The sequence below is a fragment of the Streptomyces polyasparticus genome, assembly GCF_014493765.1.
GTDB lineage: Bacteria > Actinomycetota > Actinomycetes > Streptomycetales > Streptomycetaceae > Streptomyces > Streptomyces polyasparticus.
The window spans coordinates 677,300-902,341 of sequence record NZ_JACTVJ010000004.1; the positions used below are offsets into that span (position 1 = coordinate 677,300).

A 225,042-nucleotide genomic window follows, 5' to 3' on the forward strand; every position below is an offset into this window, starting at 1 on the left:
GTTCAAGGAGGGCGCGGGCGGCAGCAAGTACGGGGTGACACTCATGGAGCGGAAGCTCACCGGCTGATCCCGGCCGCCGGTGAGCCGCACCGCCGGTTCCTGGTCGGTGAGCCGCGCCGCCGGTTCCTAGTCCGTGAGCCGCAGCGCCAACAGCGCGATGTCGTCCGCCCTTTCATGTCCGAAGCAGTTGAGCAGGGTGTCGCAGAGTGCCCCCGGGTCCGCGGGGGCGTCGGCGGCCACTTGACGCAGGTGCGCCAGGGAGACCCCGAGGTCGATACCGCGGGTCTCGATGAGGCCGTCCGTCACCATCAGGAGCCGTTCCGCCGCCGTGATCTTGAGCTCGGTGGGCTCGGGATGGCCGAGCCCGATGCCGAGCAGCGGCCCGCTCGCCCCGCAGTAGCGTGCGTCGCCGTCGCCGACGATCAGGGGCGGGATATGGCCCGCGTTGGCGATCCGGGTGCGGCCGGTGGCCGGGTCGACCAGGGCGAGACAGACCGTGGCCGTGGACTGCGGATGGTAGCGCTGCAGCATCCGGTCGAGCCGTGCCACGAGGACCCCCGGGTCGCTCTCGTCCACGCAGTAGGCCCGCAGGGCGTGGCGGATCTCGACCATCACGGTGGCCGCGTCGAGGGAGTGCCCGACGACATCGCCCACCCCGACGAGGATCCCTTCGGGCGTCGTGATCGACACATAGAAGTCGCCGCCGATCTCGGTGTGCCGGGAGGCCGGCACATAGCGCACCACCACGTCGGCGCCCGGCATCTCGGGCAGCCGTTTGGGCAGGAAGCTGTGCTGCAGCGTGAGGGCGATATGCCGCTCGACCTCGTACATGAGCAGCGGTTCGGCGGCGAGCGCGGTCGCATGGACGAGCCGGCCGAGCAATCGGCCGCCGTCGCTGCCGCCGGTGTTGCGTTCGCCCACCTCGTACGCGGGGACGGCCACGCAGACCGGCGGTGCGGTGGCGCTGCCGCAGGCCACGATCAGCCGCGCCGCCTCCGCCTGGCCCGCACGGAAGTAGCCGGCCGGCCACATCGGGGCGGGCACGACGGTGGACTGGACCCCTGAGCGCCCGGCCATCAGGCGCTCGCTGAGCCGCACCACCTCGTCGGCGGCGCTCGCGTCGGGCAGTGCACCGGGGGCGCGCCGCCGCGAGCTGCCCACGACCAGCTCGCCGTCCTCGCCGAAGACGAAGGCCACGGCGGGCCCGCCGCTGATCCGGGCCGCTCCGGCGGCCGCGGCGGTGGCCAGTTCCTGCGGGCAGCGCGCCGCCTGGACGGCGAGCACCGCCTCGGAGAGCAGCGAGAGCCGGCCGGCCTCGGCCTCCGCGGTGGTGCGGAACCGTGCGCCGCGGACCGCGGCCCGTACGACGGCCTGGATCTCCTCGGGTTCGGCGGGGACGTTGAAGTAGGCGTCGGCGCCCGCGTCGAGGCCCCGGGTGCGATCCCCCGGACCCGCGGGTTTCGCGGAGAAGTGCACCACCGGCATTCCGGCGGTGAGCGGAACTTCCTTGATACGGCGGCACAGTTCGTACCCGCTCATATCCGGCAGCCCGATGTCGACGAGCGCCACGTCCGGCAGTGCGCCGGCACGCTGCAGCGTGTCCAGCTCGATCAGCGCCTCGCCGGCACTGGCCACGGGCACGACTTGATGACCCGCCCTGCGCAGTACGGCTCCGATGGCGTACCGGCTCGCGGGTGCGTCGTCGACGACGAGGACCGTGGAGTCCTCGGCGAGTTCAGGGCTGCCTTCCGTTCGGTTCATGGACTCCCCCTTCGGGGACAGTGCGCGGGCCTGATGTCGGTGGTGGCCCGCGCACCCAAGTTAGCGCTCCTCTCAGCCCCCGGGGGTGAAGACGGCGACCGTCCGCCCCGGAACGGTGAAGGTCCCCGAACCGGCCTCGTACGCGGCCGACTTGACGATCGGGTCGCTGCCGTCGGCCTGGACGCGATGCAGCGCGTATCCGGTGCCGGCGAGTGCGTCCACCTGCTGCTTCTGCGTGGCGGGGGTCGCGTTGAAGATCACGACGAGCTCGCCGAGCCGCATGGTCACCACACCGGGCGTCTCTCGCTCACCTGACAGCGGGAACGACAGCTCGCGCTGGACCTCGTCGAGACCGCTCAGCGCGAATGCGCTCTCTGTCGTACGGATTCTCAGCAGGTCCCGGTAGGCGGCCGAGGCGCCCTCGATCTGCGGGCAGCGCATGGCCGGTACAGCCGTCAACAGGGGTTTGGCGTAGTTCCACTTGTCCTTGTTGTCGGCGGCCATGGGCAGTCCGCGCCCGAAGCCGTTGCCGTCGCGGCAGTCCCAGTGGATGGCGTTGAACCAGTCGCCGCTCTCGTACGAGTTGCGGTCGAGGGACTTGGAGCGCAACAGGTCGCTGCCGGCCTGGGAGAGCGAAGGGCCTTGCGACAGGGCCGCCGTGGCCATCGAGAGCACCTGCATACGGGCCCGGTCCTCGGCGCTCACCGTCGGCGGCAGCTTGTAGGCGAGGGCGTCGAACAGGGTCTCGTTGTCGTGGGCGTCCACATAGGCGAGCGCGTCGGCGGGCGTGGCTGCGTAGCCGGCGGGTGCGCCGTTGTAGTCGACCTCGGAGCCCTTGACCTTGCGGCCGCCGCTGTCGGTGAAGGTGTAGCCGGCGAGGTTGCCGGTCAGACCGACCTTCAGGAGGTCCTGGTAGTGGAGCAGGCGCTCCTTCTGCTCGGCCGGAGTGCCGTTCGCCGCCGAGGAGTTGGGCTCGGTGAACAGGCCGGAGCCGAAGCCCTGGACCCGCGGGTCCTCGTCGAAGGGTCCGCCGCCGCGCACGGCGTCACGGGCCCGGTCGGAGAAGGTGGCGATGCCGGTGCCCGCCATGTTCTTCTGCGTGGCCTGCACGAAGCGGGCGTCGTCGGCGATCTCGCCGAAGTTCCAGCCCTCCCCGTACAGGAGGATGCTCTTGCCGTCGACGCCGTCCTTCTCGACGGTCAGGGCGTCGAGCGCCTTGCGCACGGCGAGGATGTTGGCCTTCGGGTGGTGGCCCATCAGGTCGAAGCGGAAGCCGTCGACCTTGTACTCGCGGGCCCACGTCACGATCGAGTCGACGACGAGCTTGCCCATCATCGCGTTCTCGGGCGCGGTGTTGGCGCAGCAGGTGGAGGTGGCCACCGAGCCGTCGTCGAGGAGGCGGTGGTAGTAGCCGGGCACGATCTTGTCGAGGACCGAGGTCTTCGCCTGGCCGCTGGTGGTGGTGTGGTTGTAGACCACGTCCATGACGACCCTGAGGCCGTCCTCGTTCAGCGACTTGACCATCTCGCGGAACTCGACCGTGCGCTGCGTGCCGTCCGGGTCGGAGGCGTAGGAGCCCTCCGGGACGGTGAAGTGGTAGGGGTCGTAGCCCCAGTTGTACGCGTCCTTCGCGGCGGTCTTCGCCACGCACTCCTGCTGCTTGTCGGAGTCGGGTGCGTGCGAGGCCAGGTCGCAGTCGACGCTCGCCTGCTCGCGCTCGGGGATGGTGGCGATGTCGAAGGCGGGCAGCAGGTGCACATAGTTGGTACCGGCCTTCGCCAGCTCGCGCAGGTGCCGCGAGCCCTTGCTGTTCTTCTCCGTGAAGGCCTTGTACTTGCCCTGGTTGCGGGCGGTGGAGTCCGCGACCGAGAAGTCACGGATGTGCAGCTCCTGGATCCGGGCCTGGCCCGGCGCGACGGCCTTGGGCTTCTTCAGGCCCGACCAGCCGCTCGGGGCAAGGGACTTGGCGCGCAGATCGACCACCAGGGAGCGCTCGGAGTCGGCGGTCAGGGCGAGCGAGTACGGATCGGTGACCTCGTTGGTGACGACCTTCTGGACGCTGGGCGCCCACACCTTGACGACGTACCGGTACGGTCGGCCGGTCCAGGACTTCGCGCCCTTGACCGACCAGACACCGGTGGCGTCGTCGCGGCTCATCGGGACCTTGCGGCCGTCGAGGTCGAGCGCGACGGACTGCGCGGTGGGCGCCCAGACGCTGAGCGTGGGCCTGCCCCGGTCGTCGAAGACCGGACCGAGGTCGGCTTCGGTGGCGTCGTACAGGTCGTCGAGGACACCGGCGAGCTGGACACCGGAGCCGGCGACGACCGCACCGTTCGCGGCCCGCTGGGTGGCGACCACCCGGCCGCGCAGCGCCTCGCGCACCCGGTCGCGGTCCCGGGCGTCCACGGTCCAGGCCTGCTTGGCGGCCAGATGCGGGAACTTCTCCTTCTGCGCCCCGGTCAGCTCGGCCTTGCGCAGCCGCAGCCAGCGGGCGTCCTTCAGGTCACCGTCCTTGGCGTACAACAGCTGCGCGGAAGCGGGAGACTTGGCGCCGTTCCAGACCACCGTGTCCCGGTCGATCCACACGGCCTCGGCCTTGGTGTAGTCGACCTTGGCGGCCTTGGGCTGCGGCAGCAGGTACTTCTCCTTGCCGCCCATCATCCAGACCTCGTGCCCGTTGGCGGCGAGGTCGAGGGACTGGTCGGACGGCAGGTCCTTCTCGTCGCCCTTGTGCAGGATGTAGCTGAGCGACGTGGCCCCGTCCGCGAGCGGTACCTCATAGACCGCACCATAGGAATCCATCCGGGCGGGCAGAAGAGGCTTGGACCAGTCGGTGGGCTCCTTGGCGCCGGTCCAGGTGTGCAGGCCCCAGCCGTCGTAGTTCCCGTCGGCCCGCTGGTAGTGCAGCACGGCCTTGGTCTTGTCCTGCGGCGGGTACGCACCTTCGGGCGCGCTGGTCGCCTGCGCGTCCTTGCCCTGCTCGATCCAGACCTCGCCGGTCGTCGCGAGCGGCACGGTGCGCTGCGGGCCGTCCGCGACGCCGTCCTTCTCGACGGTGTACGCGACCTCCGCGGCCCCTTCGGGCAGCTTCACCCAGGCGAAGGCGCCGTAGGCGTCGCGGCCCGTGAACTCAGCCGTGGCGTCACCGGACTTGAGGGTCCAGCCCTCGTAGTCGCCGCCGGGCCGCTTGTAGTGCACGACCGCGTACTCGCGCTCGACGGCGCTCGGCTCCTGCTCCACAGGCGGTGCGCCGGAGACGGTCGCGGCCAGGTCACTCGCCGTACGGCCGCGGGAGTCGACGACAACGGCCTTGTAGCGCACGGGAGTTCTGGCCTGCGCGGCGTCGATGCGGTGCGTCACCTTGTACGGGGCGTGGTCGGCCGAGCCGAGGACCTGCCACCTGCCGTTGCCGGTCTGGGCGGCGAAGACGACCCGGTTCAGGCCGCCGCCGCTGACCTTCGCGGTGACCTCGACCCGGCCGGTGGAACCGGCGGCCGGGGCCTGCAGCTCGACGGAGGGCTTGGCGTCCGGGGCGGCGAGGGCCTTGTCGGCCTTGAGGACGAGCGTCGAAAGCGCGGGGATCTCGACCTTGACCTTCCGGTCGTCACCGCTGACCACCGATAGGCCCTTGTTCCCGTACACCGCACGGAAGTTCACGCCCTTCGAGCCGGTCGGGATCTCGACCGTCCTCGGCTCCTGCGCATTGTTCGCGGCGACCACGTACTCGATACGGCTCTTCGCATCCGTACGAGAGAAGGCGTAGACGGAACCCTGCGCGTACCGCTCCTCCTGGATGCCGTCCGCGAGCGCCGGGTGCGCATTGCGCAGGGCGGAGAGCTCGGCGATCTGCCGGTACAGGGGGTGGTCCGCGTCGTACGCGTCCTTCGCATGGGTGCGGTCGGTGCCCAGCTGGTCGTCGTCGAGGTAGTCGGCGGTCTCGGAGGCGAACAGGGTCTGGCGGGCGTCCTTGTCGCCGCCTGCGCCCGTGAAGCCCTGCTCGTCGCCGTAGTAGACGACCGGGTTGCCGCGGCCGAGGAACATCAGCTCGTTGGCCAGCTCGTAGCGGTCGACGAGCTCGGCGTCCGAGGCACCCGGCCGGTCCTGCTTCAGGAAGGTGCCGAAGCGGCCCATGTCGTGGTTGCCGAGGAACGAGACCTGCTCGTACGCGTTGGCCTTGTCGCTCGTGTACTTGTAGTCGTCGCCGAAGACCTTGGCGAGCCGCGCGGCGTCACCGCCCTGGGAGGCGTACGCGCGGGCCGCGTCCTGGAACGGGAAGTCGAGCGTCGAGTCGAGCCGGCCCTCGGTGACGTACGGCGAGGTGATGTCCGTATCGGCGGAGTACACCTCGCCGAACATGAAGAAGTCCTCGCGGCCCTGCCGCTCGGCGTACGCGTCGAGCGCGGTCGCCCACTGGGTCCAGAACTCGGTGTTGACGTGCTTGACCGTGTCGATGCGGAAGCCGTCGATGTCGAAGTCCCGCACCCAGCGCTGGTAGATCCGCTCCATGCCGCGCACGACCTCGGGACGCTCGGTCCACAGGTCGTCGAGGCCGGAGAAGTCGCCGTACGTGGAGGACTCGCCGGCGAAGGTGGAGTCGCCGCGGTTGTGGTACATCAGCGGGTCGTTCAGCCAGGACGGGACCTTGAGGTCCTTCTCGGCGGGCGGCACGACCGGGGTGCGCGGGAACGAACTGCGGTCCACCGCGGGGAACTTGGAGGTTCCGTCCGCATGGTCCGCGTCGTCGAAGGGCTTTCCGTCCTTGGTCAGATACGGGAAGGCGCCCTTGGAGAGGTAGTCGTAGGACTTCTCCTCGTAGTTCACCACGTCGGCGGTGTGGTTGGTGATGACGTCGAAGAAGACCTTCATGCCCTTGGCATGGGCCTTGTCGATCAGCCGCTCCAGGTCCGCGTTGCTGCCGAAGTGCGGGTCGACCTGGGTGAAGTCGGTGATCCAGTAGCCGTGGTAGCCGGCGCTCGCGTCCTTGCCGACGCCCTGGACCGGCTTGTTCTTGAAGATCGGCGCCATCCAGATGGCGGTGGTGCCGAGCCCCTTGATGTAGTCGAGCCGGTCGGTCAGGCCCTTGAGGTCGCCGCCCTGGTAGAAGCCCTTGTCGGCCGGATCGAAGCCGGTCTCCAGGCGCGAGCCGGTCAGTCCGCCCTTGTCGTTGCCCTTGTCGCCGTTGGCGAAGCGGTCGGGGAGGACGAAGTAGAACTGGTCGCGGGTGAGGTCGTGGCGGGCCGGTTCGGCCGCGAGCTTCGCGTCCGAGGGCGGCGGGGGCGGCGCGTCGGCGGCCGCGGGAACGGCGGGTACGAGCGATGCCAGAAGCGCGGCGGCCGTAGCGGCGGCGGCTCTTCGGGCATGCCTGAGTGAACCGGTCACGGTCCGGGTCTCCTTGTGGGTGGGAAAGTGGGCGGGCCGCCTCATGCAGCGGGGTATGGATGGGCATGAGACGGCCCGCGGTCCATGGGCCTGACGGAAAGGTCAAGGGGCCTGACGGGAAAGGGAGTTGCTCAGGCGCGCCAGGTGTCGTTCAGGGTCACCGAGCCGGAGGCCGGCACGGAGAGCGTGCGGTTGGCACCGCTCTCCCAGGTCACCGCGCCGTTCGCCTCCTTGCGGATGTACTTGTACGCGCAGGTGGTGCCGGCGGGCAGCGCCACGTCCAGCTTCCAGACCGGGTACGAGGCCGGGTCCAGCTTGGGCGCGCTGCCGGTATTCCAGGCGCCGAGCTGGGCACAGTCACCGGCCACGTGGATGTTCTGGCCCAGGACCGTGGTGGCGTTGACGCTGAAGGAGGCCCCGGTGGTGACCGGTTCGGGGTTCGATGTGCCCGTACAGCTGCGCGCGCCGGTGTGCAGCGCGACGGCCGTACCCGCGGGGACCGTCGCCGTGAACTGGCCGGAGCCGTTCACGCTGACACCCTTGCCGCTCTGCACATCGCAGTAGTCGCCCGCGGGCAGCGAGGTCTGGAAGGTGCGGGTGAGCGCGGAGCCCTCGTGGTTGATGGCCACATAGGCCTTGCTGCCGCGGCCGAACGCGATCTGGTCGCCGCCGTTGTCCCACCAGTTGGTGACGGACTGGCCGCGGGCCTCGTTGCGGAACGCCACCATGGAGGAGATCTCACGCCAGTCGTGCTGGCACTTCCAGCCGTCGCGGTAACAGGCGTTCACCGTCCCGGAGTTGGGCGGACCCGCCTCCTTGTCGGACCACTCGTAGCCGGAGTGGATGTCCGGGGAGCCGTACGGCCAGGCCAGCATGAAGACGTTGGCGAGGGTGTAGGCGGAGCCGTTCTTGTAGCTGAGGGTGTCGCCGCCGCGCTCCGTGTCGTGGTTGTCGACGAAGACGGCCGACTTCCCGGACTCCATGAAGCCCCAGGCCTCGCCGTAGTTCTTCAGGTTGGCGAGGTTCTCGTTCAGGAAGGTCTGCTTGAGGCCCCGGGCGTAACGGAACTCCTGCACATCGCCGTTGCCGAGATACTCGCTCGGCGAGACGGCCTCTCCCTCTCCGTAGATGACCTCCTGCTTCCAGTACGCGTTCTGGTCGGTGAGCAGCTTCTTGACGGCGGCCAGGTCGGCGGCCGGCATGTGCTTGGCCCCGTCGATCCTGAAGCCGTCGACGCCGAGCGCGAGCAGGTCGTTGAGGTACCCGGCGATCGCCCTGCGGACGTAGTCCTCGCCGGTGTCCAGGTCGGCGAGGCCGAGCAGTTCGCAGTTCTGGACGTTCGCGCGGTCACGGTAGTTCGTGACGAGGGAGCGGCAGTCGTCCATGTCCGCGCCCGAGTAGAGCCCGGGATAGTTGTACTTGGTGTACGCCGAGCCGCCCGTACCGGTGCCGTCGCCGGCCGCCATGTGGTTGATCACCGAGTCGGCGACGACCTTGACGCCCGCCGCGTGACAGGTGTCGACCATGTTCTTGAAGGCGGTGCGGTCGCCGAGCCGGCCCGCGATCTTGTAGCTGACGGGCTGGTACGAGGTCCACCACTGGGAGCCCTGGATGTGCTCCTGCGGCGGGGAGACCTGGACGTAGCCGTATCCGGCCGGTCCGAGATCCTCCGCACAGGCGCGGGCGATCGAGTCGAAGCGCCACTCGAAGAGAACGGCGGTGACGTCCTTCTCGCCCGGCGGTGCGGCCTGGGCGGCGGGAGCGACCAGCACGGTCGCGGTCGCCGCGGCCAGGCCGAGTGCGGCTATGAGAGGTCTGCTGCGGGTCATGGGTCCTCCGGCTCTGAGGAGTGGATCCGGTGACGTGCTGAGGTGCAGAGATGCGTAGGTGCAGACGTGCCGAGATGCGGACGTGCCGACGTGCCGACGTACCGCCTTGCCCGGCGCCGTACGGGAGCGGCTCACACCCGTACGGCGCCGTGGGGAACGGCCTTGCTCAGCGCCGCACTTGGGCCGTGGACCCGCGTACGACGAGCTCCGGCTGGAACACGAACTCGGTGCGCTGCACCGGATTGCCCTGGATCTCTTCGAGCAGGGCGCCGACCGCGGCCGTCGCCATGGCCTGCACCGGCTGGCGCACGGTGGTGAGCGGCGGATCGGTGAACGCGATCAGCGGCGAGTCGTCGAAGCCGACCACCGACAGGTCGCGCGGTACGTCGAGGCCGCGCTGGCGGGCCGCGCGCACCGCGCCGAGCGCCATCAGGTCGCTGGCGCAGACGATGCCGGTGCAGCCCTGGTCGAGCAGCACACCGGCCGCGGCCTGGCCGCCCTCGACGGTGAACAGGGTGCGCTGCACCTGCTGTTCGGCATCCCCCCGTGGGATGCCGAGCAGTTCCTGGAGGGCGGCCACGAAACCCTCCGTCTTGCGGCGGGCCGGCACATAGCGGGTCGGGCCCACCGCGAGACCGATCCGCTCGTGGCCGAGGTCCACGAGATGCCGTACGGCCATCCGGGCCGCCGAGTGGTCGTCGGGCGACACGAACGGCGCGTCGATGTCCGGGTGGTAGCCGTTGATGAGGACGAACGGCACGCCGCGCGCGGCCAGTTCGGTGTAGCGCGCGGGGTCGGCCGTGGAGTCGGCGTGCAGTCCGGAGACGAACACCATGCCGTTGACGCCGCGTTGCTCCAGCTGCTCGACCAGCTCGTCCTCGGTGGCGCCGCCCGGTGTCTGCGTACAGAGCACGGGCGTGTACCCGTGCCCTGCCAGGGACTGCTCGATGACCTGCGCGAACGCCGGGAAGATCGGGTTGTTGAGCTCGGGCACCACGAGGCCGATGAGCCCCGCGCTGCGCTGCCTGAGCCGTACGGGCCGCTCGTAGCCGAGCACGTCGAGCGCCGCGAGCACCCGCTGCCGCGTCGCCGTCGCCACGCCTGCCTTGCCGTTGAGCACCCGGCTTGCGGTGGCCTCGCTGACGGAGGCCTGGGCGGCTATGTCGGCAAGCCGCGGGGTGCCGTTCCCCCCCAGTACGGCACCCCGCGCGGTGGGGACGGTCACGCCTGCCACCAGATCGTGCAGTCGGCGGGCAGGTCCACGTTCTGCTCGTTGTAGATCAGCGTGCCCGTGTGGCTCATGAGCAGCGGATGGCCGGGGGTGTCGATGCGTACCGGCGCGCCCGTCGTGTTCGCCGTGCAGACGAACCCGCCCTCGCGCTCGAAGACGAGCACGCCCTCGGGCGCGTCCCGCCAGCGCACGGACTCGCCCGCGCCGAGGCCCGGGTGGGAGCGCCGCAGCGCAAGGGCGCCCCGGTACAGCTCAAGGGTCGAGCCCTGGTCGCCCGACTGCGCCTCGACGCTCAGCTCGGACCACTGGGCCGGCTGCGGCAGCCAGCTGCCGCCGGCCCCGAACCCGTACGAACTCCCGTCGCGCGTCCACGGGATGGGCACCCGGCAGCCGTCGCGGAAGCCGTCCTGCCCTGCCGCACGGAAGAACGAGGGGTCCTGACGCGCCTCGTCCGGCAGGTCGGTGACGTCGGGCAGGCCCAGCTCCTCGCCCTGGTAGACGTACGCGGAGCCGGGCAGCGCCAGCATCAGGAGCGTCGCCGCGTGCGCCCGGCGCAGCCCGAGCTCACGGTCGCCCGGCGTGCGCAGCTGGGTGCCGAGCCCGGCCGGGTTGGCGAACCGGGTGGCGTGCCGTGTGACGTCGTGGTTGGAGAGCACCCAGGTCGCGGGCGCGCCGACCGGACGCATCGCCTCGAGGGAGGTGTCGATCACTTCGCGCAGCGCTGCCGCGTCCCAATAGGTCGCCAGGTACTGGAAGTTGAAGGCCTGGTGCAGCTCGTCGGGCCGCACGTACAGCGCCGTACGGTCCACGGTGGGCGTCCAGGCCTCGGCAACCGCGATCCGCTCCCCCGGGTACTCGTCGAGCACCGCGCGCCACGAACGGTAGATCTCGTGCACACCGTCCTGGTCGAAGAACGGCATCGCGGTGTTGCCGAGCAGCTTGACCTGGTCCTTGCCGCCGATGTCCGGCAGCCCGGCCGCCTTGACGAGCCCGTGCGCGACGTCCACGCGGAAGCCGTCGACGCCCAGGTCCAGCCAGAAGCGCAGGATGGAGCGGAACTCGTCGGCGACCGCCGGGTGGTCCCAGTTGAAGTCGGGCTGCTCGGGCGCGAACAGGTGCAGATACCAGTCGCCCGGGCTGCCGTCCGGGTTCGTCGTACGGGTCCACGCGGGCCCGCCGAAGATGGACTCCCAGTCGTTGGGCGGCAGTTCACCGTTCGTGCCGCGCCCGGCCCTGAAGTGGTAGCGGCCGCGCAGCGGCGAGTCCGGTCCCTCCTTCACGGCCCGCTTGAACCACTCGTGCTGGTCCGACGAGTGGTTCGGCACGACGTCCACGATCACGCGCAGATCGAGCTCGTGCGCGTCGCGGATCAGCGCCTCGGCGTGCTCGACCGTGCCGAACATCGGGTCCACGGCGCGGTAGTCGGCGACGTCGTACCCGGCGTCGGCCTGCGGCGAGGCGTAGAACGGGGAGAGCCACACCGCGTCGACACCGAGCTCCCGCAGATACGGCAGCCGGCTGCGGACACCCTCGAGATCGCCCATGCCGTCCCCGTTGGCATCGGCGAAACTGCGCGGATAGACCTGGTAGATCACCGCGTCCCGCCACCAGTCCTGCGTGTTCTCGACAGCAGTGACGGCGGTGACAGCGGCGATCGGGGCATCAGCGAGGTGCTGAGTCATGGCATCCCTGGAAGTGTGAGGAACAGGTGCGTACAACGTGCGTACAACGAACGACGGAGGGCCCTGTCAGGACTTGGTCGCTCCGGCGGTCAGACCGGCCACCAGATGGCGCTGCGCGAAACCGAAGATCACCGCTGCCGGTACGGCGACGATCACGGCCGACGCGGTGAGCGAACCCCAGTCGCTCGTGTACTGGTTGACGAAGGTCTGCAGTCCGCCGGCGAGCGTGAGGTTCTCCTCGCCGGTCATGAAGGCGGAGGCATACGCGACTTCGGCCCAGCCGGTGATGAAGCTGTAGAACCCGGTGACCGCGAGCCCGGGCTTCGCGAGCGGCAGGATCAGCCGCCAGAACGTACCGAAGGGGTTGAGCCCGTCGACCCGTCCGGCCTCGTCGATCTCGACCGGGATGGTGTCGAAGTAGCCCTTCATCATCCAGGCGCAGAACGGGATCGCGATCGTCAGATACGTGATGACCAGGCCGACCGGCTGGTTGAGCAGTCCCAGCGAGGCGAGCAGGTTGTACAGCGGCACGATCAGGACGGCGACCGGGAACATCTGCGTGATGAGCAGCAGCCACATCAGCGACCGCATCCCGGGGAACTTGAAGCGGCTGACCGCGTAGCCGGTGGTGGCCGAGATGAACACACCGATGACGGTGGTCAGACCGACCACGAGCAGCGAGTTGCCCAGCCAGGTGAGGAACTCGGTCTCGCCCAGGACGTGCGCGTAGTTCGAGAACGTGAAGTCCTTGACCAGATCGGTCGTGAACGCCTCGTCCTTGGGCTTGAGCGAGGTGACGAGCAGCCACAGCGGCGGGAACACCGCGATGACGCTGGCCACGAGGAGCGTGAGGTGCAGTCCGGCCGAGGCGAGCGGCCCTCGTTCGCCGCGCAGCCGCGGCTTCTTGACGGCCTTGTTCACCAGACATCTCCCTGCTTGCGGAGCGCACGGCGGTAGACCACCGCGAAGAGCGAGAGCAGCACGAGGATGAGCACACCCCAGGCCGCGGAGCCCGCGAAGTCGCGGGGGCTGACGACGAAGGAGAGCCGGTAGGCGTACGTCACCAGGATCTCCGTGGCGTCACCGGGACCGCCCCGAGTGAGCAGGAAGATCACCGGGAACATGTTGAAGGTCCAGATGGCGCTGATCAGGACGACGGTCGAGCTGACCGGCCTGAGCCCCGGCAGCGTGATGTGCCGGAAGCGCTGCCAGGCGTTCGCGCCGTCCATCTCGGCGGCCTCGTACAGCTCGGAGGGGATCGACTGCAGACCGCCGAGCATGGCGATCAGCATGAACGGCACACCCAGCCATACGTTGACGGCGATCACCGAAAGCTTCGCCCAGGTCGGGTCGTTGAGCCACGGGACGGCGTCGAAGCCGCCGCCGGTGAGCAGCGCGTTGAGCAGACCGTTCTTCTCGTTGAAGAGCAGCCGCCAGGTGAACACCGAGACGAAGGCGGGCACCGCCCACGGCAGGATCAGTGCCATCCGGTAGAAGGTGCGGCCCTTCAGCTTCCGGTTGAGCATCACGGCGAGCGCGAGCCCGAGCGAGAACGAGAGCGCCACACAGGACACCGTCCACACGAGCGTCCAGGTCAGCCGGTCCCAGAAGACACCGTCCGACAGGATCGACGTGTAGTTGTCCAGGCCGACGGACTCGTACGTCGCCGGGATGTGGTTGACACCGATCGTGCGCTCGACGTTCGCCTCGTTGGCGTTCGTCGTCGACAGGTAGATGCCGCGGACCAGCGGCCAGCCGATGATCACGCCGATCACCGTGATGACCGGGGCGACCATCGCCCACGCGTACCAGTGCGTGGACAGTGCGCGTCGTATACGGCCCTGGGGCCGGCCGGCCGCCTTCGTCACTTCTTCGGCGGCCGGCGCCTTCTTCTCGGTGAGCACCGTCACGGTTACTTGTAGTCCTTCAGGAGCTTCTTGTAGCCCTCGCCGATGCCCTTGGCACCCTCTTCGGGAGAGGCCTTGCCGCTGAGCACCTTCTCCATCTGGAGGCGGATCGGCTCGAAGAGCGACTGGGCCTCGGCGATCCACGGGCGCTGGACGGACTTGTCGACGGCCGGCTTGAAGAACTGGACCATCTGGTTGTCCTTGACGGACTGCACCTCGTAGACCGACTTGCGGGTCGGCAGCAGGCTCAGCTTCTCGGTGGTCTGCTGCTGCACCTTCGCGGAGCTCATGTACTTCACGAACTCGTACGAGGCGTCCAGGTTCTTCGAACCCGCGTACACGGAGAGGTTCCAGCCGCCCTGCGGGGAGGCCGCGCGGGCCGAGCCCGCCGGGACCGGAGCGACACCGAGGTTGGACTTGTCCTTGAACTCCTTGCCGGCCAGGGCGCCTTCGATCGACCAGGGGCCGTCGACGGCCATGGCGACCTCGCCGTCCTTGAAGGCGTTCAGCTGGTTGTTGTAGCCGTCGGACGCGTCGGTGATCGCGGCCTTGGAGTCGACCAGGTCCTTCATCACGGTGAAGGCCTTGACGCCGGCCTCGTCGTCGACGGTGATCTCCTTCTTCGACGTGTCGAGGAGGTCACCGCCCTCGCCGTAGAGGTACGGCAGGAAGAAGTACGGGTCGTCGCCGCGCAGGTAGAGACCGGTCTTGCCGCTCTTGTCCTTGATCTTGGCGGCGGCGTCCTTGACCTCGTCGATGGAGGTGGGGACCTCGACGCCGGCGTCCTTGAGCATCTTCTTGTTGTAGAAGAGTGCGAGGGTGTCGATGGTCTGCGGGGCGCCGTAGGTCTTGCCGTTGAACTTCGTGGAGGCGGCGGCCTGTTCGAGGTAGTCGCCCTCGTTGTCGATCGCGGCTGTGCCGTCGAGCGGGGCCAGGTAGCCGAGGTTGGCGAAGTCCGCGACCCAGGCGACCTCGGTGCGCATCACGTCCGGGGCACCGGAGTTGCCGCCCGCGGCGTTCTTGAACTTGGCGTTGGCCTCGCCGAACGGCACCGTGACGACCTTGACGTCGACCTTCGGGTGCAGCTTCTCGAAGCCCTCGGCGAGCTCCTTGTACGTTGCCTTCTCGGCGTCGTTGGACGTGTCCCAGAAGGTCACCGTGCCGGAGAGCTCGCCACCGGCGCTCTTGCCGCTGTTGTCCCCGCCGTCGTCCCCGCCGCACGCCGTCGCCGCCAGTGCGATGGCCGCGACAAGCGCGGTGGCCGATATGCCACGCCGCATGAGTACTCCTTCAACTGCACCGTCCCGGACCGCCCCTGCGCGGCCCTGGGTTCGGGCAGGAACGTAACAAGGCTGAAAGCTGTTGGAAAGACCTTGCGGCAACTTTCTGCAAGAGATGCGGATCGTTACCTTCACGTTTCCTTGAGCGGCTGTACAGCCCCTGTACGCCTGGGATGCACGGACTTGCAAGCAGCTCCCCGTACGTCTGCAAGAGCTTGCAAGAGCCGTTCAGCGGCCGCCGGAATCCACCGCGCACCCCCGCAGCGGGCGAGGCGACCGGTACAGTCCAGTGCCGTGACCGCACGGCTTGCCGACATCGCAGCCCAGGCGGGGGTCAGCGAAGCCACAGTCAGCCGCGTGCTCAACGGCAAGCCCGGTGTGGCCGCGGCCACCCGCGAATCCGTCCTTGCCGCGCTCGACGTGCTCGGCTACGAGCGGCCCGTCCGTCTCAAGCAGCGCAGCGAGGGCCTTGTCGGGCTGATCATCCCCGAGCTGGACAACCCGATCTTCCCGGCCTTCGCGCAGGTCATCGGCCAGGCCCTGACCCGCCAGGGCTACACCCCGGTGCTCGCCACGCAGACGCCCGGCGGCTCCACCGAGGACGAGCTGACCGAGATGCTCGTGGCCCGCGGGGTCAGCGGCATCATCTTCGTCTCGGGTCTGCACGCGGACACGACGGCGGATACGCAGCGTTACGACCAGCTGCGCGCCAAGGGCGTCCCGCACGTCCTGATCAACGGTTTCTCGCCGCAGGTGAAGGCGCCGTTCGTCTCGCCCGACGACCGGGCCGCGATGGACCTCGCCGTCACGCACCTCGCCGCGCTCGGCCACCGCAGGATCGGGCTCGCGCTCGGTCCGAAGCGCTTCGTGCCCGTACAGCGGAAGATAGAGGGCTTCGTCGCCGCGATGCACACGCGTCTCGGCCTGAGCGAGGACGAGGCGCAGCAGTACGTACAGCACTCGCTGTACACGCTCGAAGGCGGCCAGGCCGCGGCCTCCGCGCTCCTGGACCGGGACTGCACGGCCATCGTCTGCGCGAGCGACATGATGGCGCTCGGCGCGATCCGCACCGCGCGCCACCGCGGCCTCGAGGTGCCGGGCCAGGTCTCCGTCGTCGGGTTCGACGACTCCCCCCTGATCGCCTTCACGGACCCGCCGCTGACCACGATCCGCCAGCCCGTGCCCGCGATGGGACAGGCCGCGGTACGGGCGCTCCTGGAGGAGATCGCCGGGACGCCGGCGCCGCACAGCGAGTTCGTCTTCATGCCCGAGCTGGTGGTTCGCGGTTCAACGGCCTCGGCGCCCCGCTGACCGGGTCCGACGGGCCGGGCCGTCGGGGCCGCCGACGGCAATCGCGTCGGGGCCCCCGACGCGATCGTCGTCGCGCCGCGCGCAACGCCGACCACCGTCGAGGGCCCACGGGTTGACCGGGTCGATCCCGTCAGCAGCACCGCCCGGTGTTCTTCCAGCCCTCGCAGAACGAGCTGTCCCAGCAGCGGTTGGTGTACAGCTGGCCACGCGAGCAGAACGGCACGTACACGCACTTGGTGTCGGTCCACCACGTGGCCTGTGCCGTCATCTTCGGGGCGACCTTGCCCACCATCCGGTCAGCGAGGCGCTGCAGCTTGCTCATCACCGTCTCCTTCACGTCGCCGGCCACCGGGTGCGGCCGGGCCGAGCCGGAACCTACGACGGCCGCGCACACTCCTGATCCGCATCCGGTCCTCGTCGGCCAGGACGGTTTCTGTATGCCGCCTGCCTACCGTGCCGATCCGCGGAACGAACTCACGCGGAGAGAACCGACACGGAGAGAACGCGAGAACGGAGGGGCCCGTGGACATCACGGATCCGCTGGCATTCGCCGGCACGGCCGGCCGGGTGCTCCTCGGGTGTGTGTTCCTGGCGTCGGCGGGCGGCAAGCTGCGCGGGCGCAAGGCACTCACCGCCTATCTGGACGGCGTGGCCGCGCTGCGGCTCGTACCGCCCGCGTTCGCCCGCGCCGCCGGTGCGGGAGCGCTGGCCGCGGAGTGTGCGGTCGTGGTGCTCCTCGCCTGGAGCCCCACGATCCGGGCGGGGCTCGCTCTCGCCCTCGGCCTGCTCGCCGTACTCACCTTCGCGGTCGCCCGTACCGTGCGCCGCGGTATCGACGCGTCCTGCCGGTGCTTCGGCGGTGCGGCGGTGCCCTTCCGGCGCCGCCACGTCGTCCGCAACGCGGCGCTCCTCCTGGTGGCGGGCGTCGCGCTCCCGCGGCCGGACGCCCTGAGCGCCGCAGGACCCGCACTGCTCGCCATCGCGACGGGGGTCGCCGTGGCGGCCGCCGTCGTCACCCTCGACGACCTCGTCGAGTTGTTCGCGCCCGCCGACGAGCGGACCGCACCCACCCCGAACGCCGGCTCCTAGGAGTGCTCATGGATGTGTCGGACGCCCTGACGGGGCTCCTGACCGTGCTCTGCCTGTTCAACCTGACCCTCACCTACGGGATCGTCCGAAGGCTGCGCGCTCTGGCGCGGTCCCGTGCCGACAGCCCCGCGACCGTGTCCGGTGCGGTGGAGGACTTCGCGGTCACCGCCGCATCCGGTGTCAGCGTCAGCCGCGCGGACCTGGCGCCCGGCACCGTCCTGGCCTTCCTCTCCCCCGGCTGCCCTCCGTGCGCGGCGCTCCTGCCGCGCTTCGTCGAGGCGGTCGAGGGCGCCGGGCTGCCGGCCGAGAGCGTTCTCGCCGTGGTCATGCCCGGCGAGGACACCGCCGAGGCACAGCAGTACGCGCACGCCCTTGAGCGGATCGCCACCGTCGTCGAGGGCGAGCACGCCCGCACGGTGTCGGCGGCCTGCGGAGTCCAGGGATTCCCCGCGGTCTGCGCCGTCGATGCGCAAGGGCGGATCCACGAGGTCGGCAGCGATCTGTCCTCCCTCGGCGCGCACCGCCCGGCGGGCGTCGCGTGAGCGGTGCGGGCCGCCGCCGCGCCGCCGCGCTGCGCGCCGTGCTCGCCCTGGCCGTGGTTGCCGCACCCGCGGCCCTGGCCGGGGTGCTGCTCCTGGCCGTCGTGGAGGCCGCTCTGCCGGTGCTCGCGGCGTGGCTGACCAAGACGGTGCTCGACTCCCTTTCCGCTCCGGTGACGGGAACCGGGTCCGTACTCGGGCCCGCCGCCGCCCTCGCAGGCATCGGTGTCGCGGCGTCCGTCCTGCCCCATGGGGCAAAGCTGCTGCACGCCGAACTCGGCCGACGTGTCGGCCTGCTGGCCCAGGACCGGCTGTACGCCGCGGTCAACTCCCTGACCGGGCTCGGCCGTTTCGAGGACCCGGCGGCGCTCGACCGGCTCCGGCTGGCCCAGCAGTGCGGCCAGGACACCCCGCCGCAGATCGTCGCCAGCGCGGTCGGACTCGCCAGGAGCACGATCACGATCGCCGGGTTCGCGGCGGCGCTCGTGCTCTTGAACCCCTGGCTCGCCCTCGCCGTCCTGCTGTCCGCCGTGCCCGCGCTGCTCACCGAGATCCGGCTCGCGCGGGCCCGTGTCGGCACGGCCCTGACCGTCAGCCCGCTGGAGCGCCGCGAGTCGTTCTACGCCTTCCTCCTCGGCAGCGTGCAAACCGCCAAGGAGATACGCCTGTTCGGCATCGGCGACCACCTCAGGGGCACCATGCGCCGCGACCGGAAGGCCATCAACGCCACACACAGCAGACTCGACCGGCGTGCGGCACTCGCGCAGACGGGTCCCGCCGTGGTGGCCGCCGCGACCGGCGCGGGCGGGCTCGTCTGGGCCGTGGACGCGGTGGCCCGCGGCCAGCTCACCGTCGGGGACGTGGCGCTGCTCCTGTCCGGCATCGCCGCGGTGCAGGGCGGTCTCGCGGGCATCGCGGTCATGGTCGCCGTCACCCACCAGCATCTGCTGCTCTTCGGGCACTACCTGGAGGTGACGACCCAGCCCCCGGACCTCCCCGTACGCGAGAAGCCGCTGCCCGTCGAGCCGTTGACGCGCGGTCTCGAACTGCGCGACGTGTGGTTCCGCTACTCCGCGCAGCACGACTGGGTGCTGCGCGGAGTGAACCTGACCATCCCGGTGGGCGGCACGGTGGCGCTCGTCGGCGACAACGGCGCCGGCAAGAGCACCCTCGTGAAGCTGCTGTGCCGGTTCTACGATCCGGAGCGCGGTTCGATCCTGTGGGACGGTACGGACATCCGCGAGCTGTCACCTCAGGAACTGCGCAGCCGGATGAGCGGCATCTTCCAGGACTTCATGCGCTACGACCTGTCGGCAGCCGAGAACATCGGGCTCGGGGATGTGGCACACCTCCACGACACCGCCCGCATTCGCCAAGCGGCGGCGCAGGCGGGCATGGACGGGACGCTCGTCTCGCTGCCCCGCGGTTACGACACCATGCTGTCGCGGACCTTCGCCGAGGAAGGGGCGGGCGACCACGACGGCGTCGAGCTCTCCGGCGGCCAGTGGCAGCGGGTGGGGCTCGCCCGCGGGCTGCTGCGCGGCGCTGCCGATCTGCTGATCCTCGACGAGCCGAGCTCCGGGCTCGACCCCGAGGCCGAGCACGAGATCCACCAACTGCTCCTCGCCCACCGCGCAGGGCGTACCAGCCTGCTCGTCTCGCACCGGCTCAACGCCGTGCGCGGCGCCGATCTCATCGTGGTCCTGCGCGGCGGTGAGATCGTCGAGCAGGGAGACCACGACGAACTCATGGGCCGGCAGGGCCGGTACGCCGCGCTGTTCCGCCGGCAGGCGGAGGGCTACGCGGACGCCCCGGCGGTGCCGCGGTGATCCCGGCGGCACTGACCGGCCTGTTCACGGTGCTCGCCTGCGCCGGTCTTGTCCGCCGGGTCCGTCGGCGCCTGATCGTGGTCACCGTCGACGGTTCCAGCATGGTGCCCACCCTCTACGACGGAGACGTGGTCCTGGTCCGCCGCTGCCGTCCCGCGGACCTGTCCATCGGACAGGTCGTCGTGGTGGAGGCTCCCGTGCCGCCTGCGGCACGGCCCGAGTGGTCCTGGCCCGACGCGGACGAACCGCCCGAGCGACGCCGGTGGATGGTCAAACGCCTGGCGGCTCTTCCGAGGCAGGCCTGGCCGGCCTCCTTCGACGGCCGTCAGGGCCCTGTGCCGGACGGCGGTCTTGCGGTCCTCGGCGACAACACGGCAGCCAGCATCGACTCCCGCCACATGGGCGCCATCCCCATGGCGCGGGTGCTCGGGGTGGTGGTGCGACGCATGCCCACCAGCGGCCGCAGCGCCGCTCGAAGCACGTTGCAAGATGTTTCTGCAAAATGACGAAAGCGTCTTGCCAAGCGTCGGTCACCCGGTACACGCTTCAAGCCGACCGGATACGCACGGGCGCATCCGGTAGGACGGGAGTGGCGTGGACGCGTCTTTTCGCATGCTGGGGCGGGTTCGTCAAGGCGATGCGCCCGCGGAGGGCGCGGCAGCGGAGTTCGTGGGCGGCAAGGCACGCGGCCTGCTGGTGACCCTGCTGCTGCAGGCGAACCGCATGGTCACCATGGACAGAGTGGTCGAAGCCCTCTGGGACGGGGAGCCGCCCCCGTCCGCGGTGGCCAACGTCCGTACGCACGCCAGCCTCCTGCGCCGGCATCTGGAGCGGGGCGCCGGACTCGTGGGTGCGGGCGGCGGCTACGTCCTCGAGGTGGCGCCCGAGCGCTGTGACCATCTGGTCTTCCTGGACCGCGCCGCCGACGGGCGAACCGCCCTGCGCGCGGGCGACAGCGCCAAGGCAGCGGAACTGCTCACCTCGGCGCTGACCCTGTGGGACGGTGACCGGGCCGCGGTAGGGGTTCCCCGTCACGGCCCCCTGATGGGCTGGCTGGGTCACCTGGAGGAGGAACGGTTGCGCGCCGTCGAGGACCTGGCCGACGCGTATCTGCGCCTCGGTGAGCCGAGGGCGGCCCTGCGGGAGGTGAACGCGCTGCTCGCGGTCTCGCCGCTGCGCGACCGGAGCTGGGCGCTGCGCATGCGGGCCCACCACGCTCTCGGCGAGCGCGGGAGTCTCGCCGAGACCTACCGGGCGGCCGTCCTCGCCCATCACAACGAGCTGGGCGTGGACCCCGACGACCAGCTCAGGCGGCTGTTCGAAGAGCTGGTCGCGGGCTGAACCCCACCGCCACCCCCGCATCGCCCCTGCTCAGAGCCGGAAGGAACACCTCCGCTGACTGTGTTCTCTGCGTCTGCCGCAGTAGACACCTTGTGCCCCAGGGGAGATCGCGCCGGTCCCCTAGGGCGTCTCTTTCGGATCTTGCCGGCCACGGAAGCAACGCCTTCTGCGGATGCCGAAGCGGGGTCTGGTGCTTCCCCAAGCTCTCAACTGCGCTGCGCTCCGTTCGAGCAGGGGAGACCCCACTGCTGCAAGGCGGAGGAGGGAGTGATGGCGGAGCCATCGCGACCGACGACAACGCAGCAGATGTGCGCGCCAGACCCCGCGCCCCCGGCAAGATCCGAAAGAGACGCCCTAGGCGTCGGGTCCTCCACAGGATGGACTGGATGCGTACAAGACCCGACCAAGGGATGATCAGGCGGGTGCGGGTATCTGGCAGACTCTTCTCCCATGGGTGACACGACGGTGAGGACACGGGACGGCCAGGGGGCCGCGACGCCACCCAAGGGGGATGAAACGGACCGACAGACCGCCACAGAGGGGACGTTGTGGCAGCGGCTTCGCAGGCCGCGGCGACCGCGTATCTGGATCGAGCTCGCACTGATCGGCGTGAGCTACTGGCTCTACTCGCTGGTACGCAACGCCGTGCCCGAGCAGAAGGCCCAGGCGATGGCGAACGCCGACTGGATCTGGCGCGCCGAGCACTCGATCGGCCTCGCCTTCGAGGAAGCCTTCAACCGGGCCGTGAACTCGGTGACATGGCTGATCGTCGGCATGAACTACTACTACGCGACGCTGCACTTCATCGTCACGATCGGTGTGCTCGTCTGGCTGTACCGATGGCATCCGGGCCGTTACGCGGCCACGCGCACCGTCCTGTTCCTGACCACGGGCGTCGCCCTGGTCGGCTTCTATCTCTTCCCGCTGGCCCCGCCGCGCCTGATGGACGGGCACAACTTCATCGACACGGTCCTGGTGCACCACACCTGGGGTTCGATGGCGTCCGGCGACCTGAAGCACATGACCAACCAGTACGCGGCGATGCCCTCGATGCACATCGGCTGGTCGACCTGGTGCGGCCTGACCATCTTCGCGCTGGCCAAGGCGCCCTGGGCCAAGATCCTCGGCGCGCTCTACCCGGTGGCCACCCTCGTCGTCATCATCGCCACGGCCAACCACTTCTGGCTGGACGCGGTGGGCGGCATCGTCTGCCTGGCGTTCGGCTTCACAGTGGTCTGGGCCTGGTACGGAGCGCTGCCGTTCCAGTTGCCGCGGGTGGTGGCCTCCGGGGAGCCCAGGCGCGGCCTGGGGTACTCCAGAGCGTGACCCCGTGAGACGCCGACAGGGCCTGGACCGTGCAGACGGTCCAGGCCCTGCGTCATGAGGCCTCACGCCCCGTAGAACAGCTCCCCCCTGGCGATCACGCCCCGTAGAACAGCTCCTCCACCACCGCCCGAGCCCTCCGCGTCGTACGCCGGTAGTCGTCGAGCAGATCGCCCACGCGCCCGGGCCCGTAGCCGAGGTAGCGCCCCACCGCCGCCAGCTCCCGCCCGTCCGAGGGAAACGTGTCACCGGCCCGCCCCCGTACGAGCATCACGCCATTGCGGACCCGCGACGCAAGGACCCACGCCTCGTCGAGCACCGCCGCGTCCTCCGTCGAGATCAGCTCCGCCGCCCGCGCGGCCGCCAGCGCCTCCCGCGTACGCGTCGTGCGCAGCCCTGGCTCGGCCCACCCGTGCTGCAGCTGAAGCAGCTGCACCGTCCACTCCACGTCCGACAGACCGCCACGGCCCAGCTTGGCGTGCAGATTCGGGTCGGCGCCCCGCGGCATCCGCTCCGTCTCCATGCGCGCCTTGAGCCGCCGGATCTCCCGGACCGCATCGTCGCCGAGCCCCTCCGCGGGGTAACGCAGCGTGGCGATCATGTCCATGAAGCGGCGACCGAGCTCCTCGTCCCCCGCCACCGGCTCCGCCCGGAGCAGCGCCTGGCTCTCCCAGACGTGGGACCAGCGCCGGTAGTACGCCTCGTAGGACTTGAGAGTCCGTACGAGCGGCCCGTTCTTGCCCTCGGGCCGCAGATCCGTGTCGATGAGCAGCGGCGGATCCTGGCTGGGGATCTCGAGCAGCCGGCGCATCTCGGCGACGACGGCATTGGCGGCCTTGGTGGCCTCGTGCTCGTCGACCCCCTCGCGCGGCTCGTGCACGAAGATCACGTCGGCGTCGGAGCCGTAGCCGAGCTCATGGCCGCCGAAGCGGCCCATCCCGATGACGGCGAACCGCGTCGGCAGCTCGTCGCCCCACCCCTGCCGCACCACCGCCCGCAGCGTGCCGGCCAGGGTCGCGGACGTGAGGTCGGAGACCGCGCTGCCGACCCGGTCCACGAGGGCGCCGGGGTCCGCTTCGGCGGGGTGCTCCTCGGTCCCGTACGAGCGGATCAGGTCACCCGCGGCCGTACGGAACAGCTCGCGCCGCCGCACCCCGCGCGCCGCCGCGACCGCCATCTCGGCGCCCTCCGCGCGGCCGACGGCGGCCAGCACCTCCTGCTCCAGGTGGACATGGTCACGGGGCTCGAGACCCCGCTCGTCGCCGAGCAGCGCCACCGCCTCCGGGGCGCGCATCAGCAGGTCGGGGGCGAGCCGGCCCGCCGAAAGGACCCGGGCGAGGTTCTCGGCCGCGGCGCCCTCGTCGCGTAGCAGCCGCAGGTACCAGGGGGTCTTGCCGAGCGCGTCCGAGACCTTGCGGAAGCCGAGCAGGCCCGCGTCCGGGTCGGCCGAGTCGGCGAACCAGCCGAGCAGGACCGGAAGGAGCGTGCGCTGGATCGCGGCCTTGCGGCTGACGCCCGAGGCCAGCGCCTCCAGATGCCGCAGCGCGGCCGCCGGATCGTTGTACCCGAGCGCCACGAGCCGCTCGCGCGCGGCGTCCGTGGACAGGCGGATCTCGCCGGGCGCGAGCTGCGCCACGGCGTCGAGCAGCGGCCGGTAGAACAGCTTCTCGTGCAGCCTACGCACGGCCGAACTGTGCTTGCGCCAGGCCTTGTTGAGCTCGGTGACCGGCTCGGTGCGCAGCCCGAGCGAACGCCCGAGCCGCCGCAGATCGGCCTCGTCCTCCGGTACGAGATGGGTGCGGCGCAGCCGGTACAGCTGGATGCGGTGCTCCATGGCCCGCAGGAACCGGTACGCCTCGTCGAGCTGGGCGGCGTCCGCGCGGCCCACGTAGCCGCCGGCCGCGAGGGCGTTCAGGGCCTCCAGGGTGGAGCCGCTCCTGAGCGAGGAGTCACCGCGGCCGTGCACCAACTGCAGGAGCTGTACGGCGAATTCGACATCCCTGAGGCCGCCGGGACCGAGCTTCAGCTCACGCTCCAGCTCGGCCGTCGGAATGCTGTCGACGACGCGGCGGCGCATCTTCTGCACGTCGGGCACGAAGTTCTCGCGCTCGGCGGCCTGCCACACGAGCGGCGAGAGGGTCTCGATGTACTCGCGGCCGAGCTCCGGGTCACCGGCGACGGGTCTGGCCTTGAGCAGGGCCTGGAACTCCCAGGTCTTGGCCCAGCGCTGGTAGTACGCGAGGTGGCTGGCCATCGTCCGCACCAGCGGACCGTTGCGGCCCTCGGGGCGCAGATTGGCGTCCACCGGCCAGATGGTGCCCTCGACCGTGGTCTCGGAGCAGATCCGCATCATGTGCGAGGCGAGCCGGGTCGCGGCCTGCAGCGCCTTGCCCTCCTCGGCGCCGTCCGCGGCGGCGGCCACGAAGATGACGTCGACGTCGGACACGTAATTGAGCTCATGGCCACCGCACTTGCCCATCGCGATCACCGCGAGCCGGCACAGGGCGTCGTCCTCGGGCGCGGCGGCCCGCGCGATGGCGACGGCGGCGCGCAGGGTGGCGGTGGCGAGGTCGGCCAGTTCGGCGGCGGTCTCGGCCACGTCCGTCGTCCCGCAGACGTCGCGTGCGGCGATGGACAGCAGACAGCGGCGGTACGCGACCCTGAGCGACACGGGATCGGTCGCGTGCGCGAGGCCCCGCTCGAACTCCTCGACCCCCGGGTGCAGATCACTCGCCTCGTACGTGACGAGGGCGTGCCAGTCGCCGGGGTGACGGGCCAGATGGTCGGCGAGCGCCTCGGAGGCGCCCATCACGCCGAGCAGCCGGTCCCTGAGCGGCTTGCCGGCGAGCAGGGTGTCGAAGAGCATCCGGCGCTGCTCGTCGTCGGGCTGCGCTTCCGCAAGCCGTACGAGACCGGTGAGCGCGAGATCGGGGTCGGCCGTGGCGCCGAGGGCGTCGAGCAGGACGGGGTTGGACTGGAGCGCGGCGAGATACGGACCCGTGAGGTGCCGCTCGGCGGCGGAGGGATCGGTGAACCCGTACCGAAGGAGCCTGGTGAAGGCACTGCTTCTGCGCCCCGGCACGGTCATCTGCGGCCCCTTCCGTAGATCAAGGTCCGGGCCCGAGCCTAGTCTTTCCGTTCGGCTTGTGACCCGCCGCGGCCCTCTGCTGGGCCGGGCACCGATGAATTGCGCGGCCGCGCGCGGTCTCCCCTCCACAGGCACCATCGAAGGAGGAGGCCCGTATGCCGAAGGCACCCCGCACCGAACTCGACGCCCGGTACAGCGACGAGAGCGCGGTGGCCGTCGAGTGGGCGCAGGCCGAGGCGCTGCTCGTGGAGTCCGAGCTCTTCTGGATCTCGACCGTGCGGCCCGACGGCCGTCCCCATGTGACGCCGCTGCCCGCGGTGTGGCGGGACGGAAAGCTGCACTTCTGCACGGGCGCCGAGGAGCGCAAGGCGCTGAATCTCGCGGCCAATCCGCACCTGGTGCTCACCACGGGCACGAACACCTGGAACAAGGGCTTCGACGTGGTGGTCGAGGGTGCGGCGGTCCGGGTCACGGAGGATGCGCGGCTGCGCACTCTGGCTGCCGCGTGGGAGTGCAAGTACGGCAGTTTCTGGCATTTCGAGGTGCGTGACGGCTGCTTCGAGCATGGTCCTGGGAAGGCTCTGGTGTTCGAGGTCGCCCCGCGCACGGTGTTCGGCTTCGGCAAGGGCGAGCCGTTCAGCCAGACCCGCTGGAAGTTCGAATGACCGACCGCACCCCCTTCCACCGCTGAGGAGCACACCGTGGAGTACACCCTCGAAGTTGTCGTCATGCCGGTCTCCGACATGGACCGCGCCAAGGAGTTCTACGCCGACAAGTGCGGCTTCAAGGTCGACCTGGACCAGCAGGTGACCCCGACCGCGCGCATCATCCAGATCACGCCGCCCGGGTCCCGCTGCTCCATCGCGCTGATCGCGGGCATGCCCCTGGCCCCGGGGCAGAAGCAGATGGAGCCGGGGGCGCTGCAGGGCCTCCAGCTCTGCGTCACGGACATCGAGTCGGCGCACGCGGAGCTGTCCTCGCGGGGCGTCGGTATCTCGGAGGTCCAGCACGTGGGCGCGGGCGGCTGGGAGCCCGGCAAGGGCGAGACCTGGAACAGCTTCGCCTTCTTCACCGACCCGGACGGCAACGGCTGGATCCTCCAGGAGGCCCCGGCTCCGCTGTCGGAGCGGTGACCCGTCTAGAGTCCCCGGATGGGCAGCAGTCGGCGCGTGCGGCGCCTGGCGGTCGATGACACGACGTACGAGTGGTGCTTCGCGCACCGCCACGACCGGGGGCGCGGGTACTCCGGGTGTCGCAGCATCGTGACCGTATGGCGTCCGGGCAGCCGGGCCCGGCTCCGCTTCGTGTTCCGGCCCGGGCCCGGGCGGATCATCTCCGACGGGTACTTCGAGGAGGGCGCAGCGGTCCGCGTACCGGATCGGGCGTATCTGAACCTCCACGAACCCGGCACCGTACGGGCGTTGCTCGACGAGCATCTCGCGGGTGGCCCTTTCCCCGGGGCGGGGTCGGTGGAGGTGGACGGCTGGGCACTGTTCGACGCGGTGGCTGGCCCTCCGCCCCCGGTGCGCTGAGCGCGCGCCGTTTCGCGTCTGGCTTCCTGCCGGTGCGCTTTCGCGTGCGGTTCGTCTTGGGTCGGTGCCGGGGTGGGGTACCTGGTTTTCGGGCAATGTGGGCCGGTACCGAGGGACTCACCTTGTTGCTAACGGACCGCCCGAAAACCAGGCACCCCACCCCGTCCCCTCCGGCCGCATCGCGGCTGCGGGCGGGTCGGGCTTCCCCGCCAACGGTGCTCGGCCGCGGGCCAGGTGGGCTTCTGCCCCAGCAGTGCTCGGCTGCAGGCTCGGTGGACTCTGCATCGGTGCCGTCAAGCACGTCCGGGCCCACGGGGGACTCCCCGTGGGCCCGGACGTCTCAAGTGCTTACAGGACCGGGAGGTTCTTGCGGAGTTCGAAGGCGGTGACCTCCGAGCGGTACTCCTCCCACTCCTGCTTCTTGTTGCGCAGGAAGAAGTCGTAGACGTGCTCGCCGAGCGTCTCCGCGACCAGTTCCGAGCGTTCCATCAGGGCGATCGCCTCGCCCAGGTTCTGCGGCAGGGGCTCGATGCCCATCGCGCGGCGTTCCGCGTCGCGCAGCGCCCACACGTCGTCGTCGGCGCCCGGCGGGAGCTCGTAACCCTCCTCGATGCCCTTGAGGCCCGCGGCCAGGAGCACCGCGTACGCGAGGTAGGGGTTGCAGCCCGAGTCGAGGGAGCGGACCTCGACGCGCGCCGAGCCGATCTTGCCCGGCTTGTACATCGGGACGCGGATGAGGGCCGAGCGGTTGTTGTGGCCCCAGCAGATGTACGAGGGTGCCTCGCCGCCGGCGCCCGCGGTGCGCTCGGAGCCGCCCCAGATGCGCTTGTACGAGTTGACCCACTGGTTCGTCACGGCGGAGATCTCCGCGGCGTGCTTGAGCAGGCCCGCGATGAAGGAGCGGCCGACCTTGGAGAGCTGGTACTCGGCGCCCGACTCGTAGAAGGCGTTGCGGTCGCCCTCGAACAGGGAGAGGTGCGTGTGCATGCCCGAGCCCGGGTGCTCGGAGAAGGGCTTGGGCATGAAGGTCGCCTGCACGCCCTGCTCAAGCGCGACCTGCTTCATGACCAGGCGGAAGGTCATGATGTTGTCGGCGGTGGAGAGCGCGTCCGCGTACCGCAGGTCGATCTCCTGCTGGCCCGGCGCCCCCTCGTGGTGGCTGAACTCGACCGAGATGCCCATGGATTCGAGCATCGTGATCGCCTGGCGGCGGAAGTCCATCCCGACGTTCTGCGGGGTGTGGTCGAAGTAGCCGGAGTTGTCGGCGGGGGTCGGACGCGAGCCGTCGAGGGGCTTGTTCTTCAGGAGGAAGAACTCGATCTCGGGGTGGGTGTAGAAGGTGAAGCCCAGGTCCGAGGACTTGGCGAGCGCGCGCTTCAGCACATAGCGCGGGTCCGCGAAGGACGGGGAGCCGTCGGGCATCAGGATGTCGCAGAACATCCGGGCCGTACCGGGGGCCTCCGCACGCCACGGCAGGATCTGGAAGGTCACCGGATCCGGCTTGGCGATCATGTCGGACTCGTAGACCCGGGCGAAGCCCTCGATCGCCGAGCCGTCGAAGCCGATGCCCTCGTCGAAGGCCTGCTCCAGTTCGGCCGGGGCGACGGCCACCGACTTCAGGAAGCCGAGGACATCCGTGAACCACAGGCGTACGAACCGGATGTCGCGCTCCTCGAGCGTGCGGAGCACGAATTCCTGCTGCTTGTCCATTGCGACTTTCCACCCATCCTTGCCGGCCGGCCGACCACCGGAGCGTGCCTCATGTACACGGGGTCACTTGAGCATCCCACCACACGGTTTCGAACAGGTTGCAAACCGGCCCGGCCGATACGAGCCCAGGGGCGGCTGACGCGGCGCCGGACCGCCTATAACATCAGCTGACCCGCCTGCCACTGGAGAACGGATACACCAGCATGGGTTCCGCCCGACAGAACTCCTCAGCCGATCGCCGGGCGCGCATAGAGGAGATGCGCCGCGCCGAACAGGCTCGCGAGCGCCGCAACCGCCTGCTCACCATCGGCATCAGCACCGTCATAGTGGTCGGTCTGGTCGGCTTCGGCTCGTATCTCTTCATCAGCGAGCAGAACAAGCAGGACGAGGCGGATGCCAAGGCGAAGGCCGCGGCCGATGCGCCCATCAAGGGCCTGCAGGAGTTCGACGCCAAGAAGCTGGGCCGCAACCACGTGACCAAGCCGGTGTCCTACCCGCAGACGCCTCCGGTCGGCGGCGACCACAACCAGGTGTGGATGAACTGCAACGGCGACGTCTACGACAAGGCGATCCCGGACATGAACGCGGTGCACTCCCTGGAGCACGGCGCCGTCTGGGTCACGTACAACAAGCAGGCCAAGGACGCCGACGTCAAGGCGCTCGCGGAGAAGGTCAAGGCCACCCCGTACTCCCTGATGAGCCCGGTCGACGGCCAGGAGGGCGCGCTGATGCTGACCGCGTGGGGCAAGCAGGTCACCGTGGACAGCGCCAAGGACCCGCGCGTGGAGAGCTTCTTCGCGAAGTTCGTGCAGGGCAAGCAGACCCCTGAGCTGGGTGCCGCCTGCACCAACGGACTGGCAGGCTAGGCATGCGGAACGGCCGGCCATCGGGCCGGCCGCCCAAGACCGCAAGGCATCAGGAACGGACTGTGTCAGTGAAGCGCGCAACCTGGCTGGGGATCGCCGCGGCGGTGCTGCTCGCGGGCGGCGGGGGCATGACCCTCGCGCTCGCGGACGGCGGCGACCGCGGGGCCTCCCCCGCCGCCACGGCCAACCCGTCGACCGACTCCGCCGACGCGGGGTTCGCACGTGACATGGCCGTGCACCATCAGCAGGCCGTCGAGATGTCCTTCGTCATCCGCGACCGCACCGACGACGAGGACATCCGGCGCCTCGCGTACGACATCGCCAACACCCAGGCCAACCAGCGCGGCATGCTGCTCGGCTGGCTCAACCTGTGGGGTCTGCCGATCGCGGACGGCAAGGACCCGATGGGCTGGATGGACATGCCGGCCTCCCCCTCGCCCGGTCACGACGGTGCGCTGATGCCCGGCATGGCGACCAAGTCGGAGATCGAGCGGCTCGGGGAGCTCAGCGGCAAGGACGCCGAGATCTTCTATCTCCAGCTGATGACGGACCACCACAAGGGCGGTGTCCATATGGCCCAGGGCTGTGTGGACCGCTGCGCGGTGGGCGTCGAGAAGCAGCTCGCGCAGGGGATGGTCGACGCGCAGGAGTCGGAGCTGGATCTGATGGCGGACCTGCTGAAGGAGCGGGGCGCCGAGCCCAGGTAGCCGTTTCGCTCGGCATGCGGCCCACCCGTATCGCACTGATCATGGCCGCATGACGACCACCGACGAGGTCAAAGAGCCGGTCGCGGACGACGGCACCAAGCGGCAGTTCATCTCCTGGGTGACGCTCGCCCTGATGACGACCGCCTCCGTGGCGAGCCTGCGCCCCTCGCCCTCCATGGCGATCTACGGCCTCGCGGCGATCTTCCTCTATCTGCTGCCCGCCATCGTCTTCCTGCTCCCCACCGCACTCGTCGGCGCCGAGCTGGCCTCCGGCTGGACCGGCGGCATCTACCGGTGGGTGAGCGAGGCGCTCGGCAAGCCGCTCGGCTTCCTGGCGGTGTGGTGCCAGTTCGCGATGACCATCGCGTACTACCCGAGCCTGCTCGCGTATGTCGCCTCGACCTTCGCGTACGTGATCCACCCGAGCCTCGCCGAGAACGGGCTCTACGTCGCGATCGTCATCGTCGTCGTCTACTGGACCGGCGTCTGGGTCTCCTCGCGCGGCACCAAGACGGTGGCGGGGCTCTCCAGCCTCGGCCTGATCATCGGCACCCTGATCCCCGGCGTCGTCCTCGTGGCGCTCGGCCTCGTCTTCCTCGCGCAGGGCAACCCCTCCGAGGCGCCGATGGACGCGGGGCACTGGCTGCCGCCGTGGACCGGCCTCGCGAGCCTGGTCCTGATCGTCAACAACTTCCTCTCCTACGCGGGCATGGAGATGAACGGCGTCCACGTGGCCAGCCTGCGCTCCCCGCGCTCGGAGTATCCGCGTTCGGTGTTCCTGGCGGCCGGCCTGGTGCTGCTGATCTTCATCCTTCCGGCGCTCGCCATCAGCTGGGTCCTTCCTGCCGAGAACACCAGCCTCACCGCCGGTCTGATGCAGGCCTTCCACGCCTTCTTCGACCACTTCGGCGTCGCCTGGCTGACGAAGATCGTCGGCATCATGGTCGTGATGGCCGCGCTCGGCGGCATGCTCACCTGGCTCGCGGGTCCCGCGAAGGGCCTGGTGCAGCTGTCGCGCCAGGAGGGGTATCTGCCGCCGTTCCTGCAGAAGCTGAACCCGCACGGCGTACCGCAGAACATCATGATCGCCCAGGGTGTGATCACCACGCTGATCGGCATCCTGTACGCCTTCAGCTCGGATGTGTCCTCCGCGTACTGGATGTTCTCCGTGATCACGATCCAGATCTATCTGATCGCGTATCTGCTGATGTTCGTGGCCGTCATCCGGCTGCGGAAGACCCAGCCGGACCGGCCGCGCGGCTTCGTGGTGCCGGCCGTGACGCTGGTCGCGGGGGTCGGCTTCATCGCCTCCGCGTGCGCGATGGTCATCGGCTTCGTCCCGCCGGACCAGTTCGGCGACGGACCGCTGTGGCGCTATCTCCTGATCGTCGGCGGCGGGCTGCTCGTCCTGGGTCTGGTGATCCCGCTGGCGTTCCTGAAGTTCCGCAAGCCGCACTGGGTGCATCCGGAGTACCAGGGGGCTCGGGCCCCGGTCGAGTAGGGCCAGGGCCGCTGTGTCACCAGCCCCGGGACGTAGGCTTTGCCCACCTATGTCCCTTCCGGTGGTGTGTGCAGCGATGGCAGCGATGACCTCTTCCCGTCCCCGCGGACTGCGGCCCGCCGCCGTGCTGCTCGCGCTCGGCGCGCTCGCGTACACCGCCTGGGTCGTCGAGGTCGTGGTCTCCACGGGCCTCGATCCGCTACGGACCTACGTCAGCGAACTCGCCGCGCAGAGCGAGCCGCTCGGCGGGGTCTTCCGCACCACGGATCTCGTGGCCGGGCTGCTCGTCCTGAGCGGTGCGCTCTGGGGTCTGGTGCACCACCGTCCGCGCGCGCCGTGGTCCACGGCGGGGTGGGCGGGCCTCGTGCTGTTCGGCGCGGCCACCGCGGTCGACTCGCGGCTGCCGCTGAGCTGTACGCCGACGGCCGATCCGGAATGCGCGGCACGGGAGACCGCGGGACTGGTCCCGGCGACGCACGCGGCGCACGCGGTGAGCAGTTCGATGGCGGTCTGCGGTGCGCTGGTGGGCATGGTGGCGCTGACGGTCGCGGCCCGCCGGTACGGCCGGTGGCCGGTGCTCGCCCGTTTCGGCCCCTGGCTCGCGGTCGCCGAACTGGCCGTCACCGCTTGGACGCTGGCCTCCGTGGCCGCCTTCCAGGCGGGCAAGGGCACCTGGCTGCTCGGCCTGGGACAGCGGTCCCAGGTGCTCCTCATCGCGGTGTGGCTGGCGGTGTTCGCCTACGAGGTGGGGCGACGCAGGCTGTACGAGGTGGGGCAGGTCCTGCCGTACGGGGTGGGGCGGCGCGGGTGAACGGGCGGGAGCAGGGGTTCGTGAGCGGTGAGGCGTCGGGGGAAGCGGCGGGGGTGTCGGGGTCGGCGGACGCGGCACGGATGTCGGGGTCGGCGGACGCGGCACGGATGTCAGGGTCGGCGGACGCGGCACGGATGTCAGGGTCGGCGGACGCGGCACGGATGTCAGGGTCGGCGGACGCGGCACGGGCGCCAGGACCGGCGAAGGCGGCGCGGGCGTCGGGGTCGGCGGAGGCTCCGGGGAGTTTCGTGCGCATCGGCGGGGTGCCGCACCATGTCGTGGTCGAGGGCGGCGGGCCCGTCTGTGTGCTCACGGCCGGGCTCGGGATGGCCTGGTTCGACTGGGACGCGGTGGCCGCGCTGCTCGCACCGCACCGCACGGTGGTCCGCTTCGACCGTCCCGGGCTCGGCCTGAGCGGACCGGCCGCCGTGCAGCCTTCGCTGACCGGAGAGGCGGACCGGATCGCCCGCGTGCTCGACGCGTGCGGTCTGCGCGGGCCCGTCACCGTGGCCGGGCACTCCCTCGGCGGCTTCCACGCCGAGGCCTTCGCGCGGCTGCACCCCGCACGGACGGCCGGCCTCGCCCTGATCGACTCCAGCGTGGAGACCGCCGCGCGGCCGCGCCCGGCGCCGGCCGTCAGGACCGGACTCACCCGCGTCGCCGCGGGCGCGCTCGGCGCGGCCGGTGTGCCGTACGCCCTCGGACCGCTCGGCCGGCGGGCCGCGTTCCGGCTCACGCGCGGGCGCCGCGGCGGCGATCCGGCTCCGTACGCGCTCGTCCGCCGCACCTACGCCACGGGCCGCTCGCTGCGGGCGATGCTGGCCGAGCACACGACGTATCCGGATGTGGCAGCCCAACTGGTCTGCGTACGCCGCCAGTTCCCGCTGCCGGACGGCATCGGTGCCACGGTGCTCGCGGCGGGCGCCGATCCGCGCTGGCAGGCGCGCCAGCTCGCCCTGGCCGGGGAGCTGGGCGCGGACTTCCGCAGGTGCCCGGACGCGAGCCACCTGGTGATGCTCGACCGGCCCGAAGACGTCGCCGAGGCCGTGCTGTCAGTGGGCCGTGCTGAGATGACCGCATGACCGCTCCCGCCAAGGGCACCCTGCGTCTGCACATCACCGGCCACACCCTTCCCGGCCGCACCTGTGGTGAATTCCACAACGTCCATGTCGCCGTACAGCGCGGACGCGAACCGGAGCGTCCGGTGGCGGGGGACGCCGCCGGGGCGGAGTGGGAGTTCGACATCGGCACCGTGCCCCTGCCGGACGGGGCGCTCGACTTCCGCGGCCCGTATGTGCACGGCCCGCGCGGCGCGCGCTTCCTGTACCTGACCTGGGGCGAACTGCCGGAGGGCGGCACGTTCACGATGTTCCGCCGGGCGAAGCTCTTCCTGGCGGACATCCCCGCATCCGTCGTCGCAACGGGGGCGGCCCGCCTCGACCTGGGCCTGACGGACTCTCACGGAATGCCCTTGTGCGCCGCGGTCCGTCCCCCTGTGGCCCATTGGCGCAAGAACCTCTGAACTCGCCCTATTCGCGCAGGTGAAGGCCGGGATAAAGCAAACATAAGCCTCTGTTACGGTTGCCAAAAATTCACACCGCTCGCGCACAAGGAACACAATGACCACTCCGCCGCCGCCCGGCTCCGAGTCCCCCTGGGCCCCGCCGCCCGCAGACGCCGCAGGCCCGTACCAGACTCCCCCGCCGCCGCCCGGCGTCGGCTACCCGATGGCCCCGCCCCCGGGCCCGTTCATGCCGCAGCCGCAGCCGCGCAATGGCCTGGGCATCGCCGGTCTCGTCCTCGGCATCGTCGGCGCCGTGTTCTTCTGGACGGTCTGGGGCGGCATCATCCTGGGCGTTCTCGGCCTGATATTCGGCCTGATAGGCCGCAGCCGCGCCCGGAAGGGCGAGGCGACCAACGGCGGTGTGGCGCTCGCGGGTGCCATCCTCGGCGGGCTCGCCATCGTGGCGTCCGTGGTGTGGCTGATCTTCGTGGTGGTCCTCGTGCAGGACACCGTCGACGAGATCAACAATGAGCTCGACAAGGCCAAGGACGGCACGTCCTCCTCGGCCCCGCAGGACCCGGCCGAGGACGCCACGGACAGCGGCGAGCCGGCCACGGACGCCCCCGCCGACGACGAGCCCGCCGTGTTCGGCGACAGCTACGAGTGGGAGGACGGTGTCACGATCACCGTCTCCGAGCCGAAGGCCTACACGCCCGACCAGTACGCCGCCGGTCACGCGAAGGGCAACAAGGCCTTCCAGTTCACGGTGACGGTCGAGAACGGCAGCAAGGAGAAGCTCGACGGCGCCGGCATCTACCCGTCGCTGCGCGACGGCAAGGGCGCCGAGGCCGAGCTGGTCTTCGACGGCAGCAACGGCACGAAGCTCATCGAGGGCACCATCCTTCCGGGCAAGAAGGCCGTCGCCACGTATGCCTTCTCCATCCCCGCGGGCGCCGAGAAGGAGCTCCAGATGGAGATCAGCCCGGACCTCATCGAGTACGACAACGCGATCTGGACCGGCTCCGCGAAGTGACGTCCCGTACGCGGTAGTTCTTCCCTTCGGGACTTCGGCCCCGAAGGCGGCGGGCCCTTCGGCGTGGGAAATAAGGCAGGAATCCGGCTAAAGCAGCCATAAAAGGCTGGCACCTTGGTCAGGTTCCCCGTTTTCCGCACCGAAGGGCCCGCTCGTCATGATCCCGCCGGCGTACCGGCCGTCCCCGCGCTACGGCCTCGTGACCGCACTGCTCGTGCTCGCGGTGGTCGCCGTCATCGTCGCCGTGACCGGCATCGGGACCGTCGGCCGCGAGCACCACGCGACGGACGGGAACACCGAGGTGCATGTGGTCCCGAGCCCGACGGACACCGGCTTCCACGAGCAGGACATCTCGGTCCCGTAAGGCCGCCCGACGCCCGCAAGGCCGCCCGACGCCGTAGGGCCGTATGGCTCAGAGCTCGACCGAAGCCGCCACCGGCAGATGGTCACTGCCGGTCTCGGGGAGCGTCCAGGACTTCACGGGCTCCACGCCGCGCACCATGATCTGGTCGATCCGCGCCATCGGGAACGAAGCCGGCCAGCTGAATCCGAACCCGTCCCCCGCCGCACCCTGCGTGGAGCGCAGCTGTGAGGTGACCGGGGAGAGCGCACGGTCGTTCATGGTGCCGTTGAGGTCGCCGAGCAGGATCAGCTTCTTGACGCTGTCGTCGCGGATCGCGACGCCGAGCGCCTCCGCGCTGTTGTCGCGCTGGCCGGCCGTGAAGCCGGCGTTCAACTTGACGCGTACGGACGGCAGATGGGCCACGTACACCGCGAACTCGCCCTTCGGGGACTCGACGGTGGTACGCAGTGCGCGCGTCCAGCCCATCTTGATGTCCACGGGGCGGCTGTCGCTGAGCGGGTACTTGCTCCAGACGCCGACGGTGCCCTCGACCGCCCGGTACGGATAGGTCTCGGCCAGGACCTTCTTGTACGTGGGCAGCGCCTCGGGGGTGAGCTCCTCCAGGGCCACCACCTGGGCGCCCGACGCGGCGATCTTGCGTGCGGTGCCCTCGGGGTCGGGGTTCTCCGCGTTGACGTTGTGGGTGGCGACCGTGAGATCGCCGCCGGCGGAGGACTTGTCGAAGATCAGGCCGCCGAAGAGGTTCACCCAGACAAGCGCCGGGAGCAGCACGGCGATCACCGCCGTGGCCGACCTGCGGAGCAGGGCGAACACGAGGAGCACCGGCACGAAGAGGCCCAGCCACGGCAGGAAGGTCTCGGTGAGCGAGCCGATGTTGCCGACGCGGTTGGGGATCCGCGAGTGGAGCGCCATGACGAGGGCGAGCACCACCGCGAGGGCCGCGACGAGGATGCCGCGGCGCCAGACCGACCTGTCCCGGAAGTCTCTGCGCCAGTCGTCGAGCAGGCGCCGGACACGGGAGCGGCGCTCAGGCCCCGAGCCGCTGGTCCCCGTCTCCGTCATATACGCCTGCGCCATACTGTCGCCTCATTCGCCGTGCACACCGTCCCCGTACCCGTTCGACCCTAGGTGATGACGGTGCCGTGCCTTGCCGTCCCGAGGTGTGGGTCCCCGAGGCGGCCGTACTGCTACGAGGACGGCCGCCGGGCGCGGGCAGTTCCGATTTCTGCGCGCTCGGCGGCCGCTGTGACGAAACCCGCACATCAGAGGGCGTATCGCCGCACCCTCAGGACGCAGCGACGGGCGCTCAGGCCCGCAGGCCTTCGATCACCGTGTCCACGATGGCCTCCGAGAGGCCGTCGGGCAGCGGCGCGTCGTGGCTGAGGATGGTGCGCGCGAGCATCGGTCCGGTGAACAGGTCGGCCATCAGCGAGAGATCGAGCTCGCCCCGGAGCTCCCCCGACGCGACGCCCCGCTGGAGCACCTCCGTGAGCCGGGCACGGCGGCGGGCGACGACCTCGCCGTGGTAGAGCTCCCACAGCTGCGGATAGTTCTTGGCCTGGGCGAGCAGGCTCTGCAGCATCGCCGAGGAGCGCTTGGCCAGGCCGCGGCGGCGGATCCCTTCGAGGACGGCGACGAGGTCGTCGCGTACGGAATCGCCCGCCAGCTCCTGATCGGGTTCGTCCACCACGCGCATGACCTCGACGAAGAGCTCCTCCTTGCCCTTCCAGCGGCGGTAGATGGTGGCCTTGCCGACCCCGGCCGTGCGCGCGATCCGCTCGATGGACATGTCACCGAGCGAGACGCCCTCCTCGAGGAGGCGCATCACGCCCTCGATGATGGCCCGTTCGACCGCCTCGCTGCGCGGGCGTCCGCGCACGGCCGGGGTCCGGCTCGATGACTCGCCCTCGTCCTCGTCCGGCCGCCCCTCGCCCCGGTCCTTCGGACTCATGCGCCGCGCTCCCCTCGGTGTGCCTGCGTGATCGCGTACGCCCTTGCCGCGTGCGTGATCGTGTACGCCTCTGCCGCGTACGTGATCGCGTACGCCATTGTCGTCTAGCGGCCCGCGCCCACCGGCTCGGCCGAGCCGGACGGCGCGTTCTCGTCCTTCGGCGGGCGGCCCGGCAGGAACAGGGCGACCACCACGACGCCGATCGCCGCGACGCCCGCTCCGCACAGGGCGGTGATGTGCATCGCGTCGAGGAAGGCGTCGTGCGCCGGGGCGACGAGTGCCTCGCCGCGTTCGCCGAGCGAGCGGGCGACGCCGAGCGTGGCCTCGATCGACTCGCCGGCCGCGTGCCGGGCCTCCGGGGGCAGCGCGGTGAGATCGCCCTCGATGGAGGAGCGGTACGCGGCGGAGAGCACGGAGCCGAGGATCGCGATCCCGAGCGCGCCGCCGACCTGCCGGAAGGTGTTGCTGAGGGCGGAGGCCGAACCGGCCTTCTCGCGCGGCAGGGCCTGCATGATGACCACGCTCACCGGGGTCATGATGTGCGCCATTCCCGCGCCCATCAGGAAGAAGATCACTTCGAGCAGCCAGATCGGGGTGTCCGCGTCCAGCGTCGCGAACGCGGCGAGCGTGCCGGCGATCACCACGAGGCCCCCGGTGCACACGGCACGGTTGCCGAAGCGGTCGACCACGAGCCGGGCCCGCGGCGCGAAGATCAACTGGGCGGCGGCGAGCGGGATCAGGAGCAGACCGCTCTCCAGCGGGCTGTAGCCGCGCACGCTCTGCAGATAGAAGACGGAGAAGAAGGTGACGCCCATCATCGCGAAGAACACCAGGGCGATGGCGCCGATCGCCGCCGAGAACACCTTGTTCTTGAAGTACGTGACGTCGATGGACGGATGGTCGCTGCGCTTCTGGTGCACCACGAACAGGACGAGCACGGCGAGCCCGGCCGCCATGGTGGCGAGGACACCCGGGTCCGCGAAGTCGGCGAGCCGGCCGCCCTCGATGATCCCGTACACGAGCAGCACGAGGCCGAGGATCGACAGGGCCACACCGACCGGGTCGATACGGCCGGGGCTCGGGTCCTTGGAGTCCGGCACGAGCACGATCATCAGGACCAGGGCGATGGCCACGATCGGCACGTTGATCAGGAAGACCGAGCCCCACCAGAAGTGGTCGAGCAGCAGTCCGCCCGTGATGGGGCCGATCGCGATGGCGAGGCCGACGCCGGCGGCCCAGATGCCGATGGCCTTGGGCTGCTCCTCGCGCTCGAAGACGTTCATCAGGATCGCGAGGGTCGCGGGCATCACGAAGGCGGCGCCCAGGCCCATCACGGCGCGGAACGCGATGAGGTGCGTGGGCGATCCCGACTCGGCGGCGAGCAGCGAGCCGACGCCGAACACGACCAGGCCCGCGAGCAGCATCTTCTTGCGCCCGAGCCGGTCGCCGAGCAGTCCGGCGGTGAACAGCATGCCGGCGAAGACCAGCGTGTAGGAGTTGATCGCCCACTCCAACTCGCCCTGGCTGGCGCCGAGTCCGGTGGGTGCGGGTTCGGAGATGGTCTTGACCGCGACGTTCAGGATCGAGTTGTCGAGCACCACGATCAGCAGGCTGAGCATCAGCACACCGAGAATCGCCCAGCGGCGCCGGTGCACTGCTTCCGGTATGCGTGGGGGTGCGGGAGGTGTCGTCGTCATACGGACGAGCGTAGCTCCATTTCGATACGACACCGTCTCGTATCGGAAAGCCTTAAGGAGTCTTTACCCGCCCGCGGAGGCTTGTCGGCAGCCCGGGAGGACTTGCCTGTAGGGGGCAACGGGGGTGCCCTAGCCTCCACCGCCCCCGGGATGCCACCATGGGAGGTGATCCGGGGACGCCGTGAGGGCGCCTCGAGATGACTGAAGGAGCCGTTGCCATGACGCAGATTTCGGCTGCCCACACGCCTGCCCCGCAGCAGGCGAACGACAGCAGCAAGGCGCTGTACGGGGGCAAGTCCAACCGCCGAGTCACCGTCCGCGATCTCATCGCCGCCAAGGAGCGCGGCGAGAAGTGGCCCATGCTCACCGCGTACGACGCGATGACCGCCTCCGTCTTCGACGAGGCCGGCGTCCCCGTCCTGCTGGTCGGCGACTCGATGGGCAACTGCCACCTCGGGTACGACACCACCGTGCCCGTCACGCTCGACGAGATGACCATGCTCTCGGCCGCGGTCGTCCGCGGCACCTCGCGCGCCCTGGTCATCGGCGACCTGCCGTTCGGCTCGTACCAGGAGGGTCCGGTGCAGGCGCTGCGCTCGGCGACCCGCCTGGTCAAGGAGGCGGGCGTGGGCGCCGTGAAGCTGGAGGGCGGCGAGCGCTCCCTGGCGCAGACCGAACTCCTCGTCCAGTCCGGCATCCCCGTCATGTCCCACCTGGGCCTGACCCCGCAGTCCGTGAACACCATGGGCTACCGGGTACAGGGCCGCGGCGACGAGGACGCCCACCGTCTGGTCCGCGACGCGAAGGCCGCGGAGGCGGCGGGCGCGTTCGCGGTGGTCCTGGAACTCGTCCCGGCCGAGCTGGCCGCGGAGGTCACGCGCTCCCTGCACATCCCGACGGTCGGCATCGGGGCCGGCGCGGCGTGTGACGCCCAGGTCCTCGTCTACACCGACATGATGGGCCTGACGCCCGGCAAGATGCCGCGCTTCGTGAAGCAGTACGCGGATCTGCGGGCGCAGATGGTGTCGGCGGCGCGGGCGTTCTCGGAGGACGTGGTGGGCGGCACGTTCCCGGAGGAGTCCCACACCTTCCACTGAGCCGCGTACGGCTCCCCTGATCCCCTGCGGCACCACGGACCGGCCCGGCGCTTCCCCCACGCCGGGCCGGTTCGCCGTTTCTTCTTCGCCGGTCCGGCAATCCCAGCCCCTGCGGCGCTTGAGCAGATCCGAACGAAGTTCGGATGTCGGGGTCCGGGGCGGAGCCCCGGTTTCGGGAAGGGGCGGGGCGGGGGAGAAAAGCCCGCCGCAGGCGCACCCACCCCGCGCCCGAAGACGCGACCGCACCCCACCTGACCTGCGAAGTCGGCGGAATATCGGCCACCGACAGGCGCTGTCGGTGACCTGTAGGCGCCCTGTCGGCGCGGCCCGACACAGTTGTCGGCATGACGCGATCCGACAAGAACCCGACCCCCCGCGGCCAGAGCGCCGTCACCGTACGAGGGCTCGTCAAGCACTACGGCGAGACCAAGGCACTCGACGGCGTCGACCTCGACGTCCGCGAGGGCACCGTCCTCGGCGTGCTCGGCCCGAACGGCGCCGGCAAGACCACCCTCGTCCGCATCCTCTCCACCCTCATCCAGCCCGACGCGGGCACGGCCTACGTGGCCGGCTACGACGTCCTCACCCAGCCCCGCCAGCTGCGCCGCAAGATCGGCCTCACCGGCCAGTACGCCTCCGTCGACGAGAAGCTCTCCGGCTTCGAGAACCTGTACATGATCGGGCGCCTGCTCGACCTGTCCAAGGCGGACTCCAAGAAGCGCGCCAACGAACTCCTCGAGCGCTTCTCCCTCACCGAGGCCGCCAAGCGCACCGCCGGCACGTACTCCGGAGGCATGCGCCGCCGCCTCGACCTCGCCGCCTCGATGATCGGCCGCCCGGCCGTCCTCTACCTGGACGAGCCGACCACCGGCCTGGACCCCCGTACCCGCAACGAGGTGTGGGACGAGGTCAAGTCCATGCGCGACGACGGTGTGACCGTCCTGCTCACCACCCAGTACATGGAGGAGGCCGAGCAGCTGGCCTCCGCGCTCACCGTGATCGACCGCGGCCGGATCATCGCCGAGGGCCAGATCGCCGAGCTCAAGGCGAAGGTCGGCGGCCGCACCCTGCGCATCCGCCCGGCCGACCCCCTGCAGCTGCGCACCATGGCCGCCGACCTGGACGCCTCCGGGCTCACCGGCCTGGCCACCGCGACGGTCGACACCGAGACCGGCACGGTCATCGTGCCCGTGCAGAGCGACGAGCAACTGACCGCGATCGTCGGCCACTTGGCCGCCGCCGGTTTCGCGCTCGCCGACATCGCCACCGAACTGCCCAGCCTGGACGAGGTGTTCCTCTCGCTGACCGGCCAGAAGGCCAGTGCTCCGCAGGACGCGCCCGCCCGTGAACTCGAGGAGGCCGCCGTATGAGCACCGCGACCCTGCCCCAGCAGACTCCTGTAGAACAGCCGCCCCTCCTCAACGGAGAGGCCGACGGCCGCATCGGGCTGCGCGCCAACCTGCGCCACACCGGCGCCCTGATCCGCCGCAATCTGCTGTGGATCAAGAAGGACCCGGAGTCGATGTTCGACGCCCTCCTGATGCCGGTGGTCTTCACCCTGCTCTTCGTGTACGTCTTCGGCGGCTCGATCGGCAAGGCGATGGGCGGCGGCCAGGACGCCTACGTCCAGTACGTGATCCCCGGCATGCTCGCGATGATGTCCATGTCGATCGCGCAGGCGGTCGGCACCGGCTTCAACGAGGACTTCCACAAGGGCATCATGGACCGCTTCCGGTCCCTGCCCATCGGCCGCGGCTCGGTCCTGTTCGCCAAGATCTCCGTGGAGATCATGCGGCAGCTGATCGCCATCGCCGTCCTGATGCTCGTCGCGGTCCTCGTGGGCTTCGACATCGAGAGCTGGCCCGGCCTGTTCGCGGCCGTCGGACTCTCGGTGCTCTTCGGCTCCGCCGTGATGTGGATCTTCCTGGTGCTCGGGGTGACCCTGAAGAGCCCGCAGTCCGTGCAGGCGCTCGGCTTCCTGGTGATGATGCCGCTGCAGTTCGGCTCGTCGATCTTCACGCCGACCCAGAACATGCCGGGCTGGCTGCAGAACTTCACCGAGTACAACCCGATGTCCGGACTCGCGGACGCGGCCCGCGGTCTGATGACCACCGGCCACCCCGTCGCCCACGGTCTGTGGGTGACCCTGGCCTGGACGGTCGGCCTGACGGTGGTCATGGCGCCGTACGCCGTCTACAAGTTCGCGAAGAAGAGCTGATGCGCACCTGCGCCCACCGGACCTGATCCGCACCGTCGGATCGCGTCCGAGCGGCACGGATCAGAAAGCTGATCGACCGGCGCACTCCGGTGGATCAGAAAGCTGGTCGACCGGAACTCCGGTGGATCAGAAAGCTGGTCGACCGGTACTCCGGTGGATCAGAAAGCTGGTCGACCGGTACTCCGGTGGATCAGAACAGGGCGGCGGCCTCCTCCTTGGAGAGGCCGCCGCCTTCCGCGTATGCCCGTTCGTACGCCTCGTCGCTGAGAACCGTGCGGACCAGTGCTTCCGCCTCGGCCCGTGTCTCCCGCTCGAACAGCGGCGATACGTGCAGGGGCGGCCGCTGCGCGTCGGACACGCCGAGCAGCCGTGCCCCGAGGAGCGCGTGCTCCTCGCCTCCGAGCCCGGCGAGCGCCTTGGCCGCGATCGCCAGATGGTTCGACGTCAGCTGCGGCATCACCATCTGCGACATCGGCTCCAACGCCTGGGCGAGGGCGCTGCGCGCATGGCCGAGCGCGGACTCGTAGTCGCCGTCCACGGTGTCGAGCCAGCCGAGCATCCCGTCCAGCATGCCGCGGAACATGACGATGGGCCCGGACAGGAACTGGTCGCGCAGCCAGGACAGATTCTCCCGCGCCTCCGCGGTCCGGCCGGTGCGGCCGAGGTGCAGCGCGAAGTAGAGCCGCGCGAAGGCCTGTGCCTCGCTGAGCGAGGGATCGGCCTCGTCGATGATCCCGCGCAGGATGCGCTCGGCCTCGTCGCCGCGGTCCAGTTCGACCAGCGCGCCGCCGGCCAGACGGGACTTGAGGACCATCACCTGCGTGTGCGCCCCGATGCGTTCGGCGCGCTCGATGGCGTCCCGGTAGTCGTCGACGGCCCGCTCGAACTCGCCCTGCCGCTCCCAGGCCTCACCGCGCGCGGACAGCGCCTCGGCCTGCCCCCATACGTCGCCGAGTTCGGTGTAGATCGCGAGCGCCTCGTCGGCGTTGGCGGCCGCGTCGACGGACCATTCGCTGCGGTTGGCGAGGATGTTCGCGCGCATCTGCAGCGCTCCGGCGAGCTCCCACCGGAAGCCGAACTCGCGGCAGGCCCGCACCTGTTGGGCGCTGAGCTCCAGGACGTCGAAGGGCTCACCGTTCAACAGGCGCGCGAAGAACCAGATCGATCCCGGCATACGGCAGGTCTGCGGCATGCCCGGCCGGTACGTCTGCACGACGGCGCTCAGAAAGTCCTGCTCGTCGCCGCCGGCCACACCCGTCCAGAGATCGTGGCCGTGGTCCATCGTGGCCACCTGGATCAGCCGGGCCCCGCGCCGCGCCTCCGCGAACACCTCGGGGCTCATCGGCGGCGGTGCGTCGGTGCACCGCTCGTACACGTCGGGGGCGGGCGTGACGGGGTGCGTGAAGGGTTCGGGGCCGAGCTGCACGGCCGCGGCGGACCAGTGCTGGGCCTCGGCCCGCTGGTCGCGCATCTGCCAGTACCAGCACAGCGAGTGCACCAGGCACAGGGCCTCGTGCTCGTCGCGCAGCGCGATGGCGCGGCGCAGGGAGGTGCGCAGGTTCTCGTACTCGGTCTCGATCAGCTCGATGGCCTCGAACTGGCGGCTGGTGCGCAGCAACGGGTCGGTGGTGCGGGCGAGTTCGCGGTAGTGGACGAGATGGGCACGTTCGGCCAGGGCCCGCTCCCCCGCCTCGTCGAGGCGTTCGGCGGCGTACTCGGCAACGGTCTCGAGGAGGCGGTAGCGCATCTCACCGTTCGCCGAAGGGACCGCCACCACAAGGGACTTGTCGACCAGGGAGCCGAGCAGGTCGAGGACGTCACGGCGGTCCACCATGAGGTGCAGATGGCACGCGGCGTCCCCGTCCGTCGCGGGCACGGCACCGCACACGGCTTCGGCGGCGCTCAGGTCGCAGCCGCGCGCGAACACCGACAGGCGGCGCAGGACCGCCCGTTCGGGTTCGTCGAGCAGGTCCCAGGACCAGTCGACGACGGCCCGCAGGGTCTGCTGGCGCGGCAGGACCGTACGGCTGCCGCCGGTCAGGAGGCGGAAGCGGTCGTCGAGCCGGTCGGCGATCTGGCGCGGGGTGAGCATCCGCAGGCGGGCGGCGGCGAGTTCGATGGCGAGGGGCTGCCCGTCGAGGCGTCGGCAGATCTCCTCGGCCGCGGCGCGGTCCTCGTCGACGGTGAAGCCCGGCCGCGCGGCCGCCCCGCGTTCGCCGAGCAGCCGCAGCGCCATGGCTTCGGGCAGCGGGCCGAGCGGGCGCACCGACTCGCCCGGTACGCCGAGCGGTTCACGGCTCGTCGCGAGCACCGTCAGACCGGGGCAGCGCGCGAGCAGATACGCCAGCATGTCGGCGGCGGCGCCGATGACGTGCTCGCAGTTGTCGAGCACGAGCAGCAGCTCGCGGCGCGCGCAGTGCTCCACGAGGCGTACGAGGGGGTCCTGGCCGCTGCGGTCCACGGACCGCAGCTCCTCGGCGCCCGCTCCGTACAGGACGGTCTCGCGCGCCCCGAGCGCGGTGAGCACGGCTTCGGGGACGGCCTCGGGGTCGGCGTCCGCGCTCACGGGCGCGAGCTCGGCGAGCCAGACGCCGTCGCGGAAGGAGAGCCCGTCGGCGGCTTCCTGCGAGAGCCGTGTCTTGCCCGCGCCGCCGGGCCCGAGCAGGGTGACGAGCCGGGCGCTCGCGAGGTCGTCACGGAGCGCCTGCAGCTCGGCCTCGCGGCCGACGAAGGAGGTCAGGCGTGCGCGGAGGTTGCCCTTGCGGGATTCCGGCGCGGGGGATTGCGGAAGGGGCGTCTCGGGAGCGGGGGACGTGGCCGCCAGGGGGTCGGCCGCCGGTCCGGCCGGCGGCTCGGACCCCGGCCGCTCGACCCCCGGCAGCCCGACCCCCGGCGACAGCAACTCCGCGTGCAGCGCGCGCAGTTCGGGCCCCGGATCCGCGCCGAGCTGATCCGCCAGATGCTCCCGTACGTCCTCGTACGCGGCCAGCGCCTCCGCCGGGCGTCCCGCGTCGCGCAGCGCCCGCAGGCGCAGCACCTGCAGCGGCTCGTCCAGCGGGCGGGCCTCGGCGAGGGCGGCGAGCTCGGGCAGGATCTGCTCGGCCCGGCCGAGCGCGAGCGCCGCGGCAAGGCGTCCGCGCCGCGCCTCCAGACGCCGGGCCTCCCAGCGCGCGGCCTCGGCGCCGCGGTCGGGCAGATCGGCGAGCGCCGGGCCGCGCCACAGCGCGAGCCCTTCGTCGAACAGGGCCATGGCCTTGACCGCGTCCCCGTCCGCCAGGGCGTTCGCCGCCTCGGCGGCTAGCCGCTCGAAGCGGTACGCGTCCACGTCGTCGGCCTCGGCGACCAACCGGTAGCCGCCGGGCCCGAGTTCCACCGCCTCCGTGCCCAGGGACCGCCGCAGCCGTCCGACCAGCGCCTGCAGCGCGCCGTTCGCGTCGGCGGGCGGATCGCCGTCCCAGACCTCGTCGACGAGCTGCCCCACGGGAAGCGCCCGGCCCGGCCGCAGCGCCAGCACGGTCAGGAGCCCGCGCAGCCGCGCACCGCCCAGGGTTACGGGGGTGCCGTCGGGCTGATGGGCCTGGGTGGTACCGAGGACGGAATAGCGCACGTGCGCCATTCTCCCCCGAACAGGGCGGAGCCCGTCAGGAACCCCGCACGTCCACGGTCCGTTGCTCCCACGTCACCGATAGCGTCTTCCCGTACGAATCAGCTGACGGCAGGAGCCCGGCCCATGACCACCGCCATCCGGCGCAGCGACCGGCGGATCAGTCCCGTCTTCCTCGGCATCGTGGCCGTGACCGCCGCGGGCGGCTGGGCGGCGTGGACGGGGTTCGCGGACAATCCCGGGGTCGCGGTCTTCGTGTTCGTCACGGGCGCGTGGATCGTGTCCCTGTGTCTGCACGAGTACGCGCACGCGCGGACCGCGCTGCACAGCGGCGACATCTCGATCGGCGCCAAGGGCTATCTCACGCTGAACCCGCTGAAGTACACCCATGCGCTGCTCAGCATCATCCTGCCCGTGCTCTTCGTGATCATGGGCGGACTCGGTCTGCCGGGCGGCGCGGTGTTCATCGAGCGCGGGCGGATCCAGGGCCGCTGGAAGCACAGCCTGATCTCGGCCGCGGGACCGCTCACCAATGTGCTGTTCGCGATCGTCTGCACCGCGCCGTTCTGGCTGGACGCCCTGGACGGCGTGCCGCTCGTCTTCCAGTACGCGCTGGCGTTCCTCGCGCTGCTCCAGGTCACGGCCGCACTGTTGAACTTCCTGCCGATCCCCGGGCTCGACGGCTACGGCGTGATCGAGCCGTGGCTCTCGTACAAAATCCGCCGCCAGGTGGAGCCCTTCGCACCGTTCGGGCTGCTCGCCGTGTTCGGTGTGCTGTGGATCCCCGAGGTGAACGTGTGGTTCTTCGACACGATCGACTCGCTGCTCGGCCTGCTCGGGATCGAGGAGTTCGAGTCGTACTGCGGGCAGAACCTCTACCGCTTCTGGGCCGACCAGAACGATCTGTGCGCCGTCGGCCGGTGAGCCGCTGCGTCAGCAGGTGACGGGGCGGCGCTGCGTAAGCAGGTGACGGGGCGGCGCTGCGTCAGCAGGTGACGGGGCGGCGCCGTGTCAGCCGGTGACGGGGCGGCGCCCGGCGCGGCCCTTGCGCACGTAGTAGACGGTCATGTTCGAGGACAGACCGGCGATCAGCACCCAGACGATGCCGAGCAGGCTGCCCTGCCAGAAGGAGACGACGGCCGCGGCCACGGCGAGGACGCAGACGATCAGCGCGTACAGAGCGAGGCGGGGCATGGGGACGGCTCCTGTCGGGTGACACCTACAGTGGTACGCCGACCAGTGTCCCCCATGTCCCGCCCTGCTCCGTCAGGGGCCGGCTCAGACGTCCGTGATCCGCAGCCCGGCGTGCGCCTTGTAGCGGCGGTTGACCGAGATCAGGTTCGCCACGAGCGCCTCGACCTGGTGGGCATTGCGAAGGCGGCCCGCGAAGACCCCGCGCATCCCGGGGATACGGCCGGCAAGGGCCTGCACGATGTCGGTGTCGGCCCGCACCTCGCCGAGCACCATCACATCGGTGTCGATCTCCTCGACCGACTCGTCCTGCAGCAGCACCGCCGACAGGTGGTGGAAGGCGGCCGTGACCCGGGAGTCCGGCAGCAGGGCGGCGGCCTGCTCGGCGGCGCTGCCCTCCTCGACCTTCAGCGCGTACGCGCCCTTCTTGTCGAAGCCGAGCGGGTTGACGCAGTCCACGACGAGCTTGCCGGCGAGGTCCTCGCGCAGCGCCTCGAGGGTCTTGGCGTGACCCTCCCACGGCACGGCGACGATCACGATGTCGCTGCGCCGGGCGCACTCGGCGTTGTCGGCGCCCTCGATCCCGAGGCCGAGCTCGTCGGCCGCGGTCTGCGCGCGGTCCGCGGCGCGCGAGCCGATGATCACCTTCTGGCCCGCGCGGGCGAGCCGGTAGGCCAGGCCGCGGCCCTGGTCGCCGGTGCCGCCGAGCACGCCGACGACGAGACCGGACACGTCGGGCAGGTCCCAGGGGTCCTTGGCGGGGGCCTTCGCGGGGGCTGCGGCAGGCGCCGCGGCGGGGGCATCATTCGTAGTCATGCGCTGACGATACTTGCTGGTAGCGGCCTGTTGAGTTCCGCCCGTACGTGCTATCGCAGCCGCTCGGTCACACGCCGATGCGGGCGAGCGGTATCCGTCGGAAGGTGATCGTCTCGTACGGGGTGAAGTCCCCGGTCTCGTAAAGGAGTCCGAGGGTGCGTTCGTCGATCCGTACGAGATCGGAGTACGCGGCGGGCACCCCGCTCACGGTGTGCACGGGCCCCCAGGTGGAGCCCTGGTCGGTGCTGGCGCGCAGGGTCATCAGGGCGCGGTGGCCGGGGTCGGCGGGGCCGGAGTACAGCAGCGGGCCGCCTTCGAGCTGGAGTACGGAGCCCTCGACGACCGGTCCGGTGAGGCAGGCCTGCGGGCGGAAGGCCTTCACCAGGGTCTCGCCGCCGTCCTTGGACCAGGCCTCGGCGCGGTTGCCGGGTGCGGGCGAGTCGTTGCGGGTGTTGAAGTAGACGCGCCCGTCGGGGAGTTGGGCCGCGGTGGTCTCGTTCACATTGATCAGGCCATCGGGGCTGTCGTCCACGTACCCCATACGCCAGCTCTGCCCCCGGTCGTCGCTCAGGAGGCAGTGACCGCCGTTGTACCGCGACTCGGTGCCGTCGTCGCCGGAGCCCGCCGCGGGCGGCAGCGAGTGGTTGGCCGGCACGACGATCCGGCCCGAGGCGAGCTGCAGCGCATGGCCCGGCGTGGTCGCGTACCAGCGCCAACTCGGCTTCTTCGTCTGCGCGGTGATCTCCCGCAGGCCCGACCAGGTGAGCCCGTCGTCGTCGCTGTGCTGCACGTACACGCGGCGCCCGTCGGCGGCGGAGGCCTGTCCGCGCCGGATCCTGGCCTCGCTCGCCGAGGCGGCGTTGCGCATATGGACGAGCAGGATGCGGCCGTCGGCGAGGACGACGGGGGCGGGGTTGCCCGCGAGGTGGTCGCCGTTGCGGGCGGCGATGGAGAGCGGGCTCCAGGTGCGGCCGCCGTCGGTGGAGCGCTTGAGGACGATGTCGATGTTGCCGGCGTCGGAGGCCGAGGCGACCCGGCCCTCGCAGAACGCGAGCAGGGTGCCGGCCCGGCTGCGCACCACGGCGGGGATACGGAAACTCGCGTAGCCCTCGCGGCCCGCGCGGAACGGTACGGATACCTCGCTCGCCATGGCCCCACCCTCTCGCCTGCCGCCGGGCCACCGACGCTCTCAAGGCGAGCGGAACGCGGGGTGAACGGCCGGAAACGGCAAGGAAGTTCAGCTGTGCGCGCGATGCCCGTACTGCCGTACGAAGCCCTGTGCCCGAGTCCGGCCGCATGCCATGGAGATGGCGTGAACCTGCCCGGATCGGGGGCGGCTTGCGGCAGTATGCGGGCCATGGACGCCGTCAGGGTCGCGCTCCTGCGCGAAGTGCTCGCCGGTACGGAGTGGCCGTCGGCCACCCGCCGTTTCGCCTCGTCCCTGCGCGGCTCGGTCGTCCCGCACGGCGGCGGGCTGCTCCTGGTCGGCACGGAGGGATACGAGCCCTGGCATCTGGCCGCGCATCTGGTCGACGAGGCGGCCTGGTCGGGCACACCGGAGCTGACGCCGACGCTCGTACGGCACCGGGTGCGGGCATCGGATCCCGCGCACCTGTCCGTGGGCCTCGGCCGGATCGAGGCGGCCCGCAGCGGCGAGACGCTTCTGGTGGTGGCCCCGGACGACCCCGGCGAGGGGCTGCTCTCGCGCGTGCACGACGCGCGGCGGGCGGGGGCCACGGTCCTGGCGCTGGACGCGGGCGGGGGCGAACTGCCTTCGCTCGCGCATGAGTTGCTGAGCGTGCCGCCCTGGCAGGAGCTGGATCTCGACACGGTGCAGCATCTGGTCAGCGCGGCCGCCGGCGAGAACTGCCTGCCCTCGACGGCACCCGCCCTGCGCTCGGGCCGCCGCCTTCGCGACCGTCTGTCGCGCCTGGCGGACCAGCTGACGGCGCCGCCGCCGGCACGGTGGTGAGCGCGGAGGCTCACGGTGTGAGCCCGGAAGGCTCCGCAGACGGGCATCCCCCACCGGCGCCCGTCTGCGGAGCCGCTCCCGTCAGGCGCTGAGCGGGAACTCCTCGCCCAGGGCGCGGAACACCCCGGTGTTCAGCGCGAAGGCGCGCTTGCACTCGTCGATCACGCGCTGCTTCTCCAGGTCGTCCACCGCGAGGGCGTCGAGCAGCTCGCGGTAGCCGCGCTTGAAGGCCGCCGGGTTGGAGATCTCCTCGAAGACGTAGAACCGCACGCCGTCGCCCTTGCGGCTGAAGCCCCAGGTCTTCTCGGCCTTGTCGCGGATGATCTGGCCGCCGGACAGGTCCCCGAGGTAGCGCGTGTAGTGGTGCGCCACATAGCCCGCGGGCCAGGTGCGGGCGCACTCGGCGACCCGCTCGGCGTAGGCGGCCGTGGCCGGCAGCGGCGCGAGCGTCTCGCGCCAGCCCTCGCCGCCGTGCAGATGGGTGAGGTCGCGCTCCAGGGCCTCCGTGCGCATCAGCTCGGGCTGGATGAACGGGCCCGCGACCGGGTCGTCCGCGAGGACCGGCGCCGCGTCCTCCAGCGCCCGGTACACGAACCACAGCTGCTCCGTGTAGCGCGTGTACGCATCCACGCCGAGCCGTCCGCCGAGCAGGTCGCTCATGAACGTCGAGGTCTCGGCCTCGGTGTGCTGCTCGTGCGACGCGGTGCGGATGACCGTCGAGAAGGGCGTGACGGATGTGTCCACAGGGACCTCCGGATCCGAAGAAGCGGGAAACTACTCTTGATCCTCGTACTTAGGTTTGCCTAAGTCAATGGGTTCCCGACGACCTGTCGGGAAAGTTTCCGGACTGACTGTCGGTAAAACCTCCCGGACGTCTCGAAAATCGGCACAAGCAACGCAAAGGGCCCGTCGTAGCCGACGGGCCCAGTGGGTGCGGGTGGAGCTCAGGGAAGGGTCAGGATCTCCGCTCCCGTGTCCGTCACCACCAGTGTGTGCTCGAACTGGGCGGTCCGCTTCCTGTCCTTGGTGACGACCGTCCAGCCGTCCTCCCACATGTCGTACTCGTGCGTGCCGAGGGTGAGCATCGGCTCGATCGTGAACGTCATGCCGGGCTGGATCACGGTCGTGGCGTGCGGCGAGTCGTAGTGCGGGATGATCAGGCCGCTGTGGAAGGACGAGTTGATGCCGTGGCCGGTGAAGTCGCGCACGACCCCGTAGCCGAAGCGCTTCGCGTACGACTCGATGACCCGGCCGATGATGTTGATCTGGCGGCCGGGCTTCACGGCCTTGATGGCGCGGTCGAGCGACTCGCGGGTGCGCTCGACGAGCAGCTTCGACTCCTCGTCGACGTCGCCCACGAAGTAGGTGGCGTTGTTGTCGCCGTGCACGCCGCCGATGTACGCGGTGACGTCCAGGTTGATGATGTCGCCGTCGTTGAGGACGGTGGAGTCCGGAATGCCGTGGCAGATGACCTCGTTGACGGAGGTGCACAGCGACTTGGGGAAGCCGCGGTAGCCGAGCGTCGACGGGTAGGCGCCGTGGTCGAGCATGAACTCGTGGGCCACACGGTCGAGTTCGTCGGTGGTGACCCCGGGTGCGATGTGCTTGGCGGCCTCGGCCATCGCCTGGGCGGCGATCCGGCCGGCGATCCGCATCGCCTCGATCGTCTCGGGGGTCTGCACCTCAGGCCCCGTGTACGGCTTCGGCGCCGGCTTGCCCACGTATTCGGGGCGCCGGATGTTGCCGGGCACGGAGCGGATGGGAGAGAGCTCCCCTGGTACGAGCAGCGACGGGACAGACATGTCAGTGAGTGTAACGAGCGCTCATCGGGCACGATGGCGGCGTGGGAGCGCATCAGCCGCTCGCGGGAAGGAGCCGGGGATGGCCCTGTTCAAGAAGCGCACGGTCGGCAAGCCGGGTGAGTGGTACTACTGCCTGGAGCACAAGAAGGTCGAGGAAGGACCCGAGTGCCCGGGCAAGGACCGCTTCGGTCCGTACGCCAGCCGGGAGGAGGCCGCGCACGCGATGCAGACGGCCCAGGAGCGGAATCTGGAGTGGGAGACGGATCCCAAGTGGCATGACCGCGAGGGCGACGGCGGGAGCTGAGCCGGCGCGGGACCGTGCGGGCGTGGCGGGCGGGATGTCTCAGGCCGGTTCGGCCGCGGTCGTCTCGCCCGCCTTCTCGTGTGCCGCCTTGCGCCGCTGCGCATCCGGATCCGTATCGGCATCGTAGGAGACCAACTTCGGCAGCGCGGCCGTGAGCAGCGCGACCGCGGCCACGCAGGCCGCGCCGCCGGACCAGATCGCGGCGCGCGTCCCGGTCCAGCCGGCCATCGCGCCCGCGCGCACCTGGCCGAGCTGCGGGCCCACGCTGTACGAGAGCACCTCGATGCCCGCGAGGCGGCCGCGCAGCTCGTCGGGGATGGTCTGGTTCCAGATCGTGGAGCGGCCCAGGCCGCTGAGCATGTCGCCCGCGCCGGCCAGGGCCAGACAGCACAGGACCAGCCAGACGTTCCCGAACCAGCCGGCCGCCGTGATGGCGAGACCCCAGCTCGCCGCGCCGAAGACGACGAGCAGACCGTGCCGGCGCACCCGGGTGGTCCAGCCGCTCGTCAGGCTCAGGGCGAGGGAGCCGATCGAGCCCGCCGCGTACATCAGACCGAGGGACCAGTCGGCGCCGAGGTCGTCCGCGAGGAACGGGAAGATCGCGTTGGGGAACGCGAAGACCATCGCGGCCAGGTCGATGGCGTAGGTGCCGAGCAGCACCGGCCGTGACCAGGCGTACCGCGCGCCCTCGGCGATCCCGCGCAGCGAGGGCTTCTCGGCCTCGTGCGAGGGCGGGGCGGGCGTGAGCCGCAGGCAGAGCAGCACCGAGGCGGTGAAGCCCGCGATGGTGACGGCGTACGCGGTGGCATGCCCGGCGTAGGCGACGACGAGACCGGCGAGCGCGGGGCCCGCGATGGCGCCGATCTGCCAGCGCAGCGCGTTGAGCGCGGCCGCGGCGGTGAGCTGGTCGTGCGGGACGATCCGGGCGAGCAGGGAGTCGAGCGCGGGGCGCTGGAGTCCGGCGAGCGCGGAGACGCACGCGGCGACGAGGTAGAGGGGCCAGAGCAGCGGGTCCGGCAGGAGCGCGTTGACGAGGAGGACGACCGCGAGGAGCCCGAGGCCCGCCTCGGTGAGCAGGATGACCTTGCGGCGGTCGACGGCGTCGGCGAGCGCGCCTCCGTACAGGCCGAACACGATCAGCGGTATCAGCTCGACCGCGCCCATCGCGCCCACGGCGAGCGGGGATTCGGTGAGGTCCTTGATCTGCAGCGGCAGGGCGATCATCGCCATGAAGCTGCCGAAGTACGTGACCAGGCCCTGCGTCCACAGGAGCCGGAAGTCGCGGCTGCTGCGCCAGGGGGACAGGTCGGGAAGTATCGCCGCGAAACGGGAGGCGGAGGGCTGATCGGAAACCTGATCGGAGGGCTGGTCGGTCACGAGAGGCCATGTTCCGTGCGAAGCGCGAGGGGGAGCAAGCGATTTCCGGGCCACGCGGCACCGGGCGGAACCGCTACTCCCCCGTCGCGCTGGTGATCCCCATGATCCGGCTGGCCACCACGACCCCCGGCTTCGCGGAGCCCTTCGCGGGGACCTGGGCCGCGAGGTTGGAGACGCGTTCCAGGGTGATGGACTGCTTCACCTCGCCGGTGAGCAGCGCCTGCACGTCCTTCGGCACATTGATCTTCAGACCCTCGGAGGTCGTCTGCTTCTCGAAGTGCCGCGTCGCGAAGAACACGAACGCGCCGCCGTCCTCCGTCCGCAGCCCGAGCGGCGCGAAGTCCCCCGCCTGCTCCGGCTGGTCGACCCACTGGCGCGACCAGCCGGGGCTCGACTCGCGGGCCTTGCGGTCGGCGCGCCAGCCGCTCGTGTGCGGCCCGTCGGCAAAGCCCTCGCCGCCGTCCTTGAGATACGTGGCGTACTCGGCGGGCAGTCTGCCCGGCGCCATGGCGAGCTCATTGACGTCGGCGTCCGCCGGCGTCGCGAAGCCGTCCTTGTCGGTCTTGAACTCGGGGACCTCGCCGGGCGTCAGGATGTTGAGGTACGCGACCCGCCAAGGGTCGTCGGCGGCGTGCTTCACGAACAGGAGCAGCCAGTGCGTGTCCTTGGCGGGGTCGTCGTCCACATCCCGGTTGCTGTCCGTGTCCGCGACGAAGTACCGCGGCCAGCCCGCCTTCTTGGGGATGGCGAACTTCGCGTCGGTGAGTTCGAGCGGGGCGTGTCCGGGGTTGCCGTCCGGGGAGTTCTTCGACTTCGCCTTCAGACCGGCCTGGTTGATCGCACCGAGAGCTCCGGTGACGTGCTTCGCGGAGAGCGCCGGGTCATAGGCCTTGTCGGCCTTGTTGTAGGCAGTGGTGAACTCCTCAAGAGCCTGCGCCGCCTCGGACTTCGTCGCCGCCGGGACGATCTCCCGCTCCCCGTGCACCGTCACGCATCCGCTCGCGGTCAGGGCCAGGACCGCCATCGCTGCCCCCGCCGCTGCCGGCCGACTCACCCTGCTCATGGCTCGCCTTCTGCTCCGTGCGCCCCAGCGCTTCCTTACGCCCCAGTGCTGACGCAGGGAACCCTACCGGGGCCAGGAACAGCACCAGGGTGGGGACCAGATACAGCGCCCACACCGTGACCTGGAGCACGGTCGGGTCGGGCTGGAAGTTGAAGATGCCCTTGAGCAGGGTCGCGTGCCAGGTGTCCGGCGGGTAGCCGTCGCTGATGTCGAAGGCCTTGTTCCCCAGGCCGCCGACGAACCGCGCCTCCTGCAGATCGTGCATCCCGTACGCGAGGACGCCGGCCGCCACGACGACCAGCATCCCGCCGGTCCACTGGAAGAACTTGGACAGGTTGATGCGCAGGGCGCCGCGGTAGAACAGCCAGCCCATGACCACCGCGGTGAGCAGGCCGAGCAGACAGCCCGCGAGCGGCCGCCAGCCGTCGTCGGCCGCGTCCACCGAGCGCCACACGAACAGCGAGGTCTCGATGCCTTCGCGGCCGACCGCGAGGAAGGCGGTGGCCACCAGGGCGCCGGTGCCGAGCGAGAGCGCCGCGTCCAGCTTGCCGTGCAGTTCGGCCTTCAGATGCCGGGCGGTGCGCCGCATCCAGAAGACCATCCACGTCACGAGGCCCACCGCGACGATCGACAGGGTGCCGCCGATCAGTTCCTGGGCCTCGAAGGTCAGCTCCTGCGTACCGAACTGCAGGCCCGCGCCGAACGCGAGGGACACCGTCACCGCGATGCCGACCCCGATCCAGATCGCGGGCAGCGCCTTGCGGTTGTCCGTCTTGACCAGATACGCGACCAGGATGCAGACGACGAGGGAGGCTTCGAGCCCTTCGCGCAGACCTATCAGGTAGTTGGCGAACATGGCTCAGCCCTTTCCGGAGAACAGCTCGCGGCCCCACCAGTCGGCGTCGTCCCGTACCCCGGGCGGCACCGCGAAGACCGCCGAACCGACGTGCTGGATGTACTCGTTGAGCACATCGCGCCGCGCCAGGCTCAGCTGTACGGGGATGAACGCGTCGCGTACGTCGCGCTGGTAGGCCAGGAAGAACAGGCCCGCGTCGAGCCGGCCGAGCCCGTCCGTGCCGTCGGTGAAGGAGTAGCCGCGGCGCAGCATCATCGCGCCGCCGTTGTTGTCCGGGTGCGCGAGCCGTACGTGCGCGACCTCGGGCATGGCCTTGAGGTTGGGCTCGTCGTGCTCGCGCTTCTTGCCGAACGGAGCACCCTCGCCCTTGGTGCGGCCGAAGATGTCCTCCTGTTCCTTGAGCGAGGTGCGGTCCCAGGTCTCGATGTTCATCCGGATCCGGCGCGCCACGAGATACGAGCCGCCGGCCATCCAGTCGGGGCCGTCCTTCTCCGACACCCACACGTGCTTGCGCAGGTTGGCGGTGTCGTTGCCCGCGATGTTCCGGGTGCCGTCCTTGAAGCCCATCATGTTGCGCGGGGTCTGGGCGTCGGGCGTGGTCGACGAGGTCTTGCCGAAGCCGAGCTGCGACCAGCGGATGGCGACCTTGCCGAAGCCGATCCGCGCGAGGTTGCGGATGGCGTGCACCGCGACCTGGGGGTCGTCGGCGCAGGCCTGGACGCACAGGTCGCCGCCGCTGCGGGCCGGGTCAAGGTTGTCACCGGGGAACTTGGGCAGGTCCACAAGTGCCTTGGGCCGCTTGCCCTCCAGGCCGAACCGGCCGTCGAAGAGCGAGGGCCCGAAGCCGACCGTGAGGGTGAGCCGGGACGGCTTGAGGCCGAGCGCCTCGCCGGTGTCGTCCGGCGGCGCCTCCACGATGCCGCCGTACGCGCCCTGGCCGACCGGGTGCCCCTGCGTCATCAGCGCGGCGGCCTCGGTCCACTCCTTCAGGAGCTCGATCAGCTCCGCGCGGTCCTTGGTCTTCACGTCGAACGCGGCGAAGTGCAGCCGGTCCTGCACGGCGGTCGCGATGCCCGCCTGGTGCTTGCCGTGGAAGGGCACGGCCGCGCCGGTCTCGGCGACCGGCACGGTGTCCTCGCCGTCACCGGTGAACGCGGCCACCGCGCCACCGGCCGCGGCGGCACCGAGCGCGAGCCCCGCACCGCCCAAGGCGAGCACCGAACGCCGTGACGGCACCTGTGCCTTCCCGTCCACGGCGTTGTCCTTGGCGTCCATCATGGCGTCCGTCCCCCTACTTCACTACCGCGGCGGCGAGCTTCGACAGCGGCTCGGCCAGCGCGTTGACCCCGTCGGAGAGCTCCTTGCGCTCTTCCTTGCCGACCTTGTCGTAGGACGTGAACTCGTAGGAGTTCTTGTCCTCGCGGTACTTGTCGAGCAGCGTGTTCAGGGCGGCGAACTGCTTGTCGAGCTCCTTGACGAGCTCCGGGTCGTTCTTCGCCGCGACCTCCTTGAGCAGGCCGTACGACATCTCGGCGCCCTCGACGTTCGCCTTGAAGTCGACGAGGTCGGTGTGCGAGTAGCGCTCCTCCTCGCCGGTGACCTTGCCGGTGGCGACCTCGTCGAGGAGCTCCTTGGCGCCGTTGGCCATCGACGTGGGCGTGATCTCGGCCTCGTTGACCCGGTCCTGCCAGGCCTCCAGGTCCTTGATCAGCAGGTCGGCGAGCTCCTTGTCGCGGTCGGTGAGCTTCTTGTCCTTCCACAGCGAGCGCTCGATGCGGTGCCAGCCGGTCCAGTCCTTCTCCAGGTCCTGACCCTCTTCGAGACCGTCCTCGCGCAGGTCGACCTTGGGGTCGATGTCGCCGAAGGACTCGGCCACGGGCTCGGTGCGCTCCCAGCCGATACGGCTCGGCGCGTACGCGGCCTTCGCGGCCTCCAGGTCGCCGGCCTTCACGGCGTCCGCGAACTTCTTGGCGAGCGGCAGGGTCTCGTCGGCCTGCTCCTGCGCGTACTTGCGGTACGCGGCCACGGCGGCGTCCAGCTTCGGGTCGCGCTTGGCGGTCTGGCCGCCGCCGGTCGCCTTGACCTGCTGGCGGATGCCGTCGCCCTTCATGCCCGGCTTGCAGGCGATCTGGTACGAACCGGCCTTCACCTCGGCGGTGACGTTCTGCTTCGTACCGGGGCCGATGTTCTCGCGCTCGGTGACGATGCGGTCGTCCGGGAAGAGGATGTAGACCTCGGTGACCTTGGAGCCCTTGTTCTCCACGGCGAGCTCGATGTGCCCGGCCGGGAACTCCTTCTTGTCGACCTCGCACTTGTCGTCGGTGGCGGTGACCGAGATGAGGTGGTCGTCGCCGGCCTTGGCGTCCGACTTCTCGGTGCAGCCGGTGGCTATCACGGCAAGGGCCACCGCGGTGGCGGAAGCGACGGTTGTACGGGCGGCACGCATACGGGCTCCAAGGCTTGGACCAGGTGAGGCGTGCCTAACTTATCCGAGCCTTACCTCACCCCATAGGCCGCGTCCAGTGATTCAGCTCTCTTGGACGGTGTATGAGCGCGGCCCGGTCACAGAGTGGTCAGGCCGCGCTCAAGTGCAGGTCAAGGGAGGGTCAAGCGGGGTCGCCCGGCCTCGTTCCGTAAAGGCCTGCGGACCTCAGCCGCGCTCCGGGAAGACCAGCAGCGTTCCCGTACGCGGATGCGGCAGCACCTCGACCGGCTGCCGGTAGACGCGGCTGAGCAGGGCGCCGTCGAAGACCTCGGCGGGTGCGCCCTCGGCGGCGATGGTGCCGTCGTGCAGGACGGCCACCCGGTCCGCGTACGCCGCGGCCAGACCGAGGTCGTGCAGCACGACCACCACCGCGTCGCCCGCGGCGGCCCGTTCGCGGCAGACCCGCAGGACCAGTTCCTGGTGGCGCAGATCGAGCGCGGCGGTGGGCTCGTCGAGCAGCAGCAGCGGCGCCTGCTGCGCGAGGACCCGCGCGAGGGCGACCCGGGCGCGTTCCCCGCCGGACAGCGCGGAGAAGGGGCGGCCCGCGAACTCGGTGACCTCGGTGGCGCGCATGGCCGCGGCGATCACCTCGTCGTCGTTGTCGGCGAGCGCGGTGCCGTTCCAGGGCGCCCGCCCCATCCGTACGACCTCCTCCACCAGGAAGGGGAAGGACAGCGCCGCGGCCTGGGGCAGGACCGCCCGGCGCAGCGCGAGTTCACCGGCGCTCCAGGCACCGGCGTCCCTGCCGCAGATACGGACGGTGCCCGCGTCGGGCGTCAGGTCGGTGGCGAGGGCCGCCAACAGGGTCGACTTCCCTGCCCCGTTGGGGCCCACGAGCGCCACGACCTCGCCGGCCCGCGCCTCGATGTCCACCCCGCGCAGCACATGCCGCGCGCCGAGCTTGATGTGCAGCGCCTCGGCCGAGGCCAGGGTGGTGCCGGGCTCGACGGGCTCGGGCAGTTCCCGGTGGCGTACGGCGAACAGCGACCGGATCATGCCCAGCCTCCTTGCTTGCGGCGGGTGCGGCGGAGCAGCCAGAAGAAGAACGGGCTGCCGATCAAGGCGGTGAGGACACCGAGCGGCAGTTCGGCGGGGGCCGCGACGGTGCGCGCCGTGAGGTCGGCGCCGGCCAGCACGAGGGCGCCGCCGAGCGCGCTGCCCGGGACCAGGAAGCGGTGTCCGGGGCCTGCGAGCATCCGCAGCAGATGTGGGACGACCAGGCCGACGAAGCCGATGATGCCGGAGACGGCTACGGCCGCGGCGGTGAGCAGCGCGGTGACGAACATCAGGACCACGCGCATCCGTTCCACGTCCACACCGAGGTGACGCGCGGGCCGCTCGCCGAGCGAGAGCAGGTCGAGCTTGCGCGAGTAGAACGGGGCGATCGCGAGACCGACGAGCGCCCAGGGCAGTACGGCGAGCACCTTGGGCCAGGTGGCCTGGGCGAGCGAACCGAGCTGCCAGAAGGTGATCTGGGTGACCTCGGCGTTGTCCGCGAAGAAGATGAACAGGCCGATCAGCGCACCGCCGAAGGCGGTCACGGCCACACCGGTGAGAATCAGCGTGATCACTTCGGTACGGCCGCCCGAGCGGGACATCGCGTACACGAGGAAGACGGTGATCAGACCGCCGACGAACGCGCAGACGGGCAGCGTCCAGTTGCCGAAGAAGCTCAGGCCGAACGTGATCGAGGCGACACCGCCGACCGCAGCGCCCGAGGAGATGCCGATGACGGCGGGCTCGGCGAGCGGGTTGCCGAACACGCCCTGCATCAGGGCGCCCGCGCAGCCGAGCGAGGCGCCGACGATCAGCGCGAGCACGATACGCGGGAAGCGCACGTTCCACAGGACGCTCTCGCCGACGCGGTCGAGGGCCGCGCCGCCGAGGCCGATGCGGTGCTGTGCGGAGCCGATGACATCGCCGAGCGGGATCTTGTACGCGCCGATCCCGGCGGAGACCAGGCAGACGAGGACAAGACCGGCCAGCATGCCGACGGTCAGGAGGTACGGGACGCTGCGTCGGCCCTTGCTGCCTTTGGAGGCGGGCGACTTGGCGTCCTGCCGCACCGGGGCCGAGTCGGTCGCAGGTGTCGCGGTGGCGGTCACTTGGCGTTCCCGTAGAGCTGGTCGACGAGGGACTTGAGGACCTCGTCGGTGCGCGGTCCGTAGTTCAGCAGCACACCGTCGGGAATGTGGACGACACGGCGGTCCATGCCGGCGGGGGTCTCGGCGACGCCCGGGATCTTCACCAGGCCGTCGACGCCGCCGACGGACTCGAGTCCCTTGGTCATCACGAGGATCACATCGGGCTGCGCCTTGGCGAGCGCCTCGGGGGTGATCGCCGTGAAGTCCTTTTCGAGGCCCGACTCCGCACCCGCGTCCACGGCTCCGGCCGCGTTCAGGAGCGAGCCCGCGCCGGACTCGGCGCCGCCGATCAGATACACCGCGGCCGTGCCGCGCAGATACAGGAACGCGACCCGCGGCTTCTTGCCGTCCTTCGGCTGCGGAATCTCCTTCTGCACGGCGGCGATACGGTCCTCGGTCCGCCAGACGAGCTCCTCGCCGGCCGCCTGGACGCCCAGGACGTCGGCCACTTCACCGATCCGCCTGCTGACGTCCTCAAGGCTCTTGGCGGTGTCGAGCAGTACGACGGGGATGCCCGCGTCACGTATCTGCTGCATCGCCTCGGCGGGTCCCGAGGTGGTGTCGCCGATGACCACGCTGGGCTTGAGCGAGAGCACGCTCTCGGCGGAGACATCGTGGCCGCGGGTCACCGTCGGGAGTTTCCCGGCCTGTTCGAAGGTGGCGGTGATGTCCTTGGCCACCACGTTGTCACCGAGGCCGAGGGTGAAGACGATCTCGTTGATGGCACCGGTGAGCGGCACGATGCGGTCGGCCGACTTCACGGTGACCTTCTTGCCGTCGGCCGAGGTGACCGTGACGGGCAGCGCGGGCTTCGGCGTACCGGAGAGCGGCTCCACCCGGTCAGGGTCCGCCTTCACCTTGGACTTCGCGTCGTTTATGCCGTTTGTGGCGGGATTGCCCACCTCGCCGCCGCAGCCCGTGAGGGTCAGGCAGGCGGCCGCGACGAGCGCGCCCGCCCACCGCAGGGAACGCCGCAAGCGCACCGGGGTCACTCGAACTCCACCGTCCTGTCGTGCCGTTGAGAGCTCCGCTGAAGCTCTGCTGTGTCATCTGCGGTTTCTGGGCCGGTAGGGGTTCCGCACCAGGTCGCGCATAGTTTAGGTTAGCCTTACCTCATTGACCAGGCCTTGAAGGGGGACCGATGTCATCGTCGAGACGCGCTGCCCGTGCAGGCGCCGTAGCGGGCCTTGGGGCCCTGTTCGCCGCACTGCTGCCGATCACTTCGGCGCACGCGGAGGACCGCACGGTGCAGGGCGGCAGGCTCGACTGGGGCATCAAGGCCTCGTTCCAGAGCTACGTCACCGGCCCGATAGCCAAGGGCAGTTACACGCTCCGGAACGGGGCGGCGACCGCCGGGGCCAGTCAGTTCCGCTTCCACTCGGCGAAGGGTTCGTACAACCCGGACACCGGTGCGCTGAACGCCGGCTTCTCCGGGGGCGTGCACTTCCTCGGTCACAAGAAGCCCACCGGCGAGTACGAGCTCGACCTCACCATCTCCCGGCCCACCGTGCGGATCTCCGGCGGGACAGGGACGCTGTACGCGGACATGGTGAGCAAGGCCAAGAGCACCGGGAAGGTCACCACCTCCGCCCAGGTGCCGCTCGCCAGCCTCGATCTCTCCGGCATCGGCATGAAGGGCGGCGGCAGCCCGATCGCCCTCACCAACGTGCCGGCGACGCTCACTTCGCAGGGCGCCAACGCCTTCGCCGGGTACTACGCGGCCGGTACGCCGCTCGACCCGGTGAGCCTGTCGACGGATGTCCTCGCGGGCTCCGGCTCGGGCTCCGGCTCGGGCTCCGACTCCGACAAGTCCGGTGACAAGGACAAGAAGGACGAGAGCAAGAAGGAAGCGAAGGCCGGCCGGATCGAGGACGCCGCCGTCGACTGGGGCGTGCGCCGCACCTTCCGCGAGTACGTCACCGGCTCCATCGCCAAGGGCAAGTGGGCGCTGACCGACGGCGCCCAGGACGGCGGCGCGCTGTTCCGCTTCCCCGAGGGCGAAGGCTCCTTCGACCAGCAGAAGCAGACCCTCGACGCCGCGTTCAAGGGCAGTGTCCGCTTCACCGGCGAGCACGGCCTCGACATCGAGCTCAGCAACTTCGCCGTCGGCGCCAAGTCCGGCGAGGCGACGCTGTTCGCGGATGTCGCGAGCGAGGACTTCACCAAGAAGAAGGCCGGGCTCGTCACCTTCAAGGCCAAGGATCTGAAGGCCACGGACGGCCTGGTCACGCTGACCGAGGTGCCCTCGAAGCTGACCGCCGACGGCGCCAAGGCCTTCGGGAACATGTACAAGGCGGGCACCGCCATGGACCCCGTGTCCCTCGCGGTCGCCCTGACCGACAAGGCCGAACTTCCGGCGCTGCCCGACCTCGGCTCGGAGGCCTCGGCGGCTCCCGAGGCCGACCCCAAGGCCGAGAAGCCCAAGACCGAGGCGGCCGCGGCCACTTCGTCCACCTCATCGCCCGCGCTGCCGATCGGCATCGGTGCGGGTGTGCTCCTCCTCGCGGGTGCCGCCTTCTTCGTCGTACGCAAGCGGCGTACGGCTCCGGTGGCGGCCGCCTCGCCCGAGGGCTCGGACTCGGCTGACAGCTGAGCGCCCTCGTCCCCCTGAAACTCCTCAACTCCCTTATTCCGACTAGGAGACCTCCTGTCATGGCCACCTCCCGCCGCTCCATAGCGCTTGCCGCCTCCGCCGCGACGGCGCTCACGCTCGGCGCCACTTCCCTTGTGATGAACTCGGCGTCGGCGGCTGAGATGCCCCTGAAGGACTACACGCTGACGTGGGGCATCAAGCAGTCGTTCCGCGACTACGTGATCACCACGGGCACCATGGCACCCAACGGCACGATCACGACGGCGGACGGTGCCACCCAGGCCGAGAAGAACGGGGCGTTCACCTTCACCGGTGGCACGGGCACGTACGACAGCACGGCGCACACCGTGAAGCTCGCGTTCAAGGGCAGCGTGACCTTCAAGTCCCCTGCGATGCCTGACGGTCACGGGTTCGAGATCAAGGTGACGGACGTCAAGTTCGACAGCGCCGCGAAGAGCGTCACCGCGGACGTCACCAAGAACGGCACCCTCTCCGAGGATGTGCCGCTGGCCGAGGTCACTCCCAGCCAGACGATGAAGGACATGCCCACCAAGCTCACCGACAAGGCCGGCGAGCTGCTGCACGCCTCCTACGCGGGTGCCGCGGGCGACCCGCTGACCGTGACCGCCCCGGCCAAGCCGCCGGTCACGCCCTCGCCCTCGCCGTCCACCAGCAAGCCCAACCCCAGCCCGTCCACGGGCAACCCGAGCCCGAGCCCGTCGACGAGCACGCCCAGCACCCCCAAGCCCAGCCCCAGCACCTCCGCCCCGACCAAGCCCCCGGCCGGTCAGATCGTGGACGGGAAGCTGAGCTGGGGCGTCAAGGAGTCCTTCCGCCGGTACATCTCCGGCGGTGGAGAGGTGAAGACCGCGGGCGGGGCCACGAAGACCGCGAGCGGTTACGACTTCCCGTACAAGAGCGCGAAGTTCGACGCCAAGGGCAAGAAGGTCGACGCGGGCTTCGGCGGCAGCGTGCAGTTCCTGTACACCGCGCACGGCATCGACATGACCTTCAGCGACGTGCAGGTCAGGACGAACGGCACCAGCGGCACGCTCCTCGTCGACGTCAAGACGGCCAAGGGCACCCAGAACGACGTGGAGTTCGCGACCCTGGACCTCGCCAAGGCCTCGTACACCGTCAAGGACGATGTCCTGCTCCTGGACAGGATCCCGGCCGCGTTCACCGAAGCGGGCGCCAAGGCCTTCGCGAACGACGAGGTCGGCTCGATCTACAAGCCGGGCGACGCCATCGACCCCGTCACCGTCGCGCTCTCCCTCGACAAGGACACCGCCCTGCCGGGCACCGGCGGCACCACGGGCGGCTCGACCGCCGGCGGTACGTCCACCACCGGCGGCGGCTCCGTCGGCGGCAGCGTCGGTGGCGGCGGCAACCTCGCCGCGACCGGCTCCGAGGTCCCGGCGGGCCCGCTGCTCGGCGCCGCGGCCGCGGTGGTCGCGGCCGGTGCCGGTGTGGTCTTCGCGGCCCGTCGCCGTCGCACCGTGGAGGGCGGCGAGCAGGCCTGACGCCTGACCCCTGCGATACGTACGACGGCGGGCCCTTCCTTCCCGGAGGGCCCGCCGTCGGCGTGTGCGGAGCCGGGGCTCAGAACCCGGCGCGCTTCTCCAGGCGGCTGCCCTTCGGGAACGTCACGGACATGAGGTCGCTCGGACCGTCCAGGGCGATGCGGTGCCAGCGTCCGCGCGGTACGACCACCGCGGTCCCGGCCGCCACCTTGATCTCCTCCTCTTCGTCGCCCTCCTGCTCCGGGCGCAGGTACATGCGTATCCCGCCGGTCAGACAGGCGACGACTTCGTCCGCCTCCTTGTGGATCTCCCAGTGGTCGCCGTGCACATCGGCCTCGTTCTCCACATGGAAGGTCATCAGCTGCCAGCCGTCGCGCCCGGGGTCGAACACCGGCTTCCCCGCGTGCACTTGGCCGTCCTGGTCGAGCTGGAGGAAGTGTGCGAAGAGATCGATCGGGGTCACGGTCATGGGTCCCACGTCCTTTGCGAAGTGATCGGACCGTCAGTGTCGGCGCGGGCCCCGGAGCGCGTATTGAACAAATGTCACGACGCCCGGTCCGCTCCGGGAAAGGGCTCGTAACCTGGAGACATGCGCGCCGCAGAGTCCGCCCGAGCCGCCGCCGCCAGGTGGGACGTGTCCACCCCCGAGCGGCCGGGAAGGCTGCCGGGCGTCGGCATGGCGGGGTTCAGCGACCGGTCCGCCGAGCCCCTCGATCTCGCCGTGGTCCCGGACCCGTCCGTGATGATCGCCTTCGAGTTCGGCGACGGCCTGCTCGTCGGGCACGCCGACGGCCGCCGGCAGCGGGGAAGCACCGTGCTCGGCCTGGCCCCCGGCGGACTGCGCGTGCGCGGCCGCGGCATCGAATGTCTGCAGATCCGGCTCTCCCCGATCGTCGCGCACGCGGTACTCGGCGATGTCGTGACCGCGGCGGGTGAACGCCCTTGCGCGGGCGGCGCGATGGTCGCTCTCGAGGACTTCTGGGGCCCCGAGGCCCGCCGCGTCGAGGAGCGGCTGCGGTCCGCGTCCTCCTGGCGGGAACGGTTCGCGATCGCGGACGCCGCGCTGCAGCGCCGGTACGCGGCGGGCCGGCACGTCTCTCCCGAAGTCGCCTACGTATGGCGGCAGATGGTGCTGCGGCGGGGGCAGATCCGGATCGACGCCCTGGCGGCGGAGGTCGGCTGGAGCCGGCAGCGGCTGTGGTCACGGTTCCGGGCCCAGATCGGTCTGCCACCCAAGCGCGCCGCGCAGCTGCTGCGTTTCGACCATGCCGCGCACCGGCTCGCGGCGGGGCACAGCGCCGGTGCGGTCGCGGCGGAGAGCGGCTATGCGGACCAGTCCCATCTGCACCGGGACGTCCTGGCGTTCACCGGGGTGACGCCCGCGGCCGTCGCCGCGGCGCCCTGGCTCGCCGTGGACGACTCCGCCTGGGCGGTGGCGGGGCCGCACCACGCGCTGCCGGGGGCGCACCACCCGCTGTCGGGGGCCGGTGCTTCACCGTCCCGGTCCAGTGCTTCAATGCCCCGGTGACGGAACAAGCCTCTGATGTGCTCGTGGATCTGGTCCGGGTGTTCTGCGGACCGGACGGACGGCATGGCAACACGCTCGGTGTCGTACGGGACGGAGCGGCGGTACGCGGGGAAGCGGCGAGGCTGCGGCTTGCGGCCGAACTCGGTTACAGCGAGACGGTGTTCGTGGACGACGACGAGCGCGGCGTGATCGACATCTGGACGCCGAGCGTCCGGCTGCCGTTCGCGGGCCACCCGTGTGTCGGTGCGGCCTGGCTGCTCGATCTGCCCGAGCTGGTGGTGGCCGCGGGTGTGGTGGCGGCGCGCCAGGACGGTGAGTTCACGTGGATCGCGGCGCGGGCGGAGTGGGCGCCGGGGCGCACGCTGCGGCAGTACGCCTCCCCTGCGGAGGTCGAGGCGCTCGACGTGCCGCCGGCGGGCGAGTGGATCTATGCGTGGGCCTGGGAGGACGAGGCTGCCGGGCGGGTGCGGGCGCGGGCGTTCCCCGGGCGCGGGGACGGCATCGTCGAGGACGAGGCCACGGGGGCTGCGGCGTTGTGCCTCACGGCTTCGCTCGGCCGTGCGCTCAACATCACGCAGGGCGTGGGCTCCCAGATCCTGACGGCTCCCGGGCCGTCGGGCCTCATCGAGGTCGGCGGCCGGGTGGCCCTGGCCTGAGCCCGGCTCGCGCTGGTCGCGGGCTGAGCCCGGCTGCGCCTGCGGCGGGCTTCTCCCTCACCCCGCCCCTTCCCGAAACCGGGGCTCCGCCCCGGACCCCAGCATCCGAACTTCGTTCGGATCTCCTCAAACGCCGGAGGGGCTGAAAGACGCCGCAGGGGCTGGGTTCACCTGCGCGAAGGCCAGGCCTCCGCCGGGTCAGGCGACTCGCCCGCCACGCGGGCGCACTCGTCCGTCAGGGTCTCCAGCAAAGTGAGGGGATCCGGGAGCGGATGCTCCAGGCCACGGACCCAGACCACCGCGAGGTCACCCGGCAACCGCGCCGGCGGCACCAGCACGTACGAGCCACGACAGTGCCACCGCAGCCCCGGATGCTCATCCATCGTCTCCGGATGACAGTCCAGCTCGCACGGCCACCACTCGTCCTCGTCCTCCGGCGTCCCCCGCGTAGCCGTGAAGAAGAGCATCCGGCCGTCGCCGGACTCGGCCACGGGACCGACGGACACACCCGCGTCGAGGAGCCGGCCGAGCGCCGCGCGTCCGGCGTCGAGCGGGACGTCGAGCACGTCGTGGACCATGCCGGTCGCGGTGATGAAGTTGGCCTCCGGCTGATGCCGGGCCCAGCGCTCGATCTGTGACCTGTCCGTCGTGGACTGGGTCTGCCAGGCGAAGGAGACCGGGTGCCGCGCGGGTGTGGGACACCCGATGCGGTCGCAGGAACAGCGGTAGCCGGCGGGGTGCGCGGCGGGCGCGAGCGGCAGTCCCGCCGCTGCGGCGGCGACGAGCAGGGCTTCGCGGCCGCCGTCACCCGTGTCCTTGGGGCGTCGCGTGCGCAGCCACTGGGAGAACCTGCTCTGTCCGCCGGAACGGCGGCCGAACTCCTCGCCCATCTATCCCCTATCCTCCGCATTGCCCTCACCCCGTGGCGTCCATGGTGCCACCATCCTGACCCTCGGGTGGCCGCACCCCCGCATCCGGGGCCTCGCAGGCCAGAGCGCCGGCCGGGTGTCGATGCCGGGCAAGTCAGGATTTATGGCCCTACCGTGTCGGCATGGTCACCCACGCCGCACCGGTCACGCTCACCGCCGTCACCGCACTCGTCGTCACGGGCCTGACCCCGGCCCCGGCCCCCGCGGCCGACCGCGCCGGCCGCCCCCCGATGACCGTCGACGCCCTGCCCCCCGTCGTCTACACGGCGCATCGCGGAGGCGCGCTCGAAGTGCCGGAGAACAGCATGTCGGGCCTGGTCGCCGCGTACGAACGCGGTACGGCGCAGGTGCTCGACGTGGACACCCGGATGCTGCGCGACGGCACGCTGGTGGCGATGCACGACGCGACCTTGGACCGTACGACCGACGGGACAGGACCGGTCCGCGCATTGAGCGCGAAGGAGTGGAAGCAGGTCCGCATCCGCCCCGACTCCGCGCTGCGCACCACCTGGCGGCCCGAGCGGCCGCCGACGATCGCGGAGGTGCTGGACCGGTTCGGCGGCAGGGTCGTCCTGATGCTGGAGGCCAAGGACGCCGACAGCCTCAAGTCCCTTGCGCGCCTGGTGCATTCACGCGGCCTGTCCCGTTCGGTCTTCGTGAACTCCAACAAGCCCTCGGTGGCCGAGCGCGCCCACCGCCTCGGGCTGGTCTCCCAGCTGTGGCGCTCGGCGAAGCAGATGCGCACGGACCGCTTCGAGCGCTTCACGCCGTACGTGGACGTCCTGGACGTGGACTACCGGGCACGCGACGAGGACCTGCGGCGCGCGGTGGGCTCGGGCATCCCGCGGGTCTGGGCGCACACGGTGAACACCCCGTACCAGCGCGACCGCGTCCTGCGGCTGGGCTGCAACGGGGTGATCACGGATGCGCCGGGCCTGCTGTCCCGTACGCCTGTGAAAGGCCTGGTCCGGGCCCAGCCACCCACCGAGGGCTAGGCCTCACCCGCAAGGAAAGACCTCAGCGCGGCGTGAGTCCCCGCAGGGCGTAGTCCACGACCGTGTCCGTGTACGCGTGGCTCAGCGGGCCCGTGCTCTGCAGCCAGCGCTGCGCGAGCGGGGCCACGAACAGCTCCATCGCGATCCGCGGGTCCAGGTCGGCGCGGATCTCGCCCGCCTTCTGGGCGGATTCGATCCGGGCCACATAGAGCTGGAGACCCGGTTCGAGCAGCTTCTCGACGAACTTCTCGCCGAGCTCCCGGTTCACGACGCCTTCGGCGGCCAGGGCGCGATACGGGGCGTCGTACTTGGGATCGAGGAGTTCATCGACGGTGTGCCGCAGGACGAGCTTGAGGTCGGCGGCGACATCGCCCGTGTCGGGCAGCGCCGCATAGGCCCCCGTCTCCTCGCCCGCCGCCTCGGCGGCCTGCTCCCCCAGGTCGACGAAGGCCTCGAGGAGCACCTCGGCCTTGGAGGACCACCAGCGGTAGATCGTCTGCTTGCCGACGCCCGCACGGGCGGCGATCCCCTCGATGGTGACCTTGCCGTATCCCACCTCACTGACCAGCGACAGGGCGGCGTCGTAGATGGCGCGGCGCGAACGTTCGCTGCGGCGCTTGGCGTCGGGGGCCGCCTTGGAGGCGGGGGCTTCGGCAGGAGGTTTGGTGGCCATGCGTCGAATGTAGCAGCGAAGTGAGCCGATACGTATCGTCTCGTTAGAGCTTGACAAGACGCTCCGTCTCGTCAATAGTCGAGTCATCGCCCGGCGAGACGGACCGTCTCGCGAAGGGTGTCGGTACACACCACACGGAGGTCGGTATGCCCCGCAGCGGCAACATGCTCGGCGTAGGCGGAACGCGCAGCAATCTCTCCCGCAAGGCACTGCGCGGAGGGGGCAAGGGCGGCCGGATAGGCGGCGGCCTCTCCCCGCAGGAGCAGAAGCGCGAACTGCTGCGCAGGCTCAAGGAAGGACGCGGTCCGGTGAACGAAGGGTGAGCGGCGCAAAACAACCCGTTCGCCACCGCGCCAAAGGGCTCCTCTCGTCGGACCATGGGCATCACCGTTGCCCATTGGCCCCGCCGATGTAGAGGAGCCCTCTTTGCGTCCTGTGCCTCGCAGCGCCCGACCCCGGCGCTATCTGATGTGCCCACCCGAGCACTTCAAGGTCACGTACTCCATCAACCCCTGGATGGATCCCGGCAAGCCCGTCGACGTCCCGCTCGCGCTCACCCAGTGGGAGACGCTGCGGGACCGCTATCGCGCCCTCGGCCACACCGTCGACGAACTCGTCCCGCACGCCGGTCTGCCCGACATGGTGTTCTCGGCGAACGGCGCGACCGTGATCGACGGCCGCGTGCTCGGCGCCCGGTTCGCGCACGCCGAGCGTGCGGAGGAGGCGGCCGAGCATCTCGCGTGGTTCCGTGGCCAGGGGTTCGCCGAGGTGGCCGAGCCCGTGCACATCAACGAGGGCGAGGGCGACTTCGCCGTCACCTCCTCCTGGATCCTGGCCGGCCGCGGCTTCCGCGCCAGCCCGCTCTCGCACGGCGAGGCCCAGGAGTTCTTCGGCCGCCCGGTGATCGGCCTCGATCTGGTCGACCCGCGCTACTACCACCTCGACACCGCGCTCGCGGTGCTCGACGACGAGGCCGACGACGTCATGTACTTCCCCGGCGCCTTCTCACCGGGGAGCCAGGCGGTCCTGCGCCGGCTCTTCCCCGACGCCCTGATCGCGAGCGAGGCCGACGCGGCCGCGCTCGGCATGAACGCCGTCTCGGACGGACTCCATGTGCTGCTTCCGCAGGGCGCGGTGGGCCTGTTCGAGCCGCTGCGCGAGCGCGGCTACGAGCCGGTCGGGGTGGATCTGGGCGAGCTGCTCAAGGGCGGCGGCAGCGTGAAGTGCTGCACGCAGGAGCTGCGTTCCTGACGGGCCCTACGCGGTGTGGGGCGGCCAGGCGTCGCCCCACTCCGCATCGCGGGCCTCCTTGTAGAGGGCCCCGTGCCGCTTGGTGACCGTCTGCCGGGCAAGACTCTCGTCCGCCCCGCACAGGTCGAGCAGCACCTGCCCCTTGCGGATCTGCGGCTTGCGCACGACTCGGGCGGGGGCCGGCGTGACGGGGAAGCGCACCGCGGCCACGTAACTGAACTTCTCGTCCTCGTACGCGAGCGAGCCGCCCTTGACCTGCCGGTGCAGCGAGGAGCGGCTGACGCGCGCCGAGAAGTGGCACCAGTCGCGGCCCGGCTCGATGGGGCAGGCGGAGCTGTGCGGGCAGGGGGCGGCGATCCCGTAGCCGGCCGCGATCAGGGCGTCGCGGGCTTCGATGATCCGGGTGTAGCCGTCGGGGGTGCCGGGCTCGATGACGACCACGGCCTGCGCGGCGCGGGCGGCCGCGGCGACGACCGCCGTACGGTCATCGGCCGTGAGTTCGCCGAGTACGTACGAGATCGTCACGAGGTCCGTCTCGTCGAGTGCGAGCGCCTGGCCGATCCGGGCCTTGCGCCAGTCCGTGCCGCTCAACAGGGGGTTGGCGCCCGCGAGTTCACGGCCCAGGGCGAGGGCAGGATCGGCCCAGTCGAGCACGGTGACCGGCCGCTGCTCGGGCCAGGTGGCGCTCACCGCCCACGTGGCCGCGCCGGTGCCGCCGCCGATGTCGGTGTGGCGCCCCGGCGCCCAGTCAGGGGCCGCGTCGGCGAGGGCGCCGAGTGCGCTCCGTACCGCCTCGAAGGTGGCGGGCATCCGGTACGCGGCGTACGCGGCGACGTCCGAGCGGTCGCGCAGGATGGGCGCGTCGGTGGGGGTGCGGCCGCGGTAGTTGGCGATCAGGCGGTCGACGGCCTGGGTGGCCTGCTTGTGCGGGAGACCGGCGAGGAGCTCTGCGAGGGCGGTGCGCAGGGTTTCGGCGGGCGTCTGGGGGGCGGCGTTCACGTCCGGATTGTAGGCGGGGCGGGCCGGATCACCCCAAACGCCACAGAGGCCTAATAGAACCTCAGTACGCTGCCCTGGTGGGCGACAAGATCGTACGGACCGGGCTTGTCATCGGCGTCGTGGTGCTGGCGCTGTTGCTGCTGCTTGCCATGTGCGGCGGGAAGCAGGAGGACGGGAGCAAGGGGGGTGAGCCGCCCAAGAAGCCGGCCGGGCAAAGCCGGCTGACCCAGCTGGACGTTCCCGCCGCGTACGACTCCCGCAGGGGCTGGGAGGTGTCCGGGGTCTCCGAGGAGTACGCGCTCGCGCCCGGCGCGAAGCTGCTCGCGTATCTGCAGCGCGCCGACGGCGGGCGCTTCCGGCTGCGGGCCATGGACGCGCGGACCGGCAGAACGGCCTGGACGAGCGAGGCCTGGCGCCCGCTGGCCGACGAACCCGGCGCCGTGCCGCGGCTCGCCGTCGTCGCCAAGGACGGCCGCGAGTACTTCGCCACCTGGTCGTACGGGAAGCTCGGCGACGATCCGCTCAGCGGGGCGGACCGGGTGCTCTCCTTCGACCTGTACGACGCGGTCGCCGGCACCCGGCAGCGCGTCGAGCTGCCCTGGCCCACGACTCCTTCGGTGAGCGCGTCGGGGCCTGGGCTCGTGGTCGGGGTGGGCACGGACTCGGCCGCGGTCGTGGATCCGGTCACCGGGCGCACGACCACGTACAAGGCGGGTGATCTGAAGTACCCGGCGGGCTGCAAGGGTTGCCGCCGTCTGACCGAGGTCATGGGCGTCACCGGCAAGGGGCCGCTGGTCAGCGGGGACGGCGAGTTCTGGGTGCGCGGGGCCTGGCACGGACGCAAGGTCGCACCCAAGGGGGGCGTGAACGGGGTCGCCGTGTCCGTGTCCGGCGGCCAGGTGCTCGCGCGGTGGGACCGGAAGCCCGACAAGAAGCAGCCGGGAGAGCGGGAGATCTGGGCCGTGCACGACGGCGCGACTGGCAAGGTGACCGCCTCGGCCGAGTGCGCCAAACCGGCGCTGCGGCCCGGGCGTTACCCCGCAGCGGCCGCCTCCCCCGACGGCCGCTATCTCATCGCCGGCCATCTCGCCTTCGATCTCCAGGAAGGCACCGGACACTGCTTCGCGTCCGAGGGCGGCACCAAGCCGCTGACGCTCGCGACGGTCACGGACGCCGGGCTCGTGTACGGCGCGACCGGTGCGCGGTCGGCCGACGACGCGTGGGACGGGGGCGGCACTCCGGTGTCGGTGCGGATCGCCGTGCCCGAACCGGAGGCGTTCTCCGGGTCGTCGCGGCTTCCGGTGCACGACCTCGGCGGGGTCGGCATCTTCCGCTGGACCGACAGCAGGGACGTACGGCATCTGCTCGGGTACGTGAAGAAGGGCTGACCTCGCGGGTACGTGAAGAAGGGCTGAACTCCCGCGCCCCTCAGCGCACCGCACGCGCCAGCCGGGTGCCCGCCGCCGCCCGTGGCGCGCTGGAGGGTTTGCCGGGACGCCGCGGATGCACCGTGTTGGCGAGCAGCACCACGAACGTGTCCGTGGCCGGGTCGATCACCAGGGACGTTCCCGTGAACCCGGTGTGCCCGGCCGCGCCGCGGCCCGCCAACTCGCCCATGAACCACGGCTCGTCGAGCCGGAAGCCGAGCCCCGGCGGCGAGAGCATCAGGTCCACGTAGTCGGGGCCGAGTATCCGCGCGGTCCCGTATCCCCCGCCGCCGAGCAGCGCGCGGCAGAACACCGCGAGATCGCCGGCCGTCGCGAACAGGCCCGCGTGCCCGGCCACCCCGCCGAGCGCGAAGGCGTTCTCGTCGTGCACGGTGCCGCGCACCATGCCCCGGTCGGCCTTGGCCCAGGGCTTGCGCTGGTCCTCGGTCGCGGCGGCGAAGGCGCACGGACCGAAACCGGTCTGGGACATGCCGAGCGGGCGGGTGATGCCGTCGCGGATCAGGCGGTCGAGGCGTTCGCCCGTGACGCGCTCCAGGAGGTGCTGCACGAGCAGCATGTTGAGATCCGAGTAGAGATACTCCCCGGCGGGCGCGCTCGGCTCCTCCGCGCGGAGCATGGCCAGGCGCTCGGTGTCCGACTGGCAGTCGTACAGCGGGAGTTCGGGCCGCAGCCCCGAGGTGTGCGTGAGGAGCTGCCGTACGGTGATGCCGTGGTCGGCCGCCGCGGTGAACTCCGGCAGGTAGGAGCCGACCTTCGCGTCGAGCCCGAGGCGGCCGCGCTCCATCTGCTGCACCGCCGCCACGGTCGTGAACAGCTTGGTGAGCGAGGCCAGGTCGAAGGGTGTCCCGGTGTGCATGGGCACTTTGCGGTACGCGGGCAGTTCGTCGCCGTACGCGCGGTGCGCGACCGCCCAGCCGAAGGCCTCCTCGACCACGAGCACCGGCCCGCGGCCCACGGCGAGCACGGCGCCCGCGCACCATGTACCGGGCAGCGCGGCGACTTCGGCGACGAGGCGCTCGATCTCGGCGGGGTCGAGACCGGCCCGCTCGGCGGTGCCGGGGCGCAGACGTGGTGCTCGCAGCGCTCTGCCCCTTCCTCGACCGGTACGGCTCCCGTGCCGCCCCCTCGGCGACTGCGGGTATGGAGAAACCGTGTCATGAAACAGGCGTTCGGCACCAGTCGGCCCCGGGACCGAACCGTCGCGGCTCCGTGGACCGAAGCGTCGCGGCCCCGGACGGCAGACACTGTCCGGGGCCGCGAGGGTTCATCAGGCGGGCTGCAGACCGGGGTTGCCGGACTCGGTCACGAACGACGCAGCCGTGCTGATCGGCGCGCCCGGCTGCAACACGTAGGGCACGGTCCGGTAGTCGGCCCGCGCCTCGTCGCGGCCCAGGTCGACGGTCACGTATCCACGCCGGCCGTTGTAGAACTTCAGGTGCGGATTGGCCTTCGTGTACGTCTCCCAGCTGGAGGGCTTGTCGGCGCCGTCGCGGCCGCTGGAGATGGAGGTCGCGACGATCTCGGTGCCGACGACCCGCGAGGCCGGGTTGTCGAAGTCCTCCAGGATGTCGAAGGCGTAGCCGACGTGCACATCGCCGGTGAGGACCATGAAGTTCTCCAGGCCCGCGTCCCGTACCCCGTCGAGCAGCCGCCGGCGCGAGGCGCGGTAGCCGTCCCAGGAGTCCATGCTGAGCTTGGCGACCGGGTTGAGGTCGAGCTTGCGCTGGGAGAACGTGACCTGCTGCGGGACCACGTTCCAGCGGGCGCGCGAGCGCCGCCACCCGTCGAGCAGCCAGCGCTCCTGCGTCTCGCCGGTCATGGTGCGCGCCGGGTCGTCGATCTCCGGACCGGGGATGTCGGTGCCGTCGCCGTACGCCTGGTTGGTGCGGTACTGGCGGGTGTCGAGGATGTCGAACTGGGCGTGCCGGCCGAAGTGGATCCGGCGGTAGAGCTGCATGTCCGGGCCCTCGGGGCGCTGCGGGCGGCGCAGCGGCTGGTTCTCCCAGTACGCGCGGTAGGCGGCGGCCCTGCGGAGCAGGAACTCCTCCGGGGGCACGTCGTTCTCGGGGGTCTCGTCCGCGTAGTTGTTCTCGGTCTCGTGGTCGTCCCAGGTGACGACGAAGGGGTGCGCGGCGTGTGCGGCCATCAGGTCGGGGTCCGACTTGTAGAGGCCGTACCGCATCCGGTAGTCCTCGAGCGTGACGGTCTCGCGGTTGTAGTGGGCGGGCAGGACGCGGTCCGTGTAGTTGCGGTTTCCGCCCGTCGAGGTGACCGCGTACTCGTAGAGGTAGTCGCCGAGATGGAAGACGACATCGATGTCCTCCTCGGCCAGATGCCGGTACGCGGTCCAGTAGCCGTCGTGGTACGCCTGGCAGGACACGGCGGCCAGCTTCAGGCCGTTGAGCTGGGCCCCGAAGCCGGGCGCGGTGCGGGTGCGGCCGGTCGGGCTGATCCAACTGCCCACGCGGAAGCGGTAGTAGTAGATCCGGTCCTCGCCGAGGTGATCGACCTCGACATGGACGGAGTGGCTGAACTCGGGGTGTGCGAGCTCGGTGCCGCGGCGGGCTATCCGGCGGAAGCCCTCGTCGTGGGCGACCTGCCACTCCACGGCGACGCGCTCGGCGGGCAGTCCGCCGTCGGCGGCGTACGGCTGGGGCGCGAGTCTCGTCCACAGCAGGACGGAGCCGGGCCGCGGATCGCCGGAGGCGACACCGAGCGTGAACGGGTTCTCCGTGATCCTGCGGGCGTCCAGCTCGGCGGCGTGCGCGACGCCGCCGCCCGGCAGGTTGGTGGCGAAGGCCAGTGCGGCGGCGGCGCCCGTGACGGTCAGGAAGCGGCGACGGCCCAAGTGGCGGGCTGCGGCGTGCAGTTCGGGGCTGTGCTGGGGCCGGGTCCCGCTCCGGGGCTGCGTCTGGGTCCGGGACTGCTGTGCGGCGGAAGTCATCCGCGTCCTCCCCTGGCTGGCGTGTGTCAGGGGAATTCGAGTGGCGGGGGACGACGGTGGGCTGTCGCGTACAGGACAATCACATGGCGGACAGATGAGCGCTCCGTGCCGGGTGGGACGTAAGGTGCGGGGCCATGACGGAGACGAAGATTGCGGTGGTGACCGGCGCGGGATCCGGGATCGGCCGCGCGGTGGCCCTGGAGCTGGCGGCGTGCGGCTGGTCGCTCGCGCTGGCCGGGCGCCGGGTGGAGGCGCTGGAGGAGACGGCCTCGCTGGCCGGGTCGGCGGATGTGGTGTGCGTAGGGACGAACGTGTCCGAACCCGCCGATGTCGCCGAGCTGTTCGCCACGGCCGTCTCGCGCTTCGGCCGGCTCGACCTGCTCTTCAACAACGCCGGTACGTTCGGGCCCGGCGGCGTCCCCCTCGACGAGCTGTCGTACGACGCGTGGCGCCATGTGGTGGACGTCAATCTGAACGGTGCGTTCCTGTGCGCGCAGGCCGCGTTCCGCCAGTACAAGGCGCAGTCGCCGCAAGGCGGGCGGATCATCAACAACGGGTCGATCTCGGCGCAGGTGCCCCGGCCGCACTCGGTCGCCTACACGGCGACGAAGCACGCTATGACGGGCCTGACCAAGTCCCTGTCCCTGGACGGGCGTCCGTACCGGATCGCCGCGTCGCAGATCGACATCGGCAACGCCGCGACGGACATGACCGCACGGATGCAGTCGGGGATCCTCCAGGCCAACGGCGAACTGGCCCCGGAGCCGGTCATGGACGTGGCGGACGTCGCGCGCCAGATCCGCTTCATGGCGGAGCTGCCCCTGGAGGCGAACGTCCAGTTCGCGACGGTCCTGGCCACGAATATGCCGTTCATCGGGCGGGGTTGAGGGTCGGATCGTTCCGGGCGAGGTGACGCTCGGGGCGTGGGGCGTGCAGCAGTCGCCCGGGCTCGCGCTTCGGGGGTGCAGGGGGCCCAGCCCTCGCCCGGGCTCGCGCTTCCGGGGTGCAGGGGGCCCAGCCCTCACCCAGGCTCGCGCTTCGGGGTGCAGGGGGCGGAGCCCCCGCCCAGGCCCGGGGCGCGGGGGTGCAGGGGGCGGAGCCCACGCCAGGCCCAGGGTGCGGGTTCGCTGTCGGCTGCGGGCCGTTGCGCCTGCGGGCCGTTGCGCCTGCGGCGGGCCTTCTTCCCCACCCCGCCCCTTCCCGAAACCGGGGGCTCCGCCCCCGGGCCCCCTGTTGTGGAGCCCCCAGGGTGGGTGGGGCCGCGGGGGCTTCGCCCCCTGCACCCCCTCTTGGGGCTTCGCCCCTTGCCCCCACTGGGGGCTCTGCCCCCAGACCCCCTCTGGGGCTGCGCCCCCAGACCCCGCCGCGCTGAACGCGCTCGTCCTCAAACGCCGGACGGGCTGAATACTCAGCCCCTGCGGCGATTGAGCAGATCCGAGCGAAGCTCGGATGCCGGGGTCTGGGGCGGAGCCACAGTTTCGGGAAGGGGCGGGGTGCGGAAGAAAAGGCCTTGGCCATAGGTTGGGGCGGCATGAGCCCTGAGACCCGTACCGACGTGCTGCGTTACACCGCATTCTCCGGCGACCCCGCCGGCGGCAACCCCGCCGGCGTCGTCCTGGACGCCACCGGACTGACCGACGCCGAGATGCTCGCGATCGCCGCGGACCTCGGCTACAGCGAGAGCGCCTTCCTGTACCCCGACCACACCCTCCGGTTCTTCTCCCCGAAGGCCGAGGTCGCCTTCTGCGGTCACGCCACCGTCGCCACCGCCGTGGCCCTCGCCCACCACCAGGGCGGCCCCGCCGCGTACGTGTTCAAGACGCCCGCGGGCGAGATCCCCGTGACCACGGAGGAGATCGACGGCGAGCTGCGCGCCACGCTCACCAGCGTCGAGCCGCACATCGAGGACGTCGACCCGGCCGACCTCACCGAGGCCCTCGCCGCCCTCGACTGGGCGGCCGAGGACCTCGACCCCGCCCTGCCGCCCCGTATCGCCTTCGCCGGCAACAACCACCTCGTCATCTCCGCCGCCACGCGCGAGCGCCTCGCCGCACTCGACTACGACTTCGAACGCCTCAAGTCCCTGATGGAGCGCCTGGACCTGACCACGGTCCAGCTCGTCCACCGCGCGGGCGAGACCACCTTCCACGTACGCGACCCGTTCCCCATCGGGGGCGTGGTCGAGGACCCCGCGACGGGCGCGGCCGCCGTGGCCTTCGGCGCGTACGCACGCGAACTCGCCCTGGTGAAGGAGGAGTCGGTGCTGACCCTCCACCAGGGCGAGGACATGGGCAGGCCGGGCGTGCTCACCGTGACGCTGCGCGCCGGCGACCCGAGGGTCCGGGTCTCCGGCACGGCAGTCGCGATCAGCTGAGCTGTACGGGCAGCTCTCAGCTGAAACGTACGGGCAGGTACTTGATCCCGTTGATGAAGTCCGAGCGCATCCGCCGCGGCTCCCCCGTCAGTTCGACGGTGGGGCAGCGGCGGAGCAGCGCCCGCAGCTGGGCGTTGATCTCGGTACGGGCCAGACCCGAGCCCAGACAGAAGTGCGGTCCGCCGCCGCCGAACGTCACGTGGTCGTTCGGGGTGCGGCGCGGGTCGAAGACCTGCGGGTTCTCGAAGACGTCCTCGTCACGGTTGCCCGAGGTGTAGAAGAGCACCGCCTTCTGGCCCTCGCGGATCTTCACTCCCCGCACCTCGGTGTCCCGCGTGGCCGTACGGCGGAAGTTGTGGATCGAGCCGTTCCAGCGCAGGAACTCCTCGGTGGCCGACCGCCACAGCGCGTCGTCCTCGACATTGCGGGCCAGGTCCTCGCGCAGCGCGTCGTTCTGGGCGAGCTCCAGCATCGCGCCGGCCAGCAAATTGCGGGTGGTCTCGTTGCCCGCCACGATCAGCGTCACGAAGAACATGTTGATCTCGTGCGTGGTCAGCCGCTCGCCGTCCACCTCACCGTGCACGAGCGCGCTCATGATGTCGTCGCGCGGGTCGTTCTGCCGGTCCTCGGCGAGCTGGTTGCAGCGCAGATAGATCTCGCCGGCCGCGATCTGGCCGTCCTCGGGGGTGGTGCGGAAGTCCGGGTCCTGGAAACCGACCATGCGGTTGGACCAGTTGAAGATGTTGTCCTCGTCCTCCTCCGGAATGCCCATCATCTCGCAGATGATCTGCAGCGGGAGGCGGGCCGCGATGGTCTCCACGAACTCGACCTCGGCCCCCGGCTCGACCTGCTGCGCGAGCAGATCCGCACGGCGCTTGATGTCCTCGGTGAGCTTGCGGACCATGCGCGGCGCGAACGCCGCGTTGACCAGCTTGCGGAAGCGGCTGTGCTTGGGCGGGTCCATGCCGACGAGGGTGAGGGCGAGGTTCTCCAGGGACTGGTCCGTCTGGTCCCGTATGAAGAAGGAGCCCTTCTCGACCGACCACAGCTCGGGGTCGCGGCTCAGCTTGATGATGTCCTCGTGCTTGGTGATCGCGAAGAAGCCCTCCCCGTCCGGGAGTTCGTGCCAGTGGACGGGGTCCTCGCGGCGCAGCACCGCGAACTGCTCATGCGGGACTTCACGGGCCCAGGTGTCCTCGAGCAGATTGATCTCGTTCAGTGCGGGTGCCGTCATGGCCGAGCCTCCTTCGGGGTTTGTTCCGTACGGGGTGACGCGGGGGGCGAGCCGCCGGGGGTGCGCAGTCCGAGCAGGGTGCTCAGCGCGTGCACGACCAGCTCCTCCGGTACGGCGTCGGGGTCGAGCCGGTGCTGCAGCGCGCAGCCGAGCAGGGCACCGAGCACCAGCGCCCCCGCCTCGTCCGGTGCGTACGGCAGCTCGGTTCCGGTGGCTTCCGCCCAGTCGGCGAGGCCTTCGCCGAGCTGGCCGCGGATCTCGGCGAAGCGGCGGGCGATCAGCGGTCCGAAGACCGGGTCGCGGGCGCCGTGCTGCCACAGTTCGATCTCCAGGAGCAGCCAGGCCTCGCCGCGGTCCTCGGCGGGTGCGGTGATCGCCTCCCACATCGCGGCGAAGTGCGGTGCGGGGTCGGGCAGTTGGTGGATCTCGGCGGTCAGCCGTTCGACGGTGCGCTGTTTCCACACCTCGAGCAAGGCGAGGAGCAGCCCCTCCTTGCCGCCGAAGTGGCTGTACAGCGCGCCGGTCGTGCGGTCCGCCGCGTCCGCCACCGCCTCGGCGGACACGGCGTGGAACCCCTTGCGCGCGAACAGCTCGGCGGCGGCGTCGATCAGCCGGGTCCGGGTCTCGGTCTTGCGCTGCTCCTGGGTGCGGCGCGCCACTGTGCCCCCTCCGGCCGGCATGACGGTGCCCTGCCGGGTCGCCGTCGAGTCCCTGGTTGCCGGGGCCACTTATATCGGGGCTCCGACATAAGTAGAGGTACTCATATTCCTGACGGGTCGTCAATCCTTTGCGCGCGTATTACTGACGGCTCGTCAATCCTCGCTCCCCGGCCCGTCCATCACTCCCCAGGACTCCCCCACTCGCCCTGCCCCACTCGCCCTGCCCCACTCCCACTCCCCCTCCCCCTCCCCGCCAGCTGCTCCCACGCTCGCGTCCACCCGTCACTTCGTCCCGCGCGCGAGGATCCGCTCCACCTCCACGAGCTGGCCGGGCGTCAGCGGACCGTGCGCGAGAGCGCCCGCGTTCTGTTCCACCTGGGCGACCGTGCGGAAGCCGGGGATCGGGATCGTGCGCGGGCTCCTGGCCCACAGCCAGGCGAGCGCGCCCTGCGCGAGCGTGCGGCCACCGCTCGTGAGGATCTCCCGTACGGCCTCGACCCGCGCCAGCCACTCCTCGTCCGGCGCACCGCCCTCCTTGAACCCGGGCAGCCACTCGGGCGCCGCACCGCGGATGTCACCGGCACCGGGAGTCGCGCCGTCCGCGTACTTGCCGGTGAGCAGGCCCATGGCCAGGGGGCTGCGGTTGACCGACGCGAGCTGCAACTCCTCGCAGAGGGCGAGCAGTTCGGGTGCGTCCTGCAGCACGTTGCACCGATGCTGCACGGCCACGCACGCCGCACCCTGCGCGAAGACCCGGGCGCGCTCGGGATCGTCGGTGCTCCACGCGTACGAGCGGATCAGCCCTTCCCGTACGAACTCCTCGCACTGCTCGCGCAGTTCGGCCGCGCGCTGCGGGTCCGCTTCGGAGAGGTGGAGCTGGTAGAGGTCGATGCGGTCGGTCCCGAGCCGGCGCAACGAGGCGGTGAGGGCCTGCCGCTGATACGCGAGTGAGTCGTCGCCGCCGATGAGGGTCCTGCTGTCCTCGTCGAAGAGGTTGCCCCACTTGGTGGCGACGACGACCTCGTCGCGCCGCTTGCCGAGGGCCTTGCCGAGGATGCGCTCGCTGTGGCCGGCGCCGTAGGTGTCGGCCGTGTCGAAGAACGTGATGCCCAGGTCGAGGGCGCGGCGCACGGCCCGTACGGACTCCTCGTCGTCCACCTTGCCCCAGCCGAGCGGCTGCCCCGCGGTGTCCCACCACTCGCCGCCGATGGCCCAGCAGCCGAGGCCGAGCGCGCTGACGGAGAGTTTGCCGAGTTCTCGTGCAGTCATGGTCGTCATGCGCCGGACGCTAGACCTTGAAGCGCACACGAAGGCAAGACACGATCTCCCGCGCGGTCGCCCGTATGACACGCGGTCGGCCCGTGTGAACAGTCTTCGCCGCGCGGGCGTACTCCTGCTGAACGGTTACCATCGCCCCCATCGCGCCACCCCCCGCCCCTGACGGCGCGTCCGGAGTTCAGGAGTGCACGTGAGCGAGCCCCGTCTTGCCATCGCCATCGTGACCATGGGCAACAGGCCCCGCGAGGTCGCCGCCCTGCTCGACTCGGTGGCCAAGCAGAATGTCGCGCCCGCGCGGATCGTCATCGTCGGCAACGGTGCGCGGCTCGGCGGATTCCCGGATCTGCCCGGCGAGTTGACGGTCATCGAGACCGAGGAGAACCTCGGCTGCCCCGGCGGTCGCAATGTCGCGCTCGCCCGGCTGCGGGAGTTCGGGGACGTCGACGTGGTCGTCGAGCTGGACGACGACGGGCTGCTCGTCGACGCGGATGTGTTCCGCAAGGTCCGCGACCTGTTCGCCGCCGACGCCCGGCTCGGCATCGTCGGCTTCCGTATCGCCGACGAGCACGGCGAGACCCAGCGTCGCCACGTACCGCGCCTTCGGGCGGGCGATCCGATGCGGCGCGGACTCGTCACCTCCTTCCTCGGCGGCGGGCACGCGTTCTCGATGAGGATGCTCGGCGAGACGGGCGACTGGCCCGCCGACTTCTTCTTCACGCACGAGGAGACCGATCTGGCCTGGCGTGCGCTGGACGCCGGCTGGAAGGTGCTCTACGAGCCGGAGCTGCTGCTCCAGCACCCCAAGACCTCACCGGCCCGGCATGCGGTCTACTTCCGGATGACCGCCCGCAACCGCGTCTGGCTCGCACGCCGCCGTCTGCCGCTCCCGCTCGCCCCCGTCTACCTCGGCATCTGGACCCTGCTCACCCTGGCCCGTACCGCCAAGGCCCTCCTCGGCCCCGACCGCGTCACCACCCTGCGCGGCCTGCGCGCCTGGGCCGGGGGCTTCGCGGAAGGCCTGCGCACCCCGTGCGGGGCGCGGCGGCCGATGCGGTGGCGGACGGTCTGGCGGATGACGCGGCTCGGGCGGCCGCCGGTGATCTGAGGCGGCACGGACGGCTTGTGATCCACATCACTCGCCGGTGCCGATGAGTCCGCAGCTCACCCGGGGTCTCCCCTACGACAGACGCCACCGAGCGCCCACCGCACACTCGCCCGAGGAGACACCATGGCCACCACCCCCGCCGCGAAGGGCCCCGCGAGCTACTTCCCGTCGATCGAGAAGAAGTACGGCCGTCCCATCGCGGAGTGGCAGGACCTCATCCGCGCATCGCCCCTGACCCGCCACATGGAGCTCGTCAACTGGCTCAAGACCGAGCACGGCCTGGGGCATGGCCACGCCAACGCGCTGGTGGCGCACACGCTCGCGGAGTCCCGTACGAACTGAGCCGGCTTTCGTCACGAGCCGAATCGGCCCATGTGTCCAGATAAATATGGACACATGGCGGTGATCTGTCCCACGTTCCGGTCCATCGGGAACCTCCGGCTCGTCCTCCCCCTCCTACCTGGCGCTCCAGCAGGTGACCGGGGGGAAGACCCATGCACACTCGTCCGTCGACCAGTCATGCCCGAACGAAGCGCCGCAGGGCGAGCGCCGCGCTGGCGGTGCCCCTGCTCGCGGCCCTCGCGTTCCTGAGCGGCTGCGGCACCGACCCGATCTCGCCGAGCGACGTACGGGCCGACGCGGCGGACGACGGCAAGGGGAAGTTCGGCACGGTGGACTGCCGCAAGGCCAAGTGCATCGCGCTGACCTTCGACGCGGGGCCCGGCAAGGACACACCCGAGCTGCTCGACACCCTCAAGGAGGAGAAGGTCCCCGCGACGTTCTTCCTGCTCGGCAAGAACCACGTGAAGAAGTACCCCGACGTGGTCAGGCGGCTGGCCGACGAGGGCCACGAGGTCGCCAACCACACCTGGACGCACGGCATCCTCACCGGTCTGACCACCGACGAGATCCGCGCCGAGCTCGGCCGTACGCAGCAGGCCATCAAGGACATCACCGGCAAGGAGCCGACCCTGATGCGCCCGCCCCAGGGGCGTACCGACGAGGACGTCACGCGGGTGTGCAAGGAGCTGGGCCTGTCCCAGATCCTGTGGAGCGTGACGGCCAAGGACTACTCGACCAAGGACTCGGCCCTCATCAAGAAGCGCGTCCTCGAACAGGCGGACCGCGACGGCATCATCCTGCTCCACGACATCTACGACGGCACGGTCCCGGCGGTCCCCGGCATCATCAAGTCCCTCAAGGCCGAGGGCTATACGTTCGTCACGGTGCCTCAGCTGATGGCGCCGGCGACGCCGGAGCCGGGGACGGTGTACCGGCCGTAGCGCCGGTCCGCTCGAACTCCCCGAGCAGGGCGTCCAGTTCGGCGCAGGCGCGGCGGCTCGGCCGGGGCGGGGGCAGCGGGCGGCCTCGTACGATACGGGCCACGAGCAGCGAGAACGGGTGCAGGAACACCAGGACCAGGAGGGGGCCGAGGAGGAGGCCGGCCAGGGCGCGGGACCAGTCGACGGTGTTCATGCGGTGGCCTCCGTACGGTCGTTGTCGTCGCCGTCGCCATTGCCGTTGCCGTTGCCGTCGCCGTGGTCCACCTCGAAGGTGGGCCATTCCACGAAGGCCCGGAGCAGGTCGTCGGCGTCCCATTCGAGGGCCGCCGCGCCGTAGCCGGACGTACGGAACACCGCCTTGGTCTCGAACTCGGTCCGGTAGTACGGCACTTCACCCGCCTGCGTCCATACGAGCAGGGGCGCGGGGGTTCCGTCGGCGCAGTTCCGGCAGACGGTGACGAAGTCGTCGTCCACCAGGGCGTCTTCGGGGCTCTCGGCCGTGCAGGCCTCCGGCGGACAGAGCACGCGTTCGGTGCCGCGTGCGTGCAGCGGGTGATGGAAGCAGGGCCGGTCGAGCGTGAGTGCGGTGCCCTCGGTGAGACAGGCCAGCGCCTGCATCCCGATCCGGCTGACCTCCAGGGACCCGACCACATCGGTCAGGGCGATCCCCTCCTCCGCCCTGCGGTCGTAGGGCCTTCCGGCCCGCTGCTCGAACTCGGCCAGTTGCTCGGCGGTGGGCACGGTGTCGGGCGGCAGGCAGTCCTCGAGGAAGTCGTCGGCGGCGGAGAGCGCCAGCGCCGCGTAGGCGCCCTCCTGCGGGCCGTCCTGGCCACGGGTCTCCACGAGGTTGACGGTGAGGGGCTCGGGGACGGGCAGACCCGCGTCCCTCGCACACCGCACCGCCCGCGCCAGCGCATCACGGCGCCGCACGGCCAGCTCGTACAGAGCGGCATAGGAGTACGCGGGCAGATCGGGCGCCGACCCCCAGTCGACCGCGGGACGCTCGCTCCCGCGCCGGCGCCGCGGCCACAACGGCAGGTCGGTGAACCGGTACAGCAGCGAGAGGGTCAGGGTCAGCAGCGCGGTGGCCGCCGTGATGATCATGGCTGTGCGTTCCGTGGTGCCCATCGGCCTCCCCGTTCCTCGGCCCTGCACCCTAGCCCCGCGCGTCACGCTCGCGGTCGGCGGGCCCGGGAACGGTGGGCGGCCCGGGAACGGCGGGCCAGGAACGGCGGGCGGCCCTGGAACGGTCGGCGGGCCCTGGAACGGTCGGCGGGCCCGGGACGGTCGGCGGGCCCGGGAAACCGAGGTGCACGGGGGCGGTCCGCGGCCTAGCGTGCGGGGTATGCGCGTCGTCTACACCAAGGGCCCCGGCACGAGTTACGAGATCGCGGTCCACCGCGACGCCGGCCCGGAGCTCGCCCCTCGCAACGGCCCCGGCGGTCACCCGTATCTCCCGCATGACCTGGTGCATTTCGTGGTGGAGTCCGTCGCGGGCATCGAACTCGGCGTGTACGGACGGCTCGCGGCCGGCGACAACGGACTGTTCTGGCCCGCCGATCCGGCCGAGCGCACGAAAGCGATGCGCCGCCGGAGGACCAAACCCGGGAAGCCGACACCCAAGGCCTCGGCGGACATGGGCCGTTCGGAGGAGCTCGCGGGCATCGCCGTACCGGTGTGGGAGCTGCGCCGCGGCTTCGCCGAGACGCTGCCCGCCTACGTACCGTCGCCGCTGCCGCCGGTCGTCGAGCGCATCGTCGACGCACTGGACACGTACGCGGACCGGTGGCACGGGCTGCCGGTGGGCGGATCGCTGGAAGTGACCTGGTAGCAGCGGGGGCGGCTCGGGATCGGCCTCGGCCCCTCGGCGCTCGCGCCTGTCAGGACCTGGGCTGCGCGAGCATCGTGAAGAAGGGGCCGTCGGGTGCGAAGTTCCTGGAGTGGGTGAGCATCTCCTCGCCCCCCACCGACTCCGCGCCGCGCAGATACGCCCGCATCCACTCGTTGAACGTCACCGGGTACTCGACGTAGCCGAACTCGTCGTGCTCGATGACGCCCACGGCCCAGTCCCGCGCCCCGTCCCGCGGCACCCGGAAGTAGACCATCTCGCCGGTGGCGGAGTGCGCCCAGGGAAACATCTCCCCCGGCCCTGTGCCGATCGGATACGGCGGCATCATGTCCTCGGGCCAGTCCTCGTAGAACTCCTGCTCCTCGCGGATGTTCTCGCCCAGGTTGTGCCAGGCCGTCGCGGGGTGGAACAGCGTCAGCTGGTTGTTGATCAGAACCGCGCCGTACGCGTCGGCGAACTCCTTGTAGTCCGCGGGGAATTCGACCCCGTGCCGCTGTTCGAGGGCCGACCAGGCCTGCGGATCCGCCCCGCGGAAGGCCGGCTCCCCGAGCAGAGCGCGCAGCTCGCCGAATGTCACGCCAGTCACCGCTGTCTCGGCTGCCTCGGCTGCCAGGGCGTCCCCGTCCGGCATGTCATGCCCCCTCGTCGACAGCTGGGCGGTCATCCAAGCACGGTCTGCGTCACCCGCCACAGCCGCCTGGGGAGTTCGCCCTCCTCGAAGGCGTGGACCTCGTCGAGGGACCAGCCGGCGGCGAGCGAGTCGACCAGTGCGCGCGGGAAGAAGTGGACGGCGAAACCGCCGTGTTCGTGGATGTCGTCGCCGTGGTCGATGCCCGCGCCGTAGTGGGCGTCGCCGGTGTGCCGGACCGTGTAGACGAGAGTGCCGCCCGGGCGGAGCACCCGGCGGATCTCCGCGACCGCGGCCTCGATCTCCTTCGTCGACAGCGCCATGCAGAGCAGCATGTGCGCGAAGACCGCGTCGACCGAGGCGTCGGGCAGCGGCAGCGGTGTGCGTACGTCGTGGACGGTGCAGGTCACCCGTTCCGCGACGCCCTGCGCGGCCGCAGCGTCGCGCAGCTGTGCCAGGCCGGTGGCGGAGAAGTCCGTGGCGTGCACGGTGAAGCCCGCGCGGGCGAAGTACAGGGCGTCGCGGCCGTGCCCGGCGCCGAGTTCGAGCACGGTCCGTGCCTTCGCCGCCCGGAACACGGCGGCGGCATGCAGCGCGGGAGCGCTGGGCTCCTCCCCGTACATCCCGGGGTGCGCCCCATAGGTCTGCTGCCAGTGCGCCCGCTGCACCTCGGCCAGCTCACCGCCCGCCTCGCCCGCGCTCTTGCCGTCCGCCTCGCCCGCGCTCTTGCCGCCCGCCTCGCCCGCGCCCTTGCCGTCCGCCTCGCCCGCGCCCTTGCCGCCCGCTTCGCTCACGCCGCGCCGCCCGCTTCCGCGCGCAGCGTCTCCAGCGCCTTCTCGATGCGGCGCAGCCGCGTCTCCGGCTTCTTCGCCCCGTCGACCGCCAGCACATGCTGCCGCTTACGGCCCTGCGGCAGACGGTCGTACGCGGCGCGCGCGGCCGGATCCGCGTCCAGTGCGCGGGCGAAGTCCTCGGGCTCGGTGATGACGCGGGGCTCGGTGTCGAGTCGCAGATCGACCTCGACCTCCTCGCCGATCTCGACGCCCGCGGCCGCCCGGTTGGCGTTGGACAGACCGAGCAGGCAGCGGCCGCGCATGATCGCGACGCGGCTGCGCCAGGTATGGCCGTTGATCGTGATGGTGACCGGCGGGCGCTTGCCGCCGCCGAGCTGTTCGACGAGCTCGGCCGGCACCTCGAGCCCGTTCATCGGCTCGGGCGGCTCCACGTACGTACGGAACTTCATGCCGCACTCTCCCACTCGAACCCGTCGGGGTCGGTGAACGCCCCGAGATCGGAGCCGATCAGCAGGCGGTGCGATCCGCTGCCCTCGGTCGCGACACCGGCGACCTTGCCCAGGCCCTTGCGCGGGTAGAGCGACAGCTTGACCGGGCTGTCGGCGGCCTCGAACTCGGTGTACCGGCCGCCGAAGCTCTTGCCCACCTTGAGCCCGCGCTCGACGTAGAACTGCTTGCTGGCTGCCATGTCCGCGACACCGAGGAGCAGCACGACCTCGTCGATCTTCCGTACGTCCGGACCGGTGTCCTTCTTCGACGAGCTGACCAGCTGCCAGACCGTGCCGTCCGGCGCCTGGACCACGCCGCCGAAGCCCCAGAGCGACTTCTTGGCGGGCTTGAGCTCCTTGGCGCCGGCGGCGATGGCGTCGTTGAACAGTCCGATGACGATCGACGGCTGGGAGACCACGAGCGAGACCGTGAAACCACGGAAACCGCTGGTCGGAGCCTCGGAGCCCTGGACGCGGAGCTGCTTGCCGTCCAGGCCGAAGGCGTCGGCGTAGAAACGCTGGGCGGCCGCGGGGTCGGCGGCCTCGATGGTGAGGTACTCGATGTTCGTCATGTCTCTCAAGCTAGCCAGGGGGCGCAGGGCAGCGCTTCTCGAAAGCTGACCGATGCCGCCGGCGGGCTCGTGTGATCGCCGGACCCGTCCCGGCCGGTACGATGGCGGCACGGCGGACGAGCCGGCCGGGCGGCCGCGGCGGAGATCTTCGGATCCCCGGCGAGGAACGTCCGGGCTCCACAGAGCAGGGTGGTGGGTAACGCCCACCCGGGGTGACCCGCGGGACAGTGCCACAGAAAGCAGACCGCCGGGAGCTTCGGCTCACGGTAAGGGTGAAACGGTGGTGTAAGAGACCACCAGCGCCCGAGGTGACTCGGGCGGCTAGGTAAACCCCACCCGGAGCAAGGTCAAGAGGGAGCACCTCGGTGCTCCTGCGCGGACGTTCGAGGGCTGCTCGCCCGAGTCCGCGGGTAGACCGCACGAGGCCGGCAGCAATGCCGGCCCTAGATGGATGGCCGCCTCCCCCTGGGCCGCAAGACCCTGGGGAGACAGAACCCGGCGTACAGGCCGACTCGTCCGCCTTTATGGCTCTGAACTGGGGTTTCTCCCCGGGCAGGGCCATTTTGCGGTACGAGGGGGCGTCCTGATGGACTTGGACGCTGTGGGTTGCGTAGACGACAGCACCTTCGTAGGCCGCACGCCCGGCTCCGCATCTCTCGAACGCCGCCACACGTACCCACCGCAATCGAGTACGTCGATGCCCTCGCCCCTCCCCACTGACGGATTCGCGGAACGCATTGAGCAGTTGACCGCGACACCGTAGTCCGGCACCTCGGTGCACTGGCATCTGGGACCGCTACAACTGGGACAAGGACAGATCGTCCGCCGATCCAGGAGACCCCGGGCGGAGCGGGACGCGTACCGACGTCTCCCGTGGCGAAGAGGAAAACCGATGAACGAACGGCACAAACCACGTGGTCGCGTGCAAGCGCGCATCAGGCGCACGATGTTCCCGCTACTGATCGCGATGGGCGCCGTCTCCGCCTGCACTTCTGGGGCCGATGGGGACGTGTCCAGGCAGCAGGTCTCCGACACGTACTGGAAGAAGGACGCCGGAGCCAAAGAAGTATCCGCCGCGATAAAGATCGAAATTCCGGCCGATGCCACCGAAGCGAAAGGGGCGGTTCGGGTAAACCCCCAGGAGGATCAGTACCTGCTCTCCTTCGTCACCAGCACCACCCAGGCCAAGGCAACGGCAGATCTGCTCCACGCGGAGGATCCGCTGAGCAGCACTCACAAGGGAACCGCGTCAGGAGAGGTGTTCAAGCATCTCGGGCTGCCTGCCCCCGAATCCCTGAATCCGGTCCAGTGGACGGGAGTATGCCCGCCGTGCGTGAGTGACGCGTCGCGGAGCGCCTTCCAGTGGATCGAAATCTACGTCGAGCCCCTCCCGAGCGAGAAGGCTCGCGTATATCTCCAGGCGTTTTGAGGATCGCATCCAGCGCAAGAAAGAGAACTCGCATGCGATCTCAACGGGAGCCGGATATCCAAAACTGCCGGCCGGCGTGCTGGGGATCTTCCTCACTCCTGCTCCCCGGCAGCGAAGAAGCCGGTCAGGACGGGAGAGAGGATCTCGGGGGCGATGTTGTGTTCCTGGCCCGGGAAGACGTGCAGGGCGAAATTGTCGGCCAGCGCGGCGAGCTCTCGCGCCCCATCGAGCATGTGCGGTGCGCCCGCGTCCCCGCTGCCGACGAGAACGGGCACGGTCACGGACTGCCAGCGGTCGGCGGGCAGCGGCCGGCCGGACATGGTGTCCCCCATGACCTGGCCGTCGTAGGGCAGGGTGCGGGCGGCGGCCTCCATGCCCTCCCAGAAGGGGGCCTGGCGCATTCCCGCGACGACCTCGGCGGGCATGCCCACCGCCGCGGTCATGAAGTAGGCCGCCGCATCGCCGTACGCCTTCCGCTCCACGAGGTCCGTCAGGTGGGCGACGTAGTCGGCGGGCAGCGGCGGGCGGCTGTCGTCGGTGATGAAGGGCGGTTCGTACACGGCCAGCCGGGAGACCGCGCTGCCCCGGGCCACGGCCTCCAGCGCAAGTACGGCACCGGAGGACATCCCGAAGACCATCGCCTCGCCGCCCGCACGCCCGATCACTGCGTCCAGATCCTCGACCTCGCGCTGCACGTCGTACGTGGGGCTGTCCCCGCTGTCGCCGCGGCCCCGGCGGTCGTAGGTGAACACGGTGAAGTGCTCGGCCAGCAGACTGCCGAGTGCGGCGGAATCGCCGCGCGCCATGAACGCGCCGCCGACGAGCACGACAGCGGGGCCGGAGCCCTGCTGCTCGTAGGCGATGGCCGTGCCGTCGGCAGAGAACACCTTGTCCATGAGGAATCACTCCAGATTTCTGCGCGGTGGACGGGGCAGGAAGCCCCGCGCTTGGGAACTGGACGGTACAGTACCCAAAAGAGTACTGGTCAGTCCAGTACTCTTCTCCGGGAGTCTGCGGGAGTCTGCGGGAGGACGAGGAGCAATGAAGAAGGAGTTGACGATGGACAGCCGTTCAGCGCGCAAGCACGAGGCGATCCTGGAGGCCGCGACCAGCGTTTTCCTGGACAAGGGGTACTCGGGCACGAGCATGGACGACATCGCGAAACTGGCCGCGGTGTCCAAGCAGACCGTCTACAAGCACTTCTCCGACAAGGAGAAGCTCTTCGCCGACATCGTCCTGGCCACGACCGACCGGCTCGACACCACGATCGATCTGCTGGCCGACCTCCCGACCGACGCGGCCGGCCTGGAAGAGAACCTCACCAAGCTCGCCCGTCAGTTCCTGACCGCGCTCACCGATCCCCGGGTGATCCAGCTCCGACGGTTGATCATCGCCAACGCCGATGTCTTCCCCGAGCTGGGAACCGAGTGGTACCAGCGGGGCTTCGAGCGAGGGCTCGCCACGCTGGCGGCGACCTTCCAACGGCTGACCGACCAGGGGCTGCTGCGGATCGACGACACGCTCCTGGCCGCGAACCACTTCTCGGGCCTGCTGCTGTGGATCCCGGTGAACAAGGCCATGTTCACCGGCAGCACCCAGCACACCGAGGCCGACCTCGACCGCCTCGCCACGGCCGGCACCCGCGCCTTCCTCGCGGCGTACCGCTGACCGCCGCACCACCACCTTCGCGCCGCATCCGCACCGACAGGCCGCCCCTACTGCCCCGCCAGCCCCGTATGCGCCACCCCCCGCACGATCTGGCGCTGGAACAGGGCGAAGACGATGAGCAGCGGCAGGCCCGCGATGACCAGGGAGGCCATGACCTGGGAGTAGCGGACGCCGTACGTGGACTGGACGTTGACCAGGCCCACCGGCAGGGTCATGCCGTTGGGGTCGGTGGTGACCAGGAACGGCCACAGGAAGTTGTTCCACGTCGAGATGAAGGTGAAGATCGCGACGGCGGCGAGCACGGGGCGCGACAGCGGCATGACGATGGTCCAGAACACCCGCCAGCGCCCGGCCCCGTCGCAGAAGGCCGCCTCCTCCAGTTCGCGCGGCACCCCTTCGAAGAACTTCACCAGGATGAACACCATGGCGGGTACGGCGACTTGGGGCAGGATCACGCCCCAGTAGGTGTCGACGAGGCCCAGGGCGGTCATCTCCGCGAACAGGGGGGCCATGAGGACCTGCGGCGGCACCATGATCCCGGCGAGGACGAGGCCGTAGAGCACCTTGCGGCCCTTGAAGTCGGTGCGCGCGAAACCGTACGCCGCCATCGCGCACAGGACGACGGTGAGCAGGGTCGTCATCACGGAGATGTAGGCGGTGTTGAACATCCAGCGCGGGATGTCACCGGCCGCCCACACCTTGTCGTACGCGTCCAGGGTGAGGGTGGAGCCGATCCAGGTCAGCGGGGTCTCGACCTCCTCGCCCATCGGCTTGAGCGAGGTGGCGAGGGCGTACAGGAGCGGTAGTACCCACACCAGGGCGAGTACGGACGCGAGGGCCAGCATGGCGATCCGGCCCCGGGTCCAGCGCGGGCGGCGGCCGGCCACCGGCGCGGCGGCGGCGAGGGTCTTCGTCGTGGCGCTCACCGCCTGGTCCGTCGTGGCGCTCATCGGCTGTTCTCCTCACGGGATCGGCGGGCCAGGCGCAGCTGGACGAGGGAGACGAGGACGATGAGGGCGAAGAAGATGTACGAGACGGCCGAGGCGTAGCCGATCCGGTAGCCGGTGAAGCCCTCCTGGTACACGTACAGGAGGATCGGCCGGGTGGCGTCGTCCGGGCCGCCCTGGGTCATGATGTAGATCTGGTCGAACACCTTGAGAGATGCGAGCAGTTGGAGCACCACGACGACCAAGGTGGTGCGGCGCAGCATCGGCAGGGTGACGTGCCGCAGGCGCTGCCAGGCGGTCGCGCCGTCCAGCTCGGCCGCCTCGTAGAGGTGTTGGGGTATGGACTGCAGCGCGGCGAGGTAGAGCAGGAAGTTGAAGCCGACGGTCCACCAGACGGTGGTGCCGACGATGGAGAGCATCGCGTAGCGCTCGTCGCTCAGCCAGCCGATGCCCGGTTCGAGGCCGAAGGTGGCCAGGAGCTGGTCGGCGAAGCCGAATTCGGCCGGATAGATGATCCACAGCCAGAGCAGTCCGACGATGCCGGACGGCAGCAGGAACGGTGCGAACCAGCTGAGCCGCCAGAGCCAGTCGACGAACCGCAGGCCGTGCGCGAGCAGCGCGAAGACGAGGCCGCACAGGACGAGCGGCACGGTCGAAAGGACCGTGAACCAGACCGTGTTCCACAGCGCGTCCCACATGCCGGGGTCGGTGAGCGCCTCGGCGTAGTTGTCGAAGCCGACGAACTCCCCACCGCTGCCGGTGATGTTGTCGTCCCCGAGGCTCATCTTGAGGCCGAGCACCACGGGCCACAGGAGGAACAGGGCGTACATGAGCAGGAAGGGCGCGGTGAAGGTGAGTCCGTGCTCGGTCCACGGGCGGCGGATGCCCCTGGCCGCGGGGGCGGAGTCCGCGGGCGGCGCGGCCGCGGCCGAGGGGGTCGCGGGTGCCGTGGCGGTCATGCCGTACCCCCTTCTCCGAGCGGGCTCGGGGTGTCGATGAGGTCCTGCAGCCGGTTCTTGGCCTCGTCCAGGGCGTTCTCGGGCGTACGGGCCCCTGTGGCCACGCTGGAGAAGACGGCGCCGAGCCGCTCGTGCATGGCCGAGGCGGAGCCCGCGAACCAGGCGGGCGGATCGAGCGCGACGTCGTCGATCACATCGCGGTACTCGGACTGCGGTTCCAGATCCAGATACGCCTTCTCGCTGAGCGTCGGCGTGTACGCGGGGACATGGCCGCCCGCCGCCCAGTCGGCGGAGTGCTTCAGCATCCAGGCGACGAAGCGGTGCGCGGCCCGGTTGCTCTCGCCGCCGCGCGCGTCCTGATGCGGCAGGACGAAGCTGTGCACGTCGGCCTGGGTGGTGGGGCGCCCGAAGATGCCCGGGATACGGGTCATGGAGAACGGGATCCCGCTCTCCTTGTACGTGGTGACCTCCCACTCGCCGTTGAGGAAGAACCCGGTCTTCCCCGCGTTGAAGATGCCGACGCTGCCCTGGTAGTCGGTACGCCGTACGGCGAGGCCCTCCTGCACCACGTCGCGCATGAACTCCAGTACGCGCAGGGCCTTTTCGTCGTCGATGGTGATGCGGGTGGCGTCGTCGTTCAGGAGGGTTCCGCCGGTCTGCGAGTACAGCGCGGAGAACACCCGCCACGGTCCGACGGCATCGCTGCCGAGCGTCTCGAACACGAGGGCCGGCTGTCCGGTCACCTTCTTGACGGCGCGCAGCGCGGCGTAGAACTCCTCCTGCCCGTTCAGGGTCTTGAGCTTGCCGTCCGCGCCGAGGAGCCCGGCCTGCTCGCATATCTCGGTCTGGTAGTAGAGCACCAGGGGGTGGGTGTCGAGCGGGACGGCGTACTGCTTGCCGTCGATCGTGCCGCGGTCCCAGATCTCCTGGGGAAAGTCGGCGGGCCGTACGCCGAACTCCTCGAGCAGGCCGAGGTCGAAGGGGTCGAGCAGCCGGCCGGGGCCGAAGCCGGTCAGCCGGGCCAGATGCAGGATGGCGACCTCGGGCGCCCGGCCGCCGGCGCCGGCCATGCCCAGCTTGGTGTAGTACGGCGCACCCCATTCGAGCTGCGCCGCCTCCAGGCCGATCGCGGGGTGCTCCTTGCCGAACCGGTCCAGCATCGCTGCCATGTTGACGCCGTCACCGCCGCCGAAGAGATGCCAGTAGCGCAGCAGGATCTTGTCCGCGCCCACGGTCCGCGGCGCGGCGCAGCCCGCCGCACCGGCGGACAGCGCGCCCGCGGCGGCGAGACTGCCCAGACCCGCGAGCACCTTCCTGCGGCTCAGGGGTGGGTGGCCCATTCCGACCTCCTGCGTTCGAAATTTCGAATGACGCTCGCAGCTTCGGACGGACCGTAAACTTGTCATGAGCAGGCGTCAATGACTCCCGCAGGCATTGGTTGAATCCTTGGCGATTCGGCGGCAGTTGGCGTCGCGGACAGTCACAGATCCGACGACAGCCGCCCCCGAGGGCTCACCCCTCGAAGACGTCCGCCCCCGCCTCCCAGGCGGCCGTCAGGTCGGCATCGGCGGGAAACCGGTCGTTGAGCTGCAGGATCACCATCCCGTGGGCGAAGGCCCAGGCCGCCCGCGCCATGTCCACATCGCCGCCGCACACGCGCAACAGGGGCGCCGCGGCACGGGCTTCGAGCCCCTCGGGGAGCGCCTCGCGCGGCAGGGAGCGCTCGGTGTTGAGGCGGTAGAGGTGCGGGTGCGCCAGGGCGTACGCGCGATAGGCCTTCATCAGCGAGGGCAGGGAGTCCGCGGCCGCTTCGAGGGCCTCGCCCGTCTCCTGGAGGCTGAGCACGATCAGTTCGAGCTCCAGCGCGGCCTTGTCCGGGAAGTGCTTGTACAGCGAGGGCGCCTTGATGCCCAGACGGTCGGCGAGCGCGCGCATGGTGAGCGCGGCCGCGCCGTGCTCTTCGAGCAGGGCACGGGCCTCGGTCACGATCTCTCGCTTGCGAGGGGTGAGCCTGTCGGTGGTGGGGCACTCAGACACGCTGGAAACCTTCCTTCGTCCGCAGTCCGTAGCCGAAGGCGCGATCGTACGAGATATGGGCGAGCCAGCCGCACAGGCCCGCGAAGAGGGCGGGTGCGTCCACCGGCAGGAACGTGTACGCAACGATCGAGGCGAATGGGATCAGCGCCCAGTGGGCGGCGTTGTAGTACGGGACCGCGCGGGGCGAGAGCTGTCCGCGGGCGAGGCCGGCCGATCCGCGGACGTCGACGAAGAGCGCGATGTCCGGGGCGAGGAAGAACGCGAAGGCCACCGCGGCGGCTGGCCAGCCGTGGTTGACACCCTCCACGATCGCGAAGGCCGTCCAGAACAGGGCGCCGGCGAGCCAGGCCGTCCGGCGGAGCTTCGTCGCCCAGGTCAGCGCGCGGGGCGCGTGCAGCGTTGCGGTGGTCATGGTGGTTCCCTTCCGGCCGGATCGAGCTCGGCTAACCGCGTTAGCCACCACCGTAAGGCTAACGTTGTTAGCCGTCAAGGGAGGCCCTGACGTGCCGCGCTTGACCTTGCCGCAGCGTCAGGGTTTCTACTGAGCACATGCGTATCGGCGAGATCGCCGCACTGGCCGGGGTCACCCCGCGCGCCGTGCGGCACTACCACCACCTCGGGCTGCTGCCCGAACCCGACCGGCTGCCCAACGGCTACCGCGACTACGGCGTCCGGCACGCCGTGGCGCTCGCCCGTATCCGGCGCCTCACCGAGCTGGGACTCGGGCTGCCCGAGGTGCGCGACGTGCTCGCCGACGACGAGGGGCGCGAACTGGCCGAGGTCCTGGAGGAGCTGGACGCGGATCTCGCCCGCCAGGAGGCCGCGATCGAGGAGCGCAGGGCGCGCCTGCGGGTGCTTCTCGAACAGGCGCGGGCCGGCACCCTGCCCGCCGAAGGTCCCGTGTCGCCGGGGCTCGCGGAGCTCCTGAGCGCGTTCTCGCCGAGCGGTTCGGCGAGCGCCGCCAAGGACCGCGAACACCTGACGCTGATCGACTCCATGGCGCCGCCGGAGGACCGCGACCGGATGCTCGCGGCGCTGCGCCCGCTCGCCGATGACCCCGAACTGGCCGCCAGGATCCATGAGTTGTACGTACGGCTCGACGCCCTGGCGGACGCAGGTGTGGCCGATCCGCGGATCGGCCCCCTTGCCGCCGACTTCGTCGCCGCCGTGCCGCGGGAGCTGCTCGACCTGTTCGACGGGGTGGGAGACGCGAGCCGCGAGCACCCGTTCGGGCAGGCGATGCTGGACGACTTCGCGCCCGCTCAGGCCGCGGTCGTACGGCAGTTCATGACGGCGCTCGCCGAGAGAGGAAGGAATGCGGAATGAGGAGCGCGACCACCTGGCGCGTGCTGAAGCGGCTCACCGTGCACGAGTTCAAGGCCTTCCACAGCCTGGGGCTGTGGATCGCACGCCGCCGCCATCAAGTAGGGCCCGGCGCCCACGGCGCGGGCTACACGCAGGCGCAGACCGCGCTGATCTTCGGCTTCCTGTTCGTCGCGGTCGTCGAGACCGTGGTGCTCCTGTTCCTGATCCCGTGGCCGCTGGTGCACGCCATCGTCACCTTCATCGATGTGTACGGGGTGATACAGATCCTCGGGCTGCACGCGGCCTGTGTGACCCGGCCCCATGTGGCGCAGCCGGACGGCTCGTTGAGGATCCGGTACGGGGCGCTGTTCGACGTGACGGCCCCGGCCGCGCTCATCCGCTCCGTACGGGTGGAACGGCGTTATCCGCAGGGCAAGCACTTCCAGCTGAGCGAGGACGGCGTGCTCGACGTGGTCATCGGCGGGCAGACGACGGTGACGGTCGAACTGACCGAACCGGTCTCCTTCGTACGGCCGTTGGGCAGCCGGGGCGAGGCCCGGGTGTTCCGCTTCAACGCGGACGATCCGGCCGCACTCGTGGCCGCGCACAAGCAGGCGCTCAAGCAGGCGCGAACTGCACCTTCGCCTTCCCCGGATCCGCTTGCGTGAGCCGCACCCGCAGCCGCTCCCCCAGCGGCAGCTTCGCCTCGCCGCCCTCGACCCGGGCGACCACGGCGGGGTCCTCCAACTGCACGGTGCCGACCGCCGGCTGACGGTCCTTCACATCGATCACGTACGCGTCGAAGACTTCGCCGACCCGGTCCTTGAGCAGCGCGGCCTCCACGATGTCCACGCACTCGCGCTCGATGCCGTTGGCCCGCCGGGTGCCGTCGGCCATCTCCTGCGGCAGGGCGTCCAGGGCGGCGAGCACCCACTCAGGGGGTTCCTTGCCGGCCACCGCGGCCACACAGATCTCGCTCGCATAGCGGTCCACGAGCCGGCGCAGCGGCGCGGTGCAGTGCGTGTACTCGTCCGCGACGGCCGCGTGGATTCGGGGATCGGGGAGCTCGCCGCCGGTGAAGACCGTGTAGCCCGCGCCCCGCAGCAGGCTGGTGCACTCCTGGAGGAAGGCCGCGTGGTTTCCGTTGCGGGGATCGAGTCCGCGGACGACGTCGGCGTACGGCATATGGCGCGGCCAGTCGATACCGAGGGCCTTCGCCGCGCGGCGCAGCCGGCCGACCGCACCCTGGGGCGCGGCGGGCAGGGTGCGCAGGATGCCAGTGCCGTGTCCGACCATGAGGTCGGCGGCCGCGGCGCCGGTGAGCAGGGAGATGTGCGCGTTCCAGCCGTCGGCCGGGAGCGGGGCGCGGTACTTGAGGTGGTAGCCGTCCTCGCGCTCGACGATCTCCTGCTCGGGGACGTTGAGCGAGATGCCGCCGCGGGCGATCTCCTGCCGGTCGCGGAGCAGGCCGATGTCCTTGAGCAGCGCGAGCGGCTCCTCCGCGGTGCCGTCGTCGATGGCCTGCTGCACTCCGGCGTAGTCGAGCTTGGCGCGGCTGCGGACCAGCGCGCGCTCGACGCGGGTCGCGGTCGGCGCGCCCTCCGCGTCGAGGTCGATGGTCCACAGGATCGCCGGGCAGTCCTGGTCGGGCAGCAGGCTCGCGGCACCCTCGGAGAGGGTGGGCGGGTGCAGGGGGACCTTCTCGTCGGGGAAGTAGAGCGTGGTGACGCGGGCGTGCGCCTCGCGGTCGAGCGCGCCGCCGGGCCTGACCCAGGCGGCGACATCGGCGATCGCGTAGCCGACCCGGAAGCCGCTGCCGCGCCGCTCCAGGAACATCGCCTGGTCCAGGTCCCTGGACGTGGGCGGGTCGATCGTGAAGAAGGGGATGTCGGTGGCGTCCCTGTGCCCGCTCAGGTCGGGCGACTTGACCACCGCATCGACCTCCGCGAGGACGTCGGCCGGAAACTCGGCCGGCACCTCCAGGCGCGTCCGCAGCTCGCGCAACGCCGCCCGCAGCGGGGCTTCGGCTGCGCCGGTCACATGCATATGGCGGCGAGGCATGAGTCGAGCGTAGGGCGGGCGGGGCGCGGACGCTCGCGGTCGGCGCACACGGAGTCGCTCGCGGAGTCGGGTCCCGGCCGGACACGGAGTCAGGTCCCGGCTGGGTACCCTGCAGCGGGGCCGCACCCCCGCCTCGTATCGCTGAAGGAGTTCGATCGTGCTCGTGCTGTTGCCGCCGTCCGAGGGAAAGGCCGACTCGGGCCGTGGCGCCCCGCTGAAGCCGGAGTCGCTGTCCCTGCCGGGCCTCGCCGAAGCGCGCGCGGCCGTGCTCGACGAGCTGGTCGAGCTGTGCCTCACGGACGAGGAGCGGGCCCGTGAGGTGCTCGGTCTCAGCGAGGGGCTGCGCGGCGAGGTCGCCAAGAACGCCGAGCTGAGGACGGCCGGCGCGGGTCCCGCGGGCGAGATCTACACGGGAGTCCTCTACGACGCCCTCGGCCTGAGCACCCTGGACGCCTCGGCCAAGCGGCGCGCGGCGAAGTCGCTGCTCGTGTTCTCGGGGCTGTGGGGCGCGGTGCGGATCGGCGACCGTATCCCCTCGTACCGCTGCTCGATGGGCGTGAAGCTGCCGGGACTCGGCGCGCTCGGTGCGTACTGGCGCGGACCGATGGCGGAGGTCATGCCGGAGGCGGCCGGCGAGGGACTGGTGCTCGACCTGCGGTCCTCGGCGTACGCGAGCGCGTGGAAGCCGAAGGGCGAGGTCGCGGGGCGGACCGCGACGGTGCGGGTGCTGCAGTCGCAGATCGTGGACGGTGTGGAGAAGCGCTCGGTGGTCAGCCACTTCAACAAGGCGACCAAGGGCCGTCTCGTACGGGACCTCCTGACGGCGGGCGCGAAGCCGAGCGGACCCGGGGAGCTGGTGGGTGCGCTGCGAGATCTCGGATACGTGGTGGAGGCGGAGGAGCCGGCGCGGGCGGGGCGTCCGTGGGCGCTGGACGTGGTGGTGACGGAGATCCACTGAGGGTGCGCGTGGGGCCCTTCCGGGTCCCGTTGCACAGGGCGCAACGCTCTTTGCGCAGAGTGCACCCGGAGCGGCAGGATGAACGCATGACTTCCGCCTCCGCGCCCTCCGTGCCGCCGTCCGCGCCTTCCGTGCTCGATCTCGCCCCCGTGGTGCCCGTCGTCGTGATCGACGAAGTCGCCGATGCGGTGCCGCTCGCGCGGGCCCTCGTGGCCGGCGGGCTGCCCGCGATCGAGGTCACGCTGCGCACCCCGGCCGCGCTCGACGCGATCCGCGCGATCGCGGCCGGGGTGCCGGATGCGGTGGTCGGTGCGGGGACCGTCATATCGGCCGCGAACGTGCGCGACGCGGTGGATGCCGGGGCCCGCTTCCTGGTCAGCCCCGGCTGGACGGACTCGCTGCTCGAGGCGATGCAGGGGTCCGGCGTACCGTTCCTGCCCGGTGTCTCGACGACGTCCGAGGTCGTGGCGCTGATCGAGCGCGGGGTGACCGAGATGAAGTTCTTCCCGGCCGAGGCAGCGGGCGGCACCCCGTACCTCAAGTCCCTCGGCGGCCCGCTCCCCCAGGCCCGCTTCTGCCCGACGGGCGGCATCGGCCCCGCCTCGGCCCCGGCCTACCTCGCCCTGAAGAACGTCGGCTGCGTGGGCGGCAGTTGGATGCTTCCGGCCGACGCGGTGGCGGCGAAGGACTGGGCGCGGGTGGAGCAGCTGGCGCGGGAGGCGGCTGCGTTGCGGTAGCCGTGGGCCTGCCTATTGCGCGGCGTATACGGAAGGGGCGACCACCGTGCTGGTGGTCGCCCCTTCCGCATGTGTACGGGCTACGCGCGCAAGTGGGACGTGTCGTTGAAGAGGCGGACGCTGGCGTTGCCGTCGGCGTAGTAGGCGATCGCGGTGAGGGAGGCCGCGGAGAGTTCCATACGGAACAGGGACTCCGGCGGGGCGCCCAGCGCGAGGCGGACCAGGGTCTTCACGGGGGTCACGTGGGTGACCAGGAGGACAGTGCGGCCCGCGTACCGCTCGACGAGCCGGTCGCGGGTCTCGGCCACCCGGACCGCGACCTCGGCGAAGGACTCTCCGCCGGGCGGGGCGGCGTCGGGAGAGGCGAGCCACGCGTCGAGTTCGGCCGGGAAGCGCTCCTTGGCCTCGGCGAAGGTCAGGCCCTCGAAGGCGCCGAAGTCCGTTTCGCGCAGGCCCTCTTCGACCGTCACGTCCAGGCCCAGGCGGGCGGCGACGGCGGACGCCGTCTGACGGCAGCGGGTCAGCGGCGAGGTGACGATCGCCTGGACGGTGCCGCGTACGGCGAGCGCCGCGGCGACCCGCTCGGCCTGGCCGAGGCCGACCTCGGACAGGACGGGGTCGGTGCCGCCGCTGCCGGAGAAACGCTTCTGGGGGGTGAGGGCGGTCTCTCCGTGGCGGAGGAGGACGAAGGTGGCGGGGGCGCCCATGTCGGGGGCGGACCAGCCTTGGGCGGGCGCGGGGGGCGCCTCCGCGACAACAGCCCCTGCTCCCCGTACCGAAGAAAGCGCAGCCCGAGCCGCAGCCGCCCCCGCGGCCGCGTCCCCCACCGGGCCGGAAGGCTCCGGAGCGGTGGAGGCAGCATTGCGCGCCGCACGCGTATCCAGCTCGGCCGTCGACGCCGAGGCCTCCCACTGCTCGCCGCGCTTGCCCGCGTCCATCGCCTCGTTGGCCAGGCGGTCGGCGTGCTTGTTCTCCTCGCGCGGGATCCACTCGTACGTGACCGAGGAGGCCGGGAAGACCGAACGGGCCTCGGCCGCAAGGGGCTTCATGTCCGGGTGCTTGATCTTCCAGCGGCCCGACATCTGCTCGACGACGAGCTTGGAGTCCATCCGCACGCGGACCGTGCCCGCCGGGTCCAGCTCGAAGGCTGCCCGCAGACCCGCGATCAGACCGCGGTACTCGGCCACATTGTTGGTCGCCACACCGATGAACTCGGCCCGCTCCGCGAGCACTTCACCACTGTCGCCGTCGATGACGACCGCGCCATAGCCCGCGGGCCCCGGGTTGCCCCGGGACCCGCCGTCCGCCTCGATCACGAAACGCATGCGCTACAGCCCGGACTCCGACGTACGGACCAGGATGCGGCGGCAGTTCTCGCAGCGCACGATCGCGTCGGGCGCCGCGGCACGGACCTCGTTGACCTCGGTGATGTTGAGCTCCAGACGGCAGCCCTCGCAGCGGCGCTGGTAGAGGCGGGCCGCACCGACGCCGCCCTCCTTCGCGCGCAGCTTGTCGTAGAGCGCCAGGAGGTCGGCCGGCACGGAGGCGGCGACGACCTCGCGCTCCTTGGTGACCGTGGCGATCTCGCCCTCGATCTCCTCGAGCGCGGCGTCACGGCGGGCCGTGGCGTCGTCGATCTTGCCCTGCACGGAACCGACCCGCTCGGTCAGCTCGGCCACGCGCTCCTGAGCGGACTCACGGCGCTCCATGACCTCGAGCACCACGTCCTCCAGGTCGCCCTGGCGCTTGGCGAGCGAGGCGATCTCGCGCTGCAGGTTCTCCAGGTCCTTGGGGCTGGTGACCGCACCGGAGTCCAGGCGCTGCTGGTCGCGGACGGCGCGCTGGCGCACCTGGTCCACGTCCTGCTCGGCCTTGGTCTGCTCGCGGGCGCAGTCGCCCTCCTCCGTCGTGGCGGCGACGAGCAGATCGCGCAGCTGGGTGTGGTCCTTGTTCAGGGATTCGATCTCGGCGTGCTCGGGCAGCGCGTCGCGCCGGTGCGCGAGCTGCGACAGGCGTACGTCGAGGGCCTGGACGTCGAGGAGTCGGATCTGGTCGGCGGGCGCGGCGTTCAGTTGGGGGCTCCTGCGGTAGTAGAGGTCATGGCCGCGTGGGCGGTCCAGGGGTCGGTGACCGTCTTCGAGACGTGGACGCGAAGGCCCCAGCCGTGACGGTCGGAGATCTCGTCGAGCTGCGCCGCGGCCTGTTCGCACCAGGGCCACTCGGTGGCCCAGTGCGCGGCGTCGAGCAGCGCGAGCGACGTGTGCTGTACGGCTTCGGAGGCCGGGTGGTGGCGCAGGTCGGCGGTGAGGAAGGCGTCCACGCCGGCTTCCCGTACGTACGGGAAGAGGCTGTCGCCGGAGCCGCCGCTGACCGCGACCGTGGTGACGACCTTGTCGGGGTCGCCTGCCGCGCGGATGCCCTGCGCGGTGGCGGGCAGGCGCTCGGCGGCGTACGCGGCGAAGGCGCGCAGCGGCATCGGGTGCCGCAGCTCGCAGATGCGGCCGAGGCCACGGCGGCCCTTCTCGTCCGATGGATCGGGGACGAGAGGTCCCACCACACGCAGATCGAGTGCGCTCGCGAGGGCGTCGGAGACGCCGGGGTCGGCGGTGTCGGCGTTGGTGTGGGCGACGTGCAGCGCGATGTCGTTCTTGATCAGGTCGTGCACGGCCCGGCCCTTGAAGTGCGTGGCCGCGACCGTGGTCGTACCGCGCAGGTAGAGGGGGTGGTGCGTGACCAGGAGGTCGGCGCCCAGCTGCACGGCCTCGTCGACGATCTCCTGCACGGGGTCGACGGCGAAAAGCACCCGGCTCACCTCGGCGTCCGGCTCCCCGCAGACCGTCCCGACGGCGTCCCACGATTCGGCCCGGTCGGGGGGCCAGAGGGCGTCGAGCGCGGTGAGGACTTCGTGGAGGCGGGGCACGGAGCGATGCTACCTGGGCCGGGGCCGGGTCGGCCCCTCGCGGGGAAGCGGGCACGGGCCACTTGCGAACCCTTCGGATACGGAGGGTCGTCGAAGGCCTCACGCGCCGCAGCCATACCCATTGCTGTTCGCCCGAGCAGGCTGAACGGGGGGTTCGATGCATGCCGGGGAAGTCCTGGACGGGCGCTACGAATTGGTGCGCAGGCTGGACGCCGGCGGGATGGGCGAGGTGGGGGAGGGCGTCGACCGGCGCATCCGGCGCCCGGTGGCGATCAAGGTCCTGCAGGAGGGGGCCGATCCCCGGCTGATGCCCGGACTGCGGTCGGTGCTCCGCCGCAGGTGCCGGCGACATACGGGCGGGACCGGAAGCGGGCCCTACATGACGGTGCGGTTCACGTCGCCGGTGAACTCTTGCCGCGCGGGCTGCCCCTGCGGCACGACTGCCCGCAGCTAGGAGGCGATACCTCGCAGGACCACCGCCACCAAGTCGTCCACCGCCGCCGGATCCGGGGCCGGGGCGTGTGCGTCGAAGAGGGCCGAGATCACGACCTCGTGGCAGTAGCCCACGAGGATGCGGGCCGCGGTGGACGTCTTGGCGTCGGACGGCAGGCGGCCCAGGTCGAGCTCGGCCCGAAGGTACGCGGCCAGGCGGTCGCGCCAGTCCTCGCCCGGCTCCGCGAGTTCGGCGAAGCGCGCGAGGATCTTCGGCTGGGCGAGGAAGCCCGTGAACGCGGGCAGGATCGCCTGGTGCATGGCGAGGCCGTACGCGACGTAGGCCTTGAGGTTCTCCTCGACGCTCCCGGTGCCCGGCGCGGGCAGGACGCCGAGGCCCGATTCCACCTTGCGCACATGGGCGTTCAGGGCCTGCGCGAGGAGTTCCTCCTTGGCCGCGAAGTGGTTGTAGAGCACACCGTCGGCGACCCCGGCCTCGCGGGCGATGGCGCGCACGGTCAGACCGACGGTGCCGCGCTCGGCGATGATGCGCTCGGCGGTCGCGATGAGATGGTCGCGCAGGTTCCCGCCGTCCGGCAGCGCGGCCGCTTTCCTAGGTGACATCGCTCTGATCGTAGTGAGCGGCACCGGTCCCGTCCCAGCGGGCCGCCTCCGTCAGGAACGGCGCCGGATCGACGCACGCGTCGAGGTGCCGCACTCCCGGTGGCAGCGAGGCGAGTTCGCGTACGGCGAGGGCGGCGACCACTCCCGTCGTACGGCTCTGGCGTCTGCCGGTGAAGGACGCGCTGTCGTATGCGGACCGTGCAGTGACCGCGAAACCGTCCGAGCCCAGGTGCACGCGGCCGAGCAGAGCGAGCAGGGCTCGTCGTACGGGGGCCGCCGCAAGTAGCCGCGCGAGCCCGGGGAGCCGGGCGGCGGCCAGCACGGCGGTCATCGCGCGCGAGTCCAGGCACATGCCCGTCCGCACATCGACGGCCTCCGAGGTGCGCGGCAGCGAGTACTGGTCGGAGAACGGGAAGCCGTACACCTTTCTCCTTCCGTACGGGGCGGGGAAGGGCATCCGCCAGGGCCGGCCCATGCCCGCGAGCCCGTCGAGGGTCCAGGCGAGCGCGGCCGGGCCGTGCGCCTCTCCCGAGCCGAGCAGCACGCCGATGCGCACCTCGTGGCCTGTGACCTGGCGGGCAAGGAGGTTGGTGATGCCGGGCGCGAGGCCGACGCTGAGCACGCCGCTCGCGCCGTGCTCGACGGCGAGGTCGTGCAGGCGCTCCACCGCGAGCAGCCGTTCGTGGTCGGCGGACACATCGACATAGTGGATGCCCCGCTCGAAGCAGGCCCTGGCCACCGCCGCGTTGTCGTGGTCGACGCACAGCACCACCACATCCGCGCCGTCGAGTGCGCGGCCCAGGTCCGCCGGGTCGTCCAGGTCGAGGCGGAGCGCGGAAGTGCCGGGCAGGGCACGGGGGTTGCGGCCCGCGACGACCACGGAGCCGGGATACCACCGGGTGAGGAGGGCCGCGGCTTCCCGCCCCACGGCCCCGTATCCGCCGATGAGCACGATGCGCTTCAGCGGACGGTCACCACGCTCCCCTGACGCGCTGCCGTCGGTCATCGAACGGCCTCGGTCAGCCAGGCCGCACCGTCGAGCCGTACGGCCCCGGCGCGTTCGAAGCGGCGGAACGCGGCCGTCAGGGCGGTGCGCAGCGGCTCCGGGTCCGCGCCCTCCAGGTGGAAGCGCACCGGGCCCCAGCCCGTGAAGAACTCCGCCGCGTCGGCCGCGTCGCTCCCCCAGATCTCCTCCGCCTCGATCCGCCGTACGGAGATATCGCGGAAGCCGGCCGCGCCGAGGACCGACCGCACATGGCCGGGGTCGGAGAGCGAGAGCGGTCCGGAGCCGTGGGCGCCCGGCTCGCCGGAGTCCGGGGCCGACGCCGCCTGCCACCCCGGGAGATGCGGCGCCGCGGCCGCCATGACCGTGCCCAGGTCCGTGCCGCCGAGGTCCGGCATGCTGACGAACGCGAGCCGCCCCCCGGGGCGCAGCGCGCGGGCGACATGGGCGAACGCCGCCACCGGATCGGCGAAGAACATCACCGCGAACCGGCTGATCGCCGCGTCGAAGGTGCCCTCGCCGAACGGGAAGACCTGGACGTCCCCCTGCTCGAAGCGCACGTTGCCGACGCCTTCCTCGGCCGCCACGGCCCTGGCACGCCCGAGCATCGGCGCCGACAGGTCGACCCCGAGCGCCGTGCCCTCGTGCGCACGGCGGGCCGCGAGGCGCGTGGTCTGGCCCGCGCCGCAGCCGATGTCGAGCACGCGGCTCGCCGTGCCGATGCCGGCGGCGTCGAGGAGCGCCTCGTTGAAGCCGCTGTTGATCGCGTTGTAGCGGTCGTGGTGGGCGGCCCAGTGCTCGCCCTCGTAGCCGTTCCAGGCCTCGGACTGGTGCACATTGACGATCTCCGCCGTGCCGGCCGTGTTCGTCCCTGCCGTGTTCGTCCCTGCCGGGTTCGCCATCTCCGCCTCCGTTATGAACGGGCGTTCATGAACATGCGTTCATAATGGCCGTAGGGCGCCGGAAACGCAACCGTCCCCGGCCGCACAGGGCGACCGGGGACGGTGAATTCAGCTGATGCCGGGGCTACTTGGCGAGCCGGGGCTACTTGACGAGGAAGCCCCGCAGGTCGTCGAGGACCTCGTGGGCGGCGGTCACGCCGAGACCCAGGTACCAGGTCTCGTCCGGGACGTCCTTCGCCTGGCCGTTCTTGACGGCGCCGAGCTTCTTCCAGAGCGGGTTGTCCTCGGCGGTGTCGCGCTTGGTCTTGTTCACGTCGCCGTAGACGCCGGTGAAGATCCAGTCGGCGTCGGCCTCGTCGATCTTCTCGGGGCTGATCTCGGTGGCGAGGTCGTTGATCTGCTGGTTCTTCGGCCGCGGCACGCCGACGTCCTCGAGGATCGTGCCGATGAACGAGGCCTTCGCGTACAGGCGGATACGGTCCGGCATGTAGCGCAGCATCGTGACGGTCGGCTTCTTGTCGCCGAGCTCGGCGCCGAGCTTCTTCGCCTCTTCCTCGTACGCGGAGATCTTCTCCTCGGCCTCGGCCCGCTTGTCGAGCGCGGTGGCGTTGAGGAGGTAGTTCTCCTTCCAGGTGAAGCCCGGGCGGATGGAGAACACGGTCGGGGCGATCTTGGAGAGCTGCGGGTAGAGCTTCTCCGCGCGCAGCTGCGAGCCGAGGATCAGGTCGGGCTTGAGGGCCGCGATCGCCTCCAGGTTCAGGGAGTTGATCGTGCCGACGTCCTTCGGGCTGCCGGCCGCCTTGCCCAGGTACTCGGGGATGCCGTCGTCGCCCTCGGTGGGGGCGTAGCCGACCGGCTTGATGCCGAGCGAGACGACGTTGTCGAGCTCGCCGACGTCGAGCACCACGACGCGCTTGGGCTGCGCCTTGAGCTCGGTCTTGCCAAGGGCGTGGGTGATGGTGCGCGGGAACTCGCCGGGCCCCGCGTCCGTGCCCATCTTCGCGGTGTCCTCGGCGGCCTTGGCGAAGTCCTCGCCGCCGGTCGCGACCTTCTTGCTGCCCGCGCCGTTCTCGGCCTTCTTCGACCCCTCGGCCCCGTTGTCGGAGGACGAGCAGGCGCCGAGGGCGAGCGCGGCGGCTACGGCAAGGGCTGCGGCGGCGGTACCGCGGCGGCGAAGGGACATCGGTGCTCCAAAGACACAGGATTTGCTTAGGTAACCCTCACCTTAAACTCACCGGATACCGGAGGGCGCTGCCGCCCCCTGTGACCCTTGTGACAGCACACAGTCCCCCGGCACCTCAGGCGAATCAGGACATCGCCACCCTTTGGTGTGAAGTGCGAGGCGGCACGTCCCACGCCAGCGCGTACGAAAACTAGCTTTCGTCACCGGAGGTGAGGGCTGGATGACGACGACGGCGTTGGCGACCGACACGGCCCCGGACGAGGGCGCGAACGGTGCGTCCGACGGCATGGGTGCGATACGGCGCCCGGGATTCACGATCGCGGCCGACGGCTCCTACGCGGCGCGGCTCGCTCCGCGCGGCGACGTGTGGTGCCCGGAGCGCTGGAGCCTCGACAGCCCCGAGCCCTACGCGGTGCCGCTGCCGCTCGACCAGCCCGAGGAGCCGGGCACCGAGGTGCTGCCGCTTGCCGACGGACGGGTGCTCGTGCACCGCGTCGCGGACGGCCGCCACATGTTCTCGCTGCTCTACCCCACGGGTCCCGGCACGGGTCAACTGCCGCTCGGGGCCGTGGAGACGGCCGAGCTGACACTGCTTCCGCCGTCGCCCAGCGGGAGTCCGGCGTATGCACTCGCACCGGGTGAACGGTCGAGTTCCGTCTGGCTGGTGGCGGGTGGCGCGTTCGGGCCCGAGCTGGTCGCGCAGGTGCCGGGCCGCTGTTCGGGCGGGGTGTGGCTGGACCGTACGGGGCGGATGCTGGCGCTCGACCAGGAGCTTGGCGGGCGCACCAAGACCGTCGCCGTCGATCTGGAGCGCGGGGGTGAGGTCTCGCCGCTGCTCCAGATCGGCGAGGACTCCGACGACCGGCTGCTGCTCGCCGACCCCGGCAGCGGTTTCATCCTGGTGCGGTCCGACGCACCGGGCGACGACCGGCTCGGCTGGGGCCAGCTCGGCTCCACCCGGCCGATCCACTTCCCGGACGCGCTGCGTCTGGAGGACTGCGTGGTGACGCCGTTCGCGATACAGCCCGGCCAGGTGCTCAGCCCCGAGGCCTGTGCGGTGGCACTCAGGATCGACGGTGCGGCCGGCACCTGGCTGGGGATCTGGTCGCCGCAGCAGCGGCAGACGCAGCAACTGGCGGGCCCGTACGGCTGGTTGGGCTGCGGGCTCTGGTCCTTGGGCCAGGAGCTCCTGCTCCCGTACGTCACCGAGGACACGCCCTGCGGTCTCGCCCGCGTCACCCCGCCCGCACCGGAGCCCGTACGGCTGCCCGAGCCGGCGGCCGAACCGGCGGCCGAGCCCGCCCCGAGCGCGCCACGGCCCGTTCCGCTGCAGCAGGCACCGCTCGGTGGGCGGGTGGCCGGTCGTCGATAGCCGGGGGCCGATCCTCAGGCAGGCGGGGGCCGTGAGACGGGTGGCCGAATCGTTAGGCAGGCGGCCGGTCACGGGACGGGTCCCCGGTCGTTGGGCAGGTGGCCTGTCGTTAGACTCGGCGGGCGAAAGATCACGGGGTTGCAGGCGCCCCGGCAGTTCGGGGGGCCTGTGGCGACAAGCACGAAATCAACGGGGTGAGTTGATGATGAGCGAGCAGGACAGCAGGACGACGGGGACCGAGGAAGGGCACGGCCGCCACCGTGGTCCGGCCGCCGAGCAGGACGTCGAGTCGACGCCTGCGGGGCGCCACCGTCGTCATGCCGAGCAGAGCCAGGCGGCCTGACCCACCGCCGCCGCACGTGAAGAGGGCCGACCGGAACGATTCCGGTCGGCCCTCTTCCCGTAAGACAGGCGGCCCTCTTCACGTAAGACAGTCGGCCCTCTTCACCTGAAAGAGAGGCAGAGACTCAGCCGTGCTTGAGCCCGAGCACCTCGGCCGCGGCGAAGGTCTCCCCCGCCGGACGCTCCTCGTACCACGGCGTGATCAGCTCATCGAGCTCGTCGTACGTGAAGACCTCCTTCGCGGTGTCGAACTTCGCGGCCACCTTGGGCCGTTCGACCACCGCGACCATCCCGCCGTGCACCACGAGCAGTTGCCCGTTCACCTTGGCGGCCGCCGGTGAGGCGAGATAGCCGACGAGCGGGGCCACGTGCTCGGGCGCCAGCTTGTCGAGCGCGCCGTCCGCCGGCTCCTGGAAGCCGGCGAAGACGTCCTCGGTCATCCGGGTGCGGGCGCGCGGGCAGATGGCGTTGGCCGTGACGCCGTACTTGCCGAGGGCGAGGGCGGTGGACGTGGTCAGACCCACGATTCCGCCCTTCGCCGCGGCGTAGTTGGGCTGGCCGGCCGAGCCCGCGAGGAAGGCCTCGGAGGAGGTGTTGATGATCCGTCCGAAGACCGGGCCGCCACTCTCCTTGGAGCGGGAACGCCAGTGCACCGAGGCGAAGTGGGTGGTGTTGAAGTGGCCCTTGAGGTGGACGCGGATCACCGAGTCCCACTCGTCCTCGGACATCGAGAAGACCATCCGGTCGCGCAGGATGCCCGCGTTGTTGACGAGGATGTCCAGCCTGCCGAACTCGTCGACGGCCAACTGCACCAGCTGACGGGCCTGTTCGTGGTCGGCCACGTCGCCGAGGTGCGCGACGGCCTGCCCACCGGCCGCCTCGATCTCGGCCACGACCTGCTCGGCGGGTGTCGCCGAGGCCTCCCCCGAACCGTCCCTGCCGGGCTGCCCGTAGTCGTTGACCACGACGCTCGCGCCGAGCCGGGCCAGCTCAAGGGCCTCGGCCCGGCCGAGCCCGCGCCCGGCCCCGGTGACGATCGCGGACAGACCCGCCAATGGCTGTGACATCAAAGTCCCCTCGTATGTACGCGGTTGTGCGCTTCCCGGAGTGCGGAGAGCCGCTCAGATCTCGATGCAGGTGCGCAGCGCCACACCGGTGCGCATCTGCTCGATCGCCTCGTTGATCTCGCTCAGCGGCACGCGGTGCGTGATCAGGCCCTCGAGGTCGATCCGGCCCGCGCGCCACAGCGCGATGGACCGCTCGTACGAGGCGAGGACGTCGCCGCCGCCGTACATGGACGGCAGGATCTTCTTCTCGTCGAAGAACAGCTCGAACATGTTGAACTGCAGGTAGTCGTCGAGCGCGCCCGCGCCGACCACGATGAGGCTGCCGCCGCGGCGGGTGGTCTCGTACGCCTTGCGGGCGGTGGCGGACTTGCCGACGACCTCGAAGACGTAGTCGAAGCCCTCGCCACCGGTGACGCTCTGCTTGGCGTCGTCCAGCTCCTCGGGCGAAACGGCCATGGTGGCACCGAACTTGAGGGCCGCCTCACGCCGGGACTCCACCGGGTCCACGGCCACGATCTCGGCCGCGCCCTTGAGCTTCGCGCCCTGGATCGCGGAGATGCCGACGCCGCCGCAGCCGATGACGGCGACCGAGGAACCGGCCTTCACATCGGCGGTGTTGATGGCCGCACCGAGTCCGGTGGTGACACCGCAGCCGATCAGCGCGGCGATGTCGAAGGGCACGTCGTCCGGGATCGGCACGGCGCAGCGCGCGTCGACCACGGTCTCCTCGGCGAAGGTGCCGGTGCCGGCGAAGCCGAAGACGTCGCCGCCGGCCCGCTTGTAGTTGGGGATGCCGGCGTTCATGAAGCCGGCCAGGCAGAGCTGCTTCTGGCCGCGCTTGCAGGCCGGGCACTCCTCGCACGCGGGCAGCCAGCACACCAGGACGCGGTCGCCCACCTTGACGTTGGTGACGCCCTCGCCGACCTCCAGGATCTCGCCCGCGCCCTCGTGTCCGGGGACGAAGGGGCCGGGCTGCGGCAGCACACCGCTCATCGCGGACAGGTCCGAGTGGCACAGGCCGGTGGCCCGCACCCGGATCTTCACCTTGCCGGGCCCGAAGCCGGTGGTCTCGAAGTCGTCGAGCACTTCCAGCTTGTCCTGGCCGATCTCGTGCAGTACAGCTGCGCGCATGGTGCGGCTCCTTCTCGGATGCGGTGCGGAACAGGCGTAAGACGTGAGGGAGTTACGAGGGCCAATCGGAGCTTCAGGAGTGCTCGACCACGGTGTCCGCGAGCACGGGCGCGTCGTCCCGTTCGGCCGCGGTCACCGACACCTGGACCTTGCCGTCCAGCTGCCAGATGCGGATCCGCAGCGTCTCGCCGGGGAAGACCACGCCGGCGAAGCGCGTGGTGTACGAGCGCACGCGGGTCACATCGCCGTCGAGCACGCTGTCCACGACGGCCTTCAGAGTCATCCCGTACGAGCAGAGGCCGTGCAGGATCGGCTTGTCGAAGCCGGCCAGCTTGGCGAACTCGGGGTCGGCGTGCAGCGGGTTCCAGTCGCCGGAGAGGCGGTAGAGCAGCGCCTGGTCCTCGCGGATGTGCTTCTCGACGGTCTTGTCCGGTGCGCGGGCGGGCAGTTCGAGCCGGTCGGAGGGACCGCGCTCGCCGCCGAAGCCGCCCTCGCCGCGCACGAAGATCTGGGTGTCGCAGGTCCACAGCGGACCTTCGTCGTCGGTGACCTCCGAGCGCATCACGATCACGGCGGCCTTGCCCTTGTCGTACACGGCCGGGATCGTCGAGCTCTGCACGGCCTTGCCCTGGACGGGGATCGGCCGGTGCAGCGTGACCTTCTGGCCGCCGTGCAGCACCGCGGCGAGGTTCACGTCGATGCCGGGCGCGGACAGACCGCCCGCGGCGGCCATCCCGCCGCCGGCCACCGTCGCGAAGCTCGGCAGGACCTGGAGCTTGGATTCGAGGGTGTAGCGCAGCTCGTCCGGGTCGGTCGCGGGGATTCCGGCGCCGAGACCCAGGTGGTAGAGCTGGATGTCCTTGTGGTCCCAGGTCAGGTCGGTGCTGCGCGGCTCGGCGGAGACGGCCTTTGCGGCATCAATGGGCATGGGGACGCTGCTCCTTGGGTGGTTCATGCGCGTGAGCCGTGCGGGGTCACGCACGTGGAAGACCTCGGTGCGGCCGTCCGCACCGTCGGCCGCACCGAGGTCGCATCGGACCGGCCACGCCGCGCGTTCTAGAACGCGTTCTAGGCCAGTGATCCCCATGTATAACGCAGCCCCCGGGACTTGTGAAGGGTCCGGACAGCATGTTCTGACGCCACGTCAGATACCGTTGGAGTGCGGCGAATTCCGCTTCCGCGCACGGCGGCGTCCGGTGTCATGCCGCCACCCATGACATTTGTCCTACGGAGCTCCTGACAGGAGGTTCTGCCGCTGCCCCGCCCCCGCTCCGTACGGTCGTGGCATGACGAAGACAACGCCGGCCGTGGACCTGAGCGCGGTGGTCAGGGCCTTCCCCTCCGTACGTGCCGTGGACGGCATCGACCTCACGATCGAGCGCGGTGAGACGGTCGCGCTGCTCGGCCGCAACGGCGCCGGCAAGTCCACGACGATCTCGCTGCTGCTCGGCCTGGACGAGCCCGACGAGGGCGCGGTCCGGCTCTTCGGCACCACGCCCGAACTGGCCGTCCGCAAAGGGCAGGTGGGCGCGATGCTGCAGGACGGCCGGCCGATCTCGCGGGTCACGGTACGCGAGCTCGTCACGTTCGTCGGCCGTGCGTATCCGAAGCCGATGCCCGTCGCCGAGGCGCTCGCGCTCGCCGGTCTGGCCGAGGTGGCCGACCGCCGCGTGGACCGGCTCTCGGGCGGTCAGGTGCAGCGCGTACGGTTCGCCCTCGCGCTCGCCGGCAACCCCGAGCTGATCGTGCTCGACGAGCCGACTGCCGCGCTGGACGTGGAGGCGCGCCGGACGTTCTGGGAGTCGATGCGCGGCTATGCCCGGCGCGGCAACACCGTGCTGTTCTCCACGCATTACCTCCAGGAGGCCGACGCCAACGCCGACCGGATCGTGGTGATCGACCGCGGCCGGATCGTCGCGGACGGTTCGGCTCAGGACCTCAAGCGGCGGGCCGGCGGCACGCTGGTCTCCTTCGACCTGGCCGGACGGGACTCCGGCTGGCTGGACACACTGCCCGGTGTCACGGCCGTGGAGATCCGCGGCGAGCGGGCCGGTCTGCGCAGCGAGGACTCCGACGCGACCGTGATGGCGCTCGCCGGCCGGGGAGCGATACGGGGGCTGCGGGTCGAAGGGACCTCGCTGGAGTCCGCGTTCCTCGCGCTGACCGCCGGGGAGGACGCGATCGCCGAGACCACCGGTACGACCCGACTCACCGCCGCGACCGACCTGATGGAGTCCTTGTGATGCTGCTCGACTATCTGCGCCTGGAGATCCGCCGGACCCTGCGCGACACCGGCTTCGTCGTCCTCGGGATCGGTATGCCCGTGCTGATGTACCTGCTGTTCACCAACCTCGGCGCGAGCGGCGACGACGCCGCCGGGTACAAGCTCTCGGCCATGGTCGGGATGGCCGCGTACGGCGCGCTGGGCGCGGCGCTCGGCACGGGCGGCGCCGTCGCCGAGGACCGCTCCACGGGATGGCTGCGCCAGCTGCGCGTCACTCCGCTCTCCCCGCGCCAGGTCGTGACGGGCCGCGCCATGAGCGGTTCGGTGACGGTGCTTCCGGCGATCGCCGCGGTCCTCGCGGCGGGCGCGCTGGTCAACGGCGTACGGATGGACGCCTGGCAGTGGACCGTCCTCGTGCTGCTCCTGTGGCTGGGCGCGCTGCCGTTCACACTGCTCGGCCTCGGCAACGGCTACCGGCTCAGCACCCAGGTCACCGGCATCGCCAACATGATCTGCACCATGGGCCTCGCCATCGTCGGCGGTCTGTGGTTCCCCACCGAGCTGTTCCCCGGCTGGCTGCGCACCGTGTCCGACTACACACCGGCGCACAGCTTCGCCGACCTCGGCTGGTCGACGACGGCAGGCACCGCTCCGGGTGCCACCACGCTCGTCGTGCTGTTCGTCTGGCTGCTGCTGTTCGGTGCGTACGCCGCCCGTTCCTATCGTCGTTCGGCCCGGACGGTGTGACCATGGCTCTCATGACTTCCGCGGAGTGCGCACCGCGCACGGGCAGGCGGCGGCCCGGACCGCGCAGCGCCTTCGCGTTCCTGCCGTGGCTGCTGCTCGGCATGGGAGCCTTCTCCAACGTCGTACGCGGTGAGACGCCCAATCCCTGGGTCGGCGGCATCGGTCTGCTCGTCTTCAATTCCCTTTACGTCTCCGTGGTGTTGCAGACCTTCGATCCCCGCAGGCGGGACGTCCGGTGGACGTACACGGCGCTCGGCGGCATGGCGGTCGTGACGTACGGACTCGCGATCGGGTACGGCGGCCCGTGGCTGGCCCTGTTCCCGCTGCTGTCCCTCGCGGCCGGCACCTCGCTGCGCGGGCGGCGCCTCGCCTGGACGGTCGGGGTGCTCACCGTGTCGGCCGCCGTCACCGGTGCCTGGCGGGACGCGGATGCCTGGTCGGCGGTGACCAGCGGCTACGGCACGCTGCTGTCCGGACTCGTCACCGCCGCGATCCTCGCGCTCTCCGAGAAGGTCGTCGAACTACGGGAGACGCGCGAGGAGTTGGCCCGGGTGGCCGTGGAGCAGGAGCGGCTGCGCTTCTCGCGCGATCTGCACGATCTGCTCGGCCACACCCTCTCCCTGATCGTGGTGAAGTCCGAGGCCGCCCGCCGTCTCGCGCCGCACGACCCCGATTCCTCGCTGCGGCAGATCGCCGATATCGAGACCGTGGGCCGGCAGGCCCTCACGGAGATCCGCGAGGCGGTCACGGGCTACCGCGAGTCGGGCCTCGGCACCGAACTCGACCGCGCCCGCGACACCTTGGCCTCCGCGGGCATCGACGCGGTGGTCCACCGCTCGGGTCCCACACCGTCGCCGGTGACGGGGGCGCTGCTCTCCTGGGTCGTACGGGAGGCGGTCACCAATGTCGTACGGCACTCGGGGGCGACCACCTGCCGTATCGACGTCACCGGCACTGCGGACGAGACCCGACTCACCGTGACCGACGACGGACGGTCCGCCGCGGGCGACGGCGGACGGCCGTCAAGCAACGGCGCGCAGCCGTCCGGAAACGGATCGCAGCCGTCCGGCAGCGGTCTGCGCGGCCTGACCGAGCGGCTCGCGCAGGCGGGCGGTGAGCTGGAGTGGGGGCCGGGGAAGACCGGCGGTTTCCGGGTGACGGCCCGCTTGGCGGCCGACGTCGGCCAACACGTCCTGCGCTAGGCGGACTTGCCGGAACGCGCCAGGCGGACTCGCCCGTACGTTCTGCGCTAGGCCGACTTACCCGAACGAGCCGCGGGCACCTTGGCCTTGCGCTCCGAGGGCATCCACACCAGCACAAGCACCACACCACCGAGCAGGATCAGTCCACTCGTACGGAACGCGGCAGCATAGCCGTCGGTCAGCGCCACCGCGTCCGAGCCGCCGCCCGAGTGCGCGGCGGCGATCGTCGACAGGATCGACAGACCGAGCGCGCCGCCCATGGTGCGCGAGGTGTTGATCAGGCCGGAGACGAGACCCGCCTCCGAGGGCGCGGCGCCCGACGTGGCGAGCGAGGCGAGCGGGGTCATGGCAAGGCCCGCGCCCAACATCATCAGGATGCCGGGGAGCAGGATCGCGGTGACATACGTACCGTCGGGGCTCATCGTCGCCTGCTGCAGGCCGTAGCCCGAGGCGGCGATCAGGATGCCGAGGATCGTGACGTTCTTCGCGCCGATGACCGGCATCAGACGGGGCGCGAACTTCGAACCGGCCATGACCGTGAGCGAGGACGGGACGAGGGCGAGTCCGGCCTCGATGGCGGAGTAGCCGAGCACGTTCTGCGCGTACACCGTCATGAAGAACCACATGGCGAAGCTGGCCGCGCCGCACACCATCATGATCGCGTTGGCCGCGGCCACCGACCTGACCCTGAAGAGACCCAGCGGCATGAGAGGCGCCTTGGTCCGCGCCTCGACGAGCAGGAACACGGCGATCAGCAGCAGTCCGGCGGCCAGCGGGATCAGCGTCTGCGGCGTCGTCCAGCCTTCGACCTCGGTCTGCACGATCCCGTACGCGAGGGTCGCGAGCCCGGCCGTGACCAGGATCGCGCCCGGCAGGTCGAGCCGGCGCCGCTCGCCGGTGCGGCTCTCGCTCAGCCAGAACACGGCGGCGACCAGGACGAGGACGCCGATGGGCACGTTGATCAGAAGGACCCAGCGCCACGAGAGCAGATCGGTGAGCACCCCGCCGACCAGGCCGCCGGCCGCACCGCCGCCCGCGCCGACGGCGGTCCAGGTGCCGATGGCGCGTATGCGGGCCGGCCCTTCGGGGACGGCCGAGGTGAGCAGGGTCAGGGTGGAGGGCGCGAGCACCGCGGCGCCCAGGCCCTGCACGGCGCGGGCGGCGAGCAGCTGCCAGCTCTCCTGGGCGAGCCCGCCCGCGAGCGACGCGGCCGTGAACAGGGCGAGCCCGAGCAGGAACATCCGCTTGCGCCCGAAGAGATCACCGGCCCGCCCGCCGAGCAGCATGAACCCGGCGAAGGCGATCGAGTACGCGTTGACCACCCACTGCAGCCCGAGCGCGCTCAGGCCCAGGTCGGCCCGCATCGACGGCAGCGCGGTGTTCACCACCGACACGTCGAGCACGACGAGGAACTGCCCCGCACACGCGGTCAGCACCACCGCCCAGGTCGGTATGGACCGGCGGGTGGACCGCCCGGCTGTCGCGGTGTCGGTGGGTGTCTGGACCATGCGGGCCATGCTCTCAGGCCGCTCCCGGCCCCTGCATCGGGGTTTCGATGCATGCGCCATCAGTCTTCGGAACTAGGACTCATCCCAGCCCCTGCGGCGCTTGAGCAGATCTTTTCAGCCCCTGCGGCGCTTGAGCAGATCTTTTCAGCCCCTGCGGCGCTTGAGCAGATCCGAACGAAGTTCGGATGCGGGGTCCGGGGCGAAGCCCCGGTTTCGGGAAGGGGCGGGGCGGGGAGAGAAGCCCGCCGCAGGCGCCACCCACCCACCCACCCACCCGCACCCGAAAGACAACCTCACCCCCGCCGCAGCAACGTCACCACCGCCGCCCCGCCAAGACCGATGTTGTGCGCCAACCCCACCCGGGCCCCCTCGACCTGCCGCGCCCCCGCCTGCCCCCGCAGCTGCCACGACAGCTCCGCGACCTGCGCGAGCCCGGTCGCGCCCAGTGGGTGGCCCTTGGAGATGAGCCCGCCCGACGGGTTCACCACCCACTTCCCCCCGTACGTCGTCGCACCCGACTCGACGAGCTTCCCGGACTCTCCGTCCGCGCACATCCCGAGCGCCTCGTACGTGAGCAGCTCGTTGATCGAGAAGCAGTCGTGCAGCTCGATCACGTCCACGTCCTCGATGCCGAGCCCGGACGCCTCGAACACCTGCCGCCCGGCCTCACGGGACATCGGCTTGCCCACGACGTCGATGCACGACCCGGACGCGAAGGACTCCTCGGTGTCCGTGGTCATCGTCTGCGCCACGATCTCCACGGCCCGGTCCTCGATCCCGTGCCGCTCCACGAACCGCTCGGAGACCACGACCGCCGCGGCCGCGCCGTCCGAGGTGGGCGAGCACTGCAGCTTGGTCAGCGGCCGGTGGATGGTCTTGGCGGCGAGGATCTCGTCGACCGTGTACACGTCCTGGAACTGCGCGTACGGATTGTTCGCCGAGTGCTTGTGGTTCTTGGCGCCGACCGCCGCGAGCTGCGCCTCGGTCGTACCGTACAGCTCCATGTGCTCACGGGCCGCGTCGCCGAAGATCTGCGCGGTGGGCGGCGACATCTCGAAGCCGTGCTTGGCCGCCATGATCCCGTAGTGCCGCGCGACGGGCGAGGTCTTGAAATCCCCTCCGTCCGCACCACTCCCCAAGGCGCCCTTCTTCATCTTCTCGAAGCCGAGCGCGAGCACACAGTCGTTGAGCCCGCCCGCCACGAACTGCCGGGCCATCATCAGCGCGGTGGACGCGGTCGCACAGTTGTTGTTGACGTTGTAGACGGGGACCCCGGACAGGCCTATCTCGTACGCGGCCCGCTGACCGGCCGTCGAGGCCTGGAAGCAGTACCCGACCGGCACCTGCTCCACGAGGTCGTACGAAATCCCCGCGTCCTCGAGGGCTTTGGTGCCGGCCTCCTTGGCCATGTCCCAGTACTGCCAGTCCCGGCTCTCGGGCTTCTCGAACTTGGTCATCCCGACACCGACGATGTACGTCTTCATGGTCTCTGTGTGCCTTTCAGTCCCTGGGCAGGCCGAGAATGCGCTCGGCGACGACATTGAGCTGGACCTGGGTGGTGCCGCCCGCGATGGTCAGACAGCGGGACATGAGGAAGGAGTGCACAGCCCGTTCGCCCGGGCCTTCGCGCAACGCGCCCGCGGGGCCGAGGAGTTCGAGCCCGAGCTCGGCGACCTTCTGCTGGTGCGGAGTCTGGACCAGCTTGCGGATGGACGCCCCGGCGCCGGGTTCGAGCCCGGACACCTGCTGCAGCGTGGTCCGCAGCCCGATGCAGGCGAGCGCGTGCGCCTCGGCCGCGAGCGCGCCGATCCGCGCCCGGGTCGCACTGTCGAGATCGGCGGCGCGCGCGATGAGCTTCTCCAGGCCCGTGTCGAAGGTCATCTGGTCGGCCATGTGCACCCGCTCGTTGCCGAGCGTGTTCCGCGCCACCTGCCAGCCGCCGTCGACCTCCCCGACCACGGCGTCCTCGGGCAGCACCACGTCGTCGAAGTAGACCTCGTTGAACATGGCCTCCCCGGTGATCTCCTTCAGCGGCCTGATGTCGATCCCGGGGGTGTTCTTCATGTCGATGACGAAGTACGTGAGCCCCTTGTGCTTGGGCGCGTCCGGGTTGGTTCTGGCGAGCAGGATCCCGAAGTCGGCCCACTGCGCCGAACTCGTCCACACCTTCTGCCCGTTGACCTTCCAGCCCGCCTCCACCCGCTCGGCCTTCGTCCTGAGCGAGGCCAGGTCGGAGCCGGCGCCGGGCTCGCTGAACAGCTGGCACCACAGCAGGTCGCCGCGAAGGGTCGGGGCGAGGAAGCGGTCCTGCTGCTCCTGCGTCCCGTACGCGATCAGCGAGGGCACCACCCAGGTCGCGATCCCCAGGTCGGCCACTTTCACCCCGGCCGCCTTGAGCTCCTGCTGCACGGCGAGCTGCTGCACGGGCCCGGCACCCAGCCCGTACGGCTTCGGAAGATAAGGCGCCGTGTAGCCGGTCGGCGCGAGCTCCCGCCGCACCGCCTTCGGGTCGAGGCCCCGCACGGGTTCGACGACCTGGCGCGCCTGCGCCCTGAACTCCTCTGCCTCCGCCGGGAGTTCAAGCCGCAGCTCCCTCCTCGCCCCGCCCTCCGCGAGCCGCACCGCCCGCAGCCGGTGCGCGTCCCCCGCACCGAGCAGCTGCCGGGCGACCAGCGCACGCCGCAGATACAGATGGGCGTCGTGCTCCCAGGTGAACCCGATGCCGCCGAGCACCTGGATACAGTCCTTGGCGCACCCGTACGCGGCGTCCAGCGCGACGGAAGCGGCGAGCGCGCCCGCCAACTCCCTTACCTCTGGAGCTTCTTCACCAGCCGCACGCGCCGCGTCCCACACCAGCGCCCGCGCCTGCTCGACCCGCACCAGCATGTCGGCGCACAGATGCTTGATCCCCTGGAACTGGCCGATCGGCCGCCCGAACTGCTCCCGCACCTTGGCGTATTCGGCGGCGGTCTCCAGCGCCCAGGCGGCAGTTCCGCAGGCGTCGGCCGCGAACACCACGGCCGCCAGATCCCGTACGAGCCCGGAGTCCGCCCCGATCAGCCGCCCGCGCGCCGCGACGGCCTTGACCTCGGCGGTCGGCCGGGTCGGATCGGCACTCTCCTGCGTCCGTACGGAGAGTTCCGCGGCGTCGACGGCGAACCACCGCACACCCTCCGCGCCCTGCGCGGGCAGCAGCAGAAGATCGGCCTCGCCGCCACTGAGCACGGGCGGCGCCTCACCGTCGAGCAGATGGCCCTCGTCGTCCCGTACGAAGGTCAGCGTCCCGGCCCCGAGCGCGACCGCCCCGATCCGCTCGCCCCCGGCGAGCGCGGCCGCGAGCTCACGCTCACCGCAGCGGTGAAGCACCGCCGAGGCAAGGGAGTTGGCCAGGAACGGGCCGGGCAGCGCACCCCGCGCCGCCTCCTCCACGACGACGGCGAGATCGACGAGATCGCCGCCCCCGCCCCCGTACTCCTCGGGGAGATGCACCCCGAGCAGCCCCTGCTCGGCGAGAGCACCCCAGAATCCGGGCCGCCCGCCGCCACCGGGCGCGTCGAGCACCTTGCGCACTTCCTCCGGCGGCACGACCCGTCCGACCCACCCCCGGACGGCGTCGGCCAACTCCCGTTGCTCTTGCGTGATCCCGATGCCCATGGCGGGCAGAGTAGAACACGTTCCAATCTGACGGAAGGTCAGATCGGGGTCGGCTTTCGGGGCCCGGGAACTCCGGCGACGCGGACGTCCCCCTCCGGTAAGGTGACGATCTTCGGCCGGCGGAGGCCGCCCGGAGTCCCGATGGGCCGCGCCAGCCATGACACACACCGACCGCACCACGCCTGCGCTCCGACTCGACCGCGCCCCTGCGCAGCCCGGCCCGGACCCGACCGCCGCGCAACTCCGCCTGGACCGCGCCCTCGACGCCTTGGACCTCGCCTTCCGGGGTGCGACCGCCCCCGCCGACGAGGTGCAGTGCACCTGCCACTGGGGCAGCGAGGAGGAGCTGGCGCTCCTGAAGGTGCCGGGCGTCGAGCTCTCCCCCGACCTGCTGCGCCGCACCTGGGAGGCCCCCGACTGGCGTGATCAAGCGGCGGTGATGCGCCGGATCCTGCCGCAGTTCGCCAAGGCGCTGGTCGACGGACGGGTCGAGCCGCTGTTCGGCGCGTTCTGCGCGGTGGGCAAGTCGTTCGCCCGCGGCCAATGGCGCCAGTGGCCGGCGGACCAGAGCGCGGCGGTATGGGAGTTCCTGCGAGCGTGGTGGGCGCAGGCACTCGCCGACCCCGCCCCCGCCGTCCCCGTCCATGAGCTTCTCGCCCTGTGCACGGAGGCGTCCGGCACGCTCGGCTGCTGGCTGGCCGCCTGGGAGGCGCGCGACGACGGCGTGGCCGACCGGCATCTGGCCGAGGCCGCCGCCCGGTGGGAGTACGACCTGCTCGGCGACGAACTCCCCTGGGACGCCTGGTACGAGGACGAGGACGCCCTGCGCGGCGAGCTCGCCGCATGGCTGGTGCGCCGTGTGCCCGCGCGGCTCCGTCCGCAGGACGGCCACGAGGGGCTGCTCCACCGGATACGCCTCGTCGGCCTGACCGGCGCCGCACGCTATGAGGACCCGCACTGGCCGGGGCACCGGTACTGACGGGGTCGGCGCCGGGGCACCACTACCGGCCTTGTCGCCGCCGTGGCACCGCTGCCGGCCTTCCCGCCGTGGCACCGCTGCCGGCCTTCCCGCCATGGCACCGCTGCCGGCCTTCCCGCCATGGCACCGCTGCCGGCCGTAGCCGTCGCGGCACCCAACCGCCCTCGGCCGCCTAGGACTTGAGGAAGCCCGACACCCCGTCCGCGATCCCCTTCGCCGCCTTCTGGCGCCAGGACGCGCTGCCGAGCAGTGCCGCGTCCTTGGCGTCGCGCATGTTGCCGCATTCGACGAAGACCTTGGGGACCTTGGTCAGGTTGAGGCCGCCGAGGTCGCGGCGGACGTCGAGGCCCGTGCCCTCTCCGACGTAGTTGGAGGGGGCCATGCCGGTGGCGCTGACGAACCTGCCCGCGATACGGACGCCGAGGTCGCGCGAGGGGCCGACGATCGCGCGGGTGTCGGCGGAGCCCGCCTGCACGGCCGCCGGGAGGATCACGTGGAAGCCGCGGTTGCCGGCGGCCGAGCCGTCGGCGTGCACGGAGACCACCGCGTCGGCCTCGGCCTCGTTGCCGATCTCGGCGCGCTCGTCGACGCAGGGGCCGAAGGCCCGGTTGCGGTCCTGGGTCAGCTTGACGGTGGCGCCCTGGTCCTCCAGGAGCTCACGGATACGGCGCGAGACGTCTAGCGTGAACTCCGCTTCCGTATAACCGGAGTTGGTGGAGGTGCCCGTCGTATCGCACTCCTTCTTGTTGGTGCCGATGTCGACGAGGCGGGCGATGTCCCGGGGATGCCGGAAGTTCGACGGGTTGTGGCCCGGGTCGATGACGACGACCTTGCCGGCCAGCGGGCCCTTCCCGCCCCCGGCCGGCTTCCCGGTGGACTGCGAGGGCTTGGGGTCGTCGGGCGTCTTCGCGGACGGCTTGCCCGACGGACTCTGCGTACGCGACGGATCCGCCTGCGCCGTGGAGGACGACCCGCTCGGCAGCGGCAGCACCTTCGGCGGCTCGTCCTCCTCGCCGGCACCGCCCATCGCCTGCCAGAGCAGCCAGCCGGCCAGCGCCGTCGGCACCAGGGCGGCGACCGCCACCAGTCCGGCGCCTCGCCTCAGCGGGCGGCGCGGCTTCGGGCCGGGATCATCCGGATCGTCGTACGAGTAGGACACAGGGCGAGCCTACGCCCTGAGCAGGCACCGGATCCGGCCTACGTATCCGCCGCCCGCCCGCCGCGGCGACCCAGCCGTCCCCCGCACCGCGCCGGCCACCGGAGAGCACCTGCTCTCCGGTCCGCCTCCCCCGCCGCCACGGCCTCGCGGCACCTGACCTCTACCCCGCCCCCTGCCGCCACGTGGTCTCCCGGCACCTGACCTCTACCCCGCCCCCCTGCCACCACGGGGTCTCGCCGCACCTGCCCCTTGCCGCCACGTGGTCTCGCGACCACCCGGCCGCCTCCGCCCCGCCCTCCCCGCTGCCACGACCCCGCGGCACCTATCCTCTGCACCGTGCCCGTACGCCTGTCGCCGCGGCTCGCCGCGATCGTGAACGCGCTTCCCGTCGAGCCGCACTCCCGCGTCCTGGAGATCGGGTGCGGGCCCGGCGCCGCCGCGCGGGCCGTCGCAGAGCGGCTCACCACCGGGCACATCCTGGCCGTCGACCGGTCCGCCGCGGCCGTCGCCCAGGCCGAGGCAGCGGCGCGGCGGGAGATCGCGTCCGGGCGGATGAGCGTCCGCCTGGTCCCGGCCGAGGACTTCGTCCTGGCGCCGGGCGAGGAGCCGTACGACCTGGTGTTCGCCGTCCGTGTCGGCGCTCTCGACGGGCGGCATCCCGCGGCCGGCGAGCAGGTGCTGCGCCGGATCGCCCGCGCGACCACGGCGGACGCGCGGCTCTTCGTCGACGGCGGCGACCCCTTGCGGGAACTGACCATCCCGCGCGCATGAGCAGGCGGAGGCGGACACAGGCCGGGACCGACCGGACACATGCCGGGACGGGCGAACACATGCCGGGACCGAGCCGGTCACATGGCGAACCCGCTCCCCTCACATACCGGGCCCGGTCCGTCGCAGCACACGCAGCGAGTCGGTCGCCGAGACCTCGGTGAACGCGCCGGACTCCAGGGCCCTCAGATAGATGCGGTACGGGGCCTGCCCGGTGAACTCGTCGACCGGGTCGGGAAAGACGTCGTGGATCAGGAGCAGCCCGCCCTCGGCGAGATGCGGCACCCAGCCCTCGTAGTCGGCGACGGCGTGCTCGTCGGTATGGCCGCCGTCGATGAAGAGGAACCCCAGTGACCCTCCCCACACTCGGGCCACCTGCGGCGACTTGCCCACGAGCGCCACAACATGGTCCTCAAGTCCCGCTTTGTGCAGAGTGCGGCGGAATGTCGGAAGCGTATCCATCTGCCCGACCTCGGGGTCGACGACCTCCGGGTCGTGGTACTCCCAGCCCGGCTGCTGCTCCTCGCTGCCCCGGTGGTGGTCCACCGTGAGCGCGGTCGTCCCGGTCTGACGGGCCGCGTCGGCGAGCAGAATCGTGGAACGGCCGCAGTACGTGCCCACTTCGAGCAGCGGAAGCCCGAGCGCACCGGCCTCGACCGCCGCCGCGTACAGGGCGAGTCCCTCACCGAGCGGCATGAAGCCCTTGGCGGCTTCGAAGGCGGCCCGCACCTCGGGCTTGGGGGTCGCGGACATCGGGGCCTCCATGACGACGCCGTACGGCAAGAAGCGCGTACGGCCAGAGTGTGGGCGGGTGTTGTGCGGGTCGTGTGCGGACGCGGCGCAGGCGTACGCCAGTTCCCGGGGTCGCCCATGCTGCCGTATCCATTCGGGAACCAATAGCGAGGTCCCGCATCTCCTTTCTCACAGCCGGGTAGACAGTCGGGGTCTTTATACCGAGCAGACACCTTGGCTGATCGGGCGATAGTGTCATCCGTACGATGGGGGGCCACCGGGATCTTGCCCGCGCTCCGCACCCGCGCACCGGCGACAGCGACGCCCACCGACGACTCGACGACGATGAAGGACCTGAAGTGAATTTCCGCTCTCTGACACGAGGCGACGGCGTGGTGATCGCAGCAGCGGTGTTGCTGTTCATCGCCTCTTTCCTGGCCACTTTCGACGGCGACGGCGACGACGCCCCCACCGCGTGGGACGACGGCAACCTGCTCGTCAGCGTCTTCCTTCTGGGCATCATTGGCGCCGCTCTGATCGCTGTGGGCCGCGCGCAGCAGCCGGCGCGCAAGGTGGCAGGTCTCGACCTCGGGCAGATCGGCGTCGCGTTCACGATCGCATCGGCGCTGAGCGCACTCTTCAAGATGTTCGATCTGCCGGGCTACCTCGACGCCGCGGAAGGCTTCCCCACGGATCAGATCGATGCCGGTACGGGCATGATCCTCGGCCTCATCGCCGCTCTGGTCCTCGCCGCCGCAGCGGTCGCCACCAACATGGTCCCCGCCCTGCAGGCCCCCCTCATGGGCGCCCCCAAGCCGCCGGCCCCCCAGTACGGCGGCCAGCCCGGTCAGCCCCAGGGCGGCTACGGCTACCCGGGTGCCCAGCAGGGTCAGCCGCAGCAGCCGTACGGCCAGCAGCAGCCTCAGCCCTCGCAGGGCGGCTACCCGCAGCCCGGCCCGGCCGCCACGCAGCCCGGTCCGCAGCAGGCGGGTGCCGCGCCGCAGCCCGCCGGGGACTTCTCCCCGTTCTGGTTCGCCGTGCCGGTGCCGCGTCCGCTGTACGGCGAGGACGGCAACCCGACCCCGATCGCCGAACTCGCCCCCGGTACCTGGTACCTGGCGGTCGAGCAGCGCGGTCCGGGCCTGATCGCCCAGACCCAGGACGGCCGTCGCGGTGTGCTCCAGGACACCACGGGCATCCAGCGCGGCTGATCTCCGCACGCGGCGCGACGCAGCACAGCACGGCAACGGCCCTCCGCCTCTCGTTGAGCAGGCGGAGGGCCGTTGTGTTGTCTCCGTGCACCCCTTACAGTGCCCGCAGCTGACGGCCCGTCAGTTGAGGAGAAGGGGGCAGGGATGCGGCTCGGGATCACCCTCGGATACTGGGGGCGCGGCCCCAAACCCGAACACGTGGGGCTCGCCCAGGAGGCCGAGCGGCTCGGCTACGACTCGGTGTGGACCGCGGAGGCCTGGGGTTCGGACTGCTTCACACCGCTCACCTGGATCGCCTCGCAGACCTCGACCATCAAGCTGGGCACGGCAGTTGCCCAGATGGCCGCCCGTACGCCGACGGCGACGGCGATGCACGCGCTCACCCTCGACCATCTCTCCGGCGGCCGGATGATGCTCGGCCTCGGCCTGTCGGGGCCGCAGGTGGTGGAGGGCTGGTACGGGCGCCCGTTCCCCAGGAGCCCGCTCACCGCGACCCGCGAATACGTGGACGTGATCCGCCAAGTCCTGCGCAGGGAAGGTCCGGTGAGCCTGCCGGGGCGCTTCCACTCCCACCCGTACGCGGGCGAGGACGGCACCGGTCTCGGCAAGCCCCTGAAGCCGATCACCCACCCCCTGCGCGCGGACCTGCCGATCTTCCTGGGCGCGGAGGGTCCCAAGAACATCGCGCAGACGACCCGCATCGCGGACGGCTGGCTGCCCCTCTACTGGTCCCCCACCCGCACGGACGTCTACGAGGCCTCGCTCACGGAGCTGCCCGAGGGCTTCCGTATCGCCCCGATGGCCCGCGCGACGGTGTGTGACGACGTCGCGGCGGGCCTGCTGCCGGTGAAGGCGATGCTCGGCTTCTACATCGGCGGCATGGGACACGCCTCGAAGAACTTCCACGCGGACCTGATGGCCCGGATGGGATACGAGGCCGAGGCCCGCCACATCCAGGAGCTCTTCGCGCAGGGCCGCAAGGAGGAGGCGGTCCTCGCCGTCCCGGACGCCTTCGCCGACGAGATCTCCCTCGTGGGCCCCCGCGAACGCATCGCGGAACGCCTGGAGTTGTGGCGCAAGGGCCCGGTGACGGATCTGCTGCTCATGTCCCCGGACGTGGAAACGATGAGGGTGCTGGCGGAGCTGAACTGATCAGCCCCTGCGGCGGTTGAGCAGATCCGAGCGAAGCTCGGATGCGGGGCAGGACGACCCCTCAGCCACCCATCTGCGACAACGACGGCACCTTGTTCTCGACCGGCGCCCCCGCATCCTTGCCCGCGTCCTTCACCGAGTTGATCACGTCGTCGAACACCCCGGCCACATCATCCGCACCGTCACCCTTGCGCAGCTTGGCCGGCAGGTCCTTGAGGGACTCGATGCCCGCGGCCAGCGGCGCGACGGCCTTGGAGAGCAGCGGGTCGCCCTCGGCGTTCTTCGCCGCGGCCTTCAGCCGGTTGTACGCGAAGGCCCCGGCCAGACCGGCCTTGACCAGCGTGAACTTCCGTCCGTCCGCGCCCGCCTTGAACTTGCCGTCCCGCGCGGGCTTGATGATCCACTGATACGCGGCGCCGGCGGCGAGCCCCGCGTTGGCCACGAACCTGGCCTTGGCGAACTTCTGCTGCTCGGCCGTGCTGGTGCTGCTCGGGTCGGCCCCGGCGTCGTTGTCGCTGCTGCCGCACGCGGTCGTACCGGCCAGGAGCGCGCCGCACAGAAGGAAGGCGACGACCATACGGACAAGGAGCGGACGGCCGCTCGCGGAGCCTGCGGTGAGCACAGTGGACCTCCCGAATCGTGTGGGCCGCCGGTGGCGGGTGCGACCGGGGCCCTGCAGGCAGCCTCACCCGGGTCCCGGTGTACCGCCACTCGGGCGAGCCCGTCCGTGGCCCGGCCTGAATCCGACAGGGTTTCGAACGCCGCGATCCGGTCACACGATGCTTATGTCTCGCAACGGTAGGGGTACGTGGCACGCCGGTACGGTCATCGCGGTGATCGCCGACATCATGGCCGCGATCATCGGCCTGTGGATCCTGATGTATCTCCTGGACGCAAACCGTGCGAACGACCTCGTGCAGTTCGTGCAGGACGCCGCCCGCTGGCTCGCCGGCTGGTCGCACGACCTGTTCACCTTCGACGAGGAGTGGGCGCGCGTCGTCTGCGGCTACGGCCTGGCAGCGATCGTGTACCTCTTCGTCGGCCACCTGGCCGCGAACCGGATCCGCCGCTACTGACCAGGCCCTCTCAGCCGCAGCAGTCGGGCTCGAGCCCGGCCGGCAGCCGGCCCTCGCCGAACACCGCGCACGTCGCCTCGTGCCCGCCGAGCGCCGCCACCGCGAGCAGCAGCGCGCCCGCGGTCCATGCGGTGAGCTCCTGCGGCCAGATCGCGCTGTCCTCGTACACATAGCCGGTCCAGTACAGGCCGCTCTCCGGATCGCGCAGGTGCTGGATCGACTTGAGGATCTCCAGGGCCCGGTCGGACTCCCCCATCACCCAGAGAGCGAGGGCGAGTTCGGCGGATTCACCGCCGGTGACCCACGGGTTGGGCGACACGCACCGCACCCCGTATCCGGGCACGACGAAACGCTCCCAGCCCTCCTCCATACGGGACTTCGCGTCCGCTCCCGTCAGGGCGCCGCCGAGGACCGGGTAGTACCAGTCCATCGAGTAGCGGTCCTTGTCGAGGAAGCGCTCCGGGTGGCGGCGTATCGCATGACCGAGCGCGCCGGCCGCCAACTCCCAGTCGGGCTGGGGCTCTTCGCGTTCCTCGGCGATGGCGAGCGCGCAGCGCAGGGCCTGGTGGATCGAGGACGAGCCGGTCAGGAGCGCGTCGGTGACGGGGGTGCCGTCCTCCTCGCGCTTCCAGCCGATCTGCCCGCCGGGCTGCTGAAGGGAGAGCACGCACTCGATCGCCGCGTAGACGGCGGGCCACATGCGGTCGAGGAAGGTGTCGTCGCCGGTGGCGAGGTAGTGGTGCCACACGCCGACGGCTATGTACGCGCAGAAGTTGGACTCGACGCCGCGGTCCGTGGGCGCCTCGGCGTCCCCGTCGGCGTACGCGGCGAACCAGGAGCCGTCCTCGCGCTGGGTGCGCACGAGCCAGTCGTACGCGCGCTCGGCGGCCTCGTGCTCTCCGGCGGTGTCGAGGGCCATCGCGGCCTCGGTGTGGTCCCACGGGTCGAGGTGGTGGCCCCGGAACCACGGGATGGCGCCGTCCTCGCGCTGGCACGCGAGGATCCCTTCGACGGTGTGCGCGGCCTGCTCCGCGGTGAGGACCCCGGGCAGTACGAGATGCTGCGTCCGGGGAGTGGTCACTTGGCGCCCGCCGAAGAAGCCACGACGGCCTCGTCCGCCACAGCGGCCTTGGGGAGGTGCGGCTTGGTCGCGTAGGCCACGAAGCTCTTGCCGATCACGGGGTTCAGCGCCCGCTCGGCGGCCCGCGTGAGCGTCGAGATGCCCTTGGTCTTCATGATGTCCCAGACCAGGAGCTGGTGGTACGCGCGCACCGGAAGGGCCTTGTCGTTGTCGACGCCGAAGGCGCACTTGAGCCACCAGTACGGCGAGTGCAGCGCGTGCGCGTGATGGGTGCCGTACGGCTTGAGTCCGGCCTCGCGCATCCGGCCGAGCAGTTCCTCGGCCTTGTAGATGCGGATATGGCCGCCCTCGACCTCGTGGTACTCGTCGCTGAGCGCCCAGCAGACCTTCTCGGGCCCGTAGCGCGGCACGGTCACGGCGATGCGGCCACCAGGCTTGAGCACGCGCACCATCTCGGCGAGCACACCCTTGTCGTCGGGGATGTGCTCCATGACCTCGGAGATGATCACGACGTCGAAGGATTCGTCGGGGAACGGCAGTTGGAGCGCGTCGCCCTCCATGGCGGTGGCGGTGGCACCCTCGGGGGCCTCACCGGCCTCCTTCATGGCCGCGAACCACTTGGCGACCTCGCGGATCTCCTCGCCGTTCTGGTCGAGCGCCACGACCTGGGCGCCGCGCCGGTAGCACTCGAAGGCGTGCCGCCCGGCCCCACAGCCGAGGTCGAGCACGCGGTCGCCTGCGGCGAGCGGGAAGCGGGTGAAGTCGACGGTCAGCACTCGGGCCTGCCTTCGTGGTCGGGTGCGGCTGGAATCGCGGGCGTCACGGTCTGAGGTACGCGGGTCATCGGGCGGTCCGTCGCGGAGCCGCCGCCATGGCGGCCCGGTAGTGCGCCACCGTGCCCTCGGCCGCCCGGGCCCAGGTGAACTTGGCCAGCACCCGCTGACGGCCGGCGGCCCCGAGCCGCGTCCGAAGGGCGGCGTCCCCGAGCAGGCGGGTCAGACCGACCGCGAGCGCGTCCGCGTCCCCGGTCGGGACCGCGAGGCAGGTCTCCCCGTCGGGCCCCGCCACCTCCGGAATCGCCCCGCCGGTCGTGGCAAGGAGCGGCGTCCCCGTCGCCATCGCCTCGGCGGCCGGCAGTGAGAACCCCTCGTACAGCGAGGGAACACAGGCGACTTGAGCGGACCGTACGAGGTCGACGAGCTCCGCGTCGGAGATGCCCTTGACGAACTCGACCGCGTCCTCGAGCCCGTACCGCGCGATCGCCTTGGCGACCGGACCGCTCTCGGGCCGCTTGCCGACGACGACGAGATGCGCGTGCGGGGTCTCGGTGCGCACCTTGGCGAGCGCCTCGACCAGGTACACCAGGCCCTTGAGCGGCACGTCCGCGCTGGACGTGGTCACGATCCGCCCGGGCACCTCGGGCACCGAAGGGTCGGGCGAGAACAGCTCGGTGTCGGCGCCGATGTGCACGACGTGGATACGGTCCTGGCGCACCCCGAGATGCTCCACGATCTCGTCGCGCGAGGTGCCGGAGACGGTCAGGACGGAGGGCAGCCGGCGGGCGACCCGCTTCTGCATCCGTGTGAAGCCGTACCAGCGGCGCTTGCCGGCCCGCTCGCGCCAGCCCTCGGCGGCGTCGATCTCCAGCTGCCGGTCGACGGTGATCGGGTGGTGGATCGTCGTCACGAGCGGGGCACCGATCGCGCCCGGGCCGCCCAACAACCCGTATCCGAGCGTCTGGTTGTCGTGGATGACGTCGAAGTCCCCACGGCGCGCGGCGAGATGGCGCCGGGCGCGCAGCGAGAACGTCAGGGGCTCGGGGAAGCCGCCGGTGAACATCGTGCCGACCTCGACCACGTCGATCCAGTCGCGGTACTCGTCGCGCTTCGGCGTACGGAAGGGGTCGGGCGAGCGATAGAGGTCGAGGGAGGCCAGCTCGGTCAGCGAGACCCGGTCGTCGACCTCGTCGAGCACCGGATACGGCTGCGCGCCGATGACCTCGACGTCATGGCCGAGCCGGGCGAGCTCGCGCGAGAGATGCCGTACGTAGACACCCTGGCCGCCGCAGAACGGGTTCCCTTTATAGGTGAGGAGCGCGATCCTCAGCGGCTTGTCGCCGCCGCCCGGGTGCTCGACGGTGCGCGGCCGGTCACCGACCGTACTCGTGGCCGCGTCAGGGCCCGCGGGGCCCGCCTCCATGGCCTCAGCGGTCACTCACGGCCCCCTTCTGACTGCATTGCCCGCGAGATTACGCCGGGACGCTAACCTAGAACAAGTTTCAGACTTGATCGCTCGAAGAGCATCGAATTTACCGGCAGGTAAGCAGACCGGAAGGCCTGGATCAGGTGATTCGCGCCACGACGGGGCCCCTGCCATGCTGTGGCCCTCCCGGGGCTCCCCCACCCAGCCGGACATGGAACGCGGAACGGGACAGATGACAGCGGAAGCCAAGGAATCGGATCCAGCGACCCCAGCCCTGACAGAGCGTCAGGAAGCACGCCGTCGCCGCATTCTGCACGCGAGCGCCCAGCTGGCCAGCCGGGGCGGATTCGACGCGGTGCAGATGCGCGAGGTCGCCGAGTCCTCCCAGGTCGCCCTGGGCACGCTCTACCGCTATTTCCCGTCGAAGGTGCACCTCCTGGTCGCCACGATGCAGGACCAGCTCCAGCACATGCACGGCACGATCCGCAAGCGCCCGCCGGCCGGTGACACGGCGGCCGACCGCGTGGCGGAGACGCTGATGCGGGCCTTCCGCGCGATGCAGCGCGAGCCGCATCTCGCCGATGCGATGGTGCGCGCCCTGACCTTCGCGGACCGCTCGGTGAGCCCCGAGGTCGACACCGTCTCGCGCCTGACCACGGCGATCATCCTCGACGCGATGGGGCTCGACGAGCCGACCGCACAGCAGCTCTCCGCGGTCCGGGTCATCGAGCACACCTGGCACTCCGCCCTGATCACCTGGCTCTCGGGCCGGGCCTCGATCGCCCAGGTGAAGATCGACATCGAGACGGTGTGCAAGCTGATCGATCTGACGATGGACGAGCCGGCCTGACGCGCACGTCACGGGCCGTGTCTCCACGCCGTCCCGGTCACCTGCGCAAAGGACGCCCTTCGACCACGACGTGACGGGCCGATGAAGGTCCGGCGACCGTTCCGCGGTGCGCATGCGTCCGTCGCGCGGCAGGTCGCACGTGCGCCCCCGTGCTCCCGCTTGGCCGGTTCTCCGCCCCCGTCGCGGCGGGGGCGCCGGTTCAATGGATTGCGCGCTGAGAGCCCTCTGAGCAAACCCGGGCGTACAAACCGGTCCGTTCGCGGGCTCTGCAGGAAGCAACCGGTGTGCGGGGAGCTGGAGGGGCGACAACGTTGATCCGGGTACTTCTGGTGCACGACACCTGTCTGCTGCGGTCGGTGCTCGCCGAACGGCTCGACCGCGAACCCGACTTGGAGGTGGTCCATACGGCGTGGCCCTCGGCCGCGGCCCGGGCGCGTGCCCTGCGGCCCGATGTGTGCGTGGCGGATCTCGACTGCTCGGACTCGTACGGGCTCGCTCCACTGGCCGATCTGCGCGCATCCGCCGGCAGACCTGCGACCTGCCGGCTCGTCGTGCTCGCCAGTGCGCAGCGCCCGGGGCTGATCCGCCGCGCGGCCGAGGCGCAGGCGGCGGGTTACGTGGACAAGGCGGGCACGCCGGATCAGCTGGTCAGGGCGATCCGGGAGGTCACCGCGGGGAAACGGTTCGTCGACGAGACGCTCGGCTTCGGCTTCCTCAAGGCCGCGGAGATGCCGCTGACGCAGCGGGAGCTGAGCGTGCTTTCGCTCGCGGCGCGCGGGGCGTCGATCGCAGAGATCGCCCTGAGTCTGCATCTGTCGCGCGGGACGGTCCGCAACTACATGGCGGCGATCACCCGCAAGACGGGGGCCCGCAATCGGGTGGACGCGATCCGGATCTCACAGGGGGAGGGCTGGGTCTGAACGCACCACAGGGACCGGGGCCGAACTCGCGGCTGATGAGGCCGAACTCGCAGCCGCCGGGGTCGAGTTCGCCGGCGGAGGGCTCGGGCGGGCAGACCCGGAGCCGGCTTGGTGCGTGAGCCTCCCGGCCGCCGTGTCGAGGTCGAGGACGAGGTCGGCCCGTGCGGCCGCGCCCGCGCGGTGGGCCACGACCACCAGGGTCGTGTCGGGGCGGCCGCGGAACGCGCGCTCGGCGCGGAGTTCGGCGGCCGGATCGAGCTCGCTCGCCGCCTCGTCCAGGAGGACCAGGCGGGCCGGGGCCAGATACGCGCGGGTGAGGGCGAGCAGCTGGCGTTCGCCCGCCGAGAGCGCCGCCGGATCGGCCTGCGCGTCCAACCCGCCCATACGGTGGGTGAGTTCGGCCGAGCCGATCCGCTCGGCGGCCGCGAGGATCTCCGTGTCGGCGGGTGGTCGCGGGCACAGATACGCGAGGTTCTCCCGTACGGTCCCCGAGAAGACATACGCCTCCTGTGGCACGAGCACCCGGTCGGCGAGCGCCCGCACCTCTCCCCCGCCGGGCGCGAGCAGCCCCGCGATCAGCGCCGTGAGCGTGGACTTGCCGCTGCCGCTGGGCCCGACGACCGCGAGGTGCGCGCCGGCGGGCACCTCCAAGTCGATGCCGTTCAGGACGGGTTCGGCCTGCGGCCCGTACCCGAAGGTGACCTGGCTCAGGCCGATGGCATACGGGTCCGGGGGCGCCGTGACCCGTACCGGCGGCGTCGCGGCGGGCTCGGCGAGCAGGCGGCGCAGGACGACGAAGAGGCGCGAGCCGGTGGTGCCGAGGCCTTCCATCAGAGCCTGCAGAGCGGGCAGCAGGGACTGCGTGAGGTAGACGAGGGCGCCGGCGAGTACGCCCGGGCTCACGCCCTGGCGAAGCAGCCAGGGCGCGGTGACCAGGAGCAGCAGGATGGGCAGCCGGCCGCCGACGGAGACGGAGAGCACACGCACTCCGGCCCAGCGGGCGACGGACTCGGCGGCGGCGCGCTCGGCGTCCACGGGTCCGGCGGCGGCTGCGGCGACGCGGCGTTCGGCGCCGGCCGCGCGGATGTCCCGCAACCCTCCTACGGCACGGCCGAGTTCGGCGGACACGGTCTCGTCGGCGGCGAGGAAGCGCTCCTGGCTGCGGGCGAGCGGGCGCAGGGTCGCGGCGAACAGGACGAGTCCGGCCGCCAGCGGGGGCGCCACGACGAGGAGCAGTTCGGGCGCGAGCACGAAGAGGCCGGCGAGCGCGCCGATCGCGGTGAACACGAAGGAGCGCAGGACGAGAATCAGTCCGGCGAGGGTGTCCCGGGCGATCTCGACCTGGTGGGTGAGGCGGGAGACGGCGGCGTCGTCGGGGGCGTCGAGGGCGCGGCGCACGACCCGGCGTACGAGCGCGTCCCTGGCGGGTTCGACGAGCGCGGCCACGCACCGGTAGACCCGCCCCGTCCCGTACGCGGCGACGGCGACGGACCCGCCGGCCACGGCGAGCCAGCCGATCCCCGTCGTGTTCTCCCCGGCCAGGAACCCGTCGTCGAGCGCCCGCGCGAGCGCGTACCCGAGCAGCCAGGTCTGCCCCGCTTCGAGCAGCGACCAGAGGGCGAGGAACACCAGGTCACGGCGGTGGGCGCCGAGAAATCGGGCTGCCGGGCGGGCGAGGCCTGGGGGGTGGGGGGTGGAGGGGTCGCCAGAGGAGGGGGTGTGGGCGGCGGAGGGCTCGTGGGCCGAGGGCTCGTGGGCCGAGGGTGCGGCGCCGCAAGGCTCGGCGGCGGAGGTCTCGCTGGTGGAGGGTCCTGGGCCGGCCACCTCGTGCGGCGTCGCACCCTCCGCCGCGTGCGCCGCCACGCCCTCCGCCACAGCACGCCGCGGCGCCGCGCCCTCCGCCCGAGCCGAACGCTCCACGCCCTCCGCCCGGACCCGCCGCCCCCACCCCCTACCCCTCATCCCCGAACACCCCCCGATACGCCGGATCCCGCCACAGCACGGCATGCGGGCCCACTGCCCGCACCCGGCCCTCCTCAAGCCACACCACACGGTCCGCGCGGGCGGCCGTGACCGGGCGGTGGGCCACGACGAGGCGGGCGCGGGACGGGGACGGGTGGAAGAGGATTTCGCCGACCTGGGCCGCCGTGGCGGAGTCCAGGCCCGAGAGCGCGTCGTCGAGGATCAGGAGTCGGCCGGGGCGGGTGAACGCGCGTGCCAGGCCCAGGCGTTGGCGTTCGCCGCCGGAGAGCGGGGCGGACGGGCAGGGCGTGGCGTAGCCCGCCGGCAGCCGGCGGACGAAGGCGTGCGCGCAGGCCTCGCGCGCGGCCTGGACGACCCGCGCCTGCCCCGGATCGCGCATCCCGAGGGCGATCGTGTCGTGGACGGTGGCGCCGACCAGCTCGGGGCGGGCGAAGGCCTGGGTGACCGCGGTGCGCAGCGCGTCATGGGAGAGGGCGGGCAACGGGATTCCGTCGAGCAGCACGGTCCCCGCGTCGGGGTCGTCGAGGCGTCCGGCGAGCGCCGCGAGGGAGGACTTGCCGCTGCCGGAACGGCCCACGACAGCGGTGACGGAGCCACCGGGCAGCGAGAGCGCCGCAACGTTCAGGACAGTGCGGCCACCCCGCCGCAGGACCGCATTCCTGAATTCCAACCGACCTATTCCAGAAGGGAGTTGTGAAGATCCGTACGCCGGAGCCGGCAGGGCGAGCACCTCCTGGAGCCGGTCCGCGGCGCGCCGGGCCCGCACGAGTGCGTTCACCTGGCCGACGAACGCGCCGATCCCGGTCGCGAGCACCGCATAGCGCCACGCCGCGAACAGCCCGCCCACGCTCAACTCCCCGGCGGCCACCCGCAGTCCGGCCACCGCGAGCACGCTGAGCTGAAGGAGCGGAAGGAGCGTGGCGGCCTGTGCGGTGGAGCGGCCCTGGACCCGCCACATGCGCAGGCCCTGGCGGCGCAGCTCGGGCAGCGGCGCGAGGATACGGGCGGCCTCGCGGTCGCGGGTGCCCGCCGCGGCGACCGTACGGGCGCCCCGTACGGCCTCGACGAGCCGCCCGGCGATCAGCCCCTGCGCGGCCAGGTAGCCCGAACTGCTGTCGCCGGAGGCCCGTACGAAGAGGCGGAGCAGCAGGGCGAGCAGCGGCATCCCCACCACGAACGCCACCGCAGTGGTCCAGTCGGTGAGGACCAGCGCGATGAGCGCGCCCACCGGAAGGAGCGCGCCCGCGGCGAGCGCGACCGCGGTGGCGGGGGCGGCGCCGGCCTGGGCGGCGTTGCCGACGAGCCGGGCCACGAGGTCGCCGGGGCCGAGGCGTTCGGCCGCCTGGGGGCCCGCGGCCAGGACGTGGCGCAGGGTGCGGGTGCGCAGCCGCGCGGTGGTGCGGGCGCCGAGCGCCGCGGTGGACAGCGCGTCCAGGGCGGCGAAGAGGGCCGCGGCACCGAGCAGCAGCCCGCATTCAAGGACGGGACCGGTGGCGTCCTTGCCGGTCAGAACGGCGTCGAAGGCGCGGCCGAGCGCGGCGGGCAGCGCGAGGGTGGCCGCCGCGGCGGCCAGCGTGCACAGCAGTACGAGCGCGGCGAGCCCGGCCCCTTGCCTCAGCCCCTGCTTCAACAGGGTGTGCGGGGAGGGGCGTTGCGGCATGGGAGCAGGCCTCCTGGAAGAGGTGGGGGTGACCCGGGCACACCTCGCGGAACCGAGGTGGCCCCGGGCGCGCTGGTCACGCGTCGCCCGGGGCCTGCGCGTACGGTGCCGGCCGGTCAGGAGCCGAAGCGGCTCCACGCGTCACCGGTCCGCACGGGCCGGATCACAGACGGACCGGAGCGGATCCGGTCACAGGCAGAGCAGCGTGCTGTGCGAGCTGTGCTTGTCGCACAGGAGCAGGCTCGCGCTGCTGAGGTCGCCACCACCGCCGCCGCCGTCGGTCTGCGGCTGGGGGACGTCCATGCTCTGCAGGTCGAGAAGGGCCATGGTCTCTCCTTGATGTCGGGGCCCGCGGTGCGCGGACCCGCTGGGGACGTTGATGCGGCGTGCCGCCCGTACGCGGTGATGTCACGCACGGGCCTGTTCGGCCCTGGTCCGGGCCGTCTGTGGGGCCGCCTCCGCGAGCGGCGTCGGGGCCGCCTCCACGGGCGGCGGTGGGGCTGCGGTCCGTGAACCACCGCACGCGGCACGGCGGTTGGGCAGAAACGGCAGGCTCGCCCCCTGCGCCGCGCCCAGCGCGAGCAGACAGCCGGCCGTGCCGGTCGCGAGGTCCATGGACAGGCGCAGCATCTGGTCGCCGGGGAAGGCGCGGTGGCCCTCGTAGGCCATGGCGTACCAGTCGAGCCCGGCGGTCTGCGCGGCCAGCTGTTCTGCGGGTGCCCCGCTGCGGGCGAGGTGCCAGACCATGCCGGCCCGCCCGTTGAACAGTCCGGGCTGTGCGTAGTAGCGCAGCCGGGCCGCGGGCGCGACGGCCGCCCGCGCCCGGGCGAACTCCTCGTCGGCGCGGTGCACGAGGTACTCGTCGAGCACCGCCGCGATCCCGACACTGCCCGCGCCCAGATACGGCATGGTGCGGACGCCTTCGTCGACGACGAGCGCACCGGACGCATCGGTCACGCAGCGCGCGAGGTCGGCGCGCAGGGCCGCCGCGGCCCGGTCGAGGAACGCGGGGTCCCGCGTGGACTCGTAAAGGCGCAGGAAGAGCAGCGCGGGTCCGCTGGAGCCGCGCAGGAGTCCGGCGCGCGGCACGGGCAGCCGCGCGGCCGCGATGTCGGCCGCTTCCAGGGCGAGTTCGCGCAGGGCCGGCCGGTGGACGGCGAGCCGGTCGAGTACGAGGCCGAGTCCCGCGAGGCCGCCGTGCAGATCGGGGGCGAGCCGGCGCCAGTTCTCGCCGAGCACGCGGCCGGTCAGGTCCAGGGCGCGTTCGGTGTGGCCGAGCTTGTCGAGTACGTACGCGACCCCGGCGAGGCCGTCGTACAGGCCGAGCGGTGTGCCGTCGGGCGGCGGTTCGGTGCGTTCGAGCAGCCACCGCTCACCTTCTTCGTGGCGCGGGCAGCCGGTCTCGGCGAGCGCGTACAGGACCCCTGCCGCGCCGTGCGCGAGCCCGAGCCCGCCGCCGTCGGCGAACTGTGCGATGTCGCCGGGGTAGAGGCGGTCCTGGCGTTCAGGTGTGGCGGACGCGAGGACCGCCGCGGCGAGCGCGTCACGGATGCGCGGCCAGTCGCCCGCGGCGGGTTCGGCGGGGATACGGGACGGCGCGTCCGGCCCCTCGATCACCCGTACCGCCTCGTCGAGAAACTCCCCTGGCACATCCGGGAATTGGGCGCGGGCGATCTCCGCCAGGTGTGCCGCCTTGCCCCGGTCCACGGCGAGCAGCGTCGTCATCGGCACGAACAGCGCGATCTTCATGCAGGCGAGCGCATAGTGGTCGACCTCGAAGCCGCTGCGGTCGGCCGGCGCGAGGAACCCGGGGTGGGCGATGGCCTGCCCGCGGTGCTCCTCTACCGGGGTCGCGGCCTCGAAGTCCAGGAGTCTCACGGTGCGTTCGTCCTCGCCGACCATGATGTTGAACATGTGCAGGTCGTTGAAGACGAGCCCGCGCCCGTGCACGGCGTCGACGGCCCGCTCCACCTCGCGCAGGATGCCGAGCGCCCAGCGCGTGTAGTCCGCGACCGCCCCGGGGTCGGGCTCGACGGCGAGCAGCGGATGGCGGCGCGCGAAGAAGGAGTTGAGGGTGGTGCCCGGCAGATGGTCCATGACGAGGAAGCGGTGGCCGTCGACCTCGAACCAGTCGCGCAAACCGGGCGCGACACCGAGCCCGCCGAGCCGCTCAAGGGCGGCCCGCTCCCGCTCCAGGCGGGACACGGCGTCCGCCCCGTCGGCGGCGAGACCGGCGTGCGGCCGCGCCTCCTTCAGGACCACTTGTTCCCCGGTCCGGGTGTCGGTGCCCGCGTACACCCCGCCGCCGTTGGAGAAGTGCAGCGCCTTCTCGATGCGGTACGGCAGGCCGGTGACGGTGGACGCGTTGCGGGCGTCGAGGTGCGGGCGCAGGAACGCGGGCAGCTCCACCCACTCGGGCAGCCGGAACACGGGCTCTCTGCGGTCGGGCACGAGGGCGCCCTCGGCGTTCTCGATCGCGGGCACGAGCCGGCCGCCCTCGCCGACGCAGTGCCGCTGCACGAACGCGCCGTAGCGGACGTAGAGCGGGCCGTCCGCGTACCGCAGATCCGTCAGGATGTACGGGCCCGGCCGACCGCCGAGCAGCTCGTCCAGATCCCGCAGGACCGCGGCCAGTTCGGCCTCGTCCTTCGGATAGACGGTGACGAACTTGCCGCTCGAACCGCGCTGCGCGTACTTGGAGTTGCGCAGATGCAGCGCGTGCGGCCCGGGCACGAACTTGAACGGCAGTCCGCGCGGCACGCAGTAGTCCCAGACCACGGCCGCGGTCTTCTCGGCGTTGTCGAGGCAGGCCGAGACATGCACCTTCCAGCCCTGCCGGGGCCGGTCGCGGGTGCCGGGGTCGAGGTGCAGCCAGTCCCCCGCGCTCTCGCGGCGCCAGCCCTCGGGTGCGGGCCTGCGGGCCGCCTCGTACAGCGGGACGGAGCCTGCACGCGAGGTGATCCGGTCCGGTGTCTCGTAGAAGTACCGGTCCGCGAGGCAGAACACCTCGTAGCGCTTGTCCATCCCGAGCCCCCTCCTGCGGCGTGGCAACGAGATTTCCACGCCGCCCCGGACGGGGGTAAGTCGCGTTTGTCACGACGGCACCGTGACGAACGCATGGGTAACTCCCGTGGTGGCAAAAGGAGTTGATGACGAGGCAGCCGGACACGGAACAAGGGGCCCCTCCATGAGGAGCCCCTTGCGCCGTTTGTCGTGACCGGTCAGTCCTCGGGCGGGAACACCGCCTCCCCGGAGCCGAGGAGCGTCAGTGTGATCGCCTCCACCGGGCAGCCTTCGGCCGCCGCGAGGATCTCCTCGTTCGCATCCGTCTCGGACTCCTTGGGGTGCGACTGGCGTGCGGAGTCGAGGCGGAAACCCTCCGGGGCGTTGGTCGCGCACATACCCGAGCCGATGCACACACCCCGGTCGACCTCGACGTGCCAGCGGTCTCCCATCAGGCACTCACCCCTCGTAGCCGTTCGGCAGGTGGATCATCTTGTTCTCGAAGTACTCGCCGTACCCCTCGGGCCCGAACTCGCGCCCGAGGCCGGAGTTCTTGTAGCCGCCGAAGGGGCCGAGCATGTCGAGGCTGAAGGTGTTCACGGAGTACGTGCCGGTGCGCACCTGGCGGGCGATGTCGATGCCGTGCTCGGTGTCCGCGGTCCAGACGCTGCCGCTCAGACCGTAGTCCGAGTCGTTGGCGATCTTCACGGCATCGGCCTCGTCGCCGTACGGCAGCAGGCAGATGACCGGTCCGAAGATCTCCTCCTGGGCGATCCGCATCGAGTTGTCCACGCCCCCGAAGAGCGTCGGCTCCACGTACCAGCCCTTGTCGATCCCGGCCGGACGCCCGCCGCCGGTGAGGATCTTGGCGCCTTCCTCCTGGCCGATCCGGATGTAGTCGAGGGAGCGCTGCTGCTGGCGCTTGGCGACCAGCGGGCCGAGCTCGGTGGCCGGGTCGAGCGGGTCACCGACCTTGAGCGCACCGGCGTACGCGGCGAAGGCGTCGGCGAACTCGTCGTAGCGGGACTGCGGGACGAGGATGCGGGTCTGGGCCACACAGGCCTGCCCGTTGATCATCCAGGCGAAGGGGCCGATGCCCTTGACCGCGGTCTCCGCGTCGGCGTCCGGCAGGATCACGGCCGCGGACTTGCCGCCGAGCTCCAGGGTCACGCGGGTGAGGTTGCGGGCGCAGACCTCCATGACGCGCTTGCCGGCGCCGACGGATCCGGTGAAGGAGACCTTGTCCACGCCCGGGTGCGCGACCAGGTACTCGCTGACCTCGCGGTCGGCGGGCAGCACCGAGAGAACACCCTCGGGCAGCCCCGCCTCGTTGGCGATCTCCGCCAACATGTAGGAGTCCAGGGGCGCTTCGGGCGACGGCTTGAGCACCGCCGTGCAGCCGGCGAGCAGCGCGGGGCCGAGCTTGGCGGCCGCGGTGAACTGCGGGACGTTCCACGGGATCACGGCGGCGACGACACCGACCGGCTCGCGCCGCACGATGATCTTGCCGAGGATGCCGTCGCGACGCTCCTCGTACGAGAAGTTGCGGGCGTTGGCGATGGCCGCGTCCCAGGCCATCATCGAGGCGAGGGCCTGCACCATGACACTGGAGGTGTAGGGCGTGCCGTTCTGGGAGCTGATGAGACGGGCCATCTCCTCGTGCCGCACGAGGATCGCGTCCTTGATCTTGGTGATGACCTCGATCCGCTCGTCGAGGCTCATCCGGGGCCAGGGGCCCTCGTCGAAGGCCCTGCGCGCGGCGGCGACCGCGCGGTCGACATCGCCCTGGGCGGCGTGCGGCACCCGGCCGATGACCTCCTCGGTGTGCGGGGAGATCACCTCGATGACGTCCTTGCCGACGGGGTCGATCAACTCCCCGCCGATGAACAGCTTTCCGTGTTCCACGAGCTCGGTCATGGCCGACTGCCTCCTGCGGGGCGGTTCCTGACACCGTTTCAGACTTTGGCTTCCCGAACTGATACCAGTTCTAGTTAGAGGAGTCGAGAGCTCCAACCAGGGCTTCGGATGGATGACTTGGGCTACTACTGAAACTAGTTCTAGTTATAGTGGTCGGGGTTCGGCCAAACGAGAGGCGGCACTTCCATGACGCAGGTGACCGAGCACGGCGGCGGGGTCTGGTCGCTCAAGGTGCCGATCCCGGACAACCCCCTCGGCCACACCCTCGTCCACCTCCTCGACACCGACCGCGGCCCGGTCCTCATCGACACGGGCTGGGACGACCCCGAGTCCTGGGACACCTTGGTCGCGGGTCTGGCCGCGCTCGGCACGGACATCAAGGACATTCACGGCGTGGTGATCACCCACCACCACCCCGACCACCACGGCCTGTCGGGCCAGGTGCGGGAGGCGTCCGGCGCGTGGATCGCGATGCACCCCGCCGACACCCATGTCGTACGGCGCACGCGCGAGCAGGTCCCGGGCCAGTGGCTGGACTACATCACCGCGAAGCTGACCACGGCCGGCGCGCCCGAGGAGCACCTCGCGCCCATCCACGCGGCCCGCGAGTCCGGCCGTATGCGCACGGTGCCGGGCCTCAACTCGGCGCTCCCCGACCGGGACATCACCCCGGGCGAGCTCCTCGACCTGGCCGGCCGCCGGCTGCGCGCGATCTGGACGCCGGGTCACACCCCCGGGCACGTATGCCTGCACCTGGAGGAGGACCACCCCTCGGGCCTGGCCGGAAACGGGCGGCTCTTCTCGGGCGACCACCTGCTCCCCGAGATCTCCCCGCACATCGGCCTGTACGAGGACCCGTCCGAGGAAACGGTCGCCGACCCGCTCGGGGACTACCTCGACTCCCTGGAGCGCATCGGACGCCTCGGCGTCGCGGAGGTCCTGCCGGCCCACCAGTACGCCTTCACGGACGCGGCCGCCCGCGTCCGCCAGCTCCTCGACCACCACGAGGAACGCCTCGCGGACCTGCGCCGCCTCCTCGCCGAGCCGCTGACGCCCTGGGACCTGGCAGTCCGCATGGAGTGGAACCGCCCCTGGGACCAGATCCCGTACGGCTCGAAGAACATCGCCGTATCGGAGGCGGAGGCCCACCTGCGACGCCTGGTGAAGCTGGGGCATGCGGAGGTCGTGGAGGGCTCGGACCCGGTGCGGTACGTCAGCCCGTAACCAGCCCCTGCGGCGTTTGAGCAGATCCGCACGAAGTGCGGATGCGGGGGTGCAGGGGGCGAAGCCCCCGCGGTCCCACCCACCCTGGGGGCTCCGCACATGGGGTCCGGGGCGCAGCCCCCCACGCGGTGGAGCCGCACATGTCACAGCCGGGAAGGGGCGGGCAGGGGAAACCAGCCCGCCGCAGGCGCCCCACCCGCACCCCCACCGCAGCCGCACCCGACGACGAAACCGCCCCACCTGACCGGCCGGTACAGTAGGCGGCGCAATCACCACGCCCGTACGGAGGGAAGCCGGTGCGAACCCGGCGCTGACCCGCAACCGTGTGCCGGCCCACAAGGACCGGCGAGCCGGAATGCTCCGCAGAGCGGCGTGCGTGGCTCCAGTCGCCGAAACCACCGGCGACCGGGACCGTCGAGGTATACGGATCCGGAGCCCGGTGCCTCAAGCGGCCCGTGCCCGGCCCAGCAGGAGAGGCACCGTCCGTTCATGAACGCCCGCCGCAGCGCCGCCACACTGGCCGCCGCCACCATGCTCTGCATGGCCGCCGCCCCCGTCGCGACCGCCGACACCGCGCCTCCCGCGAACCTGCCCTCGGGCCTGTACGGCAAGACGGACCCGAAGTACGACGGCGTCTTCCGCCAGTCGTACGCGCTGCTCGCCCAGGACACCGTCGGAGTGAAGCCCGCCGCCAAGGCCGTGGACTGGCTGACCGGGCAGGCCTGCGACAACGGTTCGTACGCCGCGTTCCGCGAGGACCCCTCGAAGGCCTGCGACGCCAAGACAGTCGTCGACTCCAACTCCACCGCCTCCGCGATCCAGGCGCTCGCCGCGCTCGGCGGCCACGACGCCGAGGTCAAGAAGTCCGTGGAGTGGCTCCGCTCCGTGCAGAACGAGGACGGCGGCTGGGGCTACAACCCGGGCCTGCCCTCCGACGCCAACTCCACCTCCCTCGTCGTCGGCGCGCTCAAGGCGGCCGGCCAGAACCCGGCCGAGGTGAAGTCCCAGAAGGACAAGGCCCCGGCCGACGCCCTGGTCGCCCTCTCCATGGACTGCGCCGAAGGCAAGGGCGCCTTCGGTCTCGCGGACATGAAGACCGGCAAGCTCGCCCCGAACGCCGACGCCACCGCCGCCGGTGTCCTCGGCGGTCTGGAGCAGGGCCTGGTCGTGAAGGCCGCGGCCAAGTCCGAGCCGGTCAAGTGCGCCAAGGCCGCCGATGCCAAGGCCGCCGCTCAGATCGGTGCCGCGTACCTCGCCGACACCCTCGCCAAGGACGGCTACCTCACGTCCTCCATGCCCGGCGCCGAGGACCAGCCCGACTACGGCAACACCGCCGACTCCGTCGTGGCCCTGTCCGCGGCCGGTCTGACCGACCAGGCGAAGAAGCCCCTGGAGTACCTGGAGAAGAACGGTGCCGCCTGGGCCGAGCAGTCCGGCTCCCCCGCCGCCTACTCCCAGCTGATCTTCGCCGCGCACGCGGCCGGCGCCGACCCGAAGGACTTCGGCGGCACCGACCTCGTCACCGCCCTGAACGCCATGGGCCCGGCTCCCGAGAAGGCCGAGTCGGCCGCCGCGAAGGACGAGAAGAAGGACGAGGACTCCTCGTCCATGAACGTCTGGTGGATCATCGGCGTCTTCTTCGTCGCCAGCGTCGGCGTCGGCTTCCTGATCAGCGGCCGCAAGAAGAACAGCCTGTGAGCACGCTCCGGCGCGGCGGCATCGCTCTCCTCGTGGGAGCGGTGCTCGCCGTGCTGTTCGCGGCTCCCGCGCAGGCGGACGCGTACCGCTACTGGTCGTTCTGGTTCAAGAACGACCAGGGTGCCTGGGCCTACGCCACGCAGGGTCCCGCGACCGCGAAGCCCTCGGACGGCGATGTGGAGGGCTTCCGGTTCGCCGTGAGCGAGGACTCCGCCGACGCCGCCGAGCCGCGCGGGGCCGCCGACTTCGCCGCCATCTGCGCCGGTACGGAGAAGAAGGACGGGCAGAAGCGGATCGCGCTCGTCATCGACTTCGGCACCGGCGAGGACGCACCGTCCGGCGAGACCCCGCCGAAGGCCCGTACCGCCTGTGCGCAGATCGCCGAGGACGGCACATCGGCCGACGCACTCGCCGCGGTTGCCAAGCCGCTGCGCTACGACAGCAACGCGCTGCTCTGCGCGATCTCCGGCTATCCGAAGTCCGGCTGCGGTGAGCAGATGTCCGACGCGGGCTCGTCGGACCGGACCGGCGCACCCGCCGCGTCCGAGAACGCGGACGACGACGGCGGCCCGTCCGTCGGACTGCTCGCCGGCCTGGCCGCGGTGCTCGTGCTCGGCGTGGCAGCGATCTGGCAGGCCCGCCGCCGCAGGGGCTGAGACATGAGCTCGAACGGCGCCGCCGCGCGCAGCGGGGCCTCCCCTGCCCGGACCAGGTCGAGAGTTCGGGGAAGGCTCGCCGCCCCCGTCGCCACGCGCGCCAACGCGCTGCACCCCGGCGCCTGGTGGCTGTGGGCGCTCGGCCTGGGCACGGCCGCGTCGCGCACCACGAACCCGCTCCTGCTCGGCCTCCTGGTCGCGGTCGCGGGCTATGTGGTGGCGGCGCGCCGTACGGACGCGCCGTGGGCCCGTTCGTACGGGGCCTTCATCAAGCTCGGTCTGCTAGTCCTCGCGATCCGGCTGGTCTTCGCGGTGGTCCTCGGCTCGCCCATCCCCGGCTCGACGGTGCTGTTCCGGCTGCCCGAAGTGCCGCTGCCCGACTGGGCGCAGGGCATCCGGCTCGGCGGCAAGGTCACCGCCGAAGGCCTGCTCTTCGCGCTGTACGACGGTCTGAAGCTGGCCACGCTCCTGATCTGCATCGGCGCCGCGAACGCGCTCGCCAACCCGGCCCGGCTGCTCAAGTCGCTGCCCGGCGCGCTGTACGAGGCCGGGGTCGCGGTGGTCGTGGCGATGACGTTCGCGCCGCAGTTCCTCGTGGATCTGCAGCGGCTGCGGCGGGCACGAAGGCTGCGCGGCCGTCCGGACAAGGGAATCCGCGGGCTCGCCCAGGTCGGGCTGCCCGTCCTGGAGGGCGCGCTGGAGCGGTCGGTGGCGCTCGCAGCCGCGATGGACGCACGCGGTTACGGACGCAGCGCCGATGTCCCCGCTCCCGTACGCCGGCTGACCGCGGTGTGCACGCTCGGCGGTCTGGCCGGGGTGTGCGCCGGTACGTACGGGCTGCTCGCCGCCCAGGGCGCGGGCTTCGGACTTCCCGTACTCCTCGGCGGGCTCGCCCTGGCCCTTGTCGGCCTGTGGCTGGGCGGCAAGCGGTCGCTGCGCACCCGCTACCGGCCGGACCGGTGGGATCTGCGGGCCTGGCTGGTGTCGGCCTCGGGTGTGGCGGTCGCGGCCCTGATGATCGCGGCGGCGTCGGCGGATCCGGCGGCCCTGCACCCCGGGGTCGTACCGCCGACCGCACCCGAACTGCCCCTGTGGCCGGCGGCGTCCGTGCTGATCGGGCTGCTGCCGGCCTTCGTCGCGCCCGCCCCGCCCCGGGCTTCTGCGCCTGCTCCGGCCGAAGCCCGTGCCACCGGTCCCGTACAAGGTCCTCGACGGAAGGAAGCCTCATGATCCGCTTCGAGGATGTCTCGGTGACGTACGACGGCGCCGCGTCACCCACCATCGGCGGGGTCGACCTCACGGTCCCCGAGGGCGAACTGGTGCTGCTCGTCGGCCCGTCCGGTGTCGGCAAGTCGACGTTGCTCGGCACGGTCAGCGGGCTCGTCCCGCACTTCACGGGCGGCACCCTGCGCGGGCGGGTCACGGTCGCGGGGCGCGACACGCGTACGCACAAGCCCCGCGAACTCGCCGACGTGGTCGGCACCGTGGGCCAGGACCCGCTCTCGCACTTCGTCACGGACACGGTCGAGGACGAGCTCGCGTACGGGATGGAATCGCTGGGCATCGCGCCGGACGTGATGCGCCGCCGGGTCGAGGAGACCCTCGATCTGCTCGGGCTCGCGGAGCTGCGCGACCGCCCGATCGCCACGCTCTCGGGCGGCCAGCAGCAGCGGGTCGCGATCGGTTCGGTGCTCACCCCGCACCCGAAGGTGCTCGTGCTCGACGAGCCGACCTCGGCGCTCGACCCGGCGGCCGCGGAGGAGGTGCTCGCGGTGCTGCAGCGCCTGGTGCACGACCTCGGCACGACGGTCCTGATGGCGGAGCACCGTCTGGAGCGGGTCGTGCAGTACGCGGACCAGGTGGTGCTGCTTCCCGGCTCGGGCGAGGCCCCTGTCGTGGGCACGCCCGCCGAGATCATGGCCGTCTCCCCCGTGTTCCCGCCGGTGGTGGGCCTGGGCCGGCTGACGGGCTGGTCACCGCTGCCGCTGACGGTGCGGGATGCGCGGCGCAGGGCCGCTTCCCTGCGGGAGCGGTTGGCGGGGGTGACGCCGCCCTCGCCGGGTGGGGTGACGCCGCCCATGTCTGGTGGGGTGAGGCCGCCGTTGCCTGGAGGGGTGACGCCGCCGTCGGCGGATGGGGTGACGCCGCCGTTGCCCGGAGGGGTGACGCGTCGCGCGGCCGGGACGGAGTTGTCCACAGGCACGGAGTTGTCCACAGGCGGCGGGGAGTTGTCGGTGGGGGGCGGTAGCTTTGAAGGGGCTCGGCCCCCGGGTGGGAGGGGTCTGTCCCGCCTCCTGGGACGCGCCAAGCCCGCCCCCACCCCACCCACCGACAGCACCCCGGCCTCCCACCCCACCGCCAAGGCCGCCTCCCTCGCCGTTCACCGCGGCCGGATCGAGGCTCTGCGCCGCGTGGACCTCACCGTCTCCCCCGGTGAGACCATCGCGCTCATGGGGCGCAACGGTGCCGGCAAGTCCACCCTGCTCTCCGCCTTCGTCGGCCTGCTGCAGCCGAGCTCCGGCAGCGTCCAGGTCGCCGGCGCCGTCCCGCACAGGACCGCCCCGCGTGACCTGATCCGGCGCGTGGGACTCGTACCGCAGGAGCCGCGCGATCTTCTGTACGCCGACACCGTGTCCGGCGAGTGCACGGCGGCCGACGCGGACGCGGGCGCGGCGGCCGGGACCTGCCGGGCCCTGGTCGAGGAGCTCCTGCCGGGCATTCAGGACGACACCCACCCCCGTGACCTGTCCGAGGGCCAGCGCCTCGCGCTCGCGCTGGCCGTCGTCCTGACCGCACGCCCGCCGCTGCTCCTGCTCGACGAACCGACGCGCGGGCTGGACTACGCGGCGAAGGCGCGCCTCGTGACGGTCCTGCGGGGCCTGGCCGCCGACGGGCACGCCATCGTGCTCGCCACGCACGACGTGGAGCTGGCCGCCGAGCTCGCCCACCGCGTGGTGATCCTCGCCGAGGGCGAGGTGGTCGCGGACGGGCCGACCGAGGAGGTCGTGGTCTCCTCGCCCGCGTTCGCGCCGCAGGTGGGCAAGATCCTCGCCCCGCTGCCCTGGCTGACCGTCGGGCAGGTGCGCACCGCGCTCCGCGAGCTCGGGGAGATCGGATGACCGCACGGGACCGGAAGCGGACCACTGCCGCAGGACAGGACCGGACGACCGCCCAAGACCGGACCACCGCCCAGAACCGGACCACCGCCCAGAACCGGACGACCGCCCGGGAGCGGACCACCGCCCAGGCGCGCGCCGTCCGGCTCGGCCCCAAGTCCGTCGCGGCCCTCGTCCTCGTCAGCCTGACGGGGGGCTTCGCCTTCGGCTGGCCGCTGCTCGCCGACCCGCAGTCCGGGGTGGCGCACGCCGAGGACGCGCCCTGGCTGTTCGCCGCGCTGCTCCCCCTTCTCCTGGGCGTGGTGCTCGCGACCATCTCCGAGAGCGGGCTCGGCGCCAAAGCCATCGCCATGGTCGGTGTGCTCGCCGCGGTGGGCGCCGCGCTGCGGCCCCTGGGCGCGGGGACGGCGGGCCTTGAGCCCACGTTCTTCCTGATGATCGTCGCCGGGCGGGTGCTCGGGCCCGGCTTCGGATACGTGCTCGGCTCGGTGACCCTCTTCGCGTCCGCGCTGCTCACGGGCGGGGTCGGACCCTGGATGCCGTTCCAGATGATGACGATGGGCTGGGTCGCGATGGGCGCGGGCCTGCTGCCCGGGGCCGACCGGCTGCGCGGCCGCGCCGAGGTGGCGATGCTCGCGCTGTACGGGGCGGTCGCCGCGTTCGCGTACGGCTTCGTCATGAATCTGTACGGGTGGCCGCTCCTGGGCGGCCTCAGCTCGGGCATCTCCTTCGTCCCGGGGGATCCGGTGCACGAGAACCTGGCCCGCTACCTCGCCTACTGCCTCGCCACCTCCATGGGCTGGGACCTGGGCCGCGCCATCATCACCGTGGTCCTCACCCTCGCCCTGGGTCCCACCATCCTCAAGGCCCTGCGCCGGGCCACCCGCAAGGCCGCCTTCGAGGCGCCGGTCACATTCGACGGGGCCGACCGGGGATACGGAGGCCGTTCCGGGGCCTTCGAAGCCGTAACAAAACCGTCGGAAACGCCTGCGAAACCGTAGGCGATCGCTTGCTCAGCGTAAGAAATGACCCTCCTCCGCGTGACCCCGCGCACAGGACCTAGGTCACATACGAGCCGGGATAGTAGTCCTCAGGGCCCCTCCCCCAGGGGTCCTGAAATCGGCCCTGACCTGCGGGTTCAAGGGGTCCGGGAGAAGTGGGGCCATAACGCCCGATATGCGAGGAGAACTAGTAAAAGGGGTCATTGCGGCGACGTAACAGCCCTGGTTCTCTGGAGGAGTCGCAGGGCACGGCGGCCCCCTCGGGCCCCGCCCCGGCAAACCATCCCGCACCGTCCCCGCGGTACCGGCTTGCCTGCGACTGCCCTGTTCCCGACCGGAAGGTCCAGCGTGTCCATCTCCAGCATCCGCCGCATCGCGTCCCCGAAGAAGGCCGTCACCACCGCCCTCGTGGCCGCGTCCGCCGCAGGTCTGGTCTTCGCCGCGGCCCCCGCTCAGGCCGCGACCGTGACCGCCGCTCCGGCCACCGCCCCGGCTGCCGCCGGCTCGGCGCAGGCGATCGCCCGGCAGATGATCCCGGACACCGCGCAGTTCAACGCGTTCAGCCAGATCGTCTCCCGTGAGAGCGGCTGGAACCACACCGCGACGAACGCCTCCTCCGGCGCGTACGGCCTGGTCCAGGCGCTTCCGGGCTCGAAGATGGCGTCCGCGGGTGCCGACTGGAAGACCAACCCGGCCACCCAGATCAAGTGGGGCCTCGACTACATGAACTCCCGCTACGGCTCCCCGGTCGGCGCGTGGAACTTCTGGCAGCAGCACCACTGGTACTGAGCCGGACCCTGACCGAACGCCGAAGCGGCCGCCCCCTGCGCAAGGGGGCGGCCGCTTCGTCATGCGCGGAGCCGGGCTCACCTCGCGAGCCGGTCGAACCAGCGCACCGCCTTCGGCCCACCGCTGCGGAACGATCCGAAGTGGTCCACGTCCCCCTGGTCCAGCACCGGGGCCCGCACCCCGTGCGCGGCGAGGTCGGCGGCGCAGCTGTGCGCGTTGCCGATCGGTACGTCGGTGTCGCCGGCCGACGCATACAGGCGGACCGGCACCTTCGGCTTCCAGTCGCAGGTGCCGTCCTGGCTCTTGAGGGCGGTCAGGAGGGCGCCGTCCGGGTGCCGCATCCGCTCGTAGAAGGCGGGTGTCAGGAGCTCCTTCACTGTCTTCGGGAGCTGGGCGATGACGTCCTCCTCGCGGTGCTCCCCGTCGAAGAGGGCCTCGATCCGCTGGTCGTACGGTGCACGGAAGGCCTCGGAGGGGTGGCTGTAGATCGGGTGCAGCCGGTTCTGCGCGACCAGGAAGTACGAGACGTAGAAGAGCGCACTGGTGTCGTTGACGCGCCCGTCGTACAGGGCGGGCACTTCCTGACCCACGAGGTCGTACGGTCCGGCCACCGGCGCGAGGGCGCGCAGCCGGAATCCCCGGGAGTGCCCTTCGCTCAGCTCGCGGCCGAGCGCCATGGTCACCTGCCCGCCCTGCGAGAAGCCGGTCGCGTACACATCACCGGTGAGCGGCCGGTGCAGACGCTGCGCGGCGGTGCGGGCGGCGCTGAGCATGTCGAGCGAGGCGGTGACGGCCGAGCGGGTGTCCATGTACGGGTGGGTGCCGGGGCCCTTGCCGAGTCCGAGGTAGTCGGGTGCGGCGACGGCCCGGCCCGCCGAGCCGTGCAGATACGAGAACAGCTTGCCGGAGCCCTCGGTGACCGAGGGTGCGTAGTCGCGGTGGACCATGGTGCCGTGGGCGTCGGCGACGAGGTCGAGCCGCCGCTCGCCGCCGGTGGGCAGGGTGAGCAGTCCGGTCGCGGTGGTGGGGCGGCCTGCCGTGTCCACGGTGCGGTACGTCAGGCGCCAGGCGCGCACTCCGTGCCGTACGGTGCCGTCGCCGATGCCGGCCCGGGTGAGGAGCCCGGACACGGCCGCCTTGTCGAGCTCCGCGACGGGCGTGACGGCCAGGAGGGCGCCCCGGCCGTGGTGGGCCGCGGCCGGGACCGCGGGCCGGGCGGCGGCGAAGGCCGGCGCGGTGAGCGTGGCGGCCAGGGCGGCCGTCGCACAGGCGGCGACGGCGGCCCTCGCCACGCGTGAACTGCGGTGTGTACGGCGGGAGTCGACCTCGTGAAGTGTCATGAGGCGATCGTCGTACGCCGAAGCGTCCGGCCCCATCCGACGCGCCCCCGGATGCTTGCTCGGGCACGCCCGGGATCCCTTGGTGTACTCACATACACCCCGGTGCACGGGTGTTCAGAGCCGCTGGATGATCGTCCCCGTCGCCAGGGCGCCGCCCGCGCACATCGTGATCAGCGCGAACTCCTTGTCGCGGCGCTCCAGTTCGTGCAGTGCGGTGGTGATCAGGCGGGCGCCGGTCGCGCCGACGGGGTGACCGAGGGCGATCGCGCCGCCGTTGACGTTGACCTTCTCCAGGTCCTGCTCGAAGACCTGCGCCCAGCTCAGCACCACCGACGCGAAGGCCTCGTTGATCTCCACGAGGTCGATGTCCTTGAGCGACATCCCGGCCTTGCCGAGCACCGCCCGCGTCGCGTCGATCGGGCCGTCGAGGTGGTAGTGCGGGTCGGCGCCGACGAGCGCCTGGGCGACGATCCTGGCGCGCGGCTTGAGCTTCAGGGCGCGGGCCATCCGCTTGGAGGCCCACATGATCGCGGCCGCGCCGTCGGAGATCTGCGAGGAGTTGCCGGCGGTGTGGACCGCCGTGGGCATCACGGGCTTGAGGCCGCCGAGGGCCTCCATCGACGTGTCGCGCAGCCCCTCGTCGCGGTCGACGAGCCGCCACATGCCCTGTCCGGCGCGCTGCTCGTCCTCGGTGGTGGGCACCTGTACGGCGAAGGTCTCGCGCTTGAAGCGCTCCTCGGACCAGGCGATCGCGGCCCGCTCCTGCGAGATCAGGCCGAGCGAGTCCACGTTCTCGCGGGTCAGGCCCCGGTTGCGGGCGATGCGCTCGGCGGCCTCGAACTGGTTGGGCAGGTCCACGTTCCACTCGTCCGGCATGGGCTTGCCCGGACCGTGCTTGGAGCCGGAGCCGAGCGGGACGCGCGACATGGCCTCGACGCCGCAGGAGATGCCGATGTCGATGACGCCGGCCGCGATCATGTTGGCGGTCATGTGCGAGGCCTGCTGCGAGGAGCCGCACTGGCAGTCCACGGTCGTCGCGGCCGTCTCGTACGGCAGGCCCATCGTGAGCCAGGCGGTGCGGGCGGGGTTCATCGACTGCTCGCCCGCGTGCGTAACCGTGCCGCCGACGATCTGCTCCACACAGTCGGGCTGGATCCCGGTGCGCGCCAGTAGTTCCCGGTAGGTCTCGCCCAGGAGGTAGGCGGGGTGCAGATTGGCGAGCGAGCCCCCGCGCTTGCCTATGGGGGAACGTACTGCTTCGACGATGACGGGTTCCGCGGCCATGAGCCCTCTTCTCACGTGATGGTTGCGGTCCGTGGGTGTATCCCGGCACCCATCGGGCCGTTCTTCGAGCTGACTCAGGAACTAGTACGCGTTCTAGTTACGGGGACAGTCTCACGACTGAGACCCGTCCACCGCAAGGGTCTTGCACGCACAGCCACCGTTCCTGCACCGCACTTGCCCGCAAAAGATCACTGCACGGGGCTTGTCACTGGTAGAACCCGTTATTACGGCGATGCCGCTTCCGGCCTGACGTCGATGTCACTTCCGGCATGACGCCCATGCCGCTTCCGGCAGGGCACAAATCACCCGGATCCGGGGGTCGGGCGCCTGAACGGATCGGGGCTGGCTAGCGTCTACGAGGTTGCCCCGACCATCCCTTCGGACCGAAAGCCGCCGCCCATGGCCCAGGACGCTCTGCCGTCGCCGCCCCGGTCGCCCGCCGTGACCGCGGACCGCGCCGTCTGGCACGTCCGCCACCGGGTGCCGCTGCTGTCCACACTTGCCCTGCTTCCGCTGTACGCGGTGTGGTGGTTCGTGTTCGCGAAGGGCGGCGGGGATCTCGCGGCGCAGCAGGCCTGGGCCGACTTCGTGGCCGAGCATCCGGGCTCCCCGTACAACCTCTCCTGGTACGGCGGTCTGCACACCGCCAACTACAGCCTGATCTCCCCTTATCTGATGGCCGCGCTCGGCGTGAAGACGGTGACGCTGCTCTCCGGGCTCGCCTCGGGCTGGCTCGGCGGGATGCTGTGGGTGCGCACCGGGATCGCCCGCCCGCTGTGGCCCGCGCTGCTCACCGCGTACGCGCTGTGCTGCAACGTGATCTCCGGCCGCACCACCTTCGCCCTCGGCATCGCCTTCGCGCTCGGCGCGTGTGTGCTCCTGATCGGGGCGCGGCGGATCTGGTGGGCGGGGCTGTGCGCGGCGCTCGCGACCATGGGGTCGCCGGTCGCGGGGCTCTATCTGGTCGTGGTGGGTGCGGCCTTCCTGCTCGTACGGGACTGGGGGCGGGCCCTGTCGCTGCTGCTGCCGCCGTTCGTGGTGGTCGGGGCGACGACGCTGCTCTTCCCGTTCGAGGGTGTGCAGCCCATGGGGTGGGGGCGGATCCTCGCGCCCGTGCTGTTCTGCGTGGCCGTGCTGCTTGTCGCGCCGGGCAAGTGGCGGACGCTGAAGGCGGGCGTCGCGGTGTACGCGCTCGGTGTCGTCCTCACGTATGTGATCGCCTCGCCGATCGGCACGAACGTGGAGCGGTTCGCGCAGCTGATCGCGCCCGCCGTGCTGCTCGCCTGTCTGCCGGAGAAGGCCACCGGGCCGCAGCGCCGCGCGGACCGCATCAAGCGCGGCGCGTACGTGCTGACCTTGGTGTTCTCCGTGTACTGGGTGACGCAGAAGGCGGTGGACGACATCGTCGTCTACACCAAGGTGCCGGCCTGGGCGCAGCACACCGAAGGACTGGTCGGCGCACTGGACGACTTGGGCGCGGACCGCACCAGGGTCGAGGTCGTACCGGCCCGCGACCACCGCGAGTCGGTGCTGCTCGCGCCGCACGTCAACCTGGCCAAGGGCTGGAACCGACAGGCCGATGTGGAGCGCGGGCCGCTGTTCTACGACGGGTATCCGGGCGCGGGTGTCCCGGACGGCGCCTTCTCGCCCGAGGCGTACAAGGCCTGGCTCGACCGGTGGGCGGTCGGCCTGGTCGTGCTGCCGAAGAACGCGCGCCCGGACGGGCCCGCCGAGCGGGAGGCCGCGCTGGTGCGCGCCGAGCCCGGCTTCCTGGAGCCGGTGTGGCAGGACGAGCACTGGAAGGTTTTCCGGGTGCGGGACGCGACCCCGCTGGTGTCGGGACCGGCCGAACTCGTGCGCTCCGACGAGACCTCGCTGCTCGTCCGGGCTTCCACGAAGGGCACGGTCAAGATCAAGGTCGCGTACTCGCCGTGGCTGACGTCCTCCGGCGGCTGTCTCGCCCAGGACGGCGATTTCGTACGGCTGGAAGTCGGCGGACCCGGCGAGTACCGGATCAACTCGGCGTACGGATGGAAGCCTCCGGCACGCTGCTGAGAGGTTCCGGCTCCTTCGTACGGCGGGGCCCCGACAGCACGTACACGATCAGGAAACCCGCGCCGACGACCAGCGCGCCGCCGGCCGCGTCGAGGATCCAGTGGTTGGCCGTGCCGACGATGACCACCAGGGTGAGCGCAGGGTGCAGCAGGCCGAGGGCCTTCAGCCACCATCGGCGGGCGAGCAGCAGGGCCACGAGGCCGCACCACAGGGACCAGCCGAAGTGCAGGGACGGCATGGCCGCGTACTGGTTGGTGAGCGCGGTCATCGCGCCGTAGTCGGGCCGGGTGAAGTCCTGGGCGCCGTGGATCGTGTCGACGAAACCGAGGCCGGGCATCAGACGCGGCGGTGCGAGCGGGTAGAGCCAGAAGCCGGCGAGGCCGAGCACGGTGGTGAGACCGAGGGCGCTGCGGGCCCAGCGGTAGTCGGCGGGGCGGCGGCGGTAGAGGACCGCGAGGATCACCAGCGGCACTGTGAAGTGGAACGAGGTGTAGTAGAAGTTCATCGCCGCTTCGAGCCAAGGGGTGCGCGCCACCAGGTGGTTGAGCCAGTACTCGATGTCGAGGAACAGCGCCCGCTCCAGGTCGAGGATCTGTCTTCCGTGCGCCTCGGCCTCCGCACGGCCTGCCGTCGCGGCCAGTCTGACCTGGGAGTACGCGGCGTAGAAGACACGGATCAGGAGCAGTTCGAGCAGCAGGTTCGGGCGGGTCAGGGCCCGGCGCCAGAGCGGAAGCAGCGGAATCCGGCGCCATCGTGCGTCGGCCGGCGCCGCGTACGCGGTGGGGACCGGTTCGCGGAAGTACGGGGACGTACGGGTCAGGAACGGGACCGCGCAGGCGGCGGCCAGGGCGGTCAGGAGCAGCAGGTTGTCCCGGAGCGGGACGAGGATCTGCCGGTCGAGCAGGATCACCTCGGCCGGCAGGGTCATCACGACCACGACGGCCGCGGGCCAGACGAGGCGGTTGGCGGCCTTGATCCCGACGCGGCCCACCGCCGCGAGCAGCAGCCACAGGAGCTGGTGCTGCCAGGCCGTCGGCGACACGGCCACCGCCACGCATCCGGTGAGGGCCACCGCGAGCAGCAGCTGGCCGTCGCGCGCATAGCGCACGGCGCGGCGCAGACCCAGGTACGCGACAGCGGCGCCGAGCGCGAGGAAGACCGCCGTCTCGGCCGGTCCCGCGAGGCCGAGCCGGAGCAGGGCGCCGTGCAGGGACTGGTTGGAGACCTGGGCCGGGGCGCCGCCGAGGCCCGCGCCCGCGAGGTGGTGCACCCAGTACGTCCAGGAGTCCTGGGGCATGGCCGCCCAGGCGAGCGCCGTGGCGGCGGCGAAGGTGCCCGCGGTGGAGACGGCGGCGCGGCGGCGGCCCGTGCACCACAGGAGCGGGGCGAAGAGCAGCACGGTCGGCTGGAGGGCGGCGCCGATCCCGATGAGCACTCCGCTGAGGCGTTCGCCGCGGACGGTGAAACAGCCGGCGAGGACCAACAGGACGGGGATGATGCTGGTCTGTCCGAGGTGCAGCGTGTCGCGCACCGGCAGCGACAGCATCATGAGGACGATCGCGACGGGCGCCCCGAGCAGGGCGGCCCTGCGGGTGACCGGGGCGGGCAGGGCGCGGGCGGCGATGAACCCGATGAGGGCGACCAGGAACAGCGTGCCGAAGGTCCAGAAGACGCCGAGCGAGTGCTCGGCGGACTGCCGCAGCGGCTTGAGGACGAGGCCGGTGAACGGCGTACCGCTGAACTCGCCGCCGTCGTAGAGGGAGCCGCGGACCTGGAGGACCCCGAGCGGGCCGATCCAGTTCTCCAGCTCGATCAGCCGCTCACCGGGCGGCGACCGCAGGACGAGGGCGATCTGACGGGCCCCGAGGAAGGCCGCGAGCAGCCATAACGCGATCCGTGCGGCCGCGGTCCGGCCGACCGGGACGCCTGCCCCGATGACTGCCTGCCGCTCGCTGCGCTCCGCGTTCACCACGGTCGCCCGGCCCCCTCCCCAGCCGCTCCTTCACCTGCCCGTATCCCCGCCTTTGAGAGAAAGACGCCGGTATCGGGGGTCCGGGGTTGACTCGGGAGGGCCGTGGTTGCGGCATAAGCGCGCGACAAAGATCACACAGGGGCCGTTTATCCAGCTTTGATCTTGTGGGCGTCAGGCCTGGCAGGAGGGGGTTTCCCGCCAGTACGCAAAGGACCGCACACGGCACGTAACCGGGCAACCGGGTCCTATGGTCGACTCCCATGTCACCCACCACCCTGGACCGGAAACCGTCCGACACACCGCAGCCGCCCGTCGGGGACGTCACCGTCACCGACCCCTCGCTCGTGCAGCGAGCGGTGAAGGCGGCCGCGCTCGGCAACGCCATGGAGTGGTTCGACTTCGGCGTCTACGGCTACCTCGCCGTGACGATCGGACATGTCTTCTTCCCCGACGCGTCCAGCACCGCCCAGGTGCTCTCCGCGCTCGGCACGTTCGCCGCGGCCTTCCTGGTCCGGCCCATCGGCGGCGCCTTCTTCGGGCCGCTCGGCGACCGCATCGGCCGCCAGAAGGTCCTCGCCCTCACCATGATCATGATGGCTGCGGGCACGTTCGCGATCGGCCTGATCCCCTCGTACGACACCATCGGTGTCTGGGCGCCCGTGCTCCTCATCGTGGCGCGCATGGTGCAGGGCTTCTCGACCGGCGGTGAATATGGCGGCGCGTGCACCTTCATCGCCGAGTACGCGCCGGACAAGAAGCGCGGGTTCTTCGGCTCCTTCCTGGAGTTCGGCACGCTCGTCGGATACGTCGCGGGCGCCGCGCTCGCCACGGCCCTCACCACGTTCATGGCCGAGCCCGACCTGTACAGCTGGGGCTGGCGCATCCCGTTCCTGATCGCCGGGCCCGTCGGCCTGATCGGTCTCTACGTACGCCTGAAGCTGGAGGAGACCCCGGCCTTCCAGGCGCTCGCGGACGAGGCCGAGGCCAAGCAGAAGGCGCTGCCCAAGCCGAAGCTGCGCGAGATGTTCGTGGGCAACGGCCGGGCGATGATGCTCTGCATCGGCCTCGTCCTGGTCTTCAACGTCACCGACTACATGCTGCTCTCGTACATGCCGACCTTCCTCAGCAAGAACCTCGGCTACGACGCCACGCACGGCACGCTGATCCTGATCGGCGTGATGGTCCTGATGATGGGCGCCCAGATCCCGATGGGCCGGCTCAACGACCGTATCGGCCACCGCGTCGTCATCGGCGGCGCCTGCGCCGGCTTCGTGCTGCTCTCCGTACCGGCGCTGCTCCTGGTCCGCGCCGGGGAGACCTGGGCGATCGCGCTCGGCCTCGCGGGCCTCGGCCTGCTCCTGGTGGGCTTCACCTCGTCGATGCCGGCGGCGCTGCCCGCGCTCTTCCCGACGAAGGTCCGCTACGGCTCCCTTTCGGTGGGCTTCAACGTCTCGGTCTCGCTCTTCGGCGGTACGACCCCGCTGATCACGGCGGCGCTGATCGCCACCACGGGCAACCTGATGATCCCCGCGTACTACCTGATGGGCGCGGCCGTCATCGGTGGCATCGCCGCCTGGCTGATGCCCGAGTCCGCGGGCCGTCCGCTGCCCGGCTCGCCGCCGGCCGTGGAGACGCAGGAGGAGGCGCGGGAGCTGCGGGCGCGCGCGGCAGCTCATGTCGCCCCCGCCGGCGAGAAGGTGCTGGTGGGAACCGCCGGGCGCTAGGTGCCCGTCTGTGCCCGTGAGTCTTCACGGGGGGGGATGGCACATGCACTTCGGGTTCGGTGGACGGCCGGCCGTGGTCGGTAACGGCCTGCGGCCGGCCGTTCGCCTGCCGCGGCGGATCCTCGCGGTCCTGCTCGCGCTCCTCGCACTCCAGCTCGGTTCGCTGATCAGCCCCGCGTACGCCTGCGGCTGCGGCGCGATGGTGCCGAACGAGAACACCTCGATCGCCGTGGACCGCGAGGTCTCGGCCGTGCGCTGGGACGGTGCGCGGCAGGACATCGCGATGCGTCTGTCCGTACGCGGGGACGCGCGCGAAGCCGCCTGGATCATGCCAGTGCCTTCGCGGGCCGACGTGGAGCTCGGCGACCGCGCGCTCTTCGACGAACTCGCCGAACTCACCGCGCCCGTACACAAGGAGAGCACCTACTTCTGGCCGCGCGCGGGCGACTTCCCGTTCTCCTCGGAGGAGTCCGACGGCGCGGGGGCCGGGGCACCCGAGCGCTCGGCGCCACCGGTGGGCGTCACCGGCCGCGAACGGCTCGGTCCCTTCGACGTGGCCCGCCTGACGGCCTCTGACCCCGACGCCCTGGCCGGCTGGCTGAAGGACGAGGGCTTCCACCTGCCCGCGCGGCTGTCGCAGGCGCTGCGCCCGTACGTCGACCAGGGCTGGAGTTACGTGGCGGTCCGCCTCGCGCCCGCCGAGGGCGGCGCCGCCACTCTGGGCGGTGCGCTCGACCCGCTGCGGATCTCGTTCGCGAGCGACCGCCTCGTCTATCCCATGCGCCTCTCCCAACTGGCGCGGCAGCCACAGACCCTGGACCTGTACGTGCTGGCCGCGCACCGGATGGAGACGCGCTCGGCGATCGGCGGCTATGAGCCGGAGGTGACGTACGCGCGGCGGCTCGGCAGCTCGGCGGGCCCGGCGCTCGACTCCTTCGCGGGCGGGGAGACCCGGTATCTCACGGCGATCAAGCAGCTCTTGCCCACGCCGTCGGACATCTCCGGGGACCACGAACTGCGGCAGAGCGCCACGGACGATCCGTATCAAGAGATCATCCATGACGAGAAGCTGCTGCGCTGGGCGGGCATCCCCGCATGGATCGTCACCTTCGGCGGGACGGCACTGCTGCTGCTCGCCCTGATCGTGTGGCGGGCGCTCGCGCGGGCACGCAGGCCGGTGCCGCCGCCACCTCCCGTATGGACTCCGCCGCCGCTGAACTAGGGTCCTTCTCGCAACGGAACAGCAGCGTGCAGGGGGTTTGGGGCATGGATATGGACATGGGCACGGGTACGGGTACGGGCACGAACGTCGAGGGGGCCGTGACGGCGGTCAGCAGCAACGGCGAGTACTCGTTCACGAAGCCGAACCGCGAGAGCATCACGCTGCTCGCCGGGCTCGGCGTCGAGGGCGATGTGCACGCGGGGGTCACGGTGAAGCACCGCTCGCGGGTCGCCCAGGACCCGACGCAGCCCAACCTGCGTCAAGTGCACCTGATCCACGAGGAGTTGTTCACGGAGGTGGCCGAGCAGGGGTACGAGGTGGTGCCGGGCGCGCTCGGCGAGAACATCACCACCCGCGGCATCGACCTGCTCGGCCTGCCCACCGGGACGCTGCTGCGGATCGGCGACGAGGCGGTCCTCGAGGTCACCGGGCTGCGCAATCCGTGCGTGCAGATCGACGGCTACCAGGACGGACTGCTCAAGCAGGTCGTGTTCCGCGACGAGGACGGCGCGCTCGTCCGCAAGGCGGGCATCATGACCGTCGTCCTGACCGGCGGCCCGGTGCGGCCCGGCGACGCGATCAAGGCCGAGCTGCCGACGGGCCCGCACCGGCCGCTCGAACGGGTGTGAGCGCGCCCGCAGTTGCTCACGCCTCGCTCATATCTCGTGGTAGAAGCCCACGTTGACGGTGCGGGGGCTCGTGCGGTCCTGGATGATCACCTCGCCCGAGCCGCCGTGCGGCAGCACCATCGTGGAACCGTAGGCGAGTTCATGGTGCTGCTGCCCGACCCTGACTCGCACCTCGGAGGCAGGGTCGGGGTGCGAGCCGAGCAGCCAGGTCACGCGCCAGACGCCGTCGGGTCCGCACAGGAACTCCAGGTGCGTGCGCGAGATGAACAGCCAGTCGTCGGGCGGCGCGAGCCGGCACACCGTACGGTCGCGGCCGACCCGCAGCACCGCCCCCGGCGTGCTGTCCGCGTCGGCCATGGCCATCCCGGCCGTAGCACCCGCGTCCGCCTGCGAGACCGATGCCATGGTGAGCTCGAGCACCTGCGCTCCTTCAAGTCACGGAAAATGCGGCGCGGTTGACCGCGCGCCGCCGCATCTTAGAGCGCGGCGCCCGTCGGACCGCATGACCCGGACCACACCCTCGCCGGATCCCCCGCCGGGACGCTCGCGCGCACCTTTGCCACACTTGAGCCATGACCGAGCGTAAGCCCCCTGGTGTGAGCTTCGAGTCCTTCGTCGACAAACAGATTCGGGAAGCCGAGGCGCGTGGGGACTTCGCGCGCCTGCCCGGCGCGGGCAAGCCCCTCGAAGGGCTCGACCGGCCGTACGAGGAACTGTGGTGGATCCGCAAGAAGCTGCACCAGGAACAGCTGCCCGGCGCCCTGCCGCCAGCCCTCGCCCTGCGCAAGGAGATCGAGGACGCCCTGGCCGCGGTGCCCGAGGCACCCTCGGAGCGTGCGGTCCGCGCGCTGCTCGGCCCGCTCAACGAGAAGATCACCGCATTCCTGCGCCGTCCGCCCGCGGGGCCGGCGCTCGGGCGGGGACCGGTGGATGTCGACGAGGCCGTACGGGAGTGGCAGCGGGCGCGGTACGCGGGGGCCTAGGGCCTCGCAGCCTCGGCCCCGAGGTCCTGGCGAACCGCTCAGCCCTGTGTCCTGGCGGCCGCTCAGCCCCGGTGTTCGTCCCCGTTGCCCGCCGCCCGCTCGAGGGCTGACCGGGTCGCCGGGCCGTAGACGCCCTTGGGGTCCGAGGTCACTCCGTACCAGACCTGGAACATCTCGACGGCGTCCCTGGTCTTGCTGTCGAAGTTCCCGTCCGGCCTGCCGCGGTAGACCCAGACGTCCCGCAGCATGCCCTGCATCTCCTCCACGGCGGGGCCGCTGTCGCCCTGCTGCAGCGTGCCGCCGGCCTGGGCGGGCGGGGTGGTCACGGTGCCGGACGCCTTGAGCGTGGCCGAGGCCGACGCGCTCTGCGTCCTGGACGGCGAGGGCGACGGAGACGCGGACGCGGACGCACTGGCCGACTTGGAGGCCGACGGGCTCGGGGACGCCGACTCGGAGGGTTCCTCGCTGCTCGGTGCCACGCTGCTCGCCGAGGCACTGGTCGCCTGGTCGGGCAGCACCCGGTTCTGCCGGGAGTCGCCGTCGTCGGAGAAGAAGCCGCTGGCCGTCGCCGCCACGGCCACCACGGCGACCGCGGCCCCGCAGGCCGTGAGCAGCATGGTGCGGCGCCGGCCGCGCTCACGGCGTTCACCTCGTGCGGCGGCACGGCCCTGCCCGGCGCCCGGCGGGGTGCGCTCCAGCTCGATCTCATACGCGTCGGCTGCCGCGTATCCGTCGGCGGCCGCGTACCCGTCGCCCGCCGCATGTCCACCGGCCGCCGCCCCTGCCGGTACGAAACGGTCCACGTCCGCCGGATGCGGTGCGCGCTCCGGAGACTGGCCCGGCACGTCGTGGACGACCGGCAGCTGCGCCGTGTCGTCCGAGATCTCGGCCTCGGGCGACAGCGACACGTACGGCCGTATGCGCAGGGGGTCGAAGTCCTCAGCGGCCGCGACATCGGCGGACCGCTCGTCGCGCAGCGCATCGGCCGCACGCTGTGCGCAGCCGCACAGCGGCGCGCTGTTCCTGTCCCTGGGCGTGCCGCATTCCGGGCACGTCATTGCGCTCACCGCTGGGGTCCCCTCCCTGAAGCTCCCAGCGATTATGCAGCTCCGTCCCCACCAGGCCCAGCGCCCCCACCCCCCGCCCCCTCCCTCAACAGGCCATAACCGCACAACCCGACCAGGATGGAAGAAGACGAACCGTCCGTCCGAGCCGGTGCCGGGCGCCGGCTGCGGCAGCAAGGAGACGTCGATGGCCCAGGACGTGAGCGGCGCGGGCAGCCCTGCGGCGGCCGCGCCCGGCGCCGGACTTCCGCCCGGTACGGGACAGACACAGCGCAGCGTCATGGTCTCGATCGGGGCGCTGCTGCTCGGCATGCTGCTCGCGGCACTCGACCAGACCATCGTCTCGACCGCGCTGCCCACGATCGTCAGCGACCTCGGCGGCATGCAGCACCTGTCCTGGGTGGTCACCGCGTACATGCTGGCCTCGACCGCCGCGACACCCCTGTGGGGCAAGCTCGGCGACCTCTACGGACGCAAGAAGCTCTTCCAGACCGCGATCGTGATCTTCCTGATCGGTTCGGCGCTGTGCGGTCTCGCGCAGAACATGCCGCAGCTGATCGGCTTCCGGGCCCTGCAGGGCCTGGGCGGCGGCGGTCTCATGGTCCTGTCCATGGCGATCGTCGGCGATATCGTCTCGCCGCGTGAGCGCGGCAAGTACCAGGGTCTGTTCGGTGCCGTCTTCGGCGCCACCAGCGTGCTCGGCCCGCTGCTCGGCGGTCTCTTCGTGGACCACCTGAGCTGGCGCTGGGTCTTCTACATCAACCTGCCGATCGGTGTGATCGCGCTCCTGGTGATCGCCGCCGCGCTGCACATCCCGCACACGGTGCGGCCGCACAGGATCGACTACCTCGGTACGTTCCTGATCGCCTCGGTCGCCACCTGCCTGGTCCTCGTGGCCTCGCTCGGCGGCACCACCTGGGCCTGGGGTTCGGCGCAGATCATCGGGCTCGCGGTGCTCGGCGCGGTACTGCTCGTGGCGTTCGTCGCGGTGGAACGCAAGGCCGCCGAGCCGGTGCTGCCGCTGAAGCTGTTCCGGATCCGGACCTTCACGCTCTCCTCGGCGATCAGCTTCGTGGTGGGCTTCGCGATGTTCGGCGCGATGACCTATCTGCCGACGTTCCTGCAGGTCGTCAAGGGTGTCTCGCCCACCATGTCGGGCGTCCACATGCTCCCGATGGTCTTCGGCCTGCTGCTCTCCTCCACGGCCTCCGGCCAGATCGTCTCCCGTACGGGCCGCTGGAAGATCTTCCCGATCGCCGGCACCGCGGTCACCTCAGTCGGCCTGCTGCTTCTGCATCAGCTGAAGGAGACGACCGGCACCTGGGAGATGAACGCGTACTTCTTCGTCTTCGGCCTGGGTCTGGGTCTTGTCATGCAGGTCCTGGTCCTGATCGTGCAGAACGCCGTCAGTTACGAGGATCTCGGCGTCGCCACGTCGGGCGCGACCTTCTTCCGCTCCATCGGCGCCTCGTTCGGAGTGGCGATCTTCGGCACGCTCTTCACGAACCGGCTCGACGGCAAGCTCTCCGACGCCCTCGCCGGGCAGACGCTGCCCGCCGGGCTCACCGTCGAGAGCCTGGAGGACGACCCGCGCACGATCGCGCAGCTCCCGCCGGATCTGCAGGCCTCCGCGCTGCACAGCTACTCCTCCGCGATCACGGATGTCTTCCTGTACGCGGTGCCGGTGGCCCTGGTCGCCTTCGCGCTGTCGTTCCTGCTGCGCGAGGACAAGCTGCGCGGTTCGGTGACCGCGCCGGAGATCAGCGAGACCCTCGCCAGCAACCCGGTCGAGCGCTCCTCGCGCGACGAGGTGCTGCGGGCGCTCTCGGTGCTCGGCACCCGGCAGGGGCGCCGGGAGATCTACCAGAAGATCACCGCGCGGGCCGGCTACGACCTGCTGCCCGCCGCGAGCTGGATGCTCCTGCGCATCCAGCGCTTCGGCCACACCGAGCCCGCGGTGCTCGCCGAGAACACCACGGTGCCGCTGGCCCGCATCCAGGCCGCGGCCCGCCAGCTGGAGGAGCGCAAGCTCGCCACCCGCGACGGCCTGCGCCTGGTGTTCACCCCCGAGGGCCGCGAGGTCGCCGCCAAGCTCGGCAAGGCCCGCGAGGAGTCCCTCGCGGAACTCCTCGGCGACTGGTGGGGCCCCGACCGCCCGACGGACCTGGTCCGCCTGGTCGAGGAACTGAGCACGGAACTCTCGGGCTCGGACGCGGAGACTCCGTACGCGGGGGCGGTACCTCGGGATCATGCGGCGCGGGCGTAGACCCTGAGCGCGCTGCGGGCGTGGGCGTCGGGGAGCGGCGCGGCGGGGAAGCGGCGCAGCTACCGGTGGCGGCACGTGATCGTCAGGACGGCCCGTCCCACGCCGGAAGGCCGGCGGCCGTGACGATGCTGTGGACGGTCAGGTCCGTCCGGCGGGCCGCAGATGTCTGGTCGACGACTACGGAGCAGCCGGCCCACCGGCCCCCGCACTCCTCGACCATCGACCGCACGGCCGACGCCTGGCTGCCCGTCTCGATCCAGTCGTCGACAAGGAGAACCCGGTCCTCGGGCGCGCGCAGCAGGCGCAGCTCCTGCCGCGTGCCCCGGTAATCGGGCTCGCTGCGCCGGGTGACCTTCTGCCCGGGGAAGATCCCCTCGCCCTTGCGTACGGCGATGAAACCGACGCCGAGTTCGACGGCCACCGCCGCGCCGAGCAGGAAGCCCCGCGACTCGATGCCGCAGACGGCCGTGACGCCGTCGTCCCGGAACGGCGCGGCCGGCCCGCGGACCACCTCGGCGAGTGCCCCGGCATCGCGGAAGACGGACCAGACGTCGGCGTGGCCACCGACCCACCGGAAGTGTTCGAGCGCCAGGGCACGTGCGGGAGAGAGCATGATCGCGAGTGTGCGGACGAACTACCGGTCCGGGCAGACGAATTGACGCGCGGGAGCGGAGGCCTGCGGGCACAAGGCACGCGAGCGCAGCCATCCGCAGGGCCCGTACGAGCGCAGGCGCAGCCCCTACGCGTCCGTCTCCGCGAGCAGAAGCCGCGCGAGCGAAGCCGGTTGGGAGAGCATCGGCCAGTGGCCCGTGTTCAGCTCGCGCAGGCGCCACCCCGCGTCCCTGATCAGGCGGGCCACGTCCTCCGTGGGCTCCGGGCCGTCGAGCAGGCACTTGATGTACGTCGCCGGGAGCTCGGCGAGCGGTCGGGCCAGCCGGGCCGGGTCGGACAGGGTGGCGCCGGGGTGCGGTGTCGCCCGGCTCACGAACCGGGCGATCTGCTCCTCGTCGAGATCCTGCCCCTCGAACTCCCCCGCCCCGAGCGGCTCCCAGACGCCCCCGCTCCCCGCGAGGACGGCCGCCAGCTTGTCCGGGCCCTCCCACCAGGCGGACACGAACGACCCGCCCTCCGCCGGAACGAGCGAGTCGACGAAGACCGCACGGCGCAGCCGGTCACCGATGTGCCCGGCGGCCTGCCCCACGGGGATGCCCGCATAGCTGTGCCCGACCAGGACGACTTCGCGCAGGTCGAGCCGCTCCACCTCGTCCACGATGTCGCGTACGTGCGTCTGTGGGCCGACCGGCCGGTCCCGCTGCTCGGCGAGACCGGACAGGGTCAGCGGGTGGACGCCGTGGCCGGCCGCGCGCAGTGCCGGCGCCACCTCGTCCCAGGCCCATGCCCCGAGCCAAGAGCCCGGCACCAATACGAAGTTCACCATGCGCCACACCGTACCGGCACCGACTGACAACGCCCTCGCGCGCTCACACGGCCCCGGACCTGGCCGCCCCCTCTGCTCGCCGGCACGGCCGTCCCGCCGCTCGCCGACACGGCCCCGGACGTGCTGTCCCCTGCGTACTCACACGGCCGCGGACCGCACCGCCCCCGCCGCGCGCCTCACCGCCCGTACGGAGCCGGGCCGAGTTCCTTTCCGTACCAAATCTCCTGATACGCACCGGAGTTGTACGCCGGAATCTCCGCGAACCCCCGCTTCACGTACAGCTTCCGCGCCTCGATCAGGTCGAGCCGCGTGTCGAGGACGAGCCGTCGCCCCCCGAAGGCGCGGGCCGCTTCCTCGGCGGCGTCCATCAGGACCGTGCCGCCGCCCTTGCCGCGGGCCGACGGAAGCAGGAAGACGCGCTTGAGCTCACAGGTCGTGGCATCGAGCCGGCGGACACCCGCGGTGCCGAGCGCCTCGCCCCCGAAGCGCGCGACGAGCAGCACCCCGTCCGGACCGCGCAGGCTCTCCCCCGTCTCCTCGGCGATCCCCCGTTCCAGCTCGCCTGGTTCGGTCGGGCGGCCGGTCTCCTTCAGATACCAGCGGTCGCTGACCTCGGTGTAGTACGCGCGCCACAGCGCGGTGGCGGCGGGGGAATCGACGGATTCGGGGGAAACGGTCCAGGCAGGGCTCACGCCCGCCATCCTCCGGCACCGGTCACGCGGTGCGCACCGGGTTTTCCTCTGCGTAGGCGGGCTACTCGGCAACGCGACAGTCCCTCACGACAGGAGCGCGACCATGTCCGCAGTTGTGACCGTCATCGTGATCGTGGCCGCGGTGGCGCTGATCGCCGCCGCAGTGTTCCTCGTGACCCGCAGGGCGGGCGGGGGCGGCCTTGAGCGGCGTTTCGGCCCGGAGTACCAGCGGACCGTGGCCCGCTACGACGGGGACACGAAGGCCGCCGAACGCGACCTGGAGGAACGGGTCAAGCGGCACGGCTCCCTCGACCCGAAGCCGCTCGCGGGCGGGGAGCGGGAACGGTACGAGGCCCGCTGGACCAATGCGCAGGAGCGGTTCGTCGAGTCGCCGCAGGAGGCGATCGCCGAAGTCGACCTGCTCATCGCGGAGTTGGCCGCCGAGCGCGGCTATCCCGGCCGGGAGCGTTACGAGGAGCAGCTGGACGCGCTGTCGGTGCACCACGCACACCATGTGCACGGCTACCGCAGGGTGCACTCCGCGGCGCACGGCACCGGCGACGCCGGTACGGAGGCGCTGCGCGAGGCGATGGTCGAGGGGCGCGCGCTGTTCCACGACCTGCTCGGCGCCGGACACGACGGGCGCGGGCGCGACGGCCGTACGGAGCGCGGGAGCCGCGCGGACCGCGCGAGCCGGCCGGACGACAGGCACGGGGCCGAGCGCGGCAGTGAGCCGGACTCCCGCTCGAGCCGGGGCCGTACGGGGCCGGCGGCGATATTCAACCGGCAGCGGACGAAGGAGAGTTGAGGGCGCATGGGCGAGCGGGTGCACACCGGCGGCGGCAAGCTGCTGTCGCGCGACGAACAGGACAAGTGGCTGCAGCGGCTGCAGCACGCCGTGAGCGGCTTCGTCGACGCCCCGCACGAAGCGGTGCGGGAAGCGGACCTGGTGGTGGCGGAGGCATCGGAACGCCTCACGGAACTGCTCACGCAGCGGCGCCAGGAGCTGCGCAGGTCGTGGTCCGGAGAGCCGGACGGCGCCCTGCACACGGGCGAGGGCGCGGGCCGGGGCGAGAGCGCGCGCAGCGACCGGAGTGTGGGCCGGGGCGAGGGCCTCAGCGCCGACGACGCGGGCCGGCGTGAGCGCGAGGGCATGCGCGCCGGCGAGGGCGAAGCCGCGGCCGAGGGCCGCCGCGGCGAGGGCGGCGCACACCGCGACGAAGGCCTGCACACCGCATCGGGCGGGCGCGACACGGTCGGCGGCGAAAAGGCCATGGCGGCCACCGGCGAGAAAGGCACGGCGGCCGGCGGCGAGAAGGGCGCGGCGGCCACCACCACGGCGCCGGACACCGAACGGCTGCGGCTCGCCCTGCGGGACTACCGCGAGTTGGCCGAGCGGCTGATGGCCGTCTGAGATTCCGACGTCGAAGCGGTGAGGGGTGCGGCCACGAGGCCGCACCCCTCATCCGTTCACGGCCGTCGCGGCCTTCGCAGCTCAGGCAGGCTTGGGCCCGGCCTGCTGGACCACCTCGAACGTCCACACCTGGGACCCGGTCGCGGCCGGCTTCGGACGCTCGCCGCCCTCGGAGGAGCCGCCGCCCTGGTGGGCCGCCTTCATCGGGCCCTCCATCCAGGCCTGGAAGTCGGCCTCGCTGCGCCAGCGCGTGTAGACGAGGTACTGGTCGGTGCCTTCGAGCGGCTTGAGCAGCTCGAACCACTCGAAACCGTCGGAGCTCTCCACCGCACCGGCACGCGCGGCGAACCGCTTCTCGAGGGTCTCCCGCTGCTCGGCGGGGACCTCCAGCGCATTGATCTTCACGATACTCATACACACATCTTCCCGTAGGCCCTTGCCCTCCCGGCAGGAGCCCCCCACTGCGGGACACACGCGAGGGGCCCAGCCGCACAGACGCAGCTGGGCCCCTCGTGAGTTGATGCGCTCGGACCGAACGCGGCGGCGCTCAGCCCTGGAGGCCGGACGCGGCGGCGCTCAACCTGGAGGCCGGACGCGGCGGCCGCGCTCGGCCCTTGAGACGTAAAGCGGTGGCACCCGGTCCTCGACGCCGCTCGGCCCTCGAAGCCGAAGGCGACGACACCCGGCCCTCGGCGCTCAGCCCTTGAAGCCCAGTTCGACCGACCCGTCCGGTGCGGCGACGACCTTGACCTCGTCGAGGTCCATGACGTGCACGGTGGGCTCGTACTGCGCGGCCCGCGGACCCACGCCGACCACGCGCATCCCGGCCGCCTTGCCCGCCGCGATGCCCGCGCCGGAGTCCTCGAAGACGACGCAGTCGGCGGGGTCGAGGCCGAGCAGGCCCGCGCCCTTGAGGAAGCCCTCGGGGTCCGGCTTGCTCGCCGAGACGGATTCGGCGGTCACGCGGTGCGCGGGCATGGGCAGCCCGGCCGCGTTCATACGGGCGGTCGCGAGCGGCAGGTCGGCCGAGGTGACCAGGGCATGCGGCAGCTCGGCGAGCGCGGACATGAAGGCGGGGGCGCCGCCGACCGGGACCACACCGTCGACGTCGGCGGTCTCGGCCGCGAGCATCTCGCGGTTCTCCGCGTAGTTCTCCTCCATGGGGCGGTCCGGTAGGAGGACCGCCATCGAGGCATAGCCCTGCCGGCCGTGCACGACGGAGATGACCTGCTCGAAGTCGAGACCGTGCTTGTCGGCGAACCGCCGCCAGCAACGCTCCACCACCGCATCGGAGTTGACGATCGTGCCGTCCATGTCGAGAAGCAGGGCGCGGGCGGTCAGCACAGCCGTCATCGGCGGTCTCCTGAGCTCGGGGGAAGAAACAGAGCGGCCCCGCCCGCCGGTCAGGGAGTGCGGGCGAGGACCACTTTGTTCCTGCAGCATACAAAACAGGCAAGGGGATACGCCACCGGCCTGCCCGATTCCGGACAGACCGCCCGCAGCGCGTCAGCCCGCGATGGCCTCGTAGAAACTGAAGCCCGCCATCGCCAGCATCGCGACTGCCGCGATCTTGGTGATCAGGGCCAGCGGCACCCGCTTGAGGAGAGCCTTCCCCCCGACGATCCCGATGGCGGCCACCGACCAGAGCGCGAGCACCGCACCGAGGCCGACCGAGAGCGGATCGTCGTACTTGGCCGCGAGGTTGGCCGTCATGATCTGGGTCAGATCACCGAACTCGGCGACCAGGATGAGCATGAAGCCCGCTCCCGAGACCTTCCAGAACGACTGGTTCTCGGGCTTGCGCACCTCCTCCTCGGCCTCGTCCTTCTTCATCAGGAGCATCAGCGCCCCACCGAGGAAGAGCACGCCGGTGAGGGCCTGGAGGATCTGGTGCGGGAGCAGGGTCAGCACCGAACCCGCCGCGATCGCGAGCGCGACATGCACGGCGAAGGCTGCGGCGACACCGGCGAAGACGTACGAGGCGCGGTAGCGCGTGCCGAGCACGAGGCCGGCGAGTGCGGTCTTGTCCGGGAGTTCGGCGACGAAGACGAGGCCGAAGACGATGGCCATGACGCTGAAGCTGATCAAAGTTCCTCGATCGGTCGGGCGCTGCCCCACCGAGAGCTGCTGCGGACACCTCGGCACGGCAGCGCACTGAGGTGTGACTCCCCTGGCGAGGGCACACGTGCGGCACTGCGTAGCCGAAGGTCTCGCTGGCGGATCGCGCACGATCCGCTCCGGGCGCCGGCCCAGCCAGTCGGTGAAGACGGCTGAGCAGTATGTCGACGGTCCGGCGAAGAGCTACTCCCCTTCTGCGCCATCCATCGTACGCGACCTACGTCCGGGCCCGTCAGGGCCGAAGGTCCCGACGCCCGCGAAGCCCGCCGACTACTCCCCCGACCAGCGCTTTCACCAACTCCCTTGAGACCAGGGCCGGATGACATTTCCGCACGCCCTCTTGTCCGCTCATCTCCTTGACGGGACCCTGTCACACGGCGCACACCTCCACGCAACATCGCGCCGCCAGCATGAGCGGGCTCGAAACCTGCAGGAACGTTCAACTTCCCCCCACCCCAAGGGAGTTCGCATGTCCGGTGTCTACGCGCGTCAACGAGCCGGCGCCCTCGCCGCCCTGACCGCCGCGGCGGCCGCTGTGAGCCTGCTCACCGGTCCCCCCGCCCAGGCCGCACCGCCCACTCCGATCAGCGCCTCCACCGCCCGTACGTACCTGGGCCAGCTCACCGTCAAGGCCGAGGGCTCCTCGACCGGCTACAGCCGCGACAAGTTCCCGCACTGGATCACCCAGTCCGGCGCCTGCAACACCCGCGAGGTCGTCCTCAAGCGCGACGGCACCAATGTCCAGCAGGACGCCGGCTGTGCTGCGGTGTCCGGGAGTTGGTACTCCCCGTACGACGGCGCGACCTGGACCGCCGCCTCCGATGTCGACATCGACCACGTGGTCGCGCTCGCCGAGGCCTGGCGTTCGGGAGCGAGCAGCTGGACCACCGCGCAGCGCCAGGCCTTCGCCAACGATCTCTCGCAGCCCCAGCTGATCGCGGTCACCGACAACGTCAACCAGGCCAAGAGCGACCTCGACCCCGCGGAGTGGCTGCCGCCGCGCACCGCGTACACCTGCATGTACGTACGGATGTGGGTGGACGTGAAGCACCACTACGGCCTGAGCGTGGACTCGGCGGAGAAGAACGCGCTGACCTCGGCGCTCAGCGGCTGCAGCTGATCCGCTCCGCGGCCGCGGCCCGTTCGCTCGGCGGCTGCTGCTGAATCTTTACGCAGGAACCTCCCCGCTGCCCTCCGTCGCTGCGTACCGTACGGGCGACGGAGGGAAGTGATCACGATGACCCGGCTGCGCCTGGGCCCGCTGCTGCGCTACGTAGACGAGGCGGCCGCGACGATATGGGTGGAGACCGACCGCCCCTGTACCGCCGAGGTGCGCTGCGCCGACGGCTCCTCCGGCCGGGAGCGCTCGTTCCAGGTGGCCGGCCACCACTATGCGCTGATCCCGGTCACCGGCCTCACGGCCGGCAGCGACACCTCGTACGAGGTGTTCCTGGACGGTCAGCGGGTCTGGCCGCTGCCCGACTCGCCCTTCCCGCCGTCCACGATCCACACTCCTTCGGGCGCCGACGACCGTGAGCTGCGGGTCTCCTTCGGCTCCTGCCGGTGGGCCGCGCCGCCCGCGAGCGAACACGATCCGGTCGGGCCCGACGCCCTGGACACCCTCGCCGCGAAGCTCGCGCACCAGCCCGGTGAAGCCGGCGTACGACCGGACGTCCTGCTGCTGCTCGGCGACCAGGTGTACGCGGACATGACCTCCAAGGCCACCAAGAGCTGGCTCGCCGCGCGGCGCGATCTGCGCGAGCCGCCGGGTGCGCAGGTGGCGGACTACGAGGAGTACACCCACCTCTATTACGAGTCCTGGCTGGACCCCGAGGTGCGCTGGCTGCTCTCCACCGTGCCCAGCTGCATGATCTTCGACGACCACGATGTGATCGACGACTGGAACACCAGCGAGAAGTGGCTGGCCGAGATGCGGGCCACGCCCTGGTGGCGCGAGCGGATCCTCAGCGGCCTGATGTCGTACTGGGTCTACCAGCACCTGGGCAACCTCACCCCCGCCGAGCTCGCGGCGGACGAGCTGTACGCGGCCGTCCGTGCGACGCCCGACGGCACGGACGTCCTGCGCACCTTCGCGGCCGAGTCCGACCAGGACCCGGCGCGCACCCGCTGGAGCTACCGGCGCGACTTCGGCCGCGTACGGCTGCTCATGGTGGACACCCGGGGCGCGCGGGTCCTGAAGGAGTCCGAGCGCGCGATGCTCGACGAGGGCGAGGCGCAGTGGCTGCGCGAACAGGCGCTTGCCGACCGGGAGTCGAGCGACCATCTGCTCATCGGCACCTCGCTGCCGTGGCTGCTCCCGCATCTGATCCACGAGGCCGAGGGCTGGAACGCGGCGCTCGCGCGCGGTGAACGGGGCGAGCGCTGGGCCCGGTTCGCGGAGGACCTGCGGCGGCGCAGCGATCTGGAGCACTGGGCGGCGTTCCCGCGCTCGTTCGCCGCACTGACCGAGCTGATCGCCGAGGCCGGTACGGGGCCCGGGGCGCCGGCCACGGTCTGTGTGCTCTCCGGCGACGTCCACCATGCGTACGCGGCGGAGCCGAGCTGGCCGAACGGCGAGCACGCACCCGACGCCCGGATCCTCCAGCTGACCTGCTCGCCGGTCCACAACTCCATTCACCGGTCGGTGAAATGGGGCTTCCGCTTCGGCTGGAGCAAGGCGGGCCGCGCGCTCGGCCGGCGCTTCGCCCGCCACGGACGGCTCGGGAAGCAGCCCATCAAGTGGCGCAGAACGGGCGGCCCTTGGTTCGGCAACCAGCTGATGACCCTGACCCTGCGCGGCCGCGCCGCCCGGCTCCGGCTCGACCAGGCACAGCGCGTGAAGGGCGGCGCACCGCGTCTGGAGACGGTGGAGGACACACAGCTGACGTCGTAGCGGGGCGGCTCGGGGCAGATCGGCAACCACGAAGCGCTTCGGGCCATTTCGGGTGCAACGGCTGATCCCGTACGAGTGGGGCGATGACCCGCCGTACCGGTGCGCACCGGGTGTACGCGCGCGCCCGTACGCATCCCGTGGCGTTCCGGCGCGGACGGCGCGTGATCCGGGCCACAGCGGAGGGGTCAATTCCGGTCCGGGGGTCGACGGGCGAGGCGGCGACGGCATGATGAGGCGGACCATCCGCTTCCTCATCAGCCGTCCCGCACACCACGACCACCCCACCGACCACCGCACGCACTCCCCGATCACCGCACGCACTCCCCGATCACCGCACGCACTCCACCGGCGCCACCCCACACCGCCGGCACCCCCACGCGACGCCCAAGTTGCCCCACACGCCCGGGAGTCCAGCACTTGTCCGTGACGTCCCCCACGACGCCCCTTTCGTACCGAATACCCCCACACCACCGCGCGATCGCCGTGGTCGGGGCCGGGCCGCGCGGCACGAGCATCGTCGAGCGGCTCTGCGCCTCGGCACCCGCACTGCTCCCGGCCGGCACCCGCCTCACGGTCCATGTGATCGACCCCGCGCCGCCGGGCGCGGGTCAGGTCTGGCGCACGGACCAGCCCGCCGGGCTCCTGATGAACACGGTCGCCTCCCAGGTCACGCTGTACACCGACGACAGCGTCGGCTGCGAGGGCCCCATCCGCCCGGGCCCCAGCCTCCACGAGTGGGCGCTGCGTGATCCGCGTACCGCCCTGGGGCCCGACGACTACCCGACGCGCGCGCTGTACGGGCGCTACCTGGAGTGGGTCTTCGCCGAGACCGTGCGCACGGCGCCCGAGCACCTGCGCATCCAGGTGCACCGCGCCCGGGCGATCCGCCTGGAGGACGACACCCCCGCCGCCACCGGCCCCCAGTCCCTCACCCTGGAGGACGACACCCCCGCCGCCACCGGCCCCCAGTCCCTCACCCTGGACGACGGCACCCTCGCCGCCCCCCAGTCCCTCACCCTGGACGACGGCATCCTCGCCGCCTCCCAGTCCCTCACCCTGGACGACGGCACACACCTCACCGGCCTGGACGCCGTGGTCCTCGCCCAGGGCCATCTGCCCGCGCTCGGCGACCGCGCCCAGGAGCGCCTCGCCGCCCACGCCGAGCGGCACGGCCTCGGCTACTTCCCGCCGGCCAACCCGGCCGACCTCGACCTGAGCGCGATCGCCCCCGGCGAGCCGGTCCTGCTGCGCGGCCTCGGACTCAACTTCTTCGACCACATGGCCCTGTTGACCTCGGGCCGCGGCGGCCGCTTCCTGGAGAGCACCGGCGGCGGGCTGCGGTACGAGCCCTCCGGCCGCGAGCCGCGGCTCCTGGCCGGCTCCCGCCGCGGCGTCCCGTACCAGGCGCGCGGGGACAACGAGAAGGGCGCCCACGGCCGCCATCTCCCGCGCGTCCTCACGGACGACGTGATCGAGACATTCCGCAAACGCACCGCCGAGGGCGATCCGCCGGACTTCCTCGCCGAGATCTGGCCGCTCGTGGCGCGCGAGGTGGAGTGCGTCCACTACGAGGCGCTGCTCGCCCCCGAGCGCCGCCCCGAGTTCCGCGAACGCTTCCTCGCGACCTCCGGTCAGTCCCGCTCCGCCGCCGAACTCCCCCTGCTCCTGAGGGAGTTCGGTATACGATCCACCGCCCACTGGTCCTGGGACCGCGTCTCCCGCCCGCACCACGGCCGCGCCTTCGCCGACCCCACGGATTTCCGCGCCTGGCTCACCGGCCATCTGCGCGAGGACGCGGCCCTGGCCGCGCTCGGCAACGTCACGGGTCCGGTCAAAGCGGCCCTGGACGTCCTGCGCGATCTGCGCAACGAACTCCGCCGTATCGTCGACCACGGGGGCCTCACCGGCCACTCCCGTCGCGAGCACCTGGACCGCTGGTACACCCCGCTCAACGCGTTCCTGTCGATCGGCCCGCCCCGGCGCCGTATCGAGGAGATGACCGCACTGCTCGACGCGGGCGTCCTCACCGTCGTCGGACCGCGGATGCAGATACGGACGGAAGGCGCGGCCTTCGTCGCGCACTCCCCCGACGTGCCGGGCTCCGAGGTGAGCGCGCGGGTCCTCGTCGAGGCGCGGCTGCCGGAACCGGACGTGCGGCGCACCGCCGATCCGCTGCTCGCACGGCTGCTCAAGACGGGCCGCTGCCGGCCGCATGTCATCGGGACGTACGAGACCGGCGGCCTGGACGTAACACCCGCCCCCTACCGTCTGATCGACCGCCGGGGAGCCGCGCATCCCAGGCGGTACGCGGTCGGCGTGCCCACGGAGGGCGTGCACTGGGTGACCGCCGCGGGCGCCAGGCCCGGGGTGGACTCGGTGACGCTCAGCGATGCGGACGCGGTGGCGCGTGCGGTGCTCGGCGACGTGCGTGCGGCGGGGGCGCCCGGCAAGCGGAATCCGGCCGCTGACCGACTGTTGAACTTGCAAGCACGCTAAGGGTTGCCTAATGTGAGCGCTCCCCCAGATCGGTTCACGTCCCCGAACCGAAGTAAGGAGCCCTCCATGACTGGACGTCTCAACAGCGCCCAGCCCTATGCCATAGGCCTGTTCCGCATCGTCGTCGGCCTGCTGTTCGCCTGCCACGGCGCGGCCACCCTGTTCGGTGTGCTCGGCGGCCCGATGGGCGGCAGCACCCCGGAGATCGGCGCCTGGCCGTCCTGGTACGCGGCCGTGATCCAGCTCGTCGGCGGCGGCCTGGTCCTCATCGGCCTCGGCACCCGCGCCGCCGCCTTCTTCGCCTCGGGCTCGATGGCCTACGCGTACTTCAAGGTGCACCAGCCCGAGGCGCTGTGGCCGCTGCAGAACGGCGGCGAGTCCTCCGCCCTGTTCTGCTGGGCCTTCTTCCTCCTGGTCTTCACCGGCTCCGGCGCGCTCGGCCTCGACCGGCTCTTCTCGCGCGGCGCACGGGTGCGCGAGGAACTGGCCGAGGCGGCGAAGGAGCCCGTCAGGAGTGAGGAAGCGATCCGAACGGCACGGTGAAACAGGCCAACCGGTCGCCCGCACCGCCCTGTTCGCGGTGCAGGACCACCGAAGCGGCCGCGCCCCGGCGGAAGTTCCAGCTGTGGTGCGCGGCCGCTTCGGCGTTCCCGGCCTTGTCGGTGGTGAAGTCCAGCCAGATCTCGTTGTCCGGGTTCAGATATTTCGGGTCCTTCGACGGCTGCACCGGGTCGACCACGTTCTGATAGTGCCCGCCGGCGTCCATCGGGTCGGTGCCGCACGGCTTCTGATGGACGTGCGCGCCGTACGCGTGCCCCGGCTTGAGGCCCTTCACCTTCAGCGACACCTTGGTGCCCTGCTCGTCCGTGTGCTGGCGCACCTCGATCCAGCTCGCCGCGGGCACCAGCTTCATGTCGTACGTCTTGGCGGTCGACGGGATCAGCGCACTGGGCGGAGCGAAGGTGGCCTCGGCCCGCATCCAGTAGTAGTCCGCCGCGGCTCCACTCGTCCTGACGCCGCCGCTGCCGTCCGCGCCGCCCACGGCGCTGCCGCCCGTCGTCGCCAGCAGCGCGGCCGCGAGACCCGCCACCGCCATCCCTGCCACCATCGTCAGCTCCCTTGCTGTGGTCTTCTCCCTTCGTTCGTACGGGACTCCGGCGCCGCCCGCCGCATCGGGCACGGCAGCCGGGTGAACGGCGGAGGCCGCTTAGCACCCCCGTGGATGTCCCCGGGCACACCGTGCGTACGCTGTATGGCTGTTGATGGTGCGCCGTGTCCGGAATCTGCGGACCCGCACCTCAGCGGCGCCCGAGCGGCGCGGCCGCGCCGACCGGGAGGGCTCGTGCTGGACAGTGTGGGTGCCCTCACCGGCAGTCCCTGGATCTACGCCGTCGTGGCGGTCTCGATCCTCTTCGATGTGTTCCTGCCCGTGCTGCCCAGCGGCTTCCTGGTGATCACCGCGGCCACGGCGGCCGCCGCCGGAACGGGTGCGGCGGCCGGCTCCGCCACCCGCGTGGTGGGCGACGTGCCCGACCTCCTGCTGCTCGCGCTGTGCGCGGCGACCGCCTCGGTGCTCGGCGATCTCGCCGCGTACCGGATCGCCTGGCGCGGGGGTCCGCGCTGGGACCGGGCGCTGGCCCGCTCGCGCCGCCTCACCGCGGCGCAGGAACGTCTCGGCGCGGCGCTCGCGCGGGGCGGCGGCGCCCTGGTCGTGCTCGCGCGCTTCGCTCCTGCCGGGCGCTCGGTGGTGTCCTTCGGCGCGGGCGCGGCGCACCGGCGCGTACGGGAGTTCCTGCCGTGGTCGGCGCTCGCGGGGGTCGCGTGGGCCGCGTACAGCGTGGGGCTCGGGTACTTCGGCGGCCAGCTGCTCGGCGCCAACTGGATCGCCACGGCGGTCTCGCTCGCGGCGCTCTTCGGCGCCGGCGCGGGGGCGGCCTATCTGATGCGGCGCCCTGCGGCCGCGGCCGACGCGGCGGGCTGAGGCCGGCGCTGCGCGCTTGTGGGCGGCGCCTACTCCCCTGCCCGCTGTTCGTGCACATGCTTCAGGAGCATCCGGGCGCTGACCACGTCCGGCGTGGCCACCTCCTTCCAGTAGCGGTGGCCGCTGACGAACACCGCAAGCTCCAGCTCGCGCCGCCGCAGCTTCTCCACCTCGGCCTGCTCGTCCTCGGTCCAGCCGGGCGAGGCAGGGCGCTCGACCTTGCGCCAGCCGCCCGTATCGCTGAAGCCGTCGAGCGGCACGACGGACCAGGGGAGCCGCTTCAGCAGCGCCAGGAGTTCTGACCTGATCTGATGCAGCTCCTCCTGACCTGCGAGGAGATCACTCGGGAACTCAGGAGTCACAGCCACGCCACAATGCTACGTCTGTTCGATTTCCGAGAGCGAGCGAAATCGGGGACTTCACGCGAACGTGTGTTCCTTCGGAGATCGCGCGCCACACTGGAGACATGTGCCGCAGCATCAAGACCCTTCGCCCGCCGGTCCTCGAGCACGACGCCACCGAGGAGGACATCCGCGCCGCAGCGCTTCAGTACGTACGGAAGATCTCCGGCTTCCGCGCCCCCGCCGCGCACAACCAGGAGGTCTTCGACCGGGCCGTGGACGCGGTCGCGGAGGCCACCGCCGAGCTGCTCCAGGATCTGGTCGTACGGGGAGCGGGCGGCGCGAAGGCCAAGGGCGCGGCTTGACCTCGGCTTAGCTGCTGCCGGTGTCGGCGTCTGCGTCCGTGCCCGTGCCGGCGTCGAAGTCGCGCAGCGCCCGCTCCAGCCACGCCACCCAGAAGGTCTCCAGGTCGATCCCGCCCCGCAGGACGAGATGCTGCAGCGGGTCGCCGCCTTCGGGGAAGTCCCGCGCCTCGATCGCCTCGTACTGCGCCAACTGCCGCCGGTGCAGGTCGAGATGGCGCCTCAGCTCCTGCGCGAGCCCTTCACGGCCGACCACGCCCGCCGCCCGTACACGAAGGAGCAGCGGATCGCGGATGGGACGCGGGTCCTCGGGGCGCGCGACCCAGGCGGCGAGCTCCTCGCGCCCGGCCGCGAGGACCTCGTACTCCTTCTTCGAACCGCGCGAGGGCCCCTGCGCCGGCAGCGCCCTGATCAGGCCGGACGTCTCCAGGCGGCCGAGCTCCCGGTAGATCTGCTGATGCGTGGCCGACCAGAAGTAGCCGATCGACTTGTCGAAGCGGCGCGTGAGCTCAAGACCCGACGAGGGCTTCTCCAGCAGGGCGGTCAGGATCGCGTGGGGCAGGGACACCTGGCTCCCCTTCCTCGGTTCCTCGGTTCCTCGGTTCCTCTGTTGCCGGCCGGGGACTACAGGGACGCCGCCAGCTCCGTGCCCTGCTTGATCGCCCGCTTCGCGTCCAGCTCGGCGGCCACGTCGGCGCCGCCGATCACATGCACGTTCGCCCCGGCCGCGAGCAGCGCGTCGTACAGCGCGCGGCGCGGCTCCTGCCCGGCGCACAGCACCACGGTGTCCACGTCGAGCACCGAGCTCTGCCCGTCGACCGAGATGTGCAGCCCCGCGTCGTCGATACGGTCGTACGTGACACCGGCGAGCATCGTCACGCCCCGGTGCTTGAGCTCGGTGCGGTGGATCCAGCCCGTGGTCTTGCCGAGCCCGGCGCCGACCTTGCTCGCCTTGCGCTGCAGCAGGTGCACCTGGCGCGGGGGCCGCGGGCGCTCCGCCTCGTGCAGGCCGCCGCGCGTGCGGTACTCCATGTCGACGCCCCACTGCCGGAAGTACACGGCCGGGTCCTCGCTCGCGCCCTCGCCGCCGTCGGTGAGGAACTCCGCGACGTCGAACCCGATCCCGCCGGCCCCGACCACCGCGACCTTCTCCCCCACCTCGGCCGCGCCCTGCAGCACATCGAGGTAACTGACCACGCTCGGGTGGCCGACCCCCTCGATCGCGGGCGTGCGCGGCTCCACTCCGGTGGCGATCACGATCTCGTCGTACGCGCCGTCGGTGAGGTCGCCCGCCTCCACGCGCACCCCCAGCTTGACGTCCACGCCGCGCTCTTCGAGCTGTACGCGGAAGTAGCGCAGGGTCTCGTCGAACTCCTGCTTGCCGGGGACCTTGCGGGCCACGTTCAGTTGGCCGCCGATCTCCTCGGCGGCGTCGAACAGCGTGACCTGGTGGCCGCGTTCGGCCGCGGACACCGCACAGGCGAGACCGGCGGGTCCCGCGCCGACGACCGCGATGTGCTTGGCGCGGCGGACCGGGCCGAGGGTCAGCTCGGTCTCGTGGCAGGCGCGCGGGTTGACCAGACAGGAGGTGATCTTCCCGCTGAAGGTGTGGTCGAGGCAGGCCTGGTTGCAGCCGATGCAGGTGTTGATCGTCTCGGGCCGCCCCTCGGAGGCCTTCGCCACGAACTCGGGGTCGGCGAGGAAGGGCCGCGCAAGCGACACCAGATCGGCGTGCCCGTCGGCGAGCAACTGCTCGGCCACTTCAGGGGTGTTGATGCGGTTGCTGGTGACGAGCGGGATGTCGACCGCGCCCATCACCTTCTTGGTCACCCAGGCGAAGGCTCCGCGCGGCACGGTGGTGGCGATGGTGGGGATACGCGCCTCGTGCCAGCCGATGCCGGTGTTGAGGATGTTGGCGCCGGCCGCCTCGATCTCGCGGGCGAGGGCCACGACCTCGTCGAGGGTGGAGCCGCCGGGGACCAGGTCCAGCATGGAGAGGCGGTAGACGATCAGGAAGTCACGGCCGAGGCGGGCCCGCGTGCGGCGCACGATCTCCACGGGGAACCGCATCCGGTTCTCGTACGAGCCGCCCCAGCGGTCGGTGCGGTGGTTGGTCTGCGCGGCGATGAACTCGTTGATCAGATAGCCCTCGGAGCCCATGATCTCGACGCCGTCGTACCCGGCCTTCTTCGCGAGCACGGCCGTGCGCACGAAGTCCTCGATGGTCCGCTCGACCTCGTCGTCGGTCAGCTCGTGCGGCACGAACGGCGAGATCGGCGCCTGCAGCGCGCTCGGCGCGACCAGGTCCTTGTGGTACGCGTACCGCCCGAAGTGCAGGATCTGCAGCGCGATCCGGCCGCCCTCGCGGTGCACGGCCTCGGTGACGACGCGGTGCTGCGCGGCCTCCTCCTCCGTGGTGAGCTTCGCGCCGCCCTCGTACGGGCGGGCCGCGTCGTTGGGCGCGATACCACCGGTGACGATCAGGCCGACGCCACCGCGGGCACGCTCCGCGTAGAAGGCCGCCATCCGCTCGAAACCGCGCTCGGCCTCTTCAAGGCCGACGTGCATCGAGCCCATCACGACGCGGTTGGGCAGGGTGAGAAAGCCCAGGTCAAGGGGGGTCATGAGATGGGGGTAGGCACTCATCCGGGGCTCCTCGATACGGCTGGGACGACGGCGGTGACGGCAGCGGCGGTCGTGGCGACGGTCCAGCGACGGCAGCAGCGGCGGTGGCTGTGGCGATGACGGCAGGGCTGTGCGCCGGATTCATTATGCAACTCGTTGCACAAAGGGCCAGGGCGCGGGAATGCGGGGTGTGTCACATGAGGGAGGAGCGGCGGGGGTCGGCCGACGGGGGCGCGGCGGGGATGCCCTGCTCAGCGGACAGGAGACCCTGCTCAGCCGACGCGTGGCGCGGCCGGGAGGCCCTGCTCAGCCGACAGGCACTGCCGCCGGAACGCTCAGCCGACCGAGGCCGTCGCCGCTGCCACCGCGTGGCAGGCGCCTCGGCCGCTCGCGGTTGCGACGATCCGGCCCGCTTCGATCCGTACGGCGCCCTCGGCGTCGTCACCGCTCCCGTCGAGGCCCGCCGCCGCGGCAACGGCGCCGGACTCGTCGTACACGAGCTGGAGCGGGGGCCGCAGCGACGGCGGGAAGACGGCACGCAGACAGGTGCTCAGCTCGGCGAGCGTGAGGCGGGCGAGCGGGGCGAGTTCGTGGCAGTCGGCGGATACGAGGGCCGCGGTGACGGGCGTGCCCGGCGGCGCGGAGCGCAGCAACTCCTCTACGGCTTCGAGGCGTTGCAGTCCCAGGACGGCCACCACGCCTTCGTCGATACGGGCCGGGCGGCCGCGCAGGATGTCCATGGCGGGCGGCGGCGACCAGGGGCGGTCGGACGGCACGGCCCGGGTGGCGTACGGGAGATGGGCGGGCGGCCAGGAGCCGTCGTCCTCGATGGCGGCGAGCAGCTCGCAGGCCGTGACCGCCTGGAAGGGGTCGACGAACCCCGGTGCGGAGTCGGCGAGTTGACGCGCGCCGTGCAGGAAGGTGAGCGCGGATTCGGCGGCGCGGACCATCCGGCGGTCGGGACCGAGCGCCTCCAGGCACAGGCCGAGCAGGATCGCGTCGAGCCCGAGCAGCTGGGCGTAGGCACCGCGAGTGCTCTCCTCGGCGAGGATCTCCTGCTGCAGCCTGCTGCCGAGCCGGCCGTGCTCGGTGGTCAGGGGCAGCTGGGTGAGCAGAGTGCGGGCGTAGGCGCCGAGCGCTTCGGCGGGGGTGGCAGGGGTGAGGTTCGCGGCCGGGGCGGGTGCGCCCTGGGCCAGCTCGGCGAGTACGGAGAAGTAGAGCGCGCGCTTGCCGGAGAAGTTGGAGTACACCGCGCCGCGGGTGAGGCCGGCCCGCTCGGCGATGGCATCGACCTTGGCACCGTCGAAGCCGCGCGCGGCGAACTCGGCGCGGGCCGCGGCGAGCACCTTCGCCCGGTTCTGCGCCTGCAGCTCCACTCTGCTGAGCCGGGCCATCGTGGTCGTCCCTCACTGATTCACTGGTACGCGGTTCTCCTGATGTGCCGCGGTACACAGGCGCATCGATGCGACGATGCACCGATTCGCCGATTTGCCAGGCGCGTTGCCGTCGGCGCCGCTGTCACGTTACCGTCTCCACTGGTTGATTCAGATGATGCCGTCATTTGAAATACCGGTCGAAGTCCGGGTGATGCGGACGGGCGGCCGGTGGACGTTCCGAGTCATGTGGTCGAGGGAGACGAATCCGAGTGGCACGCGCCGGTGACAGCGACTCCCTGCTGACCTGCACATTCTGCGGGAAGAGCCAGAAGTCGGTCCGCAAACTGATCGCAGGGCCCGGCGGGATCTGCATCTGCGACGAGTGCGTGGGGCTGTGCAACGAGCTCATCGCCGAGGACCTCGTCGAGGCGACGGAACAGGGCCCCCTGGCCGAACTCCCCACGCCGCGCGAGATCTTCGACCATCTGGAGAGCTACGTCATCGGCCAGGAGCAGGCCAAGCGGACGCTCGCGGTGGCCGTCTACAACCACTACAAGCGGATCCGCAACCGGACCGCCCCGGACTCCGACGTGGAGCTCGGCAAGTCCAACGTGCTGCTCGTGGGCCCTACCGGATGCGGCAAGACCTACCTGGTCCAGACGCTGGCCCGGATCCTCGACGTGCCCTTCGCGATCGCCGACGCCACGGCGCTCACCGAGGCCGGTTATGTGGGCGAGGACGTGGAGAACATCCTGCTCAAGCTGGTGCAGGCCGCGGACCACGACATCGAGCGGGCCCAGCGCGGGATCATCTACGTCGACGAGATCGACAAGGTCTCCCGTAAGAGCGAAGGACCTTCCCTGACCCGCGACGTCAGCGGAGAGGGCGTACAGCAGGCGCTCCTGAAGATCCTCGAAGGGACCGTGGCGTCGATCCCGCCGCAGGGCGGCCGCAAGCATCCAGGCCAGGAGTTCATCCAACTCGACACCACCCAGATCCTGTTCATCGTGGGCGGCGCCTTCGCGGGCCTCGAGGAGATCGTCGAACGCCGTTCGTCGCGGCGCACCATCGGCTTCGGCCCGACGCCGCTGCGCTCCCCCGAGCCGCTGAGCGAGGTGACGGCGGCGGATCTGCGCGAGTACGGCCTGATCCCGGAGTTCGTGGGCCGGCTTCCGCTCACGGCCTCGGTGCACGCTCTGGACCGTACGGCGCTGATCCGAATCCTCACCGAGCCGCGCAACGCGCTGATCAAGCAGTACCAGAAGCTCTTCGAACTGGACGGCGTGGAGCTGGAGTTCACGGACGAGGCCGTCGCCGCGATCGCCGACCAGGCACTGCTGCGCCGCACCGGGGCGCGGGCGGCGCGCAGCGTCCTCGAAGAGGTCCTGCTCAACGTGATGTACGAGGTCCCGAGCCGCGACGACGTGGCCCGCGTGGTCATCACCCGCGAGACGGTCCTCGACCACGTGAACCCGACGCTGATCCCGCGGCCTGCGCAAGGGTGGGACGAGCAGTCGGCTTAGGGCGCGGCTCAGGGCGTCTCTTCCGGATCTTGCCGGGGCGCGGGATCTGAGGCGCACATCTGCGGGAGGCCGGGGGAACCCGCATGCGAGCAATCGTTTCAGCAAGGTACTTGTGGGCTGGAACCGTTCTTCTGCGGTACCCGGCGGGACAATTGGCACCATCGAGCCCGTCCGGGGCGTCGTCGGTCGCCAAGCGGACCGCAGAGGACGGTCACATCATGACGCTTCAGTGTGAACAGCGGGGTGCTGCCTTGGTGGTGGCACTGCCCGCAGAGGTCGACATCAGCAACGCCGCAGAGATCGGCGGGGAGTTACGCGCACTGTGCCGCAGCCGCCTGGTCGACGCGCAGGACAGGCCGGTGCGGCTCGTGGTGGTGGACTGGTCCGCCGCCGGCTTCCTGACCATGGCCGGAACGGCCCTGCTTGAGGACCTCCACCGCCACCTCGAACAACTCGACGTGACCACAAGGGTGGTGACGGACCGTCGGCTCCCGCGCAAAATCCTGCACCTCGTGGGCCTCGACGGCCGCCTCCCCCTGTTCGACTCCCTCCAGCAGGCCCTGGCCGACGCCGAGGGAGCGAACAGCATCGGCGCCCGACAGCGCATCGATCCCCCCGGGCACGCCCACGCATCGCCGGGCTGATGGGATGCGGCTGATGGGTTGCGGCTGATGGGTTGCGGCTGATGGGTTGCGGCTGATCGGCTGGGGCTGATTGCTGCACCCGCACGAGCGCAACCGCTGCGCTGCGGCCGCTTCGAGGTTCGCCGGCGCAACCCCTACGCCGTTCTCGGCGAGGTCGACACCGCCGATGAGGCGGTGACTCTCGTCCTCACACTCCTGCCCACCGACTCCGAACCTGCCATCACCACGTCCGCGGACGAGCCCGCCTGACGAACCGACCCGCCGCTCGCGCTCCCATGGATCATCGCTGCCCACGACCGACGAGGAGAAGCACGGTGATCACCCAGGGAGTGCGCACCACAGTGCCATGCCATGCCTGCGGCGGCGTACTGACCCTCGATATCGGCCAGTTCATCGACCGTGGGCGCCTTTGGTGGGACACCTCAGGAAGCTGCCAGTCGTGCGACACCGTGTGGTGCGAGGAGGACAGCGGCAGGGTGACCCCGGACGCGATCCGCCAGGCACTACTGGCCCGCCACGGCTCTGCCCGGCTTCGCCTGACAGAGCCCGAGGCAAGCTCCGCACCCATCCTTCGTGCACTGCGCGAGGCACACGACGTGACACTCACACAGGCAAAGGCCCTGGCAGACGAACTGAAGGCGACAGGGTTGACGGGAACACTGGTCGAGATGGAGCTCCTCGCCGACCGTCTCCGGCAGCGCTCGGTCATGGCGGCGGTCGAGCAACCGGGCTGCTGAGCCCGCCGGTTGGACCGTGCCGCACTCGGTCGGCGTCGAGGCAGGCGACCGCATCCCTGGTTGTTGAAATGATGGGCCCGTGACAGAGCCGATCTTTCGATACCACCCGGATCCCGTTGCCACCGGGTCGGCATCGCGTGCAGAGCATGACTGCGGCGTCTGCGGCATGCGTCGCCAGATCCGCTACATAGGCCCCGTCTACGGCCGGCAACCTGATTCCCTCTGCCTTCACTGCATCCAGTCCGGAGAAGCATCCAGCACTCTCGGCGTCTCGGTCGAAGGCGACGAGGAGTCCGGCATGCTCGCGATGTTCAGCGATGCCGTCGACGTGCCGGACGACGTACCCATGTCGGTCGTCGATGAGATCACCCGACACACTCCCGGCTTCACCGCTTGGCAGCAGGATTCCTGGCTGTACCACTGCGGCGATGGCGCGGCTTACCTCGGCCCAGCTGGATACCGCGAGCTGCAAGCCTTCCCGGAGGCTCTGGCCATGCTCCGCGAAGATCACCAGCGTTACGGCTGGACGCAGCCGGAATCCGAAGACTTCCTCCGAAGCCTGGACCGGGAAGGCGAGCCGACCGCCTACCTCTTCCGCTGCTTGCACTGCGGCATGGGCCTGGCGTCCTGGGACATCGGCTGAGCTCACCGGCGCGCAACGATCCGGCGCGTGTGATGTCCAAACGTGACCCCGTCACCGAAAACGCCGGCATCGCTGCTCTCCATACAGAAAGCGCAGATCACCAGCTCCTCGACACCCAAGGCGATCACCATTCCTGCGAGCGTTGACGCCACCAGGCTTCCGCCGCCCATGCGCTCACGCGCTTGATCCACGGGTCGGGGATGGTGCGTCGCTCGAACTCGTCGTCAAGGCGGGACACGATGATCCCCAACTCGGCCTCAGCAGCCGGCGGCAGCCAGGCGAGAGCGTCGTCCAGCAGGTCTCGGGCATGGAGGGGATCGTGGCAAGCGCACCCGGGGCTGTCCGCTGTCAGGCAGCGGCCGGGCTGTCGCAGGAACCACACTCAGCATTCTCCAGACGGATGTGGCCGAACTCGTCGAGCTGTGCGCCGCCGGCGACATGGAGGAGGCCGAGCACGTGGCCCAGCGGCCGACCAGGAAGACCAACCCCCGGACGAGCGGCAAGCGAGACGGCGACAAGCCATCTGGCACGTAAGTGACACGGCGACTCTCTACCAACGCCGACCGGCCAAACATGACAGGGGCCCAGGCTCTCGGTTTCCACCGGAGAGCCTGGGCCCCTGTCTGCTACCGATCTTGTGGGCGCGGACGGTTTCGAACCGCCGACATCCGCCTTGTAAGGGCGGCGCTCTACCGCTGAGCTACGCGCCCGGGAGCGATCGACAGCCTACCTTGCCCGGGGCGGTGCCCCGCAAACCCGTATCCAGGTGGCGTCGGGGGTTAACCCCACCCCGGATCCGGTAGTGGCCCGGATCCCCCTGGGCGGGCCGCGATTCTACGGTCGGAGGCAAGCGCGGCCCCGTGGCCGTTCCGCCCGCAGGAGGAGCCGAGATGACCGTCCGCAGCGTTCGTACCCGTATCCGCAGCTCGCTGGTCACGGCCGGGGCGCTGGCCGGTGCGCTCGTGATCGTCGGCTGCTCCGACGTGAGCAAGGACAAGGACCCCGAGACCCGGGAGTTCGCGCTTCAGGGGCGGGAGTTGACCATCGACTCGGACGATTCCGCGCTCGATGTCGTGGCCGCCGATGTCGAGGACGTGCGCGTGACGCGGTGGTTCGACGGGCACGCCGTCGTCGGTGATGCGGAGGTGAGCTGGCGGATGGTCGACGGCAAGCGGCTCGAACTGCGCGTGAAGTGCGAGGGCGTGGTCACCTCCTGTGATGCCAGCCACCGCGTCGAGGTGCCGCGCAAGGTCGCCGTGACCGTCGACAACGAGGACGGCCGCGTGAACGCCACGGGCTTCGGCACCGCGCTGAAGATCAGGTCCCAGGACGGCCGGATCGTGGTGAAGGACGCGAGCGGTCCGCTGGATGTCGAGAGCAAGGACGGATCGTTCGAAGCTGTCGGTGTCGCCTCCCGTGACATCCGCGCGCACGTGCGGGACGGCCGTGTACGCCTCGCCCTCACCGAGGTGCCCGACCGGATCGACGTGCGCAGCAAGGACGGCTCGATGGAGATCGGTCTGCCCGAGGCCGCGTACAAGGTGGATGCCGATGCGCAGGACGGTTCGGTCGAGGTGGACGTGGAGCGCGACGCGTCGAGTCCGCATGTGGTGTCGGCGGTCAGCCAGGACGGCCGGATCCGCGTGCACACCGTCTGATTCCGCCCCCGATCCGACGGGTCCGGCGCCCCACCCGCCGGCCCACGGACAGACAGCGCCGCAATCCCCCACCACCAGCCCACAGCCCCCGCCCCGATGCCTGCCCCCCACCACCTCCCCACGCCCCCTCCGTAAGACCTGACCCCCCACCCCCTCCCGTACCGAATGCCGATCACCCCATACAGTCCGCAGCGGATCTTTGCTCAGCCATGGGCCATAAGCGCGAACTAAACGACCCGTGTGTTCGTCCTTAACCGGTGGGAGAATGGCTCCGGGCAGGGCGGATGACAGCACGGGAGTGGGATGTGACGGCGACACCATCGCGGCCTTACGCGGAAGTTGCTCGTCCCCGAAGGTCTGCGGGTGGGTTCCGCGATGTGCTCGCACTGGTGCTGCTGCCGGTGCCGCTGGTCGTGGCGGTGCTGCCGACCGCGTTCGCCGGGGGCGGTACGCGCCGTTGGTTCGGCGGGCGCGGCGAGAGCCAGCGCGCCGACGCCCAGGCCGCCAAGGACGCGGCGGCCGCGGCCTTCTACGACCTGGACAGCGCCCAGCGCGATCTGCGGATCTCCATAGACACGATCACCGCGGTCGACACCTCGCCTGCCGCCCGCCGCGCCGTCGACGACTTCGCGGCGCTCGGCCGCCGTATCGACGAGGTCAGCCATCAGTACATCGAGGCCGTCGACGCCCATGACCTCGACCGCGACGATCTGGAGGCCTCGATCGCGGCGCGCGCCCGCGCCGAACTCACCACCGCCAAGGACGCGCTGACCAAGACCAAGCAGGACCTCGACCGCTTCGCGCAGGGCCTCGGCCCGCTGCTCGACAAGGCCGAGACCCAGCTCGCCCGGCTCGCCCCCGCCGTGGAGCGGGCGCGGCAGACGCTGCTCGCGGCCAGTACGGCGCTCGACGGCGCCCGGGCCTCCGGCCTGAAGGCCGACGATCTCGCGGCGCGGCTCGCGGCGCTCGGCCCGGAGCTCACCAAGCTGAACCAGGGCGCCGGGCGCCACGGCGTGGCGGAGACGCTGCAGCGTGCGGACCGGGTCGCGCGGGACGGCGAGGCGGTACGGGCCGAGGCGGAGCGGCTGCCGGAGCGGGCGGCCGAGATCGACCGGCGCCTCGTCTCGCTGCGGACCAGGGCGCAGGCCCTGACCACGCGCGCCTCGCAGGTGGAGCCGATCCTCAGCGAGCTGCGCCGGCGGTTCACCACGAACTGCTGGCAGGACCTGCAGTCGGTGCCCGCACAGGCCGCCGAGAACGTCAAGCAGGCCGAGACCAAACTGGCCGACGCGCGCAAGGCGCGCGACGAGCAGCGCTGGCCGGACGCGACGGCGCTGCTGGGCACGGTGCGTGCTCTGCTCAATTCGACCGATGAGGCGGTCTCGGCCGCGGGCGACCGTCTGACCAGGCTGAACGCCGTGTCCAAGGATCCTGAGCAGGAGATCCAGCGGACCCGGTTCGCCATCAGGGACGCCCAGCGGCTGGCCATGGCGGGGCGGAACACCGCCGATCCGCGGCATGCCCGTCCGCTGGACGACTCGGTGGCCCGGCTCGACCGCGCGATCGCGACGCTGGAGGGGCGCCACCCCGACTACTGGCACTTCCTCACGGAGACGGAGTCGGTACGGCAGACCGTGTCCAGGGTCGTGACCCAGATCCGCGAGGAGCGCGGGGGCGGGGCGGCCGGCTGAGCCCGCCGCAGCCCAGAGGCCGGGGCGGCCGCCTGAGCGCGCCGGAACCCAAGGTCAGGGCAGTCGGCTGAGCCCGCCGGAGCGCGGCCGGCCCCGGGCAACTGACGCCAGGCGACGGCCCGGTGACGCTGAGCGACCCCAGGTGACATCGCCCCCGTACGGGCGGATCCTGGAAGCAGGTACGCGGCACACTCCGCGTACGCAGGCACGGCCTCCGCGACCACAGGGAGGCGGACATGGCCACGCACGCAATGCATCCCGGATCCCGGCGGCACATCACCCTCGACGAGCATCTGCCCGTCGACCACCGGCTCAGCACGGTCTACCGGATCGGGGCCGGTCTGACCGGTCTGGTGCTGCTCGTCTTCGGCATCCTCGGCCTGATCGACAAGGTCGGCTTCTTCGACACCGGCGGTGACCGCGTCGCCGGCCTCAACACCAACGGCGCGCTGAGCGTGCTCTCGATCTGCGTGGGGCTGCTGCTCTTCGCGGGCATGGTGATCGGCGGCAACTTCGCCTCAACGCTCAACATGGTCCTGGGAGTTGCCTTCATTCTCAGCGGGTTCGTCAATCTCGCCCTGCTCGAGACGCGGTTCAACTTCCTCGCGTTCGAGATCCAGAACGTCCTCTTCAGCTTCGCGGTCGGCATCATGCTGATGTTCTTCGGCATGTACGGCCGGGTCAGCGCGACGCTTCCGCACGACAACCCGTACTGGCAGGCACGCCACCCCGAACAGGCCGCGCGCGAGCAGGCCGCCAAGGCACATCGACCCCTGCGGCATGGAGGATCAGACCGTCCCGCGGGCACTCCGTTTGGAGCGAACGACGGATAATTGATAAATAACCAAGAGTCGTGCGAGGGTGAAAAGGAAGACCGACCACCCCTCGCTCGTACGCATCCCGGAGGCCCCCTGATGACCTACGCGGGGCGCGGCGTCCACAAGGCCGCCGTCGAGGCGATCGCCCTGCGGATCTTCGACGGGACGTACGAGGAAGGGGACATCCTCGGGCTTCCGCAGCTCATGGCGGATCTGGGCGTGAGCCAGACCGTGCTGCGCGAGGCGATCAAGGTCCTGACCGCCAAGGGACTGCTCGACGCCCGGCAGAAGCGGGGCACCTTCGTGCGGCCCCGCGACGACTGGAACCTCCTCGATCCCGATGTCCTGCGCTGGAAGCTCGCCTCCGGCGCACCCCATGACTTCTTCGCGGACCTCTTCGAGCTGCGGCGCGCGGTCGAACCCGCCTCCGCCGCCCTCGCCGCCGTACGCCGCACCGACGAGGATCTGGCCGCGCTCGATGCCGCCCTGGCCGCGATGGCCGCGTACGACAACGATCCCGTTCTCGCCGTACGGGCTGACGCCTCCTTCCATCTGGCGCTCCTGCGCGCCTCGGGGAACCGCTTCTTCTCCCAGCTGCACCGCGTCATCATCCCGGCCCTGATCGAGCGCGACCGTGCGGTGCACTCCCGGCCGCACGACGATCCCCTGCCCGAGCACGCCGCCGTGGTGGAACGCATCCGGGACGGGGACCCGGACGGTGCGCACGAGGCGATGCTCCGCCTCCTGGACCTGTCCATGCGCGACCACCCGTAGCACTGCGACTCCTGCCACCCCTGACACTGTCACTCCTGCCACCCCTAGCACTGTCACTCCTGCCGCCCCTAGCACCGCCCCTCCTGCACCAACCGCCACCGCACGCCCAAGCCATGGACGCGTCCGCGGACGCTGCACGGATGCGCCAGGAAGGAGACCGCATGAGGATCAGCCGGATCGAGACGTTTCTCGCCCCGCCGCGCTGGATGTTCTGCCGCGTGGAGACCGACGACGGGATCGTCGGCTGGGGTGAACCCGTCGTCGAGGGCCGCGCCGAACCGGTGCGCGCCGCCGTCGAGGTGCTCGCCGAGTACCTGACCGGCCAGGACCCGCTGCGTATCGAGGACCACTGGCAGGTCATGACGAAGGGCGGCTTCTACCGCGGCGGCCCGGTGCTCTCCAGCGCCGTGGCCGGGCTCGACCAGGCCCTGTGGGACATCAAGGGCAAGGCGTACGGGCAGCCGGTGCACCAGCTGCTCGGCGGTCCCGTGCGGTCGAAGATCCGCGCGTACGCCTGGGTCGGCGGGGACGAACCGGCCGCGATACGCGAGGCGGTGGCCGCCCAGATCGAGGCGGGCTTCACGGCGGTCAAGATGAACGGCAGCGGGCGGATGACGCCGGTGGCGACCCGCGCGGAGATACGGGAGTGTGTGCGGCGCGCCGAGACCGCCCGCGAAGTCCTGGGCGAGGAAAGGGACTTCGGGCTCGACTTCCACGGCCGCGTATCCCCCGCCAATGCACGGCGGCTCCTTCCGCTGCTCGCCGAAACCGCCCCGATGTTCGTCGAGGAGCCGGTCCTCTCCGAGCACATGAACGTCATGCCGGCCCTGGTGAACGCCTCCAACATCCCGATCGCGCTCGGTGAACGCCTGTACTCCCGCCGCGAGTTCCTCGCTCCGCTGGCATCCGGCGTGGCCGTCCTCCAGCCGGACATCTCCCATGCCGGCGGCATCTCCGAGCTGCGCCGTATCGCCGCACTCGCCGAGGTGTACGGCGCCCAGATCGCGCCGCACTGCCCGCTCGGGCCGGTCGCGCTCGCCGCCAGCCTCCAAGTGGCCTTCACCACGCCCAACTTCCTGATCCAGGAACAGTCGATCGGCATCCACTACAACCAGGGCGCCGAGCTCCTCGATTACGTGGCCGACCCGGAGCCCTTCCGTTTCCACGCCGGCTCGCTGGCCCGCACCGAGCGCCCCGGCCTCAGCGTGGAGATCGACGAGGCCGCCGTGCGGACCGCCGACAAGTCGGGGCACGCCTGGCGCAATCCGGTCTGGCGCCATGACGACGCCTCGTTCGCCGAATGGTGACCGGCGCACCGCCCCCGTGGACACCGACCTCCCCCGTAGACGAAGAAGAGAAAGAAAGAGCATGGATTTCAGCACCGCCCTGCGCGAGGAACGGCTTGTCGCGATCATCCGCGGCCGGCACGCGGAGGCGTCCTTCCGCAGCGTGATGACCCTGGTCGAGTCGGGCGTACCCCTGGTCGAGGTGTCGCTCAGCGGCACCGACGCACTCAAGGTCATCGAGCGCGCACGGGCCGAACTCGGTGACGAGGCCTGGCTCGGCGCCGGCACCGTGGTCACCGAGGAGGACGCCCAGCGGGCCGTCGAGGCCGGCGCGAACCTCATCGTCACTCCGGGGCTCGGCCCCGGCTGCGCCGCCTCCCTGGCGCAGGGGCTTCCGGTGCTCGCCGGGGTGCTCACGCCGAGCGAGATATGCCAGGCCGCCGCTTCGGAAGCCACGGCCCTCAAGATCTTCCCGGCCTCCGTGATGGGGGGCCCCGCCTATCTCAAGGCACTGCTCGGCCCCTTCCCCGACCTGCCGTTCGTGCCGGTCGGCGGGGTCGGCACAACCGAGGCCGAGGAGTATCTGAAGCTCGGCGCCATCGCGGTTGGCGTGGGCTCCCCGCTCATCGGCGACGCGGCGGACGGCGGCGACCTCGGCGAACTGCGCCGTCGTGCCGCGCAGTTCAAGGCGGTGTGCGCGCGATGAGCGGAGCGGTACAGGCCCCTGAAGTGCTCACCTTCGGCGAGACGATGGTCGCGCTGCGCGGCAGCGGTCCGCTGAAGCTGGGCGGCTCGATGCGGGTGTCCGTCGCGGGCGCCGAGTCCAATGTCGCCATCGGGCTCGGGCGGCTCGGCCACCGGGTGGCCTGGGCGGGTGCCGTGGGCGACGACGAGGCGGGGGAACTCGTCCTGCGCACGCTGCGCGCCGAGGGCGTGGACGTGTCGGGGGCGAGCCGGGACGACGGGGCGCCGACCGGTCTGATCCTGTTCGAACCTCGGCTGCCCGAGGTGACGCGGGTGCACTACTACCGCTCGGGATCGGCGGGTTCACGCCTGAAGGCCTGCGCCGTCGAAGCGGCGTTCACCGCCGCGCCGCCGCGGATCCTGCATCTGACGGGCATCACCCCCGCGCTCGGCCCGTCGGCGCTGTGCGCCGCACGCCGCGCGCTGCGGCTGGCCCGCGAGCACTCGACGCTCGTCTGCCTGGATGTGAACTTCCGCTCCCGGCTGTGGAGTTCGGAGGAGGCGGCGGACGTCCTGGCCGACTGGATGCCGTACGTGGATGTCCTCATCGCCTCCGACGACGAACTCCCGCTGTGCCTGCCGTCCTCCGCACCGCGCGAGGTGACCGGACAGGCGGAGCTGCTGCTCGGCCTCGGCGTGGGCGAGATCGTCGTCAAGTACGGGGCGGACGGCGCCGCGGTCCACACGGGCGGTGACGAGCTGCGCGCGCCGGCCCGCCAGGTGCGGGCGGTCGATCCGGTGGGTGCGGGTGACGCCTTCGTCGCCGGCTATCTCTCCGCGCTGCTCGACGGCGAGGACGCGGCGGGCCGCCTCGACCGGGCGGTGACCACCGGCGCCTTCGCGGTGGCCTCGCACGGGGACTGGGAGGGTGCGCCCACGCGGGCCGAGCTGCCACTCCTGGGCGCGGGGGCGGGGACCGTGGTGCGGTGACGGGCGTGTGGTGACGGGCGTGTGGCGCCGGGGCCCGGGCCCCGCCCCGAGATCAGCCGCAGCACCCTCCGCCGCAGCAGCCGCCTCCACCGCCACCGCCACCGCCACCACCGGCGGGCGCCGCGGACGTGCCGCCCACGGCCACCGCGGACAGCAGCCTGACCGTGTCCTCGTGCCCGGTGGGGCAGCTGGCGGGGGCGGACGACTCGGACATGGGGCGGCTGACCTCGAAGGTGTCGCCGCAGGTCCGGCAGCGGAATTCATAGCGGGGCATGGGGACAGGTTAGTGGGGGCGGCCTCCTGGTGGGGAGGTCCGGTCCGCCCCTCACGAGAGGGCCGCCCGAGGTCACCCCGTACGACCTGAAGACGTACGCCCGGACGCCCCACGCCCGGACGCCCTACGCCCTGAAGCCGTACGCCCGGAAGCCCTCACACCTTCCGCGCCAGCGTCACCCCGTCCGCCACCGGAATCATCACGCTCTCGACCCGCTTGTCGCCCCGCACCCGCTCGTTGAACTCGCGGATCGCCGCCGGCGCTCCCGTGGCATCCGGGTCGACCACACCCCCGCCCATGAACACGTTGTCCACCACGAGCAGCCCGCCCTGCCGCACCCGCGGCACCAGCTCTTCCCAGTACGCCCCGTAGTTGACCTTGTCCGCGTCCAGGAACACGAGGTCGATGTGGGGCTCCTGCGGCAGCGCGGCGAGCGTCTCCAGAGCCGGTGCGATCCGCAGCTCGATCCGGTCGGCCACCCCCGCGTCCTGCCAGGCCTGACGCGCGTACGCGGTCCACTCCTCGGAGACGTCGCAGGCGAGCAGCGTCCCGTCGGCGGGCAGCGCCTGCGCCATCGCGAGCGAGGACATCCCGGTGAACGTGCCGACCTCGACGATGTGCCGCGCCCCCGTCAGACGGACGAGAAAGGCCAGCAACGGGCCCTGGTCCCGGGCCACTTGCATCCCCGCGGCGTCCGGGAATTCGCTCCGCGTCACCTCGATCAGCTCGCGCTGCACCGCGTCCGGCGGCGGATTGTGCTCCACCATGTACGCGTAGAGCTCGTCGGTCAGCTGTGTGCGCCGGTCACTGGTCATGCATCCCCTTGGTGTCGGGCCGGGCCTCTCCCTGGCTCGCCGAAAGCCTCCGCCCGCCCGAAAGCGGACGCAAGCCGATTACTCCCCAAGCAGCCGGCTCACTCCTCCGAGCAGCCGGCTCACTCCTCCGAGCAGCCGGATCACTCCCCCAAGTACCGCAGTACGGCCAGCACTCGGCGCGAAATCCCCGGTGTCCCCGACAGCTCCAGCTTGTCGAAGATCGCGTTGATGTGTTTCTCCACCCCGCTCCGGGAGATGTGCAGACGCGTGGCGATGACCGCGTTGGTGTGGCCCTGCGCCATCTCGGCCAGGACGGCGCGCTCGCGCGCGGTCAGCCGTTCCAGGAGGTCCGCGTGGCTGGAGCGGCCGAGGAGCTGCGCCACCACCTCGGGGTCGAAGGCGGCCCGCCCCGCGTGCACCCGCTCCAACGCGTCCAGGAACTCGTCGACTTGGACCACCCGGTCCTTGAGCAGATACCCGACACCTTCGGTCTCGCCGGTCAGCAGCTCGGTGGCGTACCGCTTCTCCACGTACTGCGAAAGGACGAGCACACCCACGTCCGGCCACCGCTTGCGGATCTCCATCGCCGCCCGCAGCCCTTCGTCGCTGTGCGTCGGCGGCATCCGTACGTCCGCGACCACCACATCGGGCCGCTCCCGCTCCACGGCCGCGAGCAGCTGCTCCGCGTCGCCGACGGCGGCGAGCACCTCATGGCCCTCGTCGACGAGCAGCCGCACCAGGCCCTCGCGCAGCAGGGTGGAGTCCTCGGCCAGGGTTACGCGCACGGCAGCTCCGCGGTGATCAGGGTGGGTCCGCCGGGCGGACTGTGCACATCAAGTGTGCCGTCCAGGGCGGCGGTTCGGCGGCGCAGACCCACCAGGCCGCCGCCCGCGGGGTCGGCGCCGCCGATGCCGTCGTCCCCGACGGTGACGAGCAGCCGCCCGGACGCCTGTGCCAGACGTACGGAGATCGCGGTCGCCTGCGAGTGCTTGACCGCGTTGGTGACGGCTTCGGAGACCACGAAGTACGCGACGGTGGCCACGGGGCGGTCGGGCTCTGCCGGCAGGCCGTAGTCGAGCCGTACGGGAATCGAGGTGCGCTCGACCACCGATTCCAGGGCGGCCGCGAGCCCCGCCTCGTCGAGGGCCACCGGGTAGACCCGCCAGGCGACGTCCCGCAGTTCCCCGAGTGCGAGGCGGCTCTCCTCGTGGGCCTGGCGCAGGAGTTCCTCGCGGCGCTCCGGGTCCTGGCCGCGCAGTGCCCGGCCGAGCAGCATGCCGAGGGCGACGAGCCGCTGCTGCACTCCGTCGTGCAAGTCCCTTTCGATACGGCGCCGTTCGTCGTGCACAGCCTCGACGACTCCGGCCCGGCTGACGGCCAGCTCCTCGATCCGGCGCTGCAGCTCCTCCTGCTCGCTGGGGCCGAGGTGGTGGCGCGCGAGCTTCTTCTCCAACTCGCCGACGGCCAGCATCCCCTGCAGCGAAAGGAAGAGCAGGAAGAGACCGGCGAGACCGCTGAACAGGACCGTGCCCGGACTGTTCACGTCGCCCACGAACCACCCGAGGAACAGATACCCGCCGTACGCGGCACCGATGAGCACGCACACCAGGCAGACGGCGCCGAGCAGCCCGAGGGGCCACCGGGCGGCGAGATAGCGCAGCGCTCGCCCGGGGGTGTACGCGGCGGAGGACTCGGCCCCCAGATACGCCGCGAGCCGTTTGCGCTCCCACTCGGCGAGCCCCCGCGCGAGCCGGTGCACCGGGCGGAGCACCGCGCTGCGCGCCCGCGGCCAGGCCTGCACGAGCAGCAGCGCCAGACCCGCGAGCAGCGCGAAGAGCAGCTCGGCGAGGGCCGAGCAGGCGCCGAGCGTGAGCCCCACGGCGAGCCGGAGACCCCGGCGTACCAGAGATTTCATGATCACCCAGGCTAGGTGCGGTGCGGGGGCCTGCGCACTGCGGAAAACCGCAATTCCGCACTGCGGTGCACCGCAGCCGGGCCTTGCGGCCGGCTTCAGTGTGGCTTCAGGCGCGGCTTCCTACGGTGGAGGAATGATCGAAGACACCGCAACGCAGTGGGTCAACACGCTCATGGACGCCCTCGGGGCCCCCGGCGCGGGCCTCGCCATCGCGCTCGAGAACCTCTTCCCGCCGCTGCCCAGCGAGGTGATCCTGCCGCTCGCGGGCTTCGCCTCCAGTACGGGCAGCATGAACCTGATCGCCGCCCTGGTGTGGACGACGATCGGCTCCGTCGTGGGGGCGCTCGCCCTGTACGGGGTGGGGGCGCTGCTCGGCCGTGAGCGCACCGTGGCCATCGCGGCGAAGGTGCCGTTCGTCAAGCTGTCGGACATCGAGCGGACCGAGGCCTGGTTCCAGCGGCACGGCACCAAGGCGATCTTCTTCGGCCGGATGGTGCCGATCTTCCGCAGCCTGATCTCGGTGCCGGCCGGCATCGAGCGGATGCGGCTGCCCGTCTTCCTCACGCTGACGACGCTCGGCAGCGCGATCTGGAACACCGTCTTCGTCCTCTCCGGCTATCTCCTGGGAGAGAACTGGGAGCAGGTCTCGGGCTATGTGTCCGTCTACTCGAAGGTGGTCCTGATCGCGGCCGCCGGCGCCGTACTCCTCTTCGGGGCGATCCGGATCTTCAGGCCCGGTCGCGGTCGGCGTCGAGGAGCTGCCGCACGATCTCCTCACCCGCAGCGACTCCCCGCTCGTCAAGAGCGGTGAGCTGCGGCGACTGCCAGCCCTCGTCGGCGAGTTCGCCGTGGCCCGGCCGCCAGGCGCGGTCCGCGGCGAGCAGCAGGTCGGCGTCGAGCAGCGAGTCGCCGGCCGCGAGCGTGAGGCCCGCCTCGGTACGGCGCGCGACCTCGCGCATGGCGGCGCTCTTGGTCAGCGGCTTCGGCACCGCGTAGATCTTGCGGCCCTGCAGCGACACGGTCCAGCCGCGGCCGTCGGCCCACTCGGCGAGGTCCTTGACCCAGCCTTCGGGCAGCAGCGCCCGCTCGACCACGAGATAGGCGAACAGGTCCTCCGCCACGCGCTCCTTGAGCAGCCAGGCCTCGTCGGCACTGCGCCGCAGATGCTCGCGCACCTCGTCGAGCGAGGCGCACTCGTCGGCGAGACGGCGGGCGACCTGCTTGCGCCAGTCGCGGTCGGAGACCCCGTCGACGAGGATGTGGCCGCCGTTGGCGCAGATCGCGTACTGCGGCCGGGGGCCCGGCAGGTTGATCCGCCGGTACTGCTTGCGGGTCCGCGTGGTGGTCGGCACGAAGACGGTGCTGCGCGCCAGTTCGTCGAGGAGGACGGCCGCTTCCTCGGTGACGAAGGAGAGCGGCTTGCCCTCGTGCACCTCGACACAGACGAGCCGCGGCGCCTGCGCGTCGGGCATGCCGAGCGCCAGGGCGGCCGGTGAGTAGATCAGGGTCCGGTCGAGGTCGCTGGCCACCAGGGTGGGGGCCGTTCCTTGCGAAGGCATGAAGGGCGTGGTCACTTGGCGTCCACCGCCTTGCCGTCGGCGCCGGTGGCGCCGCGCGTGAAGCGCGGGTGGATCAGGCCGACACAGGTGTACGGGAGGTCGTCGACCTCCTCGACGGGGACTCCTCGCTGTTCGGCGAGCAGCCGTACGTGGTCGAGGTCCGCGCCGGCGCCGCGCTGGGCGAGGATCTTCCAGGGGACCCGGCGCAGGAGCACGCGGGTGGTCTCGCCGACGCCCGGCTTCACCAGGTTCACGTCGTGGATCCCGTACTCCTCGCTGATCCGCTCGACGGCGGCCCAGCCCTCCCAGGTCGGCGCGCGGTCGGCGACGAGCAGCTCCTTGACCTGGAGGTCCACGGCCTCGGTCACCTCGTCGAAGCAGGCGGCCACGGTGTCGAGGAAGAGCCCGGACACATCGGCGCCGAGCAGCTCGCGGTAGAACTTCGCGCCGTGGAAGTCGTCCGCGCCGACCAGGTCGGAGCGGAGCACCGTACGTGATATCAGGCCGGAGACCGTGGAGTTGAGGCAGGCGGAGGGGATGAGGAAGTCCTCGCGGGTGCCGTAGGTGCGCACGCAGGAGCCCGGGTCGGCGAGGACCGCGATCTCCGGCGAGAAGCCGGTGGCGCCGCCGGCGGCCTCGAACTCCTCGATGGCCTGGGCGAGTTCGCGGGTGATGGCGCCCTTGCCGGTCCAGCCGTCGACGAACACGACGGCGGCCGGGTCGTGGTGGGCGGCGAGATAGCGCAGGGCGTTGGCGTCGATGCCGCGGCCGCGCACGATCGAGACGGCGTAGTGCGGCAGGTCCAGGCCGTGGCGGTGCTGGGCCCAGCGGCGCATCAGGACACCGACCGGGGTGCCGGCGCGGGCCAGCGACACCAGGACGGGTGGGGTGTCGCCGGTGTGCTCGGCGAGCACGGTCTCCGTGACGACACCGACGGCCTGGGCGATCCGGGCCGCCGAGGTGTCGAGCGCGGCCTTGAACAGGTCCTGGTACTGCTCGCTCGGCTGGTACTCCACCGGCAGCGACTCGGCGTAGTGCGCGCCGCCGCTCTGGATCGCCTCCTCGCGCTCCTCGGTGGGCGCTTCGAGCTCCACGTCCGAGAGGTCCTGGAGCAGCCAGCCGACCTCGTCGGGTGCGTACGAGGAGAAGGCGGGGCCACGGAGGGGCTCGGGCAGCATGCGGGACCTTTCGGATGCGGACGCGGGGACCGATGCGGACCCGGAGACGGATGCGGACGCGGGGACGTACGACGGGATGACGGCGAGCAGCACCTGCCGTGCGTGCCCGGCGAGGCGGGCCAACAGGCCGTCGGGGGCGTGCAGTTCGGGCGTGTCCGCCACCGAGTCGACGACGAGGACGATCGAGTCGAAGCCGCCGCCCGCGACGTTGTACGCGTAGCGCGTGCCGGGTCCGTCGGCGGGGTTGTCGTGCGCCGGGAAGCTGAGGCGGGTGCGGATCGCGTAGCCCGGGTCGTCGACCGCGAGGACGGGCGAGCGCGTGGTGGTCGAGTAAAAGACGTCGACGCCCCGGCCCCCGATGACTCCTGCCAGCCGCAGCGGGGTGTACATCAGCTCCTCGAAGCCGAGCACGAGCGTGCGGCCGGCCCCTTCGCCCAGCGCCTCGGCGATGCGCGCTCCCATCCCCGGCAGCACACCGTCGAGCGCGACCCGGTGGCGTGGCGTGAAGCCGTGCCGCCCGCCGTCGGGCAGGCCCTCGGGCCAGCCGAGCTCGACCCGTGTGACCGTGCCGGGCGCCGAGCGCTGGGCGGGCACCTTGAGGGGCAGGGCCTCCTGCTCGGCGACGATCGCCTGGCCCTTCTCGAGGACGCCTTCCGGCAGCCGTACGGTGCCCGCCGCGCCCGCGACCAGGTCGACGCGCGCCCCGATCTCGGCGGCGAAGGCGTCGAGCCGGCCCTGGTCCTCGGGCGAGCGCATGTCCACGAGCGCGACGATCACATACCGGTCGCGGGGGTAGCGGGCGTGCAGGTCGCGGATCGTGTTGAGCACGGTGTTGCCGGTGGAGAACTCGTCGTCGACGAGCACCAACGGGCCGTCGCCCGCGAGGAGTTCGGGGTCCTCGGGAAGCAGCAGGTGCGAGGTCGCGTGCGAGTGGGACTCCTCGAAGCCGCCCGCCTGTGCCACGCCGTCCACCGGGCGCCGGGTGGAGTGCAGATACGGCGCGAGCGCGAGCCCGTCCGCGACGGAGTGGCCGAGCCCGGTCGCGGTCTCCGCGTAGCCGAGGACGACCGCCCGCGCGGCCTCAACCTCGCCGAGCAGCTCGTACACCCGGGCCCCGAGGTCCCGCCCCGCCATGTACACCGTCACGGGCCGCTGCGGGACGTGCTTGCCGAGCACGTTCGACACCAGCAGATGGGCCCGCTTGGGGTTACGGCGCAGCGCGAGCCCCAGCATCTCGTTCAGTTGCGCATCGCCGACCAGCTCGACTCCGAGCCGCTGCGCGACCCAGGTACCCGACCACACCACGTTCTTTGCTTTCCTCACGTCGTTCACGATCAGCCGGGAAGGCCGGCCGCGAGCAGTTCCACGAAGCCGACCTCGGCGTGGGCCACGCCGAAGACCTGCGCGCGCCGCAGGGTCCGCTCGGCCCAGGCGCGATGCGGCTTCACCTCGTTCATCTTGTTCGTGTACGCGGAGCGCAGGACGCCACCGCCGCCCATCTCGGGCCGCAGGATGTCCTGCGCGTCGCTGAACTCCTCATGGCTGACCACCGACATCGCGTGCACCGGCAGCACATGGGAGGGGTGGATACAGGTCTTGCCGAGCAGCCCGTTGGCCCGGTCGAGCGAGATCTCGCGGAGCAGTCCGTCCATGTCGTGCTCGATGAGCGCCGTGCGCAGCTCCTCGGCCCGGCCGAGGAAGGGACTGGCGCGCAGCTGCGGCTTGAACATCCGCTCCTGGTGGCGGAAGTACTCCCACACCGGCCCGGTCACGGTGAAGCCGGTGCCGTCGGCCCGGCCGAGCACGTTCACCACGTCCGCGATCACGGAGGCGACGATGTGCACGTCGTACGCGGTCATGTCCGGCGGCCGGCGCAGCCCGTACGCGGAGCAGAAATCGGTCACACCGAGCCGCAGCGCGAGGACGCGGTCGCGGTACTTGTCGACGGTGCGGGCGATCCCGGCGAGGGTGTCCGACCGGGACTCCAGATGAAGGAGCTCGGGCGACTCGAGGACCGGCATCGCGAACAGCCGCCGCCCGCTGGCCAGCTCGGCGGCGGCCACTGCCTCGAGGAAGGGCACTCCGCGGTCCTCGGTGAACTTCGGCAGCACGAATCCGGACAGGAGGGATACGGAGGGTCCGAGCCGGCGGACCAGGTCGGGTATCTGCGAGGGCTTGCGCACCCGTATGAACAGCAGCGGAACCGGTGTGTCCTGCGCCGCAAGCTCCGCGAACTGGGCGACGAGATTCGCCTCGGCGCCGTCCACCTCGGCGTCGTCGATCGAGTCCTCGAGGCAGAGCACCATCGAGACCACTCCGCGGCCGACCTGCTTGAGGATGTCCTGGGCGAGGCGGGGCCGGGTGGCCGGGCTGTACAGGGTGGCGCCGAGCGCGGCCGAGAGCAGGGGGGCGGGAGAGTCGGCGTCGAACTCGCCGGGCTCCTGGTGGAACAAACCCTTCCGGATCTCAGGCGCTATGTGCCCGAAATGACGCATGAGACTCCCCGTAACGACAGGTGACCGCTTCGATGTGGCCGGTAATAGTACGTAGGGACGCGTGTCGGCAGTTCCCCTCACGCGTGAAATTCAGGAAAACGCGAGTAACGCGGCCATGACCGACACTGTTGCACGAGTCGGATTCCACCCGACACAGTAGGCGTTCCGGCCGCTTCCGGTAGGGCCCCCGCGTTGTCCCGGCAAGCACGCAGCAGGCAGGATGACCGTCATGACGCACACGATGCTGAAGGGGTCGAACGTCCCGCTCGAAGCGACGGCGGTACGCGCCGTGCTGCGCTGGGCCCCGAGCTCCGATGTGCCCGACGTCGACGCCTCCGCGCTGCTGCTCGGCGCGGACGGCCGGGTCCGCTCCGACGAGGACTTCGTCTTCTTCAACCAGCCCCGCCACCCCTCGGGCAAGGTCTGGCGGCTCGGCAAGAAGCGTCTCGCCGAGGGCCTGACGGACACGCTCCAGGCCGATCTGGCGGGCATCGAACCGGCCGTGGTCAAGATCCTCATCGTGGCCTCGGCGGACGGCGTGCCGTTCAGGCAGGTCCGAGCGCTGCGTATTTCGCTGTACGACGCGGTCCAGGGCGGCGACAAGCCGTATGCGGTCTTCGATGTGAAGCCGGAGACCGGCGATGAGACGGCGCTGATCTGCGGCGAGCTGTACCGGCGCAAGGAAGGCTGGAAGTTCCGCGCGGTCGGCGAGGGGTATCTCAACGGTCTGGAAGGCCTGGCCACGGACTTCGGCATCGCGGTCGACGAGTCCGACAACAAGGCCGAGGCCCCCGCACAGCCCGCCCCGGTCCCCGCTCCCGCACAGCCCGTCGCTCCCCCGGACCCGGGGCCCGCCGCGGCCTCGCCGGGACCCCAGCCTGCGTACGGCTACCCGCACCAGCCGGCGGCCCCCACGCCCACCCCGCCGACCCAGCCCGCGTACGGCTATCCGCAGCCCGCAGCTTCGGGGCCCGCCTACGGCTATCCGCAGCCTGCCCCCGCGGTGCCGCCGGCCCAGCCCGCACCGGCCCCGGACCCGCACTTCAAGCTGCCGCCGCAGGGACCTCAGTTCATCGGCCGCTGACACGGGGGCCGGTGCACGGAGCCGTCGCCGGGGCGCGGGCACTCACCGGTCCCCCACCTTCGACTTGTAGCCCCGCCCCCACTGCAGCCCCCACCCGTACAACCGGTCCAGCTCGGCCTGGAACCCGTAGACGAACTTCACCTCGCGCCGCACCGTCAGCTCGCCCTTGACGTTCTCGAGGGAGAACACGGCGCAGGACCGGGCCTGCGGGGCGCGCTCGTCGAGTTCGATCTCGATCCGCGGCCCGTTGCTCGGATACAGCGTGACCTTGGCGTGCGTACGGTCGAAGGCCGGTGTCTGGTCGTAGATGTAGACGAAGACGAGCAGTCGCTTGATGGACTCGCGGTGGTCCAGATTGACGTAGATGGTCTCGCCGGAGGGCGCACCGAAGCGGTCGTCGCCGCTGAGCTTCACATACGGCGGCGCGTTGAGGTTCCCGAAGAAGCTGCCGAGCGGCTGGACCACACCCTTGGCGCCGTCCGTCAGCTCGTACAGGCACCCGATGTCCAGGTCGACGTTGACCACGCCCTGGGTGTGCGCCTGCACCACGTCGGGCTTGAACATCTTGAACGGATGCCTGAGCAGGCCGCTCTGCCGCGAGCGGCCCTCGATGTCCGACGTGCGCATCCGCCAGGACAGGTTGACCCGCAGATTGCCGGTGGCCGCGCCCTGACGGTTCAGGGACACCGCCGGGTGCCGTTTGGTGAGGGCGATCGCGTTGGTCGCGGCGCTCCCCGATTCGAACTGCGCGGCCCGTCCACGCCGCAGACCGTCCAAGAAGGACATCCCGCCCCCATTCCCCTGCCTGCACAACTGCCCGTACGACTACGGGCTCACCTGCCCGCACAACGAAGCGGGGCGGCCCGAGGTTCAGCACCTCGTGGCCGCCCCGCCTCAGAGCGTTCCCTGGTCTACCGGGAGGTCACACCCCGGAGGAGACTTCGGACTTCTCATCCGACCCCTCGCCCTTTCCCCCTTCGGCCGCCTCGAGCGCGCGGTTGCGCCGCACCGAGGACCAGAAGGAGGCGGCGATCAGGACGACACCGATGAGGCCGGTGATGACCTCGTTGATCTCGTACTGGATCGTGATGAGCAGGATCGCGGCCAGCGCACCGATCGCGTAGTGCGCGCCGTGCTCCAGGTACACGTAGTCGTCCAGGGTGCCCTGGCGGACCAGGTAGACCGTGAGCGACCGGACGTACATGGCGCCGATACCGAGGCCGAGCGCCATCAGGACGATGTCGTTGGTGATGGCGAAGGCGCCGATGACACCGTCGAAGGAGAAGGACGCGTCCAGGACCTCGAGGTAGAGGAACATGAAGAACGCGGCCTTGCCGGCGAGCCGGACCGCCGAGACCGGCTTGCCGGCCTTCTTCGCGGCTTCCTCCTCCTCGTGCTCGCGCTCCTCCTCTTCTTCGAGCTTGTCCTCGAAGTAGGCGGAGAGACCGCCCACGATGAGATACGTGATCAGACCGGCGACACCGGAGATGAGAACCGTCTGCGCCTTGTCCACGTGACCCGAGTGGGTGTGGGCGTTGACCGCGAAGGTCATCGACGTGACGAGCAGAACGATCAGCGCGATGCAGACCGACAGCATGTCGACCTTGCCGAGCTTGGCGAGCGGACGCTCGATCCAGCCGAGCCACTTGATGTCCCGGTCCTCGAAGATGAAGTCGAGGAAGATCATCAGCAGGAACATGCCACCGAAGGCGGCGATCGACGCGTGCGCGTCGGTCACGTACTGCTCGTAGAGCTTCTTGTTGTTCATCGCGAGGTCGACGGCCTCGATCGGACCGAGCTTCGCGCTGATCGCGACGATGACGACGGGGAAGACCAGTCGCATACCGAAGACGGCGATCAGGATGCCGATGGTGAGGAAGATCTTCTGCCAGAAGGCATTCATCTTCTTCAGGATTCCGGCGTTGACCACCGCGTTGTCGAAGGACAGCGAGATCTCGAGGATGGACAGGATCGCAACGATCCCGAACGCCTGCCACCCCCCGATGAACACCGCTGCGACCAGGCCGAGCGCGGTGACCGCGAACGACCAGCCGAAGGTTTTCAGTACCACTGGCTACCCAATCGTTGTGTACGGGGCTCCCCCGCGCCGAGTACGGAGGTACCCCCCGCCGCGCGCGGCTTTACGAAACGTTGACCCCGAAGTCTAGAGCGATCCCGCGGAGCCCCGACGCATACCCCTGGCCTACGGCCCGGAACTTCCACTCTCCGCCGTAGCGGTAGACCTCGCCGAAGATCATGGCGGTCTCGGTGGAGGCGTCCTCGGAGAGGTCGTAACGCGCCAGCTCCTGGCCGTCGGCCTGGTTGACGACCCGGATGAAGGCGTTGCTGACCTGGCCGAACGTCTGGCCTCGGTTGTCCGCGTCATGGATCGAGACGGGGAAGACGATCTTCTCGACGTTGGCCGGCACCTTCGAGAGGTCGATGAGCAGCGACTCGTCGTCGCCGTCGCCTTCACCCGTGAGGTTGTCACCGGTGTGCTCGACCGAGCCGTCGGGGCTCTTGAGGTTGTTGTAGAAGATGAACCACTCGTCCCCGAGCACCCGTCCGCCGCTGCACATCAGGGCGCTGGCGTCGAGGTCGAAGTCGGCTCCGGTGGTGGAGCGTGCGTCCCAGCCGAGCCCGACCAGCACCTGTGTGAGGTTCGGTGCGGCCTTGGAGAGGGAGACATTGCCTCCCTTTGCGAGCGTGACGCCCATGATCGTGTCCTCCCCGGAGTTACGGCGCGCTGCGCCGATCGAGCGCGATGCTGCTGGTCAAGGACGTCCGGCGCCGCACTGCGAGTGCGGCGCCGGACGGGCCCGGCACCCCGTGCGGGGCGCCGGGCCGTGGTGCGTGAAGCGTCACGCACCGGCGTACGTGCACGACGTACGGAGGAAAAACCGGGTCGGACGTCAGACGTTCACGCCGAAGTCCTGCGCGATGCCGCGCAGACCCGACGCATAGCCCTGACCGATGGCGCGGAACTTCCACTCGGCACCGTGCCGGTAGAGCTCACCGAAGACCATGGCGGTCTCGGTGGACGCGTCCTCGGAGAGGTCATAGCGCGCGATCTCCTGGCCGCCGGCCTGGTTCACGACGCGGATGAACGCGTTGCGCACCTGGCCGAAGGACTGCTGGCGGTTCTCGGCGTCGTAGATCGAGACCGGGAAGACGATCTTGGTGATCTCGGCCGGCACGCCCGCCAGGTTCACCTTGATCTGCTCGTCGTCGCCCTCGCCCTCACCGGTGAGGTTGTCACCCGTGTGCTCGACGGAGCCGTCGGGGCTCTTGAGGTTGTTGAAGAAGACGAAGTTCGCATCGCTGGTCACCTTGCCGTCATCCCCGGTCAGGATGGCGCTGGCGTCCAGGTCGAAGTCCGTACCGGTGGTGGTACGGATGTCCCAGCCGAGGCCGACCGTGATCGCGGTCAGGCCCGGGGCCTCCTTGGTCAGCGAGACGTTGCCGCCCTTGCTGAGGCTGACTCCCACGAGTCCTCCAAATAGTTTCCAGGGGCAGCGCCCCCGTGGTGCATTGGCATCGGATCAACGACTGGATCCTAGTGACGGGTTCCCGCGGCAAAAAGGCTCTTCGCCGCAAGGATCATCTCGGATCGCCTCTTCACCGGGTGGTCCGGGGAAAATCAAGAGGAACGATAGAGATTCACAGCTTGTCGAGCGCGGCCAGGTACTCGTCCAGGTCGCGCGCGTCCGGCAATGGGTTGACGACACTCCAGCGCACGACGCCCTCCTTGTCGATGACGAAGGTGCCGCGCACCGCGCAGCCCTTCTCCTCGTCGAAGACCCCGTACGCCCGCGAGGCCTCGCCGTGCGGCCAGAAGTCGGACAGGAGCGGGAAGGCGAAACCCTCCTGCTCGGCGAAGACCCGCTGGCTGAACGGCGCGTCGCAGGAGACGGCGAGCAGCTGCACCTCGTCGTTGACGAACTGCGGCAGCGCGTCGCGCAGCGCCGCGAGCTCCCCCGTACAGACGCCGGTGAAGGCGTACGGGTAGAAGACGAGCAGCACGTTCTTCTCGCCCCGGAGGTCGGCGAGGCGGACCGTCTCGCCGTGCTGGCTCCTGAGCGCGAAGTCCGGGGCCTTCGTACCGACGGCGATCGCGGCGGAAGTCATGCCTGAGCTGTCCCTTCGGAAGAACCTCGTTGGCCTGATCGGGTGAATCCAACCCTATGCGCAGCCGCCGACAATCACCCGCCCACGCAAGAACCCCCGCCAACGGGTTGGCGGGGGTCTGCTCGGCGTGTGTCCCGTGGTCAGCGCTTCTTGGCGGCCTTCGGGGTGCTGAGACGGCTGGCCGTCCAGTCCTTGCCGGCGCTGATGCTCTTCGCGGCGGAGAGGCCGGCGGTGGTGGAGGCCTCGCCGATCTCGCTCGGCTCGACGTAGCCGTCGCGGCCGGTCTTCGGGGTCAGAAGGAGGATGGAGCCGCCTTCCTCCATGTACGCGATGGCATCCACCAGCGCATCGGTCAGGTCCCCGTCGTCCTCACGGAACCAGAGCACCACGCCATCGGCCACATCGTCGTAGTCCTCGTCGACGAGCTCGCTGCCGATGATCTTTTCGATGTCCTCGCGGAGCTCCTGGTCGACGTCGTCGTCGTAGCCGATCTCCTGGACCACCTGCTCGGGCTGGAAACCCAGCCTGGCGGCCAGGTTCGACTCCGCGTGGTCCGCGGTCGCGCTCACGGATTGCCTCCTGATCATGTTTTTCGGATGTCGTTTGCGCCTCGCGCGTGCGCGAAGCGTTGGCCGTAGTCCACACGGGCGGGACGGATCGCGCAAGTACCCGGCCGTCGAGACCGCCGAAACGGTGACGTTCCCGACCGTGTCACCGCAACTCAATGCCCGATTTTTCCTCGATCGGTGATTGATCCCACAGCGATACGTCGGATTTACGGGCGCCTGCGGCAAGTGGGCGGGAGCGTGGGGTACCCGGTCCGTATGAAGCACGTACGGGAAAAATACAGCCGTCGGCCGCTTTGTGTTCCATCGGGACGACGTGACCGGGTAGGGACCTTCGCCGGGCGCTCCGGGCCCAACGCCCCTGGGGGCCACGCCCCGTACGTGGGCGTATCGTTGCGATTTGGGCCGAACCCGCGCACGGGACGCCGTCCCGGACCCTTGGTTACCGCTCGGTACAGATGACGAGAGCAATGCCCGGGTACACGATGGACAACGGCGCGAATCCCGTGCGGACAGCACTCCGACGAGCGAAGGAACAGCGTGGCTTCCGGATCCGATCGCAACCCGATCATCATTGGCGGCCTGCCCAGCCAGGTCCCGGACTTTGATCCCGAAGAGACTCAGGAATGGCTCGACTCGCTGGATGCGGCGGTCGACGAGCGGGGCCGCGAGCGGGCCCGCTACCTGATGCTCCGGCTGATCGAGCGCGCCCGTGAGAAGCGTGTCGCCGTGCCCGAGATGCGCAGCACGGACTACGTGAACACCATCGCGACCAAGGACGAGCCGTTCTTCCCGGGCAACGAGGAGATCGAGCGCAAGATCCTCAACGCGACCCGCTGGAACGCGGCCGTCATGGTCTCGCGCGCCCAGCGCCCCGGCATCGGCGTCGGCGGCCACATCGCGACCTTCGCCTCCTCGGCCTCGCTGTACGACGTGGGCTTCAACCACTTCTTCCGCGGCAAGGACGAGGGCGACGGCGGCGACCAGATCTTCTTCCAGGGCCACGCATCGCCCGGTGTGTACGCCCGTGCCTACCTCCTGGACCGGCTCTCCGAGCAGCAGCTCGACGCGTTCCGCCAGGAGAAGTCGAAGGCGCCGTACGGCCTGTCGTCGTACCCGCACCCGCGCCTGATGCCGGACTTCTGGGAGTTCCCGACCGTGTCGATGGGCCTCGGCCCGCTCGGCGCGATCTACCAGGCCCGGATGAACCGCTACATGGAGCACCGCGGCATCGCGGACACCTCCAAGTCGCATGTGTGGGCCTACCTCGGCGACGGCGAGATGGACGAGCCCGAGTCGCTCGGCCAGCTCTCGCTCGCAGCCCGCGAGGGCCTCGACAACCTGACCTTCGTCGTCAACTGCAACCTGCAGCGGCTCGACGGCCCGGTGCGCGGCAACGGCAAGATCATCCAGGAGCTGGAGTCGCAGTTCCGCGGCGCCGGCTGGAATGTCATCAAGCTGATCTGGGACCGCAGTTGGGACCCGCTGCTCGCCCAGGACCGGGACGGCATCCTGGTCAACAAGATGAACTCCACGCCGGACGGCCAGTTCCAGACGTACGCGACCGAGTCCGGTTCGTACATCCGTGAGCACTTCTTCGGCGACGACCACCGGCTTCGCGCCATGGTCGAGGGCATGACCGACGACCAGCTGCTCCACCTGGGCCGTGGTGGTCACGACCACAAGAAGGTCTACGCGGCGTACAAGGCGGCGCAGGAGCACAAGGGCCAGCCCACCGTGATCCTGGCGCAGACGGTCAAGGGCTGGACGCTCGGCCCGAACTTCGAGGGCCGCAACGCGACCCACCAGATGAAGAAGCTGACGGTCGACGACCTCAAGCACTTCCGCGACCGCCTGCACATCCCGATCGCGGACAAGGACCTCGAGGGCGGCGCCCCGCCGTACTACCACCCGGGCCGTGACTCGGAAGAGATCCAGTACATGCACGACCGCCGCAAGGGGCTCGCGGGCTATGTCCCCGCCCGTGTGGTGCGTGCGAAGCCGCTGCAGCTGCCGGACGACAAGGTCTACGCGAGCGCCAAGAAGGGCTCGGGGCAGCAGTCGATCGCCACGACCATGGCGTTCGTCCGCATCCTCAAGGACCTGATGCGGGACAAGGAGATCGGCAAGCGGTTCGTGCCGATTGCGCCGGACGAGTACCGCACGTTCGGCATGGACGCCTTCTTCCCGAGCGCCAAGATCTACAACCCGCTCGGCCAGCAGTACGAGTCGGTGGACCGCCAGCTGCTGCTCGCCTACAAGGAGTCGCCGACCGGCCAGATGCTGCACGACGGCATCACCGAGGCCGGCTGCACCGCCTCCCTGATCGCCGCGGGTTCGGCGTACGCCACGCACGGCGAGCCGCTGATCCCGGTGTACGTCTTCTACTCGATGTTCGGATTCCAGCGCACCGGCGACCAGTTCTGGCAGATGGCCGACCAGCTGGCGCGCGGATTCGTCCTGGGTGCGACCGCCGGACGCACCACTCTGACCGGTGAGGGCCTGCAGCACGCGGACGGCCACTCGCATCTGCTGGCCTCGACCAACCCGGCCTGTGTCGCCTACGACCCGGCGTACGGCTTCGAGATCGCGCACATCGTCAAGGACGGTCTGCGGCGGATGTACGGCGAGAACAGTGAGGACGTCTTCTACTACCTCACCGTCTACAACGAGCCGATCCAGCACCCGGCCGAGCCCGAGAACGTGGACGTCGAGGGCATCCTCAAGGGCATCCACCTCTTCAAGAAGGGCGAGGCGGGCCAGATCCCGGCGCAGATCATGGCGTCCGGTGTCGCGGTGCCGTGGGCCGTCGAGGCGCAGGAGATCCTCGCCAAGGAGTGGAACGTCAGGGCCGATGTCTGGTCGGCGACCTCCTGGAACGAGCTGCGCCGTGACGCCGTGGACGTCGAGGAGCACAACCTCCTGCACCCGGAGGAGGAGCAGCGCGTCCCGTACGTGACGCAGAAGCTCAACGGCGCGGAGGGTCCGTTCGTGGCCGTCTCCGACTGGATGCGTGCCGTTCCCGACCAGATCGCGCGCTGGGTGCCCGGCCGCTACAGCTCTCTGGGCGCCGACGGCTTCGGCTTCGCCGACACCCGTGGCGCGGCCCGTCGCTTCTTCCACATCGACGCGCAGTCGGTGGTCCTTGGTGTGCTCACCGAGCTCGCCAAGGACGGCAAGATCGACCGCTCGGTCCTGAAGCAGGCCATCGACCGCTACCAGCTGCTCGATGTGGCGGCGGCGGACCCGGGGGCCGCGGGCGGGGACGCGTAAACACGACGATCCGCTGGTGAGGGCGGCGGGACCTGATGGTCCCGCCGCCCTTTCGCGTTGTCTACGATGCGCGCTATGGCCGGCCTCAAACAACAGCCCCCGCAGATCCGCTGGGAGAACCACACCCAGCGCCCGCTGCTGGCCCTCGCGGTGCTCTTCGCCCTCGCGTACGCCGTACCGATCGTGGCGCCCGACGCGTCGGCGAGCATCAGGGAAGCGTGCCGGGTGGTGGAGTGGGTGGTCTGGGGCGCGTTCGCCGCGGACTACCTCGTACGGCTGGTGCTGACCGAGCACCGGCTGCACTTCGTACGGCATCACTGGCTGGATCTGCTCGCGGTGCTCCTGCCGCTGCTCCGGCCCTTCCAGCTCCTTCGGGTGATCTCCACGCTGCTGCTCGTCGGGCGGCGGGCCCGGATGGCCACGCAGATAAAGCTGACCACCTATGTGGGTGGTTCGGTCGTGGGCCTGTTGATGTTCGGCTCACTGGCCGTGCTCGAGGTGGAGCGGGAGGCACCGGACGGGAACATCCGGTCGCTGGGCGATGCGGTGTGGTGGTCCTTCACCACGATGACCACGGTCGGCTACGGCGACCACTCGCCGACCACCGGGCTCGGGCGGGTGCTCGCGGTCGGTCTGATGCTCTCGGGGATCGCGCTGCTCGGTGTGGTCACGGCGAACATCGCCGCCTGGTTCATCTCGCGTTTCGAGTCGGACGACGCGGAGGAGCGCCGACAGACGGCGGCGATCCTCGAACTGACCGATGAGGTCAGGGCGTTGCGGGCGCAGGTCGCGGCGCTGCAGTCGCGCGAGGGGGTGGGTCCGGGCTCTTCAAGTACCTCGGTGCCGGCCCCTTCCATGCCAGGGCCCGAGGCCAGGTAGCTCCCCACAGGCCGACGGCCGGCTTCTCAGCCGGCCGTCGGTGTGTCCCGTCGGAACGTTCCCTTGTTTCCCGCTAGAGCATTCCGTTGCCGGGGCCTGCGGCGCCCGCGATCGCGAGCAGCGCCAGCAGGGTGTCGATAGCACCCAGGACGACCGCGACCAGTGCCGGAATGCTCCGTCCGCCGTCCCAGCGGCGTCCCATGGCCAGCCACCCGCACAGGATCGCGAGCGGGCCGAGCAGGATGTGGAGCACGAAGAACCCGGCGACGGCGCAGATCACGCCGACGATCGCGAGCGTCGCGCGGTCCGGCCCGGACCGGGACCATGTGCGGCCACGTGTCCGGGGGTGCTTGCGCGTGCTGTTTCCGAAGCCCGCCATCATCACTCCCTGCCTTGGTGGACGGGGCCTGTGGGACGGGTGCCCCGGATGCGGGGGGTCAGTCATCGCGGGCTTCGTCCGCTCCCCGCATCCGAACTTCGTTCGGATCTCCTCAAGCGCCGGAGGGGCTGAAAGATCTGCTCAAGCGCCGCAGGGGCTGAGTCAGCTCTCCCAGATCTTGAACGCCCGTACCCGGTACGGCGATGCGGGAGCCCAGGTGCCGCCGCCGCGGCCCGGGTAGGTCTCGAAGTCGCCGGTCTCCTCGCACTCCGCGGACTGATAGGTGGTGACGGGGCGGGCCGTGCGGTTGACGAGGGCCTGGGCGCTGCTCCCCTCCGGCAGCGCCGTACAGGCCTCCGTCGTCAGCTCGGTGAGCTCGTGCGCGGTGCGGGAGCCGGTGTAGTCCGGCTCCGCCCACAGGCACAGCTCCCCCGGTCCGCAGCGCGCCCCCTGGCCCGGCGGCGCGGCGCCCGCGGGTACTGCGGCGCTGGGCGCGGCCGCCGTGGCGAGCGCCGCGACGCCGAGTGCGGCGGCGGTGACGGTCGTCCTCAGGTGTGCGGTCCTGCGCATGGCTGCGGTCCTGCTCATGGATGCGAACCCCCGTGTCGCGTCGATCAGTTGGCGCCACTGTGACCTGCGGCGCAAGCGGTCCGGAAGGGGGTTCGGGCTGCCGTCACCCTGATAGGGGAAATCCCCGCCAGGGTGCCCTGACGGGGATTTCTTGCCTGCTGCTCGTACGGGAAGAAGCCTCACTTCCCGTACGGGAGACGTCAGATGTGGCCGACCCCCGCGCCCGCCTCCGCGTTGGCGCCCTTCTTGGTGAGCAGGGCGACGAAGATGGCGACGACGGCGACACCCGCGGCCGTGAGGCTCGCGAGCCCCATGCCGGACATGAAGGTGTCGTGCGCGACATCGGTGATCTTCGCGGCGATCTCCGGCGGGGTGTTCGGGGCCACCGGTGCGGCGCCGGACTGCACGGCCTCCGCGGCCTGGCCGAACTGGGCCTCGGGGATGGGCGGCAGGCCGGCGTCGGCCCAGTTCTCCGCCAGGCTGTTGTCCACCTTCGACGCCATGATCGCGCCGAGCACGGCGGTGCCGAGGCTGCCGCCGATCTGCATCGCGGCCTGCTGCAGACCGCCCGCGACACCGGAGAGCTCCATCGGGGCGTTGCCCACGATGACCTCGGTGGCGCCGACCATGACCGGCGCGAGACCGAGACCGAGCAGCGCGAACCAGACGGACATGGTGAGGCTGGAGGTGTCGGTCTCCAGGGTGGACATGCCGTACATGGCGAGGGCGGTCACCGCCATGCCGCCCGCGAGCGGGATGCGCGGGCCGACCTTGGTGATCATCGCGCCCGCGAGCGGGGAGCCGACGATCATCATGCCGGTGAGCGGCAGCAGGTGCAGACCGCTGTCGACCGGGCTCATGCCGTGCACGTTCTGCAGATAGAAGGTGACGAAGAACAGACCGCCCATGAAGGCGATCGCCATCAGGACCATCAGGACCACACCGGCGGACAGCGGCAGCGAGCGGAACAGCTTCAGCGGGATCAGCGGTTCCTTGACCTTCGTCTGCCAGAAGGCGAAGAGCGCGAAGGCCACGAGGGAGCCGATGATCCAGGCCCAGGTGCTGGTCGAGCCCCAGCCCCACTCGGGCGCCTTGATGACGGCCCACACCAGCGAGAACATCGCGACGGAGAGCAGCGCGATGCCGAGCAGGTCGAACGAGCGCGGCGCGTTCTCGGCCCGGTGGTCCTTGAGGATCAGGATGCCGAGGACGACGGCGACGATGCCGACCGGCACGTTGATGAAGAAGACCGACTGCCAGCTGACGTGCTCGACGAGCACGCCGCCGAGGATCGGGCCGCCTGCGGTGGAGGCACCGATGACCATGCCCCAGATGCCGATGGCCATGTTGAGCTTCTCGGCCGGGAAGGTCGCGCGAAGGAGACCGAGCGCGGCCGGCATGAGCAGCGCGCCGAACAGGCCCTGCAGGACACGGAAGGCGACGACGAAGCCGACGCTGTTCGAGAAGCCGATGGCGCCGGACGCGGCCGCGAAGCCGACGACGCCGATGAGGAAGGTCTGGCGGTGGCCGAAGCGGTCACCGAGCTTGCCCGCGGTGATCAGGGTGACCGCGAGGGCCAGGAAGTAGCCGTTGGTGATCCACTGGATCTGCTGCCAGGTGGCGCCGAGATCCGTCTTGATCACGGGGTTGGCGATCGCGACGATCGTGCCGTCGAGAGCGACCATCATCACGCCGATGGCCACGGCGAACAGGGTCAGCCAGGGGTGGCCGCGCAACCCCTTGGCCGTGGTCGGTTCGGAGGTACTCGCCGGGGAATCGGGGGCCTTGCCGGCCTTTTCGACGGTGGTCTGACTAGTCATACGGAAAAGGCTAGTGACAGCGACTGACAGTTGACAACGTCAGCCACTAGTCGGTAACTGTCACGTTGCTCACAGGTAATGTGAGCCAGACATACGGGAGGAAAGAGGGCCATGGAGTGACAGGGCATGCAGCGGCCCCGGGGCTGCGCGAGCGCAAGAAGCAGCGCACCCGGGACGCACTGGTGCGCGCCGCACTCGAGCTCTTCACGACCCGGGGGTACGAGCGCACGACCGTCGACGAGATCGTCGCGGCCGTCGACGTGTCGCAGCGCACCTTCTTCCGTTATTTCGCGGGCAAGGAGCAAGTGGTCTTCGCCGTGCAGGAAATGGTGGAGGCGCGCTTCGTGGAGGTGCTGCGCGCCCGCCCGCCCCAGGAGCCCGCGTTCGAGGCGCTGCGCAGGAGCGTCCTGGATGCCTGGGACTCGATCGGTGAGTCCATCGAGCAGTACGTGCCGGTGGAGACGTACATGCGGGTCTTCCAGATGATCGAGTCCACGCCGGTGCTGCTCGCCGAGCACACGCGGCGCGCGCTCGAGACGCAGGAGGAGACCGTGCGGATCGTGGCCGAGCGCGAGGGCCTCGATCCGGACACCGACCACCGGCCGCGGGTGGCGGTCGCCGCGTTCAGCGGGGTGATGCAGGCCGCCGGGCGGCAGTGGGGCGCCGGCGGGGATCTCAGCGTGGAGTCGATGCGCCGGCTCACGGCCTCGCTGCTCGACCAGCTGGAACCGGCACTCGCCGGGGACTGGCGCGCCTGACCGGCTGTGATCCGCGCCACGGACTGCGCAGTAGGCCGTCTCGTTCTCCTAGGGTGGCCGGATCGTGACTTCTTTCGACTCCACGCCCTCGCTGAACGTCTGGCGCGCCCTCCTCGCCATCGCCGTTGTCTTCGTCATGCTGACGGCCACCGGCTGGACCGCGGTCCGCAGCAAGGGCGGGTCGACCCCGCTCGAAGCCGCGCTCGCCGCCTGGGACCGCGGTGGTATCGACGGCCGGAAACTGCCCGATCCGCAGGCGCCCGCGAAGCGGATCTCCCGCTTCTTCGCCACGCTGAGCGACGCGCAGCGCGAACGCCTCGCCGAGCGCTATCCGTTGGTCGTCGGCAATCTCAACGGCGCACCCCTGACGCTGCGTTACGAGGCGAACCGCCACTCCGTACGCCAGGCCATCAAGGCCGAGCGGGAACGGATGCACGACACGCATCTGTCCGCCGCGGGCCGCCGCGACGCCGGCAGACGCGTGAACCGCTTCGAGTCCTTCCTGAAGCCCGGCCGCGATCTGCTCGCCTTCGATCCGAGCGGCCGCGGGCGGGTGGCCGAGGTGCTCGGCAACCTCGCGAAGGCCGACCGCGTCTCGGTCGTCGTGCCCGGTGTGGACACGGATCTGCTCACGTACCAGAAGACCTTCGGGCGGTACTCGGCGACCTCGGGCATGTCCCGTGCGCTGTACCGCACCGAGCGCAAGGAGAGCCCGGGCACCCGTACCGCGGTGATCGCCTGGGCCGACTACACGGCGCCCGCCGGTGTGGGCATGGACGCCTTCACGGTGCGGCGTGCCGAGGACGGGGCGGAGCGGCTCAATGCCATGCTCCGTGCGCTGCCCGGCAAGGCGCCCACCGCTCTGTACTGCCACAGCTACGGTTCGGTCGTCTGCGGCCTCGCCGCCTCCGAACTCCCGCCCCGCGTCAAGGACATCGCGGTCGCGGGCAGCCCGGGGATGCGCGCCGAGACCGCCGCCGATCTGGGAACGTCCGCGCGGGTGTGGGCCGTACGCGACGACGACGACTGGATCGCGGACGTACCGCATCTGGAGGTCGGCAGTTTCGGGCTCGGTGTGGACCCGGTGACTTCGGGGTTCGGGGCGCGGGTGCTTTCGGCCAAGGACTCGGTCGGGCACACCGGTTACTTCGAGCCGGGTACGGAGAGCCTGCGCAATTTCGCGCGGATCGGCGTCGGGCATTTCGACGAGGTCAGCTGCGCGGATGACGGGGATGCCTGTCGGGCTCACGTATGAGCCGGAACAGGCAGGACTGAAACCGGACCGGAGCAGGACTGAACGCGGCCCGAGAGGGCAGGCGGCCCGGTACCGCGGAGTGCCGCGGTCCGCGGGTGGAGGGCTCCCCTCCGGGGTACGGGGTGCAAGGACTGCGGTCCCCGGCCTGGCCGACGCGCGTAGAAGTCCGCCGGGGCGGGAAGACGCCGGAACGTATCGAGGGGGGACGTACAGGCGCATGCCGCATACGATGAGCCGCATGGGTGACGTACTGGCCGGATTTCATGCCGCCTGGGAGTTCGACACGGACTCCGTGCTCATCCGCTTCGAACGGGGGATCAGGACGCCGAAGCTCTTCCATGCGCTCGGTGAACGCCGCATCCCCCACGAGGCGTTGGCGGATGTGACGTTGACCCCGGGGAAGCGGGGCACAGTGGTGCTGCACGCCGTGCCGAGGGCCGGGGCGGATCCGCTGATGGAGGCGGCCGCCGGGCAGCTCAAGGACGGCTGCGATCCGTACCGCCTGGTGCTTCCGGCCGAGCGCGAGACGCTCGCCGAGTACTACCGCGACGAACTGCGCGCCCTGCTGCCGTCGCCCAACGGGCCGGCCGACCGCTTCATCGTGAGCGCTCCCGAGGGCCCGCTGCACTTCAAGGCGTACGACGGAAAGGCCTCGTTCGACGGCAAGGCGGTGAGCTTCCGCTGGTTCTGGACGGGTGCCTCGTCGGCCAAGTGGAAGGCGGGCGACCAGACCTTCCCGGTGGCCGATCTCAGCGGGGTCGAGTGGCGTTCGCCGGAGATCTTCGACGGGTATCTGCGGCTGATCCGCCGCCCCGGTGCGGTCGTCCAGCCCGCGCAGGCCGATCAGGATCCGGCCGCGGTGGTGTTCGGGCTCGGATACGGGCCCGTACACGAGTCGCTGCCGTTCGCGGCGGCGGTGCTCGCGGCGGCGCGGACGCGGGGCACGGCGGCGATCGAGGACGCGCGGCCCCCGGGGCGACGGGACCCGGCGGACATCGCGGAGCGGATCCGGCATCTCGGGGAGCTGCACGGGGCCGGGCTCCTCACGGACGAGGAGTTCTCCGCGAAGAAGGCGGAGCTGCTCGCCGAGCTGTGAGGTCCTCGTGGCTTCTGTGGCCGGAGGTGATACCGGGGTATGAGTCCGTTTCCGGCCCCGCGGTATGACGCGAGCGGCGTTGCTTCCTGCCTACGCTGATCACGCCATGAATGACACGCAGCAGCCCTCGACCGACGAGACCACCGACCAGCCCGGAAGCCGGGCAAGGCGGTGGCTGCCACCCCTGCGCCAAAGACTGGCCGGCGCTCGCGCGGTCTTCCGTGCCGCACCCGAGCCGGACCGGGTCAGCCTCGACAAGCCGGCGGACGGGCCCTGGGGTGCGGTGCGGGACGGGCTGCGGGAGTTCGGCGTCGCGCTGATCAGCCCTGCGGCCCCCGGCCGCGCACCTCTCGCCGACGCACCCAAGCTCTGGCTGCGGGCCGCTCCGTATGCCGTGGTGTTCGTCTTCGTGGCCGCACTGCTGCCGACCACGGTCACGGTGCTCGTGCAGGACTACAAGATGAGCGGGGGCATGGCCGGCGGCCTCGCCGTCGCCCAGACAGTGCCGCTCCTGCTCGCCCTGACCCGGCCGCTGCACGCGTGGTGGGTGATCTTCGCGGCGGATGTGGCCGGCGGGTTCGCGCTGTACGCGGGCCCTCATGTGGACGGGCGCTCCTGGCCCTGGACCCCCATGATCATCGTCGGCTATGTGCTGCTCATGGTGCTGCTCGGCCTGCGCGAGAGCCGCCGTACCCTCATCGCGGTCGCTCTGGTCACGGCGGCGGCCGGGGTGTTCTTCGAGCAGCTGTCGCAGGAGTACAGCGACGGCTCCTGGGTCCTGATGCTGGTGCTCGCCGGGGTCACCCTCGTCGTGACCTACGCTCTGCGGCTGCGCGGTGAGGCGCAGGCGAAGCTCGCCGAACAGGAGACGATCAGCGAGGCGGAGCGGGCGCAGCGCACCCTCCTCGAGGAACGGGCGCGGATCGCGCGGGAGTTGCACGATGTCGTGGCCCACCACATGTCGGTGATCACGGTCCAGGCGGACACGGCGAAGTACCGGCTCCCCGATCTGTCGCCCGAGGTGCAGCAGGAGTTCGGCGAGATCGCCTCTGCCGCGCGCGAGTCGCTCACCGAGATGCGCCGGCTGCTCAAGGTGCTGCGCAACGAGGAGGCGCAGGCCGAGCGCACCCCGCAGCCGGGACTCAAGCGGCTGCACCAGCTGGCCGATGCCACCCGCCGGGCGGGCGTGGAGGTCGATCTGCCCGTCGGCGACGGGCAGTTGGCCGAGCTGGTCGCCCGCCTTCCCCAGACCGTGGATCTCTCCGCGTACCGCATCGTGCAGGAGGCGCTGTCCAATGTGATCCGGCATGCTCCGGGCGCGAGCGCGCGGATCGATGTGGGCGTCGAGGACGGCGAGCTGCGGGTGACGGTGACCAACGGGCCTGCCCGTAAACCGCTCTCCGTCCTTGAGACGTCGGGCACCGGCCATGGCCTGGTGGGGATGCGGGAGCGCGTACGGTTGACCGGTGGCTCGCTGGACGCGGGCCCAGCGGGGGACGGCGGATTCCGCGTCGCGGCCCGGATCCCCCTGAACTGAGCAGACCTGTCGGTGTCCTGGGAAGGCAGACCTTGACCATCCGCGTACTCATCGTCGACGACCAGGCCATGGTGCGGGCGGGCTTCGCCGCGCTGCTCGCCGCGCAGAGCGACATCGATGTGGTCGGGCAGGCGGAGGACGGCAGGCAGGGCGTCGAGCTCGGCCGGTCCACCCATCCCGACGTGGTCCTCATGGATGTGCGGATGCCGGAGATGGACGGTCTCGAGGCGGCCAGGCGGCTGCTCGATCCGCCGCCGGGCGTGATCCACCGGCCCAAGGTCCTGATGCTGACCACGTTCGACGTGGACGACTACGTGTACGAGGCGCTGCGGGCCGGTGCGTCCGGCTTTCTGCTCAAGGACGCGCCGCCGGACGACCTGATCGCGGCGGTACGGATCGTCGCGGCCGGGGACGCCCTGCTCGCGCCCTCCGTCACCCGCCGCCTGATCGCGGACTTCGCGAAGCAGCGGCCTGCGCAGCGCAAGGACCCCGCCCTCAAGCTGAACGGTCTGACGCCCCGCGAGGCCGAGGTGCTCGAACTGATCGCGCGCGGTCTGTCCAACCAGGAGATCGCCGCGCATCTCGTCCTCGCCGAGCAGACCGTGAAGACGCATATCGGCCGGGTCCTGTCCAAGCTGGATCTCAGGGACCGGGCTCAGCTGGTGATCTTCGCTTACGAGGCCGGGGTCGTCGTGCCCGGTGATCAGTAACCCTCTGGCGCGGAGGCCCATGCCAGGCCTCCCCCACCCGTACCCCTAGTACTGGGGTATCAGCCGCAGTTTGGCTCCGCAGTGTGACGTCCTGCCACCCACCGTCTTCCTACCTTCCCTCCGTCAGCGAGAACGACGGACGGATGCGAAGGGGAGACCGGTCATGCGGCTTCAGGCTTGGAAGGCACGCGGCAAGAGGACTCTGGCCGCGGCTGCTCTCAGCGCGGCACTGGTCGCGGGTACCGCCGGCTGGGCCGCGGGCAATCAGCAGACCCCCGTGACCGGCCCCGTCCCGGGCGTCAGCTCCTGGCGCGCCGACCGCGCGCTCGACCGGCCGCTGCCCGACCCGGCGACGGCGAAGCCGGCCGAAGTGGCCGCGTTCTTCCGCTCGTTGAGCCCCGCGCAGCAGCAGGGCCTGCTCGACCGGCACCCGCTGGTCGTCGGCAATCTCGACGGTGCGCCCATCGCTCTGCGGTACGAGGCCAACGCCCGCGCCCTGCAGCAGGAGAGCGCCACGCAGCTGCGGCGGGCCGCGGACCCGACGCTGCCGTCCCGGGACCGCGAGGCGGCCCGTGCCCGCGCCGAACGCTATGACGCGCTGCGGGCCGGCGGCCGGCAGATCCTCGTCTTCGACCCGCGGGGGCGCGGCCAGGTCGCGGAGGTCTACGGCGATCTGCCCGGCGCCGCGCATGTCTCGGTGATCGTGCCGGGCTCCGACATCGATCTGGGCAGCTTCGACCGGCAGAAGGACCCGTACGGCACGCCGACCGGGATGGCCCGCTCCCTGTACGCGGCCACCGGGCACCGCAGCGCGGTGATCGCCTGGGCCGGGTACACCACGCCGGTCGGGATCGGTCCGGACGCCGCCACCGGCAAGCTCGCCGAGGCGGGCGCCCCGCGCCTGGCCCGCTTCGTCCAAGGCCTCGACGCCGCGGGCACACCCGACCCGGTGGTCTTCTGCCACAGCTACGGCTCGGTGGTCTGCGGTGAAGCGGCCGGCGAGATGCCCGCCGCCGATCTGGTCGTGGCCGGTTCGCCGGGGATGCGCGCCGACGACGTGGCCGGGCTGCACACCAAGGCGCATGTCTGGGCGGCCAAGGCCGCGGACGACTGGATCGACGACGTGCCGAACGTGGAGTTCCTCGGGCTCGGCCACGGCACCGATCCGACTGACCCGGACTTCGGCGCCCTCTCGGTGCCGGCCTCCCAAGTCGACGGCCACACCGGCTACTTCGAGCCCGGCACCGACTCCCTGCACGCGTTCGCGCGGATCGCACTCGGCGAACGGCCCTGAGCCCTCACGAATCCCTGCCGCCGAGGCTCCCTGCCGTCGAAACGCCCCGCCGTCGAGGCGCCCCCTCCCCCACGGCTTCCCTCCATCTCCCCGTACTTCTCCAGGACTTGAGGACACACCATGACCAGCACCGCACTCGCCCCGCGACCAGAGGACACGAAGGCCCGCGCGGGATCCAAGGCACTCGGCGCCCTGCGCAGGACGGCCACGAGCATCGACTCCCGTACGCCGCAGCACCGCGACCGGGCGATCGACGGGCTGCGCGCCCTCGCGCTGCTCGCCGTGCCGATCGGGCACTGGCTGCTCGGCGGGTTCCGCCTCGACGGCGAGGGCGCGCTGCGCAACGCGAGCCCGCTGTCCACGTTCGAGTTCTTCGCGCCCATGAGCTGGGTGCTCCAGATGCTCGGGATCTTCTTCCTGGTCGGCGGCTACGCCTCGGTGCTCTCGTACCGCCGCTCGCTGGCCCGCGGCGAGTCCGCAGGGCGCTGGCTGCGCGGGCGGGTGGCCCGGCTCGGGCGTCCGGTGCTCGGCGTGACGGCGGTGTGGGCGGCGCTGATTCCGGTGCTCTACGCACTGGGTGTGCCCAGCACGACCCTGCACACCGGGGCGACCCTGGTCATCCAGCCCCTGTGGTTCGTGGGTGTCTATACGGTGATCACCGCGCTCACCCCGTACTGCGTGAAGGCCGCCGAGCGCATGGGCGCCTGGGCGGCGGCTCCGCTGCTCGGCACGGTCGCGGTGGTCGACTTCCTGCGCTACGGGCCGTACGCGGCGGACATGCCGTCCTGGCTGAGCGTGCTCAACATCCTGCCGGGCTGGATGTTCGCCTACCAACTGGGCGTCAGCTGGGGCGAGAAGAAGATCGGCAAGCGGGGTGCGTGGCTGCTGCTCGCCGGCGGTACGGCCCTGTTCGCGGCGCTGCTGCTCGCCTTCCACTACCCGGCGTCGATGGTCGGCGTACCCGGTGAGGCCCGCACCAACTCGCACCCGCCGTCCCTGCTCGTCCTCGCGCTCGCCGCGGCGCAGAGCGGGGCCGCGATCCTCCTTCGCGACCGGATCGGCAAGCTGCTCCGCCGGCCCGCGCTGTGGGCCCCTGTCGTGATCATCAACCTGTCGGCGATGACGATCCTGTGCTGGCACCAGACGGCGATGTTCGGTGCGGCGACCCTCGGTTCGTTCTTCGGGCCCATCGGCGGCCTGACCACCGCGCCGGAGACGCTCGGCTGGATCGCCGCCCGGATCGCCTGGCTGCCGGTGTTCGCCGGACTGCTCGTCGCGATCGGCGCCTGGGCCCGGCGCTTCGAGGCTCCGTGGGCCGTGGGCTCGCGGGCCGCCAGGATGCGGCGGGTGGCGGCGGGGCTGCTCGCCGCCGGGTTCGCGGTGTTCGCGCTGGGTCTGGCGTGAGGGCGCGGTCCGCCCCCGCTCGGGGGCCACCAACGCGGAGGGCGCCGTGCTGTGAGCACGGCGCCCTCCGCTTGCGTACGAATGCCCGCGTACGGTACCCGGGTACGCCCCTTCGTACGGAAGGGGCTACTCGCGTTCGTACGGAAGGGGCTACTCGCGCCCCGCCGACGTGAAGGACATGTCCGCGTACCGGCCGCCCACCACTTGGTCCGCGATCGGCTCGAGGAGCTCCAGCTCGGAGTCGGTGAGGATCAGGTGCGTCGCCGCGGTGTTCTCGTCGAGCCGGGTGCGCTTGCGCGTGCCCGGGATCGGGACGACGGTCAGGCCGTGCACCTGGGCACGCTGCTGCACCCAGGCGAGAGCGACCTGCGCGGGCGTCGCGTCACGGGACTCCGCAACCGCACGGATCGGGGCGAGCAGTGCGGCGTTGGCCTCGGCGTTGTCGCCCGTGAAGCGCGGCATCGTACGGCGGAAGTCGTCGGAACCGAGGTCGCTGCTCGCGTTCGTGAACGAGCCCGTCAGGAAGCCGCGGCCGAGCGGCGAGTAAGGGACGAGCGCAACGCCCAGGTCCGCGGCCGCGGGGACCACGTGCTGCTCGATGTCCCGGCTGAACAGCGACCACTCCGACTGCACGGCCGCGATGGGGTGTACGGCGTGTGCGGCGCGCAGCTCGTCGGCGGTGACCTCGCTGAGGCCGAGGTGCTTGACCTTGCCCTCGGCGACCAGTTCGGCCATGACGCCGACGGACTCCTCGATCGGCACGTTCACATCGCGGCGGTGCATGTAGTAGAGGTCGACGCTCTCCACGCCGAGGCGGGTCAGGCTGCCCTCGATGCACTGGCGGATGTACGCGGGGTCGTTGCTGATCCCGCGCTTCGACGGGTCGTCGGGGTCGAGCACGATGCCGAACTTCGTGGCGAGGACGATCTCGTCACGGTGCTTCTGGACGAACGGGGCGAGGAACTTCTCGTTCTCGCCCGCGCCGTACATGTCGGCGGTGTCGTAGAAGGTGACGCCCAGGTCGAGGGCGTGGTCGAGGGTGGCACGTGCTTCGTCGGCGTCGGTGGGCCCATAGGCGAAGCTCATGCCCATGCAGCCAAGTCCCTGGACGGAGACCTCGGGACCGCCGGTGCCGAGCTGTGCCTTCGCGATGGCGCTCATCAGGTTCAGGACCTCTCCGGCGCCGCAGGGGCGCCCGCGTAGAACTCGATCTTGTAGTCGAGGACGGCCAGCGTCCCCTGGAGCTCCGCGATCCGCGCGAGGACATCGCGCCGCGTGCTCTCCAGGAGCTGCCGTCGCTCCTCGAAGGTGTGGTCGCCCTCGCGGACCAGCTCGGCGTAGCGGACCATGTCCGCCACGGACATGCCGGTCAGGCGCAGCTTGCCCACGAAGGTCAGCCAGTCCAGATCACGGTTGCTGAACCGGCGCTGGCCCGTGTGGGAGCGGTCGACGTGCGGCATCAGACCGATCCGCTCGTACCAGCGCAGGGTGTGCGCGGTGAGCCCGGTGTACTCGGCGACCTCGCTGATCGTGTAGCGGTCCTGGCCCGAGGGCCGCGGATGGGGCCGCGGACCGGAGGCACAGACGTCGACCGGGGCCGCGGGCACGGTTTCGAGTACTGGTACGGGGGCGCTCTCCATCACCGTCATGCCCCCCCACGCTAGAACCTTGGAGTGCACTCCAAGCAAGCGATATCGGCAAGAGTTCGTCCGATGGCCCCGGATACCCTGCCCGGCATGATCGAACCACGGCTTGCGACGCCTGACGACGCCCCTGAGCTGGTACGCCTGCGGAAGGTGATGCTCGACGAGTACCTGGGGGCCCAGCCGGACACCGACTGGATACCGGTCTCGGAGGCCACCTTGCGCGCGAAGCTCCTCGGAGAGGAGAGCCGGCTGGCCGCGACGGTGGTGGAACGGCCGGACGAGCCGGGCAGGCTGGCGGCGTGCGCGGTCGGCACGATCGAGTACCGGCTCGGCGGACCGGAGAACCCGCTGGGGCTGAGCGGCTATGTGTTCAGTGTGGCCACCGACCTCGACATGCGGCGCCGCGGGTACTCGCGCGCGTGCATGCAGGAGCTGATCGCCTGGTTCGGGCGGCGCGGGGTGCGCAAGGTCGATCTGCGGGCCTCCGTCGCGGGCGAGCCGCTGTATGCGGCGCTCGGGTTCGAGCGGACGCCGGATCCGGCAATGCGGCTGGTGCTCTGACGGCTTCCGCATCGACTGGCTTCCGCACTGGCCGCGCCTGCGCTGACGGCGTCTGCTGCACGGACGGCGTCCGTACGGAGCGTGCGACCCCGGGCCGTGCCGGTGGAGCCGAGACCGTAGGCTCGGGAGCATGCAGAGCCTCGCCCTGATCCAGAACTGGCCGGTTCCCAGCGCGGCAGCCGGTGTCGTACGGGCCGACGGGACCGTCGTCGGTACGCACGGACCCGTGGCGCAGCGGTTCGCGCTGGCCTCCGTGACCAAGCCGCTGACCGCGTACGCCGCGCTCGTCGCGTACGAGGAAGGGGCCGTCGAGCTCGACGAGCCGGCCGGGCCCGAGGGCTCGACGGTGCGGCATCTGCTCGCGCACACCAGTGGTCTGGCCTTCGACGAGCACCGCGTGATGGCGCCGCCCGGGACGCGGCGGCTGTACTCCAACGCCGGGTTCGAGGTGCTCGCGGACCACATCGCGAAGGCCACGGACATCCCGTTCGCGGAGTATCTGCGCCAGGCCGTACTCGAACCGCTCGGCATGACGCA

The 225,042-nt window shown here is 71.0% G+C and carries 213 protein-coding genes, 1 tRNA gene and 1 other RNA gene (2 of these 215 only partly in view); 104 read left to right on the forward strand and 111 right to left on the reverse strand.

Annotation, left to right across the window (positions count from 1 at the left end; all coding sequences use genetic code 11):
* Positions 1–67: the 3' end of a GNAT family N-acetyltransferase gene (locus tag H9Y04_RS07375; protein ID WP_187812846.1), read on the forward strand. The gene continues 470 nt to the left of window position 1, outside the view; the window shows 67 of its 537 coding nt (coding positions 471–537); its start codon lies beyond the left edge, outside the window; it ends in the stop codon at positions 65–67.
* Between the two features lie 59 nt (positions 68–126).
* Here H9Y04_RS07375 and H9Y04_RS07380 read toward each other — a convergent pair whose 3' ends face one another.
* The 8 genes from H9Y04_RS07380 to H9Y04_RS07415 form a co-directional block, all read right to left on the reverse strand.
* On the reverse strand, positions 127–1,761 hold the full coding sequence (locus H9Y04_RS07380) for a SpoIIE family protein phosphatase (protein WP_187812847.1): 1,635 nt from the start codon (positions 1,759–1,761) through the stop codon (positions 127–129).
* Positions 1,762–1,833: 72 nt separating this feature from the next.
* A complete protein-coding gene (gene pulA / locus H9Y04_RS07385; RefSeq protein WP_308800889.1) occupies positions 1,834–7,140 on the reverse strand; it encodes a pullulanase-type alpha-1,6-glucosidase in 5,307 nt (1,768 codons plus the stop codon).
* A gap of 131 nt (positions 7,141–7,271) precedes the next feature.
* Entirely contained in the window at positions 7,272–8,969 is a 1,698-nt protein-coding gene (locus H9Y04_RS07390) for a carbohydrate-binding module family 20 domain-containing protein (RefSeq protein WP_187812849.1), read from the reverse strand.
* A 166-nt stretch (positions 8,970–9,135) separates the two neighbouring features.
* On the reverse strand, positions 9,136–10,203 hold the full coding sequence (locus H9Y04_RS07395; RefSeq protein ID WP_187812850.1) for a LacI family DNA-binding transcriptional regulator: 1,068 nt from the start codon (positions 10,201–10,203) through the stop codon (positions 9,136–9,138).
* Positions 10,191–11,882 carry a glycoside hydrolase family 13 protein gene (locus H9Y04_RS07400; RefSeq protein WP_187812851.1) on the reverse strand — a complete coding sequence of 564 codons (1,692 nt, stop codon included), beginning with the start codon at positions 11,880–11,882 and terminating at the stop codon, positions 10,191–10,193. The genes H9Y04_RS07395 and H9Y04_RS07400 overlap by 13 nt, the downstream gene beginning before the upstream one ends.
* A gap of 66 nt (positions 11,883–11,948) precedes the next feature.
* Positions 11,949–12,806: a sugar ABC transporter permease gene (locus tag H9Y04_RS07405; protein WP_236070669.1), complete on the reverse strand. Its 858-nt coding sequence runs from the start codon at positions 12,804–12,806 to the stop codon at positions 11,949–11,951.
* Positions 12,800–13,678 (reverse strand): carbohydrate ABC transporter permease, encoded by an 879-nt coding sequence (locus tag H9Y04_RS07410; protein ID WP_187813080.1) that lies wholly within the window; start codon positions 13,676–13,678, stop codon positions 12,800–12,802. Before H9Y04_RS07410 ends, H9Y04_RS07405 begins: the two co-directional genes overlap by 7 nt.
* A gap of 116 nt (positions 13,679–13,794) precedes the next feature.
* A complete protein-coding gene (locus H9Y04_RS07415; protein ID WP_187812852.1) occupies positions 13,795–15,069 on the reverse strand; it encodes an extracellular solute-binding protein in 1,275 nt (424 codons plus the stop codon).
* Positions 15,070–15,363: 294 nt separating this feature from the next.
* Here H9Y04_RS07415 and H9Y04_RS07420 point away from each other — a divergent pair, with 294 nt between their 5' ends.
* Complete coding sequence (locus H9Y04_RS07420; RefSeq protein WP_187812853.1) at positions 15,364–16,380, forward strand: LacI family DNA-binding transcriptional regulator; 1,017 nt, start codon at positions 15,364–15,366, stop codon at positions 16,378–16,380.
* 130 nt (positions 16,381–16,510) lie between these two features.
* On the opposite strand, the gene H9Y04_RS07425 is transcribed toward H9Y04_RS07420, so the two are convergent.
* Positions 16,511–16,702, reverse strand: a complete 192-nt coding sequence (locus tag H9Y04_RS07425) for a hypothetical protein (protein ID WP_187812854.1) — start codon at positions 16,700–16,702, stop codon at positions 16,511–16,513.
* Between the two features lie 200 nt (positions 16,703–16,902).
* Between H9Y04_RS07425 and H9Y04_RS07430 the strand changes: the two genes are divergently transcribed.
* The 6 genes from H9Y04_RS07430 (at position 16,903) to H9Y04_RS07455 (ending at position 22,504) form a co-directional block, all read left to right on the forward strand.
* A complete protein-coding gene (locus H9Y04_RS07430) occupies positions 16,903–17,469 on the forward strand; it encodes a MauE/DoxX family redox-associated membrane protein (RefSeq protein WP_187812855.1) in 567 nt (188 codons plus the stop codon).
* An 8-nt stretch (positions 17,470–17,477) separates the two neighbouring features.
* The gene (locus tag H9Y04_RS07435; RefSeq protein WP_187812856.1) at positions 17,478–18,011 is read left to right on the forward strand and encodes a thioredoxin domain-containing protein; all 534 of its coding nucleotides are present in this window, start codon (positions 17,478–17,480) and stop codon (positions 18,009–18,011) included.
* On the forward strand, positions 18,008–19,837 hold the full coding sequence (locus H9Y04_RS07440; RefSeq protein ID WP_308800891.1) for an ABC transporter ATP-binding protein: 1,830 nt from the start codon (positions 18,008–18,010) through the stop codon (positions 19,835–19,837). The genes H9Y04_RS07435 and H9Y04_RS07440 overlap by 4 nt, the downstream gene beginning before the upstream one ends.
* On the forward strand, positions 19,834–20,343 hold the full coding sequence (locus tag H9Y04_RS07445; protein WP_308800892.1) for a S26 family signal peptidase: 510 nt from the start codon (positions 19,834–19,836) through the stop codon (positions 20,341–20,343). Before H9Y04_RS07440 ends, H9Y04_RS07445 begins: the two co-directional genes overlap by 4 nt.
* A gap of 88 nt (positions 20,344–20,431) precedes the next feature.
* A complete protein-coding gene (locus H9Y04_RS07450) occupies positions 20,432–21,178 on the forward strand; it encodes an AfsR/SARP family transcriptional regulator (protein ID WP_187812857.1) in 747 nt (248 codons plus the stop codon).
* Positions 21,179–21,628: 450 nt separating this feature from the next.
* Complete coding sequence (locus tag H9Y04_RS07455; protein WP_187812858.1) at positions 21,629–22,504, forward strand: phosphatase PAP2 family protein; 876 nt, start codon at positions 21,629–21,631, stop codon at positions 22,502–22,504.
* A gap of 94 nt (positions 22,505–22,598) precedes the next feature.
* Here the strand turns inward: H9Y04_RS07455 and H9Y04_RS07460 are convergent, their stop codons facing one another.
* Positions 22,599–25,589, reverse strand: coding sequence for a bifunctional [glutamine synthetase] adenylyltransferase/[glutamine synthetase]-adenylyl-L-tyrosine phosphorylase (locus H9Y04_RS07460; protein ID WP_187812859.1), 2,991 nt, complete (start codon positions 25,587–25,589; stop codon positions 22,599–22,601).
* A 155-nt stretch (positions 25,590–25,744) separates the two neighbouring features.
* Between H9Y04_RS07460 and H9Y04_RS07465 the strand changes: the two genes are divergently transcribed.
* From H9Y04_RS07465 to H9Y04_RS07475, 3 genes are read left to right on the forward strand one after another with little or no spacing between them, the layout of a single operon-like run.
* Positions 25,745–26,254 carry a pyridoxamine 5'-phosphate oxidase family protein gene (locus H9Y04_RS07465; protein ID WP_187812860.1) on the forward strand — a complete coding sequence of 170 codons (510 nt, stop codon included), beginning with the start codon at positions 25,745–25,747 and terminating at the stop codon, positions 26,252–26,254.
* Positions 26,255–26,290: 36 nt separating this feature from the next.
* The gene (locus H9Y04_RS07470) at positions 26,291–26,722 is read left to right on the forward strand and encodes a VOC family protein (RefSeq protein WP_187812861.1); all 432 of its coding nucleotides are present in this window, start codon (positions 26,291–26,293) and stop codon (positions 26,720–26,722) included.
* A gap of 18 nt (positions 26,723–26,740) precedes the next feature.
* Entirely contained in the window at positions 26,741–27,121 is a 381-nt protein-coding gene (locus tag H9Y04_RS07475; protein WP_187812862.1) for a hypothetical protein, read from the forward strand.
* A gap of 348 nt (positions 27,122–27,469) precedes the next feature.
* On the opposite strand, the gene glnA2 is transcribed toward H9Y04_RS07475, so the two are convergent.
* Complete coding sequence (gene glnA2, locus H9Y04_RS07480) at positions 27,470–28,831, reverse strand: gamma-glutamylpolyamine synthetase GlnA2 (RefSeq protein ID WP_187812863.1); 1,362 nt, start codon at positions 28,829–28,831, stop codon at positions 27,470–27,472.
* A 203-nt stretch (positions 28,832–29,034) separates the two neighbouring features.
* Between glnA2 and H9Y04_RS07485 the strand changes: the two genes are divergently transcribed.
* The 8 genes from H9Y04_RS07485 (at position 29,035) to H9Y04_RS07520 (ending at position 35,617) form a co-directional block, all read left to right on the forward strand.
* Complete coding sequence (locus tag H9Y04_RS07485) at positions 29,035–29,697, forward strand: thioredoxin-like domain-containing protein (protein ID WP_187812864.1); 663 nt, start codon at positions 29,035–29,037, stop codon at positions 29,695–29,697.
* Between the two features lie 68 nt (positions 29,698–29,765).
* Positions 29,766–30,404, forward strand: a complete 639-nt coding sequence (locus tag H9Y04_RS07490) for a DUF305 domain-containing protein (protein WP_438818079.1) — start codon at positions 29,766–29,768, stop codon at positions 30,402–30,404.
* A 49-nt stretch (positions 30,405–30,453) separates the two neighbouring features.
* Entirely contained in the window at positions 30,454–31,905 is a 1,452-nt protein-coding gene (gadC, locus tag H9Y04_RS07495) for a glutamate/gamma-aminobutyrate antiporter GadC (protein ID WP_187812866.1), read from the forward strand.
* Between the two features lie 85 nt (positions 31,906–31,990).
* On the forward strand, positions 31,991–32,716 hold the full coding sequence (locus H9Y04_RS07500) for a DUF998 domain-containing protein (protein ID WP_236070612.1): 726 nt from the start codon (positions 31,991–31,993) through the stop codon (positions 32,714–32,716).
* Positions 32,717–32,970: 254 nt separating this feature from the next.
* Positions 32,971–33,798 (forward strand): alpha/beta fold hydrolase, encoded by an 828-nt coding sequence (locus H9Y04_RS07505; RefSeq protein WP_308800910.1) that lies wholly within the window; start codon positions 32,971–32,973, stop codon positions 33,796–33,798.
* Complete coding sequence (locus tag H9Y04_RS07510; RefSeq protein ID WP_187812868.1) at positions 33,795–34,238, forward strand: DUF5990 family protein; 444 nt, start codon at positions 33,795–33,797, stop codon at positions 34,236–34,238. Before H9Y04_RS07505 ends, H9Y04_RS07510 begins: the two co-directional genes overlap by 4 nt.
* 97 nt (positions 34,239–34,335) lie before the next feature.
* Positions 34,336–35,253, forward strand: a complete 918-nt coding sequence (locus tag H9Y04_RS07515; RefSeq protein ID WP_236070613.1) for a DUF4190 domain-containing protein — start codon at positions 34,336–34,338, stop codon at positions 35,251–35,253.
* A gap of 157 nt (positions 35,254–35,410) precedes the next feature.
* Positions 35,411–35,617, forward strand: a complete 207-nt coding sequence (locus tag H9Y04_RS07520) for a hypothetical protein (protein ID WP_187812869.1) — start codon at positions 35,411–35,413, stop codon at positions 35,615–35,617.
* Positions 35,618–35,665: 48 nt separating this feature from the next.
* Here the strand turns inward: H9Y04_RS07520 and H9Y04_RS07525 are convergent, their stop codons facing one another.
* The 3 genes from H9Y04_RS07525 to H9Y04_RS07535 form a co-directional block, all read right to left on the reverse strand.
* The gene (locus H9Y04_RS07525; protein WP_187812870.1) at positions 35,666–36,694 is read right to left on the reverse strand and encodes an endonuclease/exonuclease/phosphatase family protein; all 1,029 of its coding nucleotides are present in this window, start codon (positions 36,692–36,694) and stop codon (positions 35,666–35,668) included.
* A 229-nt stretch (positions 36,695–36,923) separates the two neighbouring features.
* Positions 36,924–37,568, reverse strand: coding sequence for a TetR/AcrR family transcriptional regulator (locus H9Y04_RS07530; RefSeq protein WP_187812871.1), 645 nt, complete (start codon positions 37,566–37,568; stop codon positions 36,924–36,926).
* 104 nt (positions 37,569–37,672) lie between these two features.
* Positions 37,673–39,265: an MFS transporter gene (locus tag H9Y04_RS07535; protein WP_187812872.1), complete on the reverse strand. Its 1,593-nt coding sequence runs from the start codon at positions 39,263–39,265 to the stop codon at positions 37,673–37,675.
* Between the two features lie 218 nt (positions 39,266–39,483).
* Here H9Y04_RS07535 and panB point away from each other — a divergent pair, with 218 nt between their 5' ends.
* From panB to H9Y04_RS07550, 3 genes are all read left to right on the forward strand, one after another.
* On the forward strand, positions 39,484–40,362 hold the full coding sequence (gene panB, locus H9Y04_RS07540; protein WP_187812873.1) for a 3-methyl-2-oxobutanoate hydroxymethyltransferase: 879 nt from the start codon (positions 39,484–39,486) through the stop codon (positions 40,360–40,362).
* A 344-nt stretch (positions 40,363–40,706) separates the two neighbouring features.
* Positions 40,707–41,732 (forward strand): ATP-binding cassette domain-containing protein, encoded by a 1,026-nt coding sequence (locus tag H9Y04_RS07545; RefSeq protein WP_187812874.1) that lies wholly within the window; start codon positions 40,707–40,709, stop codon positions 41,730–41,732.
* On the forward strand, positions 41,729–42,580 hold the full coding sequence (locus H9Y04_RS07550; protein ID WP_187812875.1) for an ABC transporter permease: 852 nt from the start codon (positions 41,729–41,731) through the stop codon (positions 42,578–42,580). The genes H9Y04_RS07545 and H9Y04_RS07550 overlap by 4 nt, the downstream gene beginning before the upstream one ends.
* 190 nt (positions 42,581–42,770) lie before the next feature.
* On the opposite strand, the gene H9Y04_RS07555 is transcribed toward H9Y04_RS07550, so the two are convergent.
* On the reverse strand, positions 42,771–46,196 hold the full coding sequence (locus H9Y04_RS07555; protein ID WP_187812876.1) for an AfsR/SARP family transcriptional regulator: 3,426 nt from the start codon (positions 46,194–46,196) through the stop codon (positions 42,771–42,773).
* 114 nt (positions 46,197–46,310) lie between these two features.
* Between H9Y04_RS07555 and H9Y04_RS07560 the strand changes: the two genes are divergently transcribed.
* On the forward strand, positions 46,311–47,108 hold the full coding sequence (locus tag H9Y04_RS07560; RefSeq protein ID WP_187812877.1) for a site-2 protease family protein: 798 nt from the start codon (positions 46,311–46,313) through the stop codon (positions 47,106–47,108).
* Between the two features lie 87 nt (positions 47,109–47,195).
* Here the strand turns inward: H9Y04_RS07560 and H9Y04_RS07565 are convergent, their stop codons facing one another.
* The 3 genes from H9Y04_RS07565 to H9Y04_RS07575 all read right to left on the reverse strand — a co-directional run bounded on the left by H9Y04_RS07565 (position 47,196) and on the right by H9Y04_RS07575 (position 49,341).
* A complete protein-coding gene (locus H9Y04_RS07565; RefSeq protein WP_187812878.1) occupies positions 47,196–47,378 on the reverse strand; it encodes a hypothetical protein in 183 nt (60 codons plus the stop codon).
* Positions 47,379–47,462: 84 nt separating this feature from the next.
* Complete coding sequence (gene npdG / locus H9Y04_RS07570) at positions 47,463–48,191, reverse strand: NADPH-dependent F420 reductase (RefSeq protein ID WP_187812879.1); 729 nt, start codon at positions 48,189–48,191, stop codon at positions 47,463–47,465.
* Positions 48,192–48,258: 67 nt separating this feature from the next.
* The gene (locus tag H9Y04_RS07575) at positions 48,259–49,341 is read right to left on the reverse strand and encodes a sialidase family protein (protein WP_187812880.1); all 1,083 of its coding nucleotides are present in this window, start codon (positions 49,339–49,341) and stop codon (positions 48,259–48,261) included.
* A 207-nt stretch (positions 49,342–49,548) separates the two neighbouring features.
* Here H9Y04_RS07575 and H9Y04_RS07580 point away from each other — a divergent pair, with 207 nt between their 5' ends.
* Positions 49,549–50,163, forward strand: a complete 615-nt coding sequence (locus H9Y04_RS07580; RefSeq protein WP_187812881.1) for a hypothetical protein — start codon at positions 49,549–49,551, stop codon at positions 50,161–50,163.
* An 81-nt stretch (positions 50,164–50,244) separates the two neighbouring features.
* Here the strand turns inward: H9Y04_RS07580 and H9Y04_RS07585 are convergent, their stop codons facing one another.
* Positions 50,245–50,907 (reverse strand): biliverdin-producing heme oxygenase, encoded by a 663-nt coding sequence (locus H9Y04_RS07585; protein WP_187812882.1) that lies wholly within the window; start codon positions 50,905–50,907, stop codon positions 50,245–50,247.
* A 200-nt stretch (positions 50,908–51,107) separates the two neighbouring features.
* Positions 51,108–51,965, reverse strand: coding sequence for a type I methionyl aminopeptidase (gene map / locus H9Y04_RS07590; RefSeq protein ID WP_187812883.1), 858 nt, complete (start codon positions 51,963–51,965; stop codon positions 51,108–51,110).
* 79 nt (positions 51,966–52,044) lie between these two features.
* Between map and H9Y04_RS07595 the strand changes: the two genes are divergently transcribed.
* Positions 52,045–52,269: a hypothetical protein gene (locus H9Y04_RS07595; protein WP_187812884.1), complete on the forward strand. Its 225-nt coding sequence runs from the start codon at positions 52,045–52,047 to the stop codon at positions 52,267–52,269.
* A gap of 39 nt (positions 52,270–52,308) precedes the next feature.
* On the opposite strand, the gene H9Y04_RS07600 is transcribed toward H9Y04_RS07595, so the two are convergent.
* The 8 genes from H9Y04_RS07600 to H9Y04_RS07635 all read right to left on the reverse strand — a co-directional run bounded on the left by H9Y04_RS07600 (position 52,309) and on the right by H9Y04_RS07635 (position 61,186).
* Positions 52,309–53,646: an MFS transporter gene (locus H9Y04_RS07600; RefSeq protein WP_187812885.1), complete on the reverse strand. Its 1,338-nt coding sequence runs from the start codon at positions 53,644–53,646 to the stop codon at positions 52,309–52,311.
* A gap of 73 nt (positions 53,647–53,719) precedes the next feature.
* A complete protein-coding gene (locus H9Y04_RS07605; RefSeq protein WP_187812886.1) occupies positions 53,720–54,670 on the reverse strand; it encodes an SCO2278 family lipoprotein in 951 nt (316 codons plus the stop codon).
* Positions 54,570–55,565: an iron uptake transporter permease EfeU gene (gene efeU, locus H9Y04_RS07610; protein ID WP_187812887.1), complete on the reverse strand. Its 996-nt coding sequence runs from the start codon at positions 55,563–55,565 to the stop codon at positions 54,570–54,572. Before efeU ends, H9Y04_RS07605 begins: the two co-directional genes overlap by 101 nt.
* Positions 55,566–55,568: 3 nt before the next feature.
* Complete coding sequence (efeB, locus tag H9Y04_RS07615; RefSeq protein ID WP_438818080.1) at positions 55,569–56,843, reverse strand: iron uptake transporter deferrochelatase/peroxidase subunit; 1,275 nt, start codon at positions 56,841–56,843, stop codon at positions 55,569–55,571.
* 13 nt (positions 56,844–56,856) lie between these two features.
* Positions 56,857–58,011 (reverse strand): iron uptake system protein EfeO, encoded by a 1,155-nt coding sequence (efeO, locus tag H9Y04_RS07620; protein ID WP_187812888.1) that lies wholly within the window; start codon positions 58,009–58,011, stop codon positions 56,857–56,859.
* Positions 58,012–58,215: 204 nt separating this feature from the next.
* Entirely contained in the window at positions 58,216–59,046 is an 831-nt protein-coding gene (locus H9Y04_RS07625) for a heme ABC transporter ATP-binding protein (protein ID WP_438818081.1), read from the reverse strand.
* Positions 59,043–60,116 carry a FecCD family ABC transporter permease gene (locus tag H9Y04_RS07630; RefSeq protein ID WP_308800911.1) on the reverse strand — a complete coding sequence of 358 codons (1,074 nt, stop codon included), beginning with the start codon at positions 60,114–60,116 and terminating at the stop codon, positions 59,043–59,045. The genes H9Y04_RS07625 and H9Y04_RS07630 overlap by 4 nt, the downstream gene beginning before the upstream one ends.
* 35 nt (positions 60,117–60,151) lie before the next feature.
* Complete coding sequence (locus H9Y04_RS07635; protein ID WP_187812889.1) at positions 60,152–61,186, reverse strand: heme/hemin ABC transporter substrate-binding protein; 1,035 nt, start codon at positions 61,184–61,186, stop codon at positions 60,152–60,154.
* Between the two features lie 149 nt (positions 61,187–61,335).
* On the opposite strand from H9Y04_RS07635, the gene H9Y04_RS07640 reads away from it, so the two are divergent.
* The gene (locus tag H9Y04_RS07640) at positions 61,336–62,787 is read left to right on the forward strand and encodes an HtaA domain-containing protein (RefSeq protein WP_187812890.1); all 1,452 of its coding nucleotides are present in this window, start codon (positions 61,336–61,338) and stop codon (positions 62,785–62,787) included.
* A 59-nt stretch (positions 62,788–62,846) separates the two neighbouring features.
* A complete protein-coding gene (locus H9Y04_RS07645) occupies positions 62,847–64,310 on the forward strand; it encodes an HtaA domain-containing protein (protein ID WP_187812891.1) in 1,464 nt (487 codons plus the stop codon).
* A 79-nt stretch (positions 64,311–64,389) separates the two neighbouring features.
* Here H9Y04_RS07645 and H9Y04_RS07650 read toward each other — a convergent pair whose 3' ends face one another.
* Positions 64,390–64,779: a cupin domain-containing protein gene (locus tag H9Y04_RS07650; RefSeq protein ID WP_187812892.1), complete on the reverse strand. Its 390-nt coding sequence runs from the start codon at positions 64,777–64,779 to the stop codon at positions 64,390–64,392.
* A 120-nt stretch (positions 64,780–64,899) separates the two neighbouring features.
* Between H9Y04_RS07650 and H9Y04_RS07655 the strand changes: the two genes are divergently transcribed.
* Together H9Y04_RS07655 and H9Y04_RS07660 are read left to right on the forward strand one after the other, a co-directional pair.
* The gene (locus tag H9Y04_RS07655; protein ID WP_214660894.1) at positions 64,900–65,838 is read left to right on the forward strand and encodes a helix-turn-helix domain-containing protein; all 939 of its coding nucleotides are present in this window, start codon (positions 64,900–64,902) and stop codon (positions 65,836–65,838) included.
* The gene (locus H9Y04_RS07660) at positions 65,835–66,494 is read left to right on the forward strand and encodes a PhzF family phenazine biosynthesis protein (protein WP_187812893.1); all 660 of its coding nucleotides are present in this window, start codon (positions 65,835–65,837) and stop codon (positions 66,492–66,494) included. Before H9Y04_RS07655 ends, H9Y04_RS07660 begins: the two co-directional genes overlap by 4 nt.
* Positions 66,495–66,661: 167 nt before the next feature.
* Here the strand turns inward: H9Y04_RS07660 and H9Y04_RS07665 are convergent, their stop codons facing one another.
* Entirely contained in the window at positions 66,662–67,384 is a 723-nt protein-coding gene (locus tag H9Y04_RS07665; RefSeq protein ID WP_187812894.1) for a bifunctional DNA primase/polymerase, read from the reverse strand.
* A gap of 161 nt (positions 67,385–67,545) precedes the next feature.
* Here H9Y04_RS07665 and H9Y04_RS07670 point away from each other — a divergent pair, with 161 nt between their 5' ends.
* Positions 67,546–68,418, forward strand: coding sequence for a glycerophosphodiester phosphodiesterase (locus H9Y04_RS07670; protein ID WP_187812895.1), 873 nt, complete (start codon positions 67,546–67,548; stop codon positions 68,416–68,418).
* Positions 68,419–68,440: 22 nt separating this feature from the next.
* On the opposite strand, the gene H9Y04_RS07675 is transcribed toward H9Y04_RS07670, so the two are convergent.
* Entirely contained in the window at positions 68,441–69,091 is a 651-nt protein-coding gene (locus H9Y04_RS07675) for a TetR/AcrR family transcriptional regulator (protein ID WP_187812896.1), read from the reverse strand.
* A gap of 146 nt (positions 69,092–69,237) precedes the next feature.
* On the opposite strand from H9Y04_RS07675, the gene H9Y04_RS07680 reads away from it, so the two are divergent.
* The gene (locus tag H9Y04_RS07680) at positions 69,238–69,414 is read left to right on the forward strand and encodes a DUF6243 family protein (RefSeq protein WP_187812897.1); all 177 of its coding nucleotides are present in this window, start codon (positions 69,238–69,240) and stop codon (positions 69,412–69,414) included.
* 112 nt (positions 69,415–69,526) lie between these two features.
* The gene (gene ddaH, locus H9Y04_RS07685) at positions 69,527–70,342 is read left to right on the forward strand and encodes a dimethylargininase (protein ID WP_187813090.1); all 816 of its coding nucleotides are present in this window, start codon (positions 69,527–69,529) and stop codon (positions 70,340–70,342) included.
* Between the two features lie 6 nt (positions 70,343–70,348).
* Here the strand turns inward: ddaH and H9Y04_RS07690 are convergent, their stop codons facing one another.
* A complete protein-coding gene (locus H9Y04_RS07690) occupies positions 70,349–71,341 on the reverse strand; it encodes a small ribosomal subunit Rsm22 family protein (protein ID WP_187812898.1) in 993 nt (330 codons plus the stop codon).
* 77 nt (positions 71,342–71,418) lie between these two features.
* Here H9Y04_RS07690 and H9Y04_RS07695 point away from each other — a divergent pair, with 77 nt between their 5' ends.
* Positions 71,419–72,729: a hypothetical protein gene (locus tag H9Y04_RS07695; protein WP_187812899.1), complete on the forward strand. Its 1,311-nt coding sequence runs from the start codon at positions 71,419–71,421 to the stop codon at positions 72,727–72,729.
* 40 nt (positions 72,730–72,769) lie between these two features.
* Here H9Y04_RS07695 and H9Y04_RS07700 read toward each other — a convergent pair whose 3' ends face one another.
* Both H9Y04_RS07700 and H9Y04_RS07705 read right to left on the reverse strand, forming a co-directional pair.
* On the reverse strand, positions 72,770–73,870 hold the full coding sequence (locus tag H9Y04_RS07700; protein ID WP_236070676.1) for a serine hydrolase domain-containing protein: 1,101 nt from the start codon (positions 73,868–73,870) through the stop codon (positions 72,770–72,772).
* 186 nt (positions 73,871–74,056) lie between these two features.
* On the reverse strand, positions 74,057–75,733 hold the full coding sequence (locus tag H9Y04_RS07705) for an alkaline phosphatase D family protein (protein WP_187812900.1): 1,677 nt from the start codon (positions 75,731–75,733) through the stop codon (positions 74,057–74,059).
* A gap of 134 nt (positions 75,734–75,867) precedes the next feature.
* Between H9Y04_RS07705 and H9Y04_RS07710 the strand changes: the two genes are divergently transcribed.
* Together H9Y04_RS07710 and H9Y04_RS07715 are read left to right on the forward strand one after the other, a co-directional pair.
* Complete coding sequence (locus H9Y04_RS07710) at positions 75,868–76,620, forward strand: SDR family oxidoreductase (protein WP_187812901.1); 753 nt, start codon at positions 75,868–75,870, stop codon at positions 76,618–76,620.
* Between the two features lie 644 nt (positions 76,621–77,264).
* Positions 77,265–78,107 (forward strand): PhzF family phenazine biosynthesis protein, encoded by an 843-nt coding sequence (locus H9Y04_RS07715; protein WP_187812902.1) that lies wholly within the window; start codon positions 77,265–77,267, stop codon positions 78,105–78,107.
* Between the two features lie 16 nt (positions 78,108–78,123).
* On the opposite strand, the gene H9Y04_RS07720 is transcribed toward H9Y04_RS07715, so the two are convergent.
* The 3 genes from H9Y04_RS07720 to H9Y04_RS07730 all read right to left on the reverse strand — a co-directional run bounded on the left by H9Y04_RS07720 (position 78,124) and on the right by H9Y04_RS07730 (position 81,278).
* On the reverse strand, positions 78,124–79,341 hold the full coding sequence (locus H9Y04_RS07720; protein WP_187812903.1) for a cytochrome P450: 1,218 nt from the start codon (positions 79,339–79,341) through the stop codon (positions 78,124–78,126).
* A complete protein-coding gene (locus H9Y04_RS07725; RefSeq protein ID WP_187812904.1) occupies positions 79,338–80,000 on the reverse strand; it encodes a TetR/AcrR family transcriptional regulator in 663 nt (220 codons plus the stop codon). The genes H9Y04_RS07720 and H9Y04_RS07725 overlap by 4 nt, the downstream gene beginning before the upstream one ends.
* A 282-nt stretch (positions 80,001–80,282) precedes the next feature.
* Positions 80,283–81,278, reverse strand: coding sequence for an aldo/keto reductase (locus H9Y04_RS07730; RefSeq protein ID WP_187812905.1), 996 nt, complete (start codon positions 81,276–81,278; stop codon positions 80,283–80,285).
* Positions 81,279–81,468: 190 nt separating this feature from the next.
* Here H9Y04_RS07730 and H9Y04_RS07735 point away from each other — a divergent pair, with 190 nt between their 5' ends.
* The 3 genes from H9Y04_RS07735 (at position 81,469) to H9Y04_RS07745 (ending at position 83,666) form a co-directional block, all read left to right on the forward strand.
* On the forward strand, positions 81,469–82,383 hold the full coding sequence (locus tag H9Y04_RS07735) for a glycosyltransferase family 2 protein (protein WP_187812906.1): 915 nt from the start codon (positions 81,469–81,471) through the stop codon (positions 82,381–82,383).
* Between the two features lie 123 nt (positions 82,384–82,506).
* Complete coding sequence (locus H9Y04_RS07740; protein ID WP_187812907.1) at positions 82,507–82,725, forward strand: DUF4287 domain-containing protein; 219 nt, start codon at positions 82,507–82,509, stop codon at positions 82,723–82,725.
* A gap of 152 nt (positions 82,726–82,877) precedes the next feature.
* Positions 82,878–83,666: a polysaccharide deacetylase family protein gene (locus H9Y04_RS07745; protein ID WP_187812908.1), complete on the forward strand. Its 789-nt coding sequence runs from the start codon at positions 82,878–82,880 to the stop codon at positions 83,664–83,666.
* Here the strand turns inward: H9Y04_RS07745 and H9Y04_RS07750 are convergent.
* Together H9Y04_RS07750 and H9Y04_RS07755 are read right to left on the reverse strand one after the other, a co-directional pair.
* Positions 83,605–83,859: a hypothetical protein gene (locus H9Y04_RS07750; RefSeq protein WP_187812909.1), complete on the reverse strand. Its 255-nt coding sequence runs from the start codon at positions 83,857–83,859 to the stop codon at positions 83,605–83,607. The two genes, H9Y04_RS07745 and H9Y04_RS07750, sit on opposite strands and share 62 nt — an antisense overlap.
* Positions 83,856–84,794 carry a hypothetical protein gene (locus tag H9Y04_RS07755; RefSeq protein WP_187812910.1) on the reverse strand — a complete coding sequence of 313 codons (939 nt, stop codon included), beginning with the start codon at positions 84,792–84,794 and terminating at the stop codon, positions 83,856–83,858. The genes H9Y04_RS07750 and H9Y04_RS07755 overlap by 4 nt, the downstream gene beginning before the upstream one ends.
* A 217-nt stretch (positions 84,795–85,011) precedes the next feature.
* Here H9Y04_RS07755 and H9Y04_RS07760 point away from each other — a divergent pair, with 217 nt between their 5' ends.
* Positions 85,012–85,497, forward strand: coding sequence for a hypothetical protein (locus H9Y04_RS07760; protein ID WP_187812911.1), 486 nt, complete (start codon positions 85,012–85,014; stop codon positions 85,495–85,497).
* A 49-nt stretch (positions 85,498–85,546) separates the two neighbouring features.
* Here H9Y04_RS07760 and H9Y04_RS07765 read toward each other — a convergent pair whose 3' ends face one another.
* From H9Y04_RS07765 to H9Y04_RS07780, 4 genes are all read right to left on the reverse strand, one after another.
* The gene (locus tag H9Y04_RS07765) at positions 85,547–86,179 is read right to left on the reverse strand and encodes an SMI1/KNR4 family protein (RefSeq protein ID WP_236070615.1); all 633 of its coding nucleotides are present in this window, start codon (positions 86,177–86,179) and stop codon (positions 85,547–85,549) included.
* Entirely contained in the window at positions 86,176–86,820 is a 645-nt protein-coding gene (locus H9Y04_RS07770) for a class I SAM-dependent methyltransferase (RefSeq protein ID WP_236070677.1), read from the reverse strand. Before H9Y04_RS07770 ends, H9Y04_RS07765 begins: the two co-directional genes overlap by 4 nt.
* Before the next feature lie 113 nt (positions 86,821–86,933).
* The gene (locus H9Y04_RS07775) at positions 86,934–87,386 is read right to left on the reverse strand and encodes a YdeI/OmpD-associated family protein (protein ID WP_187812912.1); all 453 of its coding nucleotides are present in this window, start codon (positions 87,384–87,386) and stop codon (positions 86,934–86,936) included.
* On the reverse strand, positions 87,383–87,997 hold the full coding sequence (locus H9Y04_RS07780; RefSeq protein WP_187812913.1) for a VOC family protein: 615 nt from the start codon (positions 87,995–87,997) through the stop codon (positions 87,383–87,385). Before H9Y04_RS07780 ends, H9Y04_RS07775 begins: the two co-directional genes overlap by 4 nt.
* 117 nt (positions 87,998–88,114) lie before the next feature.
* On the opposite strand from H9Y04_RS07780, the gene rnpB reads away from it, so the two are divergent.
* An RNA gene (rnpB, locus tag H9Y04_RS07785) (RNase P RNA component class A) lies at positions 88,115–88,516 on the forward strand.
* A 373-nt stretch (positions 88,517–88,889) separates the two neighbouring features.
* The gene (locus H9Y04_RS07790; RefSeq protein ID WP_214660895.1) at positions 88,890–89,426 is read left to right on the forward strand and encodes a hypothetical protein; all 537 of its coding nucleotides are present in this window, start codon (positions 88,890–88,892) and stop codon (positions 89,424–89,426) included.
* A gap of 92 nt (positions 89,427–89,518) precedes the next feature.
* Here H9Y04_RS07790 and H9Y04_RS07795 read toward each other — a convergent pair whose 3' ends face one another.
* Positions 89,519–90,322 (reverse strand): alpha/beta fold hydrolase, encoded by an 804-nt coding sequence (locus H9Y04_RS07795; RefSeq protein WP_187812914.1) that lies wholly within the window; start codon positions 90,320–90,322, stop codon positions 89,519–89,521.
* Positions 90,323–90,485: 163 nt separating this feature from the next.
* On the opposite strand from H9Y04_RS07795, the gene H9Y04_RS07800 reads away from it, so the two are divergent.
* Entirely contained in the window at positions 90,486–91,094 is a 609-nt protein-coding gene (locus H9Y04_RS07800) for a TetR/AcrR family transcriptional regulator (protein WP_214660896.1), read from the forward strand.
* 47 nt (positions 91,095–91,141) lie between these two features.
* On the opposite strand, the gene H9Y04_RS07805 is transcribed toward H9Y04_RS07800, so the two are convergent.
* The 5 genes from H9Y04_RS07805 to H9Y04_RS07825 all read right to left on the reverse strand — a co-directional run bounded on the left by H9Y04_RS07805 (position 91,142) and on the right by H9Y04_RS07825 (position 95,449).
* Positions 91,142–92,044, reverse strand: coding sequence for a carbohydrate ABC transporter permease (locus H9Y04_RS07805; RefSeq protein ID WP_187812916.1), 903 nt, complete (start codon positions 92,042–92,044; stop codon positions 91,142–91,144).
* The gene (locus H9Y04_RS07810) at positions 92,041–93,000 is read right to left on the reverse strand and encodes a carbohydrate ABC transporter permease (protein ID WP_187812917.1); all 960 of its coding nucleotides are present in this window, start codon (positions 92,998–93,000) and stop codon (positions 92,041–92,043) included. Before H9Y04_RS07810 ends, H9Y04_RS07805 begins: the two co-directional genes overlap by 4 nt.
* Positions 92,997–94,340 carry an extracellular solute-binding protein gene (locus tag H9Y04_RS07815; RefSeq protein ID WP_187812918.1) on the reverse strand — a complete coding sequence of 448 codons (1,344 nt, stop codon included), beginning with the start codon at positions 94,338–94,340 and terminating at the stop codon, positions 92,997–92,999. Before H9Y04_RS07815 ends, H9Y04_RS07810 begins: the two co-directional genes overlap by 4 nt.
* A gap of 172 nt (positions 94,341–94,512) precedes the next feature.
* The gene (locus tag H9Y04_RS07820; protein WP_308800893.1) at positions 94,513–95,037 is read right to left on the reverse strand and encodes a TetR/AcrR family transcriptional regulator; all 525 of its coding nucleotides are present in this window, start codon (positions 95,035–95,037) and stop codon (positions 94,513–94,515) included.
* Positions 95,030–95,449 (reverse strand): DUF4260 family protein, encoded by a 420-nt coding sequence (locus H9Y04_RS07825; protein WP_187812919.1) that lies wholly within the window; start codon positions 95,447–95,449, stop codon positions 95,030–95,032. Before H9Y04_RS07825 ends, H9Y04_RS07820 begins: the two co-directional genes overlap by 8 nt.
* 137 nt (positions 95,450–95,586) lie before the next feature.
* Between H9Y04_RS07825 and H9Y04_RS07830 the strand changes: the two genes are divergently transcribed.
* Positions 95,587–96,363, forward strand: a complete 777-nt coding sequence (locus tag H9Y04_RS07830; RefSeq protein ID WP_187812920.1) for a MerR family transcriptional regulator — start codon at positions 95,587–95,589, stop codon at positions 96,361–96,363.
* Positions 96,360–97,010: a hypothetical protein gene (locus H9Y04_RS07835; RefSeq protein ID WP_187812921.1), complete on the forward strand. Its 651-nt coding sequence runs from the start codon at positions 96,360–96,362 to the stop codon at positions 97,008–97,010. The genes H9Y04_RS07830 and H9Y04_RS07835 overlap by 4 nt, the downstream gene beginning before the upstream one ends.
* On the opposite strand, the gene H9Y04_RS07840 is transcribed toward H9Y04_RS07835, so the two are convergent.
* Positions 96,961–98,403 (reverse strand): RNB domain-containing ribonuclease, encoded by a 1,443-nt coding sequence (locus H9Y04_RS07840; protein ID WP_187812922.1) that lies wholly within the window; start codon positions 98,401–98,403, stop codon positions 96,961–96,963. The genes H9Y04_RS07835 and H9Y04_RS07840 overlap by 50 nt on opposite strands.
* Before the next feature lie 157 nt (positions 98,404–98,560).
* Here H9Y04_RS07840 and yaaA point away from each other — a divergent pair, with 157 nt between their 5' ends.
* Positions 98,561–99,361: a peroxide stress protein YaaA gene (gene yaaA, locus H9Y04_RS07845; RefSeq protein ID WP_187812923.1), complete on the forward strand. Its 801-nt coding sequence runs from the start codon at positions 98,561–98,563 to the stop codon at positions 99,359–99,361.
* Between the two features lie 86 nt (positions 99,362–99,447).
* On the forward strand, positions 99,448–100,098 hold the full coding sequence (eda, locus tag H9Y04_RS07850) for a bifunctional 4-hydroxy-2-oxoglutarate aldolase/2-dehydro-3-deoxy-phosphogluconate aldolase (RefSeq protein ID WP_187812924.1): 651 nt from the start codon (positions 99,448–99,450) through the stop codon (positions 100,096–100,098).
* Positions 100,099–100,178: 80 nt separating this feature from the next.
* Here eda and H9Y04_RS07855 read toward each other — a convergent pair whose 3' ends face one another.
* The 7 genes from H9Y04_RS07855 to H9Y04_RS07885 all read right to left on the reverse strand — a co-directional run bounded on the left by H9Y04_RS07855 (position 100,179) and on the right by H9Y04_RS07885 (position 107,162).
* Positions 100,179–101,423: a bifunctional RNase H/acid phosphatase gene (locus tag H9Y04_RS07855; RefSeq protein ID WP_187812925.1), complete on the reverse strand. Its 1,245-nt coding sequence runs from the start codon at positions 101,421–101,423 to the stop codon at positions 100,179–100,181.
* A gap of 3 nt (positions 101,424–101,426) precedes the next feature.
* Entirely contained in the window at positions 101,427–102,170 is a 744-nt protein-coding gene (locus H9Y04_RS07860) for a zinc ribbon domain-containing protein (RefSeq protein WP_187813095.1), read from the reverse strand.
* A complete protein-coding gene (locus H9Y04_RS07865) occupies positions 102,167–103,018 on the reverse strand; it encodes a Nif3-like dinuclear metal center hexameric protein (RefSeq protein ID WP_187812926.1) in 852 nt (283 codons plus the stop codon). Before H9Y04_RS07865 ends, H9Y04_RS07860 begins: the two co-directional genes overlap by 4 nt.
* Positions 103,019–103,468: 450 nt before the next feature.
* Entirely contained in the window at positions 103,469–104,074 is a 606-nt protein-coding gene (locus tag H9Y04_RS07870; protein ID WP_187812927.1) for a TetR/AcrR family transcriptional regulator, read from the reverse strand.
* The gene (locus tag H9Y04_RS07875; protein WP_214660897.1) at positions 104,064–105,080 is read right to left on the reverse strand and encodes a saccharopine dehydrogenase family protein; all 1,017 of its coding nucleotides are present in this window, start codon (positions 105,078–105,080) and stop codon (positions 104,064–104,066) included. The genes H9Y04_RS07870 and H9Y04_RS07875 overlap by 11 nt, the downstream gene beginning before the upstream one ends.
* Positions 105,077–105,979 carry a class I SAM-dependent methyltransferase gene (locus tag H9Y04_RS07880; RefSeq protein ID WP_187812928.1) on the reverse strand — a complete coding sequence of 301 codons (903 nt, stop codon included), beginning with the start codon at positions 105,977–105,979 and terminating at the stop codon, positions 105,077–105,079. The genes H9Y04_RS07875 and H9Y04_RS07880 overlap by 4 nt, the downstream gene beginning before the upstream one ends.
* 142 nt (positions 105,980–106,121) lie before the next feature.
* Complete coding sequence (locus tag H9Y04_RS07885) at positions 106,122–107,162, reverse strand: ABC transporter substrate-binding protein (RefSeq protein ID WP_187812929.1); 1,041 nt, start codon at positions 107,160–107,162, stop codon at positions 106,122–106,124.
* Between the two features lie 220 nt (positions 107,163–107,382).
* On the opposite strand from H9Y04_RS07885, the gene H9Y04_RS07890 reads away from it, so the two are divergent.
* Both H9Y04_RS07890 and H9Y04_RS07895 read left to right on the forward strand, forming a co-directional pair.
* Positions 107,383–108,534, forward strand: a complete 1,152-nt coding sequence (locus H9Y04_RS07890) for a hypothetical protein (protein WP_187812930.1) — start codon at positions 107,383–107,385, stop codon at positions 108,532–108,534.
* 205 nt (positions 108,535–108,739) lie between these two features.
* Complete coding sequence (locus H9Y04_RS07895; protein WP_187812931.1) at positions 108,740–108,877, forward strand: hypothetical protein; 138 nt, start codon at positions 108,740–108,742, stop codon at positions 108,875–108,877.
* A 124-nt stretch (positions 108,878–109,001) separates the two neighbouring features.
* Here the strand turns inward: H9Y04_RS07895 and H9Y04_RS07900 are convergent, their stop codons facing one another.
* The 3 genes from H9Y04_RS07900 to chsH3 all read right to left on the reverse strand — a co-directional run bounded on the left by H9Y04_RS07900 (position 109,002) and on the right by chsH3 (position 112,002).
* Positions 109,002–109,943: a 3-oxoacyl-ACP reductase gene (locus H9Y04_RS07900; protein WP_187812932.1), complete on the reverse strand. Its 942-nt coding sequence runs from the start codon at positions 109,941–109,943 to the stop codon at positions 109,002–109,004.
* Positions 109,944–109,997: 54 nt separating this feature from the next.
* Positions 109,998–111,074 carry a Zn-dependent alcohol dehydrogenase gene (locus H9Y04_RS07905; protein WP_187812933.1) on the reverse strand — a complete coding sequence of 359 codons (1,077 nt, stop codon included), beginning with the start codon at positions 111,072–111,074 and terminating at the stop codon, positions 109,998–110,000.
* Between the two features lie 73 nt (positions 111,075–111,147).
* Complete coding sequence (gene chsH3, locus H9Y04_RS07910; protein WP_187812934.1) at positions 111,148–112,002, reverse strand: enoyl-CoA hydratase ChsH3; 855 nt, start codon at positions 112,000–112,002, stop codon at positions 111,148–111,150.
* A gap of 358 nt (positions 112,003–112,360) precedes the next feature.
* Between chsH3 and H9Y04_RS07915 the strand changes: the two genes are divergently transcribed.
* The 3 genes from H9Y04_RS07915 to H9Y04_RS07925 are packed head-to-tail and all read left to right on the forward strand — an operon-like array spanning position 112,361 to position 115,247.
* Positions 112,361–113,317, forward strand: a complete 957-nt coding sequence (locus tag H9Y04_RS07915; protein WP_187812935.1) for an ABC transporter ATP-binding protein — start codon at positions 112,361–112,363, stop codon at positions 113,315–113,317.
* A complete protein-coding gene (locus H9Y04_RS07920; RefSeq protein ID WP_438818082.1) occupies positions 113,317–114,045 on the forward strand; it encodes an ABC transporter permease in 729 nt (242 codons plus the stop codon). Before H9Y04_RS07915 ends, H9Y04_RS07920 begins: the two co-directional genes overlap by 1 nt.
* 11 nt (positions 114,046–114,056) lie before the next feature.
* Positions 114,057–115,247, forward strand: a complete 1,191-nt coding sequence (locus H9Y04_RS07925) for a sensor histidine kinase (protein ID WP_236070616.1) — start codon at positions 114,057–114,059, stop codon at positions 115,245–115,247.
* 47 nt (positions 115,248–115,294) lie between these two features.
* On the opposite strand, the gene H9Y04_RS07930 is transcribed toward H9Y04_RS07925, so the two are convergent.
* The 3 genes from H9Y04_RS07930 to H9Y04_RS07940 form a co-directional block, all read right to left on the reverse strand.
* The gene (locus H9Y04_RS07930; RefSeq protein ID WP_187812937.1) at positions 115,295–116,755 is read right to left on the reverse strand and encodes a DHA2 family efflux MFS transporter permease subunit; all 1,461 of its coding nucleotides are present in this window, start codon (positions 116,753–116,755) and stop codon (positions 115,295–115,297) included.
* Between the two features lie 293 nt (positions 116,756–117,048).
* Entirely contained in the window at positions 117,049–118,239 is a 1,191-nt protein-coding gene (locus H9Y04_RS07935; RefSeq protein WP_187812938.1) for a lipid-transfer protein, read from the reverse strand.
* A 16-nt stretch (positions 118,240–118,255) separates the two neighbouring features.
* Entirely contained in the window at positions 118,256–120,409 is a 2,154-nt protein-coding gene (locus H9Y04_RS07940; protein ID WP_187812939.1) for an acyl-CoA dehydrogenase family protein, read from the reverse strand.
* Between the two features lie 157 nt (positions 120,410–120,566).
* Here H9Y04_RS07940 and H9Y04_RS07945 point away from each other — a divergent pair, with 157 nt between their 5' ends.
* Positions 120,567–121,388 carry a hypothetical protein gene (locus H9Y04_RS07945; protein ID WP_236070617.1) on the forward strand — a complete coding sequence of 274 codons (822 nt, stop codon included), beginning with the start codon at positions 120,567–120,569 and terminating at the stop codon, positions 121,386–121,388.
* Between the two features lie 172 nt (positions 121,389–121,560).
* On the opposite strand, the gene H9Y04_RS07950 is transcribed toward H9Y04_RS07945, so the two are convergent.
* Positions 121,561–122,547 carry an N-acetylmuramoyl-L-alanine amidase gene (locus H9Y04_RS07950; RefSeq protein WP_187812940.1) on the reverse strand — a complete coding sequence of 329 codons (987 nt, stop codon included), beginning with the start codon at positions 122,545–122,547 and terminating at the stop codon, positions 121,561–121,563.
* Positions 122,548–122,883: 336 nt separating this feature from the next.
* Between H9Y04_RS07950 and H9Y04_RS07955 the strand changes: the two genes are divergently transcribed.
* The gene (locus tag H9Y04_RS07955; protein ID WP_187812941.1) at positions 122,884–123,318 is read left to right on the forward strand and encodes an SAM-dependent methyltransferase; all 435 of its coding nucleotides are present in this window, start codon (positions 122,884–122,886) and stop codon (positions 123,316–123,318) included.
* Positions 123,319–123,417: 99 nt separating this feature from the next.
* On the opposite strand, the gene H9Y04_RS07960 is transcribed toward H9Y04_RS07955, so the two are convergent.
* Positions 123,418–124,068, reverse strand: coding sequence for a class I SAM-dependent methyltransferase (locus tag H9Y04_RS07960; protein WP_187812942.1), 651 nt, complete (start codon positions 124,066–124,068; stop codon positions 123,418–123,420).
* Positions 124,069–124,406: 338 nt separating this feature from the next.
* On the opposite strand from H9Y04_RS07960, the gene H9Y04_RS07965 reads away from it, so the two are divergent.
* Positions 124,407–125,258, forward strand: coding sequence for a DUF5336 domain-containing protein (locus H9Y04_RS07965; protein ID WP_187812943.1), 852 nt, complete (start codon positions 124,407–124,409; stop codon positions 125,256–125,258).
* Between the two features lie 144 nt (positions 125,259–125,402).
* Complete coding sequence (locus tag H9Y04_RS07970) at positions 125,403–126,410, forward strand: LLM class F420-dependent oxidoreductase (RefSeq protein ID WP_187812944.1); 1,008 nt, start codon at positions 125,403–125,405, stop codon at positions 126,408–126,410.
* A 61-nt stretch (positions 126,411–126,471) separates the two neighbouring features.
* Here the strand turns inward: H9Y04_RS07970 and H9Y04_RS07975 are convergent, their stop codons facing one another.
* The gene (locus H9Y04_RS07975) at positions 126,472–126,987 is read right to left on the reverse strand and encodes a hypothetical protein (protein ID WP_187813099.1); all 516 of its coding nucleotides are present in this window, start codon (positions 126,985–126,987) and stop codon (positions 126,472–126,474) included.
* 202 nt (positions 126,988–127,189) lie between these two features.
* On the opposite strand from H9Y04_RS07975, the gene H9Y04_RS07980 reads away from it, so the two are divergent.
* Positions 127,190–127,486 carry a hypothetical protein gene (locus tag H9Y04_RS07980; protein WP_187812945.1) on the forward strand — a complete coding sequence of 99 codons (297 nt, stop codon included), beginning with the start codon at positions 127,190–127,192 and terminating at the stop codon, positions 127,484–127,486.
* 10 nt (positions 127,487–127,496) lie between these two features.
* On the opposite strand, the gene H9Y04_RS07985 is transcribed toward H9Y04_RS07980, so the two are convergent.
* The 3 genes from H9Y04_RS07985 to H9Y04_RS07995 all read right to left on the reverse strand — a co-directional run bounded on the left by H9Y04_RS07985 (position 127,497) and on the right by H9Y04_RS07995 (position 130,781).
* Positions 127,497–128,567 (reverse strand): prenyltransferase, encoded by a 1,071-nt coding sequence (locus H9Y04_RS07985; protein ID WP_187812946.1) that lies wholly within the window; start codon positions 128,565–128,567, stop codon positions 127,497–127,499.
* Positions 128,564–129,343, reverse strand: coding sequence for a class I SAM-dependent methyltransferase (locus H9Y04_RS07990; RefSeq protein WP_187812947.1), 780 nt, complete (start codon positions 129,341–129,343; stop codon positions 128,564–128,566). Before H9Y04_RS07990 ends, H9Y04_RS07985 begins: the two co-directional genes overlap by 4 nt.
* A 64-nt stretch (positions 129,344–129,407) precedes the next feature.
* The gene (locus H9Y04_RS07995; protein ID WP_308800894.1) at positions 129,408–130,781 is read right to left on the reverse strand and encodes a glycosyltransferase family 4 protein; all 1,374 of its coding nucleotides are present in this window, start codon (positions 130,779–130,781) and stop codon (positions 129,408–129,410) included.
* A 220-nt stretch (positions 130,782–131,001) separates the two neighbouring features.
* Here H9Y04_RS07995 and H9Y04_RS08000 point away from each other — a divergent pair, with 220 nt between their 5' ends.
* Together H9Y04_RS08000 and H9Y04_RS08005 are read left to right on the forward strand one after the other, a co-directional pair.
* Positions 131,002–131,619, forward strand: a complete 618-nt coding sequence (locus H9Y04_RS08000) for a TetR family transcriptional regulator (RefSeq protein ID WP_187812948.1) — start codon at positions 131,002–131,004, stop codon at positions 131,617–131,619.
* Positions 131,620–131,930: 311 nt separating this feature from the next.
* A complete protein-coding gene (locus H9Y04_RS08005) occupies positions 131,931–132,539 on the forward strand; it encodes a response regulator transcription factor (RefSeq protein WP_187812949.1) in 609 nt (202 codons plus the stop codon).
* On the opposite strand, the gene H9Y04_RS08010 is transcribed toward H9Y04_RS08005, so the two are convergent.
* The 6 genes from H9Y04_RS08010 to H9Y04_RS08035 all read right to left on the reverse strand — a co-directional run bounded on the left by H9Y04_RS08010 (position 132,516) and on the right by H9Y04_RS08035 (position 141,102).
* Positions 132,516–134,459: an ATP-binding cassette domain-containing protein gene (locus tag H9Y04_RS08010; protein WP_308800895.1), complete on the reverse strand. Its 1,944-nt coding sequence runs from the start codon at positions 134,457–134,459 to the stop codon at positions 132,516–132,518. The two genes, H9Y04_RS08005 and H9Y04_RS08010, sit on opposite strands and share 24 nt — an antisense overlap.
* A 31-nt stretch (positions 134,460–134,490) precedes the next feature.
* Entirely contained in the window at positions 134,491–136,182 is a 1,692-nt protein-coding gene (locus H9Y04_RS08015; protein WP_187812951.1) for an ABC transporter transmembrane domain-containing protein, read from the reverse strand.
* Positions 136,183–136,371: 189 nt separating this feature from the next.
* A complete protein-coding gene (locus H9Y04_RS08020; protein ID WP_187812952.1) occupies positions 136,372–136,509 on the reverse strand; it encodes a SapB/AmfS family lanthipeptide in 138 nt (45 codons plus the stop codon).
* An 81-nt stretch (positions 136,510–136,590) separates the two neighbouring features.
* Positions 136,591–139,206 (reverse strand): class III lanthionine synthetase LanKC, encoded by a 2,616-nt coding sequence (gene lanKC, locus H9Y04_RS08025; protein WP_187812953.1) that lies wholly within the window; start codon positions 139,204–139,206, stop codon positions 136,591–136,593.
* A gap of 197 nt (positions 139,207–139,403) precedes the next feature.
* Positions 139,404–139,637: a ferredoxin gene (locus tag H9Y04_RS08030; protein WP_187812954.1), complete on the reverse strand. Its 234-nt coding sequence runs from the start codon at positions 139,635–139,637 to the stop codon at positions 139,404–139,406.
* A 7-nt stretch (positions 139,638–139,644) separates the two neighbouring features.
* Entirely contained in the window at positions 139,645–141,102 is a 1,458-nt protein-coding gene (locus H9Y04_RS08035; protein ID WP_187812955.1) for an aldehyde dehydrogenase, read from the reverse strand.
* Between the two features lie 186 nt (positions 141,103–141,288).
* Here H9Y04_RS08035 and H9Y04_RS08040 point away from each other — a divergent pair, with 186 nt between their 5' ends.
* From H9Y04_RS08040 to H9Y04_RS46555, 7 genes are all read left to right on the forward strand, one after another.
* Positions 141,289–142,326: a Strvi_7410 family MBL fold metallo-hydrolase gene (locus H9Y04_RS08040; RefSeq protein WP_187812956.1), complete on the forward strand. Its 1,038-nt coding sequence runs from the start codon at positions 141,289–141,291 to the stop codon at positions 142,324–142,326.
* A 489-nt stretch (positions 142,327–142,815) separates the two neighbouring features.
* On the forward strand, positions 142,816–144,024 hold the full coding sequence (locus H9Y04_RS08045) for an SCO2321 family membrane protein (RefSeq protein ID WP_187812957.1): 1,209 nt from the start codon (positions 142,816–142,818) through the stop codon (positions 144,022–144,024).
* Positions 144,021–144,680, forward strand: a complete 660-nt coding sequence (locus H9Y04_RS08050; protein WP_187812958.1) for an SCO2322 family protein — start codon at positions 144,021–144,023, stop codon at positions 144,678–144,680. The genes H9Y04_RS08045 and H9Y04_RS08050 overlap by 4 nt, the downstream gene beginning before the upstream one ends.
* Before the next feature lie 3 nt (positions 144,681–144,683).
* The gene (locus H9Y04_RS08055; RefSeq protein ID WP_187812959.1) at positions 144,684–145,910 is read left to right on the forward strand and encodes a CbiQ family ECF transporter T component; all 1,227 of its coding nucleotides are present in this window, start codon (positions 144,684–144,686) and stop codon (positions 145,908–145,910) included.
* A complete protein-coding gene (locus tag H9Y04_RS08060; protein ID WP_187812960.1) occupies positions 145,907–147,799 on the forward strand; it encodes an ABC transporter ATP-binding protein in 1,893 nt (630 codons plus the stop codon). The genes H9Y04_RS08055 and H9Y04_RS08060 overlap by 4 nt, the downstream gene beginning before the upstream one ends.
* Positions 147,796–148,797, forward strand: coding sequence for an ECF transporter S component (locus tag H9Y04_RS08065; protein WP_187812961.1), 1,002 nt, complete (start codon positions 147,796–147,798; stop codon positions 148,795–148,797). Before H9Y04_RS08060 ends, H9Y04_RS08065 begins: the two co-directional genes overlap by 4 nt.
* 348 nt (positions 148,798–149,145) lie before the next feature.
* Positions 149,146–149,586: an aggregation-promoting factor C-terminal-like domain-containing protein gene (locus tag H9Y04_RS46555; RefSeq protein WP_187812962.1), complete on the forward strand. Its 441-nt coding sequence runs from the start codon at positions 149,146–149,148 to the stop codon at positions 149,584–149,586.
* A 77-nt stretch (positions 149,587–149,663) separates the two neighbouring features.
* On the opposite strand, the gene H9Y04_RS08075 is transcribed toward H9Y04_RS46555, so the two are convergent.
* Together H9Y04_RS08075 and H9Y04_RS08080 are read right to left on the reverse strand one after the other, a co-directional pair.
* Positions 149,664–150,926 carry an alpha/beta hydrolase family protein gene (locus H9Y04_RS08075; protein ID WP_187812963.1) on the reverse strand — a complete coding sequence of 421 codons (1,263 nt, stop codon included), beginning with the start codon at positions 150,924–150,926 and terminating at the stop codon, positions 149,664–149,666.
* A 114-nt stretch (positions 150,927–151,040) separates the two neighbouring features.
* Positions 151,041–152,210, reverse strand: coding sequence for a steroid 3-ketoacyl-CoA thiolase (locus H9Y04_RS08080; RefSeq protein WP_187812964.1), 1,170 nt, complete (start codon positions 152,208–152,210; stop codon positions 151,041–151,043).
* A 399-nt stretch (positions 152,211–152,609) separates the two neighbouring features.
* Here H9Y04_RS08080 and H9Y04_RS08085 point away from each other — a divergent pair, with 399 nt between their 5' ends.
* A complete protein-coding gene (locus H9Y04_RS08085; protein ID WP_236070620.1) occupies positions 152,610–154,265 on the forward strand; it encodes a glycosyltransferase family 87 protein in 1,656 nt (551 codons plus the stop codon).
* Here the strand turns inward: H9Y04_RS08085 and H9Y04_RS08090 are convergent.
* Positions 154,225–156,237 (reverse strand): bifunctional glycosyltransferase 87/phosphatase PAP2 family protein, encoded by a 2,013-nt coding sequence (locus H9Y04_RS08090; protein WP_438818083.1) that lies wholly within the window; start codon positions 156,235–156,237, stop codon positions 154,225–154,227. The two genes, H9Y04_RS08085 and H9Y04_RS08090, sit on opposite strands and share 41 nt — an antisense overlap.
* A gap of 260 nt (positions 156,238–156,497) precedes the next feature.
* On the opposite strand from H9Y04_RS08090, the gene proP reads away from it, so the two are divergent.
* Genes proP through H9Y04_RS08105 form a run of 3 tightly spaced genes read left to right on the forward strand, consistent with a single transcriptional unit; the run spans position 156,498 to position 159,812 of the window.
* Positions 156,498–157,961: a glycine betaine/L-proline transporter ProP gene (gene proP, locus H9Y04_RS08095; protein ID WP_187812965.1), complete on the forward strand. Its 1,464-nt coding sequence runs from the start codon at positions 156,498–156,500 to the stop codon at positions 157,959–157,961.
* Between the two features lie 43 nt (positions 157,962–158,004).
* A complete protein-coding gene (locus tag H9Y04_RS08100; protein WP_187812966.1) occupies positions 158,005–159,183 on the forward strand; it encodes a DUF2330 domain-containing protein in 1,179 nt (392 codons plus the stop codon).
* Between the two features lie 50 nt (positions 159,184–159,233).
* Positions 159,234–159,812, forward strand: coding sequence for an MOSC domain-containing protein (locus H9Y04_RS08105; RefSeq protein WP_438818088.1), 579 nt, complete (start codon positions 159,234–159,236; stop codon positions 159,810–159,812).
* Between the two features lie 27 nt (positions 159,813–159,839).
* Here H9Y04_RS08105 and H9Y04_RS08110 read toward each other — a convergent pair whose 3' ends face one another.
* Positions 159,840–160,232 (reverse strand): hypothetical protein, encoded by a 393-nt coding sequence (locus H9Y04_RS08110; protein ID WP_187812967.1) that lies wholly within the window; start codon positions 160,230–160,232, stop codon positions 159,840–159,842.
* A 152-nt stretch (positions 160,233–160,384) separates the two neighbouring features.
* Between H9Y04_RS08110 and H9Y04_RS08115 the strand changes: the two genes are divergently transcribed.
* Positions 160,385–160,795: a DnaJ family domain-containing protein gene (locus H9Y04_RS08115; RefSeq protein WP_187812968.1), complete on the forward strand. Its 411-nt coding sequence runs from the start codon at positions 160,385–160,387 to the stop codon at positions 160,793–160,795.
* Positions 160,796–160,857: 62 nt separating this feature from the next.
* On the opposite strand, the gene H9Y04_RS08120 is transcribed toward H9Y04_RS08115, so the two are convergent.
* Entirely contained in the window at positions 160,858–161,853 is a 996-nt protein-coding gene (locus H9Y04_RS08120; protein WP_187813104.1) for a peptidoglycan-binding domain-containing protein, read from the reverse strand.
* A 193-nt stretch (positions 161,854–162,046) separates the two neighbouring features.
* Between H9Y04_RS08120 and H9Y04_RS08125 the strand changes: the two genes are divergently transcribed.
* Positions 162,047–164,125, forward strand: coding sequence for an MDR family MFS transporter (locus tag H9Y04_RS08125; protein ID WP_187812969.1), 2,079 nt, complete (start codon positions 162,047–162,049; stop codon positions 164,123–164,125).
* 82 nt (positions 164,126–164,207) lie between these two features.
* On the opposite strand, the gene H9Y04_RS08130 is transcribed toward H9Y04_RS08125, so the two are convergent.
* The 3 genes from H9Y04_RS08130 to H9Y04_RS08140 form a co-directional block, all read right to left on the reverse strand.
* Positions 164,208–164,738 (reverse strand): phosphoribosyltransferase family protein, encoded by a 531-nt coding sequence (locus H9Y04_RS08130; protein ID WP_187812970.1) that lies wholly within the window; start codon positions 164,736–164,738, stop codon positions 164,208–164,210.
* A gap of 126 nt (positions 164,739–164,864) precedes the next feature.
* On the reverse strand, positions 164,865–165,563 hold the full coding sequence (locus H9Y04_RS08135) for an alpha/beta fold hydrolase (protein WP_187812971.1): 699 nt from the start codon (positions 165,561–165,563) through the stop codon (positions 164,865–164,867).
* Between the two features lie 176 nt (positions 165,564–165,739).
* Positions 165,740–166,264, reverse strand: a complete 525-nt coding sequence (locus H9Y04_RS08140; protein ID WP_187812972.1) for a GNAT family N-acetyltransferase — start codon at positions 166,262–166,264, stop codon at positions 165,740–165,742.
* A 94-nt stretch (positions 166,265–166,358) separates the two neighbouring features.
* Here H9Y04_RS08140 and H9Y04_RS08145 point away from each other — a divergent pair, with 94 nt between their 5' ends.
* Both H9Y04_RS08145 and H9Y04_RS08150 read left to right on the forward strand, forming a co-directional pair.
* Positions 166,359–167,063, forward strand: coding sequence for a hypothetical protein (locus H9Y04_RS08145; RefSeq protein WP_187812973.1), 705 nt, complete (start codon positions 166,359–166,361; stop codon positions 167,061–167,063).
* 6 nt (positions 167,064–167,069) lie between these two features.
* Positions 167,070–167,669, forward strand: a complete 600-nt coding sequence (locus H9Y04_RS08150) for a hypothetical protein (protein ID WP_187813119.1) — start codon at positions 167,070–167,072, stop codon at positions 167,667–167,669.
* Positions 167,670–167,750: 81 nt separating this feature from the next.
* On the opposite strand, the gene H9Y04_RS08155 is transcribed toward H9Y04_RS08150, so the two are convergent.
* The 3 genes from H9Y04_RS08155 to H9Y04_RS08165 form a co-directional block, all read right to left on the reverse strand.
* On the reverse strand, positions 167,751–168,083 hold the full coding sequence (locus H9Y04_RS08155; RefSeq protein WP_187812974.1) for an antibiotic biosynthesis monooxygenase family protein: 333 nt from the start codon (positions 168,081–168,083) through the stop codon (positions 167,751–167,753).
* Between the two features lie 282 nt (positions 168,084–168,365).
* Complete coding sequence (locus H9Y04_RS08160; RefSeq protein WP_187812975.1) at positions 168,366–169,022, reverse strand: HAD-IA family hydrolase; 657 nt, start codon at positions 169,020–169,022, stop codon at positions 168,366–168,368.
* Positions 169,023–169,175: 153 nt separating this feature from the next.
* Entirely contained in the window at positions 169,176–169,757 is a 582-nt protein-coding gene (locus tag H9Y04_RS08165; protein WP_187812976.1) for a TMEM165/GDT1 family protein, read from the reverse strand.
* 499 nt (positions 169,758–170,256) lie between these two features.
* On the opposite strand from H9Y04_RS08165, the gene H9Y04_RS08170 reads away from it, so the two are divergent.
* The 4 genes from H9Y04_RS08170 to H9Y04_RS08185 all read left to right on the forward strand — a co-directional run bounded on the left by H9Y04_RS08170 (position 170,257) and on the right by H9Y04_RS08185 (position 175,719).
* The gene (locus H9Y04_RS08170; RefSeq protein WP_187812977.1) at positions 170,257–170,907 is read left to right on the forward strand and encodes an HNH endonuclease family protein; all 651 of its coding nucleotides are present in this window, start codon (positions 170,257–170,259) and stop codon (positions 170,905–170,907) included.
* Positions 170,908–171,024: 117 nt separating this feature from the next.
* Positions 171,025–172,680: an alkaline phosphatase D family protein gene (locus tag H9Y04_RS08175; RefSeq protein ID WP_187813105.1), complete on the forward strand. Its 1,656-nt coding sequence runs from the start codon at positions 171,025–171,027 to the stop codon at positions 172,678–172,680.
* A gap of 423 nt (positions 172,681–173,103) precedes the next feature.
* Positions 173,104–175,176 (forward strand): FAD/NAD(P)-binding protein, encoded by a 2,073-nt coding sequence (locus H9Y04_RS08180; protein ID WP_308800896.1) that lies wholly within the window; start codon positions 173,104–173,106, stop codon positions 175,174–175,176.
* Positions 175,177–175,242: 66 nt separating this feature from the next.
* Entirely contained in the window at positions 175,243–175,719 is a 477-nt protein-coding gene (locus H9Y04_RS08185) for a DoxX family protein (RefSeq protein WP_187812978.1), read from the forward strand.
* Here the strand turns inward: H9Y04_RS08185 and H9Y04_RS08190 are convergent.
* Positions 175,685–176,284, reverse strand: coding sequence for a superoxide dismutase family protein (locus H9Y04_RS08190; RefSeq protein ID WP_187813107.1), 600 nt, complete (start codon positions 176,282–176,284; stop codon positions 175,685–175,687). The two genes, H9Y04_RS08185 and H9Y04_RS08190, sit on opposite strands and share 35 nt — an antisense overlap.
* Positions 176,285–176,518: 234 nt before the next feature.
* On the opposite strand from H9Y04_RS08190, the gene H9Y04_RS08195 reads away from it, so the two are divergent.
* Positions 176,519–177,157: a DedA family protein gene (locus H9Y04_RS08195; protein ID WP_187812979.1), complete on the forward strand. Its 639-nt coding sequence runs from the start codon at positions 176,519–176,521 to the stop codon at positions 177,155–177,157.
* 29 nt (positions 177,158–177,186) lie between these two features.
* On the opposite strand, the gene H9Y04_RS08200 is transcribed toward H9Y04_RS08195, so the two are convergent.
* Positions 177,187–177,525 carry a DUF8825 domain-containing protein gene (locus tag H9Y04_RS08200; protein ID WP_187812980.1) on the reverse strand — a complete coding sequence of 113 codons (339 nt, stop codon included), beginning with the start codon at positions 177,523–177,525 and terminating at the stop codon, positions 177,187–177,189.
* 98 nt (positions 177,526–177,623) lie between these two features.
* Here H9Y04_RS08200 and H9Y04_RS08205 point away from each other — a divergent pair, with 98 nt between their 5' ends.
* On the forward strand, positions 177,624–177,863 hold the full coding sequence (locus tag H9Y04_RS08205; RefSeq protein ID WP_187812981.1) for a DUF2277 domain-containing protein: 240 nt from the start codon (positions 177,624–177,626) through the stop codon (positions 177,861–177,863).
* A gap of 7 nt (positions 177,864–177,870) precedes the next feature.
* On the opposite strand, the gene H9Y04_RS08210 is transcribed toward H9Y04_RS08205, so the two are convergent.
* From H9Y04_RS08210 to H9Y04_RS08220, 3 genes are all read right to left on the reverse strand, one after another.
* The gene (locus H9Y04_RS08210; RefSeq protein WP_187812982.1) at positions 177,871–178,428 is read right to left on the reverse strand and encodes a PadR family transcriptional regulator; all 558 of its coding nucleotides are present in this window, start codon (positions 178,426–178,428) and stop codon (positions 177,871–177,873) included.
* Positions 178,429–178,484: 56 nt separating this feature from the next.
* On the reverse strand, positions 178,485–180,506 hold the full coding sequence (locus H9Y04_RS08215; RefSeq protein ID WP_187812983.1) for an NADPH-dependent 2,4-dienoyl-CoA reductase: 2,022 nt from the start codon (positions 180,504–180,506) through the stop codon (positions 178,485–178,487).
* A 314-nt stretch (positions 180,507–180,820) separates the two neighbouring features.
* A complete protein-coding gene (locus H9Y04_RS08220; protein WP_187812984.1) occupies positions 180,821–181,879 on the reverse strand; it encodes a TetR/AcrR family transcriptional regulator in 1,059 nt (352 codons plus the stop codon).
* Positions 181,880–182,130: 251 nt separating this feature from the next.
* Here H9Y04_RS08220 and clpX point away from each other — a divergent pair, with 251 nt between their 5' ends.
* From clpX to H9Y04_RS08240, 5 genes are all read left to right on the forward strand, one after another.
* Entirely contained in the window at positions 182,131–183,384 is a 1,254-nt protein-coding gene (gene clpX, locus H9Y04_RS08225; RefSeq protein WP_308800897.1) for an ATP-dependent Clp protease ATP-binding subunit ClpX, read from the forward strand.
* A 218-nt stretch (positions 183,385–183,602) separates the two neighbouring features.
* Entirely contained in the window at positions 183,603–184,028 is a 426-nt protein-coding gene (locus H9Y04_RS08230; protein WP_187812985.1) for an STAS domain-containing protein, read from the forward strand.
* Between the two features lie 69 nt (positions 184,029–184,097).
* A complete protein-coding gene (locus tag H9Y04_RS48410) occupies positions 184,098–184,277 on the forward strand; it encodes a DUF6193 family natural product biosynthesis protein (protein WP_438818089.1) in 180 nt (59 codons plus the stop codon).
* Between the two features lie 65 nt (positions 184,278–184,342).
* Entirely contained in the window at positions 184,343–184,765 is a 423-nt protein-coding gene (locus H9Y04_RS08235) for an SIR2 family protein (RefSeq protein ID WP_308800898.1), read from the forward strand.
* Positions 184,766–184,844: 79 nt separating this feature from the next.
* Positions 184,845–185,408, forward strand: coding sequence for a CbrC family protein (locus H9Y04_RS08240; RefSeq protein ID WP_187812986.1), 564 nt, complete (start codon positions 184,845–184,847; stop codon positions 185,406–185,408).
* A 2-nt stretch (positions 185,409–185,410) separates the two neighbouring features.
* On the opposite strand, the gene H9Y04_RS08245 is transcribed toward H9Y04_RS08240, so the two are convergent.
* The gene (locus H9Y04_RS08245; RefSeq protein ID WP_187812987.1) at positions 185,411–185,599 is read right to left on the reverse strand and encodes a hypothetical protein; all 189 of its coding nucleotides are present in this window, start codon (positions 185,597–185,599) and stop codon (positions 185,411–185,413) included.
* Positions 185,600–186,046: 447 nt separating this feature from the next.
* Positions 186,047–186,118 (reverse strand) — tRNA-Val (locus H9Y04_RS08250).
* Between the two features lie 180 nt (positions 186,119–186,298).
* Here H9Y04_RS08250 and H9Y04_RS08255 point away from each other — a divergent pair.
* The 7 genes from H9Y04_RS08255 (at position 186,299) to H9Y04_RS08285 (ending at position 193,309) form a co-directional block, all read left to right on the forward strand.
* Complete coding sequence (locus tag H9Y04_RS08255) at positions 186,299–187,066, forward strand: DUF4097 family beta strand repeat-containing protein (RefSeq protein ID WP_187812988.1); 768 nt, start codon at positions 186,299–186,301, stop codon at positions 187,064–187,066.
* 305 nt (positions 187,067–187,371) lie between these two features.
* The gene (locus tag H9Y04_RS08260; protein ID WP_438818084.1) at positions 187,372–188,757 is read left to right on the forward strand and encodes a hypothetical protein; all 1,386 of its coding nucleotides are present in this window, start codon (positions 187,372–187,374) and stop codon (positions 188,755–188,757) included.
* A gap of 236 nt (positions 188,758–188,993) precedes the next feature.
* Positions 188,994–189,590: a DUF4383 domain-containing protein gene (locus H9Y04_RS08265; protein ID WP_187812990.1), complete on the forward strand. Its 597-nt coding sequence runs from the start codon at positions 188,994–188,996 to the stop codon at positions 189,588–189,590.
* 81 nt (positions 189,591–189,671) lie between these two features.
* Positions 189,672–190,349, forward strand: coding sequence for a FadR/GntR family transcriptional regulator (locus H9Y04_RS08270; RefSeq protein WP_187812991.1), 678 nt, complete (start codon positions 189,672–189,674; stop codon positions 190,347–190,349).
* Positions 190,350–190,510: 161 nt separating this feature from the next.
* Positions 190,511–191,656 carry a galactonate dehydratase gene (gene dgoD / locus H9Y04_RS08275; protein ID WP_187812992.1) on the forward strand — a complete coding sequence of 382 codons (1,146 nt, stop codon included), beginning with the start codon at positions 190,511–190,513 and terminating at the stop codon, positions 191,654–191,656.
* 61 nt (positions 191,657–191,717) lie between these two features.
* Positions 191,718–192,341 (forward strand): bifunctional 4-hydroxy-2-oxoglutarate aldolase/2-dehydro-3-deoxy-phosphogluconate aldolase, encoded by a 624-nt coding sequence (locus H9Y04_RS08280; RefSeq protein WP_187812993.1) that lies wholly within the window; start codon positions 191,718–191,720, stop codon positions 192,339–192,341.
* Positions 192,338–193,309, forward strand: a complete 972-nt coding sequence (locus tag H9Y04_RS08285) for a sugar kinase (protein ID WP_187812994.1) — start codon at positions 192,338–192,340, stop codon at positions 193,307–193,309. The genes H9Y04_RS08280 and H9Y04_RS08285 overlap by 4 nt, the downstream gene beginning before the upstream one ends.
* Positions 193,310–193,361: 52 nt before the next feature.
* On the opposite strand, the gene H9Y04_RS08290 is transcribed toward H9Y04_RS08285, so the two are convergent.
* From H9Y04_RS08290 to H9Y04_RS08305, 4 genes are all read right to left on the reverse strand, one after another.
* Positions 193,362–193,583, reverse strand: a complete 222-nt coding sequence (locus tag H9Y04_RS08290) for an FmdB family zinc ribbon protein (protein ID WP_187812995.1) — start codon at positions 193,581–193,583, stop codon at positions 193,362–193,364.
* A 155-nt stretch (positions 193,584–193,738) separates the two neighbouring features.
* Positions 193,739–194,398 (reverse strand): O-methyltransferase, encoded by a 660-nt coding sequence (locus H9Y04_RS08295; protein ID WP_187812996.1) that lies wholly within the window; start codon positions 194,396–194,398, stop codon positions 193,739–193,741.
* A gap of 140 nt (positions 194,399–194,538) precedes the next feature.
* Positions 194,539–195,183: a response regulator transcription factor gene (locus tag H9Y04_RS08300; protein ID WP_187812997.1), complete on the reverse strand. Its 645-nt coding sequence runs from the start codon at positions 195,181–195,183 to the stop codon at positions 194,539–194,541.
* Entirely contained in the window at positions 195,174–196,313 is a 1,140-nt protein-coding gene (locus tag H9Y04_RS08305) for a sensor histidine kinase (protein ID WP_187812998.1), read from the reverse strand. The genes H9Y04_RS08300 and H9Y04_RS08305 overlap by 10 nt, the downstream gene beginning before the upstream one ends.
* 133 nt (positions 196,314–196,446) lie before the next feature.
* Between H9Y04_RS08305 and H9Y04_RS08310 the strand changes: the two genes are divergently transcribed.
* Positions 196,447–197,124 (forward strand): DedA family protein, encoded by a 678-nt coding sequence (locus H9Y04_RS08310; protein WP_187812999.1) that lies wholly within the window; start codon positions 196,447–196,449, stop codon positions 197,122–197,124.
* On the opposite strand, the gene H9Y04_RS08315 is transcribed toward H9Y04_RS08310, so the two are convergent.
* The 3 genes from H9Y04_RS08315 to H9Y04_RS08325 are packed head-to-tail and all read right to left on the reverse strand — an operon-like array spanning position 197,042 to position 201,545.
* Positions 197,042–197,872: an HAD family hydrolase gene (locus tag H9Y04_RS08315; RefSeq protein ID WP_187813000.1), complete on the reverse strand. Its 831-nt coding sequence runs from the start codon at positions 197,870–197,872 to the stop codon at positions 197,042–197,044. The genes H9Y04_RS08310 and H9Y04_RS08315 overlap by 83 nt on opposite strands.
* 11 nt (positions 197,873–197,883) lie before the next feature.
* The gene (locus H9Y04_RS08320) at positions 197,884–200,373 is read right to left on the reverse strand and encodes a phosphoribosyltransferase (RefSeq protein ID WP_308800899.1); all 2,490 of its coding nucleotides are present in this window, start codon (positions 200,371–200,373) and stop codon (positions 197,884–197,886) included.
* Positions 200,374–200,384: 11 nt separating this feature from the next.
* Positions 200,385–201,545: an HpcH/HpaI aldolase/citrate lyase family protein gene (locus H9Y04_RS08325; RefSeq protein WP_187813001.1), complete on the reverse strand. Its 1,161-nt coding sequence runs from the start codon at positions 201,543–201,545 to the stop codon at positions 200,385–200,387.
* A gap of 229 nt (positions 201,546–201,774) precedes the next feature.
* Between H9Y04_RS08325 and H9Y04_RS08330 the strand changes: the two genes are divergently transcribed.
* The gene (locus tag H9Y04_RS08330) at positions 201,775–202,629 is read left to right on the forward strand and encodes a TerD family protein (RefSeq protein ID WP_187813002.1); all 855 of its coding nucleotides are present in this window, start codon (positions 201,775–201,777) and stop codon (positions 202,627–202,629) included.
* A gap of 42 nt (positions 202,630–202,671) precedes the next feature.
* Here the strand turns inward: H9Y04_RS08330 and H9Y04_RS08335 are convergent, their stop codons facing one another.
* The 6 genes from H9Y04_RS08335 to H9Y04_RS08360 form a co-directional block, all read right to left on the reverse strand.
* Positions 202,672–203,415, reverse strand: coding sequence for a TerD family protein (locus H9Y04_RS08335; RefSeq protein WP_187813003.1), 744 nt, complete (start codon positions 203,413–203,415; stop codon positions 202,672–202,674).
* 136 nt (positions 203,416–203,551) lie between these two features.
* On the reverse strand, positions 203,552–204,700 hold the full coding sequence (locus tag H9Y04_RS08340; protein WP_187813004.1) for a DUF475 domain-containing protein: 1,149 nt from the start codon (positions 204,698–204,700) through the stop codon (positions 203,552–203,554).
* 70 nt (positions 204,701–204,770) lie between these two features.
* Positions 204,771–205,346, reverse strand: coding sequence for a TerD family protein (locus tag H9Y04_RS08345; RefSeq protein ID WP_187813005.1), 576 nt, complete (start codon positions 205,344–205,346; stop codon positions 204,771–204,773).
* A 195-nt stretch (positions 205,347–205,541) separates the two neighbouring features.
* The gene (locus H9Y04_RS08350) at positions 205,542–206,117 is read right to left on the reverse strand and encodes a TerD family protein (RefSeq protein WP_187813006.1); all 576 of its coding nucleotides are present in this window, start codon (positions 206,115–206,117) and stop codon (positions 205,542–205,544) included.
* A 172-nt stretch (positions 206,118–206,289) separates the two neighbouring features.
* Positions 206,290–206,757 carry a peroxiredoxin gene (locus H9Y04_RS08355; RefSeq protein WP_187813007.1) on the reverse strand — a complete coding sequence of 156 codons (468 nt, stop codon included), beginning with the start codon at positions 206,755–206,757 and terminating at the stop codon, positions 206,290–206,292.
* 140 nt (positions 206,758–206,897) lie between these two features.
* On the reverse strand, positions 206,898–207,326 hold the full coding sequence (locus H9Y04_RS08360) for a DUF3052 domain-containing protein (protein WP_187813008.1): 429 nt from the start codon (positions 207,324–207,326) through the stop codon (positions 206,898–206,900).
* A 537-nt stretch (positions 207,327–207,863) separates the two neighbouring features.
* Here H9Y04_RS08360 and aceE point away from each other — a divergent pair.
* Entirely contained in the window at positions 207,864–210,596 is a 2,733-nt protein-coding gene (gene aceE / locus H9Y04_RS08365) for a pyruvate dehydrogenase (acetyl-transferring), homodimeric type (protein ID WP_187813009.1), read from the forward strand.
* Positions 210,597–210,671: 75 nt separating this feature from the next.
* Complete coding sequence (locus H9Y04_RS08370) at positions 210,672–211,475, forward strand: potassium channel family protein (RefSeq protein WP_187813010.1); 804 nt, start codon at positions 210,672–210,674, stop codon at positions 211,473–211,475.
* A gap of 73 nt (positions 211,476–211,548) precedes the next feature.
* Here H9Y04_RS08370 and H9Y04_RS08375 read toward each other — a convergent pair whose 3' ends face one another.
* The 3 genes from H9Y04_RS08375 to H9Y04_RS08385 all read right to left on the reverse strand — a co-directional run bounded on the left by H9Y04_RS08375 (position 211,549) and on the right by H9Y04_RS08385 (position 214,244).
* Positions 211,549–211,857 (reverse strand): small hydrophobic protein, encoded by a 309-nt coding sequence (locus tag H9Y04_RS08375; RefSeq protein ID WP_187813011.1) that lies wholly within the window; start codon positions 211,855–211,857, stop codon positions 211,549–211,551.
* Positions 211,858–212,016: 159 nt separating this feature from the next.
* Positions 212,017–212,406, reverse strand: coding sequence for a peptidase inhibitor family I36 protein (locus tag H9Y04_RS08380; protein ID WP_187813111.1), 390 nt, complete (start codon positions 212,404–212,406; stop codon positions 212,017–212,019).
* A gap of 218 nt (positions 212,407–212,624) precedes the next feature.
* Positions 212,625–214,244: an MFS transporter gene (locus H9Y04_RS08385; protein ID WP_187813012.1), complete on the reverse strand. Its 1,620-nt coding sequence runs from the start codon at positions 214,242–214,244 to the stop codon at positions 212,625–212,627.
* 116 nt (positions 214,245–214,360) lie between these two features.
* Between H9Y04_RS08385 and H9Y04_RS08390 the strand changes: the two genes are divergently transcribed.
* The 7 genes from H9Y04_RS08390 to H9Y04_RS08420 all read left to right on the forward strand — a co-directional run bounded on the left by H9Y04_RS08390 (position 214,361) and on the right by H9Y04_RS08420 (position 222,298).
* Complete coding sequence (locus tag H9Y04_RS08390) at positions 214,361–215,002, forward strand: TetR family transcriptional regulator (RefSeq protein ID WP_308800900.1); 642 nt, start codon at positions 214,361–214,363, stop codon at positions 215,000–215,002.
* Between the two features lie 64 nt (positions 215,003–215,066).
* Entirely contained in the window at positions 215,067–216,257 is a 1,191-nt protein-coding gene (locus tag H9Y04_RS08395) for an alpha/beta hydrolase (RefSeq protein WP_187813013.1), read from the forward strand.
* A gap of 238 nt (positions 216,258–216,495) precedes the next feature.
* Positions 216,496–217,353, forward strand: a complete 858-nt coding sequence (locus H9Y04_RS08400) for a DUF4429 domain-containing protein (RefSeq protein WP_187813014.1) — start codon at positions 216,496–216,498, stop codon at positions 217,351–217,353.
* A gap of 106 nt (positions 217,354–217,459) precedes the next feature.
* The gene (locus H9Y04_RS08405) at positions 217,460–218,890 is read left to right on the forward strand and encodes a sensor histidine kinase (RefSeq protein ID WP_187813015.1); all 1,431 of its coding nucleotides are present in this window, start codon (positions 217,460–217,462) and stop codon (positions 218,888–218,890) included.
* A 32-nt stretch (positions 218,891–218,922) separates the two neighbouring features.
* A complete protein-coding gene (locus tag H9Y04_RS08410; protein ID WP_187813016.1) occupies positions 218,923–219,600 on the forward strand; it encodes a response regulator in 678 nt (225 codons plus the stop codon).
* A 163-nt stretch (positions 219,601–219,763) separates the two neighbouring features.
* Positions 219,764–220,894, forward strand: coding sequence for an alpha/beta hydrolase (locus H9Y04_RS08415; RefSeq protein WP_187813017.1), 1,131 nt, complete (start codon positions 219,764–219,766; stop codon positions 220,892–220,894).
* 120 nt (positions 220,895–221,014) lie between these two features.
* Positions 221,015–222,298, forward strand: a complete 1,284-nt coding sequence (locus H9Y04_RS08420; protein ID WP_236070623.1) for an acyltransferase family protein — start codon at positions 221,015–221,017, stop codon at positions 222,296–222,298.
* A 150-nt stretch (positions 222,299–222,448) separates the two neighbouring features.
* Here H9Y04_RS08420 and H9Y04_RS08425 read toward each other — a convergent pair whose 3' ends face one another.
* Together H9Y04_RS08425 and H9Y04_RS08430 are read right to left on the reverse strand one after the other, a co-directional pair.
* Positions 222,449–223,459, reverse strand: coding sequence for an aldo/keto reductase (locus tag H9Y04_RS08425; protein WP_187813018.1), 1,011 nt, complete (start codon positions 223,457–223,459; stop codon positions 222,449–222,451).
* A gap of 5 nt (positions 223,460–223,464) precedes the next feature.
* Complete coding sequence (locus tag H9Y04_RS08430) at positions 223,465–223,947, reverse strand: MerR family transcriptional regulator (RefSeq protein ID WP_187813019.1); 483 nt, start codon at positions 223,945–223,947, stop codon at positions 223,465–223,467.
* Between the two features lie 87 nt (positions 223,948–224,034).
* Between H9Y04_RS08430 and H9Y04_RS08435 the strand changes: the two genes are divergently transcribed.
* Both H9Y04_RS08435 and H9Y04_RS08440 read left to right on the forward strand, forming a co-directional pair.
* Complete coding sequence (locus H9Y04_RS08435) at positions 224,035–224,505, forward strand: GNAT family N-acetyltransferase (RefSeq protein WP_187813020.1); 471 nt, start codon at positions 224,035–224,037, stop codon at positions 224,503–224,505.
* A 130-nt stretch (positions 224,506–224,635) separates the two neighbouring features.
* On the forward strand, positions 224,636–225,042 hold the beginning of the coding sequence (locus H9Y04_RS08440) for a serine hydrolase domain-containing protein (protein ID WP_187813021.1). 412 nt of this gene lie beyond the right edge of the window; 407 of the gene's 819 nt are visible here — the first part of the coding sequence; its start codon is at positions 224,636–224,638; its stop codon lies off the right edge, out of view.

Coding starts and splice junctions, on each gene's coding strand:
- H9Y04_RS07895 (WP_187812931.1), top strand. CDS start 108,740: ATGAGCGAGCAGGACAGCAGGACGACGGGGACCGAGGAAGGGCACGGC.
- H9Y04_RS07545 (WP_187812874.1), top strand. CDS start 40,707: ATGACGCGATCCGACAAGAACCCGACCCCCCGCGGCCAGAGCGCCGTC.
- H9Y04_RS07855 (WP_187812925.1), bottom strand. CDS start 101,423: ATGCGTTTCGTGATCGAGGCGGACGGCGGGTCCCGGGGCAACCCGGGG.
- H9Y04_RS08345 (WP_187813005.1), bottom strand. CDS start 205,346: ATGGGCGTCACGCTCGCAAAGGGAGGCAATGTCTCCCTCTCCAAGGCC.
- H9Y04_RS07790 (WP_214660895.1), top strand. CDS start 88,890: ATGAACGAACGGCACAAACCACGTGGTCGCGTGCAAGCGCGCATCAGG.
- H9Y04_RS07960 (WP_187812942.1), bottom strand. CDS start 124,068: ATGTCCGCGACCCCCAAGCCCGAGGTGCGGGCCGCCTTCGAAGCCGCC.
- H9Y04_RS07500 (WP_236070612.1), top strand. CDS start 31,991: ATGACCTCTTCCCGTCCCCGCGGACTGCGGCCCGCCGCCGTGCTGCTC.
- H9Y04_RS08015 (WP_187812951.1), bottom strand. CDS start 136,182: ATGCCGCAACGCCCCTCCCCGCACACCCTGTTGAAGCAGGGGCTGAGG.
- H9Y04_RS07810 (WP_187812917.1), bottom strand. CDS start 93,000: ATGACCGCCACGGCACCCGCGACCCCCTCGGCCGCGGCCGCGCCGCCC.
- H9Y04_RS08135 (WP_187812971.1), bottom strand. CDS start 165,563: ATGGTGAACTTCGTATTGGTGCCGGGCTCTTGGCTCGGGGCATGGGCC.
- H9Y04_RS07780 (WP_187812913.1), bottom strand. CDS start 87,997: ATGACGAACATCGAGTACCTCACCATCGAGGCCGCCGACCCCGCGGCC.
- H9Y04_RS07415 (WP_187812852.1), bottom strand. CDS start 15,069: ATGCGGCGTGGCATATCGGCCACCGCGCTTGTCGCGGCCATCGCACTG.
- H9Y04_RS07705 (WP_187812900.1), bottom strand. CDS start 75,733: ATGACTTCCGCCGCACAGCAGTCCCGGACCCAGACGCAGCCCCGGAGC.
- H9Y04_RS08075 (WP_187812963.1), bottom strand. CDS start 150,926: ATGACACTTCACGAGGTCGACTCCCGCCGTACACACCGCAGTTCACGC.
- H9Y04_RS07835 (WP_187812921.1), top strand. CDS start 96,360: ATGAGGAGCGCGACCACCTGGCGCGTGCTGAAGCGGCTCACCGTGCAC.
- H9Y04_RS08060 (WP_187812960.1), top strand. CDS start 145,907: ATGATCCGCTTCGAGGATGTCTCGGTGACGTACGACGGCGCCGCGTCA.
- H9Y04_RS08315 (WP_187813000.1), bottom strand. CDS start 197,872: ATGCCTTCGCAAGGAACGGCCCCCACCCTGGTGGCCAGCGACCTCGAC.
- H9Y04_RS07745 (WP_187812908.1), top strand. CDS start 82,878: ATGCACACTCGTCCGTCGACCAGTCATGCCCGAACGAAGCGCCGCAGG.
- H9Y04_RS08055 (WP_187812959.1), top strand. CDS start 144,684: ATGAGCTCGAACGGCGCCGCCGCGCGCAGCGGGGCCTCCCCTGCCCGG.
- H9Y04_RS07380 (WP_187812847.1), bottom strand. CDS start 1,761: ATGAACCGAACGGAAGGCAGCCCTGAACTCGCCGAGGACTCCACGGTC.
- H9Y04_RS08175 (WP_187813105.1), top strand. CDS start 171,025: ATGACCCGGCTGCGCCTGGGCCCGCTGCTGCGCTACGTAGACGAGGCG.
- H9Y04_RS08185 (WP_187812978.1), top strand. CDS start 175,243: ATGACTGGACGTCTCAACAGCGCCCAGCCCTATGCCATAGGCCTGTTC.
- chsH3 (WP_187812934.1), bottom strand. CDS start 112,002: ATGCCCATTGATGCCGCAAAGGCCGTCTCCGCCGAGCCGCGCAGCACC.
- H9Y04_RS08145 (WP_187812973.1), top strand. CDS start 166,359: ATGTCCGCAGTTGTGACCGTCATCGTGATCGTGGCCGCGGTGGCGCTG.
- H9Y04_RS07715 (WP_187812902.1), top strand. CDS start 77,265: ATGAGCCCTGAGACCCGTACCGACGTGCTGCGTTACACCGCATTCTCC.
- H9Y04_RS08375 (WP_187813011.1), bottom strand. CDS start 211,857: ATGATGGCGGGCTTCGGAAACAGCACGCGCAAGCACCCCCGGACACGT.
- H9Y04_RS07730 (WP_187812905.1), bottom strand. CDS start 81,278: ATGACGACCATGACTGCACGAGAACTCGGCAAACTCTCCGTCAGCGCG.
- H9Y04_RS08255 (WP_187812988.1), top strand. CDS start 186,299: ATGACCGTCCGCAGCGTTCGTACCCGTATCCGCAGCTCGCTGGTCACG.
- H9Y04_RS07640 (WP_187812890.1), top strand. CDS start 61,336: ATGTCATCGTCGAGACGCGCTGCCCGTGCAGGCGCCGTAGCGGGCCTT.
- lanKC (WP_187812953.1), bottom strand. CDS start 139,206: ATGGACAAGCGCTACGAGGTGTTCTGCCTCGCGGACCGGTACTTCTAC.
- H9Y04_RS07560 (WP_187812877.1), top strand. CDS start 46,311: ATGACCACCGCCATCCGGCGCAGCGACCGGCGGATCAGTCCCGTCTTC.
- H9Y04_RS07760 (WP_187812911.1), top strand. CDS start 85,012: ATGCGCGTCGTCTACACCAAGGGCCCCGGCACGAGTTACGAGATCGCG.
- H9Y04_RS07935 (WP_187812938.1), bottom strand. CDS start 118,239: ATGAAGACGTACATCGTCGGTGTCGGGATGACCAAGTTCGAGAAGCCC.
- H9Y04_RS08220 (WP_187812984.1), bottom strand. CDS start 181,879: ATGGCCCGGCTCAGCAGAGTGGAGCTGCAGGCGCAGAACCGGGCGAAG.
- H9Y04_RS08115 (WP_187812968.1), top strand. CDS start 160,385: ATGACCGAGCGTAAGCCCCCTGGTGTGAGCTTCGAGTCCTTCGTCGAC.
- H9Y04_RS07580 (WP_187812881.1), top strand. CDS start 49,549: ATGGACGCCGTCAGGGTCGCGCTCCTGCGCGAAGTGCTCGCCGGTACG.
- H9Y04_RS08150 (WP_187813119.1), top strand. CDS start 167,070: ATGGGCGAGCGGGTGCACACCGGCGGCGGCAAGCTGCTGTCGCGCGAC.
- H9Y04_RS07680 (WP_187812897.1), top strand. CDS start 69,238: ATGCCCCGCAGCGGCAACATGCTCGGCGTAGGCGGAACGCGCAGCAAT.
- H9Y04_RS07900 (WP_187812932.1), bottom strand. CDS start 109,943: ATGTCACAGCCATTGGCGGGTCTGTCCGCGATCGTCACCGGGGCCGGG.
- H9Y04_RS07930 (WP_187812937.1), bottom strand. CDS start 116,755: ATGGTCCAGACACCCACCGACACCGCGACAGCCGGGCGGTCCACCCGC.
- H9Y04_RS08080 (WP_187812964.1), bottom strand. CDS start 152,210: ATGGCCGCGGAACCCGTCATCGTCGAAGCAGTACGTTCCCCCATAGGC.
- H9Y04_RS08295 (WP_187812996.1), bottom strand. CDS start 194,398: ATGACCAGTGACCGGCGCACACAGCTGACCGACGAGCTCTACGCGTAC.
- H9Y04_RS07675 (WP_187812896.1), bottom strand. CDS start 69,091: ATGGCCACCAAACCTCCTGCCGAAGCCCCCGCCTCCAAGGCGGCCCCC.
- H9Y04_RS08330 (WP_187813002.1), top strand. CDS start 201,775: ATGACGCACACGATGCTGAAGGGGTCGAACGTCCCGCTCGAAGCGACG.
- H9Y04_RS07880 (WP_187812928.1), bottom strand. CDS start 105,979: ATGGCGAACCCGGCAGGGACGAACACGGCAGGGACGAACACGGCCGGC.
- H9Y04_RS07655 (WP_214660894.1), top strand. CDS start 64,900: ATGCGCGCCGCAGAGTCCGCCCGAGCCGCCGCCGCCAGGTGGGACGTG.
- H9Y04_RS07945 (WP_236070617.1), top strand. CDS start 120,567: ATGACACACACCGACCGCACCACGCCTGCGCTCCGACTCGACCGCGCC.
- H9Y04_RS08035 (WP_187812955.1), bottom strand. CDS start 141,102: ATGACCGAGCTCGTGGAACACGGAAAGCTGTTCATCGGCGGGGAGTTG.
- H9Y04_RS08285 (WP_187812994.1), top strand. CDS start 192,338: ATGAGCGGAGCGGTACAGGCCCCTGAAGTGCTCACCTTCGGCGAGACG.
- H9Y04_RS08140 (WP_187812972.1), bottom strand. CDS start 166,264: ATGGCGGGCGTGAGCCCTGCCTGGACCGTTTCCCCCGAATCCGTCGAT.
- H9Y04_RS08065 (WP_187812961.1), top strand. CDS start 147,796: ATGACCGCACGGGACCGGAAGCGGACCACTGCCGCAGGACAGGACCGG.
- H9Y04_RS07400 (WP_187812851.1), bottom strand. CDS start 11,882: ATGACTCAGCACCTCGCTGATGCCCCGATCGCCGCTGTCACCGCCGTC.
- H9Y04_RS08265 (WP_187812990.1), top strand. CDS start 188,994: ATGGCCACGCACGCAATGCATCCCGGATCCCGGCGGCACATCACCCTC.
- H9Y04_RS07410 (WP_187813080.1), bottom strand. CDS start 13,678: ATGGTCGCCCCGGTCATCACGGTGATCGGCGTGATCATCGGCTGGCCG.
- H9Y04_RS08415 (WP_187813017.1), top strand. CDS start 219,764: ATGCGGCTTCAGGCTTGGAAGGCACGCGGCAAGAGGACTCTGGCCGCG.
- glnA2 (WP_187812863.1), bottom strand. CDS start 28,831: ATGGACAAGCAGCAGGAATTCGTGCTCCGCACGCTCGAGGAGCGCGAC.
- H9Y04_RS07510 (WP_187812868.1), top strand. CDS start 33,795: ATGACCGCTCCCGCCAAGGGCACCCTGCGTCTGCACATCACCGGCCAC.
- eda (WP_187812924.1), top strand. CDS start 99,448: ATGACTTCCGCCTCCGCGCCCTCCGTGCCGCCGTCCGCGCCTTCCGTG.
- H9Y04_RS08290 (WP_187812995.1), bottom strand. CDS start 193,583: ATGCCCCGCTATGAATTCCGCTGCCGGACCTGCGGCGACACCTTCGAG.
- H9Y04_RS08085 (WP_236070620.1), top strand. CDS start 152,610: ATGGCCCAGGACGCTCTGCCGTCGCCGCCCCGGTCGCCCGCCGTGACC.
- efeO (WP_187812888.1), bottom strand. CDS start 58,011: ATGCGTGCCGCCCGTACAACCGTCGCTTCCGCCACCGCGGTGGCCCTT.
- H9Y04_RS07485 (WP_187812864.1), top strand. CDS start 29,035: ATGGGTTCCGCCCGACAGAACTCCTCAGCCGATCGCCGGGCGCGCATA.
- H9Y04_RS08270 (WP_187812991.1), top strand. CDS start 189,672: ATGACCTACGCGGGGCGCGGCGTCCACAAGGCCGCCGTCGAGGCGATC.
- H9Y04_RS07915 (WP_187812935.1), top strand. CDS start 112,361: ATGACGAAGACAACGCCGGCCGTGGACCTGAGCGCGGTGGTCAGGGCC.
- H9Y04_RS08435 (WP_187813020.1), top strand. CDS start 224,035: ATGATCGAACCACGGCTTGCGACGCCTGACGACGCCCCTGAGCTGGTA.
- H9Y04_RS08130 (WP_187812970.1), bottom strand. CDS start 164,738: ATGCTCTCTCCCGCACGTGCCCTGGCGCTCGAACACTTCCGGTGGGTC.
- H9Y04_RS07665 (WP_187812894.1), bottom strand. CDS start 67,384: ATGGGCGAGGAGTTCGGCCGCCGTTCCGGCGGACAGAGCAGGTTCTCC.
- npdG (WP_187812879.1), bottom strand. CDS start 48,191: ATGACTACGAATGATGCCCCCGCCGCGGCGCCTGCCGCAGCCCCCGCG.
- H9Y04_RS07390 (WP_187812849.1), bottom strand. CDS start 8,969: ATGACCCGCAGCAGACCTCTCATAGCCGCACTCGGCCTGGCCGCGGCG.
- H9Y04_RS07475 (WP_187812862.1), top strand. CDS start 26,741: ATGGGCAGCAGTCGGCGCGTGCGGCGCCTGGCGGTCGATGACACGACG.
- H9Y04_RS07465 (WP_187812860.1), top strand. CDS start 25,745: ATGCCGAAGGCACCCCGCACCGAACTCGACGCCCGGTACAGCGACGAG.
- H9Y04_RS07765 (WP_236070615.1), bottom strand. CDS start 86,179: ATGACCGCCCAGCTGTCGACGAGGGGGCATGACATGCCGGACGGGGAC.
- H9Y04_RS07740 (WP_187812907.1), top strand. CDS start 82,507: ATGGCCACCACCCCCGCCGCGAAGGGCCCCGCGAGCTACTTCCCGTCG.
- H9Y04_RS08105 (WP_438818088.1), top strand. CDS start 159,234: ATGGACATGGGCACGGGTACGGGTACGGGCACGAACGTCGAGGGGGCC.
- H9Y04_RS07920 (WP_438818082.1), top strand. CDS start 113,317: ATGCTGCTCGACTATCTGCGCCTGGAGATCCGCCGGACCCTGCGCGAC.
- H9Y04_RS08190 (WP_187813107.1), bottom strand. CDS start 176,284: ATGGTGGCAGGGATGGCGGTGGCGGGTCTCGCGGCCGCGCTGCTGGCG.
- H9Y04_RS08335 (WP_187813003.1), bottom strand. CDS start 203,415: ATGTCCTTCTTGGACGGTCTGCGGCGTGGACGGGCCGCGCAGTTCGAA.
- H9Y04_RS08310 (WP_187812999.1), top strand. CDS start 196,447: ATGATCGAAGACACCGCAACGCAGTGGGTCAACACGCTCATGGACGCC.
- H9Y04_RS07555 (WP_187812876.1), bottom strand. CDS start 46,196: ATGGCGCACGTGCGCTATTCCGTCCTCGGTACCACCCAGGCCCATCAG.
- H9Y04_RS07830 (WP_187812920.1), top strand. CDS start 95,587: ATGCGTATCGGCGAGATCGCCGCACTGGCCGGGGTCACCCCGCGCGCC.
- H9Y04_RS07825 (WP_187812919.1), bottom strand. CDS start 95,449: ATGACCACCGCAACGCTGCACGCGCCCCGCGCGCTGACCTGGGCGACG.
- H9Y04_RS07530 (WP_187812871.1), bottom strand. CDS start 37,568: ATGAGTCCGAAGGACCGGGGCGAGGGGCGGCCGGACGAGGACGAGGGC.
- H9Y04_RS07885 (WP_187812929.1), bottom strand. CDS start 107,162: ATGTCCCTTCGCCGCCGCGGTACCGCCGCCGCAGCCCTTGCCGTAGCC.
- H9Y04_RS07525 (WP_187812870.1), bottom strand. CDS start 36,694: ATGGCGCAGGCGTATATGACGGAGACGGGGACCAGCGGCTCGGGGCCT.
- H9Y04_RS07535 (WP_187812872.1), bottom strand. CDS start 39,265: ATGACGACGACACCTCCCGCACCCCCACGCATACCGGAAGCAGTGCAC.
- H9Y04_RS07805 (WP_187812916.1), bottom strand. CDS start 92,044: ATGAGCGCCACGACGGACCAGGCGGTGAGCGCCACGACGAAGACCCTC.
- H9Y04_RS08425 (WP_187813018.1), bottom strand. CDS start 223,459: ATGAGCGCCATCGCGAAGGCACAGCTCGGCACCGGCGGTCCCGAGGTC.
- H9Y04_RS07670 (WP_187812895.1), top strand. CDS start 67,546: ATGGTCACCCACGCCGCACCGGTCACGCTCACCGCCGTCACCGCACTC.
- H9Y04_RS07605 (WP_187812886.1), bottom strand. CDS start 54,670: ATGGCGGTCCTGGCCCTGACCGCGAGCGGATGCGTGACGGTGCACGGG.
- H9Y04_RS07940 (WP_187812939.1), bottom strand. CDS start 120,409: ATGGGCATCGGGATCACGCAAGAGCAACGGGAGTTGGCCGACGCCGTC.
- H9Y04_RS07425 (WP_187812854.1), bottom strand. CDS start 16,702: ATGAGCAAGCTGCAGCGCCTCGCTGACCGGATGGTGGGCAAGGTCGCC.
- H9Y04_RS08000 (WP_187812948.1), top strand. CDS start 131,002: ATGACAGCGGAAGCCAAGGAATCGGATCCAGCGACCCCAGCCCTGACA.
- H9Y04_RS07710 (WP_187812901.1), top strand. CDS start 75,868: ATGACGGAGACGAAGATTGCGGTGGTGACCGGCGCGGGATCCGGGATC.
- H9Y04_RS07975 (WP_187813099.1), bottom strand. CDS start 126,987: ATGGTCGTCGCCTTCCTTCTGTGCGGCGCGCTCCTGGCCGGTACGACC.
- H9Y04_RS07575 (WP_187812880.1), bottom strand. CDS start 49,341: ATGGCGAGCGAGGTATCCGTACCGTTCCGCGCGGGCCGCGAGGGCTAC.
- H9Y04_RS07515 (WP_236070613.1), top strand. CDS start 34,336: ATGACCACTCCGCCGCCGCCCGGCTCCGAGTCCCCCTGGGCCCCGCCG.
- H9Y04_RS08370 (WP_187813010.1), top strand. CDS start 210,672: ATGGCCGGCCTCAAACAACAGCCCCCGCAGATCCGCTGGGAGAACCAC.
- H9Y04_RS07815 (WP_187812918.1), bottom strand. CDS start 94,340: ATGGGCCACCCACCCCTGAGCCGCAGGAAGGTGCTCGCGGGTCTGGGC.
- H9Y04_RS07925 (WP_236070616.1), top strand. CDS start 114,057: ATGACTTCCGCGGAGTGCGCACCGCGCACGGGCAGGCGGCGGCCCGGA.
- H9Y04_RS08030 (WP_187812954.1), bottom strand. CDS start 139,637: ATGGGAGACCGCTGGCACGTCGAGGTCGACCGGGGTGTGTGCATCGGC.
- H9Y04_RS08385 (WP_187813012.1), bottom strand. CDS start 214,244: ATGACTAGTCAGACCACCGTCGAAAAGGCCGGCAAGGCCCCCGATTCC.
- H9Y04_RS07980 (WP_187812945.1), top strand. CDS start 127,190: ATGCTTATGTCTCGCAACGGTAGGGGTACGTGGCACGCCGGTACGGTC.
- H9Y04_RS08120 (WP_187813104.1), bottom strand. CDS start 161,853: ATGACGTGCCCGGAATGCGGCACGCCCAGGGACAGGAACAGCGCGCCG.
- H9Y04_RS07970 (WP_187812944.1), top strand. CDS start 125,403: ATGCGGCTCGGGATCACCCTCGGATACTGGGGGCGCGGCCCCAAACCC.
- H9Y04_RS07565 (WP_187812878.1), bottom strand. CDS start 47,378: ATGCCCCGCCTCGCTCTGTACGCGCTGATCGTCTGCGTCCTCGCCGTG.
- H9Y04_RS08305 (WP_187812998.1), bottom strand. CDS start 196,313: ATGAAATCTCTGGTACGCCGGGGTCTCCGGCTCGCCGTGGGGCTCACG.
- H9Y04_RS08170 (WP_187812977.1), top strand. CDS start 170,257: ATGTCCGGTGTCTACGCGCGTCAACGAGCCGGCGCCCTCGCCGCCCTG.
- H9Y04_RS07755 (WP_187812910.1), bottom strand. CDS start 84,794: ATGGGCACCACGGAACGCACAGCCATGATCATCACGGCGGCCACCGCG.
- H9Y04_RS08155 (WP_187812974.1), bottom strand. CDS start 168,083: ATGAGTATCGTGAAGATCAATGCGCTGGAGGTCCCCGCCGAGCAGCGG.
- H9Y04_RS07890 (WP_187812930.1), top strand. CDS start 107,383: ATGACGACGACGGCGTTGGCGACCGACACGGCCCCGGACGAGGGCGCG.
- proP (WP_187812965.1), top strand. CDS start 156,498: ATGTCACCCACCACCCTGGACCGGAAACCGTCCGACACACCGCAGCCG.
- efeU (WP_187812887.1), bottom strand. CDS start 55,565: ATGTTCGCCAACTACCTGATAGGTCTGCGCGAAGGGCTCGAAGCCTCC.
- H9Y04_RS07595 (WP_187812884.1), top strand. CDS start 52,045: ATGGCCCTGTTCAAGAAGCGCACGGTCGGCAAGCCGGGTGAGTGGTAC.
- map (WP_187812883.1), bottom strand. CDS start 51,965: ATGTCTGTCCCGTCGCTGCTCGTACCAGGGGAGCTCTCTCCCATCCGC.
- H9Y04_RS07840 (WP_187812922.1), bottom strand. CDS start 98,403: ATGCCTCGCCGCCATATGCATGTGACCGGCGCAGCCGAAGCCCCGCTG.
- H9Y04_RS07775 (WP_187812912.1), bottom strand. CDS start 87,386: ATGAAGTTCCGTACGTACGTGGAGCCGCCCGAGCCGATGAACGGGCTC.
- dgoD (WP_187812992.1), top strand. CDS start 190,511: ATGAGGATCAGCCGGATCGAGACGTTTCTCGCCCCGCCGCGCTGGATG.
- H9Y04_RS08280 (WP_187812993.1), top strand. CDS start 191,718: ATGGATTTCAGCACCGCCCTGCGCGAGGAACGGCTTGTCGCGATCATC.
- H9Y04_RS07795 (WP_187812914.1), bottom strand. CDS start 90,322: ATGGACAAGGTGTTCTCTGCCGACGGCACGGCCATCGCCTACGAGCAG.
- H9Y04_RS08045 (WP_187812957.1), top strand. CDS start 142,816: ATGAACGCCCGCCGCAGCGCCGCCACACTGGCCGCCGCCACCATGCTC.
- H9Y04_RS07460 (WP_187812859.1), bottom strand. CDS start 25,589: ATGACCGTGCCGGGGCGCAGAAGCAGTGCCTTCACCAGGCTCCTTCGG.
- H9Y04_RS08205 (WP_187812981.1), top strand. CDS start 177,624: ATGTGCCGCAGCATCAAGACCCTTCGCCCGCCGGTCCTCGAGCACGAC.
- H9Y04_RS07520 (WP_187812869.1), top strand. CDS start 35,411: ATGATCCCGCCGGCGTACCGGCCGTCCCCGCGCTACGGCCTCGTGACC.
- H9Y04_RS07750 (WP_187812909.1), bottom strand. CDS start 83,859: ATGAACACCGTCGACTGGTCCCGCGCCCTGGCCGGCCTCCTCCTCGGC.
- efeB (WP_438818080.1), bottom strand. CDS start 56,843: ATGATGGACGCCAAGGACAACGCCGTGGACGGGAAGGCACAGGTGCCG.
- H9Y04_RS08040 (WP_187812956.1), top strand. CDS start 141,289: ATGACGCAGGTGACCGAGCACGGCGGCGGGGTCTGGTCGCTCAAGGTG.
- H9Y04_RS08160 (WP_187812975.1), bottom strand. CDS start 169,022: ATGACGGCTGTGCTGACCGCCCGCGCCCTGCTTCTCGACATGGACGGC.
- H9Y04_RS07645 (WP_187812891.1), top strand. CDS start 62,847: ATGGCCACCTCCCGCCGCTCCATAGCGCTTGCCGCCTCCGCCGCGACG.
- H9Y04_RS07905 (WP_187812933.1), bottom strand. CDS start 111,074: ATGCGCGCAGCTGTACTGCACGAGATCGGCCAGGACAAGCTGGAAGTG.
- H9Y04_RS08430 (WP_187813019.1), bottom strand. CDS start 223,947: ATGACGGTGATGGAGAGCGCCCCCGTACCAGTACTCGAAACCGTGCCC.
- H9Y04_RS08405 (WP_187813015.1), top strand. CDS start 217,460: ATGAATGACACGCAGCAGCCCTCGACCGACGAGACCACCGACCAGCCC.
- H9Y04_RS08420 (WP_236070623.1), top strand. CDS start 221,015: ATGACCAGCACCGCACTCGCCCCGCGACCAGAGGACACGAAGGCCCGC.
- H9Y04_RS07625 (WP_438818081.1), bottom strand. CDS start 59,046: ATGATCCGGTCGCTGTTCGCCGTACGCCACCGGGAACTGCCCGAGCCC.
- panB (WP_187812873.1), top strand. CDS start 39,484: ATGACGCAGATTTCGGCTGCCCACACGCCTGCCCCGCAGCAGGCGAAC.
- H9Y04_RS07875 (WP_214660897.1), bottom strand. CDS start 105,080: ATGACCGACGGCAGCGCGTCAGGGGAGCGTGGTGACCGTCCGCTGAAG.
- H9Y04_RS08215 (WP_187812983.1), bottom strand. CDS start 180,506: ATGAGTGCCTACCCCCATCTCATGACCCCCCTTGACCTGGGCTTTCTC.
- H9Y04_RS07455 (WP_187812858.1), top strand. CDS start 21,629: ATGGGTGACACGACGGTGAGGACACGGGACGGCCAGGGGGCCGCGACG.
- H9Y04_RS08400 (WP_187813014.1), top strand. CDS start 216,496: ATGGGTGACGTACTGGCCGGATTTCATGCCGCCTGGGAGTTCGACACG.
- H9Y04_RS07550 (WP_187812875.1), top strand. CDS start 41,729: ATGAGCACCGCGACCCTGCCCCAGCAGACTCCTGTAGAACAGCCGCCC.
- H9Y04_RS08020 (WP_187812952.1), bottom strand. CDS start 136,509: ATGGCCCTTCTCGACCTGCAGAGCATGGACGTCCCCCAGCCGCAGACC.
- gadC (WP_187812866.1), top strand. CDS start 30,454: ATGACGACCACCGACGAGGTCAAAGAGCCGGTCGCGGACGACGGCACC.
- H9Y04_RS08100 (WP_187812966.1), top strand. CDS start 158,005: ATGCACTTCGGGTTCGGTGGACGGCCGGCCGTGGTCGGTAACGGCCTG.
- H9Y04_RS08230 (WP_187812985.1), top strand. CDS start 183,603: ATGACGCTTCAGTGTGAACAGCGGGGTGCTGCCTTGGTGGTGGCACTG.
- H9Y04_RS07650 (WP_187812892.1), bottom strand. CDS start 64,779: ATGACCGTGACCCCGATCGATCTCTTCGCACACTTCCTCCAGCTCGAC.
- H9Y04_RS07720 (WP_187812903.1), bottom strand. CDS start 79,341: ATGACGGCACCCGCACTGAACGAGATCAATCTGCTCGAGGACACCTGG.
- H9Y04_RS08125 (WP_187812969.1), top strand. CDS start 162,047: ATGGCCCAGGACGTGAGCGGCGCGGGCAGCCCTGCGGCGGCCGCGCCC.
- H9Y04_RS07435 (WP_187812856.1), top strand. CDS start 17,478: ATGGATGTGTCGGACGCCCTGACGGGGCTCCTGACCGTGCTCTGCCTG.
- H9Y04_RS08355 (WP_187813007.1), bottom strand. CDS start 206,757: ATGACTTCCGCCGCGATCGCCGTCGGTACGAAGGCCCCGGACTTCGCG.
- H9Y04_RS08325 (WP_187813001.1), bottom strand. CDS start 201,545: ATGCGTCATTTCGGGCACATAGCGCCTGAGATCCGGAAGGGTTTGTTC.
- H9Y04_RS07870 (WP_187812927.1), bottom strand. CDS start 104,074: ATGTCACCTAGGAAAGCGGCCGCGCTGCCGGACGGCGGGAACCTGCGC.
- H9Y04_RS07800 (WP_214660896.1), top strand. CDS start 90,486: ATGGACAGCCGTTCAGCGCGCAAGCACGAGGCGATCCTGGAGGCCGCG.